Raw genomic sequence first — 230,686 nt, 5'->3', positions numbered from 1 at the left:
GACCTATTCAACAGATGTTCTTCACTCAACTGTCACTCAAAGGGTTATTTTTGCTGAATCAGCGGCAGCTGGAAAAGCTGTTTTTGAATTAGAACCTCATAGTAGTGCTGCAAAGGAAATATCTGCTTTGGTCGATGAAATTTTGGAGTTGCCATCATGAGTAATAAAAAAATAATTTTTGGCGTTAAACCAGATAGACCTGATATTGATTCATGGGTTGAGACTCGAGCTATTGAAGAAACGAAAAAAGTGCCAGAAAAAATGAAAAGACTGACTATCGATATTCCTGAAAGTTTACATAAAGCGGTTAAATCCGCTTGTGCCTTGAGGGGGACAAAAATAGCAGATGAAGTTCGTGATTTACTTAACGATAAATATATAAAAAATGAGCTATAAAATTTTATTTTTTAATAAAGCAAGAAGAGCCCGCCGATTATTTAATTGGAAATGTATTCAAGAATACGATTTTTCGCTTTAATGCCCCTTAGATAACAGACTTTCGGCGATGATAATATGCCTGACATTAAATTTTTTCTAGATTTTATATGGTCAAAAAATCTATCATTATAAGAAAATAATTCACATTAAAAGTACAGTGCCTTTGAAAAATTATTCATAATGTTTTTGCCAATGAAGCCGATTTTTACAGGGAGCTTTATGGAGGATGGGTGTTGTCTCTTCAAAAAATTATCTGCGCGTCTGGCGTCGGCTTCCTGACGCTTTCATCCGCCTATTGATTACCATTTCCCCTCATTCGGTCAAAAAATCCCCTTCAAGAATGACCTCTGGTCATTAAAAATGAGTTTGAGTTCGTTTAAAAACACTTTGTCCACATTTAAATGCAAGTCGATTTTGATGATGGATGCATCCTAAAAGATAAATGCAAAATCACAGTGAATTTTTTTAAAAAGAAAAAAGAAATAAAACATGGAGAAAATTGTGGATAAGTTGACCTATGTTTTCTTTTTGATTGAAAAGGTAAAAACCCGTCTGGCAGCGAGCAAAAGCACGGCTCTGTGTGATATAACCTTTCAGGAGTTCGCTGACGCTCACGTCTCGGCGGCTTAACCACTGTGTTCCCCTGTCACTACCGAGTACCGCCTTCCAATGCCCTTTAGGGCATTCAGTCAAAAACACAAACACAAACACAAACACGAAGGGGGGTTGATATTAAAATTAAATGAATTATCAATGATTGATATGCCCTTCCTTTTGCCCCCTTCCATAAACCCATTGAAATAAAAAACCCCAGCCGTTATATTGAATACGTTGCCTATAAAAAGGGCAATCAGGTTTGATAGCCTGAGTATCCAAGCGGACATCCGCCGCTACATGCGGTTTTTTTACGTCCGTCGTAAACCAAAGTTACGTTCACATTATGGTGTGGCGTAATGAGGGAGCTAAAAGCTCGCTGGTTTCTATGAACGCCAGTCTTCGAACCTTGTTACGTCTTGCCACCCCGTTTGATCTCGGGGGCAAGGTTGAAAATTAACTATACGAAAGAGGCCGAAACTATGGCTACCATAAAACTCCGCTCTAAATTTATCGATACATATTGTATTATCTCCAGAAACTCCAATACCCCTTCAGGAAAAGTCCTATTTACACTCAACGAACGAAGAACATTTAACGTAATGTTCAAGGAAAATAGCCTTCTATGGATAGGCCGCAGGTCTGTTAGTGAGGGATTTCTATGAAAACTTTCAACCTAAAGCAAATCAAAAAATTCCGAAAGGTCTTTCCCGAGCTCACCACGTCAGAGCAACTTGAAACGGCGATGCTTTTTTCTTTGGGATTAACTAAAAAAGAAATTGCCGCGTTGCGGGAGGTCAGCTACAAGGCGGTAGAAGTCATGTTAGATCACATTAAAAAACGATGTCAGGTTCACTCTATCAACATGATGATGGCTCTATTTCAGGTGCGTTTGGTGTTCTTTGCATTGTCTGGATGTGCTGTAGAAAATCAATAATCTCTTTATTCACTCATTCGAGGTCATAAAAGTTCAGTTTTTACTATTTACTGGACTTTTATGACTGTTCCATACCCTAAAAAAACAACTGACCACTAGGGATTTTCCCGTCTGTATTGATCTCGAAATATTGTTAATACTGCCTACTCTAATGAACGCTTTTTTCAAAAAAAAGAGGGGATGAGTCAGATGCATTTCAACCCAAAAGACATTTCAAATCAGATAATTTATCACCTAACCCCTCATCCTCATCCCCACCACATCCGCGATAAAGTCTCTCGTTATCTTTATATGAATCCCGCAATGGCTGAACTATTGAATGTCCCAAAAGGGGTTCCTGTTGAAGGGAAACGGTTATCTGAAATCAAAACGGACACATCGGAATTTTTTGAAGGTATCAAGAAACAAGAGGAGAGGGTCATACAAAAAGAAACTGCTGTCTCTTTACTGATAACGGCGAATTTTGGAAAAGAAAACCGTCTTCAACCCTACATTTTTGATATTCATCCCTTCTTTGATGAAACAGGTCAGCTTGTGGGCACCCTCGCAGAAGCCAGACAATGTCAATTCTTCTCACTCTTGGACTCACTCACTGCAAAAATTCAGCTCACCAGTTTTGAGGCGAAATTCTTGAGTGACATGCAAAGCAAGTACGATCTGAATGGTTCATTCTCATGGTTAACTCAAAAACAGAGAACAACACTGGAAAATATTTTAGCTAAGTACTGACGGAACTGAGGTATCTATGGCTCTAGTATCAATATGTGAGGCAGCCAGACTGACTGGAAAAAGTCGCACAACAGTGCAGTCATACATACATTAAGCAGGGAAAACTGACCAAGTGTACAGACAGCAATGGCACTTCAAAGATAGACACATCAGAGCTTCTGCGTGTTTTTGGATCATTTACTGGTCAGCAAGTTGGCAGTGAACAATCAGGCAGTACTGTGCAGCATTTGGCAGGTGATTCTGTGCAGTTATCTGACCAGATTTTGCAGCATCAAAACCAAGCTTTAAAAGCTGAAGTAGAATTAGTCAAAGCCTTGCTGCGTGAAAAAGAACTACTACTCGCTGAAAAAGACAAGCGCAACGAAGACCTCAAGCAAGCCCTGTTACTGATAGAGTCCAATTTGCCAACCACACAGGAACCAGTCGAACAGCCGGTGGTGAAAAAATCATGGCAATTCTGGAAAAAATAGCGGTTTCAGTCCGTTTGCCGGCTGAAACCAGAATCGCCATTTCATATAGCCTAAATGTTATGTACAATGAATTGTACAAACTCCAGTAAATAACGAGGTGCGATATGAGAGCAGTAAGCTACAGTGAAGCAAGACAGAATTTATCGACAACCATGATCCAGACGATTGAAGACAGAGCGCCTGTACTCATCACTCGCCAGAACGGTGAATCATGCGTACTGATGTCTCTCGATGAGTATAACTCTCTCGAAGAGACAGCCTACCTGATGAGATCGCCTAAAAATGCCCGTAGACTGATGGATTCAGTAGAAAGCTTGAAAGAAGGGTTCGGCGTAACAAGGGATATGATTGAGTGAAGCTTACATGGTCTGCCGAGGCGTGGGATGACTATCTGTACTGGCAGGAAACAGACAAAAAAACAGTAAAAAAGATCAATGAACTCATTAAAGATGCCAGCAGAACACCTTTTGAAGGTAAAGGAAAACCTGAGCCGCTGAAGCATAATCTCGCTGGATTCTGGTCACGAAGGATCACCACTGAGCATAGGCTGGTTTACGCCGTGGGTGATGATGCCTTGCTAATCGCGTCATGTCGTTATCACTACTGAAACTGTGTTTACTGTTAAATCATTTCAGCCCCTGATTTAACGACTTTTTTATGTGTTGCTATTTTTTGATCTGCGTATTGGGCAACATCTTTAATCACTAATTTTTGAATTGCAGAAATCAAGATTTCCATTGATGAAAATTCTGGATGATTACTTTTTGATGGAAGGGAAATAGTATCCTTCTGAATTTTTTTATTACTAATACTATCACCCCAAGAATATTTGTGATTTAAGCTTTTATGTACACAGGTAGCCAGATATAATTGAGTTGATTTTGTTTTTCCATTTTTACCTTTAAGACTTAAAATTAAATTATGACTATCATTAGAGTAAAAATCATTTTCTTGATAACTAACAACAAAAGTTTTACCACCAATAAAAATACAACCCCCATTTTCTAAATATCTTTTATCATAGGATATGTAAGAACTCACTCCATTATTCTCACTACTGGCACATAGATATGGTGTACTACCACTATTCTGTTTAATATCTCTAGAGAGAATATTACCAGTATTTTTAACATCGAATATATCAACAACATTAAACTCATTAAATATTAAATCGTTATAGTTATCTAAAGCTTGTTGTTCTTCTATAGTTAAATTATAATCTTTCAATCCAGCCGATGTTAAATACGCCTCCAGCTCCGCTATAAACGCATCCATAAAATCAAAATCTACTCCCTCACTGTTAACGGGAAGCATCATTTTGAAATTCAAACTTTGAGAGCTTCTTAGTTTTTTTCCAAAATCAAATTTCCCGTTTAAAGATTTACTCATGGATATTGCAAAAAACTTCATCGTTTCTTGTGAATAACTATTTTCATCATTCCAATAAACACCAGTATCATCACCAGCGCCGAAAGAGTAGTTTCTATAAAATGTATTCCCAAAAATATCGACGGTAATAGAATTGGATGGGAATATTGCAACTGGATTTGATATGTAATTAACTACTCCGTTATTTTTCGCTCCTGCCATGACAAAAGGAATGCTCCCAGCAATTTGGTCATCTTTTTTCAATCTACGACCTTGATATATGTTGTTAAATATTTCTTTAAACCGGTATTCTCCCCACTTAACATTTTTTAATTTTACGTTAAGTAGGGAAGCTATTTTCCCAAGCCGTCATCTCCACCTTGTTTTTTCAGTAAGTTAGACACTTCCCATGCAAGATAATCAGCAACTGTTTTTTTAAAATCCGCCAAAGTTGGCTTGGTATCTACAGGAATCAATTGATTCCAATCAGCACCACTTTCAGGATTAATCGTATTTTCAAAATACTCGCTTTCGGTCAGGATATTCAGCTTATTTTTACCCAAACGGACTAAATCAATCACTTCCTGATAACGTTCTTTGGCGTGATCGGTATCTTTAAGGTTATTGCTCGCTTTTTTCCGGTTGGTTCTGGTATACCCATCATTGCTAAAGTCAATAAACTTGACCATTTCATCCCTATGATGAGCTTCACCCACTTTAAATACATAGATATAGGTTTGAACACTGGATTTGCCGATGAATAAATCAATCGGCATTTTAATGCTGGCAATCAGCGTGTGTTTTTTCAGAATTTTTTGATTAATCTCTTTGGCTTTTCCTGAGCCAGCTGACCCCTGAATAATAATCGCAGCATAGCCACTGTTCATCATAGAAAGGGCTTTTTCAACAAAGACCATTCCATTACCTTGAGCCGAGTAAGGTGGATTCAGTACAAACGCATTTGCCGGAAAGTGTTTATCAGTTTGACCAAAACCGTATTTACCATCAAAATCTGTGAGTGAGTTTTTATTTAAAATATTAGAGCTACCATCGCCCATTAAAATCATATTTAAGATAGCCAACATATAGACACTGGAGAGTAACTCTAACCCCAGAAGTTGTTCAGCTTTAATGCGTATCTCTTTACTTCTTAATGCTTCTGGTGAGGTAATGCTATTTTTTGCATCAATCAGCATTTCATTCATGGCCGCAACTAATAACCCAGCAGAGCCGGTTGCGAAATCCCAGACATAGGAATCTTTATTCACTCGGGCAAGTTTAACTAATAAGGTAGCGACATAAGAGGGCGTTAAAACGACATCGTTGAGTTTATCTTGTGTGAATCCTAACCAGCTATACATTTCATTAAACAGCTTGCCCGTAAAATCCGTGGCGAGTCCGATTTTGTAATAAATACCTAAATCGTCAACAATTTTAGTAAAAATCCGCTTAAGCTGACTTTCACCATTAATTACTTTATTAATATTATCTGTCATTAATGTATTTTGTAATGTGCGTATAATTAATGACTTTTTCGTCTCAGGTAATTCTTTATAATGTAAGAATGACTTTATTTTATTAATAATAATATCACCATCCGTATACCCCACTTCGGATGATGATGTTAATTCACCTTTTTCTAACGGTTTTACTTTATCAGGAATACCTATCGTGGCAATAATCGATGCAGCCACTAAATAAACGCGGTCATTTTCACCCAGTCCTTTTTCATTTTGGTAAATATCGTTATTCAGCTTAACTAAACAAGCATCGATTTCTCTTTCTTTTTTATTCTTAAGATTATCTAGCTCTTCGGGAGATAACTGTAATGCATTAACTCGCGCAATAAAGGAATCAAAGTTTTGCTCTGCTAAAAAAGAAAAATCGGAATACTCAGCAACTTTCTGACCCGCACCTAAATTGCTTTTTGATACATAGTAAACGCCAATATCGGGTTGTAACGTGCCAGTGTCATCAATGAAACCGGTCATTCCGATCGCAATAATGTCGGTATAACTCGTATGATGAAGTAAGGCATTGGCGTAATGTACGGCACCATTAACCGCATAATGATTGATATTTTTAAAATTAGGTTGGTTTTTAGATGTCTGATTATCAACGATCCCGTCAGTATTAAATTTAACCAAGTTATCTTTATAGCCCTTATACTCAATTAAAATGGGATAGGTATTCCCTTGTTTGTCTTTTAAAAGGAGTTTTACATCAGGTCTATTTCCACCAACCCCACCATTTTTAGAAAAATAATCATTAAGCGCTTTATCTATCTCGGAATTTAACGGGTTTTGCTCTAATTTATAGTCCAAATGGTAAGATTTAAGCCATCCATTCGCGAGATCAGCAATGTTGGGTTCGACAGATTGTAATTTAGCCATTTTTCTTTTTATTCCAAGTTTTATAAAAATATCAATAGATTAATTCGGTTATTTTACAGGTTTAATCTGATAAAAACGCTCCCCTTTTTTATTGGTAAATTCGTTTCCTATGACCTGTACACACGGCTTCTCATTACAGGTACTTATATCAGCAAGCGGAGCTTTCATCTCCCAGACAGCTTCCATCCGCTGCATCGCGGCAATCCGCGCGTAGCCGCTGTCGATAAAGTAAACCATGCCCCAAAGGCATCCTCCCATGACCGCAAGCATCGTCATAACGAGATAAATCGCTGACTTCCACGTATAGCGCGACATCTCGCGGCGCATGGCGTACACGGACTCTTGAGCCGCTTTAACCACCTGATTCAGGGCATTCACGGCAGGCTTCTGCTGCTCCAGTGCGGCTTGTTTTAACTCACGCTCAACCTGACGGCACTGTACAGCCCCGAGATAACCTGCGCAAGCTCTGCTGTCTGACTGCTTAACAGGGCAGACTCTCTCTGAAATTCGTCAATCAGCGCGGCGACCCGTTTTTCCTGTGCCTGCTGATGCCCGATAAGGGCAGCTATTTGTTTAATCTCATCGTTCATAAACGTTCTCCTGAAGGGGCTGTTATCTGATATGGCTCGCTTGTTTCAGTCGCATCATACTTTTTCATAGTAAGCCTTTTGCTTTACGCCGATAGTACGTCGCACGATGAATGCCAAGAGCAGCCCAAGGCTTCAACTGCTCTATTGAGCTAGAGATGATGGGTCTACCACCGCCTTTACTAATCTTTCCGTCAATCATTCCAGATTCACACCAGTTATAGCTAAGCGATTTAATTTTAGTTACAATATAAAGAACTAATTAGCATGAGGTCACTATGAGTTATTCAGTGGATTTTCGTCAAAAAGTCCTGAGTATTCGAGAGAAAGAAGGACTGAGCATCAGAGCAACGGCGAAGCGTTTTCACGTAGGTACAGATACTCTCAGGCGTTGGCTCAAGCGAATAGAACCGAAACCCTCGGGTCCGCGTCGAGGCAAGATGGATAAAGAGGCGTTTATCAAAGATGTGGCAGAGTATCCAGATAGCTATCAACGGGAACGGGCGGCCCGTTTCGGGGTGTGCCCCAAAGCCATCTGGCAAGCATTGAAAAGATGGGGTCTGACCTATAAAAAAAACTCTGCGTCATCCCAAGGCAAACGAAGAGGCACGACAGGGGTTCCAGGAAAAAATCGCGGGGTATCAAAAGCAGGGTAAATCTCTGGTTTATCTCGATGAGAGCGGCTTTGCTCACGATATGCCCCGCCTCTACGGATACGCTACACGAGGTCAACGCTGTTTTGGGACTCACGATTGGCAGGCTAAGGGCCGCACTAACGTCATTGGTGCCTTATTAGGGGTCACTCTCATCGCGGTGGGCCTCTTTAACTGCTCCATTAACAGCGATGTTTTTTATGCCTGGGTCACTCAGCTGCTCCTACCCGCTCTTCCTCATCCGTGCGTGATGATGATGGATAACGCTTCTTTCCACAAGCGAAAAGATATTCAACACGCCATTCTCAACGCCGGTCATTCTATTGAATATTTGCCTCCTTATTCGCCCGAGTTCAACCCTATTGAGCACACATGGGCTCAAGCTAAAAGAAAAAGAAGAGAACTTCAATGCGACATCAATACCTTGTTTTCAGAACATATTATGTAACTATTCTTATGTCGTTTAGCTATATTAGCCATACGTCCCCCTTTCGCGCAACGTATGGCTTGAATCCGAGAAAATACAGAAGCGTTAAAGCGTTGATACGTCCATTTAGAAATACTTCTCGCAATGGCTTTCACTTCGTTTTCACCCAGCGGGGCTGGAAATTGTAAGTTGTAGGCGAGGGCTCTATCGAAACAGGATTCAAACCATTGAGGCAAATCGGGCCAACCCCGTTTAATCGCCTTATAAGCCCCCTGACGGGTTTTTTCGAAAATTGTACAAAATTAACGGCCCAGTCCATAATTTAAATCGATTAGAGGGGCATGAGAGGCCCTTAAATCAACATAATCGGCAAGCTCATCAAGTGTATAAGGCGCAGCTCGCCATTGAGTCACTTGCCAATCAGCATGATTCGGATTTTTACAGATCAAACCACCATATCTGGGATCGGCCTGCAGTTTCAGGCAAAGCGCCCTACCTTATGGCAGATCTGTTTTTTTGAACTCAACATGTGATAATATTCTCCTGTGATTTAGCTTCACGCCAATCGTACAGCCCTAAATATTCATGAACTTCTGCCAAGAATACAGCATGATTTTTAGGGCTTACTCATATACTTTTCTACGGTGGCCTATAGTTGCAACCAAAATAATTAACCCTTCGTCAAAAATTTCACAAAGCACCCTATAATCGCCAATTCTGTATCGCCAAAACTCCCCTAAGTCACCCTTAAGAGATTTTCCAAATATTCTAGGATCATCACTACTTGTTATGCGCTTATCGAGATAATCCACAATTCTTTTTGCATTCTGCCTATCCATTTTTTTTAGAGATTTCAGTGCAGAATCAGCGTATTTAATCTTCCAGACCAAGAGATTTCCTTACATCCTCTGAACTATGAACCGTATCTTGGCCTTTTCGCACACGAGCCACAGTATTCGCAACAAGGTAGTAATCTTCCAAATCCTCCAAATGCATAAGAATTGCTTCACGTGCATAAAATGTCTTCGTGCGCCCTGTTCTTCTTGCTAAATTATCTAACCTATTTTCGATCTCATCCGGTAGACGTATAGCCAACATATTTTTCACCTCACAAATATATACATGTATATCAAATCATACGCATGTAGCAAAAAATGTCTAGCCTTACTTGCACATACGATATTCTAAGCGGTATAGTGATGTTGTTGCCCTAATGGGCAATCGGGTTTGATCTCCCGAGTACGAAAGCGGACATCCGCCGCTACATGCGGTTTTTTTATGTCTGTTGTAAACCACAGTTACGCCTAATTATGGTGAGGCGTAGCGGGGGAGCTGAAAAGCTCGCTGGTTTCTATGAACGCCAGTCTTCGAACCTTGTTACGTCTTGCCACCCCGTTTGATCTCGGGGGCAAGGTTGAAAATTAACTATACGAAAGAGGCCGAAACTATGGCTACCATAAAACTCCGCTCTAAATTTATCGATACATATTGTATTATCTCCAGAAACTCCAATACCCCTTCAGGAAAAGTCCTATTTACACTCAACGAACGAAGAACATTTAACGTAATGTTCAAGGAAAATAGCCTTCTATGGATAGGCCGCAGGTCTGTTAGTGAGGGATTTCTATGAAAACTTTCAACCTAAAGCAAATCAAAAAATTCCGAAAGGTCTTTCCCGAGCTCACCACGTCAGAGCAACTTGAAACGGCGATGCTTTTTTCTTTGGGATTAACTAAAAAAGAAATTGCCGCGTTGCGGGAGGTCAGCTACAAGGCGGTAGAAGTCATGTTAGATCACATTAAAAAACGATGTCAGGTTCACTCTATCAACATGATGATGGCTCTATTTCAGGTGCGTTTGGTGTTCTTTGCATTGTCTGGATGTGCTGTAGAAAATCAATAATCTCTTTATTCACTCATTCGAGGTCATAAAAGTTCAGTTTTTACTATTTACTGGACTTTTATGACTGTTCCATACCCTAAAAAAACAACTGACCACTAGGGATTTTCCCGTCTGTATTGATCTCGAAATATTGTTAATACTGCCTACTCTAATGAACGCTTTTTTCAAAAAAAAGAGGGGATGAGTCAGATGCATTTCAACCCAAAAGACATTTCAAATCAGATAATTTATCACCTAACCCCTCATCCTCATCCCCACCACATCCGCGATAAAGTCTCTCGTTATCTTTATATGAATCCCGCAATGGCTGAACTATTGAATGTCCCAAAAGGGGTTCCTGTTGAAGGGAAACGGTTATCTGAAATCAAAACGGACACATCGGAATTTTTTGAAGGTATCAAGAAACAAGAGGAGAGGGTCATACAAAAAGAAACTGCTGTCTCTTTACTGATAACGGCGAATTTTGGAAAAGAAAACCGTCTTCAACCCTACATTTTTGATATTCATCCCTTCTTTGATGAAACAGGTCAGCTTGTGGGCACCCTCGCAGAAGCCAGACAATGTCAATTCTTCTCACTCTTGGACTATATCCAGGGTAAATCACCCAAAACATTAACCCCTTCACTCCTCAATACGATGTTGACTCAACGCGAACTTGAAATAATTTTTTATGCTTATCATGCTTTAAGTATCAAAGAAGTGGGGGAATATTTAAATCTCTCTCATAGAACAGTTGAGAATAAATTACAGTGTATTTATGAAAAAATGGGGGGTCATCACCAGAAAGGATTCAGAAAATATATTCAAGATAGCGGACTGAATCAGTTTATTCCCCAACATCTATTGGCATCAAGTATTCAGATCATTGATTGACTCAATCATCCCTATAATGTTGTAAAAAAGGGCCTTTGTGATTTTTTAAGCCGCATGATGAGGGCGTTGGCTTAAATCCCCTTGTCCGTTAAGCAAACCTTCAATCGAAATATCTTCATTTAATCCTTCCCAATGTATCCCTCGAGCACTTAATTCAAATTGTTGGCGATCCTGCTCCGTAGCGTTCAATAATTTAGGAAACCACACCAAGGGGACACCCAATGTGCGGGCATCATTGAGCTCAACCCAGAGATAAGAATCATCAAACCGAACCTGTTTAGCTGAAATACTCATTCCACGCCTCCTCTAATAATATTTTATGTTTTTCTATGACAAGATGAATCTCTTTTAATTCACGGACGTTGAAGCCATCGTTACGGGCGAGTTGAACTCGTGGAATTAACCAAAATTTTGCTTCATTTTCTGCATTTCTGATATGAATATGTGCAGGTTCACGCGGATTACCCTCATTGGAGTAAAAAAAAATTGATACGCTTTAAATTGGGTCTATCCCAACAAAGGTACGAAAGAGGCTGTCAATCAGGGTAAAAATTATTATCCATAATCTCGTCAAACGTCCACGGGCAAGACTTAGGAAATACTGCACGCTTGATGTTGGTTTCGCGCTCGGCACCAATCACAGCATCGCCATAAGCTTCTTCAATGATTAACGTCAGCTTATTTTTGAGGCTTGGGTTATTGGAAAGCACTCTCATCGATTTCCGACGCTGCTCTTCAATGGTGAGTTTCCAGCTCCTGCTCTGGCATTCTGACTGATACTGAAACTTGAGAAGATGAATAAATAACACTTGGAGACGTGATTCAAGCCCTCTTTGTTCACTCCGCCCCATTGCTTCTATCTCCTCCAGTAAATTTTCTGTATCTAACTCATTGAAATTCCGGGCACGGAGCAAATCTGCTTGCTCTTGGCTCCAACCGTAAAAATCACTGTCATAATGGGTTGTCATATCTTCCTCGCTGTTTCAAAACGCCGTATTAATTTTTAATGTCAAAAACTCATGCCATAGTATGGTGCGTGCTTCTTAGCTCGTGCCTGTTCCTGTTGGTGACGAATAGCTGAATTCAGCGTCTGTTCGTTTTGTAGAGCTTGCTCAATTCCATCAGTTGATTGCTTAAGTTGTTTACTTGCTTCTGTAATTGGGTGTTCTCTGCTGAGGTAATTGCTAACATCTTCTGCAACTCGTTTTGCGCTTCGCTTAAGACTTTCTGTTGATTCGTAAATTTCCGCTCCAGATTTAATAATCCATTCAACAAGTGATTTTCTAGTTCCGTCACTTAATATCCCTCCGGTATCATCCAATCGCTTTTCTCGCCGAATACCCCTTTTTTCTTGTTTATCCGAATGCATAGCGTCCGATCCTCCCCACACTGACTGAATTGAATCTTTGCGCCTTCTCGATCCAATTTCTTGGCTGACCCCTGCATTTGAATTATCTGCTCTCCGTAATAACTCATGGTTAGCCAACTGCCGCTGAAGATACCCAGGAGAGGCTCAATCCGATGATCAACGGCCAGAGTATTCGGCTTCTGAATACTTTCCATCCCATACTTTCGTTCTGGTTGCGGATATCGGTTTTGATGGTATTCAGCTCTTGCTGTAATATGACCTTCAAGGCGTTGCGTAAATCGTTGAGCTGCTGCCTTGTCAGGTTTTGAATAGTCTCGTTCTCTTGCGCTATCTGATTTTTCAATCGTTCGGCTAACGCTGTAGTCTCTTGCATACAGTGCCCCCTTTAATCTCCAGCGTTTGCCACTTTCTGGTTCACAAACGGTGATGTAATCACTTCCAGTACGAGGTATTTCAAACCCCAACTCTTTCACTTGAGTTACCAGATCCTCATGACAACCTATGAGTCCCTGTATGGCTCTCTGAGACATGATCGTATCAATCATTACGTGAACATCACCTAAAGGTTTATCGCCGTTCCTGATAGTTTCTGCGGCGATTTTAAGGGTATGGTCTGGCGTCTTCATATTTCTGGTGCGATTTGGATCAGTTGGATCAGCAAGCCCATACTTTGCGTTTATTTCACTACGAAAGTCATCAAAATGTTTCTGTACAAGCTTTCCAGGAGGCCTAATATTTAAACTTTTACCAGTGCTCAGCTCAACTCTTGGTGTTACAAAATGCAGTTCATGATGTCCTGCATGAGTGTGTTTAACCCATAAAATATTGTATTGGTCGGGCTGCAATCCTGCGAAAGCTACCTGCTCAAATCTGTTTATAATTTCTTCTTCCTGCTTTGATGTTATTTGCTCATTTGGCGCAAATGACAATACTCCACTGGTGTATTTATATTCAAATTCAAGCGAATCAATCAGCTGACAAGTTAGCTCTGCATCACCTCTCAGCGTCACAGGTTTCGCATTCTCCCGTCCCAAGCGATCCTAGGCCGTTAGATAATCAATCGGCGCTTTACCGCCCCCTTTTCCGTATCGAGAGAATCCTACAATCATTCACTTATTTCCCTTATTTCTTGTTCGATGGCGATTAGGTGGGATACTACTTCAATCGCTGATGCTGCCTCTTTGTGTGTATTTACCCAACGCGCAATCATGTTTAAGTTGGCATTGATTCGATTAAGCATAGCTACTCGCTTTTTCTCATCAGTTCGATTCCTCACTCTGACTTTATTTAAATGATTGCGAACAAGTTCAGACATCGACATTTCTGTCGATTTTGAAAGTTGCTGAAGCCGCTCCCACTCCGTATCAGAAAACCTGAAACGTAACATGTTATTTTTCTTTTCCATGAATAAAATTTAACTTAAATTTTTTGATTTAGCTAATTTAACAAGGCTACCCGATGTTGCTGGGGGGAGCGAAGCGAGCCGTAGCAACATCGGGGCTTGCCAGAGGGCGCTGCCCCCTGGACCCCCAAAATTCAAACCCCGCTTAACATGGGTATGGTTTCCCGAAGGGAGGCCATACCCTTTTGAAAGGGTAATCGGGTTTCCGTTTTGTCAATGCCAAACCCTAACGGGTGCTTCGCCCGCATTGACAAAATTCCGTCCCTTAAAAGCCTAGGGCACCAAAACTTGCGTCAAGACGCAAAAATTTAAAAGATTTTAAAAGACTTTAAAAATTGGTTTTAAAAAAGCAGGTAACGCTCGCCGCAAGAACGGCCTTCGCGAAGCGGAGGCCGTTCGAGGAAGCGGAATATCATCTGAAATTACAGAGAAACTGGGTCACTCTGATGGTGAATAGAAATTCTTGGTTTTAGGTTCGATTAAATAACAATGATAAGTCAGAAAGAGTTAAAAAAATCTTGGTTGTATTGCGATGGTTAAAGTGGTTAAAAGTCCTTTAATAGAAATAGAATTATATAAAAAAATACAAGTAATTGATTTATATATTTTTTATATGTCTTGTTTTAGAACAATATTTGTCGATATAGATGCCATATTTGGCATAGAGCTATGCCATGATGTATCAGTTGGATAAAATTTGAGGTCAGCGAATGGACAGCAAAGAACAGGTAAAAAAATTACAACAAGAACTAACCCAAACCCGTGCCTTGCTTAGCAATACAGTTGATACGTTGCAAGAAGAAAGACTACTAGCTTCTACTACTAAGAATAGGGTTGTTGGTGGTTATTACATGATGTCACGACAGGCAGAGAAAAATTTAAGAGCGCTTCAAGGCAAGAATCCTGCAGCATCATTGGTTTTTAGTGTGTTACGTGAGCCTATTTTCATATGCTCAAATTCTCGGCCAGCTTCACGTCGCGCTTGAACTGACCGGAATAGATCGCCAAACGCATCAGATTCCCAACTGCTTAAACAAGTCGGATGGGCTGGAAGCGTGAAACACATCTTCACCTTGCTTACCCTTGAGAATCGTCTCGGCGGTAAGTGCATTAGGGGTTTCTCTGTATGCGATGTAAAGGCGCATCAGATCACGGATGATTTGAGCGGCGGGGCGATGGCGGCCGGATGCCTCGGCTGAAACGGTGAACGCCATTCAGGCCCTGGCGAAAACGGAACGGTCGCCTATGAAAAAGCCCGGTTTAACCGGGCTTGAAGGGAGGGCAGGGAGATGCTGCGGCGTACTCGAAAGAATAGCCAAAATCGGGGTTTGAGGAGTAACGGAACCAAAAACACCGTTCTGGTTGACGGTAAGAGGGGTAAACCGGTGGATGATGCAGCTGCCCCGCTGGGTGCGCTGGCGAGCCTGAATGAACTGTCACGGGACAATCCGAAGTGGTTAGACTGGAAAATCAGGGGGCAGGAACTGCTCAATAGGAAAAACTCAGACGGCTCTGCATAACAGAACAGCCATAAAACGCCATGAGAAGCCCGTAACGGGTTTTTCTTGTTTCAGTGGTGAATCCACTCTGTAGTCAGGAAAAAGCGCCTGTAGCGCCATTTAACCCCATTTCCTGCCAAAGCCGTGAGCGAAGCGAACTGAGTTTTACGGACATGACAGCGATTCAGTAGCCTGATGGTCGGAGACAAAAGGAATGTTCAGCGAGTTTCCCGAGCTTGCGAGGAAGCTATCTCAGTGTTTTGGGGTTTAAGGTCTGTTTTGAGCGGAGCAAACGACGTTTGCGACATCCTTTTATCATACTGAATCACTGACTCAGAGGTTCAGTTATCCACAGGGCTGGGATCTATTCTTTTTTATCTTTTTTATTCTCTCTTTATTCTAGTGATTTTAACCTTCTGTTTTTCATAGGAAAAAATAGCGATAAATGTAGGGAAAATTAGGTTTGATGTAGCAAAAATTAGGTATGAGCCCAGAAAAATGTAGGAAAAATTAGGATATCCACAACCCAACACCATCATGTAGTAATTTAAATCGCTACATTAATATGATTAGTGTAGCGATTTAAATTACTACATGATGGTGGTAGCAATGTCAGAGTTGGTCGTATTTAAAGCGAATGAGTTGGCAGTAAGCCGTTATGATCTAACAGAGCATGAGACTAAGCTAATTTTGTTTTGCGTTGCTAAATTGAACCCTACGATTGAACATCCTACACGGGATGAATTAACAGTTAAGTTCTCATGCTCTGAATATGCTCGCACTATGGGCTTAAGTTATGAAAATGCTTGGGGAAGATTGAACAGTGCAACTAGTGACCTATTTAGACGCTCTGTTGAATTAATTTATCCTACAGGAGCTGTGTCTAAACGAATTTTCAATTGGACTGAATACGCTGAGTTCAATAGAGAGGAACAGACTGTAACGTTAGTTTTTAGCTCATATATTCAACCGCTTTTATTTCATTTGAAGAAATTCATTAAATACAATCTCGAACATGTCAAATCATTTGAAAATAAATACTCAATGCGAATATATGAATGGCTACTAAAGGAGCTTTCGCAAAGAAAAACGCATAGGGGCAATATTGAAATAAGCATCAAGGAATTTAAGTTTATGCTTGAAAAAAACTACCCTCTATATGCAGAGTTGAATCGCTGGATCCTAAAGCCAGTTACAAACGATTTAAACACCTATAGCAATATGAAGTTATCTATTGAAAAACGAGGTCGCCCTGCCGATACACTGATATTTCAGGTTGAGTTAGACAAACAAATGGATCTTGTCACTGAACTAGCTAAATCGCCAGCCATGCAATCTATCGATAAAACACCGTCCAGTATCGCGCCAGAAACCCATCTAAACGGCGGACTAAGAAAAACACTACACGATGATATCCAGGGTAAATCACCCAAAACATTGGGGTCGTTTGACGAAAGGGAAATTAAAGTACTATAAGGGCTTCCCCGATTAGTCAACCCCGGTTTTTTCTGTCTGGCTATCTATCACTGAAGTTAAAGGGATAAGACTGCGGTACTATAAACGGCCATGATGAATCATTATCGATTCGGACCCTGATGAAAGACGCTCGTAAGATTCTCGTTCGCTAAACGGATAATAATATCCAGTACTTTTACAGAAATGCCTCACGGGGGTCTAACCCTTTTACATCAACGCTGACAGTTCAGATAAGATATTTTTACTGCGTCAATTAAATGACTTATTGTAGAACCTGAAGTCATCACCATAAAACAGGGACGCCCAACATAAACGGGCATTTTTGGCTGCGATTGCCACAGCAGTACGCCAGTAACCTCGGCGGTTGATCAGCGAACTCACCCACTGACTGAAAGGATCTTGTTTCTTCTCCACACCAATCATGACAGAACGTGCTCCTTGGACAAGCAAGGTGCGTAAGTAGGCATCACCCGCTTTGGTGATTTTTCCCAGTCTGGATTTTCCCCCACTACTGTACTGTGACGGTGTTAAACCGAGCCAAGCTGCCAACTGACGCCCATTTTTAAAATCATGAGCAGTGCCAATTAGCAACCAGCGCACTCGCCGTTGTTGGACCCACCCCTTTGAGTTTCATCAGATTTTGGCTGCGACTATCCTGCTTAGCGATTGTTGCCAGGATGCGATCATACTCAGCAATTTTCAACTCAATGGCATCAATATGTTCTAGCAGAGTATCGATGCACTGCCGGACCCATCCTGTTAGGTTTTCCCTGTGCTCTGCAACCAGGCGGCGTAACGATTCCGTACGTTGTGGTGCAATGAAACCAAATTCAGAGACTAATCCACGAAGACGGTTATAAGATGCAGTCCGCCCTTCAATAAATCCCTGTCGGGTACGGTGCAAGCATTGCATTGACTGTTGTTCTTCATCTTTAACAGGAACAAAACGCATATGTGGCCGACGAACCGCTTCACAAATCGCCAGCGCATCCGCCGCATCATTCCTTACCCAAAGATCGCATATCATTGCTGACAGTTATACTGGCAGATGCCATCAATCTGGGATTAGCAAAAATGGCAGAAGCCTGTCCGGGAGCTACCTTTAATAAACTTGACACGCTTCGAGCCTGGCACGTTCGTGATGAATCGTATTCTAAAGGATTGGCTGAACTGGTCAATTTCCAGCACCGGCTACCATTCGCCGCCCATTGGGGAGAGGGGAAAACCTCATCATCCGATGGGCAAAACTTCAAGGTTGGTGGTCGTGGCGGACAAACTGGCCAAGTCAATTTACGTTACGGGACTGATCCTGAGATTAACTTTTACACGCATATTTCAGATCAATACGCCCCCTATCACATCAAAGCCATCACCTCGACGATACGAGATGCAACACATGTGCTTGATGGTTTGCTGTATCACGAATCAGAGCTACGCATTGAGGAGCACTATACCGATACCAACGGTTTTACCGATCACATATTTGGGCTGTGCCCACCCCTTGGCTACCGTTTTGCACCACGGATACGGGATCTCAAAGACAATAATCTGTATGTGCCTGATGAGCCAAAAAATTATCCAGCGCTATCGAATTTTTTAGGTGAGAAAATCATTAACCAGAAAATCATTCGCTCGCAATGGTCTGAATATCTCCACCTGGCCACGTCCACCAAGCAGGGAACAGTGACAGCATCTCTCATGTTGCGCAAACTTGCCAGCTATCCACGCCAGAATGGCCTGGCACGTGCTCTGCGTGAAATAGGACGCATCGAGCGCACCATTTTTTCACTGGATTGGTTGCTTGACCCAGGCCTACGGCAACGGGTGACGGCGGGATTAAATAAGGGAGAATCGAAAAATACGTTGGCACGTGCGGTATGCTTTAACCGCCTTGGTGAAATTAGGGATCGCACTTATGAACTACAGCGTCATCGTGCAAGCGGACTTAATCTGGTGGTTGCATCAATCATTTTATGGAATACGTTTTATCTGGAACGGGCTGTCAATGCGATGCGGGCGAAGGGGTACCAGTTTGATGAGTCGCTATTCAAGCATGTTGCACCGATTCACTGGAATCACATTAATTTGACCGGGGACTACGCATGGAAACAGCATAGGCATGTTGAAAAAGGTAAATTCAGACCGCTACAGCCAATCCCTAATCCTTAGCGAATGAAAGGGACTTCCCCTAAATTAAGGTTACTGTACTCACTTTTGTGCCATTATGGGGAAGATAACCAAAATTCGAATATAGGGGAAGACTATGATTATTACAACCGTTGGGATAGACCTTGCTAAAAATGTCTTTGCTGTTCATGGTGTTGATAAAAATGGTATTCCTGTCTAGTTAAGCCTAAAGTGCCTCGAACCGCATTGCCAGAGCTAATTGCTAATTTACCTCCTTGCACGATCGGCATGGAGGCCTGTTCCGGCGCACATTACTGGGCAAGATTATTCACGCGGTATGGTCATAACGTCCGACTCATGGCGCCTAAATTTGTTTCTCCTTATCGCTTAGCAGGTAAAGCCGGGAAGAATGATGCGGCGGATGCGCTGGCGATTTGTGAAGCGGTTCGTCGGCCACATATGCGTTTTGTTCCTGTTAAAGATGAAGAACAACAGTCAATGCAATGCTTGCACCGTACCCGACAGGGATTTATTGAAGGGTGGACTGCATCTTATAACCGTCTTCGTGGATTAGTCTCTGAATTTGGTTTCATTGCACCACAACGTACGGAATCGTTACGCCGCCTGGTTGCAGAGCACAGGGAAAACCTAACAGGATGGGTCCGGCAGTGCATCGATACTCTGCTAGAACATATTGATGCCATTGAGTTGAAAATTGCTGAGTATGATCGCATCCTGGCAACAATCGCTAAGCAGGATAGTCGCAGCCAAAATCTGATGAAACTCAAAGGGGTGGGTCCAACAACGGCGAGTGCGCTGGTTGCTAATTGGCACTGCTCATGATTTTAAAAATGGGCGTCAGTTGGCAGCTTGGCTCGGTTTAACACCGTCACAGTACAGTAGTGGGGGAAAATCCAGACTGGGAAAAATCACCAAAGCGGGTGATGCCTACTTACGCACCTTGCTTGTCCAAGGAGCACGTTCTGTCATGATTGGTGTGGAGAAGAAACAAGATCCTTTCAGTCAGTGGGTGAGTTCGCTGATCAACCGCCGAGGTTACTGGCGTACTGCTGTGGCAATCGCAGCCAAAAATGCCCGTTTATGTTGGGCGTCCCTGTTTTATGGTGATGACTTCAGGTTCTACAATAAGTCATTTAATTGACGCAGTAAAAATATCTTATCTGAACTGTCAGCGTTGATGTAAAAGGGTTAGACCCCCGTGAGGCATTTCTGTAAAAGTACTGGATATTATTATCCGTTTAGCGAACGAGAATCTTACGAGCGTCTTTCATCAGGGTCCGAATCGATAATGATTCATCATGGCCGTTTATAGTACCGCAGTCTTATCCCTTTAACTTCAGTGATAGATAGCCAGACAGAAAAAACCGGGGTTGACTAATCGGGGAAGCCCTTATAGTACTTTAATTTCCCTTTCGTCAAACGACCCCTTGTTCATCCCCATTCCCAACATGGTAACGCGGGTCAAAGTCATAGGAATCCTGAAATCCCCCAGTATGTTTCTTTCTACACCGAGCAGACGGAGCCTCTTTTTACGCCAAGCGGGCCGTTCTGTTGACATCCATCCTTCCCTACGCTGACGTTGAGCAAGTGTTAGAAATCTACTGGCATATTGTCTTCTGGATTTTTAGGGGACATAAGATACTCACAAACGGAGGTTTTTGATAAGTCTTATTACATCCCTTTCGTGGTATGTAAAATCAATACGTTACCTTTCTCATAAATAGTTCTTGAAATAGTATTCTTAAATACTTAACATGACAATGAGTTTCGATAATAAGGAGAAGAGCGTGGAACAACTCAATCGCATTACCCAAGAGCCTAATGTCATGGGCGGCAAAGCCTGTATTCGTGGCATGCGTGTGACGGTAGGTATGGTCGTGGGACAAATTGGCGCTGGACATAATATTGATGAAATTCTCGCCGATTACCCTTATCTCGAACGTGAAGATATTATGCAGGCGCTTCGCTATGCAGCATGGTTGTCTGAAGAACGTGAAGTAATGTTAGCAAACGCATGAAATTACTGATAGATATGAACTTATCTCCACGCTGGAGCAACGTGTTGGCCACTGCAGGTATTGACGCTGTTCACTGGTCAACGCTAGGGGCGAATAATGCACCGGATTCAGAAATCATGGCCTACGCCAGAACGAATGATTACATAGTACTCACCGACGATCTGGATTTTAGTGCCATCCTTGCAGTGACCCACGGTGAAAAACCTAGCGTTATCCAAGTCCGTACCAACGATGTCAGCCCTGATGTCATTTGTAAGCAGATTGTCGCTGCTCTAAATCAGATGGCCTCAGAACTAGAAGCAGGAGCCTTGCTCACTGTAGACACAAACCGGACACGCTTGCGTGTACTGCCATTGCAACAAAAACACTAATATGTTAATTGGCTACGCTCGCGTATCTACCCAAGATCAAAATCTTGCTCTTCAGATTGAAGCGTTAACCAAAGCAGGTTGCAAAAAAATCTTCGAAGATAAGAGTAGTGTTAGCCGAGCTCAGAGACCTGGTCTTGTCAAAGTACTAGAAATACTACGTGAAGGTGACACGCTCGTTGTATGGAAACTGGACAGGCTGGGTCGTAGTGTTAAAAATCTGGTTGATTTAGTCGGTGAATTGCACAAACAAAACATCCAGTTTAAAAGCCTTACTGATGCCATCGACACAGGAACCGCTTCTGGTCGGTTCTTCTTTCACGTTATGGCCAGTTTAGCAGAGATGGAGCGAGAGCTGACCGTTGAGCGAACTCGCGCAGGACTGGAAGTCGCCAGGCAGTTAGGACGCAAAGGGGGGAGAAAGCGCAAGATGACTGATAGCAAAATCGAATCTGCAAAAAAATTACTGGCTAATGGCATACCCCCTCGTGACGTGGCTAAGAATCTTGGCGTGTCGGTTCCCACGCTTTATCGCTGGATCCCTGCATCAACTTACCTTTAAGGGCACTGTTGCAACTAGGCAGTGATGGTAAACTGATGACATATTGTTGCCGGAGGAGAAGCTGATGGCTCCTTTCCGTGGTCGTCATTTTGAACCTGAGGTCATTCTGTGGGCGGTACGCTGTTACTGCAAACAGGGGATCAGCTACCGCGAGCTAAAGGAAATGCTGTCTGAGCGGGGGGGTCAAGGTTGCTCCCACCCCGATTTACCGTTGGGTTCAACGCTATGCCCCTGAAATAGAAAAGCGACTGCGGTGGTGCTGGCGTCACTCACCCTTCCGATCTCTGCCCGTGGCCCATCGATGAAACGTACGTGAAGGTGAATGGCGGCTGGGCTTATCTTTACCGGGCTCTGGACAGCAGAGGCCATACTCTCGACTTTTATCTTTCCCCTCGTCGTCACACTCAAGCCGCCTGGCGATTGTTGAGACAGATTTTAAATAACGTAAAGAAGTGGCCAATCCCTCGATGTATCAACACAGATAAGGCGCCGACATATCGCCGTGCCCTCGCCCTTCTAAAAAGGGAGGGGCCGGTGCCCACCTAACCCTGAACACAGGCAGGTTAAATACCGAAACAACCTGATTGAATGCGACCATGGCAAGTTGAAAAGGATCATCCGCGCCACGCTTGGGTTTAAATCCATGAAGACGGCTTACGCCACGATAAAGGGCATGGAAGTCATGCGTGCGCTGCGAAAAGGTCAGGCTGAATCATTTTATTTTGGTCATCCCTTGGGCGAAGGGCGTCTGGTAAGTCGAGTTTTTGAAATTGAAGACTTTTTCATTAGAGACCTCGGCTTGCCTTATCCCCTATTTGCAACAGTGCCATACTCAATGCCTTTGCGATTTTCATCTGAAAGCGACTCAGTCCTTATGGACATGGGAAAGGAGTCATACAATTGTTGCGACGTTTTGTGTTCGTTTATTGTCTGATTAATCTTTTTATATTGGGGATAGATTCGTAATTACTTCTAAAAGGATTAATATCTAATCCCCCTCTACGGGTATATCTCGCAAAAACGGTTAATTTTTCAGGACGACAATATTTTTTGATATCCAGGAATATTCTTTCTACGCACTGTTCATGGAATTCATGATGCTGTCGAAATGAGATGATATATCTGAGTAACTTTTCTCTGTCTATTTTATTTCCTTCATATTTGATAAAAACACTGCCCCAATCGGGTTGATGGGTGACCAGGCAATTGGATTTTAAAAGATGTGACATCAAAGTTTCACTGACAAAAGGGGCCGTTTCCTGGGTTGCGTCCTTTAAATACCCCTCATTAAAACGGTAATCATCGACCTGTATGTCTATGTCATCGATATTCACTCCCTCAGGGTGATGAATGTGTAAATCATCATTTTTCATTCCTTCAAAGACAGTTACTGAAACTGCTCCCATAGCGGCGTTAGAGAGGTCTTTTGATAAAACAGATTGAAGTGCTTCTGAAGAATCAAAATGGGATTGGTTTAAACTATTGAGATACAGTTTTAATGATTTTGATTCAATTAAATTTTTTGATTGGGCCGGTACCTTAAATTCAGCCATGCCAACCATCGGTTTTCCTTTTTGATTTAACCAGGACAGCTCAAAGGCAGTCCATAAGTCAAATCCATCAAAAGGAAGCGTGTCGTCGATAAGCCCTATTTTTTCTCTGCCAAACGCTCTGGGGACAGGCTCTAATAAAGAAGGCGTATAGGTTTCTATATAATCTGATTTTTCACCCAGATGTTTTGCATAAATACCGTCATTATCCTGCATTTTTATGTCCTGATTTCTTTTTTGTGAATGTAATTATTGAAAAGCCAGCGAGCACCATAAATAGGGAAAGTCCCCAACACAGCATAAATTAATTTAATACAAAATTGAGAAATGATCATGATCTTGATGGTATTCAGATCTAACAACCCATAAAATGCAACGGTGATGAACAAAATACTATCAATTAAAGCAGCAAAAATCGTACTGGTGATGACCCTGATAAATAAAAATCTTGAATGGGTTAAAATTTTTATTTTCCATAATAAGTAGGAGTTGATATTTTCAGAAATAAGATAGGAAAGAGAAGAGGCGAACAAGACAGACAATATCCCCGTCATCATAGAATTATATGAATCACTGAGAGCCCACATAGGTAAAGTCGGCATTTTGGTGGTTGTCCATAAAAAAAAGACGAAAACAACGTTAACGAAAAAAGCCATGAATATCGACTTTCTCGCCATTCTTAATCCATAAAATTCATTGAGTATATCGACTAAAATGAACGTCACAGGGTAAATAAAAATGGCCGCGGGAACAATAAGATTAAAAACATCTAATTTTACGGGTTTGATTCCTGTCACATTGGAATAAATAAAAACAATCGTCAGCATCATGGAAATAAACATATAAGCATTCCATGATCTTTCATTTCTGTCGCCTATTTCATAGGCGGTTTTGACATTTTTTTCACCATAGATTTTTCTGCAGAGTGCCCTGATTTCATTTTTATTTAAATCATCGGCGATTTCACTGTTTGCTAACTGGTTCACGCCCATTGTGATGGTTTTTCCTGTTGACAACACCATGATTTTTGCAGCCAAATCAGGGCTTCGGGTAAACCCAAGTAATTTAAATTTATTGTTAAAACTCATTCTCACACCTCTCCTCAAGAATAAAACCGATTAATTTTAAATTCTCCGACTTTAATTTTTTTTCAATCAATGCCTCCCGATTTTTAACGATCAATTGATTTTGAGGTGTCACATAAAGATGTAAACTTTGACTGTCTGAGAGAGCAGATCTTTTGATGATTAAGATATCCCCCTGTGAAAAAATATCAAAAAATGGACTTTCAATTTTTAATGCAATCACGTTGGATGTATCATCAAAAATATAGGTCAGGGGATATTCTGTGACTAATTGCCCCACAGTTTTATTCAGATTTTTGATGAAATCTTTTTCAGGGATAATGGGGACGGCGGAAGGATTTTTATTCCCGTCAATAGAGAGTGTTTCACTCTGTCTTTGGATTTGTTCCAAATCATAGCACTCCATTTCATCACAAGGAAACCAAAAAAACTGGCGATTTTGTGAAGCGTTGTCTCTTGAACCTTGTTGACTTTTCCTTCCAGGATTTTATAAATCGTTGTTCTTGTAATCCCACTTCGTTCAGAAAATGAGGCTTTTGTTTCTCCTCTAGAGCGCATGAGATAAGCCACATTTTTAATGATATTGATTTTTCTTTGTGCGTTTGTCATTTTCATTTTTGAGTGAAGCGCCTTTTAATCTTTTATTTTGAGGGGTCATTAAAAGCAGAGCGTTAGAAACTGAACAATAAAAAGAAAAAGTTCACTGCTGCCTATCCCACTGCCTTTAAATGCATCAGCATCTCTGATACTCAGGTCGAAATTTGAATGACGGATTTTTGCTTTACGCAAGAAGGCCTGACTGCAACGGGAACACGATTTGGCAGTTTTAAATCCACTGGCCCCTGTTATGGCTTTACCTCAATGACTCAACAGACGTGAGTGATTATTTTAACAAAAATTCTACAATACACTAAATGATATGGCTAATGAGAGAGGTTCCTTAAAATCAGGACAAGATAAATATTAAAAGTATACATTTTAAAATTCATTTTGAATTTAAAATAGTTGTTTTATTGTTTTTTTTAACTATATTGATCATTGTCTCACACTCATTGCCAAATGATTGAGAGCTCGACATTGGCAGGTTTCACGGTTTTTGGAAGATGAGTGACGGTTCCGTAACTACGTCAGCCGTGTACTGGCTCTTGTTTCAACCTGAAAATGGAAGGTGTTGCATGAACAACGCAATGAAGCAACTTTGCCTGAGTTGCACTATCCCGAGTGGATTTACCAATGCCGAATCCGAGGTTTATAGTAATGTGGCCATGACGGAACTCTTCGCGTTGACGGATGAGTGCTCCAAAGTTCTGGATGTTTTTCGCTCGCAAAAAGAGGCAGTGTGCCGTAAAAAATGCCCGTTATCTCTGCTCAGTACTCTACCCTGTTTTTACAAACACCCCTCCCAAGCCCTGGCTTTTTGATTTTTTTCCATTATTCGATGAACAGAATGGGTACATCGGGGCCTTTTTTCATGCCCGGCCCTTTTTGTTTTTATCCCCCCTGGAATATGTTGAAGGTAAATCACCTCATAAAATGACGCTCCGACAGACAGATAAGAGGTTTAACCAACGAGAATGTGAGATTATCTTTTTTACTCTTCAACGGTTAAGCAAAAAGGAAGTGGCCAGGAAACTCAATCTTTCATATCGGACGATAGAAAATAAATTGCAGTCTATTTACGAAAAAGCGGGTGTCCAGAATGGGCAGCAATTTACAGACTATTTCTGCACGAGTGGTATGAATCAATACCTTCCTCCTGAATTACTGCCTTCTGGTCGTCACGTCATTAGCGTTTAAGTTTAATCGTCAGACCCCTTTAATTGCAGATTCAAGATCACTACCCAGAATCAGAGTAAAAGAAGATACAGTGTCGTTCGTGCCATTTTTTATTGGCAACTTGTGAAAAAATGATACAAAAAAATACTGTCAGATGTGTTCGCACGACCGGTAAGCGGTTCGATAAAATGGAGTGATATTGAGTTTCTTTTTATCGCTCTTGGTGCGGAGATTCACGAAAGAGAGGGCTCAAGGATCTCAATCCTTTTGAAAAGAAAAAAAATCTTTCTCAGGCTACACCCAAGACCCACTACTGATAAGGGTGCCGTTAATTCCATTCGGATATGGCTGGATAGCTTAAATTTCAGAGGTAAGTTAACAGCTCGCCTGACGCCTGATCAGCATCAGGCTCTTGCCGTGACTGCTCTGTCAGAAGGTCCATAAATCAATGACCTTCTGGCTGAAGGGGTCGATCTGGTTATTGAAAAACATTCATATCAAAAAAATACTCACTCAGTAAGTTAACCCGTTAATACTAAAAACGTTCGTTTTTGGTACAGAAGATAAAATGTAAAAAGTTGGAAGGGGCTATACCCGGTCACTACTCCAAAAAAGAGCGTTGGAATTCTTAAAAATTATATTTTTTGATATTAAAGTAGTACCATTTTTGAGCCTTTTTAGTAAAATTTTAGTTAAAATATAGTGCTATTTTAAATTTTCATCATAAAATCTAAGGGCATAACGCATCATATTCAGTTTCGAACGATTTGTTTTTTTACATAATTTTTCTAATAACTGATATTCGTACTGATTAAATGGAATTCTAATGGCTTTGTAATCTCTAGGAGCTTCGCTGTTAAGAGAAACGACTTCTGTTGAGAGTCTGTCTGCTCCCGATGCAAAATCCTCTATTTTTTTTTCAATTTGAGGTGGTTGTATATTTGGAGTTCGACGTTTCACCATAACAACAACTCCTTTACCAGAGACTGAATTTCTTTTTTTGCTTTCAAATTATCCATTTCTACCACTCCCTTTCCTTCCGACATCGCATCCCTATAAACCTTTCTGTCTCTTATAATAGTTTTCATTAGTTCTAATTCAGGAAAATCCTTTAAATATTCTTTGGCTTCATTTGTTTCATTAATAACTGGATTAGTAGGGGCAAGCGTCAGTATGGCAACGGCTCTTAGTTTAGGATTTAAATCTTTTGCCTCAGTCATGATTTCGGTTAACCGAGGTAGTGTGTCCAAGTCGGGTTGTGAAGGACGAAATGGGACTATCATGATATCTGAAGAGGTCATGCCTGTCCGTAATTCACGACTGTCCCTGCCTGCGGTATCGACTACCACATATTCATATCTTTTTTTCAGGTCTATCAGAGTGTCACGAATGTTATCGAATTTTTGGAGGCTATGGACTGTAGGAAGTTTTGAGATTGAGTTTCTATCTGAAAGCCAATTAGAAGCGGTTCCTTGACGGTCAGAATCAACAAGCACCACATCCTTTTTTCGGCAAGCTAACTCAGAACAAATATTTACGCATATAGTGGATTTTCCGCATCCCCCTTTTTGACTCCCAATGAGTATAATCATAGTACCCTTTATTTACTTAAATGATTTATTTTTAATGTTAAATTAGTACCAATTTAATGCCTTGTCAAATTTAAATTTTAGTACCAAAATGATGTATTTATAGTGTCATTTTGATCTTCGTTTACAATGTAACCCCCCGAAGATTAAATTAATTTAAGTTTACATATTGTAAATTACAAAAGAATTCGTTATAATATTTACAATATGTAAACTTTGGTGACCTATGCACGTAATATCAAAAGAACCTTTTGAGGTAGCCTATAGAAAGTATGGGAGAGACTCTTATGCAATAGTCTCAACGTATCGATCTCTGAAAGAAAATAATTTTAAAAATCCGGATGAGCTAAAAAATCTTTTTCCCAGTTTAGATAAATTTAAGTATAGAGAAAAATGGTGGGTCATTGATATTGGTGGAAATAATTTAAGGCTTATTGTTTATATTAATTTTATAAATAAACGAATTTACGTCAAACATATCGTGACACATTCGGAGTACGATAAATTAAACAAATATTATAGGGGGAATAAAGAATGATCACAGAAGCTATCCATGCAACAAAAGAACTGGTAAAAGCCGTTCCACTACTGGGTGGAAGTCATTCTCAGTCAGATTATAAAGCGGCTCTTGAGTTGGTCAATTATCTGATTGATAAAGATGATGAGAATCCTTTAATTGATATTTTGTCTATCAAAATTTCGGAATATGAAGAAAATAGCGAACAGTTTTATGAATTTAATAAAGCGCTTGAAGCTATGCCAACTGGAGTGGCTGTTCTGCGTGTATTAATGGATCAATATCATTTAAAACAAACTGATTTGAAGAATGAAATAGGTTCCAAGTCGTTAGTTAGCCAAATATTAAATGGGAAACGCTCATTAACTATTGCTCATATTAGAGCTTTATCAGCACGTTTTAACGTGCGCTGTGAATTATTTATTTAAGTTTGTATCGCGTTAAATTTTCATTACCAGCAACCTGCCGTTTACCCAGTGGTCCGGAACGTTTGGTGATGACGAAACGCTGACGGCGGCTATGCTCGACCGGCTGCTTCACCATGCCCATATCGCGCAAATCAGCGGCCAAAGTTATCGACTGAAAGATAAGCTCAAAAGCGGTCAGCTCCAGAAAAAAACTAAAGCAGCAGCTATCGAGTCATTTAAAGGGGGTGGGTCAGCTTTACTTTGGCAGGGTGGGCCAGAATTCGATCGGTATTGACATTGAGATTGAGTTTCTATCTGAAAGCCAATTAGAAGAGGTTCCTTGACGGTCAGAATCAACAAGCACCACATCCTTTTTTCGGCAAGCTAACTCAGAACAAATATTTACGCATATAGTGGATTTTCCGCATCCCCCTTTTTGACTCCCAATGAGTATAATCATAGTACCCTTTATGTATTTAAATGGTTTATTTTTGACATAAAAATAGTACTAATTTTATGGTCTGTCGAATTTAAATTTTGGTGCCAAAATAATACATTTATGGTGTCATTTTAATGTTAAGTTAATTTTACTAGGCATGCAATCCTCACGAATTTTTGAAATCTTCAATATTAAAAGTCTCCATCAAAAGCATCATGGCTATTGCACGAGAAAAAAAAGTAGAGTGGCAAAAAGCCTAAATTGCAGTTGAAAAAAAGAATTGTTCGGTATGAATGGAATAGAAATTATTTTATCAGAGATATGCCGGAGATTTTTTTCTCGGAAAAAAGTCTACCGGACACTTCGTGAGGGTATAAGAAAAACTGAGTAATAAAATTTCCGTTGATTCTTTCTTGCAAGCACGTGTTGGCTATGTTCTGTACACCATTTGAAGAAAGATATTTGAGAAAATATATCTACTTATTTAAAATCTATAAGAAGAAAAAAAATGACGAGTCATGAGATTTTAAAAAGATTAATAATCTGTAAAAAATTACAAGTTAAAAATGGCTATTTTTTAAAAAATAGAGAGCTTTCATAAAAAAAATTTACTCACTCTATTTTTAAAAATTATTATCAATATAAATAGTTTTAAAAACTGTATTAATTTTTAAGTATTTTTTAATGACTTTTTTCTTTCTAATTTTTTCTCAAGAATAATTTTCTGGATAGCTTTCAATCCGACTTTTATCCCTGCACTTTCAAGAGCCGATTTAATATCTTCTGAAACGTACCCTTTATTTAAAGCTAATTTGATTATTTGCGCCTTTAAATTTTCCAAGACATCGTCTTTATTTAGTCTTATCTTTTTGAGGTCAGGTAATTCCTCTAGCATCTCTTTTGCTTTTTCAACTTGTTCGACCGTATAATATTTCTTAGAAGTCATTTCGTTTTTTCCGTTAAAAAGAAACACATTTTACCTGGTTTTTTATTTCATACTCATTGCTTATTTTTTACCACTCAAATCATACTCACTTCCCGCCTGATTATTTCAATTTCTTCGCTATAAATCTTTTTATTTTTAATAAATTTTTATCTATTAAATAAATATTTAACATTTAAAATGTTTACATAAAACTGATTTAAACTCAATCATAACGACAAAAATTTCACCTGTACAGAAGATATATTTTACCTTCATGACATTATAAAAAAATTAAGCCATAATATCAAAATTGCTATTTAACAAAAGGATAAGATATGTTTTGAAGCACCGCTTGCAAGCAACCGGCCCTTCAAAACTCTTGGTCAGGGCTTCGCCCCGACACCCCAATTAAGAAAGAATTCTTATTTACTCCATAGAAAATAACGCCATGAGCCAAAGTGAAAAACGAAAAAGAACGGCCCTTATTCCCAGTATTCGTTGCTTTCCAGAAGAAAAAGAGCATCTCAAAGAGAAAGCCCAATCGGCAGGTTTGAATTTAAGTACTTACCTCATTCGCTGTGGGTTAAATCGCAGAATAAAAACTCACTTTGATCCGGAATTAGTGATGGAATTGAGTCGATTAGGGTCTCTACAGCAACGTCTTTTTGATGAAGGGAAAGGGGTTATAAGCGAAGAATATGCACAAGTTTTCGTGGCTATCCAGGAAGCTATTTTAACCTTAGGGCGGGCAGAATAAATGATTGTGGGTAAGGCAAAAAAACGGAGGGATGGAAAATCAAGTTTTCTCACTTTATTGGCCTATACGACGACTCGTGATGACCATCATCATGATGACGTGATTGATCCAGAGAGCCAAAAAGCCCGTTTATCTCAATCAAAAGAAGCCATTTTTGAACGCTTAATGGGTTACATTCATCGCAACGGAGATGCGGATAAAATCCTTATCACTGAGAGATTTCCTGATGGTCGGCATCAGGTTCTTTTTGATCAGGTTTTATGCGAAACGAATACACTGAGCGTGGCCACAGCGGCGGTAGAAATGTAAGCGGTGGCTTTAAAAAATACGCGTTGTAAAGATCCCGTTTATCACTTTTTTTTATCCTGGCCGGAGACGGACTCTCCGACGGTAGAGCAAATTTTTGAAAGCGCGCGGCATAGTCTTAAAGCCTTGGGGATGTCTGACCATCAATACGTGACTGCGATTCATCGAGATACAGACCATCTGCATTGTCATGTTGCCGCGAATCGGATCCATCCTGTGACTTATAAAGTTGCCGATGATGCTTATGATATTTCTAAATTACATAAAGCCAGTAGAGAAATGGAATTAAAGTATGGCTGGACGAGAACCAATGGATGCCATGTGATTAACGAAAACAATCGCATTGTTCGTTCCTGTTCTAAGGAAAAATCGATGCCTGATGATGCTAAGAAACTGGAATATTACTCCGATCAGGAAAGCCTTTATGGTTATGCGGTGCGTGAATGCCGACCAGAAATTTCAGAGATTTTGAAAGCAGATTCTATTTATTGGGAGCGGATCCATGCTGTCCTGATTAGGGCCGGACTGGAACTGAAAAAGAAAGGGGCAGGCTTGGGATTTATCATCGGGCCCATCCAGAGCAAACCCCATTAAAAGCCAGCAGTTTACATCCTCAACTCACTCTTTCGAAATTAGTGCCTCGCATTGGCGAATTTGAAAATGCGCCCCGAGTGATGGAATTTAAAAATGAACAAGGGGAGGTGACCTTAACAAACTATATGGTGAGTTCACATTATGATGATCGACTTCATTTGCGTGATCATCAAGCTCGAATGACTCGCCGATTAGAACGCGCTGAGGCCCGAGAAGAGTTAAAATTGCGTTATCAAACTGACAAAAAAGAAGCGAAATGCCCCTCTTTTGACGCAAAAAATCGTTTTAGAACTCTTTCCATGACCTTTCGTTTCCGAAGAGCCCATGTGTGTGTTGCGGTGCGCGATCCTTTAATGAGAAAACTGGCCTGGCATGTATTGGCTTTTGAGCGAGAAAAAGCGATGGCCGAGTTGCGTTTAAAATTAAAGGAAGAGCGGGAGAACTGGTATCGTTCTCCAGAAAATAGGCGACTGTCTTATCGTGTTTGGGTAGAACAACAAGCGTTAAAAGGGGATAAAGCGGCCATTAGCCAGTTAAGAGGGTGGGCTTACCAGGCGAAGCGGGATGAGCGAACGGCTTATCTCAGTGATACTGTCATTGAATGTGCCGTTTCAGATGATATTGCGCCGGTTGAGCTGAAAGGCTATACCCATCATATCCACCGTGACGGGGCGATTTTATACAAAAAGGAAGGGGTCACGCAAATGATTGACCGAGGGGAAACTATTGAGATGGTCAGACCGTTTGAAAACGAGGGGGACAATATGGTGGCGGGGTTACGTTTGGCAGAGCAAAAAAGTGGAGAGAAACGGGTTTTCTCGGGTCCGCGGGAGTACGTTGAGAAAGCGTGTTCGTTGGTTCGAGATTTGAATGAAATGGGGGAAACTTCCTTGACGTTAACAGACTCCCTTCAGCAGAAACGGGTCTGTGAAATGCGCCCTCAAGATAAACCCGCTCCTATCTCGTTTGACTCTCCGAATTTGACTCCCTGAGCGCATCGCCCCTTTAAAATGAGCTTTTGCGACAGCCTCGGAAAGGACGGGTATTTATATTGTTTACTGGAGCACGTGCGACGTGAAAGTTGCACCACAGAAGTCCCTTGAAACAGGGTAAGTTTGATCCGAAACCTTATTGCCACCTTCTCGGTGCAAGAGGAGTAATTTTTTTGTGCTAAGCGAGAATGAAAGCCTAACTAACCTGAATTCGGGATAAGGAATTGACGTTTATTTTCTCTAAATTTTTGATCAAGAATAGATAAGTGCCTCGTACTTCAAGATAATGATGTTTGCAGACATTATTCATCACGAAATAACGAGGCACTTATGCAAGATATTAACGAACTTTACTGCTTAAGGGCGATGGCGTTAGCCATGCTCTACCATTTTAATATTGCCTCTGGTTTAGTGATGGCGTCGGTGGAGCAACTGTCGGATGAATGTGGGTTGTCTACAGTCTCAGACGCGGGCAATAAATCGATTACGCGCGCCTCCCGTTTACTCACCGATTTTCTAGAGCCCATGGGTTTTGTGGACTGCGAAAAGGTCTGGGATAGAATTATGGAAAGCTATATTCCCAAACTCATTACGCTCACCCCGTTATTCTTTTTATTATTTGATGTGTCGTCAGAAAAGTTAGAGAAAGCCCAACATCAGCAAATGGGCTGGATTAACAAAGGTCTGATGGAGAAAGGAGAAGAGTCCATTACCTTAGGGGAAGCGCGTCGTCGAGCCAAAGAGCAACACATTAAGCGCGCGTTTGAATATCGAAAATCCCGGCATGCCATGAATAAAAAACGCAAGCTCGCCCGACGTATGGCCAAGCTAGACGAACAGACGGCAAAACAAGCCCTTCTTCAAAAAATCATTCATCGCTATTCCCTGGTTGAACTCAATGAGATGGGACCTAAAGGGCTGAGAAATCAGGTCAACATGGAATATCACCATCTTCGAAAGATAGCTAGTACACCCCCGCCAGACATTCCTGTGCATTAAACTGAGTTAATCTTTCTTTTCTCCCTGAAGAAACCAGGAAATAGCTTTAAAAACTGTTTTCAATACGATTTTAAATTAGAGTCAATAAAGGCTTGCTCATATGTAAATCAAAATCAACTACTAAGTGGTATTTATAAAAATCCTTCTCATTTTGATGTCAGCCAAAGCTATGCTATGGCATGAGTGAGAACGGGATTCTGTGAAACGAAGATAAATGCACGCACCGTGAATATTAACCGGTGTAATTGATTTCCCTGTTGCAATAAAGTTTGAACCTGTGAAGGGGCGTAAACCTCTGCCAAAGGCGCCTTCGGTAACTCACAGGAAGTTTGGAACATCTCCTGAGCAAACCAGGTTTCCAGATGTTCTCTTTTTTGGAGTAAAAATTGGCTCATCATGCCTTGGAGAGCGGTCATATCTTGAGGCGGAATTTCGGTGGGTCGTCACGCAGAAGTAAATCGGGCGAGGGGCATACTCAATGCCTCGATGATTTTGATCTGCAAGTGACTCAGTCCAGTTCCTTATCATACGTAGACTGTTGTCTGTCCAGAAATTCAGGCAGTAACTCATGGCGGCTTCATGGTGAAATTCCTTTGGGATGTACAAAACATCACCGGAACCCAACTCTTTATTTCTCGACTCTATATTAATGCAGGATTTTTAATGGGACAGCCCTGAACTAAAGGTCTATTTGCGCAGGGCAGTTCGTTTGCGGGCTTGTTCAAGCAAGAGGATGTATTTGCTCAAATTGCTCACGGGTGATGTCACTGGAGTATATTTTTCTCATGCCCAGATATCAAGGTTCAATTTGTTTTAGTAAGGGACATTAAATGGTTCTGTCGCATTAAGCGTTTTTACATCTCTATAATCACATTATATTCTGGTTTGGTTAGAATAAATTTTTTTCAATGCGCCAGAATCGTAAAGTTTTCATCAAGGTAAGTGACATATGAAGTCATCTTTAGAAAATCAGAATAGTAGTAATCGATTTAAAAAAATTGAACGACTTTTAAAATCTTATTTAAAATCTTGTAAAGAGATGAGTCTTAAATTCATTATTTTGCAAAAAACCTTACCTTATGACGCCAGCCTTGACGAGATAGAAAATTTAAAAAAACAAAAAGACAGTGCCTTAAAACAACTATTAAAACACGAATGGCATTGGGAAGTGCCCCTTAATTTACGTAAAGCCAACTTAGAGAATATGAACCTGCAAGGTATCAATCTCAGCTATACGGATTTGAGCGGTGTGAAGCTGTGTGGTGCTAACTTAACAAATTCGAATCTGATGTGTGCAAAGTTGTGTGATGCGGATTTGTCGGGTTCCGATCTGAAAGGTTTGGATCTGATCGGAGCAAATCTGATAAATGTCGATCTGACGAATACGGATCTAAGATATTCGAACATGACGAGAGCAAAGCTGCATGGCGCCAAAATGCATCAAACGAATTTAAGCGAAGTGGATCTGACCGATGTGGACCTCAGATCGATTAAGATGGGTTGGATTAATCTGAGCGAAGCCAAATTAAAAGAATGTTTGCTCCCTCTATTCATTGAAGCAGATCTGGGCAAAGTCAATGTAAACGAGATTAGGCTCGGTTATTCCAATCCCCCTGAAGCCCAAAATTCTCGGGGTATTTTAGTTCTGGGTATACCCCCTAAATGGAATGTTGATTTATTGAATCAGTACCTCAGTAATATGAATAATGAAAGGGGCAGTCTTCTGAAGACCATCGACAGTATTGATTGTAATAAAACAAAAGCAAGATTGGCTGGTGAATTAATTGAGTCGTTAAAGAATAACGACGTTTCGACAGTCGCTCTACCTTTATTGTCTATGTTAAATAAACCCCCTTATATTGAACATGATGAGATTGCGGATTATCAAAATGTGCTTTCGGGCTTGCTAGATACGATTTGGGGCTTAGAACATGGGTTTGATAAAGAGAGGCAAAGCTTGGCAAATGAGATTGCGCAACTGGCAAATGAGATTTCGGACTTGGAAAACGAGATCACGGACTGGCTAAATAAAGTCGCAAAAAAAAGCAAAGCAACACTTGAAATATATCAGCTGGCTCATTTGCTTTCATCAAAAAAGTTTTCCGTGCTAGCTAATCTCCTTTTATCAAATAGAATACACTTGTTTTGGTGATCTCTCACCGAGAGATAATTCATATGCAAGGTCTGAGCAATTGCTCAATTAACAAAGTGAAATAGTTAAATTATTGAAATTAAAAAATACTTTTTCTAAAAATAAAATTAAAGCTTTTTCTGGGTGCAACTTTTTTAAGTTTGACTTTTTATCCTATTGATCATTAAAAATATTGTTCTCATGCTTTTACTTATGCCTCAACGATTTAATTTTAGTGATAATAATTATAAGTTATTATTATAATTTCTAGTAGTTCTGTCGCATTAAGGATTTTTAAATTGCTATAAACACACTATATTATGGTTTTTTTCTAAGAAAACACTTTATTTTGTGGTTGGTCATGGATGAATTTATATTAATGCGACAAAACCGGCCCACGTACCTCTCAAGAAACAAAAATGGCGAATAACCTCCATGGCGATATCCAAAAAACCGCCGAGAGCGTGTTAACGCCCAGCGTGGGGGATCAGTCTCAATCAAAAGTCAGGCATCGTGGTAATCACGGATGTCCCAGAATTGGTCAACAGGATTGGTGATTACCTGAGAGATGAAAATGCGAAGCTGTCGAAACACGTCTTGCTTAAAGTAATGATGTACACCGTGCAACAGAAACCTTTTACCAGTTAGGCATTGACTGTGTCTGGGCTTATTTTCACGGTCTTCATTTGACGAATGCGTTTCATGACGGATCGAATTTAGCCAATGGCGACTTTAAAATTTTGCAGACGGCCACCGGCAGGGCAGCACAATTGGCGGGTTCTCAATTTTTATTTCAGGCCTTGTCTGAGCAAGTGAAGGTTTCCGATGTCAAGACACTCTACTATTATATGACCACGAATTTACTCACTACTGGTATGCAAATTGGAAAACAGACGACTTACTTTGCGAAAAACCTCTGTCAGAACAGATAACACCACCCCGGGTTCTGAACCTGTTCAATCACTTGAGCCAGGAGAAATTATCACAGGTACCCACGTTAACATCATGCCTAAAATTTTAGAGGTTAATGAAAAAATGATGCTGACCATGATGATGGATATCTCATCGCTCAATTCTTTCAGGTTTACAAGACTCAGGGTCGGATAATGTAAATGTTTCAAGGCCTTTCTAGTCAGAGACATAGGTGGGCACCACAGGATAAAAATTATTCAATATTATCATATTAGCCAAAAGCAGTTAATGCGACACAGCTACTAGACGCTAAACAGCCGGCAAACGTGAACATTGGTGCTAACTTCTTTTCTATCGTTCATTAAAATCCCATAATAAGATCTAAAAACAATTTTTGAGTTGATTATAAAGAATCACAAGCTGAAAATTTTTACAGCAGTACCATAAATCGATACCATAAGCATGCTGTTACTCGTACCGACAACTTCATAGTCAATATTAATACCGACGACAGCATTGGCACCAAGAGATTCTGCTGTGCTATTCATTTCGTTAAATGCAATTTTTCTTGCTTTTATTAGTTCTTTTTCGTAAGCGTTAGAACGGCCACCAACAAAGTCCCTAATACCAGCAAAAAGATCTTTAAAGATATTAGCTCCAAGAATAGCTTCACCAGTCACTATCCCTAAATATTCTCTTATATCATATCCCTGTAACGTAGGTGTTGTTGTATTTTTCATGGTTATTAATTCCATCATCTATTAATTGTGTATTTTCATCATTAAGCACTAACCTTTTAATGCCGCGCTATAGTACCTGCCAGTGCATAAATAGCAAACGCAGACAAAAAAACGGATAAAAGGCAGCTGTTTTTTGCTAGAATTGTTTGCAGGTTTTTTAGGCGTTCGAATTTATATTTAGGCCAACGCCAGCAATGAGTTTCAGGAAAATGATCCATATTATTTAAAATCCAAAATTTATGAACTAAATAAATGGCAAAAACCCACAGCTGTCAACGGCTCCGAACGAATTTGAACCTCCAGCAGTTCAAGCAATTTTTCTTGTCGCACCTGAGCAAGAGGTCGCCGTGGGTCGGGCCTGCATCAAAATTAAGCTGACATAAGATTTTTGGCTCTTTATGTGTTTTGGGGTCTTCAATTCACAAGTACTCCACAGGCTGGCTGAAGGGGGTTGAAAAAGACGTCTTATTTCTCAGGGTTTTTACAAACAAAACTGGCAGGAAAAGCTTACCTTTGACCGTCGAAACCGACTTCATGCACGAAAATTTGAGTTTCATCATGCTCGCCTGTGCGAATATCAGATTCATTCACCGTGTTTGGCATGCCTAAAAGTCATAGGATCGACATAACAGGCTACCTAAGCTGTAACCGAACAACGCTGTGAAGATAAAAGCATATGAATATCTACTTTTCTATTAATCGAGCCATAAAGCTCTTGAAAATGTAATGAGAATAGAGTTTAGAGAAGCCCCTATTTTAAAGAGACTATTTGAATACTAGCAAATCTCCTCGCGTATTTTTCAAATCTCCCAGATTCCCCTCATCAGATCCGCAACAAACTGCACCAACTGGAAGATATTTTGATGATCACGTTTTTTGTAGGGCTCAGAAGTGATGAAGACTGGTTGGGTATCGAAAATTTTGCTCACGTCAATAAAACTTATCTTACAAAAACAACTTAAAGCGTCAATCAAATTGATCAGTGTGATCTGAATTTTTGAATAATTAAATTATTTTTGTTTGCCAAGCCTGACTGTTTGACAAAATTATGCAGCAACGGGTTTTCAAAAAAACATTAAAGACAACAATCTTTTCCCTATTTTAAGCAAAACTACAGGTCATAATAAAGACTAAGCGATTGTTAAATAACACTTAAAATGTAGCGTTTTGTTCCATTTTATTATTGTATTTTATTGCCTATTTTAATCAAAAAAAATTATCTATTTGTTTTTAATGATTTATTTTTAATATTTTGTCTCCAAGGAAACAGTATGGAATCTTTTCGTTTAACCCTTATTTCCATTTTTGCTGCCTTTTCCCTGCCAGCTTTGGCACATCAGGCGACTATAGATAAAGTAAAAGAGTCTGAAAGACAGCTTAATGCGCGAGTGGGTTATGTAGAACTCGATCTCGCCAACGGTCAGATCCTAAATACTTATCGCCCTGAAGAACGTTTTCCGATGATGAGCACGTTTAAAGTTCTGCTGTGTGGAGCGGTATTATCACGTGTTGACGCCGGGCTAGAGCAGCTCGATCGTCGCATAAAGTACCGCCAGAGTGATTTGGTTAAGTACTCTCCTATGACTAAACAACATCTTGCAGACGGTATGACCGTAGCCGAACTATGCAGTGCCGCCATAACTGTGAGCGATAACACTGCGGCCAATCTGCTTCTATCTACGATTGGAGGACCTAAGGGACTTACTTCGTTTTTGCAAAAAACGGGTGACCAGGTTACCCGCCTCGATCGCTGGGAGACGGAGTTGAACCAAGCCCTGCCGGGCGACGAACGTGATACTACTACGCCTAAAATCATGGCACAGACGCTACACAACCTATTAACCGGTAAGATACTTTCCGTCAAATCACGACAGCAGTTACAGACCTGGATGGTAATGAACAAAGTTGGTGGCCCACTTTTGCGTTCGGTACTTCCTGCCAACTGGTTTATCGCCGATAAAACCGGCGCGGGTAATCACGGTTCTCGCGGTATTATAGCGGCGCTGGGAGCTGATGGAAAACCCTCGCGCATCGTTGTGATTTACTTAACGGAGACTCAGGCGACTATGGATGAGCGAAATAAGCAGATTGCAGAAATAGGGGCGTCATTGATTAAAAACTGGTATAGCTAAAAGCTTTAATTTTAGTTACAGTGTAAAAAACAATCAGAATGAATTTAATATGAGTTATTCACTTGATTTACGTAAAAAAATCCTGAGTATTTGAGAGCAAGAGGGACTGAGTATCAGAGAAACCGCAAAGAGGTTTCATATGGGTACCGATATCCTGACTCGTTGGTTAAGACGAATAGAGCCAAAACCCTCTGCCCGCGTCGGCGTAAGATAGACAAAGATGAACGGCAATACCCCGATGCTTATCAACGGGAACGCGCGGCTCGTTTTGGGCTTCGCCAGAAATCTATCTGTCAGGCATTGAAAAGATGGCGTCTGACCTATAAAAAAATGCGGGGTCACCCCAAGGCAGACGAAAAGACACGGCACCTGTTTCAAGACAAAATAGCCCGTTATCAAAAGCAGGTCAAACCTCTGGTTTATTCGATGAAAGAGACTTTGCCCACGACATGCCAGCCTCTACGGATATTCTCAACGAGGTCAGCGCTGTTTTGGGTGCCACGATTGGCAGGCTAAGATCCGTAAAAATGTCATTGGTATCTTAGTGGGGATGCACCTTGATGACTGTCGGCCTCTTTAATTCCTCGATTAACAGTGATGTTTTTTATGCTCGGGTCACATACAGCTCCTCCTGCCGACTCTTCCTAATCAGGGTATCATCGTGATGGATAACGCGTCTTTCCATAAGCGAAAAGACATTCAAAAAGCTACGAGCAAAGTAGGTATCTGATTGAATATTTACCTCCTTACTCCCCTGATCTCAATCCCATTGAGCACAAATGGGCTCAAGCTAACCGCAAAAGAAGAGAACCTCAGTGTGACATCGATACCTTTTTTTCAGAATATATAAATTAATCAAAATTAAATCGCTTAGCCATGGCACTGTTAACAAAGTTAATGTTAAGATATTCTCTGTTTTTTAGGGGGATAAAGAAATGAAAAACAGGCACTATCCGCTCAAAGAGTGTGATTTTATAAAAATAATCGAACCTCATATTATAAAATATGATAAACGTCCAGGTAGACCTGCAAGCATCAGTCATTATCAGTTTTTTTCAGCTGTTTTGTACGTATTGAGAACGGGTATCCCTTGGCGTGATGTACCTGATTTATACGGTCATTGGCATACGATTTATATGCGCTTTAAAAGATGGAGTGAAAATGGCTTGTTCTGGAACTTGCTTTATCGTTTACAACAAAAAAAGAAAATCAAAATGGACTGTACATGGGTAGACAGTACGACGGTCGCCATCCACCGACACGGCTCAGGAAGCCTTAAAAAAAGGGACCTCAATCGATAGGGCGCGGCCGAAAAGGCGTGAGCACTCAAATTCACGTGGGTCTTTCAGGCCGCTTTCTCCGGAGTGCCTGTCTATCTGAAGGACAGCGCTCCGATATGAAAGCCTTTACTGAGCTGTGGATAAAGGGAAATGGGAGGAAGGTGAGCTACATCATCGCTGATAAGGGAGTTGACTTTTTTGATGTCAGAAAATTAATCCGGGATAGTGGAAAGAGCCCTGTGATACCCCGACGAAAAGGGGCTGTTTGCACCGGCATTCAACCTAATGATAAAGAAAAATACAAAACACGCTCTGCGATTGAACGTTTCTTCTTCAGCATAAAAGAACAAAAAAGACTCGCTTTACGCTTTGATAAACTCGATATCACCTTCTTTTCTTTCTTCGCTATCGCTTGTCTTAAGGTCTTTAATTTACTTTGTTAACACTGCCATAGCTGAACGAAATAATTTCGGTTACGTCATGTAATGAGAAAATAAAGCATCGATACTGCAATTGACCGCTCTTCTTTTGCTTTTTGCTTCTGCCCATTTATGCTCAACAGGATTGAGATCAGGCGAGTAAGGAGGCAGATATTCAATGATATGACCCGCGTCATCGATCACTTTTTGAGTGTCCAAACGTTTGTGGAACGTCGCATTATCCATGACCACCACACAGTCGGGTGGCAAACTCGGCAGAAGTATCTGAATGACCCCAGCGTGAAACACATCACTATTCACAGAACACATGAACAATCCCACCGCCATCATGGCCACTTGCGGATGAGGGCGGATCATCACATTGCCGTCTTTTGATTCTGTCCTGTACAAATGACCTTCTTTTTTAATAACGTCTCTATGCTGTCGCCACTCAACATAAACGCCAACCAGCAGTTCCAGTGCCATCCCGTCGATATGGGTCAGGATATCGCTGGCATTAAGATCTTCTGCTATGCGCTCAAACCAATACTTTTCTTGCTTGCTAAAATGCTTGGGTGTTGAGGGTACCCATTTTTCGGGGTTTGGCCCGTTTCTATTCAAGGGACGTTTTGAAGGATTTCCCCTCACTAAACATAGCTGTGACGGGGCTTTCGGCGGTCCTGGCATAAGCGAAAGTCCTGTAAAATTGATGTTGATTTATACTGAAAATGGGGCAAGAAAAAGGTTTTCTAACCTGCGACGATGTGAGTCATCCCAGGCCGACGCTCCTCTAACCTCTTGTTTTATAATGATTTTACCTCCCCCTCCCCTTGCTCTCATGATGTTTCTACTTGACATATATCGTTTATAAACGATAGAATGAACTATGTACCAGATAAGGCACTACCTCGATAAAAGCGAACGCGATCACTTTAGCGAGTGGCGAGATCAAATTAGCGACACAAAAGCCAAGATCGCTATTGACCGGCGTATTATGCGTATAGAATTGGGAAATTTCGGTGACCATAAGCCCGTGCGTGAAGGCGTGTGGGAGCTCCGTATAGACGTAGGTCCAGGTTATCGTGTTTATTACGCTAAAGTTAACATAACTGTCGTTCTACTGCTCTGCGGCGGTGATAAGCGCAAACAAAATGCAGATATTGACCGAGCATGTGCCTACTGGCATGACTGGCAAAAACGGACAGGAGATTAAGAAATGAGAGACAGAGCGCACGACACAGCTATGGCAGAGGTTTTCCGAAACGATCCTAACTATGCTATTGAGCTATTGAATAGTATTTTGGAAGATGGAGAACAAGGCGAACTTTTAATTGTCCTTCGTCAAATGGCGGAAGCATTAGGTGGTGTCAGGAAAGTAGCTAAATCGGCAGAGTTAAATCCAAACCAACTTTATCGTACTTTATCAGAATCTGGAAACCCTGAAGTACGTAGTTTGACTGCAATTCTGCGTGCTATGGGACTACGGTTGGCTATTCAACCTATACATACCACCTCTACGGTAACTCAACGAATTATATAATTTAATGTTCTTTTGCTGTTTTAGCTCGGTGGCAAGCATAACAAATCGATTGCAGATTGGTCTCATCATCCTTACCTCCAAACGCCTTTGCCTTAATATGGTCAACGGCTTTAGCTTCGGTAGCGATACCTTGGCGTAAGCACGTTTGGCAAAGGTAGTTATCACGCTTAAGAATTTTGGCTCGAAGGATTTCCCAGGCACGTCCATAGCCCTGTTGCTGGCGAGTTCTACCGCGTTGGTGCTGTACCCAGCCTTCGTTGCGATGCGTTTCGCAGTAGCCGGAACGGGCAGTGGTGATTCCGCCACAACCCTGTTTGCGGAAAGGTCTAGGAATTTGGTTTGGCATGTTGATTCGACAAAACAACCTTCCGTATGTAATCCTGAAGGTATTTTATTTTTGCTTGGTCGCTGATGATTCCGGCTCTGATATCGAGAACGTTTCGTCCAGCAATTGAAGAGAGTTCGATGGTTCCTGCATGGCCCAGGCTGCTGGGGCGGGGAGTGCTGACTGGACAGTGACCTTTGACGAGCACCCGACCACCGCGATTAAGCTTACGACGCAAATGATGATTCTTGGCTTGCACATCGGCTAATTCCTTCGTGTGTCTGTCATCCAGCGCCGAGATGGTCTGTATTTGATGGCTTAACTGCTCAAATGCAACCTGTTGTTTTTCCCTATCCGATACAGCAATCTTTCGTGCTTTTTCAGCATCGTAATACAGTGTCCGGTAATACAGGGTTACACCTGACATTGAGGTCAGTAGCAAAGCGATAATGAGAGGAATTTTCCAGGTCATTTTTCTACACAATACGCTATACTGCTAATAGCCTAGGCTGTTTCAAAATTTAACTCAAATATGGCTTTCGCTTTTTCGCCACGCGCTTTTGATGAGCATTCCTGACGGCTCACCGAGGCAAAGTCAGCCTCTGCAAAAGGGGCCACATACAGGGCAAAAATGAATATCCACGTGGCGTCATCCTCTTGAAATATTTTGAGTATCATTTGTTGCTATAAAAATCGTGATCTGGTGTTGTGATTATTCTATTAATTTATGTCTTGTCTTGCATAAATAATAAAAAGGAGAGAATTGTATGGCTACAGAAATAAGGCTTGAAGGAGCTCTACTTAATAGAGCTATCAATGATTATGATATCAGTAAAATTCAAAGTGCTACCAACAAAAGCGATGTAGAGAGTCTTTGGGGTAAAATTACAGATTGGTTTTGTGGAACACGAAAAGAAGAAGCCAAGAAAGCATTGTTTGATGTTATCCATAATGATAATCCAGACAGAAAAATAGAATGTTTTAATCAATTGAGAGATATGGTATCACCGGCTTATAAAGACAAATTCACTTATAAGATAACAGAAGTTAATGATAATTTATTTACGGTTAATTTATTAATTACCGATATTTTATCAATAGAAAATTTGTCAACTACAGGGAAAAGTATTGATATAACAAGTGCTGTTAGCCATAGTCTTGACGGTGTCATGAATCGTGGGGACTTCAATTTAGAACAATTAAAGAAAGATGCCACTAGATTCACTTATACATTAAATTCTAAACTTTACAAACATGGATTTTTAACTGAATTAGAACTTGAAAAAATTACTGTTAATATGCCAAAAGCGCAAAAAAAATCACTGGATGTGATAGCGTCTCAAACTGGGGTTATAGCCATAAAAAATGGGATCCACGAACTTGGTTACGGAATGTCCTTCGTGGGAACACCCGAATTGCAAAGTATCTCTATATCAACAAAAAAAGATGATGTAGTTAAAGTTGAACTGAATCTAATACAGAATCATTTAAATGAAAGATTTGATATTTATAAGCAAAGTCTTCCGGACGCTAAATATCCCTGTTTGAGTATGAAAGCGAATATAGATATTGATAATAAAGGAAATTATTATATTCGTGAAATAAAAGTATCTCACCCAGGAATTGATTAATCAAACTAACGCTAAGATGTTATTTTATTTGTTAATTTTGTATAACAATCCTTATATTTCGACGTGTGATTTGCGCAGCGGGGCGCAGGCGAAAAAAAGCCCAGCACGATGCCAAGGCTCATTGAGTCGGACTGGTGAGTAAATCTGGCTTTAAACAAAGTTCGCGCTCTATGGCCCTACGGTTAATCAATCCTTTTGATACTTTTCCTTCGTCATATTTCCAGCGGCGCATCTCATCACAGGCTCCGCTCAAATCTCCGACGTTCAGCTTTTTCAGCAGCGTTGAGCGCTCAAACGCCCCACTGCCGATGTTGTAAACAAATGAAGTCAAGGCGGCTTTCTGTAAATCGGATAGCGGGAAAGTGACATAATGTTCAACTACGGAACGTGCTATCTGCAAATCCCGCCTCATCAACTCGCTACACTCTTCTTCGCTATAGATTTCCTCTGGCGTAACGTCCTTACCCGTATGACCGTGACAAACAGTGAGCACACCGCCCCCATCACGATAGGGCTTATAGCGCTTACCTTCATGCCATTGTACCAGGACAGCAGCAAGTGCTAATACACCGCCTGCCGTTGCCACCAGAAGGCGTTTTTTAAGTTGATTATTCATGATGGGTTTCTCGTTCGGAAACGGTATTCCTTGTGCCGGTAGTACCAGTTCAGCCCAACGGTCAGTAATGAACAGATAATCCCGGTAACCAGCGCCCATTCACTAAGCGATAGCGCCCCGCATAGAAACGTCGTCGCGCTCGCACCATAGGCAGTACCCGTTGTGTATTTTTCAATGTTATTCATGGATAGGTTTATTTATTTCGAGTGTTTGAATGATGGGGTATGTTTCTTCTGAGGGAAAGGTAGCACTTTGTCAAAAAATCATACCTTGGTAATTGATTTGAGGAATAAGATTTTCTATTTCTTTTTTAGTCTGCAAAAATCTATCTGTTTCTAACTCCACGCCGATAGCTTGCCGACCTGATTGAATTGCGGCTTTCACCGTCGAACCGGAACCCATAAAGAAATCTGCTACAGTATGTTTCGGCTTGCTACTGGCGTTAATAATGTGCTCAAGCAAGGCTGCGGGTTTTTCACAAGGATGTTTACCGGGATAGTACAGTACGGGTGGAAAATTCCACACATCGGTATACGGCACATCTTTGGTGACAGAAAAAGGTCGGCGCAAGTTTTCATACTGTCGTTTAAGTTCGTCATGGCTTTTCATCAGTTCACCGTAATCACGCTGAAGTTCGTCGTGCGTGAAACTCAGTGGATGGTGATTTTTGGAGAGAGACGACGCTGATTTTTTCTCTGCGGCTTTTTGCGAAAAGAATTCTTGCAAACGTTCATACTGTGTTTTGTTCGGTAACTGCCACTGAGAATACGAGAACCAATGCCGATGCATATAGCTTCCCATATACTGTTCAATTTCTTTGCCCGTGATATTGAGTTGATTTTTTGCGGTGATGAAATAGTCAATCAGCGAAGCAAACACTTCGCTTTTTAACTCAGCACATTTATAGCCATCCTTATTTTTTGCTGTACCCTCTGCCCCGTACTGCTCTGCAAACAATATTCGCTCGGTGCTTGAAAAATATGAGCGTAGCCATTCTTTTGAGCATCCAGTCCCACGACCATAGGGTTTAGCCCAAATAATGTGATTTAACATCCTCATGTGATTTCTTGGCATAATTTCGGTATCTGCGGCCAATTCTGCGCTACAAAACAGGTAGAGACTGCCGTTTGGCTTTAATATCCGCTGGAATTCAACGAGGTAATCATTTAGCCACGCCAGATATTGCCCGGTTGTTTTCCACTGCCTTTCCCATGCACAGGATTTAACACGGTAGTATGGCGGGTCAGTCAATATCAGGTCGATAGAATCATCAGGAAGTGTTTTAACGTATGGCAAAGCGTCGCCGTTAACCAATATCGGCTGGTTTGAAAAAGTCATCGTTATGACCTTGGATTTTAAATGTGATTGAGCTTGTTGGTGTATTAATGATTTTTTCAGACAGCGACGATTTAACAATATTCATCAATTACAACAACACACTTGCCGCCTTGTGTCACCTGCCTTCACGCCTTTCGTATGCCCGTAGCCAATCGTCCATCTGCCGCCAGGGCAGAGATAGGCTTTCAGCCTCAACGACTCAAACGCTTTTATCTGCTCAATACCCTCAGGACTGATGTTCATCGTGACTCTCCATTTTTTCGCTCAGTCCAGGATTGCAGTCGGGCTCGAAGGTAATCCGTGCCCACATAACCAATGTAAATGGCCAGCACCTGAGGGGCGGAGGCCGGCAGGGTGCCGTGAAACAGGCCTTCGACCATCATCAGGAGGGGTTGGCTAAAAAACGCCAGCGTACTGCACGACAGGGCATCGAGCAGTCGGCGACTCCAAGGATGCTTTTCGCAAGTATTGCGTAACAACGAAAACAGGGCGGCGAGGCTGGCGTAGCCAAAGTCGGCTTGATGACCCCGAATCCAGGCCAGCAACGCAACCCAGAATCCAGGCTCTTTTTCAGGCATGGTCATAGGGGGAGAGCAGGGTGACATCGAAGAATCGTGTGTTCATTTCGCCAGACGGGGGGATTTTAAAATGCAAAAAGCCCCCACCGAAGTGGGGGCTCTGTGTTCTGTTTGTAACTACCGTAGTATGGGGCAATTATGTGGCCCACTGGCCCGCCAGTCAAGTACTTTTTTTATCCTGCTGTCTCCACAAATGTCGCCATCATCCCCGCGATATAGGCTTCAGAACGAGACAACAGTGCCGACACATAATCATGTTTTCGCCCTAAATGCCGCCCTATCGCCCGACAAGAGGCCTTGCCTCGATAACAGGCGACGACAATCTCATAGCCCAATGAATCAAAATGTTTGAGCCTCGCGACCGCACGGTCTACCTTTTCTGCTTCACTGTCCGATAACATCGGCCGGATATAGCTAAGCGATTTAATTTTAGTTACAATATAAAGAACTAATTAGCATGAGGTCACTATGAGTTATTCAGTGGATTTTCGTCAAAAAGTCCTGAGTATTCGAGAGAAAGAAGGACTGAGCATCAGAGCAACGGCGAAGCGTTTTCACGTAGGTACAGATACTCTCAGGCGTTGGCTCAAGCGAATAGAACCGAAACCCTCGGGTCCGCGTCGAGGCAAGATGGATAAAGAGGCGTTTATCAAAGATGTGGCAGAGTATCCAGATAGCTATCAACGGGAACGGGCGGCCCGTTTCGGGGTGTGCCCCAAAGCCATCTGGCAAGCATTGAAAAGATGGGGTCTGACCTATAAAAAAAACTCTGCGTCATCCCAAGGCAAACGAAGAGGCACGACAGGGGTTCCAGGAAAAAATCGCGGGGTATCAAAAGCAGGGTAAATCTCTGGTTTATCTCGATGAGAGCGGCTTTGCTCACGATATGCCCCGCCTCTACGGATACGCTACACGAGGTCAACGCTGTTTTGGGACTCACGATTGGCAGGCTAAGGGCCGCACTAACGTCATTGGTGCCTTATTAGGGGTCACTCTCATCGCGGTGGGCCTCTTTAACTGCTCCATTAACAGCGATGTTTTTTATGCCTGGGTCACTCAGCTGCTCCTACCCGCTCTTCCTCATCCGTGCGTGATGATGATGGATAACGCTTCTTTCCACAAGCGAAAAGATATTCAACACGCCATTCTCAACGCCGGTCATTCTATTGAATATTTGCCTCCTTATTCGCCCGAGTTCAACCCTATTGAGCACACATGGGCTCAAGCTAAAAGAAAAAGAAGAGAACTTCAATGCGACATCAATACCTTGTTTTCAGAACATATTATGTAACTATTCTTATGTCGTTTAGCTATATCACTACTTGCCATGGGCACAGGCCAGGAGGACACGGGATATTCCGTCCCCACCCGCGTGCCTGCCCAGTTGCCCCAGGCGGTCAATCGATATCGAATCTCTTTCATACGGTTTCCTCCTCGATATAGTCGTCAATGACCACCACACATTTGCCATTTTTAATCTTGTTATCGGCATCGAATTTCTTCACCGTCATCACTCTGACCTGTGCGTCATCGGCCCAAATCCCTGCTTTGGTCAGGGCATCTAATACGCCTTTAGGATAATTATCCACGTCTCTCACCCGTTTGTCCGGCAGATACAGTGTAGCAGTACGGAGACGTCCCCAAGGAAGGGGTGATGACCCTGTTTCATGGACGATTGGGCGACTTCGATGGCGGTCAATCGCTGAAACCGTTTCGCCGCCTCGCTTAAGTAAACACGACGGGCGGTGCGCACCCAGTAGTGATTCACACTGGGCGGGAAAGGCAGTTCAATTCTCATGCCACCGCCAGAGGGGATTGAGCATCGAGAAAGGGGTTTTGGGAAAGCGGGCTGTTTCTGGCAGAGACACCACCACATCCCACAACCGGACATCCTCGTTCAGATATTTTTTCATTCGATACCCTCGCTGCTGATAGTGATGCGTTAAAAAATCGGCTTCCTCGCTGTTGATGCCCGTATAACGGAAGGGGGTGTTGAGGGAAATGCTCATCTGTTTTGAGTGGCAAGAGGGAGTACAAATACGAAGAAGGTATGGGTAAAAAAGCGGATGAGAATATCAGGTGGTGCCTCCTAAGGAGGAAAACCCCTAGGATAACTGACGTAATAGACCTTATTCAGGTGCAAAAGTGCACTTGGGGGGGGGGAGTGAAGGACAAGAGATTAAATAAAAATTGAGCGCTTCTTTAAAGTTTTTTTTTGATAAAAATGAATACTTATAACGAACTTTAATCATCCATTTATATATTAGGAAAAAATCATGCCAATAACTCGAAGCTTTGATTATGCGGGGCAGCCTGCTCCTGCTGTAACTTCAATGACTCAAAACACTGATACAGCAAAACAATTCTCTCGATTTTTTTCATTTTTTCGAGAAATACAAAATACACAAATACAATTTGGTGTTTTTTTATTAGAAAAAATTGGTTTTAAGCCCGTCGGCCCTGATCTAAATAAACTTGAAGACGAGTTAATCCGGACAGAAATATTCGACTTTACAGGTATTACAGATGAAAAATTCATCAATTCAGCTTTGTTAAAACATATTTCGGATCGCAAAATCCATACGCTCATTTTATCTCAGTGCGGTTTAACCGACTTTCCTAAAGCATTACTCGAAAATAATTTTAAGAAAATATCGTCATTACAATTGAACGACAATCCTCATTTGATTGAGTTGCCTGAAAACATAGATAGCATGTTCCCAAACTTAACCTATCTGGATATCAGTGGAACTGGTATCAATCAAAGTGATGGAATCATCAGATTAGCCAATAAAGAATTGCAAATAATTAACTTCAAAAATACACCCTTAGAAGAAGATAAGTGCAAAAACGAGTTGATATCTATCTTGAAAAAGAATAAATATCCCGTGAAATTTTACGACGATAGTTCGATAAAAATTCGAACTCCAGAAAGTAAAACAGATAGCGCCTCGGTCAAAAAAAAAAGGAGCGTCTTACTTAATTCAGCCCCAGGCGTTGAGTTGATAATGCCGTTCAGTCAATCTAAAGGTCGTCCTGATATAGTTTTGCCTGACGGTATCTGCGCTGCCGTGTGCATGGCGGCTTCTCTGGATTTTTTAGCAGACAATGAGGTAGAAGGATTTCTAAAAAAACTCTATCCGAATTTCTCAAAAGGCCAGCGAAAAGGCAGAATTAATTTGTCATATGTGAAGAATTTAATTGAATTACAAGGCAGGATAGATTCATCAACTGCAAGCGCATCGTACTTAGAACAAAGAAACATGAAGTATAGTACTCTTCGTAGTTTTCCCGCTACAAAATCAGCGCTATTGGTTAATTTTTTGCAAAAGAAAGTTTGGGATACTACTGAAATAAAAGCAATAAACATTACTTTAGATTTTACAAATCAATCTTCTCATCGAATTGCTTTTTTAATTAGTAATGAAAAAAATAACACAGGAGAAAAAGCCGTGTATTTTGTTGAAGCGAATATCGGTATGTTTAAAATTTGGCTAAAAAAAGACTCCGATCAATTGGCTCGCTTTTTCCTGAAATATGTCAGCCCCAGCATTCAAAGACATAAGACTTCAGAATTTAGGGTGTATGAGGTTAAAAAAACAGCAGCTTAAACGTAAGTTGACAGACATCCATTGACGCGCCTTGGGATAATTATCCACGTCTCTCACCCGTTTGTCCGGCAGATACAGTGTGAGCAGTACGGAGACGTCCCCAAGGAAGGGGTGATGACCCTGTTTCATGGACGATTGGGCGACTTGGATGGCGGTCAATCGCTGAAACCGTTTCGCCGCCTCGCTTAAGTAAACACGACGGGCGGTGCGCACCCAGTAGTGATTCACACTGGGCGGGAAAGGCAGTTCAATTCTTATCGCCATAAGGGGTTGAGCATCGAGAAAGGGGTTTTGGGAAAGCGGTCTCTTTCTGGCAGACACACCAGCAAATCCCACAACCGGACATCCTCGTTGAGGTATTTTTTCATTCGATACCCTCGCTGCTGATAGTGATGCGTTAAAAAATCGACTTCATCCTGACTGAGGCGGGTATAACGAAAGGGGGTGTTGAGGGAAATGCTCATCTGTTTTGAGTGGCAAAAGGGAGTACAAATACGAAGAAGGTATGGGTAAAAAAGCGGATGAGAATATCAGGCATGGTGCCTCCTAAGGAGGAAAACCCCTAGGATAACTGACGTAATGGACCTTATTCAGGTGCAAAAGTGCACTTGGGTTTTACGAAGAACGATTTTAAGGAAAAGGCATCAAAAAAAAGAAAATGAGCGTTTTTTGAAAGTTTAATTTGATGAAAACAACTAATATTGATGAAATTAATATTTCATAAATCATCAATTTTATAAAAAATCATGCTTAAATTTAATTTAAAATCAAAAAATTACAGTAATTCACAAATTGCATCACACGATGTAAAATTAATTTACACTAAAAATCCTCAAATAAATAAATCATTATTTTCCAGATTTGGCAGAACCATAACTAATATTTGTAATGTTTTTAAAAAACTAACAGTCTCTCAAAAATCGAATAAATTTCAAATGGAGACAATATCTGAAAAAGATTTTGCTAAAGAATCATGTATCTCATTTCCTAAAAATGAATTAGAAAAAATTGATAAAAATTCTCTCGGATATAAAGAAATAACTTATCACGGTGATTATGAAAATAAAATTACAGGCGAAAAATACAAAGATGCCGTATTTTTTTATAAGGTAAATGATGTTCATAAATATGAACGTATTCATTACCGTCCAATTAGACAATTAGATTCAAATCAAAATCTAAAAGGCGGTTCTAAATATGTTTCTCGAATGGATGGCTCACATGTTTTTCTTGAACTACATAGTCCAGAAAAATCTCCCCCATTTAATACAGACTGTAATAATCACGACGATTTAGTTGGAACGTCAACTATAAAAGCTGGTATAGCAGTCGATGTTGACAAAATGATTACTCCTTATGGAGGTTCGAATCTCATTGATTGCGTGAAAAATAACAATTTTATGCATCCTGCTTATTTCCAAAATGCCTTAAGAGATTTGACAACATTACATAAAAGAGACACCTTCCTGGCTGACATAAAAATGAACAATTGCGGTTTTAACGGAAAAAATGTTACTTTTTTTGATGTAGAAGATAGAATAAGAGCAGGCTCAGTAACTAACCTTGATTCCGTCCGCACACCAGAATATATCACACCTAAATTGTGGGACGCTGTAAAACTTAACTCTGCAGACGAAATTGGGGAAAAACGGCATTACTTAAAAACAGCTGATGAATACGCTTTTCTTTTAACGATAATATACTCTACCGTATCTAACATACTTACCAAAGAAGATTGGTCTGGCATACAAAAAAACGATTGGGGAAAATCAGATAAACCTGGAGCAATGAACGATACCAATAAGAGCATGTTTCTTAATTGGATTAGGAACTATGTACAACCCGCATTTCATTCGCATATTGAAAATATGTTAAGAGATCCTTATGAGTATGCGAAAACCTCAACCACTCAACCATATTTATCAGAAATGTTAGATTAGGTAAGCAGGCCGCAAGTGCCCACTCCCTCAAGAACCGTACGTGCGAGTTACCCCGCATACGGCTCACGCAACTTACTCACTTCAACATTTTTCCTTTTTTGCTATGTAATTGTCTGTGGCAATTAGCATGTAACAATCTTAGATTAGCCAGCTTGTTGTCACCCCCTTCAGCTTTAGGCTGAATATGATGAACATGCAATTGTTCACCATTGTCCAACTCTTGATCACAGAGAGGACAATAACCTTTCTGTCGCTTATAGAGGTTAACTTTGACACCGTAAATAAAAGGCTGTTTACGTGCCTGCCTATTACGCCAATAGTCACGCAATTCCGGATTGTCGGGGGAAGCATTTTTTGGAACTAGCCAATGACGCTGTATTTTTGTCCATGCATGCTTCCAAAGAAATCCACCGGTTGATTTATCCATAAATACTGAATAGTCTTCTCTACCTGGTATCTTGCCTAAGTAGTGTTTTCTTCGCCACCACCAGTGTTTATTGGGATGACGTCGATACAAATATCTACGTTGGCGGATCCACATCCATTGGTCTAATGCACTGAATGTTCTTTTTGAAGCACCAATACGATAGTAATTACACCATCCTATTATCTTGGCATTCAGTTGTCTTATTCCTTCTTGTGTCGGCATACCGATAATACCTTTCCAGGTCATTCTCATTTGCTGTTTGTACCTTTTCATCGACTCCTTTGAGGGCTTCGTTAACAATATATATCCCCGTTTTCTGTGGCGATTGTCATAATGTCGTATATTAAATCCCAGGAAGTCGAATCCTTCCTTCAAGTGTTTGATACTGGTTTTTTCTTCAGAAAGAGCTAACCCTCTCTGAGCTAACCAAATTTGCAAGTTTATTTTGGCAGTTTCGCACTCTTCACGGGATTTACCGAATACGACAAAATCATCCGCATAACGAACTACTGCATAAGGTTGCCCTTGTTTTGGCGTGCCGTTTTTCCAGTATTGAATACCCAGTAAGGTCTCCATTCCGTGGAGTGCAATATTGGCCAGTAGTGGACTGATAATCCCGCCTTGCGGAGTACCTGCAACATTGGGTATATAGTTGCCATGTTCCAGCACACCGGCTTGTAACCATTGTTTAATCATGTTTCTTTCGGGGAATCCCCCGATTTTTTTTATGAGAAAATTATGGTCAATGTTGTCAGATGCGCCTTTAATATCTGCATCTAGTACCCAGTGCCGTGTCCCTCGTGCTCTGGCAATACAGAAAATTTTTTGTATTGCGTCATGGGCACTTCGCCCCGGTCTAAATCCGTAGCTGACTGGTTCAAATTTTGCTTCCCAATAAGGTTCCAGCGCCGATTTAACTATCGCTTGTCTACAGCGGTCGAGAATGGTTGGGATCCCAAGAGGGCGTTTTTTTCCATTCTTTTTTGCTATGTAAACTCGTTTTACTGGATAAACCTTTTCTGAAGTTGTTTGGCTTAATAACTTATAAAGATGTTCTCGTCCTTTATGGTCATTAATTACCTGATTATCTACTCCAGCCGTGTGTTTTCCCCGATTGACCTGAGTGACTTTCCTGATAGCCAGAAGATGGTTAGCTCTTGATTTCATCATGAGTTTTTGCAGATTTCTGACTTTCTTTAAGTCACCTGTTGCTGAAGCCCTATATATTCTTTGCCTTAGATTATTAATCATGGCTGTCACAACACGCCAGTTAATAGCATGCCATTCCAGTTGTTGTTCATAGTTTTGATTTATTACGTTTGCCATAGGCATCTAACTCTTCTAAATCAATTCATAACCTTGGTAAAGGATTATATGGGTAAGTCACCCGTTCCACGTCAGCCTCTTTTCAGAGTAAAGTAATTACCTCTATCAATCCTGTTATGATTTCCAGTTGCCTTTCGGCTGATTGCCTTCGCTTTTTGGAACGTCTTATGCCCACTGTCTCTTAGTATTTACATCAACACTAAAAGATTAGTGGGGTTACCGTGTTTCACACCATGAAGATACATTGAGTGGGCTGCCTCCTCTATACCGGGGAACGGGATCCGTCGTAAAGAACGAACACTCTTCTTTACCCGTTTCTAACTGTCGTTAAACTTCCCCATAACACGTAACATCTGATTTCGTGTTTTACTTGCTTACGACATTTTAATAACGGAGATTCACTTTATTCAACCCATTTCAGTTTTGCCTTGCCCCTATTTCTTATTCAGCTTAATACTTTAGTTAGGCTTTCATTCTCGCTTAGCACAAGAGAATTACTCCTCTTGCACCGAGTAAGTGGCAATAAGGTTTCGGATCAACCTTACCCTTTTTCAAGGGACTTCTGTGGTGCAACTTTCACGTCGCACATGTTCTAGAAACATGTGATGCCGAACAACTCATCAAGCAGCCGAGTCAGTCTAAAGGAAAGCTTCGCTCTGTTTTAAGCTATTCTCAAAAAACATTGAGTGGTTGTTGTTGGGGACACATGATCGAAGGCATAATACAGAAGTCTCAAGGAAAAAATTTAGATTCTTCAATGCGATTTGGTAACCAAATAAAGGCCTCATCACTGAATAAAATCATCAAGAACCAGATGGAACATGAGAAACAATATGAAAAAATTTTGAAGCAATACACAAAAACTTTCAGTGTCAATCGTTTTTAAGATTATTTTTTATAGTTCGAGTGATTGAGTGATATTAAAGATAAGCTTTGAATTCATGGAATTAACTCTTTTCAATTGTAAAACGTTTGATTTTTAAGTTAATTTCAGATGCGATGAGGGGACTTTAAAAAAAGAGATGAAAGCCCGCTAGAATCAGCGGGCTGAAAACGAGACTTAATCAATGATTCCTGAAACATAATACACTTTTCCTATGACAACTAGCTCATTCATAGGAACAATCACCTCAGGATAATCAGCAGAATTATGACTCTTTAAACGTATTTTTTCCTCCGGAAGCACGAATAATGTGCGGAACATACTAATACCACCAAAAGAAATGGCATAAATTTTCCCATTTTTAATCTCTTTATAGCTCGTATCAAATATCACCATGGATTTTTCATTAATAATAGGAGACATACTATTATCTTGAGCAACCACGGCGATAGAATCATCAATCGAAGCATTCGTTTGCATTAAAACAACTTTGGGAAGCCAAAACATAACTTCAAAATCCTTTTCACCCCCGACGCTGGGGGAAAGCACTCCGTCAATACGGTGATATATTTTTAACGGATACACTTCTTTTTGCACTTCTTGATTCAGGGAATAGCCTGCAACAGTATCAAAAGATGAAAAGGACTGACTTGTGTTCAAATGAGGCCGCATTTCTCCCACCCCTTCTGCAAGCCATGCGGGGTTTACACCCAAAATCTGGGCGATTGGAAATATTTTTTTTGAGCTTTCACCCCCTCCGCTGACGAGTCGCCATACACTAGATTGAGCCATATTGACTTTTTTAGCCAAAGAGCCTTGTGTATAACCCGCTTCTTTCATAGCCAGCTTCAATCTTTCTGAAAAGTTCACTCGATTCATTTCCCTTTATTTATTCATTTAATTCTATCGCTTAATCGATAATAGATCAAAATCGTTAAAACGATTGACATTTGACTGATTTAACGTTTAAAATTGTTCTCAAAGAACAGGAGAACCGATTTATGAAAAATGTAGGATTAGAAAAAGCGATTTCTTTATTGGGAACACAAAAAATCTTGGCTCAGAAATGCGGTAAAGCTCAATCAACGATCTGTGACTGGCTACATGGTCGAAAACGAGTATCAGCAGAAATCGTCCCATTACTTGTCAGGGCAACAGAAGGAAAAGTTTTAGCCTACGAAATTCGCCCTGATTTACCCGATCTTTTTCCACATCCAGAAAGATGACTTGATTTTATCATGGTCCATCTTCTCAAAATATTCCACTAAACATCACTATAGAGGCCAAGAGCACATTATGGAAAAACGCGAATTGATTCATGAGATGTTGAAAAAAATTGAAGGGGGACGATCTGTCGCCGCCGCTTATTTAGGCATGAGCGACATCAAATTTAACAATCGGTTATATGAAAGCAAAGGATGTCGATTTTTTAGCGTGGATGAGCTGTTGGCCTTACAGAGCTTAAGCCAATCAAGTTTAGTGGCAGAGTACTTTGCTGAGCGCTCAAACACCCTGGTGGTGCCGATGCCTGAACCAGACACCCTGGATAACGTGGAGCTGTATCACATGGGCTTGCGCAGCAACGTGACAGGCAGTGCTGTGGATGAGTTGATTCTGGGATCGATTCAGCACGACGGCGGTATTGATAGAAAAGAGGAAGAAAAGATTATGGCCGCGCATCGTCAACATATGGCAAGCAGAGATTCTCAAGTGAAGGCCACATTACGGGTGTATGGAAGGAAAAAAAGTGACAGCAATAAAACACAGCATTCAGGATAGCTGGAAGGTAAAGCCGGCTACATATCAGGATAGCCGGCTTTGGTCTCAGGAATATCAATTCCATGAAGGACCTGAACTATGAAACAAAATTCAGGAAAAACAAGAAAAAAAGGCATATCTCATGAGTCTGCATTTCATGGCTCAAACCATTCGCTCTATCGCTCCCAAAATAGCTTGCCATACTCATACCCTCCGAACCTGGCTGCGTCAGCATGGGCGGCAACGCATGAACAACCTGGCGCGGGAAGTGTCATCATCAATGGAAACGACCTTCGTGCTTGATGTGATTAAAAATCCCTTGCCTGTTTGGGCAAACTTCGCCTATAGTCATCATGCACTAGTCAATCCTAGTGACGGGTTTCGCAGCCTGAGTATACATAAGGCGACAGTAGATGCCGTAGATAGCGTCTTTTTTTATGTCGTAGACAATGCCCACCAGTATTCAATGGTGGCGTTGTCAGGGCAATCTTCGGATTGGCTGGTTTCCTTATGTACCAGTACTGCGAACCTTGACATCGTCACCGCCCATTATGAGTTTCGCAGCTCTAGCGGTGATTTCCTGAATAAACATAAGGAGATCGCATCAATGGCGACTATCCCCAGTCATACTCACCCTGAGTTTATAGATACCTACTGGATTATCCCAGAATACGCGACTGAGCCTTACGGCAAAGTGTCGTTTACACGCAGACTGCCGTACCTTCCACTCCATTTTCAAATATAGCCGCCTCATTTGGTGCGGGCGGAAACCTATGCATGTCGTCATGGAGGAAAATTAACATGGAAATGATTCATACCTCGACTGCCCCGCAGGAAAAAACAAAGCTGGAAATCACTCTTGAAAGTCATAGTCGGCTTATTAAAGCGCGGGAAGTGTCAGCCAACACCTATTTATTTAAAGAAGAGAATTTAAAGGAGCCTCGTCATGACTAACGTTAGCTATGCCTGTTTTAAATCAAAAGATGAGGAACAGAGAGTTCTCATGACTCGAAGCGATACTGGATTTACCAAGTGGGATAATGAGTTAAAAGAAGCGTTACTACGTGCGCCTCTGACATTTCGGCAATATAAGGTATTTGATGCCATTCACCGACTGACTATCGGTTGGAATAAACAATGTGCACACATTGAAAATACGCGGATAGCGAAAATGACGGCGATCCATCATACGCATGTCAGTAAAGTCAGGAAGGAACTTGAGAACATGAATATGATATTCAAACACAATAATGAGGTGTCTATCAATCAAAATTATCATGATTGGAGTTTCAATAAAAGTTTAGCTGAACCAGCTCATAAAATTAAGCCAAATCAGCTAACCATTACCGAATTGGCTAATGGTTGCCAAAGCTACACATTAGCTGAAACGGCTAATATGAGTTTAGCTAAATTAGCTAATGAGAGTTTAGCCGAATCAGCTAAACATAAAAGAAAGGAAAGACAGGAAAGACATATATTAAAATATAAACCACCCCAAACCCCTCCTTTGGCAAAATCAAAATCGTTTGACCCCAGCTCGGTAGAACTGCCTGACTGGCTACCCAAACCCATCTGGGATTCCTGGGTTCAATACCGCAAGGAAATCAGCAAGCCGATTAAATCGCAGATGACTGTCACTCAGGCTATCAAGCGGCTAGGCCAGTGCCGAAACAACGGGCATCAGCCGGAAGAGATTATCAACACGAGTATCGCCAACGGCTGGCAAGGACTCTTCGAGCCTCAGAAAGCCGCACGAACCCAGCAGGCCAAACTCCACTCTGTCACAGATGGTTTTGCTGACAAGGACTACGGGATAACCCAGATACCTGATTGGGCGAGGGCGTGTCTATGAACTACAGCGCAGCAATGACCACCGTGCGTCAAAAGCTGGCAGACCTGAATGCGCCACCGAAACGACTGAAAAACACGGTTTACGAGGAAAGGGATGCCCTCTGTGACAGGCACGGCATATTCAAACAGCGTTGCCGCAGGATAGCCCTTTACGGCAAAGAGATTGAGACAAAAACCGAATGCCCTTCTTGCCTGACAGAAAAATTATCTCAGTTGCAGCAATCCGAAGCAGAGCAGAAAAAGCGTCGCAAGCACCACAAAATTAAAATGCTCATGGATGACCTGCATCTGCCAGAACGCTTTGCCGGTGTCACACTGGATAATTACGAGCCAGTGACTCTCGATGCGGCACGTTGCTTAAAGCTTTGCAATGCCTATGCCACCCATTGGCCTGAGCGCCTCAAGCGGGGGGGTGGTTTGGTGATGTGCGGCAAGCCTGGAACCGGCAAGAATCATCTGGCCCTGTCGATTGCTAAACATGTTATCAACGAACACGTGCGACGTGAAAGTTGCACCACAGAAGTCCCTTGAAAAAGGGTAAGGTTGATCCGAAACCTTATTGCCACTTACTCGGTGCAAGAGGAGTAATTCTCTTGTGCTAAGCGAGAATGAAAGCCTAACTAAAGTATTAAGCTGAATAAGAAATAGGGGCAAGGCAAAACTGAAATGGGTTGAATAAAGTGAATCTCCGTTATTAAAATGTCGTAAGCAAGTAAAACACGAAATCAGATGTGACGTGTTAAGGGGAAATTTAACGACAGTTAGAAACGGGTAAAGAAGAGTGTTCGTTCTTTACGACGGATCCCGTTCCCCGGCATAGAGGAGGCAGCCCACTCAATGTATCTTCATGGTGTGAAACACGGTAACCCCATTAATCTTTTAGTGTTGATGTAAATACTAAGAGACAGTGGGCATAAGACGTTCCAAAAAGCGAAGGCAATCAGCCGAAAGGCAACTGGAAATCATAACAGGATTGATAGAGGTAATTACTTTACTCTGAAAAGAGGCTGACGTGGAACGGGTGACTTACCCATATAATCCTTTACCAAGGTTATGAATTGATTTAGAAGAGTTAGATGCCTATGGCAAACGTAATAAATCAAAACTATGAACAACAACTGGAATGGCATGCTATTAACTGGCGTGTTGTGACAGCCATGATTAATAATCTAAGGCAAAGAATATATAGGGCTTCAGCAACAGGTGACTTAAAGAAAGTCAGAAATCTGCAAAAACTCATGATGAAATCAAGAGCTAACCATCTTCTGGCTATCAGGAAAGTCACTCAGGTCAATCGGGGAAAACACACGGCTGGAGTAGATAATCAGGTAATTAATGACCATAAAGGACGAGAACATCTTTATAAGTTATTAAGCCAAACAACTTCAGAAAAGGTTTATCCAGTAAAACGAGTTTACATAGCAAAAAAGAATGGAAAAAAACGCCCTCTTGGGATCCCAACCATTCTCGACCGCTGTAGACAAGCGATAGTTAAATCGGCGCTGGAACCTTATTGGGAAGCAAAATTTGAACCAGTCAGCTACGGATTTAGACCGGGGCGAAGTGCCCATGACGCAATACAAAAAATTTTCTGTATTGCCAGAGCACGAGGGACACGGCACTGGGTACTAGATGCAGATATTAAAGGCGCATTTGACAACATTGACCATAATTTTCTCATAAAAAAAATCGGGGGATTCCCCGAAAGAAACATGATTAAACAATGGTTACAAGCCGGTGTGCTGGAACATGGCAACTATATACCCAATGTTGCAGGTACTCCGCAAGGCGGGATTATCAGTCCACTACTGGCCAATATTGCACTCCACGGAATGGAGACCTTACTGGGTATTCAATACTGGAAAAACGGCACGCCAAAACAAGGGCAACCTTATGCAGTAGTTCGTTATGCGGATGATTTTGTCGTATTCGGTAAATCCCGTGAAGAGTGCGAAACTGCCAAAATAAAGTTGCAAATTTGGTTAGCTCAGAGAGAGTTAGCTCTTTCTGAAGAAAAAACCAGTATCAAACACTTGAAGGAAGGATTCGACTTCCTGGGATTTAATATACGACATTATGACAATCGCCACAGAAAACGGGGATATATATTGTTAACGAAGCCCTCAAAGGAGTCGATGAAAAGGTACAAACAGCAAATGAGAATGACCTGGAAAGGTATTATCGGTATGCCGACACAAGAAGGAATAAGACAACTGAATGCCAAGATAATAGGATGGTGTAATTACTATCGTATTAATTAGGTAAGCAGGCCGCAAGTGCCCACTCCCTCAAGAACCGTACGTGCGAGTTACCCCGCATACGGCTCACGCAACTTACTCACTTCAACATTTTTCCTTTTTTGCTATGTAATTGTCTGTGGCAATTAGCATGTAACAATCTTAGATTAGCCAGCTTGTTGTCACCCCCTTCAGCTTTAGGCTGAATATGATGAACATGCAATTGTTCACCATTGTCCAACTCTTGATCACAGAGAGGACAATAACCTTTCTGTCGCTTATAGAGGTTAACTTTGACACCGTAAATAAAAGGCTGTTTACGTGCCTGCCTATTACGCCAATAGTCACGCAATTCCGGATTGTCGGGGGAAGCATTTTTTGGAACTAGCCAATGACGCTGTATTTTTGTCCATGCATGCTTCCAAAGAAATCCACCGGTTGATTTATCCATAAATACTGAATAGTCTTCTCTACCTGGTATCTTGCCTAAGTAGTGTTTTCTTCGCCACCACCAGTGTTTATTGGGATGACGTCGATACAAATATCTACGTTGGCGGATCCACATCCATTGGTCTAATGCACTGAATGTTCTTTTTGAAGCACCAATACGATAGTAATTACACCATCCTATTATCTTGGCATTCAGTTGTCTTATTCCTTCTTGTGTCGGCATACCGATAATACCTTTCCAGGTCATTCTCATTTGCTGTTTGTACCTTTTCATCGACTCCTTTGAGGGCTTCGTTAACAATATATATCCCCGTTTTCTGTGGCGATTGTCATAATGTCGTATATTAAATCCCAGGAAGTCGAATCCTTCCTTCAAGTGTTTGATACTGGTTTTTTCTTCAGAAAGAGCTAACCCTCTCTGAGCTAACCAAATTTGCAACTTTATTTTGGCAGTTTCGCACTCTTCACGGGATTTACCGAATACGACAAAATCATCCGCATAACGAACTACTGCATAAGGTTGCCCTTGTTTTGGCGTGCCGTTTTTCCAGTATTGAATACCCAGTAAGGTCTCCATTCCGTGGAGTGCAATATTGGCCAGTAGTGGACTGATAATCCCGCCTTGCGGAGTACCTGCAACATTGGGTATATAGTTGCCATGTTCCAGCACACCGGCTTGTAACCATTGTTTAATCATGTTTCTTTCGGGGAATCCCCCGATTTTTTTTATGAGAAAATTATGGTCAATGTTGTCAAATGCGCCTTTAATATCTGCATCTAGTACCCAGTGCCGTGTCCCTCGTGCTCTGGCAATACAGAAAATTTTTTGTATTGCGTCATGGGCACTTCGCCCCGGTCTAAATCCGTAGCTGACTGGTTCAAATTTTGCTTCCCAATAAGGTTCCAGCGCCGATTTAACTATCGCTTGTCTACAGCGGTCGAGAATGGTTGGGATCCCAAGAGGGCGTTTTTTTCCATTCTTTTTTGCTATGTAAACTCGTTTTACTGGATAAACCTTTTCTGAAGTTGTTTGGCTTAATAACTTATAAAGATGTTCTCGTCCTTTATGGTCATTAATTACCTGATTATCTACTCCAGCCGTGTGTTTTCCCCGATTGACCTGAGTGACTTTCCTGATAGCCAGAAGATGGTTAGCTCTTGATTTCATCATGAGTTTTTGCAGATTTCTGACTTTCTTTAAGTCACCTGTTGCTGAAGCCCTATATATTCTTTGCCTTAGATTATTAATCATGGCTGTCACAACACGCCAGTTAATAGCATGCCATTCCAGTTGTTGTTCATAGTTTTGATTTATTACGTTTGCCATAGGCATCTAACTCTTCTAAATCAATTCATAACCTTGGTAAAGGATTATATGGGTAAGTCACCCGTTCCACGTCAGCCTCTTTTCAGAGTAAAGTAATTACCTCTATCAATCCTGTTATGATTTCCAGTTGCCTTTCGGCTGATTGCCTTCGCTTTTTGGAACGTCTTATGCCCACTGTCTCTTAGTATTTACATCAACACTAAAAGATTAATGGGGTTACCGTGTTTCACACCATGAAGATACATTGAGTGGGCTGCCTCCTCTATGCCGGGGAACGGGATCCGTCGTAAAGAACGAACACTCTTCTTTACCCGTTTCTAACTGTCGTTAAACTTCCCCATAACACGTCACATCTGATTTCGTGTTTTACTTGCTTACGACATTTTAATAACGGAGATTCACTTTATTCAACCCATTTCAGTTTTGCCTTGCCCCTATTTCTTATTCAGCTTAATACTTTAGTTAGGCTTTCATTCTCGCTTAGCACAAGAGAATTACTCCTCTTGCACCGAGTAAGTGGCAATAAGGTTTCGGATCAACCTTACCCTTTTTCAAGGGACTTCTGTGGTGCAACTTTCACGTCGCACGTGCTTCAAAAAGAACATTCAGTGCATTAGACCAATGGATGTGGATCCGCCAACGTAGATATTTGTATCGACGTCATCCCAATAAACACTGGTGGTGGCGAAGAAAACACTACTTAGGCAAGATACCAGGTAGAGAAGACTATTCAGTATTTATGGATAAATCAACCGGTGGATTTCTTTGGAAGCATGCATGGACAAAAATACAGCGTCATTGGCTAGTTCCAAAAAATGCTTCCCCCGACAATCCGGAATTGCGTGACTATTGGCGTAATAGGCAGGCACGTAAACAGCCTTTTATTTACGGTGTCAAAGTTAACCTCTATAAGCGACAGAAAGGTTATTGTCCTCTCTGTGATCAAGAGTTGGACAATGGTGAACAATTGCATGTTCATCATATTCAGCCTAAAGCTGAAGGGGGTGACAACAAGCTGGCTAATCTAAGATTGTTACATGCTAATTGCCACAGACAATTACATAGCAAAAAAGGAAAAATGTTGAAGTGAGTAAGTTGCGTGAGCCGTATGCGGGGTAACTCGCACGTACGGTTCTTGAGGGAGTGGGCACTTGCGGCCTGCTTACCTAATCATTCTCAGTCCTGAAATATAGAGTTTTCCGAGGGTCGCCGCTTCTGGGTTCGACAACTCCAAGGCCGGAATCAAGACCACGAGAATGCGGTCGTTATGCAATACATCTTTTAAATCGATGTCGCCTGCACCCTGTGGGAACACCTGTCCGTAAATATCATTAAACAGGCTGAGCATCCGTGTGAACTGCTGTATCAAAAATCCGTGCTGCTCCCAGACCGTTTTCGACCATTCCAAGGGGCTGTCGATGAGGGCCATATCAAACCCTGCGAGCGTGTTCAGATAATGTTCGAGCGGCTTGTAGCCTTCTTCATGCCAGTGGTTCTTTTTGGCTTCCTGGTAGAGTGTGACTATTTTTCGAAGGGGTAAATAGTCTTGTATGACCTTTTGTGAAAGGAATAATCCGTCTTTTTCTCTTTTGTAGCACAGGGCGTAAATCAAGGCGGATATCATGGCTTTGGCTTTTTCCTGCCAGCCGTTTTCATTGCTGCCGACCTTGGGCAGCAGGCTGTCCATCAGCTGGATGATGAACGTTTCGGAGGCATTAGCAAAGAGATTGATGGAGTTGGACTGTGGGCGGGATTGGTCGCCCTTCACCAAATTTGAAAACTTGCTGTTGCCCGCGGTCAAAAAGTTGAGGACATAAACATCATCTTCCCGGCCAAATCGCCGTGCCAGTGACCAGACGGCAAAGGCCAGTCTGTTTTCCGCTTTCCCATCGGATAAGCACATTCCTCTGCCCCAGCAGAGGGCATTGAGACAGACAGACAGGATGGCTTCTGTTTTTCCTGCGCCGGTAGTGGCAATGAGCTGGATATGGCGTAAGGCGTCATCGAGATTGAGCCAGAGTTCACGCGCCAATGATTTTCCGCGGGCGTAACCCAGGCACAGTATGCCGGCAGCTTGTTCACAATGACGGGTGCGCGTGATAAAGGAAAACAGTCCTGCCCTCCCCTTTCGGGCTTTAAAGCCTTCCCGCTCTGTCGTCAAATCAGGGCCTCCGATGTCGGTCGAGAGGCGTATGGGCATTCGAAACGGCCTGTCACAAAAAATAATCAATAAGATCACGCAAGCCGGTAATCCAATAAGCAAAGTGACGGGCCAGAGGCACCCTACCACGAGTACGAGCAAGAGCACAGATTGTACGCCGGTGGGAGAGAGTACAGTATCGGTTAAGCTGGGATTAAAAACAGGACGATTGATTCGATGGGGATCGAGAGAAGAGGGACGTTTATTCATCTTTTTTCTCCTGCGGCTCGGCGTTCATAAAAGAAGACAAAGTGTCCTCGTTTTTGAGCGCACTGAATGGAATGGGTCGCCCATCATCTGAAATCAGCTGGGGTGTGCCCCTAAAGCCATAGGCGGAAAAGGCTTTGTCGTTCACAGCCAAGGCTTTTTCGCCGATGTCACAGGAAGCCGAGGGGGTTAAGGGGGGATCATCAAATAATGAGTGCCACAATGCTTTTCGATGTTCTGGTGAAGCACAGAGCACAGGGATCACTTGCTCGGCGGTGGCTTTTTTTCCTATCAGGCTGACCGGAAAAATCTCAATATTGACCTTTTTACCGATGGCCTCCAAGGTGGGTTCGAGGTCCCTGCAATGGGGGCAAAGAGGATCTAAAAACACGTATATCGTCCGAGAATGGCCTGTGGTCAACGGCACCGTAAAGATTTTCCGTTGAGCGGCGTCGCGTAAATTGTGGGCTAATGTCGTCAATGCGGGGGAGGGCTCTTGCATCAGACTTTTTTCGATGGCGTGTTCCTCGGGTAAGAGGGGCGCTGAGGCGGAGTCTGTTCTGGTGAGGGGGGTGTTGTCTGTTGTGTGGGTTTCAGATAATAATCCGTGGCTGCCAATGGCCAGTAGTGCCAACAAACTCAGGCCGAAAAAGAGGTTTCGCCAGAACAATTTTGTTTTTTGCCGCCGAACCAAGGCCTCTGTCAGCGCATTGAGAAGATGTTGTGCCTTATCCGGCGACTCACTGTCACTGAAGAGAACGAGGTCTTTTTGATGTTTTTGTCGGAAAATCAGACTATTTTGGCGGATAAAAAAATGGGGTTCCTTCCCAAGACTGCATGTAAAAAGCACCGACCCACGGTCAGCATCACCGATGCGAGTGGTCATCAGGTTACCTATGAGGTGTGTGAAAAATGGTTTTGAGTGCATCAAGTCCCCCCGTGAGAGAATATTTTTTAATTTAAAAATGGATGAGTGAGAGGGTATTTCGTGGGTGTTTTGTGACTATTTTTTAATCCGATCATCGATCACTTTTCCGATGTGGATTAAATCCTTTTCCAATCCTTGTACGGCATACCTCAGCACAGGAGAGGGTAAGGTGACTTTATGTTTAGCCGCTTCTTGTTCCCACTGCATCTGAGTGACGATACCCGCACCTTCTATAAAGGGTTTCGGGCGATCAGATGAACACAGGGCATACCAAAGCGGCCGATCCAGCCCCTTTAGCCAACGAAATCGCGCCGTCGGTAAGTGCAAGTCATTGGCATGTAATGCGGAGAGAGCGGTTCGGGCATAGGGGTGTTTTTTTATCCAGTTTTTTGCCTCTGAATGGCCCGAGACTTTTTTAAAGGCAGGGTGGGATATTGAGAATACGGGCGTGCCTATTTGGCCTTTATCGCGGCGGCTTTTGATTAAGCAGGACCGATTGAGGGTATCGAGCAGTGCTTCTGCCGCTTGACGGTCATTGAAAAAAAATGGCCATCCAAAAATGGCCCATAAGGCCCGTTCATAGGCATTCAACTCAGAGAGTTGGGTGATTTTTCGTCCCAGTTGTTGCGTAAAAACGACCTGGGCCTTTTCATGGTCAAGACGCTGGTTGAGAACCAGGTGATGTTTGTGAGCAAATTCTTCGGGAGAAAGTGCGCTTTGGTGCTCGGGCGGATTGGTATTTAAGAGTTGAGTTTTTCTATCGCCGTAACACAGGGCCGGAATCACAGAGGGAGAAAACCTTGCCATGATTTTTGGGAGTGTGTGAATACTGATTTCCCGTCTGGTTTTATTTGCGGGATGGGTTAAGGTGACATAGATAGCCAGAAGACAGAGCGGTATTAAAAAGAGCAGTACTATGCCGGCCGTTTGGTTCATGACAGCCAGCCAGTGCAGGATGGTCACGTTGTCGGCCCTGTTGGCCGTGTGAGCCAATAAGTTCATCCGCGGCGCGGCAAAAGAATGCATTAAAGGCACATCACAGGCTCGCCAAAGGTGATAGAGCGCGGCACAACTCCAATAAATCACCTCCTCTAAAAAAACCAAAAAATGACAGAGACGCCTATGAAGGCACTGAGTAACAGAAATCCGTCATTTTCAGGGGGAGAAATTCGATGTTTGTCCATGATGAATCTCTGTTTGGAATTTAAGGAAATGAATAATGACAAAACCCCTCTCAGAAAAAGCAGAGCAAATACTTAATCGGTTTGAAAAAGAACTTGAAGTGAATAGTCTGTTTAAATGAGTGACGATGGCAACAAAAGAGATTGAGACCGGTGACATCATGACACCAGAAAAGGCCATCGAACGATAAAGGGGGTTATAGAAAATAACGAGGAGCTGTTGTTTTACTTATTCAAGTAACGGAATTATTTAAAAATGGATTGAAAAGGGGTAAATCAAATGCCTCAAAGTCACGAGTATTTCTAGTGACGACAGTAAGATTATGCGTTAATGCAGTTGCAGCAATCATGGCATCTTCATAAAGCGTATTCGATTTTCTATGCATCAGCTTTGCCCATAATTGAAACGTTTCTGCACTCATCGGTAATACATTATAGGTAGAAGAAATTTGAGTGAGCCATGTTTCAATTGAGGATGCTCTGATGGCATCCTGTTCTCGGGTGATTTCTATTCCCGCCTGAATTTCTCCTATCGTGACTGCGCTAAGAAAAAGGCTTGCATCAGGAATGTTTTCAATCCAGGAAACGACAGCCCCATGCGGGCGAATTTTACGGATCTCTGAAATAATATTGGTATCAAGAAGGTACATGAGAAGGGGTTAAAGTTTGAGCACAGAACGTCGTTTTGCCGCTCCGCGCTGAGGTAAGTCAATATTAAAACGGTTCTCTTCAGACAAAAGCAAATCTTTGAATGATTTTCGTGACTCTTTATCCCAATGGTTCCATTCAGTGAAGGGAATAAGTACCGCAATTTTTTCGCCTCGCCGAGTGACTAGTTGTGAACCCTTCTGAATACAGGAATTCAAGAATTCACTGAAACGTGCTTTGGCATCTTGTACTGTCCAAATATTCATCATGTCACCTCGTGATTATGACTAGTTTAATTTAATGATATAGTTCATGCAAGAAAAATATTCTTCATTGCTGAAATCAGCAGGGCAACATTTTAAAGCCCATTTTCTTTGAGAGATGTTTTGTACTGTCTTCCACGTACCCCGGGAAATGATAAGGATAGTGGTAGTGTTGATTTCTCATGACGCACAGCTTTTCATACAGTAGCCAAGCGTGATTGTTCTGAATATCGATGAATGGGACTTCGGTTGAGTTGATGTAGAGTCTGAGTTTATTGTTGCCGGTTAATTCGCATTGACGCCAGTTACTGACATTAAACCCAAAAATATCGATTTCTTTTTTGTTGAAGAAACGGATATAAAGCATAGTGCCACGTTTAGGGTCAATCCCAAAATAGGCGCTGGAATGCATTTCACGAATTTCATTTTCTGGGGCGGGGTCGTAACTTTCGTCGCTTTTAATCACGGAAAGGATTTTAGCGAGGCGTTGGCGTTTATTGATGTAACGGAGGATGCACCAAGTTAGGGGAATAACGAGAGCCGCTAAAGATAAATTTGCATATAATAAATCTCTGTCTCTTACAGCTCTATAATATACATCATTAGCCATACGAAATGACATAATGGTTACAAATAAGAAAAATGGAATGCCTACCCATACATAAAAAGACACAGCAAGAAAAGCCAAAGCTCCACCAACAGTTTTTTTATTTCGCATGGTTAACCTCCTCATTTGTATTCATTAATTATAGCATTAACTCTCTGATTTTTTAATTAAAACACTTAATTTATTTAATGCCATCTTCTTGATCATGGGCAGTAGGTTTAGGCACGAGCTTCTTTGGTGAGGGCGCTGTTTTTGCACCACTGCCAAAGTGGGCAAACATTCCCTTAATGGATTCGTTCATGCCGCCCAGCATACTCGCGCCCTCACGGCCCCCTAACCATGAAATGACATAATCGGGCATGCTGACCTGCAAGCTGAATGCACTGGAGACGAGGGTGGTGCAAATTCGCGCATAAATCATCAAAACCCCGACAATACTGATCAAACCTGTGATGGAATCGAATCGGCTTGAACATTGGCCAGAGCTGAAGCAAACAGCGTATTCAGAAGCGTGCCGACTGCCACTACGACTAAACTAGCAAACAGAAATCCAAATACCATCAACATAGGGCGCAGCATGACATCAATTAAAAAAACGTAGCCATAGGCGGAACGGCTGCCTCTGTCTTCCTCACCTCCCAAATGCGTAGCGGCCCATAATGACCCTGCCGTTGCCCCAATACGCCCACAATCCAGTTGGTGGCGGCACTTATCCAGTAAATAAAGGGAATAAACGGTAAATAGACTGATAAACTAAAACCGATACTTAACAGTATGAACACCAAAAAATAGACGATGGGTCCTATTGCTTGAAGCAAACTGTCCGCCACATCTCCAGCCCCTGTAATGATATTAATCACATTACCTGCCAAATTACCTTTACCCCAAGCGGTGAATAATTTAGCACCAGTATAGGCACCAAATATGGATGTAGCACCGCCTAACGTATAATCCCCAATCGCTTTCATTTTTAACAATGGGTTGATTTGATCGTTTGAATCATTTTTTGAATCGAAATTTGTGTTCACTATTTGTCTTATCGTAGCTTGCCCCCAAGAGCTTGTTAAACCTATTAATAAAGACGAGGCATCTGAAGCCTCACTGACTTTCTGACTATCTTTACTACTCTGTGTGCCTAATGGCGCTGTATAAGTACTGTTCTGAATTTGAGCCCGGTAAGCGACCGTCAATTTTTCGTGATAAGAGCCTACGCCTATCTCACCTAATTTCGACATTCCTGTCACAGTAGGACGCATATTGACGACGGCGTTGGTTTTATTATTCGCGGTGGCAAAGGTTTGATACCAGCTTCCCAATGCCAGCCAACCGTACTGTCTGAGCTGAGCGGCGACCACATCCTGTAATTGGGTTTCATGATTCATTGCGCGGACTTCCTGTCTGATGTGGTCCTCATATTCTCGGGCCGCTTTCTGGATTTGACTTTCCACATCCTCTATTTTCCCTGTGCCGGTGTCGAGTTTTTTCTTAAATTGCTGCACAAACTCATAAGCCGCTTTTGAAAGCTGATTTTGCATGCGATTAAGCGATTGATTTTGTGCCAGGACTAACGGCGCGGTGTTCACGGGCACGCTAAAAAGCGGTGTCCAGTGCGTATTTTTTGGGGTCACAGGGAGGCGGGCCGAGCCACATTGCGCGCTGCCATTGCTGATGATAAAGCCTTCTGGAAGGGTTTTGATGCGCATATAAGGCGTCCCTTTTGCTGGGCCGCTTTCACTGTACATCCTGTGAAGTTCCTCATTGATGCCATACATACACAGGTTCATTTCAAAGATGGCCCGAGAAGCGGTGAGCGTTTGCGGCGCAATGGGTTGCATCACCAGGGAATGCCCTCCTTGAAGCAAAGTCGCCGCTTTATCGGTGATGAGATTAGCCGAACCCACCCCCATGATGGAAGCGGCCCAGAGCACAATCAGCTGTGAGAGTGACCAGCCTGAAGAAGTCGGCACCAGACTGAGAAAACCGAGCAAGACAGTCACAGGATAAAGAGGGCTTCTGCCGCTTCTGAAGACTTGACCTTGATGACCGGCTTGCACCATTTGACGCAAAGTGACGGTAATAAACCAAAAGAGGGCAATGGTGGCAATCAGGCTGTTAAAGACAAAAAAAAGTTCCCCAATCATCGTGGTGTGTGTCGGATGTAAGGGGTTATTCACGATATCCCCAAAAATCATCACTAACATTTGCCGGGATAAATCGCCACTGCGCTTTGCTGCGTCAGATAAGTGTTGAAAATTGACCTCTTCGGCAAAAATTTGCGGGGAACAAACTATCAGTGAAAAGACACTGACGAGACGGAGTCCCTTTTTCATTTTAATGATTCCAAATAAGCGGTGTAAGTGGATGTACTGAACTCATTAAATGAGTCAATGAGATGAAAAAAAGGCGTGATTTTGGGTATTCGTGAACCCCTTCAGCGCTTTATGTTCAGGGTTTTTTTGATCCACGCCGTTTCTTCTAAAAAAGCCCGAAATTCTCCCCGTTCTTCTTTTGAGACGCGTTTTTCCCGTAACTGCCAGAGGCGGTATTCGCAGATAAGGGCCCGCACAAATCCCAATGCTGAGACAGCCATACCAATCAGGGCAAAAAAGCTGGCCTTTATCCATATCATCATAGGTAGCGTGTGAGCATTGAATAACAGCGCCCCCATCAAGAGCACTAACAGCCCTGGCGGGAGGATAAAAACACAAACCCACCGATATTTTGAGGCGCGATACTGTTGTTGGAGTTGAGCCGGCGTGAAACCACTGTCCCGGACGGCGTCTTGCCAGGACAGTGACATTGTCCCCTGTTTTTTTTCTGATTTTTGGGGATACAACCCCTGTACGCGATTCATCAGGGTTCGCCAGGGTCGGATTGACACCTGTGCGATACGACGCGTTTCCGATAATGGCAATAAGATATTCAAAAAATAAGTGCTGGCTTTGAGCCCGCGTTGTAACCTGCTGTCGGGTTTATTCATTTCGACTGACTCCTGCGCTGATGTGTTGGCGTTTTTGGTGCAATAAAGGCCGAAATTCCTGTACTGCCTGAAGGCCCAGTTGCTGACCCTGGAGAATATTGCCCTCCTGAAGCTGTTGTTTGATGCCGAGTAACAGCCAGTTTTGAAGGTTCTGGATGCGTATCGATTCACGCAGGAGGTTATCCCCTGCCATCGATTGCAGGTCGGTCAGGTAGTCTGTATTGGCGTAACGCCGCCCGACTTCAAAAAACTCGAATTCTCTTTGAGAGAGGCTTTGAGTTCTCTTGGCTTCCGGTGAGGCCTGTTGCTCAAAATACGCGGCCGCCGAAGGGGTTTGCAGGGTTTCTCTTAACACCGCTCGGGTCTGTGGACTGGCCTGACTGGCGGCAATCAGGGCGCGTTGCGGATGGCTGGCCGCAGAAACGATGGCCTGGTATTGATGGAGGAGTCCCCTGTATTGCTGACCTGAAGCCGTGTTGATTTCGCCTTTTTTGAGTCGGTCTCCGGCCGCTCTTTGCGTGGTATTTTTGAGGTACATCATCGCGGCATCCGTCTGTGCCTGAGTCAACGTGAGGGCAGGGGCGCTGCCCACTTTGCCCGCCCCCGAGAGCACGGAGCGTAATTCGATATCGCCATTGGGCAGTTCGGAGATTTTTTGACATAGAGGCGCACCGCCGGAAGCGGTATATTCTTCTGCGCTGCAATAGTCGGCATGGATTTTGGCGGCGCGAAACTGTTCCTGCTCTACAGGCTCAGCTGAGGTATTGATCGCCGTTTGGATATGTCGATGAGCAATCCCGTTTCCTTTCGCCAGATGGCTTTGTGTGGCCGTCGCGTTTGCAGCGACTTGAGTGGCCATCCCTGAGGCCGATTCGCTGCAAATGCTCTTGGGGACGGTATAACTGCGACGGGCGGCTTCGAGCCGCTGCGTTTTTCGAATAAAGGTGTCCTGATCCCGCTGAGTTTTGGCCGTTTCTGCCAGCATGGACGCCAGTTTATTGCTGTTTTGATTGATGGCGGTGCCAATCTGAAATTCGGTGGCGGCGATTTGCGCTAACGTGGCATTGATGGCTGACAGTGCAGGGACCACTTGGGTGCTGATGGGGAGACTGTGCGTCACTTCGACCGGCATGGCCAGATAAGAGTAAGGTGCCGGTCAGGAATATTTTTTTCATGGGATGGGCTCCTTTTACCATCGGGGGCCTCTGCTGGACATCAGCTCATCGGCCAGTTGTCGAATGATGTTGGTGCTCTCTTGTTCTCCCGCCTGTTTTTGCCGGTGTTCGATGATTTTTTCTGCACTGCCTGTGGGAAAATGTTCCGCTAAAATATTTCGAGCCGTGCGGCCATCGAGTTGTTCGTACAACCTGTTTCTCAGGGCACTGTCTTTGGGGGTGGAATTGAGCGCCCAGAGTTCTCTGGGCCCCACGGTGTTTTTCAGAATGTGCACAATCCTACCTATTTTGGTGCGAAAAACCGCCAAAAAGCAGGTGCCGCTGCCATCGGGGGCCGCGCCTTTACTCAGGCTCATAAACCGCCGTATTGTGGCCGCGGGCACCTGAAAATGCTCGGTGAGTATTTTGGCGTCTTCGGGCCTCACGCGCATCAGATACAGAGAGTTCGCCGATTTGAGTAAATCCGGCGGAAAATCGCTCAGATATTGGGAAGAGAGCAGGGTTCGGATCCCGAATTTTCGTTGTTCCCGGTCCTGGGTTTCCAGCGCGCTAAAAATGAAAGGGACTTTTCGGGCATTGTGCAATTCATCGTACACCTTGGTTTTCATTTCTTGATCAAGTTGCTCCAACCGAGCCAGATGAAAATCTTGATAGCGCGGATCGATTTTGGCCAGGAGCTCTTCCCGATGTTGAGGCAAACTATACTCTCCGCCCGCCACCTGTCCTGCAAACAGATAGAGGATACCGGTGCGTAATTGCCCTTCATTCGTGTTATCCCCCATCACGTTATTGAGATCGAGGGCGATCACACGCGTATTGGGATCGAGTGCAAACTTCGTTCGTCCTGCCAGCAGGCGATATTCTGTGCTGGCCTGGGTCAGGCACCGTGAAAGGGTTTTAAGCAACTTTTCCTGCGATCCGTCTCGATGAATATCCCCAAAGGCATGACGCACATCTTCGTGATTGAGGGCACTTTGCAAGTCCGTCAGCTCGGGGACGGCCTGGTATTGCGCCAGGGTGGCCTCCTTGATGTGACCTGTTTCAAACAACCTGTCTCTGACCTCATACCAGGAAAAACTCTCCCATTCTTCAGGGGAGTCGATCTCTGACAGTGCGGTATCTACTTCAGGCACCAAAGTCGGGGCATATCGGATCGGGTTTTTTTCTGCATTGTTGCGATACACTTCATCAATCACGCGGCTTAAAATCTGCTGCGTGTCTTTGGCATCAGGAGGATGGCCTGTCGTAGGATCGGTACACAGGGCCGTACACAGCTGGATCAGCCAACTTCGCTCTGTGGTTAATGGGAATCGTGCCCCTAACTGGATATCAAAAGGATTGCGGCACTGCTCGGCGTCATTTTGTAAAACGATCCCGATCACTTCATTTCGGCGCTCCGGTGGCAGGGCATCCCGGATCAATCGGATGAGACCTTGCGCGCTGTAGCCTTTGTCGATGATGCTCAAAAAAGGCAACTGGCTCTGTCCATGGCTGATCACCACTTCGTTGAGGACATTGAGTAAGACCGATTTACCAGATCCGGGTTCTCCCGTCACCATTTCTGTACATTTTTCTTGAAGAGCGCTCCCCAGACGCACAGGAAAGGGTTTCCCATCGACGGTCTGAAAGACCACACTGGCTTCATTGGGCCAGGGTGTGGCAGGCCGGTTCAACGGCATCATGGCCAGTGCCGCCGACAAGGGCGGAAAGAGCAAATGCACCCCACCGGCAGAAGAAGCGGCTAAAATAGTGGACGTCCAAGCCCGTAGCGGATCGCCAAAAGTGCGAGTGACCTCGCAGACGCCCCAGGATTGGACCGCTTTTTGTAACAGGGTGAGGTTTCTTTTGACGCCCTGGGGATCATCCGCCCAGGTACTGGCTGTGATGGTCATCACACAGGTCGGATCCCGCTCATTATTTTTCGCCAGCCACTGGACAGAATCATAGAGTGGGCGCAATGAGGGGATCACGGAGAGAAACTCCAGGGCAGTGCGTTTTTTTCCTAACACTTCATGGCCGCAGGGCATCAGATCCCATCGTAACCGAAAGGGCACTTTGCGATGAATTTTGTGAAAAAGTGGCGTGAAGGTGTCGGGTTTTTGGGGCCCCAGGGTTAAGGCCAGGCTGCTGTGCCAAAGCCCGTCGATTTCAACCAAAGCTCCGTGGGTGTTCACTTCTTGTGAAAACAGCTGAAAATTCAAGTAAGGCGGCACCATGGTACTGTGATCGTCGCCTTTGGGTCTCCCATGGGGAAACAGGAGATCTCCGGGCAAGAGAGGTTGCCAGTCACGTGATGTGCCATGGCGATCAGTTTCTTCCCGGATATGGAATCCCACTTCATGGGCTTCCATCAATCTCAGTAAGACGCCTTGACCGTCCGTCGAAAAATCCTGTTCTATTTTACTCACCAATGCATCATGCCGAATTTTAAGTCCTTCCAGACGCAAATGTTCGGGATCTTGTCCAAAACGCGCGACAGGGGCCCCTTTGAGTCGTTTTTGAAGGCGTTGTTGCTCTTCTTTAAGCTCTGAGGCCGGCAAGACTGTCCGCCCGGTATACACCACCATAAAAGCGCGTTCCCGTGCCATAAAAGGCACCGATTGTTCTATTTTCTCTTGGAGAATATCGTCCAGATCGAGGCCACAACGTCGGATGGCACGACATTGGGGGGCCATCAGCTGAGTTAATTCTTCTCTGGCTTTATGGGGATCGCGCTCAAAGACAAAGCTGAGTTTATGGCCCCAAGTTTTAAAATCGCTGGCCAGCGCCGTATGTAATCGCGCAATATAATCACGAAAAGACTCTGGGTCTTCTTTTTGAGCCCGCTCGTTAAAGGTGTCTTTTTCATCGAACTCACAAAAAGCCCCCTGTATCTCGAAGACACTGGCGTAATCGCCTGTGTGGGTGACAAAAACGTAAGGGGCCTGAAGGGCCGGCCGAAGCATTTTATCTTCCTGGGTTAAACCAATCACGGTGCGTAAATCACAATAAGCAGTGAAATCTTTCCCTAAGGTGTAGAGAGAGACGGCCGCGAGCGCCGATTCAATCTGAGTCAGGATGTTTTCAATCATAGTGCGCCTTAGCAAAAAGACGGCGGGCTTCGAGAATGAGGGCCATTTCTTGTTGAAAGCGGCTGAATGCCTCGGACAGAGCCGCGTGGTTTTGCGTATTGACATTCAATGAGGGGATGGCTTTTTCCTCTGAATCTTTTTTAAAAAAAGCAGAGGGCTCATACACCGACGGTGAAGAGGCAAAACGCGCGAAACCGGTTTGCTCTGAGGGAGACGGCCAAAAAATAAAGGCACTTCCAAGAACCGTAAAACAAGCGAACATCCCCAATTCCTTTGACCCTAAACCCCAAAAAATCTTCTTTTTTGAAGGGAATTCAGGGGGGGGTGTGGGCTCTGTAGAGAGGTTGGAGGCCTCATGATGATCTGAGCCTCTTTCATCAAAATCAAACAGATCCTTTTTTTCGCTCATGGTCTCTTTCTCTCTGTGTTTTGAAGATGGTCTTTTTCATAAACGCCGCCCATAAACTGGATGGCGATGATTTGTCCCCGGTGAAGAGTGACCTGTTGGATGGGTAATCGCGCGGCATCATGGGTCATGACCTGAGCGGCCTGTTGGCCTATCCCCCCGACGATCGTGCCTGCAATGGCCCTGCCATCAGGATGGGAGGCGCGAGTTTGTATCACCGTGCCTTGAGGTGTGATCGTATTTTGAGTGTTGGCTTGCTCAAACAGTTGCCCTGCGCGACCCATTCCCATCGCCACCGCAGGTAAAATAATGCGAGAAAAATAACGATGATTGACTGTACTGGCGACAGAGGATTGCAAGGTTTTTTCATCGAGGGCATAGGCCTCCACGGCATACGTTTGTCCGCGCCAACTCATGCGCTCAAAGTGAATGGTGAGCCCGTCACCGACCAGTTGAACGCGTTTTGCCTGTAATTGCGCACCGGCATAAGCGCCTGTGGGCACTTTTGCCAGTACCTGCGAATCAGGATTATCCGAATCGACGGCGGTTTCAATCACCGCAGGGACCCGGGTATAGGGGGGTACAATGGCTTTCTCAGTGATGTCATTGCCTGTCAAAGGCAGAGGGGCCGTCGATTGTTGGGCTACACTGTCTGTCCATGTGCCTTCAGAGACCGCTTCTCCTCCTTCAATGAGAGGGGCCCCTTGAAAGGCCACGGGTTGCCATTGCGCATTTAACTCCTGGAGCAAGGTATCGATGGCTTTTCTTCGGTGTTCATTAGCGCCGGTTTCCGTGAATGCGCTTCCTTTTTCCTGCTCCGTGACAGGAGGGGGCGCATACCGATTTTCGTCTGGAAGAGAGGCCGGGGACGGTTTTTGATTTTCTTCTGTCCCTTCCCTGATGCGAGCCACAAAGCTTTGGCCTTCCTCTCGGGCTTTTTCTGATTCAGTCCTGTTGTATTTTTCTAACAGTGCCCGGTATTCGGCGCTTTCTTTGGTTGGTCGGCCTGTCTGTGCGGCGACACCGTCAATCTGGACGATCGATTTCGTTTCAATGGGGGTGTCTGTCCATTGGAGGACCAAATAAATCAATACAGCTAAAACAACAATGCAGATCATCAATAATATCAATGATTTCAATGATTTCCCCACCTCCCTCGCGAGCTCTTGTTCAATTTTCATGATTTACTCCAGCTCAATGATCAACGGCTCTGTCTTCCCCATCACAGAAAAATGCACGGTGGGCGTGAGGGGTAATTTCCACAAATGCGTGCCATCGAGGGAGGAGAGCGTTTGTTCAAATTCGTCTCTGATGTCACTTTGGGTGCGAATATAAAGATGCTCCCCCCATTGCCAAACGGTGGTTGAGGGCACCTGACCCCGGGTACGCAGTGGTTTGGCGTCAAGTGGGGGTACGCCATCCAGAAAAGCTTGAAGCAGATTGTTGTACAAGGCGATTTGACTGTCAGGAGGCGCGCTGGGTTTGGCATTGGGGCCTCTTTGTGGGATCCGCAAATCCAGACGGCTGTCCATGATCTGGGTTTGAGCTCGGCTCTGTGGAGATCCACTGGTGAGATGGATCACCACGGGGACATGCAAACCCTCCAGGTAGACGGTGATATTGCCGGTGTCATAGCGGCTCAATGCCTGAACGGCGATGAGCGCGCTGCGAGGGATATAACTGACCTGAAAGCCTTTATGATTGGAGTTCAGGGGCGGGGCACCGAGTGTCCATGGCGCACCGGTACTGTCAGAAAAAGTGAGACTGCTGGTTTGATTGGCCGCCGTTCGTAAAATCGGGATGCTGGCTCCAGGCGATAAATTGACGGTTAATGTGCTGATACGAGGGACGATGGTCCTGGGCTGATAGGCCCGTCCACGACGAACTTCATCGGCCCCCCGACTGAGCGCCTCAATTTCAGGTCCTGATAAAGGAAGCGCTTGCTCCTGGGCATAGCTCAGTGCGTCGGAGGGCAGAGGCAATGGTTTGTTCTTTTTCGAATTTTGATTATTTTTTCGCTCAGAGCTTGAGGGCTCTTCTGTGGTTGATGATGCAGAATGGGCGGGCGTCCACTGGCGCGGTTTGTCGGACGCCCTGGCGTCTGTCAATACCACACTGAGGACTAAAAAAAGAAGCCGTAATGTCATGATAAATTCGCCTGTTGATGGGTCAATAGATATTTTTTTCATTTCGCATCAAAGGTGACTAATTGAGTCACTTCCAGTCCATTGGGTTTTTCTCTCAGATCGGCGCGTTGCAGAAAGAGAGAAAAAATAAAGCGTTGCTCGGGTAGAGACCGCGTCTGTCCTGAGAGTTTTAAGGTCACGGGATACTGGATTTCCCACGCATAGACGCCATTGGACAAAGGCCCTTTTTGGCGAACGACGCCGGGCGCTAACATGACGGCCAGATTCATTTTTTTGTCTCGGACGGCGGCTAAGACGTTCGATTGTGTCAACGCCTGGTAATAACTTTTAAATCCTTCTTCTGAAAAATAAGCTGAAACCCGGCTCATTTGCTCCTTAAAATGCACAAAATCCATGGTGAAGGCTTCCCGGATGGTGTGAGCGCCAAAATCTGACACTTGAGATACCGTCAACACCGGTTGATGTGTTGGGATGAGTGGGATCACTCGTCCTTCCTGTGTCGCAAAGTATTTGACGGGGGGATGCGCCACTGTCCAGCCTAAATAGCCATTGAGCAGAAGCGACACGATGAGACACAGGCTGGTTGTCAGGCAGAGTGTTAATGTGGTTCGGGCAAATTGAGCCCCCAGTTGATTTTGATGATGGAGCTCAAGAGCCGCTTTGTAAGGAGCATTGTCCTTATTATCACCCAGGTCGGAATTTTTTTTCATCGCGTTCAGCCTCAGACTGTGCCTTTAATTGAGCGTAAAAGGAGATCCCTTTTTTGGATCAGGGAGGATCGTTTGTGAAGCGGAAAGCGTTTTTGTTGGGATTGAATAGTCCGCCACTGTCCATTCTTCCCAAGGATTGATGTGGCTCGGGATAACACGGGAGATTTTTTCTCGACCCGCCGCACAGACCTTGTCTTTAATGCCATTCAAGAGGCTCGACAGGTCAGGAAAGGTCGGGACGGTGAGCGAGGTACTGAGGCTGCCTAAACATTGCTGTAATGCGGTGGTGGCGTACTGTTCCCGTTTTTCCCAGGCATCGGCCGCTTTTTTGGCCTGCTCATACCCCATTTGACTGCCGATTTGAGCCGCTTGATGTGCGCGACAGGGCTCGGCTTGAGTGAAGAGGCTGATCAACCATAGGCCTGCGCACCCTAAAAGGTTTTTGAGTGTTTTCATCGCCATCTCCTTTATGGTGCGGGACTGGGGGGATCCTGTTGATCGGGTTTCGGTGTTTCCTTCACTCTCAAAATTGGGGTTTTCTCAGGTGACAGGGTCACAGGGGGATATGGTGCTTTAAATCCCCATTTTTTATCGAACTCAGCCACTCTGTTTTCTGGCTTCTCCATCTGAGCGATGACGGGGTCTTTTTCACCTTCAAGACGAAAAACAAAGCGGTTCGTCTTCGAGGGGCCATCCGCCTGATTGAGGGCATGTCCATATCCCATCGGGTGGGCTCCCTCCTCATCCACGACATTGAGCCTCAAATAGGGCGCGCCACTGGCTTTTTGACAGAGCACGCCGATATGCTCCCTGATGCCAAACCATCCCCTGCACAGAGTCTCCCTGTCCCTGCACTAAATGCAGTCTCATTTTCCCCTCAGGGGAATGCGCTGTCATCACCGTTTTGCCTGAATCTGGGTGAGTTGTCGGCAGTACCCCCCTGTCTGGATGGCCTGTCTTTGTCGTGCCCTTGCCATCGGGTTGCACCCATAACCCATCGGACGGATGGGAGGGCAAAGGCACTGTCATTCCTGTTTGTGTGAGAACGGCTTGTTGTATTTTGTCAAAGGTGGCTCTGTCGTAGGCCATCAGCGCCGAAGGGGGAAAGGCGTCTTTTTCGTCTGCCACCAAAAGACGAGGATCGATGGCGGAGGCGATCTCCCATTGAGTGCGATGCCCTTCTTTTTTTTCCCAACGAACGAGGTTTCCCTGCGCATCTTTGATGGGGATGTTCAGGGTCAGAGGCTGCTGGCCCAGGCAACGCAGGGTGATCAACTCGCCTGTCTTCATTCCACTGTCATTTAATGCCCCCTCCAGTTCCTTTCCCCATATCACCTTTTCCCCTTCCTTTGTGCGCATTCTCACAAAATAACTCATGCCTTTTTCTGCCTTGAATTGATAGGGCGCGGGTCTGTGTTCGAGTAATTTTCCTGTCAATGGCACCTCCATTGAGGGCTCTGGCGGTGCAGTGCTGGATGTTTTTTGGGGTGTGACCGTTTCCCTGTTTGCCACAAGGGCATCGGTTTGGGGTTTTTCTGTCGATTTGGCTTCTTTGTCTTGATGTAAACGCTGCATGGCCCTCTCGAGTTGATGTTGCTGCTGAGGATTTTTCAAAACGACCTCAAGCCGATGCTCTGCAATCACATCGATGGCCTTTTGTTTAAAGGCGTCACTGCCCGTTAATTCGATTTTTCCATGATAATGTTGCTTTGCTACCCACAGCGCGGCCAACACCATCGTATTATTTTGGCTGGCTTGCGGAGACGCCATCGTTATTTGCTGCCCGTGATCGACAAAAGCGCGTTCTCCCTGATGAAAATACACCACCGTGCCGTTTTCATAGCGATGGGTGATATTTTGCATCAATGTATCCAGATTAAGCGGGGTGAACTGAGGCCCTTTGTCTGCCTTTTCAGATAGGATGAGCTCAATTTCGATGCGGTTTTCTACATGAGAGGGCTCTTTTTTATCCGGCCTCTCAACCTGCCTCTCAACCTGAGGGGCCTGTTCATTTTGAATGGGGGTCTGTGATGTTGGCCTCACTACTGATTCATTGTTCTCAACGGGAGGGGCGGGATTGACCTCCGGCGCACTCTTCTTAACTCCCGACTCTAAATAAGGCGCTATCTGTGATGTGACCGCTTTGATGCCTTGAGATTGCTGCACATCGTTAAAATCGGTCAAATTTTGCTTTATTTCTGCTTCGGTAAAGACCGGTACAATGACGGTGCCCTGGGTCAGCTCTGCGGCTTCCTGCGCTTTTTGTACCCCTTTATTGGTGGCATTTTTTCGATCGTCATCGGCTAAAAAAAAGTGTGCATGATCAGGGTAGCGCTGCGCTAAAGAGTGCGCCACCTTTGGCATATTCCCCGCATCGACGGTCATCACGACGGGCAAACCCGTCGCCTGTGCAATGCTGGCCGCAGTGGCATAGGCTTCGGCGTAGAGTAAAGGCTGTCCCGCTTTAACGGTCCCTCCCACAACAAAGAAGCCGCCTGTTTTTTGAGCCCCCTTTTTCAGTGATTTAAAGCCGGTTTTGTCAATCCGTTGAATGGTTCTGATGTCCCCTTCGGCATTACGCAAGGGAATGACCAACCTGCCCTGTCTGTCCTGTTTGATGCCTTGGGTGAGCGGTATCCCTTTTCGCCGCAAGTAAGGATGTGAGGCCTCGGCTTGGGGCAATAAGGCAAAAAGTTGACGAACCCGAAAGGCATGGTGCTGATGTTTGCGTGCCTGCTCGGCCTCTCGGGTCTGTTTTTTTTGTGCCGCCAGTGCCCGAAGGTGATGTTGAGCGGGTTTATCGACCCATGAGGGGGTGGCTTTCCATTTGATGGGATCACTATGGAGTCGGTGATTTTGATACCAACCCGCAGGAGTCCCATCCAGATAACCGGTATAGGCCCCTGTTTTTTGACCTGATTTGTCCTCGCTGGTTTTCACCCGATGAAGCTGCCCGTCCATTTCTGGCGGGCCGTCGAGTTCAAATCCTGCCTCTGTTAATACCTGCGCAAATTCCTCTCTAGGATCGAGTTTTGTGGGCGCTTGAGACATCGGATCGGGCCGCCATCTCTGTAATACGGAGAGATCGGCCCCCGGTTTGGCAAACCAGAGTTTTAAATCTCGATCGAACCCCAGGGCATTTTCGCCCTGAGGTAACTTTTTGGCTGCCTCTTTGGCGAGCGAGAGCTCGTCATAAGAAATGACCAGCCACGTCTTTTCAGTTGCCATCATAGGCCTGTCTCCCGTTATTCAACAAATTTTCGAACCCACCAGGGACGCCCCAGGACAGGATTGCCTCGCATCAGATGCAGCGATCTTTGGGTTAACACAGTGAGTGTGACGCCAAAAAGGGAGAGCCCTTTAAAAAATAAAATCAGGGCGGTACAAATGGCGAGCGTCATCAAGTTAGGCCAACGAAACCAGGCAAAGTAGACAGGCAATAGCAAGGCTGGAATACCCAAAATCGTGAGCGGCCGTGAAGCGTCTCTCCAGGGGGAGATTTCCATAGAAGTTCCTTAAAAAATGAATTTAAATAGAGACAATAATATCTATTCTTGATATATATCAATCAAGAATATATACTTTTGAAAAAAAGAGAAAAGGAGAGAGCCATGTCAGTCACTGCCAAGATATTTACTACCGGCCGCAGTCAAGCGGTTCGGCTCCCCATGGAATTTCGATTCCAGGGCTCGGAGGTGTTCATTCGTCGTGATCCAGAAACGGGCGATGTGGTTCTGTCGCCCAAGCCAGCCTCTTGGCAAGATTTTTTTGTGCTGGCTGATAGCACTGACATCCCTGATGATTTCATGCGGGATCGTGATCATTTGCCCGAAGAAAAAAGGAATTTGTTTTGAAGCACTTTATGCTGGATACCAATATGGCAAGCTATGTCATTAAAGGTCATCCTCCACAGGTGCGCCGTAAATTGGCTGAAGTGCCGATGGAAAGCATCGCCGTCTCTACTATTACTCAGGCTGAGCTGCTTTACGGTTTGGCACGAAAGGGGCACCCAGTTGCCCTTTCCCGCCTGATACGAGAGTTCCTGCTTCGTGTGAAGGTGTTGCCTTGGGATGAAAAGGCCGCGATCGTCTATGGAGACTTAAGAGCTTTTTGCGCTTCTTCCGGCATCACTCTGAGCGCATTAGATATGTTGATCTTGTCACATTCAGTCTCATCCAAGAGCATTCTCGTCACACATGACAAGGCTTTTTCACTTTTGACTTATCCTGATGTCTTTGTTGAAGATTGGAGTAAGCGCGCTGAATCATAAGAGCGTATTTTTCTTTCTCTTTTCCCTTTCTCTGTGGCTCATGACAGTGAGGAGCTCTTCATCAGCAATACGGCCTTTCTGATATAATTGCCATGCCTTGTCAGCCAAACGGGTTTTTTGCGTTTTTAAACGTCGGTTAATCCATGAGCTCCATTGGGTGTAATTCAACTCAGAGAGCGCTTGTCGCACGGCTTCATCAAAAATCAGATATTCACGAATGGCCTGGCGTTGGCCGTCTGTGGTGCGTAATAACTGCTGCACGACAATGACCTGCAATATCCCCAGCAGATCATGGGCGACGGCTTCCCGCCTGTCTGGGGGAAACATCCATACTGCTCTGGGAATGGTTTCAGCGGGGGAATGCGTGTGCAAGGTAGACAAACACAGATGCCCTGACTGACCACAGGCAATGGCCCCCATCAAGGTCTCCCCATCTCGAATTTCTCCCACCCCAATGACATCAGGCGCCTGGCGTAGCGCCAGTCTCAGTCCTTCTGAAAAGCTGCTCACGTCACGCCCAATTTGGGATTGGGTCGGAGGCAAACGATTTTCTGGCGTGCCGAGAATATATTCAATGGGATCTTCGAAGGTGACGATTTTTCTATCGGGATACACCCGCCCACAATATTGATAAATGGCCGCCAGTAACGTTGATTTCCCCGAGCCGGTTTCGCCACACACCCAGATTAATCCCTTATGGGGCAACAGATTTTTGAATAACTCAGGCTCGATGGCCAAACTCTCGAGGGTCGGGATTTGGGAAGGAATGAGCCTTAAGGTGACGGCCATGGTTAATTCCTGACGTCCCGCCGTGGCCTGAATGAAATTGGCCCGAAACCTCAGGCGTTCCCCTCGTGGTAATCCGTAGCGTCCATTCGCATCGCCCTCGAGCTGGAGTGCCCGATCAACCCCCTGCCCTGATTTCACCATCGCCTTGATTTCTGGCGTAAATATCTCATCGACTAACTGGGTTAATCTGGCCTCTTCCAGGCGAAAGGCACTGGCTTTGATCAATCGCCCGTAACGGCCGACAATCATGGGCGCGCCGCCCTGGAGATGAATGTCGGTGACCTGGTGACTCGCACACCAGGCGAAAAATCGCCGCAGGGTGTCTGCCGTTAATCCCGCGCTGAAATCAAAGGGCGGCAGGCTATTGGCCGTCATTGGATTTTTTCTCCGTCGTGATGATGGGCTGCCAATCGAGGTGATCGATGTTGAATTGAGCGCGTTGTTTTAAGCGCTTTATTTTATCGCCTAAAATCAGTTGATCTGGGGTACCCACGACCGTTTGCTGCTGCTCTGTGACCCTCGGGGGTGTCACCATGCCTTGTTGCAACAGGGTGGAATATTGCAGAATGCCTGTATAATCCCGGGTTAAACGATGAAAATTGGCTTCTAAAATCCGGTCTGCGCTTTCCCGTCCTTCTGACCAGCCTTTTTCTATCGCTTTTCGCCAAACGGTGCGTTGTTCGCCATTTTTCGGTCGTACCGCGTTGTCAGGCAGCGCCGTGGTGGTGCTTAAGCCTGCCATCAGATACGGACGCCAGCTGGGCGGATGGCTCACAAATCGTTCTGGAGACAGGATGTGGTAGATTCGGCTGGCAGAGCGGATGTGATCGTCTGTGATATGAGCGATGTCTTGAGCCGAGACGATGACCGGGGGCAACCACCCTTGGGGGCTGATTAAGGTTCGAAAATCATAGAGGGTACTGAGGATGTTTTCTTTGTGTCTCAAAGCCCCTTGCAGTTCCCATGCCCGCTGCGCTTTTCCGCCTCTAAATCCTAAGGTGTGCCCTGCTTCTGTCAGCATTTGATGCACCGTCTCACTCATGCCTTTGTGTGGGTTTGAGGGATTAAGGTAAGCGGTGATATCCGGCGGGGGCTTTTTTTCTGGCTCTTGAGCCCAGGCCGACCCAGTGAGGATGAGTAGCCACAGCATCAGCCCTGATTTTTTCATCTGTGTCCTGCCTTTTCTGGGAGAGAAAAAAACAGATGCAGACTATGTGGGTGTCTTTTGAGTGTCGCCCGACAGCTGATTTGGGTTTCAATCTGGCGAAGGAGCGCGTCAAATCTCATCTCCTGCACGCTGACATTGACCGGAAGAGGGAGCCGGTGGCCACTGCAGGCAAAGGTGAGCCCTCTTTGACGCGCTAATTGAGCCAATAGCGTCAGCGCATCTCCCTGCCAATCCAGGTTCACTCTGTTGTCTTCACTCAGAATGGGCTGAGCAAACTGCGATCGTTTTTGGTGTAAAGCCCCCGATTGATGGAGATTTACCTGCTTCATTGAAATAGAACGCGCGGCCTTCTCAAAAGCGGGATTTGCCGGTTTCCCTGTTTTGGGCATTTGACAGCCAGACAGCAGCAAACCTGTTAAAAACGCGATGTTTTTTTTCATGGGGATGTCCGTTAAAAAAGGGTTTGGGTGGATGCTCTCCGTCACTTGAGCCACAAAATCATTGCCTTTATGGACGCTGACTCCGCAATTGCTGATACCGCCGATACACCTGTCTGGCATATTTTATCCGGCGGTGTTGGTTATTTTTGGCAAAACCCGCGTTGTAGGAGCCTAAGCACGACCAGTGATGCCCGCAAATGTTGAGATGTCTGGCCAAAATCCAGGCGCCTGTCTGAACATTCAGACAGGCGTTGCTCAGCAAGTCTTCTTTTGACCTGATGACGCCCAGTGTTTTTAAGGTTGGAATGTGAAGGGAGTTGATTTGCATCAATCCAAAATCGGTACTCAATACCTTTCCCGCTTTATTTTTATTGTGATTGATCGCTCTGGGATTAAGACCACTTTCCTGTATTGCCATCGCCTTCAGCAACAAAGGATCCAGTTGATAACGGAGTCCTGCGGCTTGAAAGCATAACGCGGCAGCAGGGCCAGAGAGTGTGAGCAGCAAAAATAACAGCCCTGTTTTTTTCATGACGATGACTTGAAAGAGAGCCCGCTTTCACCTTTCAAAAAATCAGATAAAACCATTCATCAAGAAAGAAAAAAGCAGAAAGGGAATAAAGGGGAAATGAGGTTGTCGAAAAACTGACCCGTATAACAACGCCAGTAAAATAGACAGACCGGCCACCATGACCGCCGTCGTTTTATCTAACCATAAGCCGATGGACAGGACGATATAGATATCTCCTGAGGCAAACACCCAGATTTTTTTTTTGAGCCAGCTGAATCCATTGATGACGATAAAAGGAAAAACAAACAGGCCCGTGGCCATGAACGCTTCTTCCGGTGAAGGGCCTATTGTGCCGGAAGCGACACCATAGACGCTGACGCCACTGAACAAAAAAATCACACTGTCTGGCACCCAACGCCGGACGATATCGATGTAGCTTGAGACCGATAACAAAAAAAGCCCCCCCGACAAATACCCCTGTTCAGGATTAAACCAATAAAAGACCGGGGCAATATTAAATAGGGCGACGGCGGCCAGCGGATACATCGGCGGGGTCGTTTCACGGGATGGTTTGAGGTCGTCGCACTGTGAAATGACGTTTTTTTCCACTCTGACAATGATGTTAGGGAGGGAAACGGCCATCACCAAGGCGCTGAGCGAGGACAGCAAAAATAACAGCATCATCGTCATCTCATGTAGACAAGGTGGTTTTCAGGGATAAACGGCGGCTTTGGGATTTGGCCGGACAGCGTGATGAGATGATGCTCATCGGTGACCCCCATCAGGGAGGAATGGTCCGTGGCGCTCATTAACCCGGCATACAGGCCCGCTTGATTGGGCATATCAACATAACCGATGCCATTTTCAATATGCATTCTTATCTCCGGTTTTTTGCCTAACCAAGGGGGAAGTAAGCCATCAGCATTGACCGTACCGGTATACGCAGGATGATTTTTTTTAAAGGTCGACAACCTGTCTGCATACAGTAGAAAGGTCGTGGTGAACAGACTGTCTGTCACCTGTGATGTGACCTCGGCGTCTTTTCCCTTCAGGGTATTGAATAAATGAGTACTCAGAAAAATGAAAAAAACCACTAACACGCGATTGAGATTCAGCATGATGTCCTTCCAGGGTGATTTCAATGAAACAAGAGTGTAGAGGGGGACGTTAATTCGACAGATCGATTCTGATATCACTGCTCAGGTGGTAATGGGCTGAGCTCAGTGCCACGCGGAGGTGATCGCCCTGGGCTATTTTTAAACGATACTGTTTTTGTACGACGCCCACGGTGTCGTAGCCCCAGTAGTGGCCACCCCCTCCGGTTTTTCTGACATTTAATCCGTTCGTGATCTGTTCCCTCACTCTGCCATTGAGCGACAGGGTAAAGTTCGCCCTCGCGGTGTGTGAGCCGTCGACCGCAAAAAATCTCGATGAAATGGAGACCAGGACAAAATGAAAATCGCCTGTGGACTTTACCGATAATGCATTCACTCCGGCGCGTGACAGGTTGCCTCCCCCTGCTCCCTTCCATACCCCAGATTGACAAGACAGTATGGCCCCACTGGCATCACGGCTCAATAACCCATTCGGAGTACATCTATGACCCGAAATCGATATGTGATCGAGCTGAACCGTGCCGCCCCGCACGGTGCCTGAGGTATAAATCGATTTCCCGTTATAGGCCTTAATCCACGTTTCATCGGTCATATGCCAACCCCCTTTTCCTTTTTCGGAATACCATCCTTTATCTCCCTGGGTGATCAACCAGCCGTCTGTGGTGATATCGTCGCCAGAACGAAGGGCACCTTCAATGTGCGCTGAGCCTGTGGCGTGCAAGGTATTGGTTTTGACTTTATTCGCATTGACTGTATTGACCGCGTTAATGTCGTTCTTATCCATATCGAGGGCCGTTTTCATCGTATTGAGTTCCGACTGACCCGGCACCGCATGGCGATACAAATAATCATTTTTGCCTGAGCCCTGAGAAAAAAATCCGGCGATGACCACATGACCCTCTCCGGGGTGATAACCGCCAAAGGCGTAGAGGGGTTCAGTCCAGCCCCCCATCACCCCTTTGGCTAACCCGCCCTCAATGTAACCGCCGCTGCCTCCGATTCTCATCGCCATTTTCCGGGCGGCACTCAAACTCAGCGGAGCCCCGCCTGTCAAAAAAATCATATGATGAAATTTTAACGGGGCCGGTTGAACAATGCGGGTGTGATAACGCTGTGAAAAAAGATTGGTCTCTGAAAAGCCGGACGGTAAATACCCCGCCTGTATCAGCTCTGGCACACCCAGAATATAAGGAGACGTGGCCGTGGCACGGCGTCCAATCCTCAACGCGTTATCCATCATGTATTTTTGCGTGGCTTTTTCTACTCGCAGCGCATGGCTGGCCGCCGTGCTGTATTGCTGGTCTTTATGAAAGGCCGTCACCAGCGGTGATCACGATCAAAGCAAAGCAAAGCAAAATAATCCCACGCCCAAGCCGATGGAGGCATCGGAGATCTGCCAGATGCCCTTCTTTAACTGTTTCATTATTTCGTCCCCATTTTTATAAAAATGTGATAGTGTTATCTGTAACACCAATGACATAAAAGGAGAACTGTATGCACCTCAATGAACGGCAGACCATCACGCTTCGACTTGAAAAAAACCTCAAAGAAAGAGTCAAATATTTGGCTGATGATAAGCGGAGTTCTTCTCATGCACTCATGCTCGACGCCATTCATCAATATGTCGAACGAGAAGAAAAACAAAGCGCTTACCGTAAAAATGCATTAGCGGCCTGGCAGGAATACCAGGAAACAGGCGAACATATTACCGCAGAGGAAGCACTGAACTGGCTTGATACTTGGGGGACGCCCAACGAGAAAAGTGCGCCCACATGCCACAAGTAATTATTCAGAAACGAGCTCAAGAGGATTTAGTTCGTTTACAAGCCTTTCTTAAAAGAAAAAATCCATTAGCGGCAAGAAAAGCGGCGAAGGCCATTTCAAATAGCATTAAGTTATTAATCGATATGCCATCAATAGGACGTCCGGTTGAGGGATTGAATATTGAATTTCGAGAACTCATCATCGATTTTGGCAGCAGCGGGTATGTTTTATTGTATCGTGATGACACGGAACTTGATCGTGTGGTCATTTTATCCATCAAACACCAAAAAGAATCAGGCTATCAGTAAGGTTGTCTTAATCTCTGGTGAGCAATGCTCGTCGAATGCTCAATGAGTAAACGCAAGATATACATCAAAAAAATCCGTCTCTTTGAGCCGTGATTGAAAAGACATGAAGGGCCTTACATATTCGTAGTAAAAGTCATCGTATTGTTTCTTCCCAACACAGGCGGACGAGGCCTGTGCCGGTGATATCTCGCCCGTCATCGCAGGCGCACTGTTGATTCGGACCGAAGCGATATCTCCATTGCTTAAGGTCGTGGCGAGTTTCATGCAATCTTTTTCATTCATGCCGGCTGTTGAGACAATAAAACCGATTCCGCTGCCGGTGACGGTGATGGCCCCGCCGCTGGCATTAAAAAGCCGGTCTCCCACAATCGAAATGCCTTTAGGGATCGCCCCTGAGCGAATAAGCGCGGGCACCAAACTGGCCGTGCCATAACCCGTAGAGCTGCGCAGGGATTTGGTTTCGTTGAGCAGGGTGTTGATACTACTGACGGCTGAAGTCGAATAGACTTTGACATACAACCCCATCCCCGCCGCCGCGACCATCGCCAGCCCCACAAAGGCCATACCCCAACCGATACTGGCATCACTGATATTAAAAATACCTTTTTTTAACGAGTTCATTTTTTTTCCTTTAAAAGTGGAAGGCGATTTCAATCAAGCTGTACATAATGCCCACAATGCCGACCGTCGCAGCCGCGCCCCCAAACATACTGACTAATTTAATGACATTCCCTTGCCGTTCGACCTGCATTAAGGTGGTTGCTAACAATCGCTCTCCAAATCGCTCTAACGCCCCTTCCTGATTCGAGGTCTCAAACACACTGTGCATTTTGATGATCGCGTCCTCGCTGGGGAACTCATATCCCGCTGTATCTAACGCCGCGCCTAAATTTTCTTCCCCATCGGCGAGACGCGCTAATGCCGCATTGATTTTTTCTATTAACCAGGGGGATTGGGAGAGGTCTCTCATTTTTATCAGGGCATTTTTAACCGGGATGTTGGAGGACATTAAGGCGCTGACACTGGTGACAAAAGTCGAGCCCTGTATTCCCTTGTAAAAGGAGTACGGGGGAAATTTGTCCGCATAAAACCGCCTTTTCCCGACCCAGCGCGGAAAAGAATACACAATGAGAATGCAGGTCAGCACAAATCCGATGAAGAGCCACCCCCCCCAGGAAATGACGAAAAGGTAAAAGTAATAAACCCCTTTTTGAGCCAGGCTCCATTGGACCAGGGGCACGGATTCCAGGAGCAACGGAACGAGCATCACGCAGGCGAGGGTTAAAATCGTCAAAGACAACGAAAAAAGATAAGCACTGGTCAACAGCGCGCCCCGAATCGCCTTTTTTAATTGTTCGGTGGCATGCGCGATGTGGATGGCTTTCTGGAAGCCATCCGCAGGACGACCGGCAATATGGCACGCCTCTATGACACTGATTTCCTGCTCTGGAAACCACGCCTTTAATGCCTCTGATAAAGGGGTCCCTTCCTCAAAATGCGCCGCGCATTCTTTTAATATCTGCGCGATTTCGTTATTCGGCTTCTTTCCTCGGCGCGTGTAATTGATGATGAGCTTGTCAAAGGTTTTGTGAATGCTTTGGCCGTCCAGCAAATAGTGCCTGAAATTGTCGTAAATATCGGCGCGATCATGGGCGTTAAAAGTCCACTGACACAGGAGACGATTAAAGGGATTCATTTGATGCTCTCCTGTGATGTTGTGCTTTTTCTCTGATGTCTTCGGTGAACACCAAAAAATCCCGGTCCAGGTTACAGACCTCCTTATGTGCCATCACAGGATCGATCCTTCCTTCATTAATCAATCGAAGGGTATTGTCACACAAGGTCTGTCCGCCTTTTTGATACCAGTAGTCATACGCGTGGGTTTTTCCCCGCTCGTGATATCGGCGCATCCATTCGGCATCGACTTCAATGACTTCAAAAATCCCCACCCGTCCTTTCACCCCTTTTCCTTCACAGTGTTCACACCCTGAGGCATTTTTCAGGTAAACCTGCTCTGGTTGGCAACATTGTTCAATTAAGTCCTGAAAAACCGGCAAAAGGTCATTTTTATGTTCAAGATAGGGTTTTTTACAATGAGGGCAGAGTTTGGGGGCGAGGCGTTGTCCCACCAAACAGGTGATGAGGGCGGCATCGCTGATGAGGTCGTTTTCAACCTGTAAGCTTTTCAGGCGCGCAATCGTATCCACCGGATGCGTCGTATGCAGCGTGGTTAACACATAGTGGCCCGTTTGCGCCACTTCAATCGCCGCGGTGGCTGAAAGGTGATCGCGGACTTCACCGATGACAATACAGTTAATATCGAGCCGCATCAGGCTTTTGACGGCTTGCCACCATTCTTCTTTGGGGCCTAACGCGGTTTGCACTGCCCCTTTAATCGGAGACTCGACCGGATTTTCGACGGTGGCCAGATGGATCCCAGGGTCTCTGGCCGTCATCAGTTCGCTGATCACCTGAACCAGGGTACTTTTACCCGATCCCATCGGGCCGGTAAAAAAGATGACGCCCGTCGGTTTCGATATCGCCCGTTCAAGAACCGCTTCCTGTGGGGCAGTCAACCCTAATTCATTCAGGGACAATGCCCTGTCACGTCGGGTTATCAAGCGGATCACGGACAGCAATCCTTCCGAAGTGGGGCGGCTGGCAAAACGGCCCCCGGTCAGCCCCAGGGAGTGCACATATTCTTCCCTCACTTTAGCATCGGAGGGCTCTGAGTAAGACACCGAAGCGTGACTCTGATGAAGACACATCGTGTTGTAGAGGCAATTGACATACCGGTTGCCCTCCTCCGCAGGATATTCCTCGTAACAAGCCAACTTTCCGTCGATACGAAAATAGACTGAGCAGACAATTTTTTCCAGACGGATATGCACATCCGAGGCTCTTTGAGTGACCGCGTCACTGAGGATTTTAATGATTCTTTTTTGTATGGTTTTTGTCGATTTGTCCTCTTCATTCTCTGCGTCCGACTCCGCCGATTTTTTGAGTTCGACAATGTCCGATAACGCACAGGGCATTAACGTGAATTGAACGTTATTTTCTTTTAACCGGAGCTCATACTCCATCACTTCAAGACAATCAATAAAGGGCAAAGCGACTTTTAATATCAAAGTGCCGTCATCGCGTTTCACTAAACAGATCGCGTCATTTAACTTTTCAGGTAAACGGTAATCCGGCACGGCATGAGCGCCCGATAAAGGAATGACTTTCATGGTGTCGCCTCAGTTAACATCATTTTATTACCCGAAAAATGGGTGATAGTCACCTCATCCAATGAAACCTGAGTAAGCGTAAAACCGCCTGGGATCGCGTCCCCTTTTTTTCGGGTCATTTCACTGCCATAAGGAAAACGCAAACGCACAGACAGGCTTTTTCCATGGCCAATGATTTTCGTGATACGCGGAATGGGATCCGGTTTGATGGACATCGTGGGACTCCTGTCTAACGATCCCGTCAATCCCACCTCGTCTTTGGCTTTATTGCGTGCGGCCAAGGCTTTGTACCAGGTGATTTGACTTTGCAAGGCATCCAGTTCACCAACGGTGTTGATGTCAGAGGTGGCGCTCAGTAATGAGGGGAAAAGGGCCAACAAAAAAAGAAAGACTTTATGGCTTTCCATACATCACCCCTTGGACTTGATATTGGATGGCGGCGTTATCCTGATTGATCCGCAAGGCGATTTTTTTTATTCTCATCCCGGGGAGTGCACTCTCTTTAAAGATCATGCTGGGTGCCATCGCGCTCTCATAGCTGAAATGCATTTCCCGCCAATTCGGCAAGGGAAAGTCGATGCCCTGTTCGTCTGTTTTCTTTCCCGAAAAAGGCACCTCCGTTAACGTGAACCTGAGATTATGTCGTTGCAATAATGTCATGAGTTTGTCACGCTGATGTGACATGGGCAGTAACGGGTCGTCGCCTTCGGGTATGGCATGGATGGGAAGAAAGAAAACGGCGGCCCCGGTTTGTTTTCCGTTAAAGCGGGGGGTCACCGAATAACGTTTTTCCACACTCCATTTAAAATCCATCGCGCCCACAGCAGAGCCCTCAAGCCGAGCAAAAAGCAGTTCCGCCTGATCATGAAAACAGGTGATCTGAGCGGGGATCCACCCGCCTAATGACAAAGGGATGTCCTGTATTTTTTTGTCGCATCCTTCAATAAAATGTTGAACAGACGGTTTATCTACCCAAGGGGGCTTTAGGCTGAGCAGGGCCGATTGATAGCGAGCGGCTCTATTGATGTCGTCGGCTAATTTTTGTTTTTCTACTGCCATTAAACGGGCTTTATGTTCTTGATGATCCCAATATTCATTCAAAAAATAGAGCACACTCAGGATAAAAATAAAAAAAGACGCCCAACAAATCTTTTCCTTTTGGGTCAGTCCCCAAGTCAAGGGTTTAAGCCTGAATTCTTTTTTCAGATTTTTAACGGCCAGTACGTCCGACCAATCCCTCTCATCCGTCACCCATAAAAACCGTTTGTCTCCAAACACTTTCACTTCCCCCTCGCCTTGGGATAAACGGGAAGTCATATCCACCACCTCTTGCTCCAAGGCCTCTGCAGGCACGATTTTATCGGTCCAGGGCATGACTAACCCGCCCGTAGAGGCGATCACAATAAAGTTATCCTCCATTGACTCTACTGGGATCACGGCCAGCCATTTACCTGAAATCAAGGACACCAATGACACCGCCAGTGAATATTTTCCTTTGAGTGGGACAGAAAATTTGGGCGCGAAGCCTGCTTGAATCGATCCGTTTTGCCGGATGGCGACGACATCCAGGTGTTCTCTTTTCCCAATGGCTTTCACTTCTTTCATAAAATGTAAGCCCCCTTTAATCGCCCGCCATTCAAGCCCGACGACGAAGGACTTTTTGTTGTAAGTCACAATATGTATTGGTTTTTTTTCGTGGGACATAAATTTTTTCTCATGTATTTCAAAAAATAACATTGAAATACCATTTAATTGTATGTACGATTTGATAAATGAGAATTGAATACGATGCAGTGAAAAATCATCGCAATATTTTGGAACGTGGACTGAGCTTTGATAGCGTTAAGGATTTTGATTTTTCTACGGCCTTCTTTTTTATCGATGAGCGCAAGAATTATCCCGAAGTTCGCTATCTTGCTGTCGGTTACTTAAAAAATCGCTTACACGTTCTGTGTTTTTCTGACATTAAAAACGGCATCAGAGTCATTAGTTTTCGTAAAGCCAATACCAGAGAGGGCATTAAATATGAAAAATCACTTACCCTTGATTGATAAAGAAGGTGAGGTACGTGAACTCAAAGAGGAAGACTTTGTTTTGATGAGACCCGCTGAAGAGGTATTACCCCTTTCTCTTTTGAAAACGCTCGGCATCCGAGGCCCACAAAAAGCCCCTACCAAGCAAAAAATAACCATTCGTCTTTCTCAGGAAGTGGTAGATGCCTTTCGAGCCACAGGTAAACACTGGCAATCTCGTATGGACTGTGCGATGAAAAACTGGTTGAAAGAGCATTCTCCCCATGATGTCAAACCTTGACCCACTTTTTTAACGCAATAAAGGGGTGATGGTGATCACAAAAGATTCTTTTTTGCTTTTCCCTGACATGCCTCCCCCGAATAAAAAATGGCGGGAGGAACCGACTCCTCGTTGACTCCCGTCTTGAATATTTTGTTCAAAACCACTCATGAGAACCGTTTCTCCAGGCTTGAGCCATACCCGTTGTGGAATAGAGCGGGAGTCGGTATCGGGCGCTTCGATGCTTTCAGTTTTGTTCCTGTTTTCTATTCTTCTCAGCCGATTGAGCGAGGAGATATCCATCATCATCGTCAGCATCATTTTGTCATTGCCCTCTAAGATTTTTGGCATGATGTTAATGTTGGTGCCCGTGGTGATTTCTCCGGGTTCGAGTGATTGAACAGGCTCAGCGCCCGTCGTGGTGTTGCCCGTCGTGACCGACGTTTTGTGCAAATAAGTGGTTTGCTTTCCAATCTGCATTCCCGCAGTGGCTAAGTTCGTGGTCATGATAGACAGTGTTTTCACATCCGATACCTTGACCTGCTCAGACAAGGCTTTCAACAAAAATTGTGACCCCGCCCATTGCGACGCTCTCCCCGTGGCCGTCGGCAAAATTTCAAACCCCCCATTGGCCAGATTCGAGCCCGCATTAAAGGCATTCGCCACATGAATCCCGTATTTTCCTGACAGGGATTTAAAAATCACATTCCAGTCAATGCCTGACTGGTCAGCCGTCTCCGTGTGCACGGTGTACACCACCACTTTAAGCAAGACCTGTTTCGACAGCTTGATATTTTCATCTCGCAGGTACTCCCCAATGCGGTTGACCACTTCGGGAACATCTGTCACCACCACCCCTGAGGTTTGATTGAGACTGAGCCGCCCCCCGCCCGGGGTTAACATGCTTTCCGCGGTTTTTTGGATATCGCCGTAGAGGTCATTGGCCATTTCGGTTTGTTGGGAGGTACTTGAGCCGCTACTCGATCCGCCGCCTCCTGTGCTACTTTGAGTGGATAAACCACTCTTTTGATGATTCTTGAGCGAATATTTCGCATTGGTCGGATCGATGTTAAAACGACGGGTTATCCAGATAAAAAAGAGTGATTTCTTCATGGTGACAACGCCATGAAATGCCTAAACGGGCGGTCACCATATCCAGCAAACCCGCCACCTTGCCAGAGTAAGCGACATCAGTGATCGTACTGTTCATCGAGGCTGTTTCTGAATTCAAGCGACTCGTCTGAATGTCCACCGACGGCAAAGGCATCATGCCGTTGTTATCCAGCGGAGGAACGGGCGAAGGCCCCCTATCCCTCTGCTGAGTTTGACCCTTTCCGCCGAGATGAGAAGCCCCTCTGCTGAGCAATGCCGCGGCATCTGGGGAAATTTTCACCCGGAAACCGCATTGCTGTGTCACATCCTGAGCAAACTGGTAAATCGTCTGAGGTTGAGACGTTTTGTAAGTCATATGACAACGTTTCATTTTCTCTGGGATCGCTTTCGTGACGGATTTGATGGGAATAGGATTAATCCATTGCTCCTCATGAAATCTCACCACAGGACGCGCCATTGAGGAATCTTTAATCATCGAACTGACCTTATCTACATTCGTTTGAGCCGCTTCCATCACGTTATCAATGCGACGATGCACTGCACAGCCAGAAAGAAAGAGTGCAATGCTCATGCAAACCGCTAAAAATGGCCTGTTCATGAGTGTCTCTCCTGGTCATCGACTTTGAGAAGGCATTGGGTGGTATTGATACCGGCAAACAGGGGCACCGTGGCCGTGGCATATAAACGAAATATTCCATTCAAGGCGTCACGGAAAGTGCCAGAAAAGGATAAAGGCGCATCTATTCTGTAGTTGGTGTCGGTATCCCAAACAAGATGCCAGGCTCTCCTTTTTTCGGGGGCACATTTTTCCTAAACCCATAAAGACAAGGTGTCTTTGAGGGTAGAGCCTTGCTCTGCGCGCCAGGTTTTCTCTGTCTGAAGAGGTTTTTGGGGCATATCCTCTGTCTTTTTCACAACAGAGTTTCCTGTTGTATTGAAAATGGGTTTTTGCAAGGAGACCTTCTTTTGTGTCTGAGGGGGTATGGGGGCGATGTGTTTATTCTGAGCCCCCTCAATCCTCATTCCACTGGATTGTTGGAGTCTCTCTTGCGCCAGAGCTATCTTTTGACTGCTCCGCTGTATTTGTGACTCGACAAATGGGGCAGGGGCATTGTCATTATGGCGAGTGGGGGAACCCGTACAGCCGAACAGCAACAGGGAAAAAAGGAGAGTTTTCACGGGGAAGGTCATCAAAATGGGCGATTTTTTGAGCGCCGTGCTGTCGGGGTCAATTGAATTGAGTCCGTGATTTTTCTTTTTAGGGCAGATATTTTTTTGAGGATGACCAGAAGTAAATAACGACAGCGCTGAGGATTTTTTTGGGGAGGGAATGCGGCCCTAATGAAACGACGCCGTCTTTTTTGTTCTTGCCCTCTGTCCTGTTTTTTCATTTTTTTCTCCCCCCTTTTAAAATCACAGTAAGATTGAAATACCGCGTTGAAATGCGCATTTTTTTATAAAGCCCCCTAGCTAAATGGAGATAAAAATCCGCCCGGCGGTCTACGCTTAACAAAGGTTTTATGGCAGTGTTAACAAAGTAAATTAAAGACCTTAAGACAAGCGATAGCGAAGAAAGAAAAGAAGGTGATATCGAGTTTATCAAAGCGTAAAGCGAGTCTTTTTTGTTCTTTTATGCTGAAGAAGAAACGTTCAATCGCAGAGCGTGTTTTGTATTTTTCTTTATCATTAGGTTGAATGCCGGTGCAAACAGCCCCTTTTCGTCGGGGTATCACAGGGCTCTTTCCACTATCCCGGATTAATTTTCTGACATCAAAAAAGTCAACTCCCTTATCAGCGATGATGTAGCTCACCTTCCTCCCATTTCCCTTTATCCACAGCTCAGTAAAGGCTTTCATATCGGAGCGCTGTCCTTCAGATAGACAGGCACTCCGGAGAAAGCGGCCTGAAAGACCCACGTGAATTTGAGTGCTCACGCCTTTTCGGCCGCGCCCTATCGATTGAGGTCCCTTTTTTTAAGGCTTCCTGAGCCGTGTCGGTGGATGGCGACCGTCGTACTGTCTACCCATGTACAGTCCATTTTGATTTTCTTTTTTTGTTGTAAACGATAAAGCAAGTTCCAGAACAAGCCATTTTCACTCCATCTTTTAAAGCGCATATAAATCGTATGCCAATGACCGTATAAATCAGGTACATCACGCCAAGGGATACCCGTTCTCAATACGTACAAAACAGCTGAAAAAAACTGATAATGACTGATGCTTGCAGGTCTACCTGGACGTTTATCATATTTTATAATATGAGGTTCGATTATTTTTATAAAATCACACTCTTTGAGCGGATAGTGCCTGTTTTTCATTTCTTTATCCCCCTAAAAAACAGAGAATATCTTAACATTAACTTTGTTAACAGTGCCATATATAGAAAGAGCCATTGATTCACTGAAACGAAAAGGTATCGAGATTAATGAGCAACTGGTATCTCATCTTTCCCCTCTGGGTTGGGAACATATTAATCTGAGTGGAGATTATGTCTGGGGTAACAACGTTAAGCTGGGATCAGGAAAATACCGCGCATTACGTGCAGTCGATACTACTCTGTACAAAAAACAGTCTTAGCGTGGGATATTTTCCGTTTTCCAAGTGGACCCATACTATAGCGCATTAATCGCCAGGCAATCAGTTTATCGGGGGTCGATTGGTCGGGTAAGGACAGAGCATTACTGAGCCGCCCTCGCCTGAGGGCGCAGCTTGCGACTTTCGCCGCATTAGGCTCAAGCCTTTCAAAGCCTCTTTGTAGAAGCCGGTGTGGCACAGAGATCCTGGTTATGTAATTGGCGATGACAAACTGGATGAAGTAATATCAAATTATTGAGCGTGTCAGGGCCTCCTTTGACGCGGGGAATAACATGATGAATATGCCATCCAGACTCCTTATCCATGATTTGTTGACATATAGGACATCGTCTTTTTTGCCGACGCCATAGATGCTCTCATTTCTTTCTGCCTGTGAGCGTGTACAGCATCTTTCTCGCTTGTCTTTGCCTTTCCCAAGCAGGATCATAGGGATTGGTCTGGCTGATGATTTTGATGTGTCTTCGGATAGGAGTATCGCTTGCTTTTCTCAGGCAAATAACGACCGGATTGCCGTCAGGCCATCGGATCGATTTATCAGCTGAAAATATCCAGTTACGGGTACTTCTTCGTGAAAAATATCGATTTTTAATCCAACGTTTGCCTTTGTCAGGATGCCTTCGACAACACCATGTCCATAATGCTTTCCATATCTCATGATCAACCTGGCTAAACACCTTTTTTGCACACACGTGTCGATGATAATTAACCCATCCTTGAATAAGAGGATTCAGTAAACCTATTAAATTTACTTGCTTAATCCCGATATTTTGTTTGATGAGTCTACGTGTTTTGCTTAGAAAGGCAGCTATATTTTCTTTTGATGGTTTAATCAGACACGTCTGACGTTGACCCTGTTTTCGAATATTCTGCCCTGGAAAATTAAAGCCTTCCGTAATATGCTTAATCGTGGTTTTCTCCGGAGCTAACTGTAATCCTCTAGCTTGAAGGAAGGTCTCTACCACAGGTTTGACTTCATTTTTTAACAGAGCTTCTGAAGCACCGGTAATAATAAAATCATCGGCATACCGAATGAGATTGACTTTATGGATGACCCATTGTCTTTTTTCCATCCGTTTTTGAAGTGGAGTGCTAATAGTGTTTGTAGCGTGTCTAAACACCAATTGGCCAGCGCAGAAGAAATAATACCTCCTTTCGGCGTACCCGAGGAAGTAGCATGGAGCCGCCCCGTCTCAATATAGCTAAGCGATTTAATTTTAGTTACAATATAAAGAACTAATTAGCATGAGGTCACTATGAGTTATTCAGTGGATTTTCGTCAAAAAGTCCTGAGTATTCGAGAGAAAGAAGGACTGAGCATCAGAGCAACGGCGAAGCGTTTTCACGTAGGTACAGATACTCTCAGGCGTTGGCTCAAGCGAATAGAACCGAAACCCTCGGGTCCGCGTCGAGGCAAGATGGATAAAGAGGCGTTTATCAAAGATGTGGCAGAGTATCCAGATAGCTATCAACGGGAACGGGCGGCCCGTTTCGGGGTGTGCCCCAAAGCCATCTGGCAAGCATTGAAAAGATGGGGTCTGACCTATAAAAAAAACTCTGCGTCATCCCAAGGCAAACGAAGAGGCACGACAGGGGTTCCAGGAAAAAATCGCGGGGTATCAAAAGCAGGGTAAATCTCTGGTTTATCTCGATGAGAGCGGCTTTGCTCACGATATGCCCCGCCTCTACGGATACGCTACACGAGGTCAACGCTGTTTTGGGACTCACGATTGGCAGGCTAAGGGCCGCACTAACGTCATTGGTGCCTTATTAGGGGTCACTCTCATCGCGGTGGGCCTCTTTAACTGCTCCATTAACAGCGATGTTTTTTATGCCTGGGTCACTCAGCTGCTCCTACCCGCTCTTCCTCATCCGTGCGTGATGATGATGGATAACGCTTCTTTCCACAAGCGAAAAGATATTCAACACGCCATTCTCAACGCCGGTCATTCTATTGAATATTTGCCTCCTTATTCGCCCGAGTTCAACCCTATTGAGCACACATGGGCTCAAGCTAAAAGAAAAAGAAGAGAACTTCAATGCGACATCAATACCTTGTTTTCAGAACATATTATGTAACTATTCTTATGTCGTTTAGCTATATAACCCGCTTTGAGCCATTTCCTTAAGACTGCTTTGTTCATCGGAACATTTTGCAATAGCCAATCATGTGAAATATCATCAAAGCAGCGACAAATATCACATTCAAGTATCCATTGAGCTCTATCTTGCTTAGCTAATACAGAGTGACATTGCTCTATAGCATCCGCTGTCGAACGCCCGCTGCGAAAGCCATAAGAATGAGGATCAGCGCTTCTGCTATGGGTTCTAGAGATAACAAGTGAAGGACTTGCATTGCCCTGTTTTTCATACCAGGGATCCCCAAAGCTCGCCGTTGATCCTTTTTCTTCGGAATATAGACCCGCTTTAATGGTAAGGGACGATAACTTCTTAACTTGAGTGTTTCAATCGCTTGGGTTTTACTGGAGGGAGTAGGCCATGTTACACCATTAACCCCAGGTGTGTTTTTACCTTGATTTTCTGTGACGCGTCGTACGGCCAATGCTTTGGCACTGTATGAATGCGTCAGCAGTCGTTGTAAAGCGTTCACTTTACCCCAGCGTTTTTGCTGCCATGCCTTAACAATACGAATTTGAAGCTTTTTCACTTCTCGATAACATTGAGACCATACAATGTTTGTCCAATCACCGCTCAAGTGTGAAGGTGCACCAGGTATGACTGCTCCTGTCATCTGCTTTCCCTCATTCAAAATAGTCAAATATTCTTGTCAAGAAAGACCCAGTGGAAGTTTGTCCACTTTCGCGCAGGAGAATGTTGATTTTATTCGCACCCCTTATCTCAATGATTACGATTGAGCCTTCGCTTTCTCCACTTTCCTTTACCCGCATGATGATCAGCATTTCTTGCGATTTGCCTTGCTCTGAACGAGCCACCCTACGGGCTTACCGTGTTCCGCTTTGATGACATGAATGGGTTAGGTCCTGCCTCTACTCCAGTGATGTTGATGTTCCTGTACTCGTAGAGTCGCCCGAGTAGCCCATCACAACCCTTTTGGTTCAAGCCTGTCAGCATCTTTGGCTGGCGGCTTGATTATGAAGTTTTAAACAGCAGTTCACTTATGTTGACCATACCATTCAGCCTGGCTCGCTGACCGCTTTGATGCTGGCAGTCGTTGGTTTCACCTCGCGGTTCTTCCTTCTCTTACGAAGCGTTTCATTGTCCTGAGCGCTTCAAACCTCGCCGTTACCAGCAACGCTTGGCTCAGTAGGCTAGCACTGGGGAAACAGTGCGTCTTGCTCCCTCTACAGAGTTAAGACAATAATCAAAACGACTTTCACGTCGCACCGATTCAATCAAAATGTAGAGATATCCTTTCCCTTTTTTTGTCTTTAATGAATACAGAATATCGTTTTGATACGCCTTCATGTCTTCATCGACAAAAGACCCCGACTCCACTTTCATCCATCGTCGTGAAATCACACAGGGCTTTTATCTCATCAGGAAGCCATATCTCGAAGAAGTCTTGAGGCGTCTCTTTTTCATGGAGAAACTGGCGAAAAACCGCATCATGGGGGGTTGGGGTGAATTTCTGGGTCATCGTTATACATTCAATGTCAAAATGATTAATGAGCTTATCACAAATGCGTGACAGAACCCTTTCTTGAAAGGAAAGACATCATATTCCCAATCCCCCGCTTAAATTAACAAAAAGAAGGATACATTTGATGAATTTTTTTCATCAAAAATCCCAGATAAGGATGAAATGTTTTGATTATGGGGTCTGACGCTGAGTGGCAGGAAACCCCGAGCTAAGGCATTTTCAAGATTTTATAGACTGTTGAGCGGGCTATGTTTAATTACTGAGATAACGCTGTGGCCCCAATGCCCTTTTGATAAAGCGCTTTCACTTTTTGATGGTTTATCGACCGCTTACGACCAAATTGAACGCCTTTGGCTTTCGCTTCTGTTCGTCCTTCATTCGTTCTTTCCAGAATTCTCTGGCGCTCTGCTTGTGCGACAGCAGAAAGAATGGTAGCCACCATTTTGCCCATCGCCCCTTCTGTGCTCATGCCATCATCCAGCAATCGAATCGCCACGCCCGCTTGGTCAAATTCTTTGATTAACTCGATCATATCAGCGGTGTCTCTTCCTAATCTATCGAGTTTTTTAACCAGAACAACATCTCCCTCTTCTACCTTGAGCCGTAGAAAGTTGAAGGCCATCTCGAGCCGCGTGACTCCCTGTCATTTTATCAGTAAAAATACGGGTATCTTTAACGCCTTCTGATTTCAGCGCCTTGATTTGAATATCCAGGGATTGTTGTCTGGTTGATACACGGGCATAAGCAAAAAGTCTCATAAAAAATGTATCCTGAATCGTTTGATAGACAGTGTGTCTACTTATCTTGAAAAAATCGATTTAAAAGACACTTTATCGGGCTTATTTTTATCTGTCTATTAATTTATAACTTCTTAGAACACCGAGTGAACTATTAGTTCAAATGAGCGTTTTTTTAAAGTAATTAATAACTTAATTATATAAATTATATTAAAAATAACGTAAGTAAACTATTTAGGAACATTTATGCCACTTTCATTTTCTAGAACGATTGCTACTAAAAATATCGTTAACAGCGGTTCTTTATTGCCATACAATACGGTTAGTGCTGCTGATATTTCATCTAATTTATTTAAAGAAATTATTAATGTTAATAACTCTAAACATACGCTGAGCAATGAAACATTAAAGCAAATACTTATTGATTCTTTTGACCCTGCACCCTTTATAAACTCGAGTAATCTTTTTAACGATTTTGAAATATTATCAATCAGAATTTACACTGGGCCAGCGTATAAAAAACTCAACGAGGATTTACGTAACAATAATCAATTGGATAAAAAAAATTCAGCGCTTAATGAAGGATTAAATTCAGCTTTTAAAAAAATCCCTATTAACCAAAAACACATAAAAACTTATCGAATTAGTGATTTTAATGATTTTAAAAGTGAAGGGCAAACCTCTCAGGATGCTGGTTATCTTTCTACTTCCCTCGATGCAGAACTAATAAAAGATATTATTTATATCCCTGGTGGTACAGCTTCGATTATTTTTGGGAAATCCGGTATATGTATAGATGACTTTGCCGTCCTCAGTGATGAAAGGGAAGTGTTATATAATAAAGATACGGAATTTAATATTCTATTTAAAGTAAAAGATGAAAATGGTACAACTAAACGAGTACTTGAAGAAACAATTCTGCCTAAAAATACAGGTAAAGAAGAAAGGCTTATTGAGGCATTAATTTTGCCTTAAAAAAAATGTAAAAGTTTGAATTTAATCTGACATTTCAATATATTTAGTCTGAAATGAAGGAGAGTTAAAAATGAATCAAACAGCAAAAATAATCAAACCAAAATTAGGTTTACTTGAGCTGGCGAAACAACTGGGTAATGTTTAGTCAGCTTGCAAGGTTATGGGGTACAGCAGGGATAGCTATTACCGATTTAAAAAGCTTTACGAACAGGGTGGTGAGACTGCGCTTGTTGAAATAAGCCGAAAAAACCTATCGAAAAAAATCGGGTTGAACCTTATACAGAACAAGCGGTTCTGTCGAAAAAATAATCTGATAGATTAAGGTCAAATACTGACAGCATAGCGCGCGATTTTTATTTATAGTAACCCTATATTTTTATATCTTGGAAAACACCAAAATGATAAAGACATTGCTCAATACTCAGGTTGCTTCTATTAATACTCTGGTAAACCAGAGTATTAATAGAACCCATCCTTTTGGATCGAATCTAAAAGGCGCTAGCGATAGACATATTTCCTTTAATTCTAAGGATCCTTCTTCAAAAAAAGAGGCTGATGAATCCGATGGGGCGGTTAAACCGAGCGTTTACCTGAATGGTTTTCCTTGTGATGTAGCGCCTTTTGAAAACCATAAATGGACTAAAACTAATGAGCTAAACAATGGTATTCCGCAACAATGTAGTAAAGCTGTGGTTGCTCAATTGAAAAACAATAGATTGATTACGGATGAATTAAGCCCTATTGATTCTAATAATCTAAACAATTTTATTCAGCAACAATTTAGCGAAACTGTGGTTGAGCAAGTTGTATCAAAACAAATAGAAAGATTAGAAACAAAGCCTGAATTTTTACAGGGGCCGCCAACGAGTAGATCGATTAATTTTATCTCCGGAAACAACCTTGGTGAGTGGGTGATGCATCAAATAGTGCAATATGGTGAGGAGCCGTTAGCAGGCAATCCAGACAGTGAAAGACCCTTTGTCCAGCTTGATTGTCGCATTCATTTTCTACAGGGCAAGCCAGTAAAAAATGAATTGTTGGTTCAAGGAAATGCCAATGCTGGTTCTGCATTAAAAATTCTTGATACGCGTTCAATGAAAACCAGAATATGGCAGTGGATTAGCAGTTTTTTTACCGGAAGTAAGACTGCGCTAGTTGACAGGATTAAAAAGAGTGCTCCGTTAAATACGTTTCAAGGGTTAAATACAGTATCGGTTAAACCTGCTTTAGATGAAATGAATACATCGGTGGGTGAGGTTGGTTCTAACGATTTTCCAAATTCGACAAATGGGCAAAATGTTTCGACTGTTCTGACTGCGAACACTAAATCTCTATTAGCAAACTTAGATGAAACTCAAAAAGTGCAAAATACTGAATTAAATGTCAATCATCTACAAAGTGATGCCAAAGTGGTTGAAGGCAAATTTTCCCCGGAGCTGTCAGAGTGTCAGCAGTTAGAAACAATATACCCTAACCACCGATCAAGTACGGATTCTGGAAAGAATACTATATTAAATAATGAGCCGTTATTAGCTAAACCGATTGAAGGTTCAAAAGAAGAAGTCGCTGCAGTTGCTAAACCACCGGTTAAAGGTAAGCTCGCAGTAAATAGGAAAGCCAGTAATCAAACAAAATCAAACCTAGAACAAGAAATGGCTAAATTAGATGAAACGAGAAAATTTATAGAAACTAAATTAGTTAAAGCTGAAGAAAATAGACAAGCTCTTCTAGATAAGAAAACTCATATGAATCGGAATAAATACGTTAATATGGTTAAAGCTAACCTCCTTGAACTTGAGAAATTGCGGCAGGAGAAGTCGGCTAACGATGTACTTCGTAAGAAAAATCTCACTGAATTAGCGGCGTTAAAGAAAAAAATTGCAGATAACGAAAGATCTGAACGCGCTAGGGTTGGGCAGCAGCGAAAGCAAAAACAGGTTCTGTCGAAAAAATAATCTGAAGCGCTGGGTGTCTTTATTCAGGACACAGTTAGTCTGCTAAAGAATAAAACTGTTTCCAGGCTGGGATAGTGCCTGGGTTTTCGAGCTGTCCTTTTTTGAGCATCGGGTGTAGCTCAATTCCTGCAATAGTGGCCTCTGCTGTTTTAAACGATTTAAATCCCAGCGTAGACTGAGTGATGCGTTTAATGCCCCGATGGTCTTGCTCTACCAGATTATTCAGGTATTTTATTCGGCTCACCTCAATCCACAAAGGCAATAGTCCGTAGAGGCATAAAAGGGTATTATCTGTAGTGGCATAGTTAATTTGGCCACCTGATAAAAACCAGGTGATAGACTCACGTTATCAAAAAAGGGGGAACAATGAACAAAAAACACAAACTCCCCTACAGCCCTGAATTTAAGCTAGAAGGGGCTCAATGAGTGACAAAACAAGGATATAGGGGGATAGAAGGAGCAAAAGCCATGGGCGTGAGTATCATCGCCCTCCGTGATGGGGTGAGGCGGTCAATGAGCGAAAAAAGTGGACAAACTATTTCCCAAGGTAAAACAATGACAGCAGACCAACAACGGATTCAAGAGCTGGAAGCCAAACTCCGCAAGGTTGAACGGGAGAAAGATATCCTCAAAAAGGCTTCATCTCTCTTAATGTCAGAGTTCCTGAACACTTCCCGTGAGTAGAGAAACTTAAGAAGAGCCATGCAGTGACACGCTGATGTCAAGTGTTTGGGATACATCGAAGCCGTTATCAATATTGGGTAAAGGGGGTTAATAGAATCAAGCCTGAACAGATAGAGTGACAAGCTCAGGTACGTCAGGAGCAAGAACGATGTCTGCCATGGTATCAGAACGGGGTATTCCGCCAAGTCGCTATCGGGCAACGAGAGTCATGCGTCAGTTGTAACCGGTCAGCCATCAGCCACCGACTCATCAATATAAAAAGGCGAGACAGGAACATCAGGCTATTCCTGACGTGTGAGCGCGTCAGTTTTCTGTGGCTGCCCCTCATCAGATGTGACCTATCTCTGGGCAGGGAATCGTTGGACCTGTCTAGCCGTACTGATAGACCTGTTTGCACGTAAACCGACAGGATGGGCCCTCTCTTCTTCCCCAGACAGTGAATTCACCTGCAAGGCATTGTGGATGGCTTATGAATCAAGAGGACGCCCCAACGGCGTCAGGTTTCATTCAGCTCAAGGTTGCCATGACACGAGCCTGACGTTCAGGCAGCCACTCTGGCGCTATCGTATGACCCAAAGTCTCAGCCGTAAAGGTCATTGTTGGGACAACTCTCCTATCGAACGCCTGTTCAGAAGCCTCAAAACAGAATGGGTACCCAAAGCAGGGTATCCAACTCAACAAGAAGCCAGGCGGGATCTTGTTGATGATCTCATTGGCTACTACAGTCAAACGCGGCCTCATCAATACAACGGGGGATGAACGCCAAATGAACCGCAGCGGTTGTACTGGAAAAAACACAAGATACTGGCCTGTTTTACTTGACCACTACAGACAGGCCAATGGGTGGCATAGTCGTTACAAAGTTTTAAGCAACGGGCCGCATCCGGATTCACTGACTCGTAGTTATCCAGGGTGACATCGGAAAAGCGTTCAGGCAGGTTCAAATTATCCATCAGCGTTTTAATTTTTGAGCGCTTGCGGTATTTTTCCTGCTCTGCTTCCGCTTGCTGTAACTCAGATAATTTTTCGCTCAGGCAAGCAGGGCATTCGGTTTTTGTCTCAATCTCTTTGCCGTAGAGTGCTATCTGCGGCAACGTTGTTTGAATACGCCGTGCCTGTCACAGATGGCGTTTCTTTCCTCACAAACCGTGTGCTCTAGTGGCTTGGGGGGCACACTCAGGTCTGCCAGCTTTTGGCGAACAGTGGTCATTTCTGCGCTGTAGTTCATAGAACCTCCCTCGACAAACACTCCCTCGCCCAATCAGGGAGCTGCGGTTCTCCATAGTCTTTGTCAGCAAAGCTATCTGCGACAAAGTGGGCCTTGGGTTGCTGGGTTCGTGCCGGTTGTTGCGGCTCGAAGAGCCCTTGCCAGCCGTTGGCGATACTGGCGTTGATAATGGCTTCCGGCTGATGCCCATTGTCTCGGCACTGGCCTGGCAGCTTGATAGCCTGAATCACCGTCTGCTGGGATTTAATCGGCTTGTTGATTTCCTTTCGGTACTGCACCCAAGCATCCCAGATGGGTTTGGGTAGCCAAGTGGGAAGTTCTGGTGAGCTTTGGTCAAACGATTTTGATTTTTCCGCAAGGGGGACTATAGGGGGTTTATTTGGTTTTAATATATTGTCTTTTGTAGTTTGTCTTTTGTGTTTGCCTGATTCGGGTAAGACTTTATGTTATTACCTGATTCAGGTAACTTGTCATGACTTAATTGGGATAACTGTACCTCATTTGGGTAATCGTTCGGTTGATTACCTGATTCGGGTAACATTTCATTCACACAAGTCTTATCTTTCCACTCACTCAGGCATTGATTTATTCCTACAAACCGTCCTGATGAGATAAGGATTTTTCTTTTAAGTAATGCACTTTTAGCTGCTGAGCATTTATGCGGCAACAGTCCTGTTAATTCCGATATCTGCCAATTACTCACCCAGTCTATTTTTTTGTTATAGCCATAGGTTTTTCTAATAATTGCCATAACAACCAAAAGTTGGTGTTGTGTTAAACCTGCGGTTAGTATCCCCTCAAGAAGTTCATTTGAAATTCTGGTGTATCCTTCTTCCAGATCAATAACATTAATTTTATTTTCTTCTTTCTGAGCTTCAAAATCAGCATAGGTAACATTAGTCATGACATGGCTCCTGTAAATTGTTTTCTTTAAATAAATAGGCGTTTGATAAGCTACTTCTCAATTCCCATTTATCGATTTCATGTAAAATGACATCAATGTCTTTGCACAGATAATCCAAAATTTCAGGGAGCTACGGGATGGGTCTAAATTCAGCTTCTCCCGCTTCAAGATACTTATAGATGTTGGCGGCAACTTCTCTTGATCTAATTAATCTGCTATGACTTTCGTGACTAATTTCAAGCTTTATTTTTTCCTGCTGGGCAGGGGAGATATCAACAATTCTCATGTTAATTTCCCCCTATGCAAGTACGTACAGGTTGACGACCGGCCCAGATTAGGCGGCTATATTTGAACATGGAGTGGAAGGTACGGCAGTCTTGGCGTGTAAATGACACTTTGCCGTAAGGCTCAGTCGCGTATTCTGGGATAATCCAGTAGGTATCAATAAACTCAAGGCGAGTTGGGGTGGTAGCAACCATAGCGGTGGCCTCCTTCGTGGGTTCTTTCAAACCTCGCATCCCGATGCTAAACGGGGTGGCGAGACGTAACAGGGTTAGCATACCGGCCACGAAGAACCCGGCGAGACTTGCGTCTCCCCCGCTACGTCCCACCATATTTAGGGGCGCAACGCTGGTTATCACGGACGCAAAAAAACCGCTTACGCGGCTAGTGTCCGCTTCATGGATTGGGATGCTAAACCCGGCACCCGTTTTGTTGGGGTGCTGGATAGAATATAGCGCATGTTTCGTCCTTGCGTCAATTCATCCATTCGTTGTTTGCCGAAAATCGGTTCATCATGACGTTTAATTAGGCTGCTATTTCTAGATTTGACAGTTTCGCCAATTTAGCAATCCCTTTAGGCGTGATACGAACCTGTGTTTTTGTTTCATTAATGCCATTAGTGTGCGTAATCGTTGTTACTTTGTGCTCAATCAATCCCTGTTGAATTTTGTCCTGATAAGCAATCCACGGACTGCCTAATCGTCTGTAAATCCATTTATTTTCACTCAGGAAATCAAACAGGTCTTTGGGGCGTAGTTGTAATTGTTTAGCGGCATCAGTCACGCACATAGCATCATCGGATCTGGCGATTCGCTCTAAGGCGGCTACATCAGGTTTCATTTCTTCTATTTTATGAGTGAGTTCTTTGTTGTGTTTCTTTTCTTGTAATAAGTTTTCCAATACAGCAATTTCATCATTAGGATTAAATCCAAGTAATTTCTCTTGCTCTAGCTGTTGCCATCTATCGACTAATCTTGCTGTAAATTCAGGACAGAGTTGAGCAACCACAATGATACTGTCTCGTTTCCCTTGTTCACCCTGAAACATATAAACTTCAGTGAAACGATTTGGGCTATTTGATTGTTTATTCTCAACTTTCCTCACTGGGGGAAGTTGAATAGTGCCATGGTTTGCAAGGCGTTCTATTGATTGTTTAACTTTGTCATGGCGACTTCCAACGAGTTCAGCAATTTCTAACGAAATCATTTGAAGTTTACTAATGATTAAATTCATATTAGGTACCATTTAGCTCATGTTTTGCTCTTTCGTCAATGCGTACATGGGTTTATGCCACAATTCCGTTATAGCTTTGGATGCAGCAATAATACGAGCGACAATAAAGCCCTGATTAATAATAGTTCTATGCCACCTGACCATATTTTTCGTGGGTAAACTGACCGTTCCAGTCTTTCTTCATTGGTAGCTTATCTTTGAGATATTGCTGATATAACCATGAAGCCCCTTTCTTTAGCAGAACAATTTTGTAACACTGACGTTGCCCAAAACCCGTTGTTGCAATATAGGGTGACTCGGTTAAATATTTATCGCGTGAATAAGCCTGTACTCGCCAGACATGAGACTTGTAGATATCCTTTTCTGCATTGTAGAGAAAATGACGCGATTCGAGAAAAAGGTTGACCTGGTTAATGTTTACGCCATTAAGCTGTTTGCAAAACTGGACGGGGGACATACCAACCTGTAACAGGTTTTGTAAGCAATCAATTTCGGTTTCAAGTTGTTGAACCTGTACACCTAACAGTTGAACTTTTTTGTGTTGCTCAGCCCAGGCAATTTCGGATTCAGCAGGGTCAAGGAAATTAGGTAAGCCTAAAGTTGTTGGGTCATTCGGTAGTGATTTTTGATTAAAGTAAGCAGATTCCATTTTTTCAAAGAAAGACCAGGCTTCATCGGTATCAACAATTTTTGACATACGAGCTGCGCCTTTTTCTGTCCACAAAATCTGCTGACTTGTATATTTACTAACCAACCCGATATTATCGGGTACCCTCTTAAACTGTTGTAATTCATTACCTTCCAGCTTGAAATAATGGATACCTTCGACAAAACGAGATTTATGGTTTGCTAGATTAGCTTGAATGTTTTTCATGCTGGCACCATACCCTTTAGCAAGGGTTTCTGTAGTAACAACACGAATATTTTTCCACTCGATAATAGGTAATTGATTAGAATCGATAGTAATTAATTCAGTTTGCACCGCGGCTTTCCTTTAGTGAGCCAGGTATGATGCAGGTTGAATTGCAAAGAAATTAAATGAATTTTGTTGAAAGGTGTTGACGGGGTACAATTTTGCTTGTTGACCCTGAAGCGTTTAAACTCGACTTAAAAAGGAGATACAACAATGGGCCAGGTTGCATTTGATACTCAAGAATTCGTCGAAACCCTTGAAAACGCAGGGTTGCCGAAAGAGCAGGCCAGAGCGATTTCTATCGCTGTTCGCAAGTCACACGAAGTGGCGGATGTAGCGACGAAGACCGATATCGCTGAGGTAAAACGCGATTTAGAAGACATACGTAAGGATTTATCTGCTGAGATTGCAGAAGTTCGTAAGGACATGGAAAATCGGTTTGACAAACTGGGGTTACAATTAACAGTCAGATTAGGTGGTATGTTAATACTCGCAGTAGGTGCGCTTACAGCTATTCTCAAACTTGTCCTCTAAATTAACCCTCAAAAAGGGATGTCATCGTCCAATTGATGTGATGTCGCACTTTCTGTTTGACTTGCTAACGGTTGATTTTGCTGAAGTTTATTTTCCTGCTTACTGGAAAAATCCATCTCGTTAACTAGAACAACAGCGGTTGTTTTTTCTATGCCGTCTTTGCCAGTCCAGCTTTCGAGCAAAAATTGCCCAATCACGGTCACTTTGGTTCCTCTAGTCAGATAAATGGGCAACTTTTCAGCTTTGACACCAAACATCCGACACTGCACCCAAGAGATTTTCTCATGCTCACCGTATCCTTGCTTGACAGGTAAAGAGAATGTGGCAATCAGTTTACCGTTTGCGGTGCTACGAGTCGTACAGTCGCCGCCAAGATTGCCGGAGAATATCACGGTGTTTATTGTCATTATGTTGTCTCGCTTATGATTGATGATGTCAATCAACTTTTTTCTATGACATCACAGGTAGTGGCAACTAGGTTAAGAAACACTTTTCTTCTTGCTCGAAGTTGATTAGTCTCTTCTTCGTAATCTTTGCGATACAACCTATATTGAACCTTTGAATTGGTGTATAAAACATTTGTAATGAATGCACCTCTGTACGAAGTGCATTGGTTATAAATATTTTATTGTGCATCATTGCCGCCCATCCTAGGCACCCGCCGAGCACCCGCGCCGTTCGAGTATGTTAAAACAATTACCTGTACACCTTGTCGATGTACGCCAGTTCAATTTGTTTATGAACTTGTGTTCAAAGTTCTTGCCTGGTTTACAATCCAAGCCATTTAAGCCAAGCGCCTCGCTCTTTTGCAGGACGGTTAAAGTAGGCTTCTCGTACTATGCAATTAAATTCTGAGATGACTACCCAGCGTTCACCAACACGCGCCGCAGCTGCTTCAGGATCGGTTAACTCAACAACAGGTAATTTGTTGTTGGTTATCATTTTCCTGACCGCGGTTTCTGGCTTTCCGATCAACTCGGCAAACTTTTCTATCGTTACCGCTTCAACGGGATATTGCCCTGTGTAGTCACTCTTAATCATTCGTGCCTCATGTCTTCCAGACCGCTGTAGACCTTTCCTGACCCTTTAAATATCAAAACAGAGCTTGACATCTGTTATGCTTAACACTGGGTGCACTTGCCTGAATTGACCTGATTTGTGGTGGATTTCTCAGCATTTGCTTAAGAAAACATCCTTTATAAAGGATGTTTTAAACATAATAATCCTGAGGAAAGGATAATGTCAAGTGAGTATGGAAAAAAACTAAAAGATATTCGTCATGCAGAAGGGCTTACTCAACCAGAATTTTCAGCATTAACTGGTATAAGCCTTGGAGCAATACGAAATTACGAAACAGGACAGAGCGGAGTAGGGTTAAACGTTATTGATAAAATTGTGAAACACCCTAAATTGAATAAATATACTATGTGGCTAATGTCCGATAAAACAGCACCAAATGCCGGACAAATTGAACCGGCTTTCTCTCTCAGTGGCTCAGAGGTCTCGGAGAGAAGGATCAAAGAAAATCCTTCCATACGAAGGAGAATGATTGTTAGCACTACATGATTTCTGGATGTTTGCAGAAACAATAATGTTATAATTTATAAGGTTTTTGTTGAACAAAGGAATTAATTCAATGGAATACAACTTCGAGGTGGCAGGAATTTATTATGACAATAAAGATGGAACATCAAGAAAAGATTTTATTAAAAAACATTTAGATATTGACGACTACACTAAAATCAATGTTAGTTTAATTCGCCATGGTGGAAACAAGCATGACAGAAATGCAATAGGTGTTTATATTTCAAAATCAGGATTTTTTGGATTCAATAACTTAATGATTGGCTTTGTTCCTCGTGAAGATGTTAAAGAAATATCGCCAATGTTAAAAGAAGGAGGAGAAATTACATCGACTGAAATTTACAAAGTATGGCTGCCTTCGTGGAGTGATAACGCCACACCGTATGTTCATATCACCATAAATACTAATTGGACAGAAAATGATGTTGAAGAAATGTACAAGCGTATTAAAGATGAGCGAAGAAAAAAGCGTCTTGGAAAAAGGAGTATGTCATCTGCAACTGATAAAAACAATGTAATAATTAAAAAAGTAATAAACTACATACTTAATATAGCAATATTAATTGCTGTTTATTTTTTAATATTCAAATAAAAACATACTCAATTAACTTGAAGATGTAGGAAATAGCGTTTAATATTTTCTCGCGCTACACCATCAGATAGAAGCTGTTTTGCCAGTTGAAGATTAGCTTCTTTAACCCCATCCTGTCGGCCTAACTGGGTAGCCTCTAGCTTCACCTTTTGCTTCAAGCTGTTCTGCAATCGTCATAACATCCTCCCGATAATCAGTTGCTTTCTCTGCAATCTGATGCAAAATTGCTTTGCATGCGAAGCATTATTCGGTTCGTCGTAAAAAAGTTACTACTCAGACATCTTATTACCCAAATATCCAAGATGGATCCAAACTCAATAATGTTTCTCGACCTCAATTAATTTTTCCATATATTTTGATTTTTTATCGTTATCCATTTTACCTATCTTTTTACATTCATTTGACCCGGCATTTATGGTAGATACTATCGTCCCCTCATTTTTTGATGGGGTAATAAATATGATCTTTTTGATGGGTGGTGCGTCTTGTATTTCTTTCTTGATTAGAAAATTGTCCCGTTCTAAATCACTTAGAATTTCTCCATTCAAAGCCCTCTTTGTTATTTCATCATTATAATTAATATAACAAAAAGTAGTAAAATGTACTGTTGCATTCGAATACTCTTCATCTATTTCATTTGCCACTCTTCTTGTTTTCATTTTAATAATAAGTACTCCATCTTTTAATCCATATGATTCTATTATGAACGGTTTTAGCCAATTATGAATTGGTTTTGATATAACATCTGAATCAGTAGGAACAGTAACAATGTTATCTGTACTTCTTTTGCATTTCACTAGCATGAACATTAGAATAAAAAATATTATGCAAACAAGAATATCTTTGAATGAAACTTTCCAAAATAAATGCTTATTCAAATAATCATCTATATTTTTCAATCGCTAATTCTTTCTTCGGGTGAAAGTTGGGAAGTCATCAATACGCCTTTACGTTTTCACCATGAAAATTTTTAATGTTTGACCCATTGACTTCTTGCTCTAATTAGGTGCATTTCAGTTTGAGTATGAAAAATCTTGCCATTGTTCTTCGTTAATTATTTTTAATGGAATACCTTTCTCATCTCTATAGTGAACCGCCTTCTCAATTTTTCTACCATGTGAAGTATATCGCCAATTTTTAGAACTCATAGTTCCCACTATTAAATAATCTAACTTTTTTGTAACATTACCTATTACATTTGCCCCTTGCCGAATGATCTCTTGTTCACATACACTGCGTTTACCGTAAATAAATTCACCAGTAAGACAAACTGTTTTTCCTGATGCTTCAAATTTATTAATAATATCAATAGGTAATTGAGTTGCGAACCCATCAACAACCCCAGACTCAATATCACACCCAGTAAAAGAAATTAATGTTTTTCTTAAAAATTCTCTTTCTTCTTCTGTAACAATAGAATCTTGTAATATATATTTTACAATATCGTAAATAATTTTACCTGGATAATTTTTTTTAAGATTATCGTTTTTTGACAAAAACCACTTAAGGTATTTTATTTCTGAATCATTTAATTCTTTATCTGATAGTATGCCTTTGCATAATCCTTCAAATAAATGCCTATCTGATTCAATTGAATTTAAATGAAGATAAGGAAGCTCCAACAAGTTTTTTTGAATTATAATTAAATCTTTTTTAATTTCATTTAGTTCAGTAGAATCAATAGTTTCATCAGCTAAAACATCAGATATTCTACGCCGAATAGATTTAAAACAAAAATTATCACTAATCTCATTCGCATTAAGAAGCCAAGTGTCTAAGTATAAAATTTCTTGCGAATTAACACAGCCATCACAGATAATTCCATCTATGATACTAATCAAGTTAGCAAAATGTTTATCTCGATTTCTAAAGTAATTAAACCTGTTAAACTTTTCCACACCTAATTTCCCTATTAGGGCGTTAATAATTATTCACATTTAAGCTAGAGGCAAGCTGGCTTCTTGCCTCACAGTTGATCTAGTTCACTATCTGAAAGGCCGGTATAGCGCTTAACATTTGTGCGATCTATACCATCAGATAGAAGCTGCTGTGCTAACTCCTTGTTAGCATCCTGTCGGCCTAGCTGATAGCCTTCTTGCTTGCCTTGCTGGATACCTCTAGCCTCGCCTTTAGCTTCTAACTGTTCTGCAATCGTCATAAAATCCTCCCGGTAAGTCGGTGCTTTTTCCGCAAGGGTTCGGATAAATCCCTCGCCGTCAATCGTATTTCCTGCCTGAGCTATATAATATAATAAACTCTTGCATTGTTCTTTGGAATACTTCCACTTTTCTATTAGATTAGCTAACTCTACAGCAAGTTCCAACATATCCCGTCGTCGGATATGGTCGGGTAGCAACGTGACATCTCTGTCACGCCGCCCCCTAAGAACGGTACGTGCAAGTTTCCCCGCATACCGCTCAAGCCTTTAATAAGTTACGATACTATACGATCGTAACCAGCAGCCCTACTATGTTTTTGTCGATGGCAATTGGGATGTAAGAGTTCAAGATTACTCAGTTCATTTCCGCCTCCTTTCACTCTTTCGACTTTATGGTGTATGTTCCAGCCAGTTTCTTGAGTAATTAATTGGTTGCAGCACAAACAGCGTTTATCTTGTTTTATCCATAGTGGTATGACTTTCTTACTTTCCCACGGCTTTTGTTTTCCAGGTATTTTCTAGCCTTTTTTCGAAATATATTTCCCATTCTTTATCGAATGCGCAGGCTTCACTTCTGATTTTTATATGGCGCTTTATAGGTGTGGAAGAGGCTTTGTACAGTGTGAACATTTTGCCTTCTGGCGATTTTCCACTGAACACCCATTGGTTATTCCCTTGAACGGTAAAGTATTTTTTTCTTACCCAATATTTACCTTTCTTTGGGTGACGTCTTAAACACCATTTCCACAAAACTTGCCAAATCAGATGATCGATTTTAGAAAAGGTTTTTTTCGCCACAACATGTCGATGGTAATTTACCCACCCTCTCATTATCGGGTTGAATTGAGTTATCAGTTTCCATGCGCTACTTGACCTTTCCTTCTTTATCGTGGTTCTCATTTTCTTCAAAAAGTTTGTGAGATTTTTTTTGGCGGGTGTTATTAAAAATTTGCCGTTAAAAGATCTCACATTCTGTCCTAAAAAATTAAACCCTTCACTAATATGGATAATCCCCGTTTTTTCTTGTGATAGACGCAAGCCTCTTTAGACCATAAAATGGGATAAAAGCCGATATTTTAAGTGTGATTTAACAATGAGTTAAATTTTATTATGACCTGTGATTTTCATCAAAAATAGGGATTAATTCAGTTTCATAAATTTGATCGAATATGACTTACTCAGTCAAAAATTAATTTTTAGCTTATTCATACTCTCGTACTTTATCTCTTTAAAAACAGCATTTAGGTATTTGCTTGATGGTTTCATGGCCTCTATTTTGTCAAATAAAATGCGCGTTTTTTGATAGTTTTGTTTGTTAAAAAAATATTAAAATTAACTATTTAACCTGTTATAACTTTTTAACTTTAATGGAAAGAATGTTATGAGACCTATATCGTCAACATCGTCAACATCGTCAACATCGTCAACATCGTCAACATCGTCAACACAGAAGTTTGTAAAAAGCATTCAAACTGTATCTAATTCAACATCATCTATTCCTCATCACATTTCCCCGAACCCGAAAAGTAGTCGGTATATAGAAGACAGCAAAAACTTCTTTCATAAAGAGACAAAAACGAAGCCAAATCAAATCACTAGTTTCAATAAAAAAAATAAAGGCCATTTTGAAAATAAATATAAATCACATAAGTGGACATTCATAAAAAATTATCGTGAGAAAGAATTACCAGTATTTGCTAATGAGGTTACAGCATACCAATATAAGATTATTGCCCAAAAACAGGGGTTTTATGGAGAGCTGCCTCAGCTAATTAAAAGAAAAAACGTTGAAAATAATGAGACTCTAGATTTGACAAAAGGCAAAGAGGGAGATGAACTCCTTAATATTTTCTTTGAAAAAACCCCGAATGGAAAATCGACAAAACGAATAATGGATGATTTTGGTTTGCGTGCAACAGCGGTTAGACGCGGTACAGATTCTTATTTAAAACGTTTCTTACAAGAGCCGTTCCTTGTTGCTGATTTTTATATTGACGTAGAGTCAGTGAACTCAAAGTTAACAACAAAATAAACTGGGGTGAGCCTGTCAATAAATTTGTGTAAATAACTAAAAACTCGATATTTAAAGTGTGATTTAACAATGAGTTAAATTTTATTATGACCTGTGATTTTGCTCAAAATCAGGACATTCAGTGCTTTTTTCAATCTTTCATTTTCCAGTCACGTTCCTTTCTTAAACTTCCTTCCCGCCGGACGCCCTTATCATATAAACAGTTGGGCACGGTGGTCATTAAAAATGATATTTGACCCCGATGGTACCTCGGGTGTCTTGCGTACTTTTCCCCCCAGTTTGTTGAGCCAAATCTCCCCATACATCTAAACGCGCACGGATTAATGTCCGCACACATTCCCAGAGAGCAAGATATGACACATGCCCAGCCGCCAGAACGCCTCAGGTTCATACAACCCATGCCCGAACCCGTGTTGCGCGACCTGTTGCAACAACCCGCCGCCCGCACAAAAAAAGTGAGCCCCCGCTTCCGCTTCATTGACCTGTTCGCCGGCATTGGCGGCATCCGTATGGGCTTCGATGCTCAGGGCGGTGAATGCGTTTTTACCAGCGAATGGAACAGGTTCTCAAAAAAGACCTACATTCAGAACTACGGCGCCCCTCATCCGTTTGTGGGTGACATCGTTCCATATCCGGCAGAGGACGTGCCGGACCATGATGTACTGCTCGCCGGCTTCCCCTGCCAGCCGTTCAGTATTGCGGGCGTCAGCAAAAAGAATTCGCTGGGCCGCCCACATGGTTTCGAATGCACCACGCAGGGAACCCTGTTCTTTGACGTGGCCCGTATCATCGCCACCAGACGCCCTTGGGCGTTCCTGCTGGAAAACGTCAAGAACCTGCTTTCACACAACAAGGGCCACACCTTCAACGTCATCCTGCAAACGCTCAGGGACGAGCTGGGCTATGATGTGCATTACAGGGTAATCGACGGGCAGCACTTCACACCGCAGCATCGCGAACGAATCATCATCGTCGGTTTCCGCGAAAAAACGGGCTTCTCATGGGATGACCTGAAACTACCGGAAGAAGGTCCGCGCCTTGCGTCAATTCTGCACAGGACGGATGGCACAGAGCCGGTGCTCCCCTGGGATGGAGAGCGCTTTTTCGATCACGACAGGCGGGCCGTGCCGCTCCGATACACGTTGACGCCCAACCTGTGGGCCTACCTTCAGGCCTATGCAGACAAGCACCGCGCCGCCGGCAATGGGTTCGGATTTGGTATCGTCTATCCCGATAGTGTGACACGCACACTGTCAGCCCGGTATCACAAGGACGGGTCAGAAATCCTTGTATGGCAGGGCAGCAACAAACGGCCGAGACGCCTGACGCCACGTGAATGCGCCCGCCTGATGGGCTTCCCTGACGCTTTCCAGATACCTGTCAGTGATACACAGGCTTACCGTCAGTTCGGCAATAGCGTCGTCATGCCGGTCATGCAGGAAGTCGCCCGCATCATGACGCCCCACGTGCGGGCTCAGATCGCGCATGAACGAGACGGCACCTCACTTGCATTGCCCCTGTTTTCCTGATGGTTGACGTAGTAGACCGCGCGACACGTAGCCGAAGGAAGTAAGTGCAAATACAAAAACGTATTTTGGAGAGAAATCAATTTATTTACAGATAGTTCAATAAAAATTTACATAAATAAACGGTGTTTGACGTTTTTTAAATTGAAACTTATAAAATATTTTGAATTAAAAAATCTCAAAGTTTAAAAATGATTTAATAAAATAAATTATCCAAAACTGGATTTAAGAAACGTAAATGATATTTAAAAGTCTGAATGCCCACATTGCGCGTTTTAGCTATAAAAAAATAAATAATATGAAAATTTTCATAAAAAAATACCTTATACACCTCTGATAAAAGAAGAACTTGATATAAAGCTTAATGCTTCGAAAGAAAGAATTGCTTTTTTGCTCAATCATTTACAAAAAAATGATGACTTGAAAAGTTTTCACAAAAAGAGGCTTAAAATAAGTATTTTTAAAGACTTAAATTTTTACATTCAAATTTAAAACAAATAAACATATTTAAATTATTTTTAGGAAATAAATGAGCTTAATTACCAATACTACTATAAGAAATATTTTAGGAATAAATTTTAGTGAATCAGAGTTAAAGTTGTTAGAGTCAAAAAGATTAACACCAACATCAATTAAAAATAGTCCTAGACTTTTAAAACGATTAGAAAGAACACATAAAAAAACTTTTAATGAAAATAAAAAAGTGGCTATTAAAACTTTTATTAAAGAATTAACTGTTTCTAAAGATAAGAAAATAGAACAAAATCCCCACTTTCTATCAGATAAAAATATAACTATATTTCCTTCATTTCAGGATCTAAAACCGCTAAAAATTGATTCTCAAGCTAAAAATATTAAACAGGGTCACTGCCCTCAAGAAAAAAAATTTTGCGTCACAATAAATCAAAAAAATTTAGGAAGTATTTTATCTGATGACCGATATGTGTTTATTGTTGTTCCTTCCCTTAATTCTAAGACTAAGTTCGAAATTATCAGTACCTGTGAAGGGCAATTCTCTTCTGATGGAAAGAGAATTGGTCACGTATCTCTGGCAATGAGCGAAAGTGGTAGACTAGACGTTTATTATGCAGGAATGTTTGAGGTAGAAAATGGAAACATAAATAATTGGAGTAATGAAAGTGGCCATTACAAAACCGATATGAATATTCATAAAAAAGTGGCTCGCTATATGTCGGCTTTCCCTCCAGAAAAATTTAAAGAATTTCGTTAATAATATTTAAAACACGTCTGCATCCTGTGATGGTTTACAGCTTTCTTGGTTAGACAGCACTATTAACAAAATAATGATGATTCATCGAATAAAAAGGGGATTGATGAAAAAATCATTTGATATTTATCATGTATGTGGTCAGATAATAAAAAAATAAATCATTCAGTTATTTAAGGTCCCTCAATATAAGGTCTTTCTAAATTTCAGGAGTTTTTGATATGAACGTTAACCATTCTACTTCAAATCAGCCCTTACTTAGAGATGATAAAGTTTACAATGACTCACAAGAAAGACCTGTCGGCATCGCAACTCAAATAGACAAAGTGACAAATTGTGTCACAGACCCCAAAACAGATTCCACAAAAATTCCAACCATGACACCTGAAGATAAAAGTAAAATGGACGAACTTTTCAACCGCTGCTTTAATGCCGGAGAAGCAATTTCAAAAGCCTTAAAGCAATAAATGAGAGATCGTTTAACGAAGTCGGTCATAAATTTTCAGCGGCCAAACAAATAAAAACACCTGTAATCCTACCCCCTCGGCACTTCAGGCCAGGTGATTTCCCCCGCCTTGGGGTCGAGTCGATGGAGGGCGACACGATAGGCTTTCCAGTTCTTGAGAGCCTGGACCTCTTGTTCGGTCGCTATCCCTAGTTCTACCGCATCGGCCAGCGGGCCTATGGCTTTGCTCGCTCTGTCCATCCATTTTTCTTTTTCCCTCGCCGCTTGCCGCGTCCGTTCTGCCTCTGTATAGGTTCCTCTCACCACTTGATGACCGTCAAAAATCCATTCTCCATTATTTTCTGCGCCCTCAGGCAGCGAATCCAGCTCGACAATATTGCAATTTAAAGGGAATAAGGTAGAAGCATCTCTCGCGATAGAGACCACCGTGTTTTTTTCATCAAACATCACTTTGAATGTGTCTGGCTGAAACGTTTTTTGAAGGTCATACCAATCATCGCCGTTTTCATCCTGTAGGTATGAAGCATTGATGTTGTATTTCAACTCCCTTTGTTTTTCTGATAATGCTTCAATATCTGTCTTGTTAAAATTTTTATACATCTTCATCACATTATCCCTGCCCTACGGTTATCCACTGCCCATTAATATTTTTCTGTATGAATCGGTAATAGGCATAGCTTTTTATCTCCCAGAGACCATCCGTTTTAAACCCAGTGACCACGGCGCCTGCGGAAAGTTGTCGGTCATAGGTCTGAACACTCATGAGTTGCACACTGGATAATCTGATGTCCCGGACAAAGGTACGATTGACTTCCTCCCAGGGGGCCCGGCTTTGTACGGCTTCCGTGATTTTGGTGGTGATCCATTGATTTAAGAGCCCGCCCCAGCACTCTCCGTCAATATTGCCATCTTCTTGATAGGTCGCGGTTTTTCCGTTCTTTGACACCCTGAGGGTGTCGTTCACTTGAATTTGTCCCTGCACTTCACCGCCGTGCCGTTTATCCAGTGCATTTTTTGCACAATCGACCGTTTCTGACAACCCCAGATTTTCTATAAATTGATGTTTATCCGGGATGTCTGAGCCGTTTTGCTTTTGAGATAAAAATACTGAGTTTAGAATCTCAAAAATCTGTGTGTCATCATCAGGATTTAATACACCCCCATTTTTGGTAATAACATGACATAGCTCACGCTGTATGGTATTAAACCACTTAGCAGGTAATAATGTGGGGCTTACCCCACCAGCCACATTACCATTGGTAAATTCACCGTCTGGCGTCGCGGTATTGGTAATATCGCCAATTTTTTGCATAGAGAATCCTCAAAAGTTAATTTGATGAATTTAAAAAAACGTTTTATTTAATCAGTGATAGCCAAATAACAGCACTGTAAACGGCGGGGCCAGTTGGTTCTGTGTACAGTCCAGAATTTTATTGCCCCAGGTAGCCAGCGGCTCTCCACAATAACTCACACTACATTTAGCCTGAACATACGTTGTTTGCTGGGCGTTAACCCGACAGACAAATGGCCAGTCATCCCCGTTAATTGCCTCACCACATACGCTAAACCCTGCTCGAGCCTGACGAAACTCATCAATGGTAATGTCATCTCCTCGCGTTTTGGCCAAACTGATATAACACTGTTTTGAGAGTGATCCTTTGCCCACCAGCCGGGATACAACCGCCTGGCGACGGCGCTCAATGGTATATGTTTCGCTAATCGTGCAATTATCCGGCAGACCTAATGACCCCTCCCATTCCGGTAGCAACTCCAGCGCCGTGGCCGGGAAACCCCCAGTCAGTAGACTCATCGCGCTGGGCGTCTACTCGTTGAAATGACGTGGCCAACGCCTGGGACAGTTTGGTGAGTGGATTATCAGGCCCCGTTTGCCAAACGCGCCCGCGCGGCAAATGCGCCAGTAACGCCGATTGATAATCGGACGTAGTGAATAGGCTGTTCATGTAATGGTCACCGTTCCGAGTTGCGGGAGTTCGCCCACGCCCAGCGTTATATTCTGAGTTGGATAGGTCATCAAAAACCCATCCGTTCCCGGAGCAGAAGCGATCGCCGCGTTAATTGACGACAGAGTGACAATACCTTCCCCTGCAGGATCTCCTCGGGTAAAAAATACCAGGTTAATCGCGGTGCTAATGGCAGCGGTCAGGTCCTGTTCCTGCTCGATGATGCCGGTAATGGCAAAATCAATGACTTTAGGGATCGGGGAAGCAACGTAAACCAGAGCCGTTATCGTCTGATTCGGATAAATGGCATCAGCAACGCGCAGCTGGTCACCGGTGGCTTTTGCGTAAGACCCCCAGTCTTCATAGTGTGAGAGGCCATCAGTGCCAGCAGGAAAGCCGTGGTTGGTCTGATCGTCCCCATCACACATAATGTATATTCCGACCGTTCCCACGCCCATCAGACGGCGCACACACCACGTCCGCGTAACACCCGAGACCGCCAGCGCCCAATTCACATAATCAGTCTCGCTCCCGCCTTGCGGTAATGCCTGATAAGCCAGAAGCATTCGGGTTCGTAAAGGCCCGTCTGTCTCAACGTTAGCACCACCAGTAGCCGGATTCATCAGCGTGACCTGTGAATCAACACCGGAATAACTGTTATCAAGCGTCAGTACGGTTCCCACTGGTGCATTACCGAGTGCGCCCCCCGCGGCAGGATCATCAAGCGGAGAGACCAGAACAGCGGTGACTGGCGTTAACGCAGTGCCATCAAGCCCGATGGTGACAGAATTATTCAGGGTGTATTTGATCCCATCCTTGCGATTGATAACGGCTCCGGCCGTGTCACGGGATAAACGTTGACGATAAATCAGCCATAAGCGGGAGCCTATACGGTAATCTTCGCCCAAATCACCCCACCAGCCGCGGCGATCGTCACCATCGTAGGTATCATCTGCCCGCGCTTGCTGATCTGTAAAAAGGGAAATGAAAATGGCCGTATCGAGATCGTCACCGCTGGTCAGATCGCCGGTTTCTGATACCCAGCCACCGGAATCTATTTTCTAGACTGTTTTGATATCACTCACTGGCTACCCTCCTACGGGCTTAGACGGTTTTGCACTGGCGATTGTGCTGTTACCCCCTGAACGTTTTTAACCTGGTGATCATGGTCGTTGTACGCCTCTCGGAGCTGCTTAAGGGTCGCTGTATTGCTTTCACAGTGATCAATAATGTCTCCAGTGCATTTCAAAACCGGCGTTTTTGCCAACACTTCTTCACTGGCTGTGATCGTCACTACCGTAGAATTCACCACGTCCACCGGCTGACCATCTGCGTCTATGGTGATGCCTGTTTCCGTGAGCTTTACGAGCTGGCCCCACTGGCTATAGATAACCGTTTCTCCGGGTTTCAGGCCAGATTGTCGATGGGATTGATGATTTGACGCCTGATGAACGGTCCCCACCTAAAAACGTGATTACCACGTCAGTGCCCACCGGCAAACCAGATGAAAAACCAAAGTCGCTCATACGCGGCGTATCGCCTCGCACCTCTAAGGGAGTCTGTACCTGTAGCTTTTGAATGGGGCCGCTATCGCTGGTCGCCGTCACGCGGCCAATAGATAACGCCATCTGAACGCGGCGCAAGAGTTGCCGGTAAGCGGCGCTGATATCCATCAGTCATTAAGCTCTCTTACTTGCTGATAGAACTGGTACGGCTCAACGGTGAACGCCTCTGGCGGCATCAAAACAAGCTCGGCCGTCGTCCCACGCTGATCGCGAGTAAACGTCACTTCAGAAAGCAACCAATACATATCTGTAATGTTAAAAACGGGAATACTGATCGGAATCTGGGTATTTATTTCCCAAAGTTTACCCGACTTATCGCGCCAGCTGTCCACAACGACCTGGAGAGCTTTTGAACGACCGTAGCGCCGATTCATTTCCCAGTCGATGTACTGTTGAACCACGCCATTCGCGATCATCGTGCTTTCGATGATGTCTATTTTCTTGCGATGGCGCCTTTTTTCAGGGTCCTGAGCGCTGGCCAGAAACGTTCCGCCATATTCAACGGAGGACCCCACCTCATAAAGCGGCGTAACCGACATGGACAACCCTGCATAGTCGGAAAAACGCTGGTCTATGCTGCTTTGATAGTCCGCCGCCTGTATGTTCTCGCCCTGCATCACCCCTGACGCGGCTTTTTGTGTGCCCAGGCGGGTTAGTTATAAATTGCCGTCCGGGAGGTCATACGCCAGTAACGCGCTCCAGCGGCACACGCGATCAATAATTTCTTGCGGACTTTCCCCCCAGTTAATCGTCAATTGCGGCGCGGCCTGTAGTCCGGTCACGTCTGTTGTCACGTGAATATCGTACGGTGCGGCGAGACGTTGAGACATGCCCAGTGCATCGAGCCCCGTCATAACATTACTTTCCCACTCCGCCGAACAATCAACCAGGTCCTGACATTTTCCACGACCGGTCACACGAATTTGATGCTGATTTGGGCGGATGGATGAGCAGCAGCGGTCAACGTAACCGGTTATTACTATGTCTTCCCCCAACTTCACAATGCACGGATCACCAGGACTAACCCACTGTTGTTCGCCACCAGGGTAATACTCCATGATGGAAATATCAAAGTCTGAGGGCATTCTCTCGATGCCGCGCGTAATCCGTATCCGGTCCCAGCCGTGCAAAGCGCGCGCCCTGACCTCAAGGTATAGCTCGTCTACTTTTTCCGTTTTTTCGGTTGTCATTTGCTGAGCGCCTTAAAATCCAGTGGCATAATTGCGTGCCGGGTCCTGATAAATACGCTCAGAAAGAACAAGCGAGGGGAGAGAGGTATCAAACTGGTATTCTGTGAAACGGGCCAGATTTGCCCCACGTTCGGTCAACGTTGAAACAACCGTATTATGTAACGCGATCAAATCACGGTATGTGTCATCGTGTACCATATCAGCCGCATTGACCGCACCAACCTCCAGAGCCTCACCCGCCAGGGTCATCATATCCCAGGCGTCATCAGGAGATACCGGCTGATAACTGAGCGCAGCCCGCCCCAGACAAGCCAGAGCAAGACGCTGGAAAAGGAGTATCGCGGCATCTTGTACCGCATCGTCAACGCCAGGAACATCATTACCGGTTTCAAACACAGACAAATGAATAAAAATTCGGATCTGATCCTGTGGTTCACTGACCGACAGCACAACGGCGGATAACAGCGCATTGGCCACGCCTGCATAAGTTTCAGCGTCGACCGATTGAGTTAACTCATCACCGACTGTGGCCACTTTGCCGCGATTCTGAGCGCTGGCGGCTTTTTGCTTCTGCATTAGGACCGGGTAGGTTTGGTGACTCGCCAGACCGCTATTGCCCGATGACTGAAACCGGCCGTAATGGTTGCTGTCAAAAACATCGGTCATGGTATTGATAAGGTTATTGGCTTGATTCAGCGTGCCGGTGACCTGGCTCACCCAAAAAACAGCGGTACTTTGTAACGTCTGAATAAGCGCCGTACTCTTCCTGAGTATGCTGTTGACGGTCGTCACAAACTGGAGCGTCGTTGTAGCGATAGACTTTAACCACGACTCCTCATCCGGGAGTGGGGTTGACGTCGTCACCGGAAACACTTTCAACCCGGACTCGATCGCCCTGAGCGTGAACTCAAAGTAGCGGCCGTTATCCCATTGCTCAACAATCTTGAGCCCCCCAGAAGGAATACTGACCGTTAACTCGCCATATGTCGGGTGAATCAGTGTCCCGGCACCGGCTGTTTCACATGCCGCAATGAGATTGGAACGCTGATCAATTACCGCCCCGCCACCATATATAACGCTATCCTCAACCAAAAAGCCTTTCACAGTCAATTGACGGGTGGCCCTTCCCAAATCCTCAACCCACGGTTTATCACGATAAGGGTACTCATGGACGGCCGTTTTACGGCCAAATGAGCTTTTCCCCCCAAGAACGGCAAAGGGGACACCTCTGAATTGTGCTTTCTGGAGGGTTTCAAACCATTTTTCAGACCCCTCTGGATCAAAAAAGTCGGTCACTGTATTTATCAGGCGCATAGCTACCCCGTAAATGGCATAGAGAGCGCAACCCGGCCCCCGGTCGTGCCTGTCGTCTGCGTTTGTTGGTGAGTACGAGGATCAACCATCGTGACTTCAACCTGTAGTTTGGTGTTAGAAAGCCCCTCCCGAACCGCCTCGGCAATACCCTGGCTGTGATCCTGGCTTTTACTGTTATTCACCGTCGATGTACTGGATTTACTGTTGTTATTGACTGTGGAGGTGTTAGAAACGTTGTTGTTTTCCGTCCTGTTCTGAACCTGGCTAACCGGCGCGCCGCTAATGACGGATTTAACCTGTTCTGAGGACCACGGGTTGTTACCTTCCTGGTTAAACAGGGCGGTTAATACGCGCGCTCTTAACGCGGGATCTGTGAGATTCAATTGATCGCCTGGGTTCACCCCAAGCTCCCGACTGGCTCCCGATATCATGGCGCGTGTATTGTTCCCGTCTGAAAGTGGGGAGGCAGTGCTAATGATTTGCTCTATTGTCGTCAGAGGCCGATTCCCTGCGGCCTTGCTTTGCCCGGTGTAATACAGCATTAACTGGCGATCAGCGGCATCAATGCCCACCTCGGGCGTCTCAAATTTTGCAAACAGGGCAGATCCACCAGCACCAGGCTCCATCACCGCGCCTTGCTGGCGAGCATAGTTAATATTCCACGGGTTATTATTCCGCACTGACCGTGCGCGCGGGTTAACACCGGCACTGGGCTGGCCAATATTTACCCCCTGATAACTGTTTACACCCGTTGAATTTGGGCGTTGCAGCGCAACGGCCAGATCGCTCGCCAACTGATTGGCCATTTCTTTAGGACCGTAATACGCCTGGAATTTCTCACGTAGACCATCCGTCATAACCCCAAAATCCATCGCCGTTTTTTCGGTGATGGTCAGCGTCTTATAAAATTCAGGGTCGTTATATTCCTTTCTCAGCTGTTGAGACTCATCCCCTCTTGTTACCCCCAAAGCGTGCATTAATGCAACATTATCAGGGCCATGAGTTAATATATCCGTGATGCCTTCCATGCCATCTTTAACTGAACCATCGGACAGCAGCAGGCTGTAAAAACCGCCTCTGGTTTTTTGTTTCAAACCATCCCATGCAGCGCCCATTTCATTGATAGCGCCATTGATGCCAGTGAGATCGTCATTTAGCCCATCAGGAACAGTCAGCCCAAAATCTTTAGACTGACTCATTAACTCATCAAAATTACCCGTCCTGAGTAATTTTAAGCTATTAGCATCAAGGCCCAACCTATCGGAGACTTTTTTCTGATTCTGAGAACTTAAAGCCGGAAATACCCTGGACAGATGACGCATCGTCCCCGTTAAATCAGCGGTTCCATCATTATTTTTAGCAATCTGGGCGCCTATTTGATTAAGAAGAGATAACGTGTCGTGACTTCTTCCCTGGAGAGCGTCATTAAATACACCATAAAGTCCCTCAACAGATTGTTTAGCCGAATCGGCATCCATACCCAAAATTTGCATCGCACCGGATAACTGAGTGAATTTCTCAACGCTTAATCCCGCGTTCTGTGCAGACGTAGAGAGTTCTTGCGCACTTTTACCCGCTTCTCTCATGCCCGTCACCGTTTTATACATCCCTGCGGCAGCGGCACCAATGCCAAGAGATAACCCACCCACCATTTTTAATGGGGGGACCATATCGCCAATTAACTGAACACCCTCTTTAGCAAAGGTATTCAACCCCTTAAATTGTCCTGTAATAGATTCCAGACCATTTAAAGTGTCTTGCCCTCCAAGTTTTAACCCTCCTTTTAATTTATCTAACGGCGGGTAGAGAGACTGCACTGAGCGAATAATATGATCAATTTGCTTTGATGCATCATCATTGGCTACCAAATCAAAATCGAACTGTTCACCCATGAACTCCCCCTCCCATGCGTTTCATTTGTAAGTACCAGAATAAAAAACGGCGGGCGGGTAATTTGCCCGCCTCATAAGGACCCCAGTGATAAAAATGTGTCACTTCGGCTACTGCGTTCCCCCAAACGATGGCGGATAACGCAAAAAATCCAGTAGATATTTCTCCGCTTTCCTATAATCACGGTAATTCATACTCTTGATTATATGATGATTCCAGACTATCCAGAAAAGCCAAATCGTTAATGACTGTTGCCATCATTAATTCTCCGTAACCGAAAGACCTTCCCATTTAACATCAAACTTCGCATCTTCGGAATCCACTTCCTGCTCATCAACGGTCCACATATGACTACCAATAATAGTTTTACCGTTGGCTAACTGAGCAACTACAGTGACGTTGGTTTGATTGTTAAATCCAATAACAGACGTTCCACGACTGTCACGCAATGACATTGAAATAGACCCTGCTGAGGGTTTTTCTTTGTAACCGTGAACTCCATCCATTCCGGTCAGTGTTTCACGTTTAACGCGAGTGGGTTTATATTTAAACGAACCCTCGACCATCACTGTTAAACCATCAACAGTGACATAAGCGGTCCCCGCGAGTAAACCGGTTGTATCAGCCATAACAGATCCTTAAATATCATGATGATGGTTGTAAGCGGAATTGCGCCAAAACAGCGAAAATACGTAACTGATTAATTAATACACCATCCCAGAGAACATCAACACGACTGGGATTCTTCTCGTTCTGCTCAACCATCAGACCAGCAGCAAACCCCTTGCTATCCTGAACAACGTAACCTAATATCAACGAACGCTTTCCTTTCTTCTTACCTGTTAGGGGCTGGTACTTCTTCCGCTGCCAGAAACCTGACGCCTTTGGGGTTGAGCAAAGCTTTACCGCCAAGGTGCCGTGTGCCGCCAAACTCCTCGGGGGCCAGATATTCGGCGGCCGTGGGCCTGATCAATACCTTGGCTTTCAGGTTGGTCTTTCTGGCCGCTTTGGATGCTACAGAGTTAACAGTAAAAGGCGTTGGATTATCCAGCCTGCTTTACAGGTTGTCCTTTTGCGCCTCCTGAATCTTACGCGCCGTACTGGTCAACGCTCGCGCTGTCGCAAAAGGGATCTGCTTTTTGAGGGCCATTAATTGGCGCTCAAGATCTTTTAGATGAACCATTAAATGGTTTTATCTCCCCATACTTTCCAGCCACTGCATCGGCATAAATTGACGGCCCTCATTATTTTTGAATCTTATTCAAACAGACCTGCCTCACATAATTCTGCAAGCCTGTTATTTGCTGCCCGGCGATGTCGATTCTGTTTCGGAGGAGGAAATAATCCCGTTGAGTGGCGTCAGCAAGTCGGGGGGGGTGGTATTGGTGGACAGGTCGTGACAGGTTGCCTTGACACGCAACCGGCGACGGCCATCAGCCACATCCCGCTCAAGCTGGGCAACAAGATTTTTATTATGTTCCAGTGCTTTGGTGTGTTGTGCATCCAGTTGTGACACCGTCTTTATCTTCTGGCGAAGCTGTTTAAGAGAGGCCTGATGCTGAACGAGCTCTAAAACGGCTTTTTGAAGGGCCTGTTCAGACTGCTGATATTGATGACGATAATAGACAGCGACACTGAGCAGTGAAGCCAGTAATACCATTATCATCCCAGGGATTGTCCAGCGCATCAGGCGGTGACTCTGTGTGGCGCTTTCATCAGAGACAGTTCAACCGCTTCAAACCGCGCTTTCTCCTGTTGACGTCGTGCCATTAATCCCCGTAATGCGACTTTTTTGCCTTTGACCGTGCCATAACACCATTTAGGGAACTCGGCCGCCGCGCCGGCTTCATCGCCCGCGTTCAGCTTTCCAAGCAGCGTTGAGTGAGCAAACGCCTTCACCCCGATGTTAAACAAAAGAGAGCCCAGCGCGTCAAATTGATTCTGCCTCACCGTCACCTTGAGCAAGATATCAAGTTGAAGACAGATGAGGGTGATATCTTCACGCAAAAAAAGCCTCTGCCTGCCCGGGGGGCATTGTGTCACCGGCCTTCACGCCTGCGGTATGCCCGTAGCCGATTGTCCATTTGTCTGCACTGCATTGATAGGCAGTGAGCTTAAGCCCCTCAAACGCCTGGATTCGTGCGATGCCTTCAGGGCTGATGTCCATGGGTTACTCTCCATTCTTGCGCTGAGTGAATGATTGGATGCGCGCGCGGATGTAGTCTGTGCCCACATAGCCGATATAAATGGCCAGCACCTGCGGGGCGGAGGCCGGCAGGGTGCCGTGAAACAGGCCTTCGACCATCATCAGGAGGGGTTGACTAAAAAACGCCAGCGTACTGCAGGACAACGCATCGAGTAATCGCCGGCTCCAGGCATGTTTTCCCCACGCATTGCGCCACAACGAAAACAGGGCGGCGAGGCTGGCGTAGCCAAAGTCGGCTTGATGACCCCGAATCCAGGCCAGCAACGCAACCCAGAATCCAGGCTCTTTCTCAGGCATGGTCATAGGGGGAGAACATCATGAAATAGGACGACCCTTTTTTTGAGGCATATTTGAGACAACAAAAAGCCTCCACCGAAGTGGAGGCTCTGTGTTTTGTTTGTAACTACTGTAGTATGGGGCGATTATGTGGGGTCACGGGGACACAGTCAAGTACTTTTTGTGGCTTTTTTTGAATGGCATTCCCCACTTCTCACCTGATTTATTTCTTTATGCGCTAACAAAGGTGAGGGGGTTAATTATGCTATACGCAAAATATGAAGAAGTATTTGTAGGAATAGAGCATATATCCACACCAGAAAAACCAGAAATACCTTCTTTTAATAGTAAATAGTCATTCCCTTCATTGGCCGATAAATTGAAAAAATCCAGACCATTTTTTTTCGCCTCCTCTGCATCCATTATCAAACATTCGTACTTCGGTTTTTCCAATTTTTGCACGTTGATATTTAGCATGGTTTATTGTCCTTATTTTGTTAAAAAATCTAAAAAATTTGATGAATCAACAGATTCCGCTCGATTTTAATCTACATTTCAAAAAATTAAAAACGATTAATGAGGATTAAAATACATTTTTTAACTTCAATATGGGGATTGTCTCAATTTGCGTGAATTTTGCTTTAACATTTAAGAGGGCATCGACTTGACCTGCGATATAGGCTTCTGAACGGGTTAAATACCCTGAGATAGATTTATGGTCTCGTTTGAGGGCGCGCCCTATCGCCCGACAAGACACCTTGCCTCGATAACAGGCCACGATAATATCGTAACCCAGCGAATCAAAATGTTTGAGCCTCGCGACCGCCCGGTCCACAATCTGGGCTTCGTTATCGGGCAGCATCGGCCGGATATCACTACTGGCGATCGGTACAGGCCAGGATGACACGGGATATTCCGTCCCCACACGGGTTCCTGCCCAATGGCCCCAAGCGGTTAATCGATATCGAATCTCTTTCATACCGCTGCCTCCTCGATGTACTGCTCAATCACCACCACACATTTTCCGCCTTTGATATCGCTGTGAGGGTCCTTTTTCTTCACCGTCATCACTCTGACCTAGGCGTCATCGGACCAAATCCCTGCCTTGGTCAACGCATCCAACACCCCCTTGGGATAATTATCCACGTCTCTCACCCGTTTGTCCGGCAGATGTGTGAGCGCTACGGAAACGTCGCCAGGGAATGAACGATGACCCTGTTTCATGGACGATTTGGCGACTTCGATGGCCGTCAATCGCTGAAACCGTTTCGCCGCCTCGCTTAAGTAAACACGACGAGCTGTGCGGACCCAGTAGTGATTCACACTGGGCGGAAAAGGCAGTTCAATTCTCATGCTCACCGCCACAGGGGATTGAGCATCGAGGCCGGTGTCTTCCGATGAAAACGACGTTCTGGCAGAGACACCACCACATCCCACAGGGTCATATCCTCGTTCAGATATTTTTTCATTCGATACCCTCTCTGCTGATAGTGATGCGTTAAAAAATCGGCTTCCTCCTGACTGATGCCCGTATAACGGAAGGGGGTTTTAAAATCCGCGCTCATGCTGCCCCTCGAGGGAAACCTGAGTATTGTAAACACGCAAGTGTGAGGTGATTGCTGGATGTTTTTGTGGTCTGCGACATGGAAGAATACAAAGGTGTCCCCTAGAGACGAAAATCCCTAGGATGACTCACCGAATAGCCTTTGTTCAGGTGCAAAAGTGCACTTTAAGGGGAAGTCAAGGAAAGTGGTTATAAACAATGAGCGGTTCTTTAAAGCTCGTTTTGATAATAATGAATAATATTCAGAAAATTTATATTTTCTTCATCATTCATTGAATCAATAGTAGAAAAAATCATGCAAAAAACAGTTAATACTACAAATAGTCCAGCGATTCATCATCACACACCAACATCAAAACCTAATAAACTCAGTCGGTTCTTAAAGGCTTTACGAAAGGTATCTAATGATATTTGCACCCGTTTCGTAGATTTATTTCGTTGTTGTTTTTCTAAAACCCCTAAAAACCCTCAAGGGCAAGCGAAAATTGACGAAAATGACAGGGCCGAAAAGCTTGAGAAAATACTACAAAAGATTTCTGCACGTAAAATTCAACAATACTATAGAGCACATGTAAAAAGAGTAAAAGAAGCCCCACCAAATGATTACGGAATTGTAAGTAGTCAACCTTATGACGGTACAAAACCAGAACACATAGGTAGAACCTATCATTTTCAGATAAAGAAAGATGGTCAAAATCAAAAAAAGATATTACGTGTGATGTACTCTCCAACTAAAGGGCCAGACTCACCTATGGAAGGCGGTTTTAAATCTATTGATAGAATAGATAAAAAATTTGTTAGACTTAAAATAGTTAAAGGTGATTCATTTAGAAAAGAAATTAATAACAACGATGATTTAGAGGGTACGTCAACTGTAATACTTGGTATAGCGGTTGATTCTGACACAATGATTGCTCGTTTTGGAGGTGATAGTCTTAGTGATTACCTCCAAAATATAAGTTCTATTAATCCTGCTCATTTTGAAAATGCCGTAAAAGATTTACAGACATTACACAAAAGAAACACCTACCTAATTGACATAAAGCTTGCCAATCTAACTTACGACGGGAAAAATGTTAATTTTATTGATGTAGATAATAGGGTAAGAATAGATCCAAAAAAACCAAATATCACTAAATTTAATATAACCCTTTATTATACCACAACAAAATTATTACGGGTTTTAATTCCCGATTTTTTTGGTGATGGTTCCGGCTCTTTTTCTCTTGGGCCTAAGACAGATGCAGAAAAAAAATCTTACTTCAAAGTATCTGATGAGTACGCTTTTCTTTTAGCGATGATAATAGCCACCTCAAAAAAAGATGACCTTAAAAGAGCATTTTATGGTCGTAATGTAGGTGTAAAGAAGAATCGCGAATTTCATGGAGTAATGAATAATGACAATCAATCTTACTTCCGTAATTGGATTCAGGCGCATGTAAAACCAAAATTTCATTCAAATATTGCAAGTATCTTAAGAGATCCTTATGAGTATGCCCAAAAATCATCAAATCCTCCATATTTGTCGGACATGTTATTATTTAAGGGTTCTATGCTGAAAGGAGTTTGTAGAAATTTTTGGGTCAATAGCAGTATGTGATGAATGGTTATCTGCTCACCATAAATTAAATCATCATGAGTTTCTTATTACCCGTCATGCGATAGATGGTTTTTTTGAATAAGATTCTCACTCCAAGTCTCAAAACAAATGACCTTGAGCATGTCCGATAATATTCAAGACCTGCCTTCTGTACAAACCATATTTGAGGGCCAGATGATTTTTCCGCGTGCCAGGCGACCACACAGGACCCATCCGCCCCCTTGAGCGAAACGTGCGGGCCAGTGCTCTGTCTCTGCATAGGTTTGACAGACGTGCAGGCACTGTCTGGCCTGTGCATTCGCCGGCTGATTCAAAACAGGCATGTTCAAAACGGGGCGTTAATGTGAGCCTGTTTGAGCAAGGTGTGCATTCGTGCTTGTTGGGCTCTCTTTTGAGACGATAAACCGTGATAAAATGAATTGACTTTATTCCACACCCCAGGACAGCTTAGATAATCGACTGCTCTACAAGGTGTGGTTGTTTCGGACGAAAAGTGATGGCTAAAGATTTAACGAAGATATTTTAACATCAGGCCGATAGACACCACTAAAAAGCCAATCATTCCCGCCCATTTTGATCGTTAAACTTAGACCCGGTTTCTCTAATTTGTTATTCATATAGATATTTAATTTAGGTTAAAAAGAAAGTAATAAATAAAAAAGCATATATAAAGTGCACTTAGGAGTTGGGTCCATTTATTTACAAAAAAAGGTAAGTTAGCCAAACCATGGCACTGTTAACAAAGTTATTTGACTCATCAAATGAAGGGGGATTAATGAAAAAATCATTTGATATTTATTACGTATGCGACTAATAATAAAAAAATCATTTAGTTATTTAAAGTACCTCAGTATGAGGTCTTTCTAAATTTCAGGCGTTTTTATATGCATCTTAATCCATCTACTTCAAATCAGCCCTTACTTAAAAAAGACGATAAAGTTTACAATGACTCAAAAGGGAGACCTGTCGGCATCGCCACTCAAATAAACAAAGTGACCAATTGTGTCACAGACACCAAAACAGACCCCACAAAAATTCCACCCATGACACCTGAAGATAAAAGAAAAATGGACGAACTTTTCAACCGCTGTTTTGCTGCTGGGGAAGCATTATTAACCCCCAAAAAGTGATAATTTAGCGGTTATTTCACGAAATCGGTAAATAAGCGCGTTTTCGGGCCAAACAAATAAAAATACCCTTGATACTACCCCTTCGGCACTTGAGGGCAATCTATTTACCCCGCTTTGAGGTGCGCGATGGAGGGCGACGCGATAGGCTTTGGTTTTTTGAAGGTCATACCAGTAGCCATCGCCCTGCTCATTCAAAATTTTATCGAAGCACTTTATTTTGAAAAAATCAGAAAGACGCATTTTTAGGCGTGCGAGGGAAAGCAATCGCTTCACGAACATTTTCTACACCGGTGACGTAGGCGACCAAACGTTCAAAACCTAAGCCAAAACCGGCATGGGGCACGCTTCCATATCGGCGCAAATCACGATACCAAGCATAATCTTCTCTATTAAGCCCCATTTCTGTTAAACGTTGATCCAGGTTATCAAGGCGTTCTTCACGCTGTGAGCCCCCTATGATTTCACCTATTCCGGGCGCCAGCACATCCATGGCGGCTACGGTTTTTCCATCTTCATTCAGACGCATATAAAACGCTTTAATGTCCTTGGGATAATTTTTGACGATCACCGGCGCTTTAAAATGTGTCTCTGCCAGATAACGTTCATGTTCAGAAGAGAGATCAATGCCCCAAGACACGGGATGCACAAAAGAATGGTTACAGTGCCGCAAAATCTCTATCGCTTCGGTATAATCAATACGAGCGAAATCTGAAGAAATAAACTCTTCTAAACGTTTTTTGGCTTTTTTATCCACACGCTCTGTAAAAAAATCCAGATCATCTTCTCTTTCTTTCAAAATGGCCGAAAAAACATATTTCAGCATTTCTTCCGCCAAAAGCGCGACATCCTCCAAGGTTGCAAACGCGACTTCAGGTTCTACCATCCAGAATTCGGCTAAATGACGGCTGGTATGAGAATTTTCTGCCCGGAAAGTCGGGCCGAAGGTGTATACCTTTGATAAAGCACAGGCATAGGTTTCTGCATTGAGCTGACCTGAGACGGTTAAAAAAGCCTCTTTACCAAAAAAATCTTCACTAAAATCTATTTTCTGATCCGCCGTTTTTGAGATATTGGCCAAATCTAAGGTAGACACCCGAAACATTTCACCCGCTCCTTCTGTGTCTGAGGTAGTGATGATGGGTGTCGCGATCCAAAAATAGCCTTTTTCATGAAAAAAACGATGAATGGCTTGCGCCAAATGATGACGTATTCGTGTGACAGCCCCTATCAAATTCGTACGAGGGCGCAAATGTGCCACTTCGCGTAAATATTCAACGCTATGACGTTTAGGGCTCATAGGATAGGTTTCGGGATCTTCCACCCAACCTATGACCTTTAGGTGGTTTGCCCTGATTTCAAATTTTTGCCCCTTACCTTGAGAAGCAACCACTGTGCCGCTCACTTCTATTGAGCAACCGGTGGTTAAATGCAGAATGTCATCGTGATAATTTTCGAGCGAATCCTCAATCACGATCTGGAGTGTGTCAAAACAGGAGCCATCATAAAGTGCAACAAAGGAAATCCCGGATTTAGAATCCCGGCGTGTGCGTACCCAACCACGCACAATGATTGTGTGGCCAAGGTCAATATGTCCTTGTAGTACATCCACCAGGGGGACTGTTTTCATAAAATTTCTCTTATATTAGGGTATGGAAGATAGTCAAAACAGCCTTGTTTCTTTATTATCATGCGTGAAAATTGATCATATTCATTAATAGACCTGTTATAAAAAAAGGCAACGCAGGAATCACAGCCGGTCATAGGTTTGACAACAGGCCTCATCTCACAAAAGGGTTTTTATGACAAACCAGCCTCAAATAAAATACCGACAGGATTATCGTCCTCCCAGTCATCTTATTTCTGATATTCACCTTGATTTTAATCTCAATGAAAAAAAAACGAGGGTGACAGCCACCAGCCAGATACAGCGCCAAACATCGGAAGACACGCCTTTAATCCTCAATGGTGAAAACCTCATTTTAATCAGCGTGAGCGTTAATGACCAGATCTGGCCTCATTATTCCCAAAAAGACGATCACCTCATCATTGAGCAATTACCGAAGGCTTTTAGCCTGACGATCGTTAATGAAATTCATCCAGATAAAAACACGGCTTTAGAAGGATTATACCTCTCCGGGCAGACTTTATGTACGCAATGTGAATCCAAAGGGTTTCGACATATTACCTTCTTTTTAGATAGGCCCGATGTATTAGCGCGTTTTACAACGCGAATTCTGGCCGATAAAAAACGTTACCCCTATTTGCTGTCTAATGGAAATAAAATCAGGCAAGGAGAACTCAAAGATGGTCGTCATTGGGTTGAATGGGCAGATCCCTTTCCAAAGCCCTCTTATCTATTTGCGCTGGTGGCCGGTGATTTTGATGTTTTAAGAGATCAGTTTACCACTCAATCAGGCCGCTCTGTTGAATTAGCACTCTTTGTTGACAAAGGGCATTTAGATCGCGCTGACTGGGCGATGAGTGCACTCAAAAAAGCCATGAAATGGGATGAAAACCGCTTTGGTCTGGAATACGATCTCGATATTTATATGATTGTCGCCGTCGATTTCTTTAATATGGGTGCTATGGAAAACAAGGGATTGAATGTTTTTAATTCTAAATATGTGCTCGCCAAAACAGAAACCGCCACCGATAAAGATTATCTTCATATTGAAGCCGTAATAGCCCATGAATATTTTCATAACTGGACCGGCAATCGAGTGACTTGTCGAGACTGGTTTCAACTTAGCCTTAAAGAAGGCCTCACTGTATTTCGTGATCAGGAATTTAGCTCAGATTCAGGATGCAGAGCCGTTCGCCGCATTGAAAATGTGCGCCTGATGCGCTCGGCACAATTTGCTGAAGATGCCAGCCCTATGGCGCATCCCATTCGCCCCGATAAAGTCATGGAAATGAATAATTTTTACACCTTAACCGTGTATGAAAAAGGGGCAGAGGTGATCCGCATGCTGCACACCTTGTTGGGTGAATCTGTGTTTCAGGCGGGCATGAAGCGTTACATCAGCCGCCATGATGGTTGCGCGGTCACCTGTGATGATTTTGTTCAAGCGATGGAAGACGCCTCAGGGTTAGACCTGACCTTATTTCGGCGTTGGTACAGCCAATCAGGGACACCCGAATTGATCATTCGCGATCATTATGATGCTCAAAAACAGCAATATCATTTGCAAGTCTCTCAAATCACGCCGCCCACGGCCGATCAAGAAAAAAAATATCCGCTGCATATTCCGCTTGATATTGAATTGTACACAAAGAAAGGTGAAGTCATTCCTTTGCAAAACCAGGGGCAGCCCATCGACTCTGTTCTGAATGTGATAAAAGCAGAACAGACCTTTATTTTTGATTCTGTGTCTTCTGAGCCTGTTCCTTCTCTGTTGCGTGAATTTTCAGCTCCAGTCAAGCTCGATTACCCTTATACCGATCAACAGCTGATATGTTTAATGCAGAATGCTCGTAATGATTTTTCTCGTTGGGATGCGAGTCAACGTCTTTTGAATAGTTATATCAAAAAAAATATCGCTGAATTTCATGAAAACGAGCCTTTAACTTTACCATTGCATTTGATAGAAGTGTTTCGACATGTTTTACTCAATGATAATCTCTCTCCTGCATTAATCGCTGAAATATTGACGATCCCTTCAGAAAATGAAATTGCTGAGCTTTCCTGTTTCATTGATCCTGATGCCATTCATTTTGTTCGCCAAAAATGGCTTCGCTTTTTTTCAGCGTCTTTATCAGAGACACTTTGGGATCAATATCAAAAGCATCAAACCCCCATTTATCGTGTCACTCATACCGATACCGCAAAGCGGGCTCTCAAAAATATCTGCCTGCAATATCTTGCGTTTGGGCGAACCGATATCGCCGATCAGCGGGTGAAAACCCAATATCAAACATCCAGCAATATGACGGACACCTTTGCGGCTTTAACAGCGGCGGTCGCAGCCCAATTACCCTGTCGTGATTTTTTATTATCGGATTTTGAAAGCCGTTGGCATTCAGATCCGCTGGTCATGGATAAATGGTTTTTCTTGCAAGCCACTCGCCCTGAAAAGGAAGTCGTCGATAAAGTCCGCGCGTTATTAACACATCCTTCGTTTAGTTTGATGAATCCTAACCGGGTGCGCGCTTTATTAGGGGCTTTTGCTTCGTCTAATCCTGTTGTATTCCATGCCAAAGACGGCGCAGGTTACACGCTTTTTCTTGAAATTTTGACAACGCTCAATACTCAAAACCCTCAAGTTGCGGCACGCTTGATAGAACCCCTTATTCGTTTTAAGCGTTATGATTCAGTTCGCCAAAAATGGATGAAACAGGTACTGGAAAAACTCAAGGCCTTGAACAATTTATCGAAGGATCTGAATGAAAAAATTCTCAAAGCGTTAGAGGATTAATATGATTCCTGTTTCTTTTTTAAGGTGATGAGCAATACAAAAAACACGTAAAGAGCAGGTCTTCAAAACGGTAGTCAAGACTGTCGATTCGAGGCATGACGCATGCCTCACTTTGCTTTAAAAAATAAAGAGAATTTTTCATGATGGAAATCCTGCGCGGTGCGCCCGCTTTATCTACTTTTCGAATTAAAAAACTATTAGATGGCTTTCAAAATCAATGTTCGAGTAACTCGATTAAAAGTATCCATACACAATATGTGCACTTTGCACACCTCCACGAAACCCTTGATGAGCACGAAACTGCGGTATTAAAAGCCTTGCTTCGATACGGCCCTACGCATCATCAAACCGATCAGCATACAGGGCGATTATTATTGATCACGCCTAGATTGGGCACCATTTCGCCCTGGTCTTCCAAAGCCACAGATATCGCGCATCATTGTGGTTTATCCAGGGTTGCACGTTTGGAGCGAGGCGTGGCTTTTTATGTGCAAGCCCAAGAGATGACGGATTCGGATTGGGCATCGCTGATTTCGCTTTTATACGATCCGATGACAGAGCAGGTCTTGACAGATCTGAAACAAGCCCAGGCGCTTTTTGATGCGCATCCCCCTTCGGTTTTAAACCATATACGGATATTGGAGCAAGGGCGTCACGCATTAGAAAAAGCGAATACGGCATTAGGTTTGGCGCTGGCGCCTGCCGAAATCGATTATCTTTTTGAAACCTTTATGACATTGGGCCGTAATCCAAAAGATGTTGAGCTTTATATGTTCGCTCAAGCCAATTCAGAACATTGCCGCCATAAAATTTTCAATGCGGATTGGGTGATCGACGGTGTCGCTGAAGATCGTTCATTATTTGACATGATCAAAAACACGTTTTTGAAAACACCGGAATATCTTCTTTCTGCCTATAAAGATAATGCGGCCGTGATGCAGGGTTTTGAGGTGGGCGCTTTTTTCCCCTCCCCTGAAAACGCGACCTATGTCTATCATCAAAAAGAAATGCATATTCTGATGAAAGTCGAAACCCATAATCACCCGACGGCGATTTCCCCCTGGCCTGGTGCTGCCACGGGAGCAGGCGGTGAGATTCGTGATGAAGGTGCCACAGGCAGAGGAGGAAAACCCAAAGCGGGGCTGGTCGGATTTTCGGTGTCTAACCTGCGTATTCCTCACTTTGAGCAACTATGGGAAGAAAATTTTGGAAAACCCGCTCACATTGCGAGCGCGCTCAACATTATGACCGAAGGCCCGCTGGGTGCCGCAGCTTTTAATAATGAATTCGGGCGCCCAAACATTTTGGGATATTTTCGGACCTATGAAGAACAGGTATGCAGCCATAATGGCACTGAGTTGAGGGGGTATCACAAGCCGATTATGCTGGCCGGAGGCATAGGGCAGATCGCGGCAGAGCAGGTCAAAAAAGCCGAGATTCCCGTGGGAGCGCAATTAATTGTGCTGGGTGGAGCCGCCATGAACATTGGATTAGGCGGAGGCGCTGCTTCTTCTATGGTATCGGGAGAATCCGATAATGATTTGGATTATGCCTCGGTACAAAGAGACAACCCAGAAATGGAACGCCGTTGTCAGGAAGTGATCGATCGTTGCTGGCAGCGCGGCATGAACAATCCCATTTTATTTATTCATGATGTGGGGGCAGGTGGGTTGTCTAATGCTATGCCTGAATTAATCAGCGATGGAGATCGAGGGGGGATTTTTGAATTAAGAGACATTCCAATCGATGAGCAGGGTATGAGCCCGTTACAAATTTGGTGCAACGAATCTCAAGAGCGGTATGTTTTGGCGGTTTCGCCAGAAAACATGGCAGAATTTGAGGCGATTTGCCGTCGTGAGCGAGCGCCTTATGCCGTGATAGGTAAAGCGACTCAAGAAAAACACCTCTTGCTCAAAGACCGTGCTTTTAATGATGCACCGATTGATCTCCCATTGGGATTGTTGCTGGGCAACATGCCCAAAATGAAAAGAGATGTCGTGCGTTTGTCTGCGCCTGATCACGAATTCAACACAAGCGATATCTCTATTCAAGAAGCCGTGAAAAGAGTATTGCATTTACCGGCCGTTGCAGAGAAAACCTTTTTAGTCACTATCGGCGATCGTACGGTGACAGGCATGGTCAGTCGAGATCAAATGGTGGGGCCCTGGCAAGTGCCGGTGGCCGATTGCGCTGTCACTGTAGCAGGTTTTGACAGCTATCATGGTGAAGCCATGTCTATTGGGGAACGTGCGCCTGTCGCGCTGATTGATTTTTCTGCCTCGGCACGCCTGGCAGTAGGAGAAGCGCTGACCAACATCGCCGCAACCCAGATCGGTGAACTCAAACGGATTAAGCTTTCTGCCAATTGGATGTCAGCGGCTGGGCACCCGGGGGAAGACGCGGGTTTATATGATGCCGTGCGAGCCATCGGCGAAGGTCTCTGTCCAGAATTAGGGCTCACCATTCCTGTCGGAAAGGATTCCATGTCAATGAAAATGGCCTGGAAAGAAGGGGAGCAATGTCGTGAAATGGCATCGCCTTTATCGCTGGTGATCACCGCTTTTGCGCCTGTTCAGGATGTGAGACGTACGGTCACACCTCAGCTGCATCTGAATGAAAAAAACGACAATGCGTTATTTTTGATTGATCTCGGTGCAGGAAAGAACGCGCTCGGTGCCACGGCGCTGGCTCAGGTCTATCGGCAACTGGGAGATCATACCGCGGATGTGCGTAACACATCCCAATTAGCTGCGTTTTTTAACGCGATCCAAAAGTTGGTACAGGCACAAATGCTCCTGGCGTATCACGATCGTTCAGATGGGGGTCTATTCGTGACTTTGGCGGAAATGGCCTTTGCGGGTCATTGTGGCCTGGAGATAGACATTCAATCACTGGGCGAAGATGCCTTGGCGGCTTTATTTAATGAAGAACTGGGGGCAGTCATTCAAATTGCGGCCCCTCATCGATCGGCAGTCAAGCACATTTTTTCAGAATATGGTTTGGCAGATCTCGTGCATGACTTGGGCCACGCAATCCCAGGAGAAGCGTTTGTGATTCGTCAAGGTCTAAAAACGATATACAGTGAAAAACGTGGTACTTTACGCCGCTGGTGGGCTGAGACGACCTGGCAAATGCAGCGTTTACGAGATAATCCAGATTGCGCAGATCAGGAGCATCAAGCGAAACAAAATGAATCGGATCCGGGTTTAAACGCTAAACTGAGTTTTGATCCTGGTGAAGATATCACTTTGCCTTACATTGGATTAAAAATAAAACCCAGAGTGGCGGTATTAAGAGAGCAAGGCGTGAATTCCCAGGTTGAGATGGCCGCGGCTTTTCATCGTGCGGGTTTTGAGGCTGTTGACGTGAGGATGAGCTCCCTGATTTCTGGCGAGCAAGATTTAAGCGCTTTCCAGGCTATGGGCGTCTGTGGGGGGTTTTCTTATGGTGATGTATTAGGCGCTGGAGGGGGCTGGGCCAAGTCGATTTTATTTCATCCAAAAATAAAGGCCGTATTTTTTGATTTTTTTCATCGCTCACAGACGCTGGCGTTAGGGATCTGTAATGGATGCCAAATGCTTTCACATTTAAAAGCGCTGATCCCGGGTGCGGAACAGTGGCCAAATTTTGTAAATAATGTGTCGGAACGTTTTGAGGCGCGTTTGAGTTTGGTCAGAGTAGAAAAAAGCGCTTCTTTATGGATGAAAGGCATGGAGGGCTCACATATGCCGATCGCCGTTTCGCATGGTGAAGGAAGGGTTCAAATCAAAGATCAGGCGCATTTAGAGGCCTTGGAGAACGAGCATCTGGTGACGTTACGCTTTATCGATCATTTCGGGCAAACGACGCAGCAATATCCCGCCAATCCTAATGGTTCGATGGGTGGCATTACGGGTATCACAAGCAAAGATGGCAGGGTCACCGCCATGATGCCACATCCAGATCGGGTTTTTAGAACGGTCACGCACTCTTGGCATCCTAAAGCGTGGGGAGAAGACAGCCCTTGGATGCGAATTTTTCGTAATGCCCGTAAGGAATTAGCGTAATTTGATTTAATGAAATAAAATGAGTCATTTAATGTCAAATTAAGGTTAAATGAGAGAGGGAGAGGAATGTTTTTTAACAATGGAACCATTAATAATGCAATTAAAAATTATTTAGATAACGAATTAAAGAAATATGGCAACATAAAATATGCTTATGTTATTTTAAATAAAAAAAATATTACAGAGATATCCATTATTACCAGTCACCCGATTTGGTTTGAATTTTATATTCAAAATAAATATCAAAATATTGATCCCATCATTATTATGTCACTTAACAGGATCACCTCCTTTTCTTGGGATGAAAATATTATGATCAACTTAAATCTCAAACTTTCTAAAATATTCAAAATGTCAAAAACCTATAATATTACTCATGGGTATACGTTTATTGTTCATGATCATAAAAATAACCTCGCACTATTATCCATGATGGCAGATCAAGATTATATAGCAGCACTTAATGAATTAATCATATCTAATAAAGATAAACTTCAAACGTTACTGATTACTGTACATGATAAAATGCTTTTTCTTTATAAAGAGATGGATATTAAACACCACAAAAGAGAAGACAAAGAAATGTTCTCTACACGAGAGAATGAAATTCTGTATTGGTCTAGTGTAGGAAAAACATACGAAGAAATTGCAATGATTCTTGGCATCAAATTAGGTACCGTCAAATTTCATATGGGCAATGTGGTGAAAAAGCTAGGTGTTATAAATGGAAAGCATGCCATCAGACTTGGAGTTGAATTAAAACTGATTAAACCTGTTTTTTCAGATACCAAAACATAAGGGCCAATTATAAAGATCGGTAATATTAGAGATATTCTTTTTAGAGATATTCTTTTTTATATTCATTCGATTGACATAATCGATTAAAATTTTTTGATTTTTTTTATCTACAGGCATATGGATCAAATAGACATTCTCTTTTTTTTCTGAAATACCATGCTCTATAACCTTTATAAGCCATCCTGAACGTTTAAAAATAATCAACATGGGTTGGCTAACAACTGCATAAATTCCGTCATAAAGAAAAGTGATAGCATAATTAATCATAGCTAAAAAAAGCATGGCGCTGAGTGGATAAGTATTTAAATCAAGATTTTTAATTTTTTCTTTATCGATAAATAATCGACTGGCATCAAGATGATTTTCTTTAATCACCTCTTTTTTTTCAAAAAAAGAATCAAATTCAGCGCCTGTGATCATATTGTTATTTTTCATATCAATAAATCTGAGTCCAGATATTACTTGATCGGAATAAATACCCAAAATATAAGTGGCATTTTTATTATCATATTCCATATTATTGTTACAAGTAACAGACCAATCAAGCCGATCTTTAAATATCTGTTTCCTGATACAAAACAGCTCATTTGATTTTTTTTCAGATAGTAGAGTGTAATTTATATCAAATATTTTTATCATTTTTATCTCCATTTAAAAACGACACGGTATCAGCAATCATTGTTATTAAAAATATCACTAAGTAATCATTGATTGCTATTTTTTAAACAAAATTTCATCCCGGTCAATTTTTGATTAAAATGTATTGAAATATTGGTCTTTTATTTAAAAAAATAAAATTTGTTTTTATTTTTTATCACTGTACCAATTAAATTTAATATAAAAAATTTTTTAAAGCTTTTTTAAGCAAAAAAAAATATTTTTTAAAAATTAGAGAATATTATATACGAATATATTGAAATGCTTATTGAAGATCTATTTAAAATAAAAATAGATTCAAAAAAACATGATCAGCTGATCCCCTTGATAAAATAACCTCAAATAGAATGAGACCTCTCAACATTTTTTAAAAATAACTTCGACACTACAGGAATTTAAAGCATTGATAAATTCAACATATCTATCACTTATTCACTCTATGAGTTTTTCTTGAATATTAGTCTCTGCTTGAGACAAATAAAAAGCCCCTCTGCAAGCGTAACTTGAAAAAGGGGTGCCAATATGTGGCAACACAAATGAAGACATCAACATAGCAAAAAATAAAAGTAAATGATACTTTTTTTTAATATTTTTCTAAAATGCATCATATTTATTTATGAATAATTGCATTTTCTGATGTGTAATATTAAAAAATTCACTTTTTGTAATTTTTATCAGTCCTAACTTCCAGGTTTTTGTGTGATTTCAAAAAAATTCGTTGACGACACAGAGACAATACGATTTAATGCGCGCGATTGCCCAGATAGCTCAGTTGGTAGAGCAGTGGATTGAAGATCCTCGTGTCCTTGGTTCGATTCCGAGTCTGGGCACCATACGTTATAGCCGCCCGTCTAAATCTCTTTTTTTCTAAAATTATATTAATTATCATCACATCTGACGCCAGCCTCATCTCCTCAACCTATCTATCATTCAGTTCGGATTGTGCTTTAAGCCATAGAATTCTCACAGAGTTAATGTGCGTGAAATGCGTAAAGATGAGAATGCGTAATCGCTATTGCCAAGGCGTCGGCTGCGTCGGTGTTTGGCGCAGAGGGGAGTTTTAATAGATAACGAACCATGTGCTGAACTTGTTTTTTATCCGCAGCACCGTTGCCAACCACGGTTTGTTTTACTTGCCTGGCGGCATATTCAAATACAGGCAAATTCTGATTGGCCGCCGCGACTATAGCGACCCCTCGCGCTTGGCCTAATTTTAACGCCGAGTCCGCGTTTTTTGACATAAAAACCTGTTCTATACAAAAAAAATCAGGCCTAAATTGAGAAATAATTTCTGTCACCCCCGCATAAATCAGCTTTAATTTATGGGGTAATCCGTTATCTAAAGTGCGGATGCAGCCACTGCCCAGGTAAATCAGTTGATTTTTTTTCTCAGAGATCACCCCATAGCCGGTGATACGAGAACCGGGGTCGATCCCTAAAATGATGGGCATGATCTCTATGGCTTTGTGTTTTTAAAAAACAAAGCGGCGGAAATCTCGTCAGAGAAATCTCCATTGTGATAGACCTCTTGTACGTCATCGGAATCTTCCAGCATATCGATCAAACGAAGTAATCTTTGTGCATTTTCCAGGTTTAAATCTATTTTTGTTGAAGGTATCATCGAGATCTCAGCTGTGGAAGCCATCAAACCTGCGGTTTCCAACGTCTTTTTAATCGTTTCAAAAAACTCTGGCGAGCTGAAAATATCTATCGCTCCATCGTCGTAAACCATAATGTCATCTGCGCCTGATTCTAAAGCCAGCTCCATCACCTGATCCTCGTTTAAACCTGGCGCATAAGAAAAAACCCCTTTTTTAGTAAACAAATAAGAAACAGAACCACCGGTGCCCAAATTGCCGCCTGTTTTTGTAAATGCATGACGAACCTCAGACACAGTACGATTACGATTGTCGCTTAAGCAAGAAACCATTACCGCTGTACCGGCAGGACCATAGCCTTCATACAAAATATTTTCCATATGACTGTCTTCGCCTCCGCCAATACCACGCGCAATCGCTCTGTTCAAGGTATCCCTCGTCATGTTATGAGATAATGCCTTGTCAATGGCCGTGCGTAAGCGAGGATTAGAGGCTGGATCTCCTCCCCCTAATCTGGCGGAGGTGACTAATTCACGAATGATTTTAGTAAAAATCTTTCCTTTTTTCGCATCTTGAGCCGCTTTTCGATGCTTGGTGTTGGCCCATTTACTGTGACCTGCCATAAAACGCCCTTTATTTTTTAAAAAGTATAAGTATCTATAAAATTTGGGGTTTATTTTTTTTCTTTTTTTACCACATCGATAAATAACTCTTGCAATGAGGAATCCGATGCAAAGCTCGGAGCATCCGTCATAAGGCAAGCTGCTGCAGTCGTTTTAGGGAAAGCGATAACGTCTCGTATGTTATTGGTTCCTGTCAACAACATGACCAGGCGATCTAAACCAAAAGCGATTCCAGCATGAGGAGGCGCCCCATATTTTAATGCTTCCAGTAAAAAACCAAACTGTTGTTTTTGCTGGTTCGCTTCAATTCCAATCAATGAAAATACCTGTTGTTGCAGATCAGAGTGATGAATACGCACAGAGCCGCCACCGACCTCATAACCATTAATGACCATATCATAGGCATTCGCCAGCGCCGTTTCTGGGTTTGCAGCAAATTCAGATAAATTCGTATTTTTAGGCGACGTAAAGGGATGGTGCATCGCCGTCAAACCTGTCTCCGTGTCGTTTGAAAACATGGGAAAATCGATGACCCATAATGGCGCCCATCGATCAAGTTGCGTCAATTGGCGATCAAGCCCCAGTTTTAAGCGTAAAGCCCCCATCGCATCGGTCACAATTTTCTTTTTATCTGCCCCAAAAAAGAGGAGATCGCCATCTTTTGCTTGCGTCCGCTTTAAAATGCGCTCCAATATTTCAGGGCTCAAAAATTTTGCTATCGGGCTTTGGATGCCTTCGAGCCCTGCATCCGCCTGTTTTATTTTTAACCAGGCCAATCCTCGCGCAGCATAAATATGCACAAAGGCGGTATATTCATCGATTTGTTTACGACTGATATCTGCTCCGTTAGGCACTCTGATGCCGACAACTCGGCTATGAGCATCATTGGCAGGCTCAGAAAATACCTTAAAATCTACATTTTTGAGCACATCATCAAGATCCACCAGCTCTAATGGATTCCTCAAATCGGGTTTATCGGAGCCAAAGCGTCGAATCGCTTCCTCAAAAGTCATCACAGGGAACGCGCCCAAATGAATATTTTTGATCTGTAACCACAATTGACGTATCAATTTTTCTGTCACGGTTCGTACCTGTTGAGCCGTCATAAAAGAAGTTTCAATATCAATCTGGGTAAACTCAGGCTGACGATCCGCTCTAAGATCTTCATCACGAAAACATTTGACGATTTGATAGTAGCGATCAACGCCAGACACCATCAATAGCTGTTTAAACAGCTGGGGGGATTGAGGCAAAGCATAAAATTTTCCTTTCTGAACCCGACTCGGCACCAAATAATCTCGAGCGCCTTCTGGTGTTGCTTTGGTCAGAGTCGGGGTTTCAACATCCAAAAATCCTTCTTTATCTAAAAACTGCCTCACAAAAGAGGTGATTTTTGAACGGGTTTTTAAACGTGCCAACATCTCTGGACGCCTTAAATCCAAATAGCGATATCTGAGTCTTTGTTCTTCAGTATTATTTTGGTTGCGATCAAGAGGCAGTGGCTCAGAACAGTTGATGATCGTCAAATTCTCTGAAAAAACTTCTACCGCCCCTGTCAACATTTTTTGATTGATTTGATGATGAGGACGAGCCTTCACTTTTCCTGTGATTTGAATGCAAAATTCATTTCTTAGAGAGGAAGCCTGTTCAAACAGCGCTTGTTGTTCAGGATCAAAAAAAACTTGCACAATGCCAGAAAAATCCCTCATATCGATGAAAATCAGGCCTCCCAAATCACGTCGTCGATCGACCCAGCCACACAAACAAACCGTTTGATTTAGGACAGAGAGACTTAATTCCCCACAACAATGAGTACGCATAACGGATCCTTTTTTTATTTCGTTTGATGTCAAGCAGATCCATAATATGAGGGATCTCAAAAAAGCAGGGATTATAAAGGAATTTCATATCAGTGCACAGGAACCCTCATTTTTAAATCATGCCAATCGTGTGATTTCATTTTTGTTTTAAAAAGGGCGCTTTGAAAAAAGACAGGATGCTCGCCATCCTAATCTACTTTGTGTACACTCCGCGCTATCTACGCTCCGAGCATCTTGAATTCACAGCCCTCTCTCAACAGTTTTTTGAAAGAGGTCTAACCAAAAGGGAAGACAGGCACGGTCATGTTGTCAAAATTTAAGCGCAAAAAACACACACAACAACTTGCACAAATGCCCAAACTTTCCCAATCAGTTGATCACATTAAAACGCTGTATTGCCCAACCGTTTTTCGAACCACTCTGCTACAGATGATCGCGCAAGCCACTCAACGTATCTATATGGCCGTACTTTATCTGGAAAAGGATAAAGCAGGACACGATGTATTGTCTGCTTTGTATCAAGCAAAAAAAAAACGCCCAGAGTTAGATATTTGTGTGCTGGTAGATTGGCATCGTGCCCAACGTGGCCGTATTGGTGTCATGTCAGAACACAATAATGCGGATTGGTATTATGAAATGGCAAAAAAAAATTCAGAGGTATTTTTGCCTGTTTACGGCATTCCCGTGAATACACGAGAAGCCCTCGGAGTCATGCATCTTAAAGGAATCATGATTGATGATACGGTGATTTACAGTGGTGCCAGCATCAATAATGTTTATCTTCATCAAGGGAGCAAATATCGTTACGATCGTTATCAACTGATAAAAAACGCTAAATTAGCCTTGCTCATGATCAATTATCTCAAAATACATATTTTGAGTTCAAATGCTGTACAACCATTGAATAGCAAAACAAGACATAAAATTTGTGACATGAAATATCACGTGCAACGCTTGCGTTTTTCATTAAGACAAGCCAATTATTCTGTTACAGAGAATTTGTGTTATGCCAGTCAAGATGAATTATCAGTTACCCCTTTGGTCGGATTAGGCAAAAAAAATATGCTGAATAAAACCATTGAATACCTTATCTCTTCAACTCAAAAACAACTCAGTATTTGCACCCCTTATTTTAATTTACCTTCCTCAATAAAACGGAATATCACGTCTCTGCTCAAAGAAGGCAAGACAGTAAAAATTATAGTAGGGGATAAAACAGCGAATGATTTTTATACCCTTCCCGATCAACCCTTTAAAATGATTTCCATTTTACCTTACCTGTATGAAATCAATTTAACGCGCTTTTTAAAACGAATGCAGCCTTATCTCGATAAGGGTAATCTGATCGTTCGATTATGGAAACACGAAGCTCACAGTTTTCATATCAAAGGGATCTGGATTGATGATGAGTGGCAATTGCTGACCGGTAGTAACCTGAATCTCAGAGCCTGGCATTTTGATTTAGAAAATGCTCTTTTAATCCGGGATCCGAAACAGGAGCTAAGACATCAAAGAGTCAAAGAATTAAAATGTATCCAAAAGCATACTAAAGTGATCCAGAACTACTTGGAACTCGACAGTATTCAACAATATCCCCTCAAAGTACGAACCCTGATTCGCCGTTTGTGTAGAATACGTATCGATCGTTTGATTAACCGTGTTTTGTAAAATTGAAATAAGATATCAATCCGGCACCCAGCTTATTGAAAATTTTGTCTCATATTCAGGTTATCACCTGATGTTTTCATGGTTTTTACTTTGGTGAAATGTAAGAAATAACCGATTTTTGGTATTTTATAAAATATTTTTTCTCTAAAATATTATTTTTTTAATTGAATTACATTCAACATAAATAAACAGGATTTATTCAAGGTGATACATTTTGCGTAAATCCTTTTTTTAAAATTATTTCGGCAAAAAATAACCTGGAGAATCGAATTTTGTCTACTATTTCCAACACAGTGTTTAGTCAAAACACATGTTTTACTTATCCATTAAGTCATAAACGACTAAACCGAATATTAAAATCTGATTCTTTGAAAGAAGCTCAATTTATGGGTCTCATCGACAGATTATTTGATCGCTTTTTTCGTAACGGCCAAAAACGTGAAACAATTATAAAATTGTATGAGCAAATAGCATGTCCACCCAATGAAGAAAAAACATTCGAAGAGATGCCTTATTTTAATATGGCATTGCGCTTTGATAAGCTTCGCCAATTAGCCAATGAAGAATACCAGCAAGACTTTAAAATATTAATAAACGATAACGACAGCTCTTCATATTCGTTTTCATTCGTCATCTGTGATGATGTCATTTTTGAGTCTGATTGGCTCAGTCGCGAGAAAAATGCAAATTGTTTTCAGGGGATATGCACTTTACAGGTTACACAGCAATTCGAAGACGATCTCTATCAATACCCACAATATCTAGATACAGATAAACTAATCAAATTAAGAATCCAGACGATGTCTGACGAGCCAGAAGTCCAAAGAATGCTTGAGGACAATCTTAAAAATCCAGCATTCAGTGGGTTAAATTTAATTGAAATAAAGGATCTGCCGTCGGAAGAAGGTCGTGGAAACAATTGTTTCGTTGCCGAGTTTAATGACGGAAAGCTAAAGTTATCTAACCGACGTGCAACTGTTGGCGAGTTTAGAGCTGAGCCTCTGAAACAGGCGCTTTTAAAGCGAGATTTTGACAACCTGGAACAGTTATGTTCTCTCGGTCTCGGTTTAATGACTAAAGAAAACCCTCTTCTTTCACCAATTATTGCTTTCTCTGAAATGAATTTAAAGCAAAGGCTTAATATTGAAATCAGCAAAAGTTTAGATCATCATCATAATTTAGATTTTTTAAAAACCCTGCTTTCTGTGAGACCTATCGGTAAAACCAATACTACGCTATGTAAATTTTTTGGATTGGAAATGAATACCAAAATTTAATTCAATAGAAGTAAGTGTTAAATCAATAATTCACATCGTACATTAAAACGCGCTGATTAGGGTTGACAAAATGAATGACCAACAGCTCAATGGCCACCTCGTCATTACCCTAAATCATAAAAAATCTTAATATTCTTAATATAATAAATGCAAATAAACATTTTTTTGATATCATCGTTTCAAATGAAATACGATGCCGTTAAAAATGAGTGAAAGCAATCAACCATTGGCACAAGCCAGATGAAGACTTTATGCTCCTGTTTCGGATTTTTTCCGATTGGTACAAGGCATGCCAGCGTGGGTGACTCTTTATAAGAGTTTATTTAATTAAATGACTATTATTTTTAGAGATGATTATATGAATGTTAATTCTTGTTCAACAAGTTCTGTAACTCAACAAGGTCTTCCTGGTGATAATGGGAAAAATTCTTTGTTATCATCATTAAGAAAAACCAGCAATATTAATATATTTAATATTTTTTCAAAAAATCGAGAGAAAAAAGTATGTAATGATATTAAATCCCTTTTTGAAAATAAAGAAGATAAAGAATATGCATCATTTCTACTTAAAAGAATCAAAGATCCAAAAAATTCATTGAATAAAAAAATTGAAATTTTTCTGGAAATAAAAAATCGGGCAATAAAAAAACATCAAAAAAATTTTTATAAAAACGAATACAAAGATGGAGAGATCAGTTTTTACGTTAATGACATACCAATATACGAAAAAAAAATAATATCCGTTTTAAATGAAATAAAAAAATCAGCTAAAACAGAAAATAAAGATATGTTTCTAAAAAATCTTAAAATTCTTATAGAAGAAATAGATAAAGAGTGGTCAATAAAGAATAAAGATAATGAAAAAGAATTACTTGATCATGGAGCTCGGCGCGAATTTAACCGTGAAATAATAACCAGGTATCTTTTCCCTTTTGCTTCAGAGAAAGTAATAGAAGAACAAGAACAAGAACAAGAACAAATACTAAATAAAATGGAAGGAGCTTTTGGAAAACGTTTACGAGGAATAATGGAGTTTACCGCCTACAAAGTAGGAAAAAATGTAGAAGATCCCGCATTGATTTCTGCTGCACATAAATATCAACCCTTAATGGAAGACTTTATCATCATCTTAAGAGAAAAACTTAAGAAAGAGGAAAAAATAATAGACAAACCTGAACATATATCGACATTAAAACAACTCACAAAATCAGAAAGAGATACATTACTAAAAATAAAAATACACTCGAGTGTATTAGAGAATTAGATTAGCTGCGTACAGGCGAGCTTTATTTTCTGTTCCTGACGCTTAAATTCTCGTTCATCAAGTCGATTTCCAAACGCACGTTTGGCAAACTTATGATATTGATAAAGAAAGATATCCAAACCCGCATTGCTATTGAACGTTTCTTTGGCAAGATAAAAGAAAACAAAAGACTCGCTTTACGCTTCGATAAACTCGATGTCACCTTCTTTTCTTTCTTCTCGATTGCTTGTCTTAAACTCTTTAAGTGACCCGGTTAACAATGCCATATGGAATTGAGTTAAAGTAGATTAAAATTTTGAGAAACCTTGTTTATTCACATTAGAAATGAAGAAAATGATGTCCAGGAAAACAAAAAATCAGTTACAGCCTGAGTTCCCTATTTCTACCATCAATCATAATCAAGCCTCTGAAGCCGTTGTTCCTGAGTCAGTAAAAAATTGCTCTCATCAAATTTTGCTGTTGGTAGACGGTTCTTCTTATTTATATCGCGCCTTTCATGCGTTCCCTCCTTTAAGCAATTCAAAGGGCGAACCCACAGGCGCCATTTATGGCGTGCTAAATATGTTACGCCGCCTTTTTTTACAATATTCCCCCCAAAATATGGCCATTGTTTTTGATGCCCCTGGTGAGACCTTTCGTAGCGCCCTTTTTTCAGAATATAAAGCACATCGCCCTTCTATGCCGGATGATCTGCGCGCACAAATAGCCCCTTTACATCACATTTTGTCGGCCATGGGGTTGCCTTTACTGGTTGTCGAGGGTGTAGAAGCCGATGATGTGATAGGCACTTTGGCTAAAGACGCAGAAAAAGCAGGTTATGAGGTGGTGATAAGCACGGGTGATAAAGACATGGCTCAGCTGGTGAGTCCTCATATTACCTTAATTAACACGATGAATGATAAAACCCTTGATCCTGATGGGGTGTGTGAAAAATTTGGCGTCCCGCCCGATTTGATAGTGGATTTACTCGCCTTAATGGGTGACAGCGCTGACAATATCCCGGGCGTCCCAGGGATTGGCGAAAAAACGGCTCAAGCGTTGTTACAAGGTATGGGAGGGCTGGATAAGTTATTTGATCATTTAGATAAAATCGCTGATTTATCTTTTCGCGGAGCCAGGACTTTGGCTGAAAAGCTGATAAAACATCAAGAACAGGCATATTTATCCCGCCAATTGGCGACCATCAAAACAGACGTTTCATTAGATATACGTTGTGATGAATTACAGGTTTGCCCCCCTCAGATAGATGAATTAAAAAAATTATTTTCTCACTATGAATTTAAAACCTATTTAGCAGATGTTGAAGCCGGGAAATGGCCAGCAACCCATTTAAACTCTAAAAGCTCAAAAAATAACCCAATATCCTCCTCTACCGATCCATTAAAAGCGATTTTTTCAACGGATGATTATGAAACCATTCTGAATGAAGAACGATGGTTTGTTTGGCTTGAGCGTCTTAAAAAGGCCTCTCTTTTTGCGATTGATACAGAAACCGATGGGCTGGATACAAAAACGGCCCATTTAATTGGGATATCTTTTGCTGTGGCGCCTGGAAAAGCGGCTTACCTGCCTCTCGGTCACGATTATCCCGAGGCGCCTGCTCAGTTGAACAGGGATAAAGTGCTCGCACTTTTTAAGCCCTTATTAGAAGATCCCCAGGCACTGAAAGTCGGGCAAAATCTTAAATTTGATCAAAGTCTTTTAGCGAATTATGGGATAAAGCTTCAAGGCATTGCTTTTGATACCATGCTCGAATCCTACGTATTCAATAGTGTGGCCGGTCGGCATGATATGGACAGCTTGTCTGAACGCCATCTGAATCATAAAACCCTGTCTTTTGAAGATATCGCTGGCAAGGGAAAAAATCAGCTGACTTTTAATCAGATCCCATTAGAACAAGCCGCCATTTATGCTGCAGAAGATGCCGATGTCACCTTACGATTGCATTTGGCACTATGGCCAAAGCTCAAAGAAAATCCAGATTTGATGAAAGTATTACAAGAAATTGAAATGCCTCTGTTATCAGTGTTGTCACGTATGGAGCGGACTGGTGTCATGATCGATCCTGATATATTGCTCAATCATTCTAAAGAATTACAGCTCCGATTGACGGAGCTTGAAAAAAAAGCCCATGACATCGCAGGCGAGACGTTTAATTTAAATTCGACTCAGCAATTACAGACGATTTTATATGAGAAGCAAACACTACCGGTATTAAAAAAAACCCCAAAAGGCGCGCCTTCGACCAATGAAGCAGTTCTGGCAGAATTGGCGTTAGACTATCCTTTACCAAAAATTATTCTTGAGCATCGTAGCCTGACAAAATTAAAAACCACTTATACGGATAAGCTCCCTCTCATGATCCATCCTCTATCTGGCCGGGTGCATACCTCTTACCATCAGGCCGTGACTTCAACGGGTCGTTTGTCCTCTCGTGATCCTAATTTACAAAATATTCCCGTGCGCAATGAGGAAGGTCGGCGTATTCGTCACGCTTTTATTGCGCCCAGGGGTTACCAGATTGTCGCCGCAGATTATTCCCAGATAGAATTGCGGATTATGGCGCACCTCTCACAAGATCAAGGTTTGTTGAATGCCTTTTCAGAAGGTCAAGATATTCATCTGATCACCGCGGCAGAGGTATTTGGTTTACCTGTTTCACAGGTTTCAGCGCAGCAACGCCGTAGTGCAAAAGCGATTAATTTTGGCCTGATTTATGGCATGAGTGCGTTTGGATTAGCGCGTCAATTAAATGTTTCCAGGTTTGAAGCCGAAAGATATATGAACCTGTATTTTACGCATTATCCCAAAGTCCTGGATTACATGCAGCGGACAAGAGAAGAAGCGGTCAAAAATGGCTATGTCACCACTTTAGAAGGGCGTCGTTTATACTTGGCCGATATTCACTCGAAAAATGCCAATCGACGTAAGGCCGCTGAACGTGAAGCGATTAACGCACCTATGCAGGGCACCGCCGCCGACATTATCAAGCGAGCCATGATTCATATCGATTTTTGGTTACAACAGGAGGAGCAAAAGTTAGCCCCAAAACAAAAATCCCGTGTGAATTTGATTATGCAGGTTCATGATGAATTGGTATTTGAGGTTCATGACAGTGTTTTAAAAAGTGCGACAGATAAAATTCGTGAGTTAATGGAAAAAAGTACGCAAAATTTATTACTTAAAGTCGATATCGGGTTTGGCAATAATTGGGAGCAGGCACACTAGACTTTTTCTAAAGTCATATCAAACACACTTATCCTGACCAGGAGAACAAAAAAATGTCACATTATGGCCATGAGCCGATTGGCCAAAAAAATAAAAAAATCCACAGTAAACTTCATACTTCTATTAAACCTAAGCATTCCAAAAAAAAGTGGGTTTTCCTTCGCTTGCTGTTCATTTTGTTTTTAAGTGCTGGATTAGTAGTCATACTTTATGGTTTTTATCTCAATGAAAAAATCCGCCAGCGGATTGATGGACAAGTGTGGGTACTACCAGCCGCAGTGTATGGCCGTATGCTTAACCTGGAGCCTGGAATGGCTTACAGTAAAAAGCAGATGATCAATTTATTGATAGCGACGCAATACAGGAAAGTGAACCATTTGCTTCGAGTTGGCGAATTTACCGTACAAGATAACAGTATTGACATGCTGCGCCGTCCGTTTAACTTTCCAGACGCCAAAGAAGATCAGGTTCATGCACGTCTGCTTTTTCATAATGACCGATTAGTTCAGATTGAAAATTTGGATAACCAGCGTTTTTTTGGTTTTTTTCGATTAGATCCCAGATTAATCACCATGTTACAAACCCCTAGTGGAGAACAGCGTTTATTTCTACCTCGATCCAGCTTTCCAGAAAGCCTGGTCAACACATTACTCGCGATAGAAGATCGTCATTTTTATCAACATGATGGTATTAATTTTTATTCGATAGGCAGGGCGTTGCTGGCAAATATACTGGCAGGCAGAACAGTACAGGGAGGAAGCACCTTAACTCAGCAATTAGTCAAAAATTTATTTTTGAACAATCAACGGTCTTTTTGGAGAAAAGCGAATGAAGCCTATATGGCAATATTGATTGATCATCATTACAGTAAAGACAAGATCCTGGAATTGTATTTCAACGAAGTATATTTAGGTCAAAACGGCAACGATCAAATCAGAGGGTTTCCGTTAGCCAGTCTGTATTACTTTGGCCGGCCCGTCGATGAGCTGAGTTTAGATCAACAAGCCATGTTGGTGGGGATGGTCAAAGGAGCGTCGTTATATAATCCTTGGCGAAATCCTGAATTCACCCTGGAAAGACGAAATTTAGTTCTGAAATTACTTCAAAATCAAGGCAATATTGATGAGAAGCTTTATCATACCCTCAGCACCCGTCCGTTGGATGTCCAGCCTAAAGGTGGGGTTATTGTGCCACAACCTGCCTTTATCGAAATGGTTCGGCAAGAATTAAAACAAAAGTTAGGGGATAAAGCCCAGCATCTCTCAGGCGCTAAAATTTTTACTACGATGGATCCTGTTTCTCAGGATGCCGCAGAAAAAGCCATTGAATCAGGTATTCCCGCTTTAAAAGGTTCCGAGCATGATTTAAGTGATCTAGAAGGCGCTATGGTCGTCATCGATCGTTTGAGCGGTGAAATTCGGGCTATTGTAGGCGGATCTCAACCTCAATTTTCTGGATTTAATCGAGCTTTGCAAGCACGGCGCTCTATTGGATCTTTAGCCAAGCCAGCCATCTATTTGTCGGCTTTGAATCAACCGCATCAATACCGCTTCAATACCTGGTTATTCGATCAACCTTTATCATTAGAGCTCCCTAATGGATCGGTATGGGAACCGAAAAATTATTCACGAAAATTTCGTGGCCAGGTTATGTTATTAGATGGATTAGTTGATTCATTAAATGTTCCCACTGTGAATCTGGGAATGTCTATTGGTTTGGATCAAATCAGTCAAACAATGAAACAGCTAGGAGCACCTGCCTCTACCGGCCCTCTTATGCCTTCCATGCTACTGGGGGCCATTAATTTAACTCCATTAGAGGTCGCACAGGAATATCAAACCATCGCCAGTGGTGGGAATAAAGCTACCTTGTCTGCTTTGCGTTCCGTTATCGCAGCAGATGGCTCCATGCTGTATCAAAGTTTTCCACAATCTGAACGCAAACTGTCCGCACAGGCGAGTTATCTCGTTTTGTATGGAATGCAAGAAGCCGTTAAAAGAGGCACAGCACGATCTTTATCTTCTGAATTTTCAACATTTCATTTAGCGGGGAAAACAGGCACAACCAATGATTTACGTGATAGCTGGTTTGCTGGCATTGACGGTAAAGAGGTCACGATTATCTGGCTAGGGCGTGATAATAATGGTCCTACTCAATTCACAGGCTCGACTGGCGCACTGACCTTGTATCGTAGATATCTTGAAACAAAGCCCCCTTTACCGCTGATATCAAGGAAGCCAGCAGGTATCGTTGATATGAACATTGATAGTACTACGGGTCATTTTATCTGTGATACAGAGCCTCATAATCAGATAAGCACGATCCCTGTGTGGACAGAAGATCCAGATGTGCTGTGCAAGACATCTGAAAAAACGACGCCCCCCAACGAATTAAAAGAAAAGTCAGTGCTCGATTCGATTAAAAATATATTTTAAAACTGGCTATCAAAGTCTTTAAATAAAGAAAGCATTAATGAGTGATTTTTTTGTGCTTTGAGGGAAAAACCACGATCCAAATTCCCAGTAAAACAAGGCTGACGCCCAGTGTTTTGAGTATGGTGGCTGTTTCATTGAAGCAAGGCAAGGATACGGCGGCTAAGTAGACCAGCGCGTAACTCATGCTAATGAGCGGGTAAGCTTGATGAAGGGGTAAATAACGCAAGGTAAAAAACCAGGATAACATGGAGATCATATAGGCCAGCAGACCAAGAATAATCGCCATCAACGAATGCATGTGAGCAATCACAAAAGAGAGGTTGATCTCAATCGTCTCTGTCTTTGGAAGGTCGATCATACCCCATTTCAGCAATAACTGAGCAAAACTGGCCAGCAGGACACTGCTCAATCCATAAAGATAACCTTTCATATACCCTGCCCCAATAGTAAAATGCCGACCATCATGATACCGATGCCTAGCCAATGCTGAAGGGTGACTTTCTCTTTAAAGAAAAAGTGGCCTGAAAGGGTCACCAAAATTAAATTAATACTTAAAAACGGGTAAGCCTGGCTCAAAGGCAGATATTGTAATAGCTTCAACCATAGTAACATTCCACCCGCCAGGAAAATCACAGACAGGCCCAGCCAAATCAACGTTTGTCTTTTGGCATTTTCTTTCCAGGAATGAGTCGCCTGCTTTTGTGATAATTGACCTGCGCAGGTTAAAAAAATCACAAATAACAATAATAAATAATGATTCATGAGGTTTTTTTATACCACAATAGAATTAAGCGATGGCTTGATTCAATTTTGTCCGCCTTCGGCAAATGTGTTGGAGTGCCTTCACCTTCAGACAAAAGCAACATCAGAGAAACATCCCCCTTTCGACGTGCCTGTGCTAACCATCGAGGAAAATCAGCTGCACTGACATATTTATTCTTGCTGTCAGGATAACTCAGCCCATAACTCAATTCGCCTTTTTGATGAAACATCATGATGTTACTACGATTCAGCTCCCATGCTACTCCTGCGCCCACCCCGACGCTGTTAACCAAAATGTAACGGCTTCCACTTAACAGAGCTTTATTATTCTGGGTGAAATGCTGAGGTTGTTCTGTATCAATCAGTTTCTTGGGGATGAGATAACCTGCCAATAAAGCGAATAATACCGGACAAGCCGCCGCATATTGCCAGTTTTGTGCATTATTTTTAAGGCTCCATGCACCCAGGCTCGCCCACGCAAGCGCACAGACAGACCCTAAAATGATTTTTGGGGTTTCTTGTGATTGATACAGAAGAAATGTCGGCATCCATTTCATGCCCACCAGAAAAACAAGGATAAAAAAAACACCGAAAACGATGTTGATCACACCATTGATTTTGAATGCTTTCATTCGTGTTTGAGCCGCGCAATCTTTTGCATAGGCCGCCAGCAATATAGAAAGCGGAGCCATACAAGGCAAAATGTAAGTCAGGAGCTTTCCTTTAGCAAGGCTGAAAAACAAGAAAGGCATCAATATCCAACTGAGCAAAAAAAACAATTGAGGGCGGGTTTTTCTCTCCCGAAAACCCTTGAGAAGGGCGCCAGGCATCAGCCCCAGCCAGGGCAAACCTGCAATACAAAATATCGGAAGATAATACCAAAAGGGCGCTTTATGCTGAGCGTTGTCTTCTGCAAAACGTTGGACATGTTCCACCCAAAAAAAATAGTGCCAAAAATCAGGCTCGTGATGCGCAATCGCCAACACCCAAGGAAGAGACAATAAAAAAGCGGATAACAATGCAATCGGCCCAAAGCAAAAAAGTTCCTTGAGCCGCTTTTGTTGAACCATAACAGGTAAAACAGAAATCACAGGGATGGCTAAAGCGAGAAATCCTTTTGTCATAAATCCCATGCCACAGGCTATTCCAAGCAACACATAGGCGATGAATTTTTGCCGGGTACTTTTTGCATCGAGAGTGCCATAAAAACTTACCATCGCTGCAGCAAGCCAAAGAGACAACATGGGGTCTAATACGGCATAAGAGCCTACACTGAATACCAAAAAAAAAGTCAGGTAGATAAGCGTTGCGATGGTGGCCGTCGTACGGTTATGAAATAGACGGATTGACAGACAGAAAATCAGGCAAGCCGTGAGAGCCGTACTGAATATAGAGCCAAAACGCACCGAAAAATTATGATGCCCAAATAACCACTGACCGATGTTATTGATCCAATAACCTGCAATCGGTTTTTCAAAATAACGGATGTCCAGGAAATAAGGGACAACCCAGTTGCCTCTTTCGAGCATTTCCCGACTGATTTCAGCGTAACGCGTTTCATCAGGTTGCCAAAGTAATCGCTGATCAACAGGGATTAAATACAGTAAAGAAAAAATAGTGACTAAAATCACCATATGATTTTTAAATAATTTCAGCATATTTTTATTCGTTTAGCTCAGTTTGACATCCGAGCCAACCTTCGCGCCCCGGGAACGCAGAGGGAACCACTCTTCCTAATGGCAAATCATTTTTATTATCTGGTAACAAATCGATAAGAGGGCAAAACGCAATGCCTGCTCTTTTTGCTTTTAATAAAAATTCTTCAAACATAGAAGATTTGCTGATGCCTTCGACTTCTGCATGAATCGTATAAACGGGTATTTCATGCGCTTTTAAAATAGCGTTCAAAATATAATCGTTAAAATTTTTCTCTTGTACCTGACTGCCAATCACCTCATCATAGGTGGGCAAAGTCACAGGGATCTGCACTTGGCCAATACGTCCATCTGCCAGCTGTGGCCGAAACGGATGGGTTCCTCTGCAGTCGCTGTTGTAAGTAAAAGCAAAATGTTTTTTCACTGCCAGCACGCCTAAATCTGCTCGCCAGCCTGGGGCAGCCGCACAGGTGATTTTTTTTTCTACCACTGTTTCTAAAATCTGGAGGCCTTTTTGTATTTGCTGATGCAGCTGCTCCGCCGACCAGCGTGTTGATTTCGCTTGCCAGGCATGATGGTCCCAGGCATGAAGGCCGACTTCATGCCCTTTTTGGGCCGTTTTTTTCATTAAGAAACCTAAACGTTGGGCTATTTGCTTACCAGGCCAGGCCGTCCCCGCCAATAAAATATCCCAGCCGTACAAAGATGCCGCATCAGAACGCAGCATTTTCCAAAAAAAACGGGGGCGTAGCAAGCGCCATAGGTGTCGCCCCATGTTATCCGGCCCCACAGTGAAAAAAAAGCTGGCTAAAATATTGTGTTTTTCAAGTAAATTCAGCAGTACAGGCACCCCTTGCTGGGTGCCACGGTAAGTATCAACATCAATTCTTAACCCCACTTTTTTCATTGATTTTTCTTGCCTTTTACCTGTAGTCGCTTTTGTTCCTGTACAGCACTGCGCAAGAAAAAATCCAACGTTTTTTCTATTGTTTCTTCGATCGAAATACGAGGCGCCCAGTTGAGCAAACGCCGGGCGTTATGAATACTGGGAGTACGGTGTTCAACATCTTGATATCCTTTGCCATAATAAGCACTGCTTTCAATAGTTTTAAATCCAGCGAAAGGAGGGAAGTGATGTCGTAATTCATGTTTTTCAAAGCTCTCTAAAAGCATTCGTCCTAACTTACTAATACTGGCTTCGTTATGAGGGTTGCCAATGTTAATAATTTTTCCATTGCAACTTTCCCCGTTTTCAATGATACGAAATAACGCTTCGACGCCATCATTAATATCGGTGAAACAGCGTTTTTGCTCGCCGCCATCGATTAATTTAATCGGAGTGCCTTCGACCAGATTGAGGATAAGTTGTGTAATGGCTCTGGAACTGCCAATCCGGGCGGAATGCAAATTATCCAAACGTGGCCCCATCCAGTTAAAGGGTCTAAAAAGGGTAAACTTCAGGCCTTCTTTTTCGCCATAGGCCCATATCACACGATCCAGTAATTGCTTAGAGGCAGAATAAATCCATCGCTGTTTATTAATAGGGCCGACAATTAATGGGGAAGTATCTTCATTAAATGCTTTATCGTGACACATGCCGTACACTTCTGATGTCGAAGGAAACACAATACGTTTATGGTATTTCACGCAATAGCGGACGATCCTCAGATTTTCTTCAAAATCGAGCTCAAAAACACGTAATGGATTGCGGGTATATTCAATAGGCGTTGCAATCGCCACCAAAGGCAGGATCAGATCGCATTTTTTAATATGATATTCAATCCATTCAGAATGAATACTGATGTCTCCTTCCATAAAGTGAAAACGAGGATTAGACATGAGGCGGCTGATCGCCTCAGAGTCAATATCCAGGCCATACACTTCGTATTGATCGCTTTGCAACAAACGTTCTGTAAGATGGTTACCAATAAAACCATTCACCCCTAATATCAAAACCCGAGTGCGTCTTTTTAAAGAAAAAGAGCGTTTTATTCCTAATCTGACATCGGGAACAATGCTCATTTCTTCTGCCAAGTGATGACCTTGTAAATATAAGCCAGACTCACTTTGAGCCGTGATGATTTCTAGCGCTCCTTCGCCACAGGAGACCGTAAAAGGATTGATGGTTAATACAGTGCCGGCCGGTTGTTTTGGAGTATCTTGAAGATCATCGACAGGACGGGAACGCCATATAATGAATTTACGTTGATCGATATAACTAAAAGCACCTGGGTAAGGCTCAGTTACAGCGCGAACCAGGTTATTGATCTCGTTCGCAGATTTTTCCCAGTAAATTTCTCCATCCGCCGCAGTACGACGCCCAAAATAGCTGGCTTCTGATTCAGATTGCGGTTGTAAAGATAGTGGGCTTTTCTTTAAAGCAGGCAGTAAATCGATCAATAAAGTTTGAGCCGCCACTCGCATTTTTTTATGTAAAATCAGAGCCGTATCCATCACATGAATCGGCACTTTTAATTGCCCCAGTATGGGACCTGCATCGGGTTTTTCTGTCATTTGATGAAGAGTGATGCCGGTTTCGGTCTCTCCGTTCACTAATACCCAATTGACGGGCGCACAGCCACGATAACGTGGCAATAAAGAACCATGTAAGTTAAAAGCACCTTGAGGTGCAATGGATAAAATGTCTTGTTTTAATAAATGTCGATAATAAAAAGAAAAAATAATATCAGGCTCAAACGCTCGAATACGATCCACCCACAAAGGATGATTCACCTCTTCAGGAGCAAATACCGTTAATCCCATCTCTGTTGCCAAGTGAGCAACAGAAGAAAAATAACGATTTTCCAGAGGATCATCCGTATGAGTAAAAATCGCCTGAATATTGTAGCCGGTGTCTATTAATGTGCGCAGACCAACACAGCCAATATCGTGATAGGCAAATACAATGGCTTTCATTATTTTTTTCCCTGAGGATTTTTAACAGGCTGAGCGGTGATGATTTTATGAATAAAATAGCGTGGACGAGCACGGACATCATGGTAAATACGGCCGATATATTCACCTAACAATCCCATACCTACAAATTGTGCTCCAATAAACATAAACAATATAGCAAAAAGTGTAAACACTCCGCTAACTGCCCAAATAGAGCCAAAGCTCAATCGTAAAATGATCAACAAAAGAGCCAGAGTAAACCCTGATAAAGCAATCACACTGCCTATTAAACTCAACAATCTTAGAGGTGTTGTCGTCAGGCAGGTCAACAGATCGTACATCAGGTTGATCAATCTCATCGGGCCATATTTTGACTCCCCAAAAGTACGCTCTGCATGCTGAACGGGAATTTCGTGAGTACGGCGGGCAAAGATATTGGCCAAAACAGGGATAAAAGTGCTTCGCTCATGGCAGTTTAATATAGCGTCTATGATATGTCGCCGATAAGCCCGTAACATACATCCATAATCCTTCATTTGTTTTCCTGTCTTATTTTGGATAATAGCGTTAATCAATCGGGAAGCGGTTTTTCGGAAAAACGAGTCTTGCCGGTTTGATCTGATCGTACCGACCACGTCGTAGCCTTCTTCTGCGGTCTGCACCAAACGGGGTATTTCTTCGGGGGGGTTTTGTAAATCAGCATCTAACGTAATAATCAGATCACCACTGGCATGATTAAAACCGGCCATAATCGCTGAATGTTGACCATAATTTCTGTTTAATAATATGGCAGTAATATAAAGATCTTCTTTTTCAGCTGCAGCAGTTAAAAGGGCTGATGAATCATCACTACTACCATCATCAACAAGAATAATTTCATAGGATTGACTCAAAGTTTTACAGGCAGCGGCTGTTCTTTCAATCAAGGCAGGCAGACTCGCCTGCTCATTATAAACGGGAATAACCACAGACACTTTTTTAATGGGTTCAATTTCTAGCACAGGCATCACCTATAAATGTGTTGTAAGGCACTCATTCGTCATATCGACATCATGGCTTTTCATATGAGGCAGTAACCGGGGAAATTTCAGGTATAGATCTCGGCACACACTTTACGGCGAGCACTTATTTCAGTCAAACGTTTCAATTGTACTATTGTTACCATATCCATTATTAAAAAACAGGGAGTGGCATTCACATTTCTCTGTTTCAGATTCTTTAAGTTTGATAAAATATCGGACATTTTTATGTCAGTTGAATTTTAAAATGTTTACTCCCAGAAAATACATTTGAAACTATTTTAATAGGGCATCGCATGGATATCATTAGAAAACTGTTAAATGCCTTATGGGAACAAGATTACGTAACACTGGCTGATCCTTCCCTTGCTTGGGCGATTTATATTTTATTATTCCTCATTCTTTTTTTAGAAAATGGGGTATTGCCTGCGGCTTTTTTGCCCGGAGACAGTCTCTTGATTTTAGTCGGTGTTTTAATTGCAAGAGAAGCGATGAATTTTCCCGTGACTCTGATTGTTTTGACGATAGCTTCCAGTTTGGGATCCTGGGTGGGTTATCTTCAAGGGCGGTGGTTAGGAAATACTAAAATGATACAGGGATGGCTTGCTCATCTGCCTGTGCATTATCATGAACGTGCTCATCAACTATTTCATCGTCACGGTTTATCTGCGCTATTAATTGGACGTTTTTTAGCATTTATTCGAACTCTGTTACCCACTTTAGCAGGCATTTCTGGTCTTAATAATTCACGTTTTCAGTTATTTAATGTTCTCAGTGGATTACTTTGGGTTTTAATACTCACTTCTCTCGGCTTCACATTAGGGAAAACGAATATTTTTTTAAAATATGAAGATAAATTAATGCTGTTATTGATACTGTTACCCGTTGTACTACTGGTAGTCGGTCTTATCGGCTCTGTATATTTTTTTTTGCAAAAAAGAGAAAGCATAAAAAAACGAAAGTAAGTAGTAGCAATGATGAAAAAATCATCTATGTCAAATGTACGATAAATGAGTGGCAGTATTGATATTTATGACTATGCTTAATCTTGAATCAACGATCCCCCTTTAGCAAAAAAAATTTTTGAATAATCACCTCATAACCTGGAGAATAATTTTATGTCAAAAAATGACACTGCTGAAAACTTACGTAAGGAGCTCAATACGATGGCAGATACTCTCGAAGAAGTATTATCTTCATCCGATAAACCGAAAGCAGAGCTACAAAAGATGCGTTCCAGGGCAGAGAATATATTGAAATCGACTCGTGATCAGCTCAGTGAGACGGGTGAGAAAATGGTGGATAAAACCAAAGAATTAAAAGATAAAGCCGACACCTATGTGCATGATAATCCATGGACAGGTGTAGCAATTGGTGCTGCAGCTGGTCTTGTGTTGGGTGTTTTATTATCGCGTCGTTAATCATATGAAAGAGAAAATTGAGAAAAAAGGCCCCAGCCAAAAGCTCTTTGATGTTGTTCGACGCATTACCAGCACGATTGTCAGCACAATAGAGACGCGTCTTGGGCTGGTAGTGATTGAACTGGAAGAAGAAAAAAACAGATTAATCCAGTTATTGCTCATTGCAGGCATGACTTTGCTCTGTGCTTTTTTTGGATTAATCACTTTATTAATACTGCTGATATGGAGCATTGACCCTGTTTACCGGCTTTTCATACTGGGGATGATCACCACAGTCTTTTTGGGATTGTCGCTTTTAGGTGTTTTTTGGATTGTTAAAAAAAGACCTCATTCCACATTATTGATCCACACTCGAAATCAACTTGAAATTGATAAAAATTTATTGAAAGGTGACAAGTGAAACAAAATCACGAGTTGGATCAAAAAATAAAATCAATGCTTTCTAAAATCGAGCAGCAGCGTTTAGGTCTTATTAATGATTTTGAGACTTACTCCAAAATCATGGCACCTTATGATCGTGGGTGGATCAAAATCACCAGTACAAATAAATATTTTATTTTGGCCTCAGGCGTTTTAGCTTTTTATGTGATTCGTCATCCTGTTCGAGTATTCATGGGTTCCAGGCGGATCCTGCAAGCCTGGAGTTTTATGCGTTTAATCCGAAGTTTCTTTTAATAAGCCTCATTCTGTAAGCATCAAACAAAGCCCTGTATGTTTAAAAACATCCCACATATGAAAATCTTTTGTAAATGTCAATATCAACTGAATTTTGCCCCACTTTGTCATGGGGTTGGCTCATTTTTATATCAGTGTCTTATCCAAAACTCAGGTTTTTGATCAAACAACTACGTGAATAGATTGTTCAGAAAAAAAGCTGAGGCGACACATCGACTATACTTCGGCGCCCCAGGCAAGGTCCGACAAAAACACGTTGCCAAAATCAACTCCTTCAAAAAATAGATTGATTCAAGGCTAAATCAGCAGGCTTAGCATTCAGCCTTTATCATCATGACAGGTTCAGACCTCAACAAGCAGGTCAGCCTTATCGGCACAAATCAAGGGTAAAACAGCGCGTATGAACCCCAGTTTTTTGACTCTCCACTGCCAGATAACACAATGAAATCTGTCTCTCACATTAAATTTCAGCGGATAAAAATAGATGCGGGTGCAATTGATCATCTAGATGATTTGGTATATCTTCATGGGTACAGTGACTTTTTCAGAGGAAATCACGATGGCTCGTTCATTAAATAGAGTGAAAGACATTCTCAACAAAGTGAAACATATACAAAAAGAGGCTGACAAAAAAAAAGAGAAAGAAGCCGCCAAATATTTGACTGACCGATGCAACAAAATATCTCAAAGAGAGCATGAGCACCTTAATGTCATTGTCGATAAACAGACCGGTCAACTACTCAGTGAGCCTGTCTGCTCGTACCGTTATTACTCTCAGTTAATGCAAAATTACCGGAATGGGATCAAAGCGCTAGGATTCAGGCATCATGCCATAAAACACCATATCAATACCTTTTTACGTAAGTATGGCAACAAAAAAGAAGGTCTTCATAAAAAACTAGATCCACACCTGCCCATAGAAAAATTAAGAGAAAATATCATTCTTCTTCGTGCTAATACAGTCACGGGATCAGACTTTCGTCGTGATTTGCTGAGCCTCCGAATTGAGCACCACGCTTATTACATGTTTGAACCCAAAAGTGCCATTAAGGATTGGATCCGTGATGATGATCAGAAACAACTGAATAAAAAATTGCACACTCAAATACTTGTGAACCCTGAATGGGTTAAAACTCTGGCACGCAACCTGTTGACTAAAACTGAGCCATCTACCAGTGATTTGTGTATAGGGATTGCATTAGCTTCTGGGCGGCGTCTCACAGAGATAATGAAAACGGCCTCTTTAAAGGCGGTGGATGATAAAACGCTATTGTTTAGCGGGCAGCTCAAAACCAAAAATCGCTACTTGTTTGAAGAAATATCTCCATATCAAATCCCTTCCATGATTGAGGCTCAAATAGTAGTGAAAGCATTAGATAAACTCAGAAAAAAAACACAAAATGACCCTTTGAAATATCAAAATGTTTTTGGGGAAATGATAAAAAGTGAAGTTAAAAAAGGCGGTATCAAAGACTACGACCATAACAAGTCGGTGCATAAAAAATATGAAAGCACAATGAACAGGGCGGTACGCGCGCTTTTTCAACATGGACAATTTAGTCTCAAAGACTGCAGGGCGCTTTATACAGAAGTGACCTACGAAGACCATCTCAAAGAAGGGGAAGCCCGCTCAGCGTATCGTCATCGGGTTCTTGGCCACTCACTCATTGAAACCCAGTTGCACTATGAAGCATTCCGCCTGGACAATTCCGTTCAGAGTATTGAGCTTGCTGAAAAAAACAATCATGAAAAAATCACCGACCTGCAAAAATCCTTGAGTGCATATTTAGAGAAAGCGGATAATGATGTGGTGAGTTATGCGAGAGCCCCAAAAATGGCAGTAATGCACGAATGGCTAAAATCAGAAGTGATCAATGGCTTAAAGCTGGAAAAAATGACGCCATCATACATTCGACGGCACTGCCTCTTTGAGGGTAAACAGCTCAATCTCAATACTATTAAAAAGTACCTTAAGGACTTTATTCAGTTAGCTCAATTCTGCTGAAACCTATGGATAGGTACTACCCTTCCTCAAATGAGGAACCGAACAACAGGTTCAGAATGTTTTAACATTTATTTCCGTGACTCGCTTAAACGAAAATTAATGATTGATGATATGAATTTTTCATATCCCACCATCAGCACTTTGCGATTTTTTAAGGACGAAAAATCACCATGAGCCAGAAGCCAGAAGCCAGAAGCCAGAAGCCAGAAGCCAGAAGCCAGAAGCCATCTTTATCAAATTCTTCTCAACAAAATTCTACCCGTTTTTTACCGCTTCATCAGTGGGATAAAGTAAATCACCTTACAGAAAGGCCTGATGGAGGGTCGAGCCGATATGCGGGGCAACTCATTATTCAGCTAGAAAATGACCCTGATATTCTCAATGGTGCCGTGAGACTGGCACAAAAACACCCAGGTTCCGTCTTGATTCAACTCGATCAACACCATCATTATCGCGTGTTATCGGGCTCTCCATACGGGCTTCAAGGTAAATTGCGGTGGCAATTGGTAGGGCACTCAAGTTCTGAGCATCCAACTACCAGGACGCTCTCTGGCATGACTCCTGATGATTTAGCCGATCTCTTAAAAAATTTTAATCAACATTTTAGTGAAAAATATGCTGTCGACAGTACTCCAAACCGAATCAGTTTAGTGAGCTGTCAACTGATCGACTACGAAGGCAAAAATTTTGCCACACAATTTGCACATGCCATGAAAAAAAAAGGTATTCAGGCGGACATATCAGCCAGAACAAGACGGGTATCTATTCCTCACTACGGTGGTGGTAAAAAGTTCACCCGTAAAACAATATCAGAAAACCGTGCCCAGACAGCAGGGGATACTTTGCTACTAGGCTGGAATCAAAAAGGGGAGTTGATACATAAAAAACACAGCAGTGCCTTTCGATTGTTATCTCCTGTATTAGATGCCTGGGCACCAGACCATTTTACGGATCCTAAAATGGTCAGTGAGACATTTAAATATCTTGTTTATCCTTCATCAATCACAGATCTCATGGGGGCGCAAAGGCATCTTTTCAAAAGATATTCAGCATAAACTCAGGCAATCTGATGTGATTTCTGCCAGTATTTTGTCAAATGAAACACTCAGAGATTATACGGTTGGGGTGATATTAGAGGTCCCTAAGCAAAATATTTTGGCCGCGGCGCCTTATGAAAAAATCCTCGAAGCGAATTTAAAAACCGCTATAGACACATCTGACGATCATCTCGATAAATTAGCGACGATACCAAATACGCCTCTTTCTGAATTAGCGCACCAAGGTCTGTTATCGAAACAATTATTTTCCTACCGACAACGCGTGGCCAAACCTGATGAGATTATAAGAAAAACCACTACACGAAATACCGTGCTCATCACTGGACGACCCGATGTCAATATTTACCCCCATTTTCCTGTGACAGGAGAAATCAAAATCACAGGGCTATTTTTAATTTATCCTGAACTCACTCAACATACAGAGGAAGCACACCACCTTGCCTTGTCAGAGGGTCTTTCATCGAAAAATGTCACCTCAATACGTGAGGCTGCTCAAAAAATGGCTCAAGAATTCAACATCGAATTAAAAATAATCAAAATACCTTCGGCCATTGATGATTCAAAGGATCATGATAAGGATGTCACAACAAAAATGAATCAAAAGAATTCTATAACCCTTTCAGAGAGGGCCCATGATCAAAAAAACCCCGATTCTTCTTTAACAGAGAAGCTAAAACGAGTTTGGGCTTTGGTGAATGATCTCTCCTCAAATCAGTCGACCTCATTTAGTCCCAGTGATATCCGCTTGTTAACCGATTTTTTTCATCTCCCATCAGGAGAACTCGATTGGAAAAAACTTTATGAAACATCTTTTGATCCCATCCTTTATTCCCAATTTATCAATCAAATAAAAATCTTGATGAAATACGGCGAAACGCAAGATCAATTTATTCATGTCACAGGCCAGACTACTTTAAAACGGACCGCTGACTGGAATGCCTTTTTGATCAAAAACAAGGTGAACTGGAATAAACAGATAAAACTGTACAATCATATGTATGGATTTTTGCCTGAAATCAATACATGCATGCAAGCTATTTATATCGGCGATGGAAGTCAATTAGCGCAACAAAAAGCGATCAAAGTGAATCTTGCTTATTTGAGCTTGCTTAGGCTAGGTGATCAGAATTTACGTTTGAAATTATTGAAGGCATTTCAAACTCATGCTCAGATAAATGAACAAAAAATATTCAATCAATTGACTTATCTTGATAATGAACTTCCCGAAATTTTTGGAAAGCTGATTAATGATATCGAAGCAGGGCCTGCCTTTATCAAAAAAGGCCCCCAGAGTCTTCATGAATTTTTCAATACACTGGATAATCAAAAGGCAGGGTATTACCAGCTGCGTATCGGTCAACATCTCTTATCTATCGCAAAACATCAGACAACAAACCAACAAACCCATTGGTATGTCTATGATGCTAATTTTGGCGAAATCATGATGAGGAGTCATCATTTTCAAAAAACCAGTATCACCCTGAGATTAATGCTCAATGATTATTTTAAGCGCTTAATGTATTTACCTCAGAAAGATGGATTCTTTATCGTTGATGTTGATCAATTAAATTTTTTTCACATTTTTCAATCCCCTTCTATTAAAAAATTAACAAAATTTATCAGCGATACGGATGATGGCTCGCTACACTCTCCATCTCCATTCAAGCCTGACAAACCTCAGAAAAATAGCATTAGCCCCCGAATTTCAAAGGTATCGAGTGTCATCGGTACTTTGGGCCAGGCAAATCAAAGGCTCTCATGGATCCGAACTGTCACATGCCTGTCTCATTACTGGCGGCGTCGTTCTTCCGACCAGCTCAGTCAGTCTCAAAAACAGGCATTGGACTTCGAAGCTCAAATCGCTATGGCAGGTCTTGTGTATGATATGGGAAGCGAGCTTTTAACATTTGGTTTTAGAAAACTGGAATCGCACATTATTCAAACATTTTCTTTTCCGTCCGCTGTGATGGTGTCTTCTAAAATTCAACGTTTGAAGTATTTAGCGGGATCCAGGCTGGTTCGATATGGTGCTCCCGTTTTAAGTATTTTGGGCGCCAGTTTGGATATTTATCAAGCTCAGAGAGATATCACTGAACTTAAAACGACGATTGATCTGGATGTCCGACAAGATTTAAAAGTCAGTATCGTTCTTTCTTATTTAAGCGTGGCGATCGGGATCTCAAGTGGCCTGGCATTATTTGCTTTAGCGGGCACCATGGGACTGGTCGCTGGCGCGATTGGAATGACCTTGGAGATTGCGCTTTCTGTAGTAAGGCGAATTTATTTTTCGGTTCGTCAGGTTCAAGAGATTGAGCGCTATACCCGATTGACCACATTGCAAAAATTACGCATCGGCTGGCTGAATTTTTTGGGATTAGAAATGGACGCCAAGGTCCTCAATCAGCTCGCAAAAGGAAAGGCAGAAAAAGAGGCCAAAAACCATTTTGATGGGCATTTTAAAAAATTTTTTCAAACATTATTAGAGTCAGATGATGAAATAGAGGCGGTATATTACAGCACAGGAAAAATCATTTTAGTGGAACATCGATATAAAAAATTAACAGGAAAAAGATCGGCGGAGTTTAATCAACCTGTAGGAGGAAGTCCTTCTTTATTTAAAATAGACATAGAAGATAAAATACTCCCCTCTGAAGCGGAAAGGGCATTATCAGAATATAAAGCTAAAAAAACGGGGAACATTCCTGTTTATACGCATCTTTCGATAGAAAAAAGTGAATACAGGTTTTACGACATTGAAGGGCTTTCAGCCACTGATGATCAGATCTCCATGAATAATGAGGTGCATTCAGAAAGCGTTTTATTTGTAAAAAGACAAGATGGGCTGCCAGGTGCCTCATCACTCTCTGCGTCTGTGATGAAAGAGGATGAACCGGCTTCTGCAACACCCCATAAAATGTATTTTTTTTTGGGTGATGGAAACGATGAAGTGGTCGGTCACCCAGAAAAAAGCCATATTTTTGACATCGGCGACGGATTCAAAAATTTCAAGGGGGGCACTCAATCCGATACTTTTATTTTCAGGGGCACGGCGCCTCCCTTTCAACCCAGCGTGTTCGATGGAGACGGTGGTTTCAATACACTGATAGCAAAAAAAAATGCATCCAAAACAGGATACCGTGTCAATCTGTATGATGGCTCTTTTTATTTCACTAATAGCACGCAAAAAATAGCGACGTTAAAAAATATTCATCATATTGAGACCTGCTCAGACACAGACGATGTGATTTTTGGAAACGATCAATCAAACATCCTGAATGGGCAGGGAGGTCGGGATACACTGAGGGGATTTGGTGGCAATGATATTTTAGTCGCTCAGGCCGGGGGGCTTCATGGAGGAAATGGCACAGATTGTTATCGTGTTTTACAAAACACCTATTCTGAATCTGCGTTACTTATCATCACAGAAGAAGATGATCCAGAAGAATTCAGCCATGTTATTCTGGATTATTCCGTGACTCAAATCAGCAATATTAAAAGGATCAAAGAGCATCTGTTTATTGAATTAATCAATGACAATCAGAGTATAACTACCTTAACACTATTTGATCTCTATCTTCCCTCATTGAAAAAACAAAAAAGAACGTTAACGGCACAATATATTTTTTATACCCAGGATGGTGTGATGTTTTGGGGTCTGCCCGCTGAAATACCTTTCAATCCGTACACAGAAGAACCGGAACAGCTCGCTTTAATAGCAACCTATACTGGAAACGTTCATAAAAATTCTCCTCTCTCTGAAACCAAAAGCACAAAACAAGGGTTAATCATTCAAAAAATGGCCCATCAGCAACAACCTGGGCTGATCGAAGTCATGGGCCAGGCAAAAATATTGCCCCATTTTTTAAAATTAGTGCCTCAAGAAAGTGGGTTTGATGATGATTTACAGGGAGATGATCTCAGCAACACCTTACACAGTAAGGTCGGCGGAGATATTTTAGAAGGTAAAGGAGGAACAGACATCTATATCATCGACGATCGACCTGAAGGAACACAGGTGAGAATCCATAATTATGATTCCCCTGAAAAGGGTGCGCCTGCGCAAGATATTGTACTCTTGCCTTTTTCACTGGATGATATTGAGATAAGACAGGATGATGATGATGTCGTTTTGACGCATCTCAATTCTCCGACAGAACATGTGAATCTGCGTTTGATGAATTTTATGAAAGATGAACCCTATAGGCATCTTTCCATTATGGATAAAGAAGGACATATTCATACAATGGGTCTTAATCCTAACGATGAGCCTGACCTGATTGTCAATCAGTTGTTCCCTGATAACAGAATCAATGAAAAGGAGACGATCCTAAGCCAATTAAAGCAAAGTGTGTCTGAATTTCACGAATTAGAAAAAGTCTTCAATCTGCCTGGTGAAAAATTTTTGGATACTTTTTCACCAAAAATGATCTCTGTATAGGGCTTTCGTAAGCCCCATGTAAAAATTTTTAATGCGACAAAACCGATATCAACTGATCTGGATCCCTCGCGATTTTTTGTCTGAATGAGCCACTTTGATTGTCATTAAAATAAGACATCAGTTCTTTCATTAATTCAGGTGGAATATTCTCCCTTTTTTCTTTTTCTTCCTGCGTCATTTCTTTTTGCGCATCAGCTGTGATCGTTTTTTTTAAATCAGGATGATGTGTTTTTACTGTTTCTATTTTTTGCTCATCAGTACCACAAGCGCCTTTTTTAATTTTGACGGAAAATCTGTTTTCAAACTCAGGGTTTGAGAGTTTAAATACGAGATCTTCGCCTTCTTCTATTGTATGAAATTCACCCTCATCCATACCATATAAAATTAAAGTGTCGTTGCCGCCTGTGTCTTCAATCACAGTATGTCCGTCGTTAGGGGTGATCAAATAAATATCGTCCCCGACACCACCTGAAAGAAAATCATTCCCTGTGCCCCCATAAATAAAGTTGTTACCTTCATAAGCCAATATTGTATCGTTCCCTGCGTCGCCATAAAGCCATTTATTGCCGTTCCCCGTTGCAATAATACGGTCATTTCCGTCACCACCATGCAGAGTACGATGATGATGGCTATGGTCTATGATCAGATCATCGCCTGCGCCGGCATCTAATTTTTCTTCAGTAAAATAATCACCATCGGTTAAAACAAGATGATCCTCTTTTTCTGTAGGAACTATATGAGTATCATATTGATCTAAATAAATTTTCCCTTCTTCATTCACCTCTATATGATATAACTGATAATGTGCGTCTAATATAGTGATATGCTGGTAAGACTTGTTTTTCATAAATTGCCAAAAAACAATTTCTAATTTTTTCTTCTGATTTGAAGAGTTTGTCTTTAATATGACGTCATCACTTCCCTTAAAGATAATATTCATTTGTTCAATCCCAACAGGTAAAATCAGCAAATCATAGTCAGGATTTGTACTGTTGTCGTTGTTATTAATCCATATTCTACGTTCATTATCATCGGGGTGTTCAATTCGATAAATGTCTCTCCCTGCTCCTCCTTCTAATTGATCATTACCTCTTCGGCTGATGAATAAATTACTTTCTGAATCCCCGATTAATTTGTCATTAAAAGGGGTATCTGCCATCATTAATTTCACTGAGTCAGGAAGAAAAAATCTTTTTTCACCGACTATCAGCAGATCTTGTTGAGCAATTTTTCTAAAAATAAAATTAATCTGCTCTTTTGAAAAATTTTTAATATCAGATCTATTTTCGATATCACTGAACAGATTATATTGTGCATTGAATGTCAGGGCCAAAGGAAAGGCGCCCTCCAGATTTTTTTCTATGACCTGTGGCCAATTCGGAAATAATAAAAAACCATCTAAAGTAGAAAAAATATACTGATTGTTTAAGAGTAAATATTTTTTTTCAACATCTTCTTTTTCAAAAGAATAAATATCATGAAGTGCTAATGTCGTTTCTGTTTTATTTTTATTTCGCAGTGTGATATTGATCGAATAAATATCATGGTTTTTTTTTAAAAAGACAGACGTGATGTCAGCTACATTATAATGCAGATTGATAAACGAAAAATCGTCTTTAACCTCATAAATATGGGCGATAACATTCTCAGAGGTAGAATTTTGCAAAAGAATATAATGATCATTGCCTTCACCTCCATCAATACTACCTTGCTCAAAGGTCAAGACGTCATCTCCAAAATATCCCCAGATTTCATCGTATCCACCTCCTCCATTCAGATAGTTATTTTCGTTATTTCCTTTGATCTCATTATTGGTTTTTGAATTTCCGTAAACATGTTCAATATTTTTTATATTTGCAACTAATTTTTTATTATTTCTAGAGCCAGAATAAATTTGCCCCACCGTTAAATCAATAAAATAACGGACATCTCTTAATAACACTTGATCAAAAACAATAGTATCTTCACCCGCCAAACCATCAAATTTGCTCAGTAGCATCGATTCATCAGTATTTAATGAAGTATTGGATAAATAAAAAATATCTGGTTTATTTCCTCCGGTATACTGTTTAGCACCCTTTGTAATTTTAAAAAAATTTTTTCTGGCGCGATATCCCACAGCAATATCATCCCCATCACCGAGATCAAATAAAGCAGTTGACTCCCCTTTAGTAATCGCTGTTTCATCTGAAGATATTTTTTTAACCGTAGGATTATTGTCATCCTCTTCATTAGCATCAATATAATCATTAATTGGTTTTAAAGCAGAAGGCTCAGGATAACGATATTGACTATCTTTAATGTTTATTTTTTCACGCGCATTAGCCTCAATAAATTTCTCAGCTTCTTTAGGAGAAAGCTTATCTTTTTCTATGTCTACGAATGCACGGGTAAATGAAGGATTAATCCATTTTCGATAAGACAGTAATTTATAAGGTCTCATTTTTATATCAAAATCCTGTTGACTATAAAAATAACTATTGATTTTTTGAGCAGATAAACTCTTCAATATTTTTTTCGCGCTGGCTTCTAACATTTCATTATATTGTTGACGGGCAGCGGTTTTACTTATTGCTTCTAACGTTTTATTTTCTAATTCAACACTGGGGTTTAATCCCAGGAACAGACGCACAAAATTCTCCCAAAACTCTTCTGTATTGAGTTCAACATGATTTTGAATATCTTCTAATTGACGTATGCTAGAGTATGATTGTGAGAATAAAAGAACGAACAATCCGCCCAGGATCCCGGCAACTCCACTCATTAAAATCAGTTTCGTGGCGGCTGCCATCGCAGCGCCGCCTGCAGCCCCTCCCAAAAAAGCGGCTTTATATCCAATCATGGCTGCTGCACTCGTACCCACACCGAGCACGCCACTGAACAATGATAAAAACCCATTCACCTGCAAATCCTGTCGAGTTTTTGAATCAGATGTTTGAGACATTTTTTCAAAATGCAAATAAGCATGATAGAAATCGAGGGAAGACATGCCTAAACCTAATCCCAGGTTTACAAAAGGCAGTGCCTTGCTCCCGTGTTTCACCCATTTTTGGATTAAAGGGGAATAAAGCTGTAATTGATGCCTGGGTATTCCGATCAGGTTTATGTGTAATTTATGCAAACCATACTGAATCAGATCCATATCAGCACTAATAAAAAGACTGAAATAAATGGATTTTTGCTGCATTTCCAGTATCTTTCTTTCTTCTTTTGTTAATGATTTATCTTTTAACAGATCTTTAATCTTGATAATTTCATAAAATCCATGAAAATAATAAGCAACGTGCATTAAAATATCTATTCTATTCATGTTCTTATATAATTTTTTTTCGAAAAACTGATTTTTTAAATTAGAAGCAGAATGACTATTCTCATAAATATCTTTAATCAAATCAGCGGCAATTTTTTTATCTTCTTTTTGTCCTTCTAATAAAGAATGGATTGATGGACTCATTTTTATTTTTTCTTTTAAAAATGTGATTGCTGTTTCTATTTCACTTTTTTCTATCTTTTTGTTGAGTAGATAATTTTTTAATTTTCTTGCATTAAAACGAAGACCATATAGTAACTCTGATGGAGAAGAAAAATGTTCTAATGAAAGCCCTTTATCACCAAATATGCCGCCCATTTTATAAATTAATGACGGGGATAAAGTGAGTTTATTTAAAGTAATATCTGGTAATTTAAAAATCCGCTCTCTGTCAAAATCAACATGAGATGTAAAATCATTTATTTTATTTAAAATATTTAATTTAGTTAAATGAATTGGGCTTAATTTTGTGACTTCAAAATAATAATTTTCCTGAAATTTTTGAAATCCATATAATTCTGCCCTGGTTTTATTATCAAGAACTTTGTAATCAAGATAATCATTAAGAAATTGATCAAATTCAGTGTTATCCTGACTAGAGGTTTTCATTTGAATATCCCCTACAATCGGATCATATAAGGTAATCGTATTACCTTGATGGTGTTGAGTGATATCTAAAACTAAAATATATCCATTATCCGATTTGGTAGAACTTAAAAAATAACGACCAGGGATTTTTGGTAACGGTGAACACATTGGATTCATTATAAAAATTTTATTTTTTTCTTTTTTTATCTCTTTTTTGAGAGATTGAAATAAATTTTCAAATTCTTTTAATTTTTCTGTATCATAATCGCTGAGCTCGACATCCGCTTTATCAGCATAAATTAAAGAATAGGTTGCTAGAAATTTTAAAAAACTTTCCTGAAATGTTTTTCCTTTTCTTTTTGCATTTAACCAAATAAAACCCAGTGCAAGATTGTTATTAATCTCATTTGGAATATAAAGAAATTGAGGTGCAATATTAATGTAAATCCCTGCTCTTTGATATTCTTTTTTAGAGGCCAGAACCATTAAATCACTTAAATTATTTTCTTTGATTAAATTCAAATAATACGTTTTTTCTAAAGATTTTTCATCGCTTAGTTTATCTGATTGATTTTGAAAAGCTCTAGTGGCCAGTAATTGTCTGGCTTTTAACATCCAATGATTTCTTTCTATGGGATCGAAACAGATTTTAATAAATTTTTTACCATTAAAATTCTGATCTCCATCTTTAAAAAAACCAGTTAACAAATCAAGCATCCCTTTATCTTGATAAATAAAGGTGTAATCCAGTTTTTTATGTGCAATATCGTTAATGATGCTCATCACTTGTTTCACCCGCCCGACTCGATCCTTAGCCGGTTCTAAATCACCTAAAATATTTTTTGAATACTCATTCAAAATTAAATTCCCTTTTTTATCAATCCGGTGCATGACAGCATCACGTATTTGATCAAAACGGTGATAAGGCAATGTCACTGTGAATTCATTTATTTCGTTATGAGTAATTTTAATCGTAATATCAATTATTTTATTTTGAGCATTCAAATTACAAGCAAGTAATTTTCCTGTGACTTTTTCATTAAATTTAAATTCAGTTCTTTTTTTAATTAAAGATTCAATTAAATAATTTTCTTCCTGTGATGCGGCTTCCTTCCAGGTTTCGTTATAAGCAGAGTGATTTCTTCGCACTAAATGTGTATATTCTATTTCAATCTCTTTCCCTGATTCTGTATAACCGAACTTGTAAATTTTTTTGCCATTATTGACACTCACAGTGTTCAGGAGATGATCGGTCATAAAATTTCGCCAGGCATCATATTCGTTAAATGAATAAGCACCAATATTAGGGTCAAAAAAGGTCCAGATTGTTTGAACAGGGTCATGAATGACAGTGATCGCCATCGCATGGGTTTTTGTAAAAAATAAAAAATACTGATTTTCCAAAGGGTCTTTAAAATAATTAAAAAAATCAGAAAAATTTGTTTTAGAAATGGATTCTAAAGGCATTCCTCTTTTTAAATGATATTTTTGATTAATTTCCAAACCATTTTTATTGATATATTCTGAGTATTCTCTATTGGCGTGTAAAAGTAAATCAGAGGCAATTGACTGGGTATTTTGATTGAAATTTTTATTTGAAAGTTCGTCTCCTTTTATTTCAAAATCCTGTGAGCTTTGTAATCTGATGATTTTCTCAAGTTCAGTTGAAAGGTGTTGATGACGATATTGATTTTTTATTATTGTTTCAACCTGAAATGCATCTTTGTTTCCTATTGTCATCAAATGATTTTTATCATCGCTTTCTGCTATGATTAGGTAAGCAGGCCGCAAGTGCCCACTCCCTCAAGAACCGTACGTGCGAGTTACCCCGCATACGGCTCACGCAACTTACTCACTTCAACATTTTTCCTTTTTTGCTATGTAATTGTCTGTGGCAATTAGCATGTAACAATCTTAGATTAGCCAGCTTGTTGTCACCCCCTTCAGCTTTAGGCTGAATATGATGAACATGCAATTGTTCACCATTGTCCAACTCTTGATCACAGAGAGGACAATAACCTTTCTGTCGCTTATAGAGGTTAACTTTGACACCGTAAATAAAAGGCTGTTTACGTGCCTGCCTATTACGCCAATAGTCACGCAATTCCGGATTGTCGGGGGAAGCATTTTTTGGAACTAGCCAATGACGCTGTATTTTTGTCCATGCATGCTTCCAAAGAAATCCACCGGTTGATTTATCCATAAATACTGAATAGTCTTCTCTACCTGGTATCTTGCCTAAGTAGTGTTTTCTTCGCCACCACCAGTGTTTATTGGGATGACGTCGATACAAATATCTACGTTGGCGGATCCACATCCATTGGTCTAATGCACTGAATGTTCTTTTTGAAGCACCAATACGATAGTAATTACACCATCCTATTATCTTGGCATTCAGTTGTCTTATTCCTTCTTGTGTCGGCATACCGATAATACCTTTCCAGGTCATTCTCATTTGCTGTTTGTACCTTTTCATCGACTCCTTTGAGGGCTTCGTTAACAATATATATCCCCGTTTTCTGTGGCGATTGTCATAATGTCGTATATTAAATCCCAGGAAGTCGAATCCTTCCTTCAAGTGTTTGATACTGGTTTTTTCTTCAGAAAGAGCTAACCCTCTCTGAGCTAACCAAATTTGCAACTTTATTTTGGCAGTTTCGCACTCTTCACGGGATTTACCGAATACGACAAAATCATCCGCATAACGAACTACTGCATAAGGTTGCCCTTGTTTTGGCGTGCCGTTTTTCCAGTATTGAATACCCAGTAAGGTCTCCATTCCGTGGAGTGCAATATTGGCCAGTAGTGGACTGATAATCCCGCCTTGCGGAGTACCTGCAACATTGGGTATATAGTTGCCATGTTCCAGCACACCGGCTTGTAACCATTGTTTAATCATGTTTCTTTCGGGGAATCCCCCGATTTTTTTTATGAGAAAATTATGGTCAATGTTGTCAAATGCGCCTTTAATATCTGCATCTAGTACCCAGTGCCGTGTCCCTCGTGCTCTGGCAATACAGAAAATTTTTTGTATTGCGTCATGGGCACTTCGCCCCGGTCTAAATCCGTAGCTGACTGGTTCAAATTTTGCTTCCCAATAAGGTTCCAGCGCCGATTTAACTATCGCTTGTCTACAGCGGTCGAGAATGGTTGGGATCCCAAGAGGGCGTTTTTTTCCATTCTTTTTTGCTATGTAAACTCGTTTTACTGGATAAACCTTTTCTGAAGTTGTTTGGCTTAATAACTTATAAAGATGTTCTCGTCCTTTATGGTCATTAATTACCTGATTATCTACTCCAGCCGTGTGTTTTCCCCGATTGACCTGAGTGACTTTCCTGATAGCCAGAAGATGGTTAGCTCTTGATTTCATCATGAGTTTTTGCAGATTTCTGACTTTCTTTAAGTCACCTGTTGCTGAAGCCCTATATATTCTTTGCCTTAGATTATTAATCATGGCTGTCACAACACGCCAGTTAATAGCATGCCATTCCAGTTGTTGTTCATAGTTTTGATTTATTACGTTTGCCATAGGCATCTAACTCTTCTAAATCAATTCATAACCTTGGTAAAGGATTATATGGGTAAGTCACCCGTTCCACGTCAGCCTCTTTTCAGAGTAAAGTAATTACCTCTATCAATCCTGTTATGATTTCCAGTTGCCTTTCGGCTGATTGCCTTCGCTTTTTGGAACGTCTTATGCCCACTGTCTCTTAGTATTTACATCAACACTAAAAGATTAATGGGGTTACCGTGTTTCACACCATGAAGATACATTGAGTGGGCTGCCTCCTCTATGCCGGGGAACGGGATCCGTCGTAAAGAACGAACACTCTTCTTTACCCGTTTCTAACTGTCGTTAAACTTCCCCATAACACGTCACATCTGATTTCGTGTTTTACTTGCTTACGACATTTTAATAACGGAGATTCACTTTATTCAACCCATTTCAGTTTTGCCTTGCCCCTATTTCTTATTCAGCTTAATACTTTAGTTAGGCTTTCATTCTCGCTTAGCACAAGAGAATTACTCCTCTTGCACCGAGTAAGTGGCAATAAGGTTTCGGATCAACCTTACCCTTTTTCAAGGGACTTCTGTGGTGCAACTTTCACGTCGCACGTTTTCAACCATAACATATAATCTTTACCCCCTCCCAAACCAAAATTACGTTCTTCAATCAGATAACGAACAGACAAAGCAAGACATAATCCCGTACTCCCATCATAATGTTCGGATAAACGATTTATCGTTTTGATTCGATTTTTTGCTTTTTTAAAAACTTGATAGTATTGATTAAAATCAAATGAATTTTCCATCACAAAGTGAGGGCCGAAAGCGGAAATAAACGAGTCAGAATTTTTTGGCATATATTGAGTCCTTTTAATATATTTTCATCCAATGAATGATATTGATTTTAAAAAACAGACCACCAAATTTTTTTAAAAATGAACATATTTTGATGATATGAAAAAAATCATGGTGTTTGATTGTAATAAAACAGATTCAGAAGGTCACCAGGGAAGTGATATTGGGCGCTATTAAAAAAGGCCGAGATATCTCGGCCTTGTTGACATGACCATCACCCATATCATGAGTAATACGTAGATTCCTCTTCATGCTCAGGCAGATGTAAAACTGGCGTCATCATTAAAATATCCGCATTTTCTTTTGACGGGATCGTTTTTGAGCCTGTTGAAAGGTCGATTTGATATTTGTCTGGGGTTTCCAGGCTGCTCAGTATTCTTTCAGAAGACGCATCGATGGTGAAGGTTTTATCCAGGCGGATCCAATCCCCATCTGGCTCGATAAATTTCACCTTGAGTTCATGCGGGCCTTCTGCTAACGGCATCTCGACAGTGAATACCCCCTGGTTATCAATGAGCTCAAGCTCATATTCGGGGCGATTATCCAGGGTGACCAGTGCTTTGACGGCATCAGGCGCGTCTTTAGGGGCGTTGAGCGTGAAGCTGGGAGTGGTATCTGCGGTGGTGTTTTCCTCTGATGTAATGGGGTTGAGTAATTCACCCGGATTTTTTGGGGCTGCGGTCTTCGGTTCCTCCAACAGCTCAGATGGGATATCTTGTTTTTGGGGTTGAGTCGGATTGACTTGCTGTGCCTGAGTCTGAGTGTCTACAGGGTTTTCCTCTTGCTCTGTGAGTGAGGTGCTGCGTTTAGAGCGTTCAGATGGCTCTTCTGTTGTCGATTCTTCAGGTGAGCTTTCGGTTGGTTGATTGGTTTTTTCAGGGTTGGACTGATGTTCCTCGGTCTTCGGAGATTCATCCATTTCTTCATCAAAATGTATGTCAGAGAACACAGTATCGTGATGTTCACCAGTTTCTAATATTCTTTCAGCTTTTTTGTACAGATTTTCGAACATTGTTTTTTCTCTATTATCATGGTTAGTTTCTGCACCTGGTTGAATATTCACCCAAAAAGAGATAATTGAGTTACTTGTGTCTTTAGTTTTGAAATAAAGGTACATATTCGAGCGATCTTGAATAACCCCATCAAGTTTTGTTTCAAAATTTATCTTTCCTGCTTCATCAGAATATGTGGTTGAATATGTCTGGATTATAGGATTGCTATTACCATCTAACAAAAATATTTCTCCTTCTATTCTTTTGTTGATTTGCCCTTTGATTATAGTCTTCCCACTGGATATTTCGGTACTAACGTTAACAGGCCGAATGTTCCATTGCGTGGTCAATACCCTCATTAAGTGATTTTTTTTATCGATATCGCCATCAGGATCCCATAATTCATCACTTTTTATAAATTTTAAAACCTCTTCCAGGCTGATAAATTTCATCGAGTTATAAAGTGCTCCTGGTTCAAATCCGTTAAATTTCCAGAAAAAATCTTTTGCGCCCCTTTTCCTTATATCCTCGAAGAGGTCATAATTCACATATCTACACAATTCATACAAAAAACTGTCATCAAATTCAATGACTCGATAATTTTGACTACTTTTGTACGGTAATGTCTTATATTTTATGAGTGCAGCATCCACCCTTAATTCATGTGAATATTTAAAGGGTTCTTGAGGATAAGGAGCCCCTAATTTCTGATCATCCTCGGGGTTCCAACCACTAAACCTTATGAAGTAGTGCCCCGAAGTATAATCCCAATAAAGAACTACAGGATTAATTGTTTTTATAATCGACTGACTTTCTCCGCCCTCTTCATTTGAAGAAAACACCTCGAATTGCATTTCATTGACGTTATGTTCTATTACTTTCGTCCTTACCACTTCCTCTTTATAGGCTTTATGACTTTTTTGAGTATTATCAATACCTGAGAGCTTTGTATTTAATGTTTCTCCCTCTTTTACCTTTCCCTTGACGCTAAAAAATTTACCGTTCCCAACGAAAGTGTAATCCACTTCTGTAGGAGTCTTGGGTATCGTTCTTTCAATTTTTTCGCTTTCGTGCCGCTCTGCCCGGATGACATAAGCCGTAAATTTGCCTGTGAATGCGTTGTTAGTTGTAAATTGAAAACTATTGTTGCTTAAATTAACTGCAGTCACTGTATGTTCGTATTTTTCATTACTTTGATTTTTAAGAATAATTTTATCGCCTTGTTTTAGGTTTTCTTTTTTGACAAATACCTCAAGTTGATTCTCGTCTAAAGCACGATATCGAGTGATGGCAGGCGGGAGTGGTATGTCGACCTGAGTATTCTCGGATTGGTTGCCGATATCGTCTTTAACGAAGAGGGTAAAGCTTTTCTGTTGCCCCCAGGATTGGGTAGTGTCGAAGGCCTCCACGTCGAATACAGAGGTATTGCCTTTTTTTGTGATATTTATCTCACTTTGACCTTTAAATTGAATAAAAACATCTGTGTTTTTTGGTTTTTCCCCTTCTATCCTGATGGTTTTCACTCCCTCTGTTTCATTGAAAGAGTACTTAACATCAGACACTGCTGAGGGTTTATGTCGGTTGATGATCAGGGGGTCATTTAAAGTGGTTTTCTTCTGATATGTTTCATTATTGTCATAAGTCAACTCTACAGTGATTCTGTATTCCCCTGCTGGAAAGGCTGCTGTTTTATCAGTTAAAGAATCATTTTTTATCAAATCAATTTTGTATTCTTTGCTATCTGGACCACCTGTAGGCGTGAAGTCTTTAAAAGGATATGTATAACTCTTATTCGCTGTTTTATTTTCAAGCGTCAGCTTACCCTCAGTCACTTTTGCATCGCTCGTGTTCTTAAAGAGTAAAACAGGTTTGTCATGATTCGTTTTGAAATCCCCCTGAGTGCCTGAGTCGGTCTGCGGATCGAGTATGAGTTCCGGATCTTTGAAAACAAATGGGGCGATTTTTTTGATGTTGTATAGATTATTATCATTATTGCTTGTATTGCCTGCCTTGTCTGTAAAAGTGACTGTGATGAAATATTCCTTGTCATCTTCTAAATCCTTTTTAATACCGCCCCACTCTTTTGAGTCTCCTTTAAAACCTTCCAGATTTTTTATCTCATAATCATTATTATCTCCTGAGATTTGAATGTTTATCTTATAGATATCTTCCGGGATATCTCGAATCATAAAGACTGGCTTTGTTTGTGTTGTTTCCTGTGCGTCTGTGGAGTCAGAACTCTTTGTGCCCGAATTTTTCAGTTCGATAACAGGTATGTTGGTAAGGGTCGTGTCAACCTCAAAATCTACCTCGGTTTCCTTCGTCATTGTTAACACATCTGTGGCGGTGACTTTCAATGTATATTTACCATCAGGTTGATCTGCGGGTATCTCCACTGTCCAGTTGTTATCGGGATTATTTTTTTTGATAGAGAGGACAGAGCTTGAACCTGAGGATTCACTAATGAGTTCCGCCTTCATCTCAACATACGAAAATAGCGTATTATCATCCAGGATAATGTTTAACTTTCTCTTATCATCCTGATCCATATTGACTTTGTTGATCATATAAGGCTTTCTGTCTTTCCCCGCCGCATTGGCGTTATGGGCCATGTCTATTTTGGGGGCTGGTAATGCGTCCAGTACCATAAATTCGCCTTGCGCACTGGTTTTATTGCCCGCTTTGTCTGTGACTTCGACGTATAAATTATGCTTACCCGATGAAAGAGAATCATTAGAAGTAAGCTTCCAGACGTTTTTGCTGTCTTTTACTTTCTCTTTTGCACTTAGAGAACCAGTATTATTAATCTTAGCTGTAATATATCTTGGGTCGTCAATCTCTTCACTTGTTGTTACCAAAAAAACGATCTGGCCTTTTTTTGCTACTGCTTTTAGTTCATCGCTGTTTTTTGCTGTTTTGAATGCCTCTGAGTTCCAGTTAATCTCGGGTTTATCAGGCTCAGTTGTATCAATTTCAAATGTAAACTCCTGGGAATCACTCGGTATTCCCGCTTTATTGATGACCCTGACTGTGGCGTTATATTCGCCATCTCCATAAGTATCTTTAAAGTTACTCGTTTTGTAAGAAAATTGGCCTGTGTCATGTGTTACTTTTGCGCCCGTGATTTTGGATTCACCATCTTTGGTGATCGTGATGGTGACGGCACGTTCATCTATGTTGTCTTGTTTTAAATTGATGTTGCTGATGGCGAAGCTGGGATTTGGGTTGTTTGTTATTTTTGTATTACTTTTATCTATCGTTTTGCCCGTTTGGTCAGCATAGGCCAGTTCAATTTTGGGTTGATCAGGTTGATCATAATTAACGTTAACCACTTCTGTTTCAGAAACATCACCAGGTTTATTCAATGAATTATAGGTTTTAACCGACAGGCTGTATTCGCCTTTCGCCCATTCATCATCAGGAGTAAAGGTTAATTTCTTATTACTCTCTAATGAGAATGCACCTTTTTGACTTGGACTATCTGTAACAAACTGATTGGTTGAATTATTTTTTTGAGCGATATATGTTTTGTTTCCTACGCCTTTAACCATGACCTCCACCTTTTCGATGGGATTATCTGTATTGTTGTCTTTCAGGTCGATAGTAAATGTCGGCTTCCTGGAACTTGTCCATTTTTCATGAAGAGAGTCCGGATGAGTGGTGTTACTCGCCTCAGAGAGTACGATGCTGGGCTGTTGTGGCTTGCTGGTATCGATGATCAGCCCCAGTGGTAAAGAATTTGAAGAGGGTTGTCTGGCTTCATTGATGACCGAAACAACGATATTATATTTTCCTTCGTCCAAATTTTTACTAGGTATAAATTGGTAGCCGCTCTCAATTTGTTCAAAAAAACCATTATCAGATTTTGTTTTTATTGACCCGTCTTGATTGAGCACCGCCTGAAATTTTTTTGCGGTTTCTTCAGATTTTCCAAGGGTGGCGGTAATGTTAATTTCTCTGGCATGCGGATCGACATTCTTAATCTCAAAGGTGGGTGTAGCGGTTCCGCTCAATACCTCGCGCTCGTCTTTACCCTCTACAGCAATGCTCGGGCGGATGACATTTACATACACACCGAGAGTCAGTATGTTTGAAGTGGCTTCGAGACCCCCCGTCGTTTCCGCTTTCAGGGTCATATTATATTCACCGTCTTCTTGAAATAGAATTGGGATTTGATTCGAGTTATACCCCTGATCATCCTCATCATTCTTCCATTTTCCTTCGGGGATTTTTGTGTACTTGATTGTCTTGGGATCTGCATTTTTTTCTTTAGATTTAGACACAGAAACGGTCACTTTATTGACAACGTCATCTATCTCATCAAAAGTAAACTGCGGGGTTCTTTTTGAGGTGATCTTAATGTTAGGGTCTTCGTTTTGATCATAAGGGGTGTGATCTTCAGCATTTATTTTAATCACGGGGGGGTTTAGCCCGTCGAGCAATTCAAAGGACAGCGGCTGAGATAAACCCTCATTCCCATGCGGATCTGTGACTTTTGCCACGACTTGGTATTTCCCCCCTTTAGAGATTTGATCTGGCTCTGATAAATCTGCAGTCCATATCTCTTCATTTAGTATAGCTGTCTGGGTTTTTTGTTGATTCCCCTCCAAGTCTTTTAATATGACCTGAACCGAAGTCGTTCCTCTTCCTGGCGGCACATCCTTTTCATTGGGCACAATCTGAAACTTCATCTGACTTTTGCTGACTTTAAATTGACCGTCAACTTTCCCCAGCTCCTCAAGAAATTGAATCGTCGATGTCGGCGGGGTGGTGTAAATGGTCATCGTATGGTTGTTATTCAGACTACCGTTGCCGACTTGACCGGCCTGGTAAGTCACCTTGGCTGTGACGGTATACTCGCCAGGAGTTAAGTCTTCTTTATTCCACGTGAGCTCATATTCACTTTCAGTAGAATCATCACTTTCTTTTATGTTTATCTGCGATTGTACAAAATTTTGGGTTTTCTTATCCTCGTTACTGCCCAATTTTTTGAGGAAGGTCACCTTAATCAGTTGAGGATTATCCCAATCTAAGCGGGAGCTATCGATATTCTTGAGAATCAATTTAGGCTGCGTTTTATTGGTGACAGGTTTGTCATTGGTGCCAGTATTGTCAACAAGTTCAATGGTGGGGGTTGGGGCGTCAGCACTGTCAATCGTAAAGTCTAATATTCCAGGTGCGCTCTTACTACCTGCTGTTGATGTGACCACGGCTTCAATCTGGTATTTTCCATCTTGGGTTATGTTAACTGCACCCTTTCCTGAATTACTGAGCTTGCTCAGGTCAAAACCTTTTTGAGTCGCGTCTTGTATAGTGATTTTTTTCGAACCCAATTCAGTAGAAGAACTTCTGGGGTCAACAGAAAAAACAGAGATTTGAATCTCATTTTGGGCGTTTTTATCAATCGTTTCTAATTTAAATGTAGGGTTTTTAGTCTTTGTGATATTTTTTTTCTGGTTAAATGAATTGTCTTCCTGAAGGATGATTTTGGGTGTCTCGACTGTACTGGTATCAATGATGACATCGTATGCGTATGACTGTTCATTTGTTGCCTGGTCTTTAACGGTGAGTGTGATTGTATATGTATCGTTAGTCCATTCTTTTTGAGGTGTGTAAGTGTAATACCCCTCTTTTTTTGACACGCCTTGCTTTATTAATTCTTCAGAAAGTTCCTTAGTAGGATTGAAGGTAATCGATGGTGATTCATTTGAAAATGTCAGTTTGATCTCTCTGACATCTGGGTCGATGTCAGTCAACCTAAATGTCGGTGTTTTTGAGCTGACCCTATTCCCTGATACCATATGATGTGTGTCTGGATCTAACATAATTTTTGGAATAGTTAATTGATTATCAATCAACACATCTATTGTGTCAGATTCTTTATTCTTTTCACCCACATAGGTGGTCACAGTTAAACTATAGTTTTTACTTTTACCTTTTTCGCCCAATTCAGATGTATATTCATAACCAGGCTCCCTCAACTTATCTAATGTTTTCCCCTCAAAAGTGACTGATGTTTCATAACTTTTGATTGAAGTATCCTTAATTAAAAGAGTCACCTTACCGGCATTGTCGTCTATATCAGTGAATTTGAATTTGGGAGGAACTTTGTTGGTAATGTTACCCGTAACATCACCATAGGCTGTGTTATCTGAGCGTAAGAGCTCAATCTTGGGTTGTTGTACGTCATCGACTATGGTGAAGGTGAGCTCACCCTTTTTTAAAGAGGAAAAACTGATGGCGACTCAAAAAATATTTGCACAACATAATGCTAAGATTGATTTGTCTGCATTAGGAAATAAAAATCAGATTCAAGTGGTGATATCAGGTCCAGACCTAAACTAACCTCGCCGAAAGGCAGTGTGACCATTGTGAATGGGGCGATGTATTCGAGCTTAAAAGACAGCCAATTGTCTTTTCAGTTTCAGGATGGTTCTTAAAAGGTAAAGACTTACTCAGTCAGGTGAATCTTGAGAATATCGACTTTAAAAGCGCCGATGCTTTTTTAGTCGATCATGTTCAAAATAAAGCGCTTCAAGAAGAACAGGAAGCGCTGAAACAAAAAATGAGACAGGCCGAAAAAGACAAAGAAGAGGCAGAAAAAGCAAGAGAAAAAGCCGAGAAAGAGAAAGCAGAAGAAAAAAAAGCAAGAGAAAAAGCTGAGAAAGAGAAATCAGAAGCCGAGAAAGCCGCGTTAGAAGCGCAGGAAGCACAAAAATCCTCTCAACAAATTGAAGAAGCGCTCAATGAATTTTTAACGCAAGCGAACACCAAAGCGGCCTTGGCTCAAATCACCCCTGATGAAAGAGACATCTCTCTTCATTCTGCCTCTTCTTTACATAAAGAATCGAGTACAACGGTAGAAGTTGCCCAGATCAACAAAAACACGAACCGCAGCAGTGGGTTAAACAACCCGGCCCCGAACCCAAAAATTGATTTAAAAATCAGCTTCGGTCTTGACGACAACAGTAATACCAGCGGGCAAAAAGATAATTTAACTAAAGTGACTTTACCTACATTGATAGGGAGCACACTCCCTGGCACTCAGGTGATCATTCAAAAAAAGACGGCTTGATCTTAAACACCACGAAGGCCGACAGCTCCGGTAATTTTGCTTTTACTCTCGATAAATCATTAGACGAGGGGCCGCACGAGTTTATGGCCTTGGGAGAATATAAAGGCAATAAAGCCCAGGCAGAATTATCTCTCGTGATTAAATCAATCATTAAGCCCGTTGATTTTCAGATGAATCAAAAAGATATTGCACTGGAGAGTAAAAACCCTGACATTTTTTTGATTAAAAATGTTCAGCCTGCCATTCAAGGGACGGCTGAAGAAAACACGCAAGTCAGCGTTTATAATAAAAAATCAACCGATGATAAAGAAACACGACTAGGCACAGTGAGCGTCGATGAAAAGGGAGTATGGAGCTATTCTTTTAAAGACAGGCAACTCGCGCAAGGGGATAACAGTATTAGCGTCGTTGCAGAAGACAAGGCCAAAAACATCGCTGCTGCAAAAAAAACCATTAATCTGGATTCAATCCCTCCATACGCTCCCACCATTGAACTTGCAGAAGAGTCTCATCCTAAAATCCATGAGGGTCAGACTTTCACTCGATTTACAGATCCAGTATTAAAATGAACATTAGAAGCCGGCGCAAAAATTGAACTTTATTTAAACGGAAAAAAGATAACAGAAGATATCTCTGTCACAGAAGGCAAATGGTTTTTTAAACCGGAAAAGAAGTTAGCGGCTCAACAGTATAGAATAACGGGGGTTGCCATCGATGAAAGAGGCAATCGCTCAGACGAGAGGACAGAAGAAAATAAACAAGGCCATGGTGAGTTCACTTTTACGATTGATGATAATGTGAATATAGGTAGCTTCAATGCCAAAATTGTAGACGGTGACAATACCTCACTACAAGTAAAAGACAACAATAATCATACAATAACGAGTCACACAAATCCTGGATTTGAAGGAGAAGGGAAGCCGAACAGTACTATCATTTTTTCAAATAATAAAAATAAAAGTGATAAGCAGGAAATTAAAGTAAATGAACAAGGAAAATGGAGTCTTGCAGGGTTTAATACACCATCTGAGGGTGGTTCTAATCTTCTCAAATTTGATATCGCCGATCTGTATGGCAATAAAGGCCAATTCGAATTCCAATATGAGATCGATACCATTGCCCCTGTGACCCCAAATGGTATTTCATTAAAAAATAATTTTAAAACCATAGGTATAAACAAGACACCGACCACAGCAGAAAAACAGCCCACATTAACAGGAAAAGGCGAAGCATTTAGCTGGGTTTGGATTTATGAAGATTCCGGTTTGGATTCGGATAATAAAGAAAAACATTTAGGCAGGGTCAAAGTGGAGAAGAATGGCTATTGGGAATATAAGTTTCCAGAATCTCTCACACCCAAACTCCATACCCTGAAATTTGAAGCTCAAGATGCCGCGAATAATTTTTCTACAAAGTCGGAGTTTCAGTTTAATGTTCAAACCAAAGCCACCATTTTAGAAGCCTATTTAAGCAATGACAGTCGTTCTAATCAAAGCCTGGAATGGAAAACCCAAAAAACCAGCAATCTAAAAATTGAAGGAAAAGCAGACCCAAATGCCAATATCACTATTGATATAAATGGATCAAAAAATAATGTTGAAGCCGATAATGAAGGGAATTGGAATACTGATATTGATAATCGATCGGATGGAAAATACGCTGTAAAAATAACTTCTACAAGCAAAGTAGCAGATATAGATCCTCTTAATATCGAGCATGAGCTTTGGATAAAAACCCGTATTGAGTCTGCCACGATTGAGATTATTGATGAAAATGGGCTTGTCTCTAAACGAGACGAGACGATCATCACCAGTAGCACAAAGCCTAGATTTAAAATTACAGGAGAAGCGGGAAGCGATTTTATCGTCACCTTTGAAAAAAACGGGACAGAAGCAGAAGCAAAAGAAGCAAAAGAAGTAAAAAGTAAAAAGTAAAAAGTAAAAAGTAAAAAGTAAAATATCACAAAGTGGAGATTTCATAGTTGAGAATCTAGACCTGGAAAAAGGTCTATACCAAGTGAAGGTTAAACTAAAAGACGATGTTGGCAACGAATCCGAATTAAGCTCGCCGTATGCATTTACAATCGACACAGATGGAATCACCCCAACCATAGAACTGAAAAATTCGACTGCATTCCCTAAAGTCAAAATCCTACATTCAAAATCACCGTGCCAGACGATGTTCGACAAATAAAGCTTTGGGCGGTTGAGAATAATAAAAGTAGAGCCGATACAGAAAAATTCACGTTTAAAGCAGAAAACGCCGTTATTACTGAGAGTGACAAAAACAGGATATGGGAGATGACTCTTGGTTCTGACTTAGAAGCTGATAAAGATTATACGCTCCATGTTGAGGTCACTGACCATGCCTTGAACAAAAAAAACAACTGGGACGACGCAAGCCAACCCTACCGATTTTATATCTCAGGAGCATTAACCACGCCTTCGATTTTTTTTGATGATAAAACTAAAACAGGGAAATATCTCGATTTTACAAATAAGACAGAAAAACTCGGCTTTATTGTGTCGAACGTCAAAACTGTTGAGGGTCAAACTCTTCCGACTGTTCAGGTGGAGATAAAATCGCTTCAAGAGGAGGGGGACTCAGAAAACATAACTGCGAGGCAGAGAGAAGATAAAAAATGGGAGGCTTTTACAGAAAATACACCCTTTTCTAAAGGCAAATATCAAGCCACTGTGACAGTCACTGATGTTAAAAATGCAACAGCATCACATAGCTTTGATTTTCATGTTAAACCTTTCATTCAACGCACTGAAATCGAACTTGTTGATGAGAATACTTTGGAAAAGAGTTTTGTGAAAACAAATGAATCATTGACACTGACTTATAACACACCAAAATTCAACATCAAATTTGATGCAGAAGACATACATTCAGTCAATATTGAGCTTAAAGATTCTGATGATAACGTAATTGAAAACAAGCCATTAAACCAACAAGAAATGACAAAAGGTGAGTATAGTTACGAATCAGACACTCTCGATAATCAAAAAGATTACATCTTAACCGTCACCGCTACAGACAAGGCCGGCAATCAAAGCCCTAAGGCGCAAAATTTCAATATCAATAGCAGTGAACTTCAGCAAGTGGATATTGCATTGCATGACGACGATAAAACAGGGGATAAAAAATCAAACTTCACTCAAAACAAACGACCCATACTGATTTTTAGAACGAAAGAAGACAATATTGACAGCATAGAAATTTTTAAAAAAGTTGAGGGTGGCGATGGCGATGGCAATTTAATACATACATTGAGATCTTCTGGGGGTTTCAAACCAAACAAAGACGAAACCTGGCAAATTTCAGACAACATTTTCGACAAAGATGGGAAATATATCATCAGCGCCAGGCCCTATAAAGGTAAAAAACAAGGCCCTACAACTGAGATAGACATCGATTTTTATCAAAATGCCCCTGAAGTCCAAAAGATTCAACTCAATGCAGCAAGCAAATCGACATTCGATGAAAGTGGGATTTATACCAACAACTCCAAACCCGGTTTTTTGATCACCGTTCCTGACGGAGACCAACAACGGGTATGGAAAATGCAGGTCTTGGTGATAAAAAAATCTACTGCAACGCCATTAGAGACAATAGAAATAAAGGATACTCTATTTCCGGGTAATAACACCCAGCCAGTGAGCACTAAAGAACAATGGGCTAAAGGAGAATACCAAATCGCAGTGACACTCACCGATAAAGCAGGCAATCCGTCAACACAAAAAACACAGACAATTTATTTTGATGATACCCAACCTAAACCCGTTATCGATTTTCACCTTGATGCGTCTCCCCAAAAGTCGGGCGAAAAAAACATCATAAAAAATCAACACAGAAAATTTGTTATCAAAGGCACAAAAGAGAAGCGGATAGAAGCATCTGATGAAATTGAAGTGACCTTAACCCAGAGCGATAAAACGCCTAAGCGAGAAACGCTTTATCACAGCAAAAAGCATGCCAGTTTATTTAGTTATAACGAGGGGAAAAAAGAACAGACGTTTTCTTTAGGTGAATCAGACGCCTGGCCTAAAGGCGACTTTCAACTGAACGTTAAAGTCACCGATCGATATGGAAATACTGGCATCTCGAAAGAACCCCTCTCATTCACCATACAGGATAGCGTAGATAAACCCGAAATTGGTCTTATCTATGACGATGACACGTCGTATCATAAGAAAACTGACGTACATATCACCAACAAACCTAAACCTAGGTTCAGTCTCACTAACCTCGACGAACACGCCACCAAGGTGGACATTAAGACGACCCCACCCGTTGTTGGGGGACGGCAATTAAACGACTCTTTTGATAATCTGGCTACAGACAATAACAAAAAAGAACAGCTAAAAAACCGCTTTCAATTGCAAAAAGAATGGTCTGACAATGGAGATTATAAGCTATCGGTCAACACCTTTTTGGATGCCGAACCGTCTCCTGAAACAACACTCACAGTCCTGTTTGACAATAAATTAAACCCGCCCAGAATTACCTTGGACGAAGAAACACGAAAGAGCTCATCTGCATCTGAATCTGGGGCCACCGTGGCCTCTCAAACGCCCAGATTTAATCTGTTGGATATCGACCCCGATGTCAAAAAGGTTCTACTGCAAGTCTATAAAGGCGATAAAGGCGATAAAGGCGATCATAAAACACTCGTCGAAACAATTGAATTTGATATAAAGGATTTGGAAGACACCAGTAAAAGAAATGGTATTGAGGGAAAAGGAATCAAGAGAACCGATAGTGGCTATACTTATCAACCTTCAGAATGGCAAGACAATGCGAAGTATAAAATCAGCCTCACCGTTACAGACCGTGCAAGCAATACAAATCAGGAAAACCCGGCTGCATTCGAGGTCAACATTGACACCGCGATCGCCAAAATACCTTCGATAACACTGGATGATAACGATGCATTTAATAAGAATAAAAAATTTATCACAAAAAACCAAAATCCCTCTTTTCAACTGGGCAATATTGATGAAAGGGCAGAAAAAATCACCATCACCCTTTGTAAGAGAAATACAACAGACGTATTGGCTTCGCAAATATTGCGTAAAGACAACAAAACTTTCAATGTTAATGACTTGATACTTACTGATAAAAGTCAACTCAGGTCACTGGAAGATGGACAATATACGATTAACGCCGAAGTCACATTAAAAACAAAAATATCCAGCGCCCTTGGAAGCTTAGACTTTACGATTGACCATGCTGACGCCCCAACCCACACCATCGAGCTTATTCACAATACCGGCACCATTCAAAAACCTGTCACCAATAAAACGACTCCGAAATTCCACATCAAAAATATCGCTTTCGATCGCCTGGATCGGGATAACCCTGACAGTATTGTGGTCACTTTTCAAAAAAAGAATCGTGCAGACCAACAACCGGTCATACAAAATCTTGCAAAAAGTGACATACCAGATAATAGTGATGAATTTGATTTCACCACCTCCACAGCATTAGAGCAGGGCGAGTATACCGTCACAGCGAAGGTGACCTACCAGGCGGGTCAAGTCGGCAGTGGTAGTCTGAATAAAAGCGATGGGATGACCATTTACACTCAGCCTCCTCAATCGAGGATTGAATTTGAAAATACTGAAAAAGTCCGCAATGACGGCGGCAAAAATAAAGTCCAAAAACAGGATTTGAAGTTTAAGATTTCAGTCAATGACGATACAGCGATGTTAAAAAAAGGCTCGAGTAAGGTTAAGGTGTCTTTAAAAAAAGGGGATGTAAAAGAAGGACCCGAAATAGAGGCTCTCTACAATAATACAGAAAATGTATGGAAAGTGGATTTATCAGAAAAATCAATCTCTAAAGGAGACTACACCATAGAGGCTAATGTCACCGATAAACATGACAATACCGGAACATCTGAGCCAATGAATTTTTACATGCTCGACGGGCTTCTAAAGCCCGAGATTGAGATTGAGACAAATGATCATACCCCCTATGATCCAACCGAATACAAAGATAACAAAAAGATAACCAATAAAACACAGCCCACATTCATTATAAAAAATATAGATCCTGAGGCTGAGTCAGTGGCTTTCTCCGTATCTAAAAAAGGAGTGGACACACCTTTTGCTACAAGAAATTACAAAAAAAATGAGGGCGGCTGGCCATTTTTTAGTAACACGGAGAAAATCAAAGTCGAGTTTCAAGACGACGGCGACTATGAAATTAAACTCGATGTAGTAGGCGTGGGTGGGGTACAACAATCTGCTAAGGCTCTTTTACTCACCCTCAATGCCCAGGTAGATCCCCCTCGAATCTCTTTAGAGAGTCAAAAAGATGTCGCCGCACCATTAACCAGTGAAAAAAAACCGACTTTTCTGATTGAGCAGATTGGTGAACATGTCAGGGAAATTAAAATTATTCGTGAAAGCCAGGGCAAGGACCCCGTCAAAAAAGAGTTTATATGTAAAATCAACGACAAAGGAGAGGTACAAACTCTCAATAATGATTTTGGAGGAAGGCTCACGAAAGATCCAGATAATACAGGAACCTACAGATTTACTCCTAAAGATGACTGGCCGGACGGAACCTATAATGTCAGAGTTGAAGTGACTAATCGAGCCAAAAAATCCGCAATGTCAAACGAAGACAATATACTCACTCTTACCATTGACAACAACCTCCCCGAGGTGCCCACCATAGAACTCGAGCCGGCCCATAACAGCACTTATCCAGTTTCTCTTAAACAAACAGAAACATGGACCCAGAACAACTCCCCTAAATTTAATATTACGGCGAAAAGAAATGATGTAAATCCAGTCACAAAAGTCCATGTCAAAGTAAAAGACCCCCGCGGTAATGAAAACATAGAAGAAGCAACAAAAAAAGACGGAAAATGGACCTTTACGCCTGGTACTCCATTCACAAAAGGTGCTTACAAACTCTCCGTTCAATCCGAAAATCAACTCGAACGTACAAGTCATTTTTCCAGCGACATCACCGTTAATTTTAACTCTGTTCCCCCTGTAAAACCCGGAATCAGATTAGACAGTGAAAGCATCACAGGCATAGATAATCCTACAGATATCACCAATAAGCCATCCCCTAAACTCTCAATCACAAACATTAATACAATACAGGATGCGGTTGATCCAAAGGCCGTCGAAGTCACCCTCATTAATGACTCAACAAATAAAGCACTGGCTACGAATGCAATAGCGAATTACGATAGTAAAAATAACACTTTCTTTTACGTACAAAGAAATCTCTCACAAGGCGACTATACCGCTACCGTTAAAGCCACCAATAAAGCCGGTATACCCTCTGAAATATCCGCGCCATTGAAGTTTAAAATCGATACCACTCCTCCCGAAAAACCCACCATTGAACTGCCGACAGAGTCATTTATAGATCACAGCTCCAGTGGCGTTCGAAAAAAAGTTGCTAAAGACCCCAGTCAACTCGTCTTTTTAATTAAAACCGCAGAGGAGATTAATGATCCAAAATATATTGAGGTCAGCCTTGATGGTAATACATTAAATAAAAGCGGCTTAAACTCAAAAGTCGTCAAAGGAGCGTTCACCTGGGCGCGCTTGTATGACAAAAAAGTCTGGAAGTTTACTTATAATATCCCTCTGTCTGCGAAAGATAATTACCAATTATCAGTGAAAATCGAAGACAAAGCAGGGAATCCCGCAACCACAACCAGTGAACTTTTTAGAATTCTCCCTGATTTGCCAACACCCACAATAGAGATGGCCAATAGTACCAGTTTAGATAAAGCCAACTATCCTAATCTCACCAAAAACAATCAGGTTTCTTTCAATATCACATTGCCGGCCTTTAAGGCACAAGATGTTAAAGAAGTGAAGGTAAAAGTGAATGATCAAGGCTGGAAAACAATAAACAATGAGGGAACCGGCACCTGGAAATACAGAACAGATTCGCTAACAGATAATAATAGACATACCTTGTACGTGCAAATCACAGATATTACCGATAAAAATAAGACAACAGAACAAAATTTTGTCGTTGATACAACAATCTCGAAACCGACCATACAGATGATAAAAACGGACAAGGATGAAGACTCATCGGAGGGAAAAACCATTTTTAAAAATAAAAAACCTTCTTTCCAGTTTGGAAACATCCCTCAGGATATCCACAAAATCACAGTTAATTTAGATGGAAATGAGATTGAAATTCCTGCAGGTGATATTGCAGGGCAGAGCACATATAAATGGACTCCTCCTGCAGACCTGTCTAATGGAGCACATACTATACAAGTGACTTATAAAGATAGAGCAGGTAATACCAGTGATAAAGATGAGAGTTTTGAGGTCGCTGTTTCAAATATGACTTATGCTGTGCTTCCTCCTGAGACAGATGCAGAGTCAGAAGAACTCATAAGCTTAAGGAATGCGAACAATGATACTTATTATAGTAAGAGTTTTCGCCTTCGCATCATAGTTGAGGCTAAGGCAGGAGAAACCTTTATTATAAAAGATATCTACAATAAACAAATTAATAGAAATACAGTTAGCTCCAGTGATCAATTGTTTAATATTGAAACTGATAAATTTAGTGCTGGCCGGCTATTTCAAGTTTATTTTAAAGACGGAGAAGAAGAGAGGTGGTTAGGTAATTATATAGTACCTTCAGCCCCGAATGATATTAAATGGAGCTTTTTTAACAGAGGAGGACATAAGATACTCGCTGTAAAGGGGAATATAGAGCCAGGGATGCGCCTTATTATTGGAGAGAAGGTTGGAGAGCAGAATAAGAAAATTGCATACACAGGCATTTTAAAAGATGGAAAATTTCATGTAGAAATTGATGCCTCTCATATACAGAATTTTTATTATTTGATGCTCTTCTCTGAAGATGCAAAAGGAAACCAGGGTTATCTAACGAATGTTGCTCAAGAAAGCTGGCAAAACATTAATCGCGTTTTATTTTGGGACGACGATAAAAAATATTATGTCCTAAAACACCCTGATATTCCTGATATGAATGGGCAAAGTTTGAATTTGTGTTCCGGCCAACGGGAACTCAGGAAAGATTTCAAATATAAGGTTGGCAACGACAAAACTTTAATTTTGGATAATGCGAATGACATAGCATATATAACTCAAAAGTTAAATGAGGGGTATGTTGGGGGCCAATATGGAACGAGACTTCATTTTGAATATCGGTCAGGCCACGGTAGTGCTTTGACTTCTACTGTATTTTTTAGTCAGAAAGATTATGAAGATAATTTTAAAGATTCTTCTAATAAAAATGCAATCACTTATTATGATCCACAGCCTGACATAGGCGTACCTAAGACTCCAGAAAGCGCGGCCAGAAGCAAACGAAGCTTGCCATTAGAGGAAGAATCTGCCAAAGAAGGCAAAGACGAGAACCTGCCTGAACCTACCCCGATTGCCTCAAAAGCCCAGGAAAGCCACCAACCACATACCCGTGAAGACAATCGTGAAGCGAATAAAGAAGCACAGGCCCAGAAGGGGATCGCTCAACTGATACAACCCGAAGAGCCCCAGGCTATAGAAGCCGATTCACTGAAAAAAGAATCTTTTCCGTTGCTTCAGCCCGTGGATTTCAACGCACCTGCCACGGCCGAGCACCCTGACTCTGAGCTCAGCCCTGAAGCGAAGGCCGAGGATACCCCTGCCAAGGAACAGGCCCTGAAGACCTCTGATGCCCCATTGCCGCCTGCGGCGATTGAAGAGGTTGATGAAAAAGACAATGCTGAACCGCCTCAAAATCCGATTGAATTACTCAACCCCATCACATCAGAGGAAAACACCACCGCAGATACCACCACCCCCAGCTTCACACTCAACGCCCCTAAAGAAGCGCCCGATGCCGTCAAAGCGGTGGTGACGGTAGATAATCGCCCCGAATATGTGCTTGAGCTGATTGACAACCAAGGGGTATTCACTGTCGAGATGCCGTTAGCAGAAGGCCCGCATGAACTCAAGGTGAAATTTATCGATCCGGATGGGGACTGGATCCGCTTGGATAAAACGTTCACCATCGATGTGTCTTCTGAAAGAATACTGAGCAGCCTAGAAACCCCAGACAGATATCAAATCGACCTTTCAACAGGGTCAAAAACGAGCCCGTCAAAAGAAAACGCGGATATATTAATGATGACGCCTGTTTTACATCTGCCTGAGCATGAGGAGGAATCCATATATTATGGATAAAAAAACCACACAGTTACAAAATGTACTGTTTTAAGGCAGACATGATTTTATCAACAAAAATCGCGTCCATTTTTTTTGTCTCTGAAACGATCGACATTTGATGGTCACCATAGCCCCCTATCAATAGGGGGTCTGTTGGGCCAAACAAAGTGAGATTAGGTTTACCCAACGCCGCCGCCAGGTGGCTTAAACCCGTGTCAACAGAGACCACGGCTTGAGCGGAAGCCAGAATGTGGGCGATGGCTTCTAAATCACAATGGGGTAATACCTCAACTTGAGAAAAACCCTCAGCCAAACGGCAGGCCCGTTGATATTCGGGCTCCGTTCCCCAGGGTAACTTGATTTTTATAGGGGCCCCTCCTTTTGTGATCTGCTCAATCAGGTTTCGCCAATGAAGTTCAGGCCAATGCTTTGCCTCTTGCGTTGTTGAATGAATCAAAACCAGGTAGGGATCATGTGGTCTATTTTTTGAAACAAATGCAGAACGGATGCCATAGTCACCACGACAAGACGGTTTTGAATAGCCCAGGCTTTTCGCCAATAAATCACGGAGCCTTTCGACCGCATGCTGGTTTTTATCCACCCGGTGGCGCTGATGATAAAACGCACTGGCAAAAGCTTCACGCGCACTTTGGCGGTCAAACCCATGCTTGATGCCCCGCGCAAGGCGCGTGATCAAGGCCGCACTTTTGAGTAAACCCTGGGCATCTATCACCACATCATAGTGCTTTTTTTGTAATGCCTGTTTAAAAAGCGCCCGCTCTGCACGCACGGATTTGCTAAACCAGTGTTGACGCCAACGTCGAATGGCCACTGGGATGACTTTATCTACGGCGGGGTGCCAAGTGGGGATTTGAACAAAATTCTCTTCGATGACCCAATCAAAACGAATTTTTTCGCGCGCGTTCATAGCATCCGTCAACGCGGGCAACGTGTGTAACACATCGCCCATAGAGGAAGTTTTGACTAACAGAACCTGCATCAATCGAGTTTATTCCTGTGCTTCATCAGGGTAAGAAGCATCACACAATGTTTGCAAAGCGGCCATTACCTGCTCGGGTGTGATCCCAATCAAACTGTCATGATACCCCTCCGAATCGTCGCCTTTTCGAATTTTATGATAGCCGCTGATCAAACGGATGACCTGGGCTTTTGGGGATAAAGGGGGCGTAAAATCAGGGTTACTCGGCCCATACAACGCGACCAATGGCTGATTTAAAGCCGCCGCGATATGCATTAAACCCGAGTCATTCGTCACTATCGCGCCACAAGCCGCAATCAGGTCGATTGCCTGTTCAAGCGAAGTGTGGCCGGTGAAATCATGACAGTGTTGTTGCGCTTTTGGGTTGAGGGCCGATCTGATCTTGTGCCCTGTGTGTTTATCTTGTGCCGATCCCAATAAAACGATCTGATACCCCTTCTCAATGAGTGTTTGCGCTAAAGCCGCATAATGATAATGGGGCCAACGTTTTGCCGGGCCAAATTCGGCCCCTGGGCAAAACCCTATCAGCGGTGTGTCATTTTTTAAAGAAAAAACCGCTTTGACCTCTGCCACTGCTTTTTCTGTGACCTGCAACTGAGGCCACAGAAAAGGTTGAGGTAAATGGGCCGCCGATAACGCCTGGGTTTTCATATCAGCAACATCATCAGCGAGTGCCACATAACGTTGCACCATCATCGGGAATGCGGCGGGGTTTAATATTCGCCAATCGTTTAACAGGCCGTATCGCATTTCACCACGCCACCCAATCCGGTGCGGAATACGTGCAAAAAAAGGGATCAACGCCGATTTAAATGAATTAGGCAATATATACGCGCGTTGATAACGCTCAGAACGCAATTGAATACCAAGACGTCGCCGCTCAAAAAGCGCCAACTGACCGTGACCGATGGGCATCGTCCATATCTGCGCCACCTCTGGCATCCTTGACAGTAAGGCACGGCACCACTCCGGCGCCATCACATCTATTGTTGCATTGGGGTGACGCACTTTCAGCGTGCGATACAAACTGTGAGACATCATCATATCCCCCACCCATGAAGGCGCGATCACCAATATTTTCATCTGGTTTTTCAAAAAAATCCCTTGTTAACCTCAGCCGACAACGGTGATGGCATATTCAAAAATGGCATTGGCTCAAGTTTGCCTGTTTTTTCATCTGAATATGGCTTATTGAGTTATTTTTAAAAATGATTTGGTTTTAAATGTGGTGAATGAGCGTTTTTTGATATTTTTTGTAAGATAAAAAAATTATATTTTCTCATAAGGTTTTTTAAACATTTTGTATAATTAAAAAGAGAAAATGCGATTATGGGGATGGAATGTAGACTAACAAAATACACAAACGCAACAAACGAATCTGTTTTTACAGATAAAAGCGTTAATGAAGCATCATTATCTGATGGTAAAGCAAAATCTGGGGTCAAAAAATTATTTCGTCAATCTCTTAAGCTTTTGAGAAATACTTTTAAAATGGTACCAAAAATAAAAACAAAAAAAGGGTCTTATTCATTATCAGATGATATAGCTAAGCGATTTAATTTTAGTTACAATATAAAGAACTAATTAGCATGAGGTCACTATGAGTTATTCAGTGGATTTTCGTCAAAAAGTCCTGAGTATTCGAGAGAAAGAAGGACTGAGCATCAGAGCAACGGCGAAGCGTTTTCACGTAGGTACAGATACTCTCAGGCGTTGGCTCAAGCGAATAGAACCGAAACCCTCGGGTCCGCGTCGAGGCAAGATGGATAAAGAGGCGTTTATCAAAGATGTGGCAGAGTATCCAGATAGCTATCAACGGGAACGGGCGGCCCGTTTCGGGGTGTGCCCCAAAGCCATCTGGCAAGCATTGAAAAGATGGGGTCTGACCTATAAAAAAAACTCTGCGTCATCCCAAGGCAAACGAAGAGGCACGACAGGGGTTCCAGGAAAAAATCGCGGGGTATCAAAAGCAGGGTAAATCTCTGGTTTATCTCGATGAGAGCGGCTTTGCTCACGATATGCCCCGCCTCTACGGATACGCTACACGAGGTCAACGCTGTTTTGGGACTCACGATTGGCAGGCTAAGGGCCGCACTAACGTCATTGGTGCCTTATTAGGGGTCACTCTCATCGCGGTGGGCCTCTTTAACTGCTCCATTAACAGCGATGTTTTTTATGCCTGGGTCACTCAGCTGCTCCTACCCGCTCTTCCTCATCCGTGCGTGATGATGATGGATAACGCTTCTTTCCACAAGCGAAAAGATATTCAACACGCCATTCTCAACGCCGGTCATTCTATTGAATATTTGCCTCCTTATTCGCCCGAGTTCAACCCTATTGAGCACACATGGGCTCAAGCTAAAAGAAAAAGAAGAGAACTTCAATGCGACATCAATACCTTGTTTTCAGAACATATTATGTAACTATTCTTATGTCGTTTAGCTATAAATCAAATAAAATGACCTCTATACTTAAGCCTACAGAAAATTATTCCAAGAATGCTGACGAGGGTTCAAATATATTAAGAAATATATATGAGCCCATTTTTGCATCGAGTCCTGATTCGCTAAAAGAACCAGAAGAAAAAACGGCAGAACCCATATATGAGGAGCCTTCTAATCTAAGAGAAAATGGAGAAACACAACCTACTGAAGCTAGCGCTCGAACTCCACTTACAGATAATCAAATCAATGAATTGTATGCGAAGGTTGACACAACAAAGAAAACACCGAAGTCTGAAAATCCGGTAACCGCTTCTTACGATGAGAACTTACGACCACCACCCCGTGTTCCTGACAAAAATGTGGCTCTATTAATAGAGCTTTTTAATAAAAAATGACATGTTCATCTTGATTTTTTTGGTGCCAAAAACGCCAAACATATTTGAATATGTTCTCCCTTTGCTGTTGTAAAGCCATAATCGCGCTTTTTCGTTAAATGAATGCCTAGATAATCTTTTTTGACATCATTAAAATCGGCGGTCTCACAGTTTTCTCCAGAATGACTTAAAAATAATGCGCCTGAATTTTGAAGATCATCCAGAGAAATATGCGCATTGTAAATATTGGGTTTGTTTTCATTCGACCATTTTGTCGTGATGAAAGGATGATCGGGGGAATAAAAAGTCAACCATTGAGATAAATACCCTCCTCCTACATATTTTAAAGGGGTGTGATATTCGTTTTTCCATAATTCATTCAATTGAGTGCTCACCTTTTTGATAAAATCCAGTTTTTTACCTGCGCCTTTAATATTATTATGCAAAACGAGTATGTAACCAGAACACACTAATATAGAAAAAAATAATAAACATAAATTCATATTTCGCCATTTTTTGATTTTATCCACATTTAAAAAACACAATGTCAGTGATGAGGCTAATATAGCAAAAGGTTGCATCCATTCAGTGATTCGCCCCCCTTCATTAAAAAGAAAATAAATAAAAATACAGAAAACAGGAGATAAACAAATAAAGACAAAATGTTTTTTTTCTTCTGTATTGGGATACGCTACTTTTGCGCCTAAAGGCAATAAAATCAGTAAAATAATGATAACAGGATAAAACACACATAAAAAAGCAATGATAACTGTAAGATTTAATGCGGGTTTTATTTGAGATTTCACCCAATTAAAGGCAGCAAAGTCATGCTGATAAAGCCAAATGAAATTAGGGGTTATGATCAAGATAAAAAGTAATATAGAAAAATAGAATTCTTTATATTTAAATGCTTTTCTTCCTGTCGACGTGAATAAAAGAGAAATCAACATAAAGGGTAAAAAAGCGAATGAAGAATATTTTGACATTGCCGCTAACCCAGAACATAAGGCCAACAAAAACCAATATTTTTGATGATCGTAGAGGGCTTTAATAAAAAAAAGGAAAAGATAAGGCCAAAACATCACCAGTAAATAATTGTCGTTATAAGGAAGAATATCAAAATTAATAATGCCCGTTAAATTCAGGCTCATTAAAGAAAAGAAAGCGAGGATAGGACGACCAAACAGTCGTAAACCCAGCAACCAAACCCCCAGCATACCCAAAGAAACCGCTAAAAAATGAGAGGCATACCAGTAAAGATCAAGGGCGACCCACTTTTTCAGCAATAATGAAGGAAACATAACAAGGCTAACCATATAAGGATTTTTAGGTGATCCAAATTCCAGGTTATTGGCCCAATTTAACGCTTCAACAGCATCATAAGGCACACTGGGATTCAAAAAATAACCTGCACATGTCCAAATAATCGCATAAAGCGCAAGATAAAAAATGATAAAAATCTGTGGAGTGGAAGATGGTTCTAAAATTTTCATAGTCTCTGTCCTTTAAAATGTAAAGCAAATGAGAATCAAGACGATCACTGCTTGACACATAGTGGCCGCTGTATCGCATAAAGTGGCCATACCTCCATTTTTTATACAGCTAAAAACATTTTTTACAGGGGAGAAAAGGGGATGTCAGAACCTAGCTACAAGAGATTTCTGTGGCATGAATCCTTAACTGTTTCGGTATTTCAAAAACGATATTTTCCTCTTGGCCCATCATTTCAATCGATTCATCAGCACCTAATGATTGCAACGTAATAATGACTTTCTGCACTAACACATCAGGTGCCGAAGCACCTGCTGTCACACCAATATATTTGATGTTCTTTAACCAGTCAGCATGAATGTCTGCATCAGAATCAATGAGATAAGCAGGTTTGCCCATTCGTTTGGCCAGCTCCGCCAAACGATTTGAGTTAGAGGAATTTTTTGAACCGACCACCAGCACCATGTCGCTTTTTTCTGACAATTCACGGACTGCCTGCTGCCGATTCGTCGTGGCATAACAAATATCGTCTTTACGGGGCCCAATGATTTTAGGGAATCGCTTTTGAAGCGCTGAAGTGATCTCGAGGGTATCGTCAACAGATAAGGTGGTTTGGGTCATGAAACAGAGGTTGTTTTCGTCTTTGACTTTTAATTGATTGACATCTTCCACAGATTCCACCAAATAAACCCCTGCGGATGCGTTATCATATTGCCCCATCGTGCCCTCAACTTCAGGATGCCCCGCGTGCCCAATCAAAATGGCTTCTTGCCCTTTACGGCTGGCACGAAGCACTTCCATATGCACTTTAGTGACCAAGGGGCAAGTGGCATCAAACAGTATTTTTAATTGACGTGCCTTGGCCTGCGCCTTGACTGCCTGCGAAACACCATGAGCAGAAAAAATCAGCACGGACCCATCCGGCACCTGTGAAATATGTTCAATAAATATTGCCCCTCTCTTGCGTAAATCTTCGACAACATAGCGATTATGGACAACCTCATGGCGCACATAGATGGGTGGACCGTATATTTTTAACGCACTTTCTACAATGCTGATCGCACGATACACACCCGCACAAAATCCCCTTGGGTTAGCCAACAATATTTTCATTTTTTTTACCGTCTTGAGGATCAATTTTTAATACTTCAATATCAAAATTCACAGAATGTCCTGCTAAAGGATGATTAAAATCCACAGTAATAGACTCTGCCATCACTTCATACACAATCCCAGGCATTTCACGGCCATTGATCGCCGTGAATAAGATGACTGCCCCGACCTCAGGTAGACCTATATTTGAAAAATCCTCTCTGGAAAAATATTGAATCAAATCAGGATTTTTTTCACCAAAAGCGGCAACTGCGGGGAGTGTAAATTTTTTTTTATCATTGACCTTTAAGCCCAATAATTGGGCTTCTAACATGTCAGATAAGCTTTGATCACCCAAACAAAATAAAGCAGGTTTGCCCGAAAGACGGCTAGATTCGGCGATAGAGCCATCTTCTAAAGTCAGCGTAAAATGCAGCAGAACGGCACTGTTTTTTTCTATCCGATTTTCCAGGCTATTGCAAATATGGTCTTTTTTGATGGAAACGGTGTCAATATATTGATTGAATTTGATTTGATTCACATCAGAAGATGAAGCAGGAACTGTTTTTTTAATATCCCCGTTTTTGTTCTTGCCCGAATTTGGAACGACTGGTGACATCTTATTTCTCTTTTTGAGTGATCTGTTTTTTTGAAGCCGGATTTAAAAATCCTTCTAAAAATATGAATAAAGCACCGATACAAATAGCAGAATCAGCCAAATTAAAGGTAGGCCAATGCCATTGGTTGACATAAAAATCAATAAAATCGATCACAAAGCCATTCGCTATTCGATCACATAAATTTCCAAGGGCACCCCCAATGATGAGAGCATAAGCGGCGTTTATCCATTTATTTTCTGTTGAGCGATACATTAATCTCATCAGGATAGCGATAATCAAAACAGCGACCAGAATAAAAAACCAACGTTGCCAACCGCCGCTGTCTGCCAAAAAACTAAATGCGGCCCCTGTATTTTGAGCATAAGTCATGTTCAAAAAAGGAATCAAAGGCCGTGTTTCATATAAATCAAAATGATGAATGATCCAATATTTGCTGGCGAGATCTAACACCATGACCACGACAGAAAGCCACAACCAACGCAATTGAGTCATACCCATCGAACGGTTTATTTTGTTCATTTAAGCAAACTTACGTTCTTCACCGGGACCGGCTACGTTACTCACACAACGCGGACAAAGTTCACCCTGTTCGCCTGCCAAAACAACATTTGGCGTGTAATGCCAACACCTGGGGCATTTTTGCCCTTGTGCTTTATTGATCGTGATTTTTAATTCGTTCATCAATTGTTCCGTTTTTTGTGCCTTGTCATCTGCCTCTTTATAGTCAGCAACACGTACAGAAGAAGTGAGTAATACAAACCGGAGCTCGCTTTGCAAGCTGTTCAAATCGCTTGCCAATTCAGGCTGAGCATATAAAGTCACTGAGGCTTCCAGAGAACTTCCAATCTGTTTATTTTTACGCGCTTCTTCCAAAACTTTATTCACTTCACTACGCACCCGCAATATTTTTCGCCAAAATGCATCATTCATTAGAGGATGAGAAGGATCTTTGTTCTCCTCTAAGGTCAATAAATGCGGATACCATTCTTGAGTAAAAACAGAAGAATATTTTGCACGATGCGAATCATGACCAGGTAAATATTGCCAAATTTCATCAGCAGTGAACGAGAGGATGGGCGCTAACCAGCGAACCAGGGCGTGTACAATATGGAATAATGCAGTTTGACCACTACGGCGAGCCAAGCTGTCATTTTTAACAGTATATTGTCTATCTTTAATGATATCGAGATAAAAAGATCCCATTTCGACGGAACAAAATTGCATTAAACGTTGTACCACAAAATGAAAATCGTAATGTTCATAAGCTTTGATGATATCGGCTTGGGCATGTGCCGCGCAGCTCACAGACCAACGATCTAACATGACCATGTCTTCTGGAGACACTAAATCTGTTGCAGGATCAAAATCTTTTAAATTGGCTAAAAGAAAACGCGCCGTATTGCGAATACGTCGATAAGCATCCGCAGAATGCTGCAGTATTTCGTCTGAAACCGCCATTTCACTCGTATAATCCGTTGAGGCTACCCAAAGTCGAAATATATCTGCACCCAGCTTATTGGTCACATCTTGAGGCGCCACTGTATTGCCGATAGATTTAGACATTTTTCGCCCTTGGCCATCGACCACAAAACCGTGCGTTAACACTTCTTTATAAGGCGCTTTGTTTTTCATTGCGGCAGATAACATCAGCGAAGACATAAACCAGCCGCGATGCTGATCAGATCCTTCCAAGCACATATCAATATCTGTATTGAGCCCATAACGAGCCTCTACAACAGAAGAATGCGTGGAACCAGAATCAAACCAAACCTCCAAAGTATCCGGCACTTTGATATAATAGGCCGCTTCTTCACCTAACATTTCCTCTGGCGATATATTCCACCAGGCTTGAATGCCTTCTTTTTCGACTCTTTGTGCGACTTCTTCCATTAATTCTTGAGTTCGAGGATGCAAGGCCTCCGTTTCTTTATGAATAAAAAGAGACATGGGCACACCCCAGGTACGTTGACGAGAAATGCACCAATCTGGACGATGGGTCACCATGGATTCAATGCGAGCCTGACCCCAATGAGGGATCCATTTGACTTTTTGAATTGCTGATAATGCGTTTTTACGTAAAGTCTGCTTTACCATGCTGATAAACCACTGCGATGTGGATCTAAAGATCAAAGGCGTTTTGTGTCTCCAGCAGCAAGGATAGCTGTGCACTAATTGTTCAGCATGCATCAGTGTGCGGTTGTCGCGCAAAATCTCGCGCACAACGTCATTTGCCTTGAACACAAAAAGGCCATCTAATCTGGGATCGGTATTTTGTAAATAACAGCCATCAGGCCCGACAGGGTTGAAGGTTTCAATCCCATATTTTTGACAGATCACGAAATCATCGGGCCCATGTGCCGGGGCGGTATGTACGGCACCGGTTCCTGCGTCCACTGTGACATAATCTGCTAAAATGATAGGCACATCAAAATCCATAAAAGGATGTTTAAAGCGCAGATGCTCCAAATCCCTACCTGAGCACTGGCCGATCACTTGCCATTCTTTTTCTCGATTTTGTTTAAAAATACGCCACATCGCCGTTTCTATTAAATCTTCTGCCAGAATAAAATAGTCATCGGCCATGCGTACCAGTTGATAAGTCACCTCTGGATGAAGTGCAATCGCTCGATTTGCAGGTAAAGTCCAAGGGGTAGTGGTCCAGATAATGACAGAAACAGAGGCACTTTCAGAATCAACACCAAATCGGGCGACAACGGCTTTGGGATCGACCGCAAGAAAACGGACATCGATCGACAAAGAGGTTTTATCATAATATTCCACCTCGGCTTCTGCCAAAGAAGAAGTACAATCTGTACACCAATAAACCGGCTTAATCCCTTTGTAAACATGACCGTTTTCGATAATTTTGCTGAAAGCGCGAATAATATTGGCTTCTGTTTGGTGATCCATCGTTAAGTAAGGGTGATCCCAGTCACCTATAACGCCCAGTCGAATAAAACTTTTTCTCTGTTTGTTCACTTGTTCCGACGCATATTCGCGACAGGCCGCATGAAATTCGGACAAGCTGATTTTTTCATTGGCCTTGCCGAGCAATTGTTCCACTTTTAATTCAATCGGTAATCCATGACAATCCCAGCCCGGGATATAATGTGCGTCATAACCCGACATCCCTTTTGATTTTATAATGATGTCTTTGAGAATTTTATTCATGGCATGACCAATATGAATATCCCCATTCGCATAAGGAGGGCCATCGTGTAATAAAAACGATTTTTTGCCTTTTTTAGCGGCGCGAACAAGGGCAAATAAATTTTCATTCTCCCAGCGTTTGAGCATCTCGGGTTCGCGCTGGGCTAAATTACCCCTCATTGGGAAGCCTGTTTCTGGCAGGTTGAGGCTATCTTTATAGTTATTTTTATGACTCATATGATTCATTCCATTCTCAACAAAAAATTAAATTTTGGGTTTTAGCTTCAACCCAAAAAAGGTTCGAGCTGCAAGCACGTCAAGCGAAATTTGCTGTCTGAGCGCGTCAAGTGAAGTAAAACGTTGCTCATTACGTAACTTTTGACGAAATACAATGTCAACGTAGCGGCCATAGACTTCCATAGAGAAATCCAGCACATGTACGTCAATTTGATGACAAGTGCCAGAAATGGTCGGCCTGCTGCCGATGTTTGCCACACCAGGCAAGACTTCGTATGTTAAGCCATATACTTCAACGACATAAACACCTTGAACTGGCATGCGTGAGGACTTTACAGGCAAATTAAGGGTAGGGAACCCAAGCGTACGCCCAAGTTTGTCTCCATGCACTATTCGACCAGAAATACAATAAGGATGACCGAGCAAGTCTTCTGCAAGAGCCAACTGATCCTTCTGTAACGCTTCACGGATAACCGTGCTGCTGATACGAAGTCTTTTATAGAAAAAGCCTTCTATGCTGATGATCTGAAAATCAATTTTTTTGCTGGCTTGTGTTAATAGTTTGATATTACCCTGACGTTTTTTACCAAAACGAAAATCATCCCCTACGACTAAAAGATGAACTCCTAACTGTTTAATGAGAAACTCAGCGATAAAATCATCCGCTGTATAAGCAGCAAAAGATGGGTCAAATTTGACGCATAATACATAGTCTATTTTAATTTGACTCAAATACTTCAATTTATCCCTTAAATAAGTTAAACGCGGGGGGGCCTTTTCAGGTGAAAAAAACTCTAGGGGCTGGGGCTCAAAAATCATGACCATAGTAGGCAAATGCCGTTTCTGCCCTTCATGTTTCAAACGCGCCAGCAATGCTTGATGCCCCCTATGGACGCCATCAAAATTACCAATACTCAGCACACAACCATGGTTTTCTGGCCGAATATTATGCAGACCACGAATGAACTTCATGACCGATTGAAACCGCTCAAATTCGCCATTAAAGCTTCTGTCAATACCCGATCTGAAATCATGGTGGAATTTGAATGAAAATGTTTACGCTATATGATTTTTAATATCAATCAATTGACCTGATTGATTAAATTTAAGAGTTAAAGTTTGTTGCGTTACTTTTTCATGCCCTACCTGCTGACGAAATATATAAAACCAGGTTTGAGTACCAAAAGGGTCTGTCAACATAGGGCTGCCTAATGTAGACATCACTTCGTTTTGTGTCATTCCTTGATGAATTTTATTGACCTCATTCTGAGATAAGTAATTTCCTTGATTGATATCAGGTTTATAAACCCATTGATTAAATCGAGAACAACCTGAAACAAATATCATAAAAAACAAAATGGGATGGATCAGCATCTTAAAGCACATGGTCATAGATTCCTTAATAGTAATGATAGTGGAGGTGATTCTCTTGAAAAGAGTTTTACATAACAAGTAATTCTTTTGCATTCGCCAGTGTATTTTTTGTTATTTTTCCTTTTCCAAGAAGACGTGCCAGCTCTTCTAGACGCGTTTTTTTATCTAATAAATGAACATAAATATCTGTTTCTATTGTATCACTTTGTTTTTTAAATAAAAAATGTTGATGCCCGCAAGCGGCAACCTGTGGAAGATGAGTAATACAAAGTACCTGTGTCGAGGCGGCTAATTGTCGCAACAAGCGACCCATTAAAGCCGCCGTAGATCCACTGACACCCACATCTATTTCATCAAAAATGACAGCAGGGATCTCCATTTTACGCGCAGTACTTAACATCATTGCCAGGGCAATCCGTGATATTTCTCCTCCCGAGGCCACCTTAATCAGGGGCTGTAATGGTTGACCTGGATTCACTGTGACAAAAAATTCAACACGAGTCGCACCATAAATATTGAGGTGTTTGGGATCAAAATAGGTGTCAATGCTGAATTTTGCATAGGGCATCGCCAGGTTTCGCATATTTTCAGTGATTAAGGCAGACAGCTCTTTAGCATAAAATTGCCGTTTTTCATGTAATTCATGGGCTATCTCTAATGCTTGCTGATACTGTTTTTCTGTTGCTTGAAGAAGATCTTCCTGATCTATATTTTGCTCAATCAATTGTTGTTGTTCATCCAATAAGTGTTGATGTTGATCTGCTAAACGTTCTGGAGAGACATGATGTTTACGAGCCAAATCTAAATAATTGGATAAATGTTGCTCTAATGATGCTAAGCAATCCGGTTCCATATTGATTTTTTGACTGTAATGACGGATTTCATCACTGACTTCTTTAATTTGAATGATCGCTTCTTTAAGCATATTTAATAAATCATTAAAGTAATGATCCATAGCACTTAATTCTATCAGCTGTTTTTGAGAAAAATAAAGCTGACTCAAAATACTCTGGTGTTCACTTTCACACAGCCCTTGTAAAACTTCTTGGCTCATTTTCAATAATTGAGCTCTATTCGCTAAACGTTTATGCTCCGCTTCTATTTTTTCATACTCTTCTGGCTTTGGATCCAATGCATTGAGTTCTTTAAGATAATATTCCAAAAGCTGATGACGGGCATCATTTTCCACCGCTTTTTTCTTTTGTTCGGCCGATCGTCGGCAGCTGTTATGCCAGGTTTCATACGCATTTTTCATCTTTATGAATAAATGGTGCTCTGCTGAATACGCATCCAATAATTGTTTTTGATGGTCCAGTTTCAGCAAACAGTGATGGGTATGCTGGCCATGAATCTGTATAAGAAGCTGGCCTAATTCTCGTAATTGAGACAGAGGAACAGGTGTGCCATTGATAAATCCTCGAGAACGTCCATCAGCACCAATAGTGCGACGCAGTAAGCATTCATGATCTTCGTCTAATTCTTGATTTTTTAACCATTGCATCGCCAAACTCTTATCCTTTAGAGAAAAGCGAGCGCACATATCTGCACGAAGAGCCCTCGAACTTACCATTCCAGATTCTGAACGGCCGCCTAAGCACATATTTAAGGCATCAATTACGATAGATTTTCCTGCACCTGTTTCACCGGTGATACTGGTCATCCCCGATTGAAAATCAATTTCCAATTGACTCACAAGAGTAAAGTTACTGATCGTTAATTGAATCAACATGTCCAATTCCTTTCAAAATAAAGATGGTGTTCGCGTCACAAATGGTGAGTCAAAGCCAAGATCCCAAAATTTGCTTCAATAAAAAATGATTTGATATTAAAAATATTTTAATGAAAATCATAAAAATCAAGGTAAAGTAGCTGTCGAATTTGATGTTAAACTAATTAAAAGTATTATTAGTTTTTATAATAAGTAATTTAAAAATGCCTCATTTACAATAAGGATATAAGTTATGTTGCTCTCAGCGCAAAAAATGGATTCAACTTTTGAATGGTTTCTTTCTCATTGCAATATTCGTACATATCCGCCCAAAATCAATCTTGTAAGTGAAGATTGTGAATCTCAAACACTTTATTATATTGTAAAAGGTTCTCTCATCTCCCTGATGAAGTCTCAAAACGGTGAAGAAATCATATTGTCTCATTTAAATCGAGGAAATTTTATTGGGGAGATCGGATTATTTTTAGCCGCTCAACCCCAGGGTACTTGGATACGAGTGAAAACCCCCTCTGAATTAGCTGAAATTTCTTATAAAAAATTTCGAACCCTCGTCCAAATTAATCCCGACATATTAATTCGTTTATCCGCACAGATGGCAAGTCGATTGAAAACGACATCAGAAAAAATAGGAGAACTGGCATTTTTAGATGTGGCGACACGTGTTGGGCAAACATTGATAAAACTCGCGCATCAACCCGATGCCATGACTCATCCCGATGGGATTCAAATTAAAAGCACTCGTCTAGAAATTGGTCAAATGGCAGGTTGTTCTCGTGAAACAGTTGGGCGGGCTTTAAAAACATTAGAAAGACAAAATTTAATTTCAGCTCATGGCAAAACGATTGTTGTTTTGAATCCCTGGTTAAAATATCTCTCAGGCCAAGACACCATTTAGGCTTAGGAAGTGACGGTTTTACCCGTCGAAGGGAAGATGTGACAAGGAGCTCGCAGACCCGCCGTTGAGGGTGGCACAGGAGCGGCCTCGAAGCACCATCTCCTATGCCAATGAAGATTATTAATATGGCACAGTCAAATTCATTGCGGATGGCCCTTTTTGACCATCCTAAATTTTATTAACATCCACTGCGGATGGCCCTTTTTGACCATCCGCAATTTCAAATTCGACACCTTGACCTTCGGCTAAAGTTTTAAAACCGCTATCTTGAATTGCAGAAAAGTGAACAAATACGTCCTTACTATTATCGTCTGGAGTAATAAAGCCGAAACCTTTAGATTCGTTGAACCACTTAACTTTACCTTTAATTTTTGCCATCTTGAAAATTTCCTTTAAATTATTTAACTCAACTACGGGTATTTTAAATCAAAAAATGAGCCTTGTTGGTCTGCTGAAGGCACTAAGAGAAAAAGCCGGAAGGGAAGTAATCTACAACACTTACGTTCTTGCCTAAAAGTTCTTGCTCAAAAACCATAATTAATCGAGAACGCTATCTCGTTTTACTCAGAGCCCTTATTTCATACAATTCATTCATTGGCAAGCCATTTTTTATCATTAATCAACTTACTTTGCATATGAATAAAACTGTAAACAAAACTCTGATTATTTTAATCATCCTCCCTATTTAAAGAGAGCGACCTTTTCCTGAGGAATTTTTTACTAAGCTCTTGTAGCGGATTTTTCTAAAGTTGAACATCCATTTCAACCCTCGAAATGGATGTTCAACTTTAGCGCGGATTTAAGTGCGAATATTTTTTGGATACCTGTTTGCGTATTGCTAACGAAAGCAGTACTAAAAGCCTGTATCCCCGCCCGTGCTGCGCTGAAATCTGCGGGGCGGTTACTTCCTGATCAGGGATTACTGGTGAATATTCTCCCGATGCTGGAAGCAAAAGATTCGTCCCGCATTGAAAATATCGTCACTACAAGCGATCAGCTTTTTCAATATGTTGAACAGGCTGATCCGGCTACTAAAGAGGCTCTTCTCTATCGTACGGCGATGTATGATGGAGTTGAGTTACTGAAGACGCATCCGTTATGTGTCAGGGTCGCAATGCAGATTTGTACCAAACTGCGGGCAGTCGAAACCGATGTAAGGAAGACTTCTGGTACTGTTTTGCGCGATCAGTATATGAACGTCGTATATACCCCTCCGGAAGGAGAAGAGAAGATTCGCACGTTACTGTCAAACTAGGAGCAGTTTATCAATGAACAGAACGATATTGATCCACTGATTAAGATGGCCATGGCACATTACCAGTTTGAAAGCATTCATCCGTTCCCTGCTGGTAACGGATGTACAGGAAAGCTCCCCAAAATTTACACCTACGAACTGGTTAATATGCTGTTCATGCAACCCTGCTGCAGAATAGAAAATCTGGTGAGCGGGGATTGCACAGCGGCAAACAGCATCGCTTTATCTTAAGCAACTGGTAAAAATCGGGATACTAGAAGAAGTGAATGCCGGTCGTGGAAAACTTTACATTAACACTCGTCTGCTGAGGGAGCTGAATGATTGATGAAAGTGTCAGTACTTCAGAACAAGATTTGACTCGCCAGGCCGATATTGAAAAGATGGCTGTTGATAACGGCTTTTATATGGCACTGTTAAAAAAGTCACTTAAAGACATTACGATAAGTGATAGTTTTTTTAATAGACCTGTGACCTATATTAGGTCACTGGAAAGGCTAATATAATGATTCCTCGCCTTTAGGCCTCGTTTTAAAGCGCCTATGTTGCCACATATATTGTTCGGGCGCCTTTTGAATGATGTTTTCAATGACCTTATTCATAGAAGCGGCGGTTTCAGTTTCATCTTGAAGTGGAAAATTGTTCAATGCAGGCGATATGGTCATTCGATAGCCTTTGGCGTCAGGCAATCTGACCAGGTGATAAGGCACACAATTTGCACTCCCTTTGCTGATCAACAGATGAGTACCCCTGGTGGTAGCCGCTTGTTCAACTGCAAAAAATGGGACAAAAACACTGCTGCGAGGGCCATAATCATGGTCTGGAAGATACCAAAGTATTTCACCTTTTTTTAAACAAAGAATCATTGTTTTTATATGATTTCTGTCTATCAACCCTTTATTGGATCTTGTCCTGCCATAAATCTGGATCCAATTAATCACTTTATTATTGTGCGGCCGGTAAACACCAATAGCCTGCTTGTGCAGGCCAAGAATACGAGCGGCAAATTCTAGCGTCAGAAAATGTACACCTATTAATAATATCCCCTGTCTACTTTTTTGTACTTTCTCAACACATTCCAAACCAATCAATCGACTCCAATGCTTGACACGCCAATCTGGCCAAAACCAAGCCATGCCCGATTCAAGAAGACCTATTCCTAAGGCTTCAAAATTTTTTTTGACCATTTTTTGGCGCTCAAAAAGAGAAATTTCTGGAAAACAAAGTTCTAGATTACGAGAGGTAATATTGACTCGACGTCTAAGAAAATACATGGATAAACGTCCAATACACCTCCCCAAACGATAAATTATGGGGTAAGGAAGGCATACTAAAAGATAAAGAAACCCCGCGCCAAACCAAGTGAGCCAATAACGAGGATGTAAGAATGAAAGATGAAAATGAGGAGATTTTTTTATCATCGAACCCGTGGTCCATTTAAAAAATTATTTAATAATTGATGACCGTTTTCACTAAAAATGCTTTCAGGATGAAATTGTACCCCCTCTAAGGGTAAAGTGCGATGTCGGATACCCATGATTTCATCCATACGGCCTTCTTTTTCAGTCCAGGCTGTTAATTCAAAATCTTCAGGTAAAGAATCGGTTTCAACGACCAGCGAATGATATCGAGTCACCGTTAAGGGGTGATTTAACCCCTGAAAAATGCCTTGATGATTGTGCTGAATCAAGCTTGTCTTGCCGTGCATTATTTTTCTGGCTTTGACGATGCGAGCTCCGAAAGATTGAGCCAATGCCTGATGCCCCAAGCAGACACCCAGAATAGGTAATTTGCCCGAAAAATGCTGTATCGCAGCTAATGAAATCCCTGCTTCATTAGGTGTGCAGGGGCCAGGAGAAATGACCAGATATTTCGGTGCTAATCGCTCAATATCTTGAAGCTTTACTTCATCGTTACGTTTGACCAGTACATCAACGCCTAATTCACAAAAATATTGATATAAATTGTAAGTAAAAGAATCGTAATTATCTATTAATAGCAACATGGAAACCTATTTATATATGCATTCATTAAATTGGGTTCTAATACAACAGAAAGCGGTTAATATTCGAATAAAGTATTTTAAAAAATCCTGGAAAATAGTTAAAATCAGTCACTTTTTTTAAATTTCTTCAAAATAGAAATGGTACGATTTATTAATTTTTCAATAGGCTCTTTATCAGCTGTTTTTAAAGCATTACACTCATTCATGTAATTTTGAATATCATTGATCTCTTTTTCTAAAATAGTAGCGTTAATAAAAATAGGACTATCAGCAAACTGTAATTTAAATGTTAGTTTATTTAAATTATTTTTAAAATATTGAATCATCACATCTGTTAATTTATCAGAAAATATATTTAAATGAGTAACAATATTTTTATTAAGAACATTTTTTAAATCTATAAAAATAGTTTCAAAATTTTTTTTGATGTTTTTTTCTGTATTGCTAAATAAATCTGTAGTATCATTATTATAAAAAATAATACTATTTATTAAATCTTCAATATGTGGCAATTCATTTTTTAATTCTTTTATTTCTTCAGATATATCCTCTTTTTTCGATAAGCTATTGTTTATTTTTCCAATTTATTGAATAAAAAATCAATGATTTGTACTGTAATTCGAATTTTTTCTTTTTGAAAATCAGACTCTGTGTAGAAATTTTCTTTAATTAATCTGATATGATCTTCATGTTCTCCTTTTATTTTTATCGGAATTATTTTTAGAGAACAATTATCATAAAATATATTGAAAAAAGCTTCATAATGATTACAAGTTATTACTGCAGAAAATTTTTCTGTTTTTGTTAAATTTTTAATTGACTCAAACGAATTATTTTTTAGTTCAATTAATGCTTTTAATGCGTTTAAATCATTTGATGATGTATAAATTTTATTATAAATTCGATTGAGTTCTTTTTTATTTAAATGAGTCTCCCCTTCAAATTTATTTAAAAAATCTTTAAAAGTTATTTGATCTTTATCAACTTCATCTGCACTCGTATTCATAGTACGACTTTTTTTTATATTTTGAATCCTTGATAAAGAACAAGCCAAGAATCCACCCGTTGTTGATTTATTAATTATAGTATTAGATATTGATTTAAACATTTTTTATCCTTAAATTATTTTTTAATAAAGTGATTATCATAAAGTACTATTTTAAAAACGTCTTTTTTAATTGATTACATTTTATAGAAATTAAAAAATAAGACAGTAGTTTTTATCAAAAAACAGAAAAATGCGTTCATTTTTATACAATTTATCCCATGAGATTGGACATGAATTTACTTTCTTCAGGCAATTATTATGATTGCTTGATTAGGTATCAATGCCATAACATCAGGCTTAATATTTATAACTTTAATCGTATAGTACATTTAATGATTTTATAATAAATACGTAAAAAACCTTAAATAATTTAATGTTTTTAAACCATTGACTTAAGTGTGTTTTAGCTAAATTAAAAAATAGATCACAGACAATTTATGGAAAAACGATTTATACAGGCAAATAAAGAAGCACGATGGTCATTTGGGTTAACCCTTGGTTATTTTTTTTGTTGGTGGATCCTTTTTTATTTTTCTGGTCACGCTGAATATAGGGTGTATTTAATGGGTCATATTGATAGCATCACGGGGTTACCCCTATGGTTTGAGGTAGGCTGTATTTCTCTCCCTTTAGTCTTTATCGGGCTTTGCATCTTAATGGTCAAACTGATTTTCTCCGATATGCCGCTTGAAAAACTTAAGGATCAAGATTGATTGATATTGATATGATTTTGCCTCTGATGGCTTATTTATTTATCCTTTTTTGTTTATCTTTTTATAGTGTCAGAAATCAAAAATCTGAACATTTCCTGAAGCAATATTTTATTGGCAATCGTTCCATGGGGGGCTTTGTATTAGCCATGACTTTGAGCGGCACTTATATTAGTGCAAGTTCTTTTATCGGGGGTCCTGGGGCGGCTTATCAATATGGGTTGGGTTGGGTTTTACTCGCCATGATCCAGCTCCCTGCAATATGGCTTTCTTTGGGCATATTAGGCAAAAAATTTGCTATTTTGGCGCGGAGTTACAACGCTGTCACTTTAAATGACATGCTGTATGCCCGTTATAAAAGCCGGCTTTTAGTCTGGCTGACCAGTGTGAGTTTGTTATTGGCATTTATGGGGGCCATGACGGTCCAATTTGTGGGAGGCGCCCGGCTGCTAGAAGCGACAGCAGGCATTCCCTATCATATCGGGTTATTGATATTTGGTATCAGTGTCACTCTATACACCGCTTTTGGCGGTTTTCGCAGCAGCGTACTCAATGACAGCTTACAGGGTGTGATTATGCTGTCGGGCACCATTTTGCTTTTAGTGGCGGTAGTGCATAACGCCGGAGGATTAGCAAAAGCCGTAGATACCTTATTTCATATTGATCCTGCGTTGATCACACCTCAAGGCCAGGATCAAATACTGAATATCCCCTTTATGGCTTCTTTTTGGGTGTTGGTGTGCTTTGGAGTCATTGGTTTACCTCATACGGCGGTTAGATCGATTGCTTATCGTAATAGCCAAGCCGTTCATAGGGGGATTATTTTAGGTACCGTTGTGGTGGGCATCATGATGTTTACCATGCATTTATCGGGGGCTTTAGGGCGCGCTATTTTACCCGATTTAAGTGTTCCTGATGAGGTGATCCCAAAACTGATAATGCGGGTGTTCCCACCTTTTGCAGCCGGTCTTTTTCTTGCCGCCCCAATGGCGGCTATTATGTCGACTGTGAATGCACAGCTATTGCAATCCTCCGCTACCCTGGTCAAGGACATTTATCTGAACCTCAAGCCCAAACAGCTCAACAATGAAAAAAAATTGAAATGGATTTCAAAAGGAACCACTCTGTGTTTCGGTCTTTTACTCATACTGACAGCGTGGCGCCCACCAGATATGATCATATGGCTTAATTTATTGGCTTTCGGGGGAATGGAAGCCGTTTTTTTGTGGCCTTTGGTACTGGGATTGTACTGGCGTAGAGCTAATGCCTATGGAGCCATCAGCTCAATGATAGTGGGTGCCCTTTGTTATATTTTATTGACGATATTTAATATTCAATTTTTAGGATTCCATCCTATTATGCCAACACTCATTTTAAACCTTTTGGCTTTTTTGATGGGCAATATCTGGGGCGATAAAAAAACGCTCACACTTCATAGAGATAAAACATGCCTTGGATACAAATCAAAATAATCACATCAAAACAGCATGACAACCTGTTAGAAACGCTATTGTTAGAAACCGGCGCTGTCTCTGTCACTTTTCAGGACGCAGGGGATCAGCCTATTTTTGAACCTTTGCCAGGCGAATTGAAATTTTGGGATGACATTGAAATAGCAGGTTTATATGAAGCGGATAACAATTTACATGAACATCAAACGAAAATCGCCGCGGCCATCAATAAAATAAAGGCCATGTGTGAACCAGGGCAACATTTTATTTATAAAATTGAGCATTTGGAAGATAAACAGTGGGAGCGAGAATGGATGATTCATTTTCATCCTATGCGTTTTGGGCAGCGTCTTTGGGTTTGTCCGAGTATGCAAGCGGTGCCAGATCCGAGTGCGGTGAATGTAATACTAGATCCCGGATTGGCATTTGGCACAGGAACACACCCGACCACGGCGCTTTGTTTAGAATGGCTTGATAGCCTTGATTTACAAAATAAAATCTTAATTGATTTTGGGTGTGGATCAGGCATTTTGGCCATAGCGGCGCTCAAATTAGGGGCGAAACAAGCGATTGGGATTGACATAGATCCTCAAGCGATTGAAGCAAGTCGGGATAACGCACAACGTAACGGAGTTTCTGAGCATCTGGTGCTCTATTTATCTGGACAAGAACCGAAAAATCTTCAAGCAGATGTGGTGGTTGCTAATATTTTAGCCGCCCCTTTGTGTGAATTGGCAGGCGTGATCGCCGATTTAGTTAAGCCTGATGGGTATTTAGGCCTTTCCGGTATTTTGAACACTCAATCTGATAAAGTTTCTCAGGCATATCAACACGCCTTTTGCCTTTATCCTATCGCTGAAAAAGAAGAGTGGTGCCGTATCACGGCCGTAAAAAATAAAAATGATGGAATATGAATTTCTGAAAGAATGAGGAATATCTGATTGTTTGATATTGAAGGAATCCCTGCGATGAATACTGATTTTTTTTTAAAATGAGTTGACGCTCATTTTGCATATACGCATAATGCGCCCCGAAACGCTTAATGAAGGTCTAAGACCATAAAGAGCATACATAAAAGATGGCTACGTAGCTCAGCTGGTTAGAGCACAGCACTCATAATGCTGGGGTCACAGGTTCGAATCCCGTCGTAGCCACCATTGCGGGAGTGGCGAAATTGGTAGACGCACTAGATTTAGGTTCTAGCGCCGTAAGGTGTGCGAGTTCAAGTCTCGCCTCCCGCACCACTTTTAAACCGCTGATAATAAAAGCAAATGGGGTATAGCCAAGTGGTAAGGCACCGGGTTTTGATCCCGGCATTCCCAGGTTCGAATCCTGGTACCCCAGCCATATTTTTGCACCATCCTTATTTCAAAAAAATCCTTCATGACGCCACGCTAGTTACTTTATTAGGGTATACGTTTGGGGTATAGCCAAGCGGTAAGGCATCGGATTCTGATTCCGACATTCCCAGGTTCAAATCCTGGTACCCCAGCCATCGTGATCAATCGCTTATCTGATTCCCATGCTTTCCCTTTACGGAGACCGTGGACACTTTAAAATAAATTCCTGGCCGAACCCTTCAAGCTTTAGAGCGTAAAATGCTTTACTCACAAGCATTATGAAAAAATGCCATTCGGTCAATTCAGTATTTTTTTAAAAACGAATATTTAACTTTTCCAATGCTCTAGCCAACTGAATCTTTAGCGCCACGAATGGCTATCGTTAAAGTGCCTCAAGGCTGTTAAATCAAGTTCTGTTGACTCGTGCCTACTCGCTAACATGGATGAAATGTTGTAAAAGAGGCATCACTGAAGACATTCTAAAAAACTTGATAAATAAAAAATTCAATAAATCAATGCGTTATTTGTATGTGAAGTTTTTTTAGATCAGATCGCTCTGAGTGAATAGGCACTTCCCTCGACTGAGGACCTGTACATCGTTATAATGAATCGTGACAAAATTAGCGGGTCTAAAAACCCCCTTGCGTTATCTTTTTCTATACATCATAGAGCCTAGACCGGTTTCATTCGCAATCTTTATGATTTATGTATGTACACAGAAAAATAAATGAGTTTCATTAATAAAATGAATGAAATGTTGTATTAGTGTTTTCAGTCTCAACTGCTTGATGAACATACTGCCTTGTTTATACGTTGACCTGAGACAAAATTTTAAAAAATCCGTATTGAGGTAAAAAATGCAAGTTTTGGTTGAAACAACAGAAGATCTTAAAAAACGAGCAACAATCACATTATTTTCTGATGACATTGAAAAAGCCATTAAAGATAAGGTAGTTAAAACGGCTAAAACAGCAAAAATGGACGGCTTTCGTAAAGGAAAGGTCCCTATCAACTTGATTGAACAACGTTATGGTGAATCTATTCAACAAGATATTTTGATCGATTTTATGCAAGATCATTTTTCAAAAACCATTCTTCAAGAGAAGCTTAACCTCGCTGGCAGACCTCAATATTTACCAGGAAAATATATAAAAAATGAAAATTACACTTATTCAGTGGAATTTGAAGTGTATCCAGAGATCAAACTTAAAGATTTAGAATTAATTGAAGTAGAAAAACCTATAGTGTCACTCAACGATGATGATATCGATAAAATGTTAGAAAAATTACGCCACCAAAAAAAAACCTGGCAAGAAATCCCGGATCTCCCTGCTGAAATGGGAGATCGCGTGACCTTTGACTTTACTGGCTCTGTTGACGGAGAAAAATTTGAAGGCGGTACTGCTTCTGATTTTGTCATGAACCTCGGTGAAGGCAACATGATCCCAGGTTTTGAAGAGGGTATTGTGGGCCATAAAATGAGCGAAGAATTTAACATCACATTAACTTTCCCTGATGAGTATCACAGTGAGTCTTTAAAAGGCAAAGAAAGCCAATTTTTGATTCATCTTAAAAAAATAGAAAAATTTCAATTACCTGAAATTAATGAAGAATTTATTAAAAATTTTGATTTACCTGAGGAATCCTCCATAGAGGCTTTACGTGCTGAAATACGTAAAAACATGCAAAGGGAACTCACAAAAGCCATTCGCAAAAGAATTAAAGAACAAACCATTACAAGTTTATGCGATTTAAATAAAACAAAAGTACCTCTTTCTTTAATCGAGGAAGAAATTGATGCCTTACGAACAAAAGCTGCATCTTATAGCGATAAAAAAGACATCATAAAAGAGCTGCCTCGTTCTGTATTTGCTGAAAAGGCAGAAAGTCGGGTGCTTGTAGGGCTGTTATTAACTGAAGTCATCGATCGAAACAAGTTAACTGTTGATGAAAATAAGGTCCAGGTTTTTCTTGAAGAAATCGCTGAGGCTTATGAAAACCCTAAAGAAACAATTGAATTTTATAAAAATAATAAAAAGTTAATGAATAATATATACAATCTTGCCTTGGAAGAAGAAGCCATTCAAGTGCTTTTAAAAAACGCTAAAATCACGGAAAAACCAATCTCATTTAGTGAGTTTATGAAGCAAATCCATGAGACTGATACGGCTAACGATTGATTCAGTCGCGACTGACTCGCCTTAGCGTCTTCGCTATTTTAGAGAGAAAATTATTCTTTTTGAGTATATGAAATCAAGCCAGATTCTGCCAAGAAGTTAATTCTGAACTAAAACTACGCCGCAAAAAACTAATTTTTAGGAGAGGATATGTCATCTTTTGACGAACAAAATACACGCTTACCCAGCATGACTTTGGTGCCTATGGTGGTAGAACAAACTTCACGTGGAGAACGTGCTTACGATATCTATTCCCGTATGCTAAAAGAGCGTGTTATTTTTTTAACAGGGCAAGTAGAAGAGCATATGGCGAATCTGATTGTGGCGCAGATGTTATTCTTAGAAGCAGAAAATCCTGAAAAAGATATTTATTTATACATTAATTCTCCAGGGGGCGTGATTACAGCAGGGATGTCTATTTATGACACCATGCAATTTATAACACCTGATGTCAGCACGATCTGTATAGGGCAGGCATGCTCAATGGGGGCCTTTTTATTAGCCGCGGGCGCAAAAAGTAAACGTTATTGCTTACCTAATGCCAGAGTAATGATTCATCAGCCACTAGGCGGATTTCAAGGCCAAGCGAGTGATATTGAAATTCATGCAAAAGAAATATTAAAAGTAAAAAAACGTATGAATGACTTAATGGCAATACATACCAAAAAAACATTAAAGATAATAGAAAAAGATACAGAACGTGATCACTTTTTATCTGCTGAAGAAGCGAAAAAATATGGACTAGTGGACTGTGTATTAACTGAACGCAAGGATGTTAAAAATTTTAGTAAAAAATAATAGTCTCTATGAATACAAACATAGAGAACAATCATTCTATCGATGAAATTTTTGAGTGAAGAATACGACAAAAGAGGTTTACTGATAATGAGTAAGCGCAAAAGTTCTGGAAAGCTGATTTATTGCTCTTTTTGCGGGAAAAACCAGCATGAAGTGCATAAATTGATTGCAGGCCCGGCAGTTTATGTTTGTGACGAATGTATTGATTTATGTAACAACATTATTCGTCAAGAAATGAAAGAAATTTCTACTAAAGAATCAGAGGCTTTACCCACACCTCATCAAATACGTGCCCATTTAGATGACTACGTTATTGGTCAAGAAGCTGCAAAAAAAGTGTTATCGGTGGCTGTCTACAATCATTATAAAAGATTAAGTCACTCTATCCCTGATGGTGTTGAACTAGGTAAAAGTAACATTTTACTGATTGGTCCAACGGGAAGCGGTAAAACCTTATTAGCAGAAACCTTAGCGCGTTTCCTTAACGTTCCCTTTACGATTGCAGATGCCACAGTTTTAACAGAGGCAGGTTATGTAGGAGAAGATGTCGAAAATATCATTCAAAAATTGCTACAAAAATGTAACTACGATGTTCAAAAAGCACAGCTGGGTATCATATATATTGATGAAATCGATAAAATTTCACGTAAATCAGATAATCCTTCGATTACTCGAGACGTATCAGGTGAAGGAGTACAACAGGCATTACTGAAACTCATTGAAGGAACAATCGCATCTGTACCTCCTCAAGGTGGCCGTAAGCATCCCCAGCAAGAATTCTTACAGGTTGACACTTCAAAAATTTTATTTATATGCGGAGGCGCCTTTGCCGATCTTAACAAGGTGATTGAACAGAGGCTCAATACAGGTACCGGAATTGGTTTTAACGCTACAGTCAAAGGGGCCCGTGAAAAAACAAATGAAGATAAAATATTGTCTCAGGTTGAGACCGAAGACTTAGTCAAATTTGGCTTAATCCCTGAGTTTATAGGGCGCTTACCTGTTATTGCTGTATTAGATCAACTAAATGAAGAGGCTTTAATCCAAATTTTGAAAGCGCCTAAAAATGCACTGACAAAACAATATCAGGCTTTGTTTCACCTTGAAGGGGTTGAGCTTGAATTTCATTATAATGCTTTAAAGGCAATTGCCAAAAAAGCCCTGGTTCGTAAAACAGGGGCTCGTGGTTTAAGATCTATTGTTGAAAACACTTTGTTGGACACCATGTATGATTTACCATCCACAGAAAATGTTTCTAAAGTAGTGGTCAATGAATCTGTGATTATTGGCCAGTCCGTTCCCTTAATGATTTTCGAGCAAAATGAGACACAAATTTCAAAAAAAAATAATTAGCGAAAATATATCGAAATTATTTTTTTGAAGTTTCATAAAAAAATGAAAAATGGATTATCACTCCTAAAAATAAAATAAAAGTCCTGCTTTAAATCATAGACTTTTTTTAAAACCGTAGTGATGGCTGTGAATTCAAAGCGCAGGAGCATCCGACCGGCTTGTGCTCATAGAAGTCAATGAAGGAAATGCTCAGAGGACTTTAGTTTATAAAAAACGAGCACCTCAGAAATCACAATCTGATAGGTTTTTAAAAAGGTCTAATTATACAAAGACAAAACTATAGAGAGACCTTCATGAACCTTAAGCGTTCCGAACGCGTACAAATTCCCGTCTTACCACTGCGTGATGTTGTGGTTTTTCCTCACATGGTGATCCCATTATTTATTGGTCGAGAAAAATCCATTCGATGCCTAAAAGCAGGAATGGATTATGGTAAAAAATTGTTGCTTGTCGCTCAAAAAGAAGCGGCGGCTGATGAACCTTGCATGGATGATTTATTTTCTGTAGGCACTGTGGCTTCCATTTTGCAAATACTGAAGTTGCCTGATGGCACAGTAAAAATTTTAGTAGAAGGACTAAAGCGCGCACGTATAACAGCTTTACGTGAGGATTCAGGCTACTTCTCAGCTGAATTTGAATACATTAATCCAAAAGTCATAGAAAAGCCTGAGCAGGAAATATCCGTACGAGCTCTGATGAGTCAATTTGAGGTTTACGTTAAATTAAATAAAAAAATTCCATCCGAAGTATTGACTTCTTTAAACCTCATTAATGATGCGGAACGTCTCTCAGACATGATTGCCGCTCATATTTC

The 230,686-nt window shown here is 42.0% G+C and carries 246 protein-coding genes, 5 tRNA genes and 18 pseudogenes (2 of these 269 only partly in view); 113 read left to right on the top strand and 156 right to left on the bottom strand.

Annotation, left to right across the window (positions count from 1 at the left end; all coding sequences use genetic code 11):
- From HDEF_RS13145 to HDEF_RS05055, 8 genes are all read left to right on the top strand, one after another.
- Positions 1–160, top strand: the 3' portion of a protein-coding gene (locus HDEF_RS13145) for a hypothetical protein (protein ID WP_015873569.1). 134 nt of this gene lie to the left of the window's left edge; the window shows 160 of its 294 coding nt (coding positions 135–294); the start codon falls outside the window, past its left edge; its stop codon occupies positions 158–160.
- Entirely contained in the window at positions 157–396 is a 240-nt protein-coding gene (locus HDEF_RS05080; protein ID WP_015873568.1) for a plasmid partition protein ParG, read from the top strand. Before HDEF_RS13145 ends, HDEF_RS05080 begins: the two co-directional genes overlap by 4 nt.
- A gap of 531 nt (positions 397–927) precedes the next feature.
- A complete protein-coding gene (locus HDEF_RS12470; protein ID WP_158530930.1) occupies positions 928–1,068 on the top strand; it encodes a hypothetical protein in 141 nt (46 codons plus the stop codon).
- 625 nt (positions 1,069–1,693) lie between these two features.
- Positions 1,694–1,969 (top strand): helix-turn-helix transcriptional regulator, encoded by a 276-nt coding sequence (locus tag HDEF_RS05075; protein WP_015873553.1) that lies wholly within the window; start codon positions 1,694–1,696, stop codon positions 1,967–1,969.
- 180 nt (positions 1,970–2,149) lie between these two features.
- Entirely contained in the window at positions 2,150–2,698 is a 549-nt protein-coding gene (locus HDEF_RS05070; RefSeq protein ID WP_015873560.1) for a PAS domain-containing protein, read from the top strand.
- Between the two features lie 218 nt (positions 2,699–2,916).
- Positions 2,917–3,168, top strand: a complete 252-nt coding sequence (locus HDEF_RS13140; RefSeq protein ID WP_044612303.1) for a hypothetical protein — start codon at positions 2,917–2,919, stop codon at positions 3,166–3,168.
- A gap of 104 nt (positions 3,169–3,272) precedes the next feature.
- Positions 3,273–3,524, top strand: a complete 252-nt coding sequence (yefM, locus tag HDEF_RS05060) for a YoeB-YefM toxin-antitoxin system antitoxin YefM (protein WP_015873559.1) — start codon at positions 3,273–3,275, stop codon at positions 3,522–3,524.
- Positions 3,521–3,775, top strand: coding sequence for a Txe/YoeB family addiction module toxin (locus HDEF_RS05055; protein WP_015873558.1), 255 nt, complete (start codon positions 3,521–3,523; stop codon positions 3,773–3,775). The genes yefM and HDEF_RS05055 overlap by 4 nt, the downstream gene beginning before the upstream one ends.
- Positions 3,776–3,789: 14 nt before the next feature.
- Here HDEF_RS05055 and HDEF_RS05050 read toward each other — a convergent pair whose 3' ends face one another.
- From HDEF_RS05050 to HDEF_RS13520, 4 genes are read right to left on the bottom strand one after another with little or no spacing between them, the layout of a single operon-like run.
- Positions 3,790–4,893, bottom strand: a complete 1,104-nt coding sequence (locus HDEF_RS05050) for a restriction endonuclease subunit S (protein WP_268802496.1) — start codon at positions 4,891–4,893, stop codon at positions 3,790–3,792.
- The gene (locus tag HDEF_RS05045) at positions 4,890–6,929 is read right to left on the bottom strand and encodes an HsdM family class I SAM-dependent methyltransferase (protein WP_015873556.1); all 2,040 of its coding nucleotides are present in this window, start codon (positions 6,927–6,929) and stop codon (positions 4,890–4,892) included. Before HDEF_RS05045 ends, HDEF_RS05050 begins: the two co-directional genes overlap by 4 nt.
- 48 nt (positions 6,930–6,977) lie before the next feature.
- Positions 6,978–7,307, bottom strand: a complete 330-nt coding sequence (locus HDEF_RS13525; protein ID WP_274376879.1) for a hypothetical protein — start codon at positions 7,305–7,307, stop codon at positions 6,978–6,980.
- Between the two features lie 32 nt (positions 7,308–7,339).
- Positions 7,340–7,519 (bottom strand): hypothetical protein, encoded by a 180-nt coding sequence (locus HDEF_RS13520; RefSeq protein ID WP_274376878.1) that lies wholly within the window; start codon positions 7,517–7,519, stop codon positions 7,340–7,342.
- 275 nt (positions 7,520–7,794) lie between these two features.
- On the opposite strand from HDEF_RS13520, the gene HDEF_RS05035 reads away from it, so the two are divergent.
- Both HDEF_RS05035 and HDEF_RS05030 read left to right on the top strand, forming a co-directional pair.
- Positions 7,795–8,172 (top strand): IS630 transposase-related protein, encoded by a 378-nt coding sequence (locus tag HDEF_RS05035; RefSeq protein WP_012737971.1) that lies wholly within the window; start codon positions 7,795–7,797, stop codon positions 8,170–8,172.
- Positions 8,084–8,617, top strand: a complete 534-nt coding sequence (locus HDEF_RS05030; RefSeq protein WP_086934965.1) for an IS630 family transposase — start codon at positions 8,084–8,086, stop codon at positions 8,615–8,617. The genes HDEF_RS05035 and HDEF_RS05030 overlap by 89 nt, the downstream gene beginning before the upstream one ends.
- Here the strand turns inward: HDEF_RS05030 and HDEF_RS13770 are convergent.
- From HDEF_RS13770 to relB, 4 genes are all read right to left on the bottom strand, one after another.
- Positions 8,575–8,832 carry a primase C-terminal domain-containing protein gene (locus tag HDEF_RS13770; protein ID WP_407078895.1) on the bottom strand — a complete coding sequence of 86 codons (258 nt, stop codon included), beginning with the start codon at positions 8,830–8,832 and terminating at the stop codon, positions 8,575–8,577. The two genes, HDEF_RS05030 and HDEF_RS13770, sit on opposite strands and share 43 nt — an antisense overlap.
- A gap of 66 nt (positions 8,833–8,898) precedes the next feature.
- The gene (locus tag HDEF_RS13765) at positions 8,899–9,078 is read right to left on the bottom strand and encodes a replication initiation protein (protein ID WP_086934990.1); all 180 of its coding nucleotides are present in this window, start codon (positions 9,076–9,078) and stop codon (positions 8,899–8,901) included.
- A 141-nt stretch (positions 9,079–9,219) separates the two neighbouring features.
- The gene (locus HDEF_RS05020) at positions 9,220–9,486 is read right to left on the bottom strand and encodes a type II toxin-antitoxin system RelE family toxin (RefSeq protein ID WP_015873555.1); all 267 of its coding nucleotides are present in this window, start codon (positions 9,484–9,486) and stop codon (positions 9,220–9,222) included.
- Positions 9,470–9,694 carry a type II toxin-antitoxin system RelB family antitoxin gene (gene relB, locus HDEF_RS05015; RefSeq protein WP_015873554.1) on the bottom strand — a complete coding sequence of 75 codons (225 nt, stop codon included), beginning with the start codon at positions 9,692–9,694 and terminating at the stop codon, positions 9,470–9,472. Before relB ends, HDEF_RS05020 begins: the two co-directional genes overlap by 17 nt.
- A gap of 528 nt (positions 9,695–10,222) precedes the next feature.
- On the opposite strand from relB, the gene HDEF_RS05010 reads away from it, so the two are divergent.
- Positions 10,223–10,498: a helix-turn-helix transcriptional regulator gene (locus HDEF_RS05010; RefSeq protein ID WP_015873553.1), complete on the top strand. Its 276-nt coding sequence runs from the start codon at positions 10,223–10,225 to the stop codon at positions 10,496–10,498.
- Positions 10,499–10,678: 180 nt separating this feature from the next.
- Entirely contained in the window at positions 10,679–11,371 is a 693-nt protein-coding gene (locus tag HDEF_RS05005; RefSeq protein ID WP_015873552.1) for a helix-turn-helix transcriptional regulator, read from the top strand.
- 45 nt (positions 11,372–11,416) lie between these two features.
- On the opposite strand, the gene HDEF_RS05000 is transcribed toward HDEF_RS05005, so the two are convergent.
- From HDEF_RS05000 to HDEF_RS04980, 6 genes are all read right to left on the bottom strand, one after another.
- A complete protein-coding gene (locus HDEF_RS05000) occupies positions 11,417–11,665 on the bottom strand; it encodes a DUF2442 domain-containing protein (RefSeq protein WP_015873551.1) in 249 nt (82 codons plus the stop codon).
- Positions 11,649–11,858, bottom strand: coding sequence for a DUF4160 domain-containing protein (locus HDEF_RS11445; protein WP_086935037.1), 210 nt, complete (start codon positions 11,856–11,858; stop codon positions 11,649–11,651). Before HDEF_RS11445 ends, HDEF_RS05000 begins: the two co-directional genes overlap by 17 nt.
- A 49-nt stretch (positions 11,859–11,907) precedes the next feature.
- Entirely contained in the window at positions 11,908–12,339 is a 432-nt protein-coding gene (locus HDEF_RS04995; RefSeq protein ID WP_015873550.1) for a DUF29 domain-containing protein, read from the bottom strand.
- A 41-nt stretch (positions 12,340–12,380) separates the two neighbouring features.
- Positions 12,381–12,692, bottom strand: coding sequence for a hypothetical protein (locus tag HDEF_RS04990; protein ID WP_044612300.1), 312 nt, complete (start codon positions 12,690–12,692; stop codon positions 12,381–12,383).
- Entirely contained in the window at positions 12,668–13,750 is a 1,083-nt protein-coding gene (locus tag HDEF_RS04985) for a relaxase/mobilization nuclease domain-containing protein (protein WP_015873548.1), read from the bottom strand. The genes HDEF_RS04990 and HDEF_RS04985 overlap by 25 nt, the downstream gene beginning before the upstream one ends.
- A 95-nt stretch (positions 13,751–13,845) precedes the next feature.
- Positions 13,846–14,145: a plasmid mobilization protein gene (locus tag HDEF_RS04980; protein ID WP_044612299.1), complete on the bottom strand. Its 300-nt coding sequence runs from the start codon at positions 14,143–14,145 to the stop codon at positions 13,846–13,848.
- Positions 14,146–14,852: 707 nt separating this feature from the next.
- Here HDEF_RS04980 and HDEF_RS04975 point away from each other — a divergent pair.
- Positions 14,853–15,128, top strand: coding sequence for a hypothetical protein (locus HDEF_RS04975; protein ID WP_044612298.1), 276 nt, complete (start codon positions 14,853–14,855; stop codon positions 15,126–15,128).
- A 27-nt stretch (positions 15,129–15,155) separates the two neighbouring features.
- Here the strand turns inward: HDEF_RS04975 and HDEF_RS04970 are convergent, their stop codons facing one another.
- Positions 15,156–15,356: a hypothetical protein gene (locus HDEF_RS04970; protein WP_044612297.1), complete on the bottom strand. Its 201-nt coding sequence runs from the start codon at positions 15,354–15,356 to the stop codon at positions 15,156–15,158.
- 894 nt (positions 15,357–16,250) lie between these two features.
- Between HDEF_RS04970 and HDEF_RS04960 the strand changes: the two genes are divergently transcribed.
- Positions 16,251–17,117, top strand: a complete 867-nt coding sequence (locus tag HDEF_RS04960; protein WP_015873542.1) for a replication initiation protein — start codon at positions 16,251–16,253, stop codon at positions 17,115–17,117.
- 249 nt (positions 17,118–17,366) lie between these two features.
- Here the strand turns inward: HDEF_RS04960 and HDEF_RS13135 are convergent.
- Positions 17,367–18,123, bottom strand: a pseudogene (locus HDEF_RS13135) (IS110 family RNA-guided transposase); the annotation flags it as partial.
- On the opposite strand from HDEF_RS13135, the pseudogene HDEF_RS04950 reads away from it, so the two are divergent.
- Positions 18,105–19,286: pseudogene (locus tag HDEF_RS04950) on the top strand (Tn3 family transposase); the annotation flags it as partial. The pseudogenes HDEF_RS13135 and HDEF_RS04950 overlap by 19 nt on opposite strands.
- A gap of 94 nt (positions 19,287–19,380) precedes the next feature.
- Positions 19,381–20,406 (top strand): annotated as a pseudogene (locus HDEF_RS04945) (IS110 family RNA-guided transposase).
- Between the two features lie 249 nt (positions 20,407–20,655).
- On the opposite strand, the gene HDEF_RS11440 reads toward HDEF_RS04945, so the two are convergent.
- Positions 20,656–20,823 (bottom strand): hypothetical protein, encoded by a 168-nt coding sequence (locus HDEF_RS11440; RefSeq protein WP_158533945.1) that lies wholly within the window; start codon positions 20,821–20,823, stop codon positions 20,656–20,658.
- Between the two features lie 229 nt (positions 20,824–21,052).
- On the opposite strand from HDEF_RS11440, the gene HDEF_RS04940 reads away from it, so the two are divergent.
- From HDEF_RS04940 to HDEF_RS13515, 4 genes and pseudogenes are all read left to right on the top strand, one after another.
- Positions 21,053–21,283, top strand: coding sequence for a DUF433 domain-containing protein (locus HDEF_RS04940; RefSeq protein WP_044612295.1), 231 nt, complete (start codon positions 21,053–21,055; stop codon positions 21,281–21,283).
- Between the two features lie 14 nt (positions 21,284–21,297).
- A complete protein-coding gene (locus tag HDEF_RS04935; RefSeq protein ID WP_234809473.1) occupies positions 21,298–21,654 on the top strand; it encodes a DUF5615 family PIN-like protein in 357 nt (118 codons plus the stop codon).
- A gap of 1 nt (position 21,655) precedes the next feature.
- Positions 21,656–22,213: a recombinase family protein gene (locus HDEF_RS04930; RefSeq protein ID WP_015873535.1), complete on the top strand. Its 558-nt coding sequence runs from the start codon at positions 21,656–21,658 to the stop codon at positions 22,211–22,213.
- A gap of 64 nt (positions 22,214–22,277) precedes the next feature.
- Positions 22,278–22,982 (top strand): annotated as a pseudogene (locus HDEF_RS13515) (IS6 family transposase); the annotation flags it as partial.
- 154 nt (positions 22,983–23,136) lie between these two features.
- On the opposite strand, the gene queF reads toward HDEF_RS13515, so the two are convergent.
- The 4 genes from queF to HDEF_RS13115 are packed head-to-tail and all read right to left on the bottom strand — an operon-like array spanning position 23,137 to position 25,463.
- Positions 23,137–23,979, bottom strand: a complete 843-nt coding sequence (queF, locus tag HDEF_RS04910; protein ID WP_015873534.1) for an NADPH-dependent 7-cyano-7-deazaguanine reductase QueF — start codon at positions 23,977–23,979, stop codon at positions 23,137–23,139.
- Positions 23,980–23,981: 2 nt separating this feature from the next.
- Positions 23,982–24,851 (bottom strand): queuosine precursor transporter, encoded by an 870-nt coding sequence (locus HDEF_RS04905; RefSeq protein ID WP_015873533.1) that lies wholly within the window; start codon positions 24,849–24,851, stop codon positions 23,982–23,984.
- Entirely contained in the window at positions 24,841–25,128 is a 288-nt protein-coding gene (locus tag HDEF_RS13120) for a hypothetical protein (protein ID WP_234809472.1), read from the bottom strand. The genes HDEF_RS04905 and HDEF_RS13120 overlap by 11 nt, the downstream gene beginning before the upstream one ends.
- Before the next feature lie 8 nt (positions 25,129–25,136).
- On the bottom strand, positions 25,137–25,463 hold the full coding sequence (locus tag HDEF_RS13115) for a helix-turn-helix domain-containing protein (protein ID WP_234809471.1): 327 nt from the start codon (positions 25,461–25,463) through the stop codon (positions 25,137–25,139).
- 560 nt (positions 25,464–26,023) lie between these two features.
- On the opposite strand from HDEF_RS13115, the gene HDEF_RS13110 reads away from it, so the two are divergent.
- Together HDEF_RS13110 and HDEF_RS13105 are read left to right on the top strand one after the other, a co-directional pair.
- Positions 26,024–26,269: a hypothetical protein gene (locus tag HDEF_RS13110; protein WP_234809470.1), complete on the top strand. Its 246-nt coding sequence runs from the start codon at positions 26,024–26,026 to the stop codon at positions 26,267–26,269.
- Positions 26,270–26,333: 64 nt separating this feature from the next.
- Positions 26,334–26,645, top strand: a complete 312-nt coding sequence (locus HDEF_RS13105; protein ID WP_234809469.1) for a helix-turn-helix transcriptional regulator — start codon at positions 26,334–26,336, stop codon at positions 26,643–26,645.
- Positions 26,646–27,329: 684 nt separating this feature from the next.
- On the opposite strand, the gene HDEF_RS04885 is transcribed toward HDEF_RS13105, so the two are convergent.
- Both HDEF_RS04885 and HDEF_RS04880 read right to left on the bottom strand, forming a co-directional pair.
- Positions 27,330–27,587 (bottom strand): ribbon-helix-helix domain-containing protein, encoded by a 258-nt coding sequence (locus tag HDEF_RS04885; RefSeq protein WP_015873531.1) that lies wholly within the window; start codon positions 27,585–27,587, stop codon positions 27,330–27,332.
- Positions 27,581–28,216, bottom strand: a complete 636-nt coding sequence (locus HDEF_RS04880; protein ID WP_015873530.1) for an AAA family ATPase — start codon at positions 28,214–28,216, stop codon at positions 27,581–27,583. Before HDEF_RS04880 ends, HDEF_RS04885 begins: the two co-directional genes overlap by 7 nt.
- A 223-nt stretch (positions 28,217–28,439) precedes the next feature.
- Between HDEF_RS04880 and HDEF_RS04875 the strand changes: the two genes are divergently transcribed.
- The 3 genes and pseudogenes from HDEF_RS04875 to HDEF_RS13510 form a co-directional block, all read left to right on the top strand.
- Positions 28,440–28,751: a type II toxin-antitoxin system HigB family toxin gene (locus tag HDEF_RS04875; protein WP_015873529.1), complete on the top strand. Its 312-nt coding sequence runs from the start codon at positions 28,440–28,442 to the stop codon at positions 28,749–28,751.
- Positions 28,748–29,158, top strand: a complete 411-nt coding sequence (locus HDEF_RS04870) for a helix-turn-helix domain-containing protein (protein ID WP_015873528.1) — start codon at positions 28,748–28,750, stop codon at positions 29,156–29,158. Before HDEF_RS04875 ends, HDEF_RS04870 begins: the two co-directional genes overlap by 4 nt.
- A 16-nt stretch (positions 29,159–29,174) precedes the next feature.
- Positions 29,175–29,345 (top strand): annotated as a pseudogene (locus tag HDEF_RS13510) (ATP-binding protein); the annotation flags it as partial.
- Between the two features lie 48 nt (positions 29,346–29,393).
- On the opposite strand, the gene HDEF_RS11425 reads toward HDEF_RS13510, so the two are convergent.
- A complete protein-coding gene (locus HDEF_RS11425; protein ID WP_086934988.1) occupies positions 29,394–29,597 on the bottom strand; it encodes a nucleotide-binding protein in 204 nt (67 codons plus the stop codon).
- A 649-nt stretch (positions 29,598–30,246) separates the two neighbouring features.
- A complete protein-coding gene (locus HDEF_RS04860; RefSeq protein ID WP_044612506.1) occupies positions 30,247–30,522 on the bottom strand; it encodes a hypothetical protein in 276 nt (91 codons plus the stop codon).
- Between the two features lie 427 nt (positions 30,523–30,949).
- Here HDEF_RS04860 and mobA point away from each other — a divergent pair, with 427 nt between their 5' ends.
- The 5 genes from mobA (at position 30,950) to repA (ending at position 34,149) form a co-directional block, all read left to right on the top strand.
- Positions 30,950–31,258: a plasmid mobilization protein MobA gene (gene mobA, locus HDEF_RS04855; protein ID WP_015873284.1), complete on the top strand. Its 309-nt coding sequence runs from the start codon at positions 30,950–30,952 to the stop codon at positions 31,256–31,258.
- Positions 31,259–31,567 (top strand): hypothetical protein, encoded by a 309-nt coding sequence (locus tag HDEF_RS13095; protein ID WP_048901562.1) that lies wholly within the window; start codon positions 31,259–31,261, stop codon positions 31,565–31,567.
- Positions 31,568–31,570: 3 nt separating this feature from the next.
- Positions 31,571–32,158 carry a relaxase/mobilization nuclease domain-containing protein gene (locus HDEF_RS13090; protein WP_048901561.1) on the top strand — a complete coding sequence of 196 codons (588 nt, stop codon included), beginning with the start codon at positions 31,571–31,573 and terminating at the stop codon, positions 32,156–32,158.
- A gap of 41 nt (positions 32,159–32,199) precedes the next feature.
- The gene (locus tag HDEF_RS13085) at positions 32,200–33,150 is read left to right on the top strand and encodes an LPD7 domain-containing protein (protein ID WP_234809468.1); all 951 of its coding nucleotides are present in this window, start codon (positions 32,200–32,202) and stop codon (positions 33,148–33,150) included.
- A 330-nt stretch (positions 33,151–33,480) separates the two neighbouring features.
- Positions 33,481–34,149 carry a plasmid replication initiator RepA gene (gene repA, locus HDEF_RS04845; RefSeq protein ID WP_015873525.1) on the top strand — a complete coding sequence of 223 codons (669 nt, stop codon included), beginning with the start codon at positions 33,481–33,483 and terminating at the stop codon, positions 34,147–34,149.
- A 167-nt stretch (positions 34,150–34,316) separates the two neighbouring features.
- On the opposite strand, the gene HDEF_RS13080 is transcribed toward repA, so the two are convergent.
- A complete protein-coding gene (locus HDEF_RS13080) occupies positions 34,317–34,547 on the bottom strand; it encodes a hypothetical protein (RefSeq protein ID WP_234809467.1) in 231 nt (76 codons plus the stop codon).
- A gap of 641 nt (positions 34,548–35,188) precedes the next feature.
- On the opposite strand from HDEF_RS13080, the gene HDEF_RS10925 reads away from it, so the two are divergent.
- Entirely contained in the window at positions 35,189–36,301 is a 1,113-nt protein-coding gene (locus HDEF_RS10925) for a pentapeptide repeat-containing protein (RefSeq protein WP_171770472.1), read from the top strand.
- A gap of 882 nt (positions 36,302–37,183) precedes the next feature.
- Entirely contained in the window at positions 37,184–37,387 is a 204-nt protein-coding gene (locus HDEF_RS12015) for a hypothetical protein (protein WP_095034118.1), read from the top strand.
- Between the two features lie 218 nt (positions 37,388–37,605).
- Here HDEF_RS12015 and HDEF_RS04825 read toward each other — a convergent pair whose 3' ends face one another.
- Both HDEF_RS04825 and HDEF_RS13875 read right to left on the bottom strand, forming a co-directional pair.
- Positions 37,606–37,932: a heavy metal-binding domain-containing protein gene (locus HDEF_RS04825; protein ID WP_015873522.1), complete on the bottom strand. Its 327-nt coding sequence runs from the start codon at positions 37,930–37,932 to the stop codon at positions 37,606–37,608.
- Positions 37,933–37,988: 56 nt separating this feature from the next.
- The gene (locus HDEF_RS13875) at positions 37,989–38,150 is read right to left on the bottom strand and encodes a hypothetical protein (RefSeq protein WP_015873521.1); all 162 of its coding nucleotides are present in this window, start codon (positions 38,148–38,150) and stop codon (positions 37,989–37,991) included.
- A gap of 1,053 nt (positions 38,151–39,203) precedes the next feature.
- On the opposite strand from HDEF_RS13875, the gene bla reads away from it, so the two are divergent.
- From bla to HDEF_RS04805, 5 genes are all read left to right on the top strand, one after another.
- A complete protein-coding gene (bla, locus tag HDEF_RS04820; RefSeq protein WP_015873518.1) occupies positions 39,204–40,064 on the top strand; it encodes a class A beta-lactamase in 861 nt (286 codons plus the stop codon).
- A 162-nt stretch (positions 40,065–40,226) separates the two neighbouring features.
- Complete coding sequence (locus tag HDEF_RS11415) at positions 40,227–40,580, top strand: IS630 transposase-related protein (RefSeq protein ID WP_048901559.1); 354 nt, start codon at positions 40,227–40,229, stop codon at positions 40,578–40,580.
- 210 nt (positions 40,581–40,790) lie between these two features.
- Positions 40,791–40,919: a transposase gene (locus tag HDEF_RS13760; protein WP_242465858.1), complete on the top strand. Its 129-nt coding sequence runs from the start codon at positions 40,791–40,793 to the stop codon at positions 40,917–40,919.
- A gap of 80 nt (positions 40,920–40,999) precedes the next feature.
- Positions 41,000–41,365: a transposase gene (locus HDEF_RS04810; protein WP_012737981.1), complete on the top strand. Its 366-nt coding sequence runs from the start codon at positions 41,000–41,002 to the stop codon at positions 41,363–41,365.
- A 17-nt stretch (positions 41,366–41,382) separates the two neighbouring features.
- Positions 41,383–41,787 (top strand): transposase, encoded by a 405-nt coding sequence (locus tag HDEF_RS04805; protein WP_158530960.1) that lies wholly within the window; start codon positions 41,383–41,385, stop codon positions 41,785–41,787.
- 30 nt (positions 41,788–41,817) lie between these two features.
- Here HDEF_RS04805 and HDEF_RS12455 read toward each other — a convergent pair whose 3' ends face one another.
- Positions 41,818–42,384 carry a phage terminase small subunit P27 family gene (locus tag HDEF_RS12455; protein ID WP_234809466.1) on the bottom strand — a complete coding sequence of 189 codons (567 nt, stop codon included), beginning with the start codon at positions 42,382–42,384 and terminating at the stop codon, positions 41,818–41,820.
- A gap of 265 nt (positions 42,385–42,649) precedes the next feature.
- On the opposite strand from HDEF_RS12455, the gene HDEF_RS04790 reads away from it, so the two are divergent.
- Both HDEF_RS04790 and HDEF_RS04785 read left to right on the top strand, forming a co-directional pair.
- Positions 42,650–42,976, top strand: coding sequence for a type II toxin-antitoxin system RelE/ParE family toxin (locus HDEF_RS04790; protein WP_015873515.1), 327 nt, complete (start codon positions 42,650–42,652; stop codon positions 42,974–42,976).
- A gap of 3 nt (positions 42,977–42,979) precedes the next feature.
- Positions 42,980–43,303, top strand: coding sequence for a helix-turn-helix domain-containing transcriptional regulator (locus HDEF_RS04785; RefSeq protein ID WP_015873514.1), 324 nt, complete (start codon positions 42,980–42,982; stop codon positions 43,301–43,303).
- Between the two features lies 1 nt (position 43,304).
- Here the strand turns inward: HDEF_RS04785 and HDEF_RS04780 are convergent, their stop codons facing one another.
- From HDEF_RS04780 to HDEF_RS13870, 3 genes are read right to left on the bottom strand one after another with little or no spacing between them, the layout of a single operon-like run.
- Complete coding sequence (locus tag HDEF_RS04780; protein WP_015873512.1) at positions 43,305–43,649, bottom strand: HNH endonuclease; 345 nt, start codon at positions 43,647–43,649, stop codon at positions 43,305–43,307.
- Positions 43,630–44,100 (bottom strand): lysis system i-spanin subunit Rz, encoded by a 471-nt coding sequence (locus HDEF_RS04775; RefSeq protein WP_015873511.1) that lies wholly within the window; start codon positions 44,098–44,100, stop codon positions 43,630–43,632. The genes HDEF_RS04780 and HDEF_RS04775 overlap by 20 nt, the downstream gene beginning before the upstream one ends.
- A 32-nt stretch (positions 44,101–44,132) precedes the next feature.
- Positions 44,133–44,306, bottom strand: a complete 174-nt coding sequence (locus tag HDEF_RS13870) for a hypothetical protein (protein WP_015873510.1) — start codon at positions 44,304–44,306, stop codon at positions 44,133–44,135.
- Positions 44,307–44,395: 89 nt separating this feature from the next.
- Between HDEF_RS13870 and HDEF_RS04770 the strand changes: the two genes are divergently transcribed.
- On the top strand, positions 44,396–45,259 hold the full coding sequence (locus HDEF_RS04770; RefSeq protein ID WP_015873509.1) for a hypothetical protein: 864 nt from the start codon (positions 44,396–44,398) through the stop codon (positions 45,257–45,259).
- A gap of 118 nt (positions 45,260–45,377) precedes the next feature.
- Here HDEF_RS04770 and HDEF_RS04765 read toward each other — a convergent pair whose 3' ends face one another.
- From HDEF_RS04765 to HDEF_RS04750, 6 genes are all read right to left on the bottom strand, one after another.
- On the bottom strand, positions 45,378–45,875 hold the full coding sequence (locus tag HDEF_RS04765) for a lysozyme (protein ID WP_015873508.1): 498 nt from the start codon (positions 45,873–45,875) through the stop codon (positions 45,378–45,380).
- Positions 45,872–46,060 (bottom strand): phage holin family protein, encoded by a 189-nt coding sequence (locus tag HDEF_RS11400; protein WP_015873507.1) that lies wholly within the window; start codon positions 46,058–46,060, stop codon positions 45,872–45,874. The genes HDEF_RS04765 and HDEF_RS11400 overlap by 4 nt, the downstream gene beginning before the upstream one ends.
- 70 nt (positions 46,061–46,130) lie before the next feature.
- A complete protein-coding gene (locus tag HDEF_RS04760) occupies positions 46,131–47,213 on the bottom strand; it encodes a DNA-methyltransferase (protein ID WP_015873506.1) in 1,083 nt (360 codons plus the stop codon).
- Between the two features lie 84 nt (positions 47,214–47,297).
- Positions 47,298–47,456 (bottom strand): glycoside hydrolase family protein, encoded by a 159-nt coding sequence (locus HDEF_RS11395; protein WP_193432926.1) that lies wholly within the window; start codon positions 47,454–47,456, stop codon positions 47,298–47,300.
- The gene (locus tag HDEF_RS04755) at positions 47,453–47,797 is read right to left on the bottom strand and encodes a phage holin family protein (protein WP_048901584.1); all 345 of its coding nucleotides are present in this window, start codon (positions 47,795–47,797) and stop codon (positions 47,453–47,455) included. Before HDEF_RS04755 ends, HDEF_RS11395 begins: the two co-directional genes overlap by 4 nt.
- Positions 47,798–47,964: 167 nt before the next feature.
- The gene (locus HDEF_RS04750) at positions 47,965–48,201 is read right to left on the bottom strand and encodes an antiterminator Q family protein (RefSeq protein WP_268802495.1); all 237 of its coding nucleotides are present in this window, start codon (positions 48,199–48,201) and stop codon (positions 47,965–47,967) included.
- Between the two features lie 58 nt (positions 48,202–48,259).
- Here HDEF_RS04750 and HDEF_RS04745 point away from each other — a divergent pair, with 58 nt between their 5' ends.
- Positions 48,260–48,637, top strand: coding sequence for an IS630 transposase-related protein (locus HDEF_RS04745; RefSeq protein WP_012737971.1), 378 nt, complete (start codon positions 48,260–48,262; stop codon positions 48,635–48,637).
- On the top strand, positions 48,549–49,082 hold the full coding sequence (locus HDEF_RS04740; protein WP_086934965.1) for an IS630 family transposase: 534 nt from the start codon (positions 48,549–48,551) through the stop codon (positions 49,080–49,082). Before HDEF_RS04745 ends, HDEF_RS04740 begins: the two co-directional genes overlap by 89 nt.
- Before the next feature lie 127 nt (positions 49,083–49,209).
- On the opposite strand, the gene HDEF_RS13070 is transcribed toward HDEF_RS04740, so the two are convergent.
- Positions 49,210–49,380: a RusA family crossover junction endodeoxyribonuclease gene (locus HDEF_RS13070; protein WP_407078893.1), complete on the bottom strand. Its 171-nt coding sequence runs from the start codon at positions 49,378–49,380 to the stop codon at positions 49,210–49,212.
- 198 nt (positions 49,381–49,578) lie between these two features.
- The gene (locus HDEF_RS04730; protein WP_015873504.1) at positions 49,579–49,800 is read right to left on the bottom strand and encodes a hypothetical protein; all 222 of its coding nucleotides are present in this window, start codon (positions 49,798–49,800) and stop codon (positions 49,579–49,581) included.
- Positions 49,801–50,067: 267 nt separating this feature from the next.
- Here HDEF_RS04730 and HDEF_RS04720 point away from each other — a divergent pair, with 267 nt between their 5' ends.
- Entirely contained in the window at positions 50,068–51,402 is a 1,335-nt protein-coding gene (locus HDEF_RS04720) for a leucine-rich repeat domain-containing protein (RefSeq protein WP_015873503.1), read from the top strand.
- On the opposite strand, the gene HDEF_RS13755 is transcribed toward HDEF_RS04720, so the two are convergent.
- Together HDEF_RS13755 and HDEF_RS11380 are read right to left on the bottom strand one after the other, a co-directional pair.
- A complete protein-coding gene (locus tag HDEF_RS13755; protein WP_086934986.1) occupies positions 51,361–51,666 on the bottom strand; it encodes a RusA family crossover junction endodeoxyribonuclease in 306 nt (101 codons plus the stop codon). The genes HDEF_RS04720 and HDEF_RS13755 overlap by 42 nt on opposite strands.
- Positions 51,657–51,866 carry a hypothetical protein gene (locus HDEF_RS11380; protein ID WP_015873502.1) on the bottom strand — a complete coding sequence of 70 codons (210 nt, stop codon included), beginning with the start codon at positions 51,864–51,866 and terminating at the stop codon, positions 51,657–51,659. The genes HDEF_RS13755 and HDEF_RS11380 overlap by 10 nt, the downstream gene beginning before the upstream one ends.
- 282 nt (positions 51,867–52,148) lie before the next feature.
- Between HDEF_RS11380 and HDEF_RS04715 the strand changes: the two genes are divergently transcribed.
- Positions 52,149–53,342 (top strand): hypothetical protein, encoded by a 1,194-nt coding sequence (locus HDEF_RS04715; RefSeq protein WP_015873500.1) that lies wholly within the window; start codon positions 52,149–52,151, stop codon positions 53,340–53,342.
- Between the two features lie 76 nt (positions 53,343–53,418).
- Here HDEF_RS04715 and ltrA (HDEF_RS04710) read toward each other — a convergent pair whose 3' ends face one another.
- Positions 53,419–55,101 (bottom strand): group II intron reverse transcriptase/maturase, encoded by a 1,683-nt coding sequence (gene ltrA, locus HDEF_RS04710; protein WP_015873499.1) that lies wholly within the window; start codon positions 55,099–55,101, stop codon positions 53,419–53,421.
- Between the two features lie 1,054 nt (positions 55,102–56,155).
- Positions 56,156–56,857, bottom strand: a complete 702-nt coding sequence (locus HDEF_RS04700) for an XRE family transcriptional regulator (protein ID WP_015873497.1) — start codon at positions 56,855–56,857, stop codon at positions 56,156–56,158.
- A gap of 122 nt (positions 56,858–56,979) precedes the next feature.
- Between HDEF_RS04700 and HDEF_RS04695 the strand changes: the two genes are divergently transcribed.
- From HDEF_RS04695 to ltrA (HDEF_RS04665), 7 genes are all read left to right on the top strand, one after another.
- Complete coding sequence (locus HDEF_RS04695) at positions 56,980–57,204, top strand: helix-turn-helix domain-containing protein (RefSeq protein ID WP_015873496.1); 225 nt, start codon at positions 56,980–56,982, stop codon at positions 57,202–57,204.
- 70 nt (positions 57,205–57,274) lie between these two features.
- Complete coding sequence (locus tag HDEF_RS04690; RefSeq protein WP_015873495.1) at positions 57,275–57,757, top strand: YmfL family putative regulatory protein; 483 nt, start codon at positions 57,275–57,277, stop codon at positions 57,755–57,757.
- 136 nt (positions 57,758–57,893) lie between these two features.
- Positions 57,894–58,481: an ash family protein gene (locus HDEF_RS10915; protein ID WP_015873494.1), complete on the top strand. Its 588-nt coding sequence runs from the start codon at positions 57,894–57,896 to the stop codon at positions 58,479–58,481.
- A 56-nt stretch (positions 58,482–58,537) separates the two neighbouring features.
- Positions 58,538–58,690: a hypothetical protein gene (locus HDEF_RS12445; protein WP_015873493.1), complete on the top strand. Its 153-nt coding sequence runs from the start codon at positions 58,538–58,540 to the stop codon at positions 58,688–58,690.
- Positions 58,683–59,588, top strand: coding sequence for a replication protein (locus HDEF_RS04675; RefSeq protein ID WP_015873492.1), 906 nt, complete (start codon positions 58,683–58,685; stop codon positions 59,586–59,588). The genes HDEF_RS12445 and HDEF_RS04675 overlap by 8 nt, the downstream gene beginning before the upstream one ends.
- Positions 59,585–60,118 carry a P-loop NTPase family protein gene (locus HDEF_RS04670; RefSeq protein WP_015873491.1) on the top strand — a complete coding sequence of 178 codons (534 nt, stop codon included), beginning with the start codon at positions 59,585–59,587 and terminating at the stop codon, positions 60,116–60,118. The genes HDEF_RS04675 and HDEF_RS04670 overlap by 4 nt, the downstream gene beginning before the upstream one ends.
- Positions 60,119–60,663: 545 nt before the next feature.
- A complete protein-coding gene (gene ltrA / locus HDEF_RS04665) occupies positions 60,664–61,848 on the top strand; it encodes a group II intron reverse transcriptase/maturase (RefSeq protein WP_015873490.1) in 1,185 nt (394 codons plus the stop codon).
- Between the two features lie 76 nt (positions 61,849–61,924).
- On the opposite strand, the gene ltrA (HDEF_RS04660) is transcribed toward ltrA (HDEF_RS04665), so the two are convergent.
- A complete protein-coding gene (ltrA, locus tag HDEF_RS04660) occupies positions 61,925–63,607 on the bottom strand; it encodes a group II intron reverse transcriptase/maturase (protein WP_012738021.1) in 1,683 nt (560 codons plus the stop codon).
- A 619-nt stretch (positions 63,608–64,226) separates the two neighbouring features.
- On the opposite strand from ltrA (HDEF_RS04660), the gene HDEF_RS04655 reads away from it, so the two are divergent.
- Positions 64,227–64,691: an HNH endonuclease gene (locus tag HDEF_RS04655; RefSeq protein WP_015873489.1), complete on the top strand. Its 465-nt coding sequence runs from the start codon at positions 64,227–64,229 to the stop codon at positions 64,689–64,691.
- A 72-nt stretch (positions 64,692–64,763) separates the two neighbouring features.
- Here the strand turns inward: HDEF_RS04655 and HDEF_RS04650 are convergent, their stop codons facing one another.
- From HDEF_RS04650 to icmT, 19 genes are all read right to left on the bottom strand, one after another.
- Entirely contained in the window at positions 64,764–66,011 is a 1,248-nt protein-coding gene (locus tag HDEF_RS04650; RefSeq protein WP_015873488.1) for a type IV secretory system conjugative DNA transfer family protein, read from the bottom strand.
- Positions 66,004–66,894 (bottom strand): DsbC family protein, encoded by an 891-nt coding sequence (locus HDEF_RS04645; protein ID WP_234809464.1) that lies wholly within the window; start codon positions 66,892–66,894, stop codon positions 66,004–66,006. Before HDEF_RS04645 ends, HDEF_RS04650 begins: the two co-directional genes overlap by 8 nt.
- Before the next feature lie 117 nt (positions 66,895–67,011).
- A complete protein-coding gene (locus tag HDEF_RS04640) occupies positions 67,012–68,040 on the bottom strand; it encodes a secretion/conjugation apparatus DotM-related subunit (protein ID WP_425475049.1) in 1,029 nt (342 codons plus the stop codon).
- A 310-nt stretch (positions 68,041–68,350) separates the two neighbouring features.
- The gene (locus HDEF_RS04635; RefSeq protein WP_015873484.1) at positions 68,351–68,767 is read right to left on the bottom strand and encodes a type II toxin-antitoxin system VapC family toxin; all 417 of its coding nucleotides are present in this window, start codon (positions 68,765–68,767) and stop codon (positions 68,351–68,353) included.
- A gap of 9 nt (positions 68,768–68,776) precedes the next feature.
- A complete protein-coding gene (locus HDEF_RS04630; RefSeq protein WP_234810962.1) occupies positions 68,777–69,034 on the bottom strand; it encodes a type II toxin-antitoxin system Phd/YefM family antitoxin in 258 nt (85 codons plus the stop codon).
- 73 nt (positions 69,035–69,107) lie between these two features.
- Positions 69,108–69,746: a plasmid IncI1-type surface exclusion protein ExcA gene (excA, locus tag HDEF_RS04625; protein ID WP_015873482.1), complete on the bottom strand. Its 639-nt coding sequence runs from the start codon at positions 69,744–69,746 to the stop codon at positions 69,108–69,110.
- A gap of 70 nt (positions 69,747–69,816) precedes the next feature.
- Positions 69,817–70,080: a hypothetical protein gene (locus tag HDEF_RS13065; protein ID WP_234809463.1), complete on the bottom strand. Its 264-nt coding sequence runs from the start codon at positions 70,078–70,080 to the stop codon at positions 69,817–69,819.
- 142 nt (positions 70,081–70,222) lie between these two features.
- A complete protein-coding gene (locus tag HDEF_RS04620) occupies positions 70,223–71,965 on the bottom strand; it encodes a DotA/TraY family protein (protein WP_234809462.1) in 1,743 nt (580 codons plus the stop codon).
- Between the two features lie 101 nt (positions 71,966–72,066).
- On the bottom strand, positions 72,067–72,615 hold the full coding sequence (gene traX / locus HDEF_RS10910; RefSeq protein ID WP_015873481.1) for a conjugal transfer protein TraX: 549 nt from the start codon (positions 72,613–72,615) through the stop codon (positions 72,067–72,069).
- Positions 72,608–73,747 (bottom strand): conjugal transfer protein TraW, encoded by a 1,140-nt coding sequence (traW, locus tag HDEF_RS04610; protein WP_015873480.1) that lies wholly within the window; start codon positions 73,745–73,747, stop codon positions 72,608–72,610. Before traW ends, traX begins: the two co-directional genes overlap by 8 nt.
- A gap of 57 nt (positions 73,748–73,804) precedes the next feature.
- A complete protein-coding gene (locus tag HDEF_RS04605) occupies positions 73,805–76,861 on the bottom strand; it encodes a conjugal transfer protein (protein ID WP_015873479.1) in 3,057 nt (1,018 codons plus the stop codon).
- A complete protein-coding gene (locus HDEF_RS04600) occupies positions 76,854–77,270 on the bottom strand; it encodes a hypothetical protein (protein WP_015873478.1) in 417 nt (138 codons plus the stop codon). The genes HDEF_RS04605 and HDEF_RS04600 overlap by 8 nt, the downstream gene beginning before the upstream one ends.
- Positions 77,267–78,448, bottom strand: coding sequence for a conjugal transfer protein TraO (gene traO / locus HDEF_RS04595; protein ID WP_044612286.1), 1,182 nt, complete (start codon positions 78,446–78,448; stop codon positions 77,267–77,269). Before traO ends, HDEF_RS04600 begins: the two co-directional genes overlap by 4 nt.
- Before the next feature lie 3 nt (positions 78,449–78,451).
- Entirely contained in the window at positions 78,452–79,414 is a 963-nt protein-coding gene (locus HDEF_RS04590) for a DotH/IcmK family type IV secretion protein (RefSeq protein WP_238526180.1), read from the bottom strand.
- Between the two features lie 38 nt (positions 79,415–79,452).
- Positions 79,453–80,124, bottom strand: coding sequence for a DotI/IcmL family type IV secretion protein (locus HDEF_RS04585; protein ID WP_015873475.1), 672 nt, complete (start codon positions 80,122–80,124; stop codon positions 79,453–79,455).
- A gap of 24 nt (positions 80,125–80,148) precedes the next feature.
- Positions 80,149–80,580 carry a hypothetical protein gene (locus HDEF_RS04580; RefSeq protein WP_015873474.1) on the bottom strand — a complete coding sequence of 144 codons (432 nt, stop codon included), beginning with the start codon at positions 80,578–80,580 and terminating at the stop codon, positions 80,149–80,151.
- An 11-nt stretch (positions 80,581–80,591) separates the two neighbouring features.
- Positions 80,592–80,849 (bottom strand): hypothetical protein, encoded by a 258-nt coding sequence (locus tag HDEF_RS04575; protein ID WP_044612285.1) that lies wholly within the window; start codon positions 80,847–80,849, stop codon positions 80,592–80,594.
- Positions 80,850–80,865: 16 nt separating this feature from the next.
- Complete coding sequence (locus HDEF_RS04570; RefSeq protein WP_044612284.1) at positions 80,866–83,355, bottom strand: LPD7 domain-containing protein; 2,490 nt, start codon at positions 83,353–83,355, stop codon at positions 80,866–80,868.
- A gap of 14 nt (positions 83,356–83,369) precedes the next feature.
- On the bottom strand, positions 83,370–83,630 hold the full coding sequence (icmT, locus tag HDEF_RS04565) for an IcmT/TraK family protein (protein ID WP_015873472.1): 261 nt from the start codon (positions 83,628–83,630) through the stop codon (positions 83,370–83,372).
- 105 nt (positions 83,631–83,735) lie between these two features.
- Between icmT and HDEF_RS04560 the strand changes: the two genes are divergently transcribed.
- A complete protein-coding gene (locus tag HDEF_RS04560) occupies positions 83,736–83,978 on the top strand; it encodes an antitoxin (protein ID WP_015873471.1) in 243 nt (80 codons plus the stop codon).
- Positions 83,979–83,986: 8 nt separating this feature from the next.
- Positions 83,987–84,394, top strand: a complete 408-nt coding sequence (locus HDEF_RS04555; protein WP_015873470.1) for a type II toxin-antitoxin system VapC family toxin — start codon at positions 83,987–83,989, stop codon at positions 84,392–84,394.
- Here the strand turns inward: HDEF_RS04555 and traJ are convergent.
- From traJ to pilV, 7 genes are all read right to left on the bottom strand, one after another.
- Positions 84,389–85,558, bottom strand: coding sequence for a plasmid transfer ATPase TraJ (traJ, locus tag HDEF_RS04550; protein ID WP_015873469.1), 1,170 nt, complete (start codon positions 85,556–85,558; stop codon positions 84,389–84,391). The two genes, HDEF_RS04555 and traJ, sit on opposite strands and share 6 nt — an antisense overlap.
- Positions 85,545–86,351, bottom strand: a complete 807-nt coding sequence (locus HDEF_RS04545) for a type IV secretion system DotC family protein (RefSeq protein ID WP_044612283.1) — start codon at positions 86,349–86,351, stop codon at positions 85,545–85,547. The genes traJ and HDEF_RS04545 overlap by 14 nt, the downstream gene beginning before the upstream one ends.
- A complete protein-coding gene (locus tag HDEF_RS04540; RefSeq protein ID WP_015873089.1) occupies positions 86,348–86,791 on the bottom strand; it encodes a DotD/TraH family lipoprotein in 444 nt (147 codons plus the stop codon). Before HDEF_RS04540 ends, HDEF_RS04545 begins: the two co-directional genes overlap by 4 nt.
- 67 nt (positions 86,792–86,858) lie before the next feature.
- A complete protein-coding gene (locus HDEF_RS04535) occupies positions 86,859–87,323 on the bottom strand; it encodes a lytic transglycosylase domain-containing protein (protein WP_015873091.1) in 465 nt (154 codons plus the stop codon).
- A gap of 42 nt (positions 87,324–87,365) precedes the next feature.
- A complete protein-coding gene (locus tag HDEF_RS04530) occupies positions 87,366–87,986 on the bottom strand; it encodes a prepilin peptidase (RefSeq protein WP_015873467.1) in 621 nt (206 codons plus the stop codon).
- Between the two features lie 2 nt (positions 87,987–87,988).
- Complete coding sequence (pilM, locus tag HDEF_RS04525) at positions 87,989–88,420, bottom strand: type IV pilus biogenesis protein PilM (protein WP_015873093.1); 432 nt, start codon at positions 88,418–88,420, stop codon at positions 87,989–87,991.
- Between the two features lie 49 nt (positions 88,421–88,469).
- Positions 88,470–89,738: a shufflon system plasmid conjugative transfer pilus tip adhesin PilV gene (pilV, locus tag HDEF_RS04520; protein ID WP_015873466.1), complete on the bottom strand. Its 1,269-nt coding sequence runs from the start codon at positions 89,736–89,738 to the stop codon at positions 88,470–88,472.
- A gap of 173 nt (positions 89,739–89,911) precedes the next feature.
- Between pilV and HDEF_RS04515 the strand changes: the two genes are divergently transcribed.
- Both HDEF_RS04515 and HDEF_RS04510 read left to right on the top strand, forming a co-directional pair.
- Positions 89,912–90,202 (top strand): CopG family ribbon-helix-helix protein, encoded by a 291-nt coding sequence (locus HDEF_RS04515; protein ID WP_015873465.1) that lies wholly within the window; start codon positions 89,912–89,914, stop codon positions 90,200–90,202.
- A complete protein-coding gene (locus HDEF_RS04510; protein WP_015873464.1) occupies positions 90,190–90,489 on the top strand; it encodes a type II toxin-antitoxin system RelE/ParE family toxin in 300 nt (99 codons plus the stop codon). The genes HDEF_RS04515 and HDEF_RS04510 overlap by 13 nt, the downstream gene beginning before the upstream one ends.
- Positions 90,490–90,528: 39 nt before the next feature.
- Here HDEF_RS04510 and HDEF_RS04505 read toward each other — a convergent pair whose 3' ends face one another.
- From HDEF_RS04505 to pilO2, 5 genes are read right to left on the bottom strand one after another with little or no spacing between them, the layout of a single operon-like run.
- The gene (locus HDEF_RS04505) at positions 90,529–91,110 is read right to left on the bottom strand and encodes a type 4 pilus major pilin (protein ID WP_015873463.1); all 582 of its coding nucleotides are present in this window, start codon (positions 91,108–91,110) and stop codon (positions 90,529–90,531) included.
- Positions 91,111–91,120: 10 nt separating this feature from the next.
- Positions 91,121–92,185 carry a type II secretion system F family protein gene (locus tag HDEF_RS04500; RefSeq protein ID WP_015873462.1) on the bottom strand — a complete coding sequence of 355 codons (1,065 nt, stop codon included), beginning with the start codon at positions 92,183–92,185 and terminating at the stop codon, positions 91,121–91,123.
- Positions 92,172–93,719, bottom strand: a complete 1,548-nt coding sequence (locus tag HDEF_RS04495) for a GspE/PulE family protein (protein WP_015873461.1) — start codon at positions 93,717–93,719, stop codon at positions 92,172–92,174. Before HDEF_RS04495 ends, HDEF_RS04500 begins: the two co-directional genes overlap by 14 nt.
- Positions 93,716–94,126 carry a type IV pilus biogenesis protein PilP gene (gene pilP, locus HDEF_RS04490; protein WP_015873460.1) on the bottom strand — a complete coding sequence of 137 codons (411 nt, stop codon included), beginning with the start codon at positions 94,124–94,126 and terminating at the stop codon, positions 93,716–93,718. Before pilP ends, HDEF_RS04495 begins: the two co-directional genes overlap by 4 nt.
- A complete protein-coding gene (gene pilO2 / locus HDEF_RS04485; RefSeq protein WP_015873459.1) occupies positions 94,113–95,423 on the bottom strand; it encodes a type 4b pilus protein PilO2 in 1,311 nt (436 codons plus the stop codon). The genes pilP and pilO2 overlap by 14 nt, the downstream gene beginning before the upstream one ends.
- A gap of 68 nt (positions 95,424–95,491) precedes the next feature.
- Between pilO2 and HDEF_RS04480 the strand changes: the two genes are divergently transcribed.
- On the top strand, positions 95,492–95,770 hold the full coding sequence (locus tag HDEF_RS04480; RefSeq protein ID WP_015873100.1) for a BrnT family toxin: 279 nt from the start codon (positions 95,492–95,494) through the stop codon (positions 95,768–95,770).
- Positions 95,745–96,032 (top strand): BrnA antitoxin family protein, encoded by a 288-nt coding sequence (locus tag HDEF_RS04475; RefSeq protein ID WP_015873458.1) that lies wholly within the window; start codon positions 95,745–95,747, stop codon positions 96,030–96,032. The genes HDEF_RS04480 and HDEF_RS04475 overlap by 26 nt, the downstream gene beginning before the upstream one ends.
- Before the next feature lie 9 nt (positions 96,033–96,041).
- Here HDEF_RS04475 and HDEF_RS13060 read toward each other — a convergent pair whose 3' ends face one another.
- From HDEF_RS13060 to HDEF_RS04450, 7 genes and pseudogenes are all read right to left on the bottom strand, one after another.
- Entirely contained in the window at positions 96,042–97,124 is a 1,083-nt protein-coding gene (locus tag HDEF_RS13060) for a secretin N-terminal domain-containing protein (protein WP_238526179.1), read from the bottom strand.
- On the bottom strand, positions 97,081–97,722 hold the full coding sequence (locus HDEF_RS13055; RefSeq protein WP_234809454.1) for a hypothetical protein: 642 nt from the start codon (positions 97,720–97,722) through the stop codon (positions 97,081–97,083). The genes HDEF_RS13060 and HDEF_RS13055 overlap by 44 nt, the downstream gene beginning before the upstream one ends.
- A pseudogene (locus tag HDEF_RS13050) lies at positions 97,719–97,901 on the bottom strand (TcpQ domain-containing protein); the annotation flags it as partial. The gene HDEF_RS13055 and the pseudogene HDEF_RS13050, both read right to left, overlap by 4 nt.
- A 33-nt stretch (positions 97,902–97,934) precedes the next feature.
- Entirely contained in the window at positions 97,935–98,303 is a 369-nt protein-coding gene (locus HDEF_RS13045; RefSeq protein WP_174888814.1) for a hypothetical protein, read from the bottom strand.
- Between the two features lie 11 nt (positions 98,304–98,314).
- On the bottom strand, positions 98,315–98,515 hold the full coding sequence (locus HDEF_RS04460) for a hypothetical protein (protein WP_015873457.1): 201 nt from the start codon (positions 98,513–98,515) through the stop codon (positions 98,315–98,317).
- Between the two features lie 138 nt (positions 98,516–98,653).
- Entirely contained in the window at positions 98,654–99,040 is a 387-nt protein-coding gene (locus tag HDEF_RS04455; protein ID WP_234809479.1) for a transposase, read from the bottom strand.
- 35 nt (positions 99,041–99,075) lie between these two features.
- Complete coding sequence (locus HDEF_RS04450; protein ID WP_012737981.1) at positions 99,076–99,441, bottom strand: transposase; 366 nt, start codon at positions 99,439–99,441, stop codon at positions 99,076–99,078.
- A 49-nt stretch (positions 99,442–99,490) separates the two neighbouring features.
- On the opposite strand from HDEF_RS04450, the pseudogene HDEF_RS04445 reads away from it, so the two are divergent.
- Positions 99,491–99,700 (top strand): annotated as a pseudogene (locus HDEF_RS04445) (Tn3 family transposase); the annotation flags it as partial.
- A 164-nt stretch (positions 99,701–99,864) separates the two neighbouring features.
- Here HDEF_RS04445 and HDEF_RS11370 read toward each other — a convergent pair.
- Together HDEF_RS11370 and HDEF_RS12440 are read right to left on the bottom strand one after the other, a co-directional pair.
- Complete coding sequence (locus tag HDEF_RS11370) at positions 99,865–100,038, bottom strand: HNH endonuclease (RefSeq protein WP_268802494.1); 174 nt, start codon at positions 100,036–100,038, stop codon at positions 99,865–99,867.
- Between the two features lie 36 nt (positions 100,039–100,074).
- Positions 100,075–100,836 (bottom strand): group II intron maturase-specific domain-containing protein, encoded by a 762-nt coding sequence (locus HDEF_RS12440; protein ID WP_052543454.1) that lies wholly within the window; start codon positions 100,834–100,836, stop codon positions 100,075–100,077.
- 135 nt (positions 100,837–100,971) lie between these two features.
- On the opposite strand from HDEF_RS12440, the gene HDEF_RS04435 reads away from it, so the two are divergent.
- Together HDEF_RS04435 and HDEF_RS04430 are read left to right on the top strand one after the other, a co-directional pair.
- Positions 100,972–101,349 carry an IS630 transposase-related protein gene (locus HDEF_RS04435; RefSeq protein ID WP_012737971.1) on the top strand — a complete coding sequence of 126 codons (378 nt, stop codon included), beginning with the start codon at positions 100,972–100,974 and terminating at the stop codon, positions 101,347–101,349.
- On the top strand, positions 101,261–101,794 hold the full coding sequence (locus HDEF_RS04430) for an IS630 family transposase (protein WP_086934965.1): 534 nt from the start codon (positions 101,261–101,263) through the stop codon (positions 101,792–101,794). Before HDEF_RS04435 ends, HDEF_RS04430 begins: the two co-directional genes overlap by 89 nt.
- Here HDEF_RS04430 and HDEF_RS13970 read toward each other — a convergent pair.
- From HDEF_RS13970 to HDEF_RS11360, 5 genes and pseudogenes are all read right to left on the bottom strand, one after another.
- Positions 101,752–102,051, bottom strand: a complete 300-nt coding sequence (locus HDEF_RS13970) for a reverse transcriptase domain-containing protein (protein WP_487249500.1) — start codon at positions 102,049–102,051, stop codon at positions 101,752–101,754. The two genes, HDEF_RS04430 and HDEF_RS13970, sit on opposite strands and share 43 nt — an antisense overlap.
- Positions 101,973–102,467 (bottom strand): reverse transcriptase N-terminal domain-containing protein, encoded by a 495-nt coding sequence (locus HDEF_RS04425; protein WP_052543453.1) that lies wholly within the window; start codon positions 102,465–102,467, stop codon positions 101,973–101,975. Before HDEF_RS04425 ends, HDEF_RS13970 begins: the two co-directional genes overlap by 79 nt.
- 530 nt (positions 102,468–102,997) lie before the next feature.
- Positions 102,998–103,198 carry an Rpn family recombination-promoting nuclease/putative transposase gene (locus HDEF_RS13505; protein ID WP_234810967.1) on the bottom strand — a complete coding sequence of 67 codons (201 nt, stop codon included), beginning with the start codon at positions 103,196–103,198 and terminating at the stop codon, positions 102,998–103,000.
- Positions 103,167–103,334, bottom strand: a complete 168-nt coding sequence (locus tag HDEF_RS13500; RefSeq protein ID WP_234810969.1) for an Rpn family recombination-promoting nuclease/putative transposase — start codon at positions 103,332–103,334, stop codon at positions 103,167–103,169. Before HDEF_RS13500 ends, HDEF_RS13505 begins: the two co-directional genes overlap by 32 nt.
- A 259-nt stretch (positions 103,335–103,593) precedes the next feature.
- Positions 103,594–104,095, bottom strand: a pseudogene (locus HDEF_RS11360) (recombinase family protein).
- A gap of 225 nt (positions 104,096–104,320) precedes the next feature.
- On the opposite strand from HDEF_RS11360, the gene HDEF_RS04400 reads away from it, so the two are divergent.
- The 3 genes and pseudogenes from HDEF_RS04400 (at position 104,321) to HDEF_RS04395 (ending at position 107,004) form a co-directional block, all read left to right on the top strand.
- Positions 104,321–105,049: an ADP-ribosyltransferase gene (locus tag HDEF_RS04400; protein ID WP_015873453.1), complete on the top strand. Its 729-nt coding sequence runs from the start codon at positions 104,321–104,323 to the stop codon at positions 105,047–105,049.
- A gap of 70 nt (positions 105,050–105,119) precedes the next feature.
- A pseudogene (locus HDEF_RS11355) lies at positions 105,120–105,349 on the top strand (helix-turn-helix domain-containing protein); the annotation flags it as partial.
- 98 nt (positions 105,350–105,447) lie between these two features.
- Positions 105,448–107,004: a hypothetical protein gene (locus HDEF_RS04395; protein ID WP_044612279.1), complete on the top strand. Its 1,557-nt coding sequence runs from the start codon at positions 105,448–105,450 to the stop codon at positions 107,002–107,004.
- Between the two features lie 34 nt (positions 107,005–107,038).
- Here the strand turns inward: HDEF_RS04395 and HDEF_RS04390 are convergent.
- A pseudogene (locus HDEF_RS04390) lies at positions 107,039–107,263 on the bottom strand (DDE-type integrase/transposase/recombinase); the annotation flags it as partial.
- 167 nt (positions 107,264–107,430) lie between these two features.
- Between HDEF_RS04390 and HDEF_RS11350 the strand changes: the two are divergent.
- Positions 107,431–108,510 (top strand): annotated as a pseudogene (locus HDEF_RS11350) (IS3 family transposase).
- Here HDEF_RS11350 and HDEF_RS12435 read toward each other — a convergent pair.
- The 7 genes and pseudogenes from HDEF_RS12435 to HDEF_RS04350 form a co-directional block, all read right to left on the bottom strand.
- A complete protein-coding gene (locus HDEF_RS12435; protein ID WP_015873448.1) occupies positions 108,429–108,782 on the bottom strand; it encodes a hypothetical protein in 354 nt (117 codons plus the stop codon). The pseudogene HDEF_RS11350 and the gene HDEF_RS12435 overlap by 82 nt on opposite strands.
- Entirely contained in the window at positions 108,770–108,916 is a 147-nt protein-coding gene (locus tag HDEF_RS12430) for a hypothetical protein (RefSeq protein ID WP_171770470.1), read from the bottom strand. The genes HDEF_RS12435 and HDEF_RS12430 overlap by 13 nt, the downstream gene beginning before the upstream one ends.
- Complete coding sequence (locus HDEF_RS13965) at positions 108,913–109,194, bottom strand: hypothetical protein (RefSeq protein ID WP_254591608.1); 282 nt, start codon at positions 109,192–109,194, stop codon at positions 108,913–108,915. Before HDEF_RS13965 ends, HDEF_RS12430 begins: the two co-directional genes overlap by 4 nt.
- 119 nt (positions 109,195–109,313) lie before the next feature.
- Positions 109,314–109,820: pseudogene (locus tag HDEF_RS13040) on the bottom strand (replication protein); the annotation flags it as partial.
- 130 nt (positions 109,821–109,950) lie between these two features.
- On the bottom strand, positions 109,951–110,106 hold the full coding sequence (locus HDEF_RS12420) for a hypothetical protein (protein WP_171770469.1): 156 nt from the start codon (positions 110,104–110,106) through the stop codon (positions 109,951–109,953).
- 521 nt (positions 110,107–110,627) lie between these two features.
- On the bottom strand, positions 110,628–111,347 hold the full coding sequence (locus HDEF_RS04355) for a phage antirepressor KilAC domain-containing protein (protein WP_015873447.1): 720 nt from the start codon (positions 111,345–111,347) through the stop codon (positions 110,628–110,630).
- Between the two features lie 115 nt (positions 111,348–111,462).
- The gene (locus HDEF_RS04350) at positions 111,463–112,317 is read right to left on the bottom strand and encodes an ORF6N domain-containing protein (RefSeq protein WP_015873446.1); all 855 of its coding nucleotides are present in this window, start codon (positions 112,315–112,317) and stop codon (positions 111,463–111,465) included.
- 144 nt (positions 112,318–112,461) lie between these two features.
- Between HDEF_RS04350 and HDEF_RS04345 the strand changes: the two genes are divergently transcribed.
- Complete coding sequence (locus HDEF_RS04345; protein WP_015873445.1) at positions 112,462–112,782, top strand: CCDC90 family protein; 321 nt, start codon at positions 112,462–112,464, stop codon at positions 112,780–112,782.
- A gap of 8 nt (positions 112,783–112,790) precedes the next feature.
- Here the strand turns inward: HDEF_RS04345 and HDEF_RS04340 are convergent, their stop codons facing one another.
- Positions 112,791–113,189, bottom strand: coding sequence for a single-stranded DNA-binding protein (locus HDEF_RS04340; protein ID WP_044612452.1), 399 nt, complete (start codon positions 113,187–113,189; stop codon positions 112,791–112,793).
- Between the two features lie 361 nt (positions 113,190–113,550).
- The gene (locus tag HDEF_RS04335; protein WP_015873444.1) at positions 113,551–113,823 is read right to left on the bottom strand and encodes a regulatory phage cox family protein; all 273 of its coding nucleotides are present in this window, start codon (positions 113,821–113,823) and stop codon (positions 113,551–113,553) included.
- 198 nt (positions 113,824–114,021) lie between these two features.
- Here HDEF_RS04335 and HDEF_RS04330 point away from each other — a divergent pair, with 198 nt between their 5' ends.
- Together HDEF_RS04330 and HDEF_RS04325 are read left to right on the top strand one after the other, a co-directional pair.
- The gene (locus HDEF_RS04330) at positions 114,022–114,348 is read left to right on the top strand and encodes a helix-turn-helix domain-containing protein (RefSeq protein WP_015873443.1); all 327 of its coding nucleotides are present in this window, start codon (positions 114,022–114,024) and stop codon (positions 114,346–114,348) included.
- A gap of 70 nt (positions 114,349–114,418) precedes the next feature.
- A complete protein-coding gene (locus HDEF_RS04325) occupies positions 114,419–114,958 on the top strand; it encodes an HIRAN domain-containing protein (RefSeq protein WP_044612277.1) in 540 nt (179 codons plus the stop codon).
- Between the two features lie 314 nt (positions 114,959–115,272).
- On the opposite strand, the gene HDEF_RS04320 is transcribed toward HDEF_RS04325, so the two are convergent.
- The 5 genes from HDEF_RS04320 to HDEF_RS13030 all read right to left on the bottom strand — a co-directional run bounded on the left by HDEF_RS04320 (position 115,273) and on the right by HDEF_RS13030 (position 118,016).
- Complete coding sequence (locus tag HDEF_RS04320; RefSeq protein ID WP_015873441.1) at positions 115,273–115,857, bottom strand: hypothetical protein; 585 nt, start codon at positions 115,855–115,857, stop codon at positions 115,273–115,275.
- A gap of 114 nt (positions 115,858–115,971) precedes the next feature.
- Complete coding sequence (locus HDEF_RS04315; RefSeq protein ID WP_015873440.1) at positions 115,972–116,856, bottom strand: BRCT domain-containing protein; 885 nt, start codon at positions 116,854–116,856, stop codon at positions 115,972–115,974.
- Between the two features lie 68 nt (positions 116,857–116,924).
- Positions 116,925–117,284: an RpnC/YadD family protein gene (locus tag HDEF_RS04310; protein ID WP_193432924.1), complete on the bottom strand. Its 360-nt coding sequence runs from the start codon at positions 117,282–117,284 to the stop codon at positions 116,925–116,927.
- A 107-nt stretch (positions 117,285–117,391) separates the two neighbouring features.
- Entirely contained in the window at positions 117,392–117,559 is a 168-nt protein-coding gene (locus tag HDEF_RS13035) for an HNH endonuclease signature motif containing protein (RefSeq protein ID WP_234809374.1), read from the bottom strand.
- 40 nt (positions 117,560–117,599) lie between these two features.
- Positions 117,600–118,016, bottom strand: coding sequence for a group II intron maturase-specific domain-containing protein (locus tag HDEF_RS13030; RefSeq protein ID WP_234809452.1), 417 nt, complete (start codon positions 118,014–118,016; stop codon positions 117,600–117,602).
- A gap of 481 nt (positions 118,017–118,497) precedes the next feature.
- Between HDEF_RS13030 and HDEF_RS04300 the strand changes: the two genes are divergently transcribed.
- Positions 118,498–119,148, top strand: a complete 651-nt coding sequence (locus HDEF_RS04300) for a hypothetical protein (RefSeq protein ID WP_015873438.1) — start codon at positions 118,498–118,500, stop codon at positions 119,146–119,148.
- 219 nt (positions 119,149–119,367) lie between these two features.
- Here the strand turns inward: HDEF_RS04300 and HDEF_RS11975 are convergent, their stop codons facing one another.
- On the bottom strand, positions 119,368–119,481 hold the full coding sequence (locus tag HDEF_RS11975) for an autotransporter outer membrane beta-barrel domain-containing protein (RefSeq protein WP_015873436.1): 114 nt from the start codon (positions 119,479–119,481) through the stop codon (positions 119,368–119,370).
- Positions 119,482–119,546: 65 nt separating this feature from the next.
- Between HDEF_RS11975 and dcm the strand changes: the two genes are divergently transcribed.
- From dcm to HDEF_RS04285, 3 genes are all read left to right on the top strand, one after another.
- Positions 119,547–120,677, top strand: a complete 1,131-nt coding sequence (gene dcm / locus HDEF_RS04295; protein WP_274376876.1) for a DNA (cytosine-5-)-methyltransferase — start codon at positions 119,547–119,549, stop codon at positions 120,675–120,677.
- A gap of 526 nt (positions 120,678–121,203) precedes the next feature.
- Positions 121,204–121,905, top strand: a complete 702-nt coding sequence (locus HDEF_RS04290) for a hypothetical protein (protein WP_015873434.1) — start codon at positions 121,204–121,206, stop codon at positions 121,903–121,905.
- Positions 121,906–122,123: 218 nt separating this feature from the next.
- Positions 122,124–122,369, top strand: a complete 246-nt coding sequence (locus HDEF_RS04285; RefSeq protein ID WP_015873433.1) for a hypothetical protein — start codon at positions 122,124–122,126, stop codon at positions 122,367–122,369.
- Positions 122,370–122,437: 68 nt separating this feature from the next.
- On the opposite strand, the gene HDEF_RS04280 is transcribed toward HDEF_RS04285, so the two are convergent.
- The 19 genes and pseudogenes from HDEF_RS04280 to HDEF_RS04200 form a co-directional block, all read right to left on the bottom strand.
- On the bottom strand, positions 122,438–122,974 hold the full coding sequence (locus HDEF_RS04280; RefSeq protein WP_015873432.1) for a tail fiber assembly protein: 537 nt from the start codon (positions 122,972–122,974) through the stop codon (positions 122,438–122,440).
- Between the two features lie 4 nt (positions 122,975–122,978).
- Positions 122,979–123,680, bottom strand: a complete 702-nt coding sequence (locus HDEF_RS13630; protein WP_015873431.1) for a hypothetical protein — start codon at positions 123,678–123,680, stop codon at positions 122,979–122,981.
- Positions 123,681–123,731: 51 nt separating this feature from the next.
- Positions 123,732–124,178: a YmfQ family protein gene (locus HDEF_RS04270; protein ID WP_052543451.1), complete on the bottom strand. Its 447-nt coding sequence runs from the start codon at positions 124,176–124,178 to the stop codon at positions 123,732–123,734.
- A gap of 147 nt (positions 124,179–124,325) precedes the next feature.
- A complete protein-coding gene (locus HDEF_RS04265; protein ID WP_407078898.1) occupies positions 124,326–125,315 on the bottom strand; it encodes a phage GP46 family protein in 990 nt (329 codons plus the stop codon).
- Positions 125,316–125,417: 102 nt separating this feature from the next.
- Positions 125,418–126,005: pseudogene (locus tag HDEF_RS04260) on the bottom strand (phage baseplate assembly protein domain-containing protein).
- The gene (locus tag HDEF_RS13750) at positions 126,002–126,511 is read right to left on the bottom strand and encodes a phage baseplate assembly protein (RefSeq protein WP_407078897.1); all 510 of its coding nucleotides are present in this window, start codon (positions 126,509–126,511) and stop codon (positions 126,002–126,004) included. Before HDEF_RS13750 ends, HDEF_RS04260 begins: the two are co-directional and overlap by 4 nt.
- Before the next feature lie 39 nt (positions 126,512–126,550).
- Positions 126,551–127,084 (bottom strand): phage baseplate assembly protein, encoded by a 534-nt coding sequence (locus tag HDEF_RS13745; protein WP_407078892.1) that lies wholly within the window; start codon positions 127,082–127,084, stop codon positions 126,551–126,553.
- Positions 127,085–127,096: 12 nt separating this feature from the next.
- A complete protein-coding gene (locus HDEF_RS04250; RefSeq protein WP_015873429.1) occupies positions 127,097–128,398 on the bottom strand; it encodes a DNA circularization protein in 1,302 nt (433 codons plus the stop codon).
- A 2-nt stretch (positions 128,399–128,400) separates the two neighbouring features.
- Entirely contained in the window at positions 128,401–130,290 is a 1,890-nt protein-coding gene (locus HDEF_RS04245) for a hypothetical protein (RefSeq protein WP_015873428.1), read from the bottom strand.
- Between the two features lie 258 nt (positions 130,291–130,548).
- Complete coding sequence (locus tag HDEF_RS04240; protein WP_015873426.1) at positions 130,549–130,917, bottom strand: phage tail tube protein; 369 nt, start codon at positions 130,915–130,917, stop codon at positions 130,549–130,551.
- Positions 130,918–130,933: 16 nt separating this feature from the next.
- Positions 130,934–131,213, bottom strand: a pseudogene (locus tag HDEF_RS13740) (hypothetical protein); the annotation flags it as partial.
- A 319-nt stretch (positions 131,214–131,532) separates the two neighbouring features.
- A pseudogene (locus HDEF_RS13735) lies at positions 131,533–131,948 on the bottom strand (lysis protein).
- Between the two features lie 26 nt (positions 131,949–131,974).
- Complete coding sequence (locus HDEF_RS04225) at positions 131,975–132,295, bottom strand: glycoside hydrolase family protein (RefSeq protein WP_320408676.1); 321 nt, start codon at positions 132,293–132,295, stop codon at positions 131,975–131,977.
- Positions 132,288–132,455 (bottom strand): lysozyme, encoded by a 168-nt coding sequence (locus HDEF_RS13625; protein WP_320408675.1) that lies wholly within the window; start codon positions 132,453–132,455, stop codon positions 132,288–132,290. The genes HDEF_RS04225 and HDEF_RS13625 overlap by 8 nt, the downstream gene beginning before the upstream one ends.
- Before the next feature lie 3 nt (positions 132,456–132,458).
- Positions 132,459–132,797, bottom strand: a complete 339-nt coding sequence (locus HDEF_RS04220; RefSeq protein ID WP_015873424.1) for a phage holin, lambda family — start codon at positions 132,795–132,797, stop codon at positions 132,459–132,461.
- A gap of 204 nt (positions 132,798–133,001) precedes the next feature.
- Entirely contained in the window at positions 133,002–133,247 is a 246-nt protein-coding gene (locus HDEF_RS04215; protein ID WP_015873423.1) for a hypothetical protein, read from the bottom strand.
- 106 nt (positions 133,248–133,353) lie between these two features.
- A complete protein-coding gene (locus tag HDEF_RS04210; RefSeq protein WP_044612276.1) occupies positions 133,354–133,749 on the bottom strand; it encodes an antiterminator Q family protein in 396 nt (131 codons plus the stop codon).
- Between the two features lie 98 nt (positions 133,750–133,847).
- Positions 133,848–134,123, bottom strand: coding sequence for a RusA family crossover junction endodeoxyribonuclease (locus HDEF_RS04205; protein ID WP_015873419.1), 276 nt, complete (start codon positions 134,121–134,123; stop codon positions 133,848–133,850).
- A 2-nt stretch (positions 134,124–134,125) separates the two neighbouring features.
- On the bottom strand, positions 134,126–134,335 hold the full coding sequence (locus HDEF_RS04200; protein ID WP_015873418.1) for a hypothetical protein: 210 nt from the start codon (positions 134,333–134,335) through the stop codon (positions 134,126–134,128).
- A gap of 294 nt (positions 134,336–134,629) precedes the next feature.
- Between HDEF_RS04200 and HDEF_RS04195 the strand changes: the two genes are divergently transcribed.
- Together HDEF_RS04195 and HDEF_RS04185 are read left to right on the top strand one after the other, a co-directional pair.
- The gene (locus tag HDEF_RS04195) at positions 134,630–135,934 is read left to right on the top strand and encodes a hypothetical protein (protein WP_015873417.1); all 1,305 of its coding nucleotides are present in this window, start codon (positions 134,630–134,632) and stop codon (positions 135,932–135,934) included.
- A gap of 884 nt (positions 135,935–136,818) precedes the next feature.
- Complete coding sequence (locus tag HDEF_RS04185) at positions 136,819–137,064, top strand: hypothetical protein (RefSeq protein ID WP_015873413.1); 246 nt, start codon at positions 136,819–136,821, stop codon at positions 137,062–137,064.
- Between the two features lie 226 nt (positions 137,065–137,290).
- Here the strand turns inward: HDEF_RS04185 and asnS are convergent, their stop codons facing one another.
- Complete coding sequence (gene asnS / locus HDEF_RS04175) at positions 137,291–138,691, bottom strand: asparagine--tRNA ligase (protein WP_015873411.1); 1,401 nt, start codon at positions 138,689–138,691, stop codon at positions 137,291–137,293.
- Between the two features lie 172 nt (positions 138,692–138,863).
- Here asnS and pepN point away from each other — a divergent pair, with 172 nt between their 5' ends.
- From pepN to HDEF_RS04160, 3 genes are all read left to right on the top strand, one after another.
- Positions 138,864–141,479, top strand: coding sequence for an aminopeptidase N (gene pepN, locus HDEF_RS04170; RefSeq protein ID WP_015873410.1), 2,616 nt, complete (start codon positions 138,864–138,866; stop codon positions 141,477–141,479).
- A 143-nt stretch (positions 141,480–141,622) separates the two neighbouring features.
- Positions 141,623–145,525, top strand: a complete 3,903-nt coding sequence (gene purL / locus HDEF_RS04165) for a phosphoribosylformylglycinamidine synthase (protein WP_015873409.1) — start codon at positions 141,623–141,625, stop codon at positions 145,523–145,525.
- A 66-nt stretch (positions 145,526–145,591) separates the two neighbouring features.
- Positions 145,592–146,323 carry a LuxR family transcriptional regulator gene (locus HDEF_RS04160; protein WP_015873408.1) on the top strand — a complete coding sequence of 244 codons (732 nt, stop codon included), beginning with the start codon at positions 145,592–145,594 and terminating at the stop codon, positions 146,321–146,323.
- Here HDEF_RS04160 and HDEF_RS04155 read toward each other — a convergent pair.
- Positions 146,306–146,962 carry an acyl-homoserine-lactone synthase gene (locus HDEF_RS04155; protein WP_015873407.1) on the bottom strand — a complete coding sequence of 219 codons (657 nt, stop codon included), beginning with the start codon at positions 146,960–146,962 and terminating at the stop codon, positions 146,306–146,308. The genes HDEF_RS04160 and HDEF_RS04155 overlap by 18 nt on opposite strands.
- A 775-nt stretch (positions 146,963–147,737) precedes the next feature.
- Between HDEF_RS04155 and HDEF_RS04150 the strand changes: the two genes are divergently transcribed.
- Positions 147,738–147,813: transfer RNA gene (locus HDEF_RS04150), tRNA-Phe, on the top strand.
- Between the two features lie 138 nt (positions 147,814–147,951).
- Here HDEF_RS04150 and ruvC read toward each other — a convergent pair.
- From ruvC to aspS, 3 genes are read right to left on the bottom strand one after another with little or no spacing between them, the layout of a single operon-like run.
- Positions 147,952–148,431: a crossover junction endodeoxyribonuclease RuvC gene (gene ruvC, locus HDEF_RS04145; RefSeq protein WP_015873405.1), complete on the bottom strand. Its 480-nt coding sequence runs from the start codon at positions 148,429–148,431 to the stop codon at positions 147,952–147,954.
- Between the two features lie 5 nt (positions 148,432–148,436).
- Positions 148,437–149,201, bottom strand: coding sequence for a YebC/PmpR family DNA-binding transcriptional regulator (locus tag HDEF_RS04140; RefSeq protein WP_015873404.1), 765 nt, complete (start codon positions 149,199–149,201; stop codon positions 148,437–148,439).
- Positions 149,202–149,251: 50 nt separating this feature from the next.
- Positions 149,252–151,021, bottom strand: coding sequence for an aspartate--tRNA ligase (gene aspS, locus HDEF_RS04135; protein ID WP_015873403.1), 1,770 nt, complete (start codon positions 151,019–151,021; stop codon positions 149,252–149,254).
- 303 nt (positions 151,022–151,324) lie between these two features.
- Between aspS and pssA the strand changes: the two genes are divergently transcribed.
- The 6 genes and pseudogenes from pssA to mrcB all read left to right on the top strand — a co-directional run.
- Positions 151,325–152,689 (top strand): CDP-diacylglycerol--serine O-phosphatidyltransferase, encoded by a 1,365-nt coding sequence (pssA, locus tag HDEF_RS04130; RefSeq protein ID WP_015873401.1) that lies wholly within the window; start codon positions 151,325–151,327, stop codon positions 152,687–152,689.
- 386 nt (positions 152,690–153,075) lie between these two features.
- Positions 153,076–153,966 carry a hypothetical protein gene (locus HDEF_RS04125; protein ID WP_100103886.1) on the top strand — a complete coding sequence of 297 codons (891 nt, stop codon included), beginning with the start codon at positions 153,076–153,078 and terminating at the stop codon, positions 153,964–153,966.
- A gap of 331 nt (positions 153,967–154,297) precedes the next feature.
- Positions 154,298–155,230, top strand: a complete 933-nt coding sequence (locus HDEF_RS04120) for a hypothetical protein (RefSeq protein WP_015873399.1) — start codon at positions 154,298–154,300, stop codon at positions 155,228–155,230.
- 92 nt (positions 155,231–155,322) lie between these two features.
- Entirely contained in the window at positions 155,323–155,478 is a 156-nt protein-coding gene (locus HDEF_RS11965; protein WP_148207005.1) for a transposase, read from the top strand.
- Positions 155,479–155,566: 88 nt separating this feature from the next.
- Entirely contained in the window at positions 155,567–158,458 is a 2,892-nt protein-coding gene (gene polA, locus HDEF_RS04115) for a DNA polymerase I (protein WP_015873398.1), read from the top strand.
- A 62-nt stretch (positions 158,459–158,520) separates the two neighbouring features.
- Positions 158,521–160,893, top strand: a pseudogene (mrcB, locus tag HDEF_RS04110) (bifunctional glycosyl transferase/transpeptidase); the annotation flags it as partial.
- A 34-nt stretch (positions 160,894–160,927) separates the two neighbouring features.
- Here the strand turns inward: mrcB and arnF are convergent.
- Genes arnF through arnC form a run of 6 tightly spaced genes read right to left on the bottom strand, consistent with a single transcriptional unit; the run spans position 160,928 to position 167,212 of the window.
- A complete protein-coding gene (gene arnF, locus HDEF_RS04105) occupies positions 160,928–161,323 on the bottom strand; it encodes a 4-amino-4-deoxy-L-arabinose-phosphoundecaprenol flippase subunit ArnF (RefSeq protein ID WP_015873396.1) in 396 nt (131 codons plus the stop codon).
- Positions 161,320–161,655, bottom strand: coding sequence for a 4-amino-4-deoxy-L-arabinose-phosphoundecaprenol flippase subunit ArnE (gene arnE / locus HDEF_RS04100; protein WP_015873395.1), 336 nt, complete (start codon positions 161,653–161,655; stop codon positions 161,320–161,322). Before arnE ends, arnF begins: the two co-directional genes overlap by 4 nt.
- Positions 161,652–163,310, bottom strand: a complete 1,659-nt coding sequence (gene arnT / locus HDEF_RS04095; RefSeq protein ID WP_407078896.1) for a lipid IV(A) 4-amino-4-deoxy-L-arabinosyltransferase — start codon at positions 163,308–163,310, stop codon at positions 161,652–161,654. Before arnT ends, arnE begins: the two co-directional genes overlap by 4 nt.
- Before the next feature lie 7 nt (positions 163,311–163,317).
- Complete coding sequence (gene arnD, locus HDEF_RS04090; RefSeq protein ID WP_015873393.1) at positions 163,318–164,217, bottom strand: 4-deoxy-4-formamido-L-arabinose-phosphoundecaprenol deformylase; 900 nt, start codon at positions 164,215–164,217, stop codon at positions 163,318–163,320.
- Entirely contained in the window at positions 164,214–166,226 is a 2,013-nt protein-coding gene (gene arnA / locus HDEF_RS04085) for a bifunctional UDP-4-amino-4-deoxy-L-arabinose formyltransferase/UDP-glucuronic acid oxidase ArnA (protein ID WP_015873392.1), read from the bottom strand. Before arnA ends, arnD begins: the two co-directional genes overlap by 4 nt.
- The gene (arnC, locus tag HDEF_RS04080; RefSeq protein ID WP_015873391.1) at positions 166,226–167,212 is read right to left on the bottom strand and encodes an undecaprenyl-phosphate 4-deoxy-4-formamido-L-arabinose transferase; all 987 of its coding nucleotides are present in this window, start codon (positions 167,210–167,212) and stop codon (positions 166,226–166,228) included. The genes arnA and arnC overlap by 1 nt, the downstream gene beginning before the upstream one ends.
- Before the next feature lie 308 nt (positions 167,213–167,520).
- Between arnC and HDEF_RS04075 the strand changes: the two genes are divergently transcribed.
- From HDEF_RS04075 to HDEF_RS04050, 7 genes are all read left to right on the top strand, one after another.
- On the top strand, positions 167,521–168,189 hold the full coding sequence (locus tag HDEF_RS04075; protein ID WP_015873390.1) for a DedA family protein: 669 nt from the start codon (positions 167,521–167,523) through the stop codon (positions 168,187–168,189).
- A 153-nt stretch (positions 168,190–168,342) separates the two neighbouring features.
- Complete coding sequence (locus HDEF_RS04070) at positions 168,343–168,645, top strand: ElaB/YgaM/YqjD family protein (RefSeq protein WP_015873389.1); 303 nt, start codon at positions 168,343–168,345, stop codon at positions 168,643–168,645.
- Positions 168,646–168,649: 4 nt separating this feature from the next.
- Entirely contained in the window at positions 168,650–169,045 is a 396-nt protein-coding gene (locus HDEF_RS04065; RefSeq protein ID WP_015873388.1) for a phage holin family protein, read from the top strand.
- On the top strand, positions 169,042–169,320 hold the full coding sequence (locus HDEF_RS04060) for a YqjK-like family protein (RefSeq protein ID WP_015873387.1): 279 nt from the start codon (positions 169,042–169,044) through the stop codon (positions 169,318–169,320). The genes HDEF_RS04065 and HDEF_RS04060 overlap by 4 nt, the downstream gene beginning before the upstream one ends.
- Positions 169,321–169,828: 508 nt before the next feature.
- Complete coding sequence (locus tag HDEF_RS04055; RefSeq protein ID WP_015873385.1) at positions 169,829–171,325, top strand: protelomerase family protein; 1,497 nt, start codon at positions 169,829–169,831, stop codon at positions 171,323–171,325.
- Between the two features lie 170 nt (positions 171,326–171,495).
- Positions 171,496–172,380 (top strand): C80 family cysteine peptidase, encoded by an 885-nt coding sequence (locus tag HDEF_RS13015; RefSeq protein WP_015873384.1) that lies wholly within the window; start codon positions 171,496–171,498, stop codon positions 172,378–172,380.
- Positions 172,310–176,821 carry a calcium-binding protein gene (locus HDEF_RS04050; RefSeq protein WP_234809449.1) on the top strand — a complete coding sequence of 1,504 codons (4,512 nt, stop codon included), beginning with the start codon at positions 172,310–172,312 and terminating at the stop codon, positions 176,819–176,821. The genes HDEF_RS13015 and HDEF_RS04050 overlap by 71 nt, the downstream gene beginning before the upstream one ends.
- Before the next feature lie 28 nt (positions 176,822–176,849).
- Here HDEF_RS04050 and HDEF_RS04045 read toward each other — a convergent pair whose 3' ends face one another.
- The 4 genes from HDEF_RS04045 to HDEF_RS04030 form a co-directional block, all read right to left on the bottom strand.
- Positions 176,850–182,459, bottom strand: a complete 5,610-nt coding sequence (locus HDEF_RS04045; RefSeq protein ID WP_171770468.1) for a YopT-type cysteine protease domain-containing protein — start codon at positions 182,457–182,459, stop codon at positions 176,850–176,852.
- A gap of 112 nt (positions 182,460–182,571) precedes the next feature.
- Positions 182,572–184,254, bottom strand: coding sequence for a group II intron reverse transcriptase/maturase (gene ltrA, locus HDEF_RS04040; protein WP_012738021.1), 1,683 nt, complete (start codon positions 184,252–184,254; stop codon positions 182,572–182,574).
- A gap of 535 nt (positions 184,255–184,789) precedes the next feature.
- Positions 184,790–185,083 carry a hypothetical protein gene (locus HDEF_RS04035; RefSeq protein WP_044612273.1) on the bottom strand — a complete coding sequence of 98 codons (294 nt, stop codon included), beginning with the start codon at positions 185,081–185,083 and terminating at the stop codon, positions 184,790–184,792.
- 221 nt (positions 185,084–185,304) lie between these two features.
- Positions 185,305–192,054, bottom strand: coding sequence for an Ig-like domain-containing protein (locus tag HDEF_RS04030; RefSeq protein WP_425475048.1), 6,750 nt, complete (start codon positions 192,052–192,054; stop codon positions 185,305–185,307).
- Between the two features lie 482 nt (positions 192,055–192,536).
- Here HDEF_RS04030 and HDEF_RS12710 point away from each other — a divergent pair, with 482 nt between their 5' ends.
- The 4 genes from HDEF_RS12710 (at position 192,537) to HDEF_RS04010 (ending at position 203,350) form a co-directional block, all read left to right on the top strand.
- A complete protein-coding gene (locus tag HDEF_RS12710) occupies positions 192,537–193,148 on the top strand; it encodes a hypothetical protein (protein WP_044612272.1) in 612 nt (203 codons plus the stop codon).
- Complete coding sequence (locus HDEF_RS04020; protein ID WP_044612271.1) at positions 193,145–193,717, top strand: Ig-like domain-containing protein; 573 nt, start codon at positions 193,145–193,147, stop codon at positions 193,715–193,717. Before HDEF_RS12710 ends, HDEF_RS04020 begins: the two co-directional genes overlap by 4 nt.
- A gap of 228 nt (positions 193,718–193,945) precedes the next feature.
- Positions 193,946–195,082: an Ig-like domain-containing protein gene (locus HDEF_RS04015; protein WP_044612270.1), complete on the top strand. Its 1,137-nt coding sequence runs from the start codon at positions 193,946–193,948 to the stop codon at positions 195,080–195,082.
- Between the two features lie 234 nt (positions 195,083–195,316).
- On the top strand, positions 195,317–203,350 hold the full coding sequence (locus tag HDEF_RS04010) for an Ig-like domain-containing protein (protein ID WP_015873381.1): 8,034 nt from the start codon (positions 195,317–195,319) through the stop codon (positions 203,348–203,350).
- A 13-nt stretch (positions 203,351–203,363) separates the two neighbouring features.
- On the opposite strand, the gene rfaC is transcribed toward HDEF_RS04010, so the two are convergent.
- Positions 203,364–204,332: a lipopolysaccharide heptosyltransferase RfaC gene (rfaC, locus tag HDEF_RS04005; protein ID WP_015873380.1), complete on the bottom strand. Its 969-nt coding sequence runs from the start codon at positions 204,330–204,332 to the stop codon at positions 203,364–203,366.
- A gap of 9 nt (positions 204,333–204,341) precedes the next feature.
- Positions 204,342–205,415: an ADP-heptose--LPS heptosyltransferase RfaF gene (gene rfaF / locus HDEF_RS04000; RefSeq protein WP_015873379.1), complete on the bottom strand. Its 1,074-nt coding sequence runs from the start codon at positions 205,413–205,415 to the stop codon at positions 204,342–204,344.
- A gap of 246 nt (positions 205,416–205,661) precedes the next feature.
- On the opposite strand from rfaF, the gene HDEF_RS03995 reads away from it, so the two are divergent.
- Genes HDEF_RS03995 through HDEF_RS03980 form a run of 4 tightly spaced genes read left to right on the top strand, consistent with a single transcriptional unit; the run spans position 205,662 to position 207,171 of the window.
- Complete coding sequence (locus HDEF_RS03995; protein ID WP_015873377.1) at positions 205,662–205,916, top strand: hypothetical protein; 255 nt, start codon at positions 205,662–205,664, stop codon at positions 205,914–205,916.
- Between the two features lie 16 nt (positions 205,917–205,932).
- The gene (locus HDEF_RS03990) at positions 205,933–206,310 is read left to right on the top strand and encodes an IS630 transposase-related protein (RefSeq protein ID WP_012737971.1); all 378 of its coding nucleotides are present in this window, start codon (positions 205,933–205,935) and stop codon (positions 206,308–206,310) included.
- The gene (locus HDEF_RS03985) at positions 206,222–206,755 is read left to right on the top strand and encodes an IS630 family transposase (RefSeq protein WP_086934965.1); all 534 of its coding nucleotides are present in this window, start codon (positions 206,222–206,224) and stop codon (positions 206,753–206,755) included. Before HDEF_RS03990 ends, HDEF_RS03985 begins: the two co-directional genes overlap by 89 nt.
- A gap of 35 nt (positions 206,756–206,790) precedes the next feature.
- Positions 206,791–207,171 (top strand): hypothetical protein, encoded by a 381-nt coding sequence (locus HDEF_RS03980; RefSeq protein ID WP_158533940.1) that lies wholly within the window; start codon positions 206,791–206,793, stop codon positions 207,169–207,171.
- A gap of 5 nt (positions 207,172–207,176) precedes the next feature.
- Here the strand turns inward: HDEF_RS03980 and HDEF_RS03975 are convergent, their stop codons facing one another.
- The 8 genes from HDEF_RS03975 to recN all read right to left on the bottom strand — a co-directional run bounded on the left by HDEF_RS03975 (position 207,177) and on the right by recN (position 216,843).
- Positions 207,177–208,643 carry a glycosyltransferase family 39 protein gene (locus HDEF_RS03975; RefSeq protein WP_015873375.1) on the bottom strand — a complete coding sequence of 489 codons (1,467 nt, stop codon included), beginning with the start codon at positions 208,641–208,643 and terminating at the stop codon, positions 207,177–207,179.
- A 151-nt stretch (positions 208,644–208,794) separates the two neighbouring features.
- Positions 208,795–209,754: a 4-hydroxy-3-methylbut-2-enyl diphosphate reductase gene (gene ispH, locus HDEF_RS03970; RefSeq protein ID WP_015873374.1), complete on the bottom strand. Its 960-nt coding sequence runs from the start codon at positions 209,752–209,754 to the stop codon at positions 208,795–208,797.
- Positions 209,735–210,205, bottom strand: coding sequence for an FKBP-type peptidyl-prolyl cis-trans isomerase (fkpB, locus tag HDEF_RS03965; RefSeq protein ID WP_044612481.1), 471 nt, complete (start codon positions 210,203–210,205; stop codon positions 209,735–209,737). Before fkpB ends, ispH begins: the two co-directional genes overlap by 20 nt.
- A 148-nt stretch (positions 210,206–210,353) precedes the next feature.
- A complete protein-coding gene (gene lspA / locus HDEF_RS03960) occupies positions 210,354–210,863 on the bottom strand; it encodes a signal peptidase II (RefSeq protein WP_044612480.1) in 510 nt (169 codons plus the stop codon).
- A 9-nt stretch (positions 210,864–210,872) separates the two neighbouring features.
- Positions 210,873–213,740: an isoleucine--tRNA ligase gene (gene ileS, locus HDEF_RS03955; RefSeq protein ID WP_015873371.1), complete on the bottom strand. Its 2,868-nt coding sequence runs from the start codon at positions 213,738–213,740 to the stop codon at positions 210,873–210,875.
- Positions 213,741–213,767: 27 nt separating this feature from the next.
- Positions 213,768–214,712 (bottom strand): bifunctional riboflavin kinase/FAD synthetase, encoded by a 945-nt coding sequence (gene ribF, locus HDEF_RS03950; RefSeq protein WP_015873370.1) that lies wholly within the window; start codon positions 214,710–214,712, stop codon positions 213,768–213,770.
- Positions 214,713–214,796: 84 nt separating this feature from the next.
- Positions 214,797–215,126 carry an outer membrane protein assembly factor BamE gene (gene bamE, locus HDEF_RS03945; protein WP_015873369.1) on the bottom strand — a complete coding sequence of 110 codons (330 nt, stop codon included), beginning with the start codon at positions 215,124–215,126 and terminating at the stop codon, positions 214,797–214,799.
- A 55-nt stretch (positions 215,127–215,181) separates the two neighbouring features.
- A complete protein-coding gene (gene recN / locus HDEF_RS03940; protein WP_015873368.1) occupies positions 215,182–216,843 on the bottom strand; it encodes a DNA repair protein RecN in 1,662 nt (553 codons plus the stop codon).
- A 232-nt stretch (positions 216,844–217,075) separates the two neighbouring features.
- On the opposite strand from recN, the gene crp reads away from it, so the two are divergent.
- Positions 217,076–217,738: a cAMP-activated global transcriptional regulator CRP gene (crp, locus tag HDEF_RS03935; RefSeq protein WP_015873367.1), complete on the top strand. Its 663-nt coding sequence runs from the start codon at positions 217,076–217,078 to the stop codon at positions 217,736–217,738.
- Positions 217,739–217,906: 168 nt separating this feature from the next.
- On the opposite strand, the gene cspE is transcribed toward crp, so the two are convergent.
- Positions 217,907–218,116, bottom strand: a complete 210-nt coding sequence (gene cspE / locus HDEF_RS03930) for a transcription antiterminator/RNA stability regulator CspE (RefSeq protein WP_015873366.1) — start codon at positions 218,114–218,116, stop codon at positions 217,907–217,909.
- 328 nt (positions 218,117–218,444) lie between these two features.
- Positions 218,445–218,537: pseudogene (locus HDEF_RS13865) on the bottom strand (hypothetical protein); the annotation flags it as partial.
- On the opposite strand from HDEF_RS13865, the pseudogene HDEF_RS03925 reads away from it, so the two are divergent.
- Positions 218,517–219,318, top strand: a pseudogene (locus HDEF_RS03925) (Fic family protein). The pseudogenes HDEF_RS13865 and HDEF_RS03925 overlap by 21 nt on opposite strands.
- Entirely contained in the window at positions 219,311–219,496 is a 186-nt protein-coding gene (locus HDEF_RS13010; protein WP_015873365.1) for a hypothetical protein, read from the top strand. Before HDEF_RS03925 ends, HDEF_RS13010 begins: the two are co-directional and overlap by 8 nt.
- Here HDEF_RS13010 and lpxL read toward each other — a convergent pair.
- The 4 genes from lpxL to HDEF_RS03900 all read right to left on the bottom strand — a co-directional run bounded on the left by lpxL (position 219,488) and on the right by HDEF_RS03900 (position 222,103).
- Positions 219,488–220,411 (bottom strand): LpxL/LpxP family Kdo(2)-lipid IV(A) lauroyl/palmitoleoyl acyltransferase, encoded by a 924-nt coding sequence (gene lpxL / locus HDEF_RS03915; protein WP_086934981.1) that lies wholly within the window; start codon positions 220,409–220,411, stop codon positions 219,488–219,490. The genes HDEF_RS13010 and lpxL overlap by 9 nt on opposite strands.
- On the bottom strand, positions 220,408–220,995 hold the full coding sequence (locus HDEF_RS03910; RefSeq protein WP_015873363.1) for an aminodeoxychorismate synthase component II: 588 nt from the start codon (positions 220,993–220,995) through the stop codon (positions 220,408–220,410). The genes lpxL and HDEF_RS03910 overlap by 4 nt, the downstream gene beginning before the upstream one ends.
- Positions 220,996–221,099: 104 nt before the next feature.
- On the bottom strand, positions 221,100–221,507 hold the full coding sequence (locus tag HDEF_RS03905; protein ID WP_015873362.1) for a hypothetical protein: 408 nt from the start codon (positions 221,505–221,507) through the stop codon (positions 221,100–221,102).
- Positions 221,508–221,566: 59 nt separating this feature from the next.
- Positions 221,567–222,103: a hypothetical protein gene (locus HDEF_RS03900; RefSeq protein ID WP_015873361.1), complete on the bottom strand. Its 537-nt coding sequence runs from the start codon at positions 222,101–222,103 to the stop codon at positions 221,567–221,569.
- Between the two features lie 377 nt (positions 222,104–222,480).
- Here HDEF_RS03900 and HDEF_RS03895 point away from each other — a divergent pair, with 377 nt between their 5' ends.
- The 11 genes from HDEF_RS03895 to lon all read left to right on the top strand — a co-directional run.
- On the top strand, positions 222,481–222,756 hold the full coding sequence (locus HDEF_RS03895) for a YhdT family protein (RefSeq protein WP_015873360.1): 276 nt from the start codon (positions 222,481–222,483) through the stop codon (positions 222,754–222,756).
- Positions 222,757–222,767: 11 nt separating this feature from the next.
- On the top strand, positions 222,768–224,225 hold the full coding sequence (gene panF, locus HDEF_RS03890) for a sodium/pantothenate symporter (RefSeq protein WP_207144642.1): 1,458 nt from the start codon (positions 222,768–222,770) through the stop codon (positions 224,223–224,225).
- Positions 224,201–225,118 carry a 50S ribosomal protein L11 methyltransferase gene (prmA, locus tag HDEF_RS03885; RefSeq protein WP_015873358.1) on the top strand — a complete coding sequence of 306 codons (918 nt, stop codon included), beginning with the start codon at positions 224,201–224,203 and terminating at the stop codon, positions 225,116–225,118. Before panF ends, prmA begins: the two co-directional genes overlap by 25 nt.
- Before the next feature lie 166 nt (positions 225,119–225,284).
- Positions 225,285–225,361: transfer RNA gene (locus HDEF_RS03880), tRNA-Met, on the top strand.
- A 2-nt stretch (positions 225,362–225,363) separates the two neighbouring features.
- Positions 225,364–225,448 (top strand) — tRNA-Leu (locus HDEF_RS03875).
- A 28-nt stretch (positions 225,449–225,476) separates the two neighbouring features.
- Positions 225,477–225,551, top strand: a tRNA-Gln gene (locus HDEF_RS03870).
- 73 nt (positions 225,552–225,624) lie between these two features.
- A tRNA-Gln gene (locus tag HDEF_RS03865) sits at positions 225,625–225,699 on the top strand.
- Positions 225,700–226,401: 702 nt separating this feature from the next.
- Entirely contained in the window at positions 226,402–227,724 is a 1,323-nt protein-coding gene (tig, locus tag HDEF_RS03860) for a trigger factor (RefSeq protein WP_015873355.1), read from the top strand.
- A gap of 147 nt (positions 227,725–227,871) precedes the next feature.
- Entirely contained in the window at positions 227,872–228,519 is a 648-nt protein-coding gene (gene clpP, locus HDEF_RS03855; RefSeq protein WP_015873354.1) for an ATP-dependent Clp endopeptidase proteolytic subunit ClpP, read from the top strand.
- An 84-nt stretch (positions 228,520–228,603) separates the two neighbouring features.
- A complete protein-coding gene (clpX, locus tag HDEF_RS03850; RefSeq protein WP_086935033.1) occupies positions 228,604–229,872 on the top strand; it encodes an ATP-dependent protease ATP-binding subunit ClpX in 1,269 nt (422 codons plus the stop codon).
- A 293-nt stretch (positions 229,873–230,165) separates the two neighbouring features.
- Positions 230,166–230,686, top strand: the start of a protein-coding gene (gene lon, locus HDEF_RS03845; protein ID WP_015873352.1) for an endopeptidase La. It continues 1,909 nt past the right edge of the window; the window shows 521 of its 2,430 coding nt (coding positions 1–521); the start codon lies at positions 230,166–230,168; the stop codon falls past the right edge of the window.

Origin of the sequence: Candidatus Hamiltonella defensa 5AT (Acyrthosiphon pisum) (assembly GCF_000021705.1) — a bacterium.
GTDB lineage: Bacteria > Pseudomonadota > Gammaproteobacteria > Enterobacterales > Enterobacteriaceae > Hamiltonella > Hamiltonella defendens.
This window is presented reverse-complemented; position numbering and strand designations above follow the sequence as displayed.

Coding starts and splice junctions, on each gene's coding strand:
- HDEF_RS05080 (WP_015873568.1), top strand. CDS start 157: ATGAGTAATAAAAAAATAATTTTTGGCGTTAAACCAGATAGACCTGAT.
- HDEF_RS12470 (WP_158530930.1), top strand. CDS start 928: ATGGAGAAAATTGTGGATAAGTTGACCTATGTTTTCTTTTTGATTGAA.
- HDEF_RS05075 (WP_015873553.1), top strand. CDS start 1,694: ATGAAAACTTTCAACCTAAAGCAAATCAAAAAATTCCGAAAGGTCTTT.
- HDEF_RS05070 (WP_015873560.1), top strand. CDS start 2,150: ATGAGTCAGATGCATTTCAACCCAAAAGACATTTCAAATCAGATAATT.
- yefM (WP_015873559.1), top strand. CDS start 3,273: ATGAGAGCAGTAAGCTACAGTGAAGCAAGACAGAATTTATCGACAACC.
- HDEF_RS05045 (WP_015873556.1), bottom strand. CDS start 6,929: ATGGCTAAATTACAATCTGTCGAACCCAACATTGCTGATCTCGCGAAT.
- HDEF_RS13520 (WP_274376878.1), bottom strand. CDS start 7,519: ATGAACGATGAGATTAAACAAATAGCTGCCCTTATCGGGCATCAGCAG.
- HDEF_RS05035 (WP_012737971.1), top strand. CDS start 7,795: ATGAGTTATTCAGTGGATTTTCGTCAAAAAGTCCTGAGTATTCGAGAG.
- relB (WP_015873554.1), bottom strand. CDS start 9,694: ATGTTGGCTATACGTCTACCGGATGAGATCGAAAATAGGTTAGATAAT.
- HDEF_RS05010 (WP_015873553.1), top strand. CDS start 10,223: ATGAAAACTTTCAACCTAAAGCAAATCAAAAAATTCCGAAAGGTCTTT.
- HDEF_RS05005 (WP_015873552.1), top strand. CDS start 10,679: ATGAGTCAGATGCATTTCAACCCAAAAGACATTTCAAATCAGATAATT.
- HDEF_RS05000 (WP_015873551.1), bottom strand. CDS start 11,665: ATGAGTATTTCAGCTAAACAGGTTCGGTTTGATGATTCTTATCTCTGG.
- HDEF_RS04995 (WP_015873550.1), bottom strand. CDS start 12,339: ATGACAACCCATTATGACAGTGATTTTTACGGTTGGAGCCAAGAGCAA.
- HDEF_RS04980 (WP_044612299.1), bottom strand. CDS start 14,145: ATGGAAAAGAAAAATAACATGTTACGTTTCAGGTTTTCTGATACGGAG.
- HDEF_RS04975 (WP_044612298.1), top strand. CDS start 14,853: ATGGACAGCAAAGAACAGGTAAAAAAATTACAACAAGAACTAACCCAA.
- HDEF_RS04970 (WP_044612297.1), bottom strand. CDS start 15,356: ATGGCGTTCACCGTTTCAGCCGAGGCATCCGGCCGCCATCGCCCCGCC.
- HDEF_RS04960 (WP_015873542.1), top strand. CDS start 16,251: ATGTCAGAGTTGGTCGTATTTAAAGCGAATGAGTTGGCAGTAAGCCGT.
- HDEF_RS11440 (WP_158533945.1), bottom strand. CDS start 20,823: ATGTCAACAGAACGGCCCGCTTGGCGTAAAAAGAGGCTCCGTCTGCTC.
- HDEF_RS04935 (WP_234809473.1), top strand. CDS start 21,298: ATGAACTTATCTCCACGCTGGAGCAACGTGTTGGCCACTGCAGGTATT.
- HDEF_RS04930 (WP_015873535.1), top strand. CDS start 21,656: ATGTTAATTGGCTACGCTCGCGTATCTACCCAAGATCAAAATCTTGCT.
- queF (WP_015873534.1), bottom strand. CDS start 23,979: ATGCAGGATAATGACGGTATTTATGCAAAACATCTGGGTGAAAAATCA.
- HDEF_RS04905 (WP_015873533.1), bottom strand. CDS start 24,851: ATGAGTTTTAACAATAAATTTAAATTACTTGGGTTTACCCGAAGCCCT.
- HDEF_RS13115 (WP_234809471.1), bottom strand. CDS start 25,463: ATGAAAATGACAAACGCACAAAGAAAAATCAATATCATTAAAAATGTG.
- HDEF_RS13110 (WP_234809470.1), top strand. CDS start 26,024: ATGAACAACGCAATGAAGCAACTTTGCCTGAGTTGCACTATCCCGAGT.
- HDEF_RS04885 (WP_015873531.1), bottom strand. CDS start 27,587: ATGGTGAAACGTCGAACTCCAAATATACAACCACCTCAAATTGAAAAA.
- HDEF_RS04880 (WP_015873530.1), bottom strand. CDS start 28,216: ATGATTATACTCATTGGGAGTCAAAAAGGGGGATGCGGAAAATCCACT.
- HDEF_RS04875 (WP_015873529.1), top strand. CDS start 28,440: ATGCACGTAATATCAAAAGAACCTTTTGAGGTAGCCTATAGAAAGTAT.
- HDEF_RS04870 (WP_015873528.1), top strand. CDS start 28,748: ATGATCACAGAAGCTATCCATGCAACAAAAGAACTGGTAAAAGCCGTT.
- HDEF_RS11425 (WP_086934988.1), bottom strand. CDS start 29,597: ATGATTATACTCATTGGGAGTCAAAAAGGGGGATGCGGAAAATCCACT.
- HDEF_RS04860 (WP_044612506.1), bottom strand. CDS start 30,522: ATGACTTCTAAGAAATATTATACGGTCGAACAAGTTGAAAAAGCAAAA.
- mobA (WP_015873284.1), top strand. CDS start 30,950: ATGAGCCAAAGTGAAAAACGAAAAAGAACGGCCCTTATTCCCAGTATT.
- HDEF_RS13095 (WP_048901562.1), top strand. CDS start 31,259: ATGATTGTGGGTAAGGCAAAAAAACGGAGGGATGGAAAATCAAGTTTT.
- repA (WP_015873525.1), top strand. CDS start 33,481: ATGCAAGATATTAACGAACTTTACTGCTTAAGGGCGATGGCGTTAGCC.
- HDEF_RS13080 (WP_234809467.1), bottom strand. CDS start 34,547: ATGATGAGCCAATTTTTACTCCAAAAAAGAGAACATCTGGAAACCTGG.
- HDEF_RS10925 (WP_171770472.1), top strand. CDS start 35,189: ATGAGTCTTAAATTCATTATTTTGCAAAAAACCTTACCTTATGACGCC.
- HDEF_RS04825 (WP_015873522.1), bottom strand. CDS start 37,932: ATGAAAAATACAACAACACCTACGTTACAGGGATATGATATAAGAGAA.
- HDEF_RS13875 (WP_015873521.1), bottom strand. CDS start 38,150: ATGGATCATTTTCCTGAAACTCATTGCTGGCGTTGGCCTAAATATAAA.
- bla (WP_015873518.1), top strand. CDS start 39,204: ATGGAATCTTTTCGTTTAACCCTTATTTCCATTTTTGCTGCCTTTTCC.
- HDEF_RS04810 (WP_012737981.1), top strand. CDS start 41,000: ATGAAAAACAGGCACTATCCGCTCAAAGAGTGTGATTTTATAAAAATA.
- HDEF_RS04790 (WP_015873515.1), top strand. CDS start 42,650: ATGTACCAGATAAGGCACTACCTCGATAAAAGCGAACGCGATCACTTT.
- HDEF_RS04785 (WP_015873514.1), top strand. CDS start 42,980: ATGAGAGACAGAGCGCACGACACAGCTATGGCAGAGGTTTTCCGAAAC.
- HDEF_RS04780 (WP_015873512.1), bottom strand. CDS start 43,649: ATGCCAAACCAAATTCCTAGACCTTTCCGCAAACAGGGTTGTGGCGGA.
- HDEF_RS04775 (WP_015873511.1), bottom strand. CDS start 44,100: ATGACCTGGAAAATTCCTCTCATTATCGCTTTGCTACTGACCTCAATG.
- HDEF_RS13870 (WP_015873510.1), bottom strand. CDS start 44,306: ATGATACTCAAAATATTTCAAGAGGATGACGCCACGTGGATATTCATT.
- HDEF_RS04770 (WP_015873509.1), top strand. CDS start 44,396: ATGGCTACAGAAATAAGGCTTGAAGGAGCTCTACTTAATAGAGCTATC.
- HDEF_RS04765 (WP_015873508.1), bottom strand. CDS start 45,875: ATGAATAATCAACTTAAAAAACGCCTTCTGGTGGCAACGGCAGGCGGT.
- HDEF_RS11400 (WP_015873507.1), bottom strand. CDS start 46,060: ATGAATAACATTGAAAAATACACAACGGGTACTGCCTATGGTGCGAGC.
- HDEF_RS04760 (WP_015873506.1), bottom strand. CDS start 47,213: ATGACTTTTTCAAACCAGCCGATATTGGTTAACGGCGACGCTTTGCCA.
- HDEF_RS11395 (WP_193432926.1), bottom strand. CDS start 47,456: ATGAACATCAGTCCTGAGGGTATTGAGCAGATAAAAGCGTTTGAGTCG.
- HDEF_RS04755 (WP_048901584.1), bottom strand. CDS start 47,797: ATGACCATGCCTGAAAAAGAGCCTGGATTCTGGGTTGCGTTGCTGGCC.
- HDEF_RS04745 (WP_012737971.1), top strand. CDS start 48,260: ATGAGTTATTCAGTGGATTTTCGTCAAAAAGTCCTGAGTATTCGAGAG.
- HDEF_RS04730 (WP_015873504.1), bottom strand. CDS start 49,800: ATGAGCATTTCCCTCAACACCCCCTTCCGTTATACGGGCATCAACAGC.
- HDEF_RS04720 (WP_015873503.1), top strand. CDS start 50,068: ATGCCAATAACTCGAAGCTTTGATTATGCGGGGCAGCCTGCTCCTGCT.
- HDEF_RS13755 (WP_086934986.1), bottom strand. CDS start 51,666: ATGGCGATAAGAATTGAACTGCCTTTCCCGCCCAGTGTGAATCACTAC.
- HDEF_RS11380 (WP_015873502.1), bottom strand. CDS start 51,866: ATGAGCATTTCCCTCAACACCCCCTTTCGTTATACCCGCCTCAGTCAG.
- HDEF_RS04715 (WP_015873500.1), top strand. CDS start 52,149: ATGCTTAAATTTAATTTAAAATCAAAAAATTACAGTAATTCACAAATT.
- ltrA (WP_015873499.1), bottom strand. CDS start 55,101: ATGCCTATGGCAAACGTAATAAATCAAAACTATGAACAACAACTGGAA.
- HDEF_RS04700 (WP_015873497.1), bottom strand. CDS start 56,857: ATGAATCGAGTGAACTTTTCAGAAAGATTGAAGCTGGCTATGAAAGAA.
- HDEF_RS04695 (WP_015873496.1), top strand. CDS start 56,980: ATGAAAAATGTAGGATTAGAAAAAGCGATTTCTTTATTGGGAACACAA.
- HDEF_RS04690 (WP_015873495.1), top strand. CDS start 57,275: ATGGAAAAACGCGAATTGATTCATGAGATGTTGAAAAAAATTGAAGGG.
- HDEF_RS10915 (WP_015873494.1), top strand. CDS start 57,894: ATGGCTCAAACCATTCGCTCTATCGCTCCCAAAATAGCTTGCCATACT.
- HDEF_RS12445 (WP_015873493.1), top strand. CDS start 58,538: ATGGAAATGATTCATACCTCGACTGCCCCGCAGGAAAAAACAAAGCTG.
- HDEF_RS04675 (WP_015873492.1), top strand. CDS start 58,683: ATGACTAACGTTAGCTATGCCTGTTTTAAATCAAAAGATGAGGAACAG.
- HDEF_RS04670 (WP_015873491.1), top strand. CDS start 59,585: ATGAACTACAGCGCAGCAATGACCACCGTGCGTCAAAAGCTGGCAGAC.
- ltrA (WP_015873490.1), top strand. CDS start 60,664: ATGCCTATGGCAAACGTAATAAATCAAAACTATGAACAACAACTGGAA.
- ltrA (WP_012738021.1), bottom strand. CDS start 63,607: ATGCCTATGGCAAACGTAATAAATCAAAACTATGAACAACAACTGGAA.
- HDEF_RS04655 (WP_015873489.1), top strand. CDS start 64,227: ATGTGGATCCGCCAACGTAGATATTTGTATCGACGTCATCCCAATAAA.
- HDEF_RS04650 (WP_015873488.1), bottom strand. CDS start 66,011: ATGAATAAACGTCCCTCTTCTCTCGATCCCCATCGAATCAATCGTCCT.
- HDEF_RS04645 (WP_234809464.1), bottom strand. CDS start 66,894: ATGACCACTCGCATCGGTGATGCTGACCGTGGGTCGGTGCTTTTTACA.
- HDEF_RS04635 (WP_015873484.1), bottom strand. CDS start 68,767: ATGTACCTTCTTGATACCAATATTATTTCAGAGATCCGTAAAATTCGC.
- HDEF_RS04630 (WP_234810962.1), bottom strand. CDS start 69,034: ATGATGAATATTTGGACAGTACAAGATGCCAAAGCACGTTTCAGTGAA.
- excA (WP_015873482.1), bottom strand. CDS start 69,746: ATGCGAAATAAAAAAACTGTTGGTGGAGCTTTGGCTTTTCTTGCTGTG.
- HDEF_RS04620 (WP_234809462.1), bottom strand. CDS start 71,965: ATGAAAAAGGGACTCCGTCTCGTCAGTGTCTTTTCACTGATAGTTTGT.
- traX (WP_015873481.1), bottom strand. CDS start 72,615: ATGAATAAACCCGACAGCAGGTTACAACGCGGGCTCAAAGCCAGCACT.
- traW (WP_015873480.1), bottom strand. CDS start 73,747: ATGCCGGTCGAAGTGACGCACAGTCTCCCCATCAGCACCCAAGTGGTC.
- HDEF_RS04605 (WP_015873479.1), bottom strand. CDS start 76,861: ATGATTGAAAACATCCTGACTCAGATTGAATCGGCGCTCGCGGCCGTC.
- HDEF_RS04600 (WP_015873478.1), bottom strand. CDS start 77,270: ATGAGCGAAAAAAAGGATCTGTTTGATTTTGATGAAAGAGGCTCAGAT.
- traO (WP_044612286.1), bottom strand. CDS start 78,448: ATGAAAATTGAACAAGAGCTCGCGAGGGAGGTGGGGAAATCATTGAAA.
- HDEF_RS04590 (WP_238526180.1), bottom strand. CDS start 79,414: ATGACATTACGGCTTCTTTTTTTAGTCCTCAGTGTGGTATTGACAGAC.
- HDEF_RS04585 (WP_015873475.1), bottom strand. CDS start 80,124: ATGAAAAAAAATTCCGACCTGGGTGATAATAAGGACAATGCTCCTTAC.
- HDEF_RS04580 (WP_015873474.1), bottom strand. CDS start 80,580: ATGAAAACACTCAAAAACCTTTTAGGGTGCGCAGGCCTATGGTTGATC.
- HDEF_RS04575 (WP_044612285.1), bottom strand. CDS start 80,849: ATGGGATATGGACATGCCCTCAATCAGGCGGATGGCCCCTCGAAGACG.
- HDEF_RS04570 (WP_044612284.1), bottom strand. CDS start 83,355: ATGATGGCAACTGAAAAGACGTGGCTGGTCATTTCTTATGACGAGCTC.
- icmT (WP_015873472.1), bottom strand. CDS start 83,630: ATGGAAATCTCCCCCTGGAGAGACGCTTCACGGCCGCTCACGATTTTG.
- HDEF_RS04560 (WP_015873471.1), top strand. CDS start 83,736: ATGTCAGTCACTGCCAAGATATTTACTACCGGCCGCAGTCAAGCGGTT.
- HDEF_RS04555 (WP_015873470.1), top strand. CDS start 83,987: ATGCTGGATACCAATATGGCAAGCTATGTCATTAAAGGTCATCCTCCA.
- traJ (WP_015873469.1), bottom strand. CDS start 85,558: ATGACGGCCAATAGCCTGCCGCCCTTTGATTTCAGCGCGGGATTAACG.
- HDEF_RS04545 (WP_044612283.1), bottom strand. CDS start 86,351: ATGAAAAAATCAGGGCTGATGCTGTGGCTACTCATCCTCACTGGGTCG.
- HDEF_RS04540 (WP_015873089.1), bottom strand. CDS start 86,791: ATGAAAAAAAACATCGCGTTTTTAACAGGTTTGCTGCTGTCTGGCTGT.
- HDEF_RS04535 (WP_015873091.1), bottom strand. CDS start 87,323: ATGAAAAAAACAGGGCTGTTATTTTTGCTGCTCACACTCTCTGGCCCT.
- HDEF_RS04530 (WP_015873467.1), bottom strand. CDS start 87,986: ATGATGCTGTTATTTTTGCTGTCCTCGCTCAGCGCCTTGGTGATGGCC.
- pilM (WP_015873093.1), bottom strand. CDS start 88,420: ATGCTGAATCTCAATCGCGTGTTAGTGGTTTTTTTCATTTTTCTGAGT.
- HDEF_RS04515 (WP_015873465.1), top strand. CDS start 89,912: ATGCACCTCAATGAACGGCAGACCATCACGCTTCGACTTGAAAAAAAC.
- HDEF_RS04510 (WP_015873464.1), top strand. CDS start 90,190: ATGCCACAAGTAATTATTCAGAAACGAGCTCAAGAGGATTTAGTTCGT.
- HDEF_RS04505 (WP_015873463.1), bottom strand. CDS start 91,110: ATGAACTCGTTAAAAAAAGGTATTTTTAATATCAGTGATGCCAGTATC.
- HDEF_RS04500 (WP_015873462.1), bottom strand. CDS start 92,185: ATGAATCCCTTTAATCGTCTCCTGTGTCAGTGGACTTTTAACGCCCAT.
- HDEF_RS04495 (WP_015873461.1), bottom strand. CDS start 93,719: ATGAAAGTCATTCCTTTATCGGGCGCTCATGCCGTGCCGGATTACCGT.
- pilP (WP_015873460.1), bottom strand. CDS start 94,126: ATGGAAAGCCATAAAGTCTTTCTTTTTTTGTTGGCCCTTTTCCCCTCA.
- pilO2 (WP_015873459.1), bottom strand. CDS start 95,423: ATGTCCCACGAAAAAAAACCAATACATATTGTGACTTACAACAAAAAG.
- HDEF_RS04480 (WP_015873100.1), top strand. CDS start 95,492: ATGAGAATTGAATACGATGCAGTGAAAAATCATCGCAATATTTTGGAA.
- HDEF_RS04475 (WP_015873458.1), top strand. CDS start 95,745: ATGAAAAATCACTTACCCTTGATTGATAAAGAAGGTGAGGTACGTGAA.
- HDEF_RS13060 (WP_238526179.1), bottom strand. CDS start 97,124: ATGAAGAAATCACTCTTTTTTATCTGGATAACCCGTCGTTTTAACATC.
- HDEF_RS13055 (WP_234809454.1), bottom strand. CDS start 97,722: ATGAACAGGCCATTTTTAGCGGTTTGCATGAGCATTGCACTCTTTCTT.
- HDEF_RS04460 (WP_015873457.1), bottom strand. CDS start 98,515: ATGAAAAAACAGGACAGAGGGCAAGAACAAAAAAGACGGCGTCGTTTC.
- HDEF_RS04450 (WP_012737981.1), bottom strand. CDS start 99,441: ATGAAAAACAGGCACTATCCGCTCAAAGAGTGTGATTTTATAAAAATA.
- HDEF_RS04435 (WP_012737971.1), top strand. CDS start 100,972: ATGAGTTATTCAGTGGATTTTCGTCAAAAAGTCCTGAGTATTCGAGAG.
- HDEF_RS04425 (WP_052543453.1), bottom strand. CDS start 102,467: ATGACAGGAGCAGTCATACCTGGTGCACCTTCACACTTGAGCGGTGAT.
- HDEF_RS13505 (WP_234810967.1), bottom strand. CDS start 103,198: ATGAAAGTGGAGTCGGGGTCTTTTGTCGATGAAGACATGAAGGCGTAT.
- HDEF_RS13500 (WP_234810969.1), bottom strand. CDS start 103,334: ATGACCCAGAAATTCACCCCAACCCCCCATGATGCGGTTTTTCGCCAG.
- HDEF_RS04400 (WP_015873453.1), top strand. CDS start 104,321: ATGCCACTTTCATTTTCTAGAACGATTGCTACTAAAAATATCGTTAAC.
- HDEF_RS04395 (WP_044612279.1), top strand. CDS start 105,448: ATGATAAAGACATTGCTCAATACTCAGGTTGCTTCTATTAATACTCTG.
- HDEF_RS12430 (WP_171770470.1), bottom strand. CDS start 108,916: ATGAACTACAGCGCAGAAATGACCACTGTTCGCCAAAAGCTGGCAGAC.
- HDEF_RS12420 (WP_171770469.1), bottom strand. CDS start 110,106: ATGAGAATTGTTGATATCTCCCCTGCCCAGCAGGAAAAAATAAAGCTT.
- HDEF_RS04355 (WP_015873447.1), bottom strand. CDS start 111,347: ATGGTACCTAATATGAATTTAATCATTAGTAAACTTCAAATGATTTCG.
- HDEF_RS04345 (WP_015873445.1), top strand. CDS start 112,462: ATGGGCCAGGTTGCATTTGATACTCAAGAATTCGTCGAAACCCTTGAA.
- HDEF_RS04340 (WP_044612452.1), bottom strand. CDS start 113,189: ATGACAATAAACACCGTGATATTCTCCGGCAATCTTGGCGGCGACTGT.
- HDEF_RS04335 (WP_015873444.1), bottom strand. CDS start 113,823: ATGATTAAGAGTGACTACACAGGGCAATATCCCGTTGAAGCGGTAACG.
- HDEF_RS04330 (WP_015873443.1), top strand. CDS start 114,022: ATGTCAAGTGAGTATGGAAAAAAACTAAAAGATATTCGTCATGCAGAA.
- HDEF_RS04325 (WP_044612277.1), top strand. CDS start 114,419: ATGGAATACAACTTCGAGGTGGCAGGAATTTATTATGACAATAAAGAT.
- HDEF_RS04310 (WP_193432924.1), bottom strand. CDS start 117,284: ATGTTGGAACTTGCTGTAGAGTTAGCTAATCTAATAGAAAAGTGGAAG.
- HDEF_RS13030 (WP_234809452.1), bottom strand. CDS start 118,016: ATGAGAACCACGATAAAGAAGGAAAGGTCAAGTAGCGCATGGAAACTG.
- HDEF_RS04300 (WP_015873438.1), top strand. CDS start 118,498: ATGAGACCTATATCGTCAACATCGTCAACATCGTCAACATCGTCAACA.
- dcm (WP_274376876.1), top strand. CDS start 119,547: ATGCCCGAACCCGTGTTGCGCGACCTGTTGCAACAACCCGCCGCCCGC.
- HDEF_RS04290 (WP_015873434.1), top strand. CDS start 121,204: ATGAGCTTAATTACCAATACTACTATAAGAAATATTTTAGGAATAAAT.
- HDEF_RS04285 (WP_015873433.1), top strand. CDS start 122,124: ATGAACGTTAACCATTCTACTTCAAATCAGCCCTTACTTAGAGATGAT.
- HDEF_RS04280 (WP_015873432.1), bottom strand. CDS start 122,974: ATGAAGATGTATAAAAATTTTAACAAGACAGATATTGAAGCATTATCA.
- HDEF_RS13630 (WP_015873431.1), bottom strand. CDS start 123,680: ATGCAAAAAATTGGCGATATTACCAATACCGCGACGCCAGACGGTGAA.
- HDEF_RS04270 (WP_052543451.1), bottom strand. CDS start 124,178: ATGAGTCTACTGACTGGGGGTTTCCCGGCCACGGCGCTGGAGTTGCTA.
- HDEF_RS13750 (WP_407078897.1), bottom strand. CDS start 126,511: ATGCAGGGCGAGAACATACAGGCGGCGGACTATCAAAGCAGCATAGAC.
- HDEF_RS13745 (WP_407078892.1), bottom strand. CDS start 127,084: ATGACAACCGAAAAAACGGAAAAAGTAGACGAGCTATACCTTGAGGTC.
- HDEF_RS04250 (WP_015873429.1), bottom strand. CDS start 128,398: ATGCGCCTGATAAATACAGTGACCGACTTTTTTGATCCAGAGGGGTCT.
- HDEF_RS04245 (WP_015873428.1), bottom strand. CDS start 130,290: ATGGGTGAACAGTTCGATTTTGATTTGGTAGCCAATGATGATGCATCA.
- HDEF_RS04240 (WP_015873426.1), bottom strand. CDS start 130,917: ATGGCTGATACAACCGGTTTACTCGCGGGGACCGCTTATGTCACTGTT.
- HDEF_RS13625 (WP_320408675.1), bottom strand. CDS start 132,455: ATGGACATCAGCCCTGAAGGCATCGCACGAATCCAGGCGTTTGAGGGG.
- HDEF_RS04220 (WP_015873424.1), bottom strand. CDS start 132,797: ATGACCATGCCTGAGAAAGAGCCTGGATTCTGGGTTGCGTTGCTGGCC.
- HDEF_RS04215 (WP_015873423.1), bottom strand. CDS start 133,247: ATGCTAAATATCAACGTGCAAAAATTGGAAAAACCGAAGTACGAATGT.
- HDEF_RS04210 (WP_044612276.1), bottom strand. CDS start 133,749: ATGAAAGAGATTCGATATCGATTAACCGCTTGGGGCCATTGGGCAGGA.
- HDEF_RS04205 (WP_015873419.1), bottom strand. CDS start 134,123: ATGAGAATTGAACTGCCTTTTCCGCCCAGTGTGAATCACTACTGGGTC.
- HDEF_RS04200 (WP_015873418.1), bottom strand. CDS start 134,335: ATGAGCGCGGATTTTAAAACCCCCTTCCGTTATACGGGCATCAGTCAG.
- HDEF_RS04195 (WP_015873417.1), top strand. CDS start 134,630: ATGCAAAAAACAGTTAATACTACAAATAGTCCAGCGATTCATCATCAC.
- HDEF_RS04185 (WP_015873413.1), top strand. CDS start 136,819: ATGCATCTTAATCCATCTACTTCAAATCAGCCCTTACTTAAAAAAGAC.
- asnS (WP_015873411.1), bottom strand. CDS start 138,691: ATGAAAACAGTCCCCCTGGTGGATGTACTACAAGGACATATTGACCTT.
- pepN (WP_015873410.1), top strand. CDS start 138,864: ATGACAAACCAGCCTCAAATAAAATACCGACAGGATTATCGTCCTCCC.
- purL (WP_015873409.1), top strand. CDS start 141,623: ATGGAAATCCTGCGCGGTGCGCCCGCTTTATCTACTTTTCGAATTAAA.
- HDEF_RS04160 (WP_015873408.1), top strand. CDS start 145,592: ATGTTTTTTAACAATGGAACCATTAATAATGCAATTAAAAATTATTTA.
- HDEF_RS04155 (WP_015873407.1), bottom strand. CDS start 146,962: ATGATAAAAATATTTGATATAAATTACACTCTACTATCTGAAAAAAAA.
- ruvC (WP_015873405.1), bottom strand. CDS start 148,431: ATGCCCATCATTTTAGGGATCGACCCCGGTTCTCGTATCACCGGCTAT.
- HDEF_RS04140 (WP_015873404.1), bottom strand. CDS start 149,201: ATGGCAGGTCACAGTAAATGGGCCAACACCAAGCATCGAAAAGCGGCT.
- aspS (WP_015873403.1), bottom strand. CDS start 151,021: ATGCGTACTCATTGTTGTGGGGAATTAAGTCTCTCTGTCCTAAATCAA.
- pssA (WP_015873401.1), top strand. CDS start 151,325: ATGTTGTCAAAATTTAAGCGCAAAAAACACACACAACAACTTGCACAA.
- HDEF_RS04125 (WP_100103886.1), top strand. CDS start 153,076: ATGGGTCTCATCGACAGATTATTTGATCGCTTTTTTCGTAACGGCCAA.
- HDEF_RS04120 (WP_015873399.1), top strand. CDS start 154,298: ATGACTATTATTTTTAGAGATGATTATATGAATGTTAATTCTTGTTCA.
- HDEF_RS11965 (WP_148207005.1), top strand. CDS start 155,323: ATGATATTGATAAAGAAAGATATCCAAACCCGCATTGCTATTGAACGT.
- polA (WP_015873398.1), top strand. CDS start 155,567: ATGTCCAGGAAAACAAAAAATCAGTTACAGCCTGAGTTCCCTATTTCT.
- arnF (WP_015873396.1), bottom strand. CDS start 161,323: ATGAAAGGTTATCTTTATGGATTGAGCAGTGTCCTGCTGGCCAGTTTT.
- arnE (WP_015873395.1), bottom strand. CDS start 161,655: ATGAATCATTATTTATTATTGTTATTTGTGATTTTTTTAACCTGCGCA.
- arnD (WP_015873393.1), bottom strand. CDS start 164,217: ATGAAAAAAGTGGGGTTAAGAATTGATGTTGATACTTACCGTGGCACC.
- arnA (WP_015873392.1), bottom strand. CDS start 166,226: ATGAAAGCCATTGTATTTGCCTATCACGATATTGGCTGTGTTGGTCTG.
- arnC (WP_015873391.1), bottom strand. CDS start 167,212: ATGCCTGTGCTAGAAATTGAACCCATTAAAAAAGTGTCTGTGGTTATT.
- HDEF_RS04075 (WP_015873390.1), top strand. CDS start 167,521: ATGGATATCATTAGAAAACTGTTAAATGCCTTATGGGAACAAGATTAC.
- HDEF_RS04070 (WP_015873389.1), top strand. CDS start 168,343: ATGTCAAAAAATGACACTGCTGAAAACTTACGTAAGGAGCTCAATACG.
- HDEF_RS04065 (WP_015873388.1), top strand. CDS start 168,650: ATGAAAGAGAAAATTGAGAAAAAAGGCCCCAGCCAAAAGCTCTTTGAT.
- HDEF_RS04055 (WP_015873385.1), top strand. CDS start 169,829: ATGATTTGGTATATCTTCATGGGTACAGTGACTTTTTCAGAGGAAATC.
- HDEF_RS13015 (WP_015873384.1), top strand. CDS start 171,496: ATGAGCCAGAAGCCAGAAGCCAGAAGCCAGAAGCCAGAAGCCAGAAGC.
- HDEF_RS04045 (WP_171770468.1), bottom strand. CDS start 182,459: ATGACAATAGGAAACAAAGATGCATTTCAGGTTGAAACAATAATAAAA.
- ltrA (WP_012738021.1), bottom strand. CDS start 184,254: ATGCCTATGGCAAACGTAATAAATCAAAACTATGAACAACAACTGGAA.
- HDEF_RS04035 (WP_044612273.1), bottom strand. CDS start 185,083: ATGCCAAAAAATTCTGACTCGTTTATTTCCGCTTTCGGCCCTCACTTT.
- rfaC (WP_015873380.1), bottom strand. CDS start 204,332: ATGCAGGTTCTGTTAGTCAAAACTTCCTCTATGGGCGATGTGTTACAC.
- rfaF (WP_015873379.1), bottom strand. CDS start 205,415: ATGAAAATATTGGTGATCGCGCCTTCATGGGTGGGGGATATGATGATG.
- HDEF_RS03995 (WP_015873377.1), top strand. CDS start 205,662: ATGGGGATGGAATGTAGACTAACAAAATACACAAACGCAACAAACGAA.
- HDEF_RS03990 (WP_012737971.1), top strand. CDS start 205,933: ATGAGTTATTCAGTGGATTTTCGTCAAAAAGTCCTGAGTATTCGAGAG.
- HDEF_RS03980 (WP_158533940.1), top strand. CDS start 206,791: ATGACCTCTATACTTAAGCCTACAGAAAATTATTCCAAGAATGCTGAC.
- HDEF_RS03975 (WP_015873375.1), bottom strand. CDS start 208,643: ATGAAAATTTTAGAACCATCTTCCACTCCACAGATTTTTATCATTTTT.
- ispH (WP_015873374.1), bottom strand. CDS start 209,754: ATGAAAATATTGTTGGCTAACCCAAGGGGATTTTGTGCGGGTGTGTAT.
- ileS (WP_015873371.1), bottom strand. CDS start 213,740: ATGAGTCATAAAAATAACTATAAAGATAGCCTCAACCTGCCAGAAACA.
- ribF (WP_015873370.1), bottom strand. CDS start 214,712: ATGAAGTTCATTCGTGGTCTGCATAATATTCGGCCAGAAAACCATGGT.
- bamE (WP_015873369.1), bottom strand. CDS start 215,126: ATGTGCTTTAAGATGCTGATCCATCCCATTTTGTTTTTTATGATATTT.
- recN (WP_015873368.1), bottom strand. CDS start 216,843: ATGTTGATTCAATTAACGATCAGTAACTTTACTCTTGTGAGTCAATTG.
- crp (WP_015873367.1), top strand. CDS start 217,076: ATGTTGCTCTCAGCGCAAAAAATGGATTCAACTTTTGAATGGTTTCTT.
- cspE (WP_015873366.1), bottom strand. CDS start 218,116: ATGGCAAAAATTAAAGGTAAAGTTAAGTGGTTCAACGAATCTAAAGGT.
- HDEF_RS13010 (WP_015873365.1), top strand. CDS start 219,311: ATGATTGATGAAAGTGTCAGTACTTCAGAACAAGATTTGACTCGCCAG.
- lpxL (WP_086934981.1), bottom strand. CDS start 220,411: ATGATAAAAAAATCTCCTCATTTTCATCTTTCATTCTTACATCCTCGT.
- HDEF_RS03910 (WP_015873363.1), bottom strand. CDS start 220,995: ATGTTGCTATTAATAGATAATTACGATTCTTTTACTTACAATTTATAT.
- HDEF_RS03900 (WP_015873361.1), bottom strand. CDS start 222,103: ATGTTTAAATCAATATCTAATACTATAATTAATAAATCAACAACGGGT.
- HDEF_RS03895 (WP_015873360.1), top strand. CDS start 222,481: ATGGAAAAACGATTTATACAGGCAAATAAAGAAGCACGATGGTCATTT.
- panF (WP_207144642.1), top strand. CDS start 222,768: ATGATTTTGCCTCTGATGGCTTATTTATTTATCCTTTTTTGTTTATCT.
- prmA (WP_015873358.1), top strand. CDS start 224,201: ATGCCTTGGATACAAATCAAAATAATCACATCAAAACAGCATGACAAC.
- tig (WP_015873355.1), top strand. CDS start 226,402: ATGCAAGTTTTGGTTGAAACAACAGAAGATCTTAAAAAACGAGCAACA.
- clpP (WP_015873354.1), top strand. CDS start 227,872: ATGTCATCTTTTGACGAACAAAATACACGCTTACCCAGCATGACTTTG.